We start from the raw sequence: 230,686 nt of genomic DNA on the forward strand, positions 1-230,686 counted from the left end.
GCCAGCCCGACAAAAAGCCTTACAAACAACCGGACTACTTCATCGTCGCCCCCGACGCCGACCCCGAAGGCATGCTCGCGCACACCTACGAAACCTTCTGTTCGGTGAGCACGCTGATCCTGGATTTATCGGAAGACCTGGAAGGCGCCCCGCGCAACCTGGCCCTGGCGATTCACCAGATGGGCGAGATGGGGGTGTTGTTGCTGGAGAAGATGCTGGATAACGAGGCGAAGGTTCAGCGCTGAAGCTTTGGACTGTTTCTGAGTAACCTGTGGGAGCAAAGCTTGCTCCCACAGAGGTATCAACCAGGCTGGTTATTCCATAGCCCGATCTCAGGCCGATGCCGGCAACGAATGAAAACTGAAATACTGCTGCAACGCGCTGACCAGTTGCCCGTACTCCGGCGGCGCCCACTGCAGGCTGAAACCGGCGTCGAAATGCTGCGGCGTCACGTCTTCGCGGCACCACAGGCAATTGGCTCTGAGCACAATGTTCTGCTGCGGTCCCTCATCGGAAGGGATTTTCAGGTGCAGGTCAAAGTCCGCGCCGACCATCAACGGTAAATGGCTGATCAGCATCAGGCCATCTGCAGAAACGTTGCCCAGGAAACCGATGGGCTTGCCGTTGACGCCATTAAACACTCTCAGGAAACACGGCAGTTGCTGCCGTTCGATTCGCCGTTTTTTGTACATGTCCTGTATCGCTTTTTGAACGACCCCGAATCGGGGCAACCTAACACTTCGGAACGAGCATACGTCGGCTCGCTCTCCCCGATCCCGGTGCCAGACGCTCACAAACGTCTTGGCCTTACTGCTGCCGGTCACAGGTGCCGCTTGAAGTTAGAGATTTAGCTCTAGTGACGATTTGTACAAATATAGCTCATGGTCGTGTAGCAGCCAGTCCTTGCGCACACCTTTCATAAACAAAAACACGCCAGGCGCTTGTGGCCGGGGATCGTCCCGGCCAATGGCTTGGTGAGCCTGTCAGGACGCCGTCGGGCGGATCGCCGACGCGCTGCGGGTCGGGTAATGGCCCAAGCTCTGCAGGGTCTCGAGCCGGGCGCGGGCGCGGAAGGCGTATTCGCTGTTAGGGTATTGGGTGATGATGAACTGGTAGGTCTGCGCCGCATCGATAAACAGCTTCTGCCGTTCCAGGCACTGGCCGCGCAGCATCGAGACTTCCGGCTGCATATAGCGACGGGCACGGCTGGCGCGGTCGACCTGGGACAGCTCGAGCATGACCTGCTCGCAATTGCCGCGGTCATAGGCCTTGTAGGCCAGGTTCATGTGATGGTTCATCGACCAACGGGTGCAGCCCGTGACGCTCAGGGCCAGGGCAACAAAAAGCACGAATCGCATGGGAGGTTCTCCTGTCTTGAGCTCTGTATCGACCTGGGCCAGAAAATCTTCAGCCCGAAAACGCTCGCCATGGTGAACACCTGTGGCGAGGGAGCTTGCTCCCGCTCGGTTGCGTAGCGACCGCAAAATCCTGGGGCCGCTGCGCAGCCCAGCGGGAGCAAGCTCCCTCGCCACAAGAGCGATGTTCGGCTTTAGTAGTTAAAGGCGCAAAAATTTTCAGGAATGTTCATTTCGAAAAACAAACGAAAAAGTAGTGCATATGAACAATGACTACACCCAAAGAGCATAGTAGCCTTCGCTGGCGCTTGAACTTGAGGAGTCTTGCATGTCCGTCCGTCGCACCAAAATCGTCGCTACCCTTGGCCCGGCCAGTAATTCGCCGGAAGTTCTCGAACAGCTGATTCTGGCTGGCCTGGACGTTGCCCGCCTGAATTTCTCCCACGGCACCCCCGACGAGCACAAGGCTCGTGCCAAGCTGGTGCGCGACCTCGCCGCCAAGCACGGCCGCTTCGTTGCCCTGCTGGGTGACCTGCAAGGCCCGAAGATCCGTATCGCCAAATTCGCCAACAAGCGCATCGAGCTGAAGATCGGTGACGCCTTCACCTTCTCCACCAGCCATCCACTGACCGAAGGCAACCAGCAAGTGGTCGGTATCGACTACCCGGACCTGGTCAAGGACTGCGGCGTGGGCGACGAGCTGCTGCTCGACGACGGTCGCGTGGTAATGCGCGTCGAGACCGCCACCGCCACTGAACTGCACTGCGTCGTGACCATCGGCGGCCCGCTGTCGGACCACAAAGGCATCAACCGTCGCGGCGGTGGCCTGACCGCACCGGCCCTGACCGAAAAAGACAAGGCCGACATCAAGCTGGCCGCGGAAATGGAAGTCGACTACCTGGCCGTGTCCTTCCCGCGTGACGCTGCTGATATGGAATACGCCCGTCAACTGCGCGACGAAGCCGGCGGTACTGCCTGGCTGGTGGCCAAGATCGAACGCGCCGAAGCCGTGGCCGACGACGAAACCCTCGATGGCCTGATCAAGGCGTCTGACGCCGTGATGGTGGCCCGTGGCGACCTCGGCGTGGAAATCGGCGATGCCGAGCTGGTGGGCATCCAGAAGAAGATCATTCTGCACGCACGCCGCCACAACAAAGCGGTGATCGTCGCGACCCAGATGATGGAGTCGATGATCCAGAACCCGATGCCGACCCGCGCCGAAGTGTCCGACGTAGCCAACGCCGTACTGGACTACACCGACGCCGTGATGCTCTCGGCCGAAAGCGCCGCCGGCCTCTACCCGCTCGAAGCGGTGCAGGCCATGGCACGCATCTGCATCGGCGCTGAAAAGCACCCGACCAGCAAGACTTCCAGCCACCGCATCGGCAAGACCTTCGAGCGTTGCGACGAGAGCATCGCCCTGGCGACGATGTACACCGCCAACCACTTCCCGGGCGTGAAGGCGATCATCGCCCTGACCGAAAGTGGCTACACGCCGCTGATCATGTCGCGCATCCGCTCCTCGGTGCCGATCTACGCGTTCTCCCCGCACCGCGAAACCCAGGCGCGCGCGTCCATGTTCCGTGGCGTCTACACCGTGCCGTTCGACCCGGCCGCCCTGCAACCGGGCGAAGTCAGCCAGGCGGCGGTGGATGAACTGGTCAAGCGCGGCGTGGTGCAGACCGGTGACTGGGTCATCCTGACCAAGGGCGACAGCTACCACACCATCGGCGGCACCAACGGGATGAAAATCCTGCATGTTGGCGACCCGATGGTCTGAGTGACCGAGCGCTAAAAAACAAAAGCCCTGCCATGTGAATGGCGGGGCTTTTTGGTTTTTGCCTGCAAGAAATGTGGCACTTGGACTGGCCCCATCGCGAGCAAGCTTTGCTCCCACAGTTCGGCCGGCGTACACATCTCACCTGTGGGAGCGGGCTTGCTCGCGAAGGCGTCGGCCCATTCAAAATGGATGCAAGCTGACCCACCGCTTTCGCGAGCAAGCCCGCTCCCACAGGGGTTTTGTGTTGAACACATTATTCGTGAACACCACAGACCTACTGTGGGAGCAAAGCTGAACTGGCCTAATAATTCCGGACACCTCTTAAGGGCGATATGATTTCGCCAATTTGGAGGTTCCATGAAAGAAAGAAGAGTCTTTTCCCGCGAGTTCAAACATCGTGCGGCCAGCATGGTGATTGATGACAACTGTTCAGTACAGGAAGTCTGCGCGTCGCTGGACATCAGTGCCACCGCATTACGACGGTGGGTGGACCAGGTTCGCAAGGAGCAAAAAGGTCAGCCAGTTCAAGGCACCAAGGCCATTACTGAGGATCAACGGCAGATTCAGGATCTGAAAGCCAAGATCAAACGCATGGAAATGGAAGCCGAAATCTTAAAAAAGGCTACCGCTCTCTTGATGTCGGATCCCGATCGTTTTCGATGATCGCGGAGCTAAGAGAGTCATTCCCGACCGCCATTCTGTGTCGCGTTTTCGATGTGAAGCGCAGCAGCTTTTACGAGTGGCTACAGCGTCTCTCGCGGCCTAAGATCGAGCGCGAAGAACTCAAGGGGAAGGTGGTTGAACTGCACAGCGAAAGCCGGGAAGCCATGGGGTCCAGAACGATCAGCAAGCATCTGAAGGCCCAAAACATAGCGGTCGGCAGAAGCCTTGTTAGAACACTGATGAGGGAAGCCAACATTGTCAGTAAACAACGCCAGCCTCACCCATTCAGGTCCAAAGGAGTTGAAGCATTTGTCGCACCCAATCTGCTCAAGCGTAATTTCAAGCCGACCGTGGTCAATCAGGTCTGGTGTGGCGACGTTACAAGCTTGATGGTGGGTAAACGCTGGGTTCATCTGGCCATTGTGATCGACTTGTTTGCTCGCCGGGTCATTGGCTGGGCATTTTCGCTGGTCAATGACGCCAACCTGGTCAGCAAGGCGTTACGCATGGCGATAGAGCTTCGAACATGCCCACCTGGATTGATGTTTCATTCGGACCAGGGCTGTCAGTACACCAGCCGCAAGTTTCAAGAAGAGTTGATGCGTCATGGCATTTTGCAAAGCATGAGTCATCGCGGGCAGTGCTGGGACAATGCTCCAACAGAACGTTTTTTCGGCACCCTGAAGTCAGAATGGGTCCCTCGCAACGGTTACAGCACGAGCGAGGAAGCACAAACCGATATGGTGCGCTTCTTCATGTACTACAACCGCACCAGGCTCCACAGCTACAACGACTACCTATCGCCAATAGCCATGGAGCAAAAAGCAGCATAAACACCGTAACTGGTGTCCGGATTTACTTGACCAGTTCAAGCTTGCTCGCGATGACGCCGGGCCAGGCGCTGCAAAACCCAATGCCTGTTGATAAACCCCGACAACGCGGCTACCTGCGCCCTCTTCCTCAATCACCTTGCGCAACTGTTCCCGGTCTGGAAATCAGCGCTCAACCACGAGGCAGGAAGACGTCGGCCAGCACTTGATTGCGCGGCAAGCCCGCCAGGTACAAGCGCTTGGCAAAGGCCTCGACCCGGTCGGGATGGCCGCAGAGCAAGGCCTGGGTTTGCCGGGAAACAAGCCGCAGTTGCGCCAAGGCAGACGGCGCCTCGGCCGCGGTCAGCAGCTCCACGCTGAGGTTTTGATGCTTGGCCGCCAGCGCCGCCAGGGGTTTGGCCAGGTAATGCCCGGCGGCATCATGGGCAACGTGAATAAGGCGAATCGCACCTTGGTGATGCTGGCGCAACGCTTCGCGCAGCAAGCCAAACAACGGCGCCAGGCCAGTGCCGGCAGCGAGCAGCCACAGCGGCCTGTCGTGCCAGTCGGGGTCGTAATGCAGGGCGCCGCCGCGCAATTCACCCAGGCGGATCGGGTCACCGGCCTTCATCTGCCGAGCCGCATCAATGAATTGGCCGGGCTCTCGACAATCGAGGTGGAACTCCAGAAATCGGTCTTCCTCGGGCAGGCTCGCCAGGGAATACGGCCGGGCTACGTCGCCGGCCCACAGCACCAGATGCTGCCCGGCCCGATACCGCAGCGGCCGCTCGGGGGTGACGCGCAGGCGCAGCACCTCGCCACCGAGCCAGTCCACCGCTGCCACGTGAGCGGCCTGGCCGTCGCGTTGCGGGTCGAAGGTGTGGATCTGCACATCCTCGACTACCTGGCATTGGCAGGCCAGCCGCCAGCCCTGGTCGCGTTGCACCGGGTTCAAGGCATCGGGACGACTGTCGCGTACATCGCCGCCCACGCACTGCACCAGGCAGGCGTGGCAACTGCCGGCACGACAACTGTAGGGCACGGCCACGCCGGCACCGTTCAACGCGTCCAGCAGGTTACTGCCCGCCGCCACCGTCCATTGCCGACCGGCGACTGTCAGTTCAGGCATCGACGTTCTCCCAAGCGGCGGCGCACCGATTGCGGCCGTCTCGCTTGGCACGGTACAGGGCCTGGTCGGCACGCTGCAACGCGTTGTCCAGGTCATCGCCCATGTCCAGCATTGTCATGCCCGCCGACAAGCTGAGGGCGCCGACCTGCAGGCCGATCAGCTCGACTTCGGTGAACGCCAGCCGCAACCGCTCGCAACAGGCCGTCAGGCGCGACGGATCGCAGGCAGGCAGCAGCATGACGAACTCTTCACCGCCATAGCGGGCCAGCACATCGCCTTCGCGCAGGCACGCCGTGGCGACCGCGGCAAATGCCTGCAACACCTGGTCGCCGGCAGCGTGGCCGTGCAGGTCGTTGATGCGCTTGAAATGGTCGAGGTCGATCAGCGCCAGGCCATGGGCGATGCCGGGCCTGAGGGTGTTGAGTTCGCGCGAAGCAAGGCGCAGGAAGTGCCGGCGATTGAACAGCCCGGTCAGCTCATCGGTGGCCACCAGGTCTTCGAGCTGGCGCATCATCCCGCGCAAGGTGTCCTGGTGCGCCTGCAGGGCAAACCGCCGCTGGCGCATGCGCTGGCGTGATATCTGGACGTAGCGGGCGTAAAACACCAGCCACACCAGCACGAGAAACAGCACGGCCACCTGCAACCCGGCCAAGGTGGGGTCGGGAAGCCTGAAGAAATAACCGTCCCAAAGGGTAATCGCGGCGAAGCTGATGAACACCAGCGTCGCGCAACGCACAAAGGCCCGGCGTGACAGGTGGAACAGCCCGAACAACAGGATCAATACATAAAACACCAGGAACACGCCCCGGGCCTGGTCCAGGTGCGCCATCATCCAGGTCTGCCAGCCCAGGCCGATCAGCACCTGAGCTTCGGTGAGGCTGGGGTCGGCGAAGCGCAGGTTACGGTCGGTGATAAACAGCGCGAACAGTCCGGCCTGGCACAGCACCACCAACACGCTGCCGATGATGACACCGCGCAACGAATCGAGGTAATGACCACTGAAAAATGCCAGCCACAACAAAACCAGTGCCAGCGCGTACGTCGCGGCCGCCAAAGCGAAGCGTTTCAGCAAAAGACGTTGAATGGCGTTATGGGTCAATCGTTGACTCACCATGGGAAAGGAAACTGACAGGAGGCGTCCTACGCTACAGGCCAGACGCCACTTTAGTGGCGTGTAGGACAAATGACCATTCAATTCTGGAGCAGAAAAATGGCGTCAAAGCAATGGCCTAGATTGACGCAGTGGTTCGAGGCCTGACACATAGCCTGCACATCGCCCTGTTGGGCTGTGGGGGCAAGGCTTCTGTGGGAGCAAAGCTTGCTCGCGATGAAAATGACGCGGTCTCCCGGGGAGTCGAGGCGCCTGCATCGCGAGCAAGCTTTGCTCCCACAGCCTTGCTCTCACAGCTCGCTCCCACAGGGGGCCGGCCTGCGATATACTGCCGCGCCTTTTTAGCGTCGCGCCAGCATGCCCGGCGTGCCTTATAGAGGTGCCGCCCGTCGACCGATGCACCCAAGCGGCCGGCACCTTATTGAATGTTCCCGTCTTTAGAGAGGAGCGCGACTCATGACCGTGATCAAGCAAGATGACCTGATACAGAGCGTTGCCGACGCTTTGCAGTTCATTTCCTACTACCACCCCGTGGATTTCATCCAGGCGATGCACGAGGCCTACCTGCGCGAAGAATCGCCGGCAGCCCGTGACTCCATGGCGCAGATCCTGATCAACTCGCGCATGTGCGCCACCGGCCATCGGCCGATCTGCCAGGACACCGGCATCGTGACCGTGTTCGTGCGCGTGGGCATGGACGTGCGCTGGGATGGCGCGACCATGAGCCTGGACGACATGATCAACGAGGGCGTGCGTCGCGCCTACAACCTGCCGGAAAACGTCCTGCGTGCCTCCATCCTCGCCGACCCGGCAGGCGCACGCAAAAACACCAAGGACAACACCCCGGCGGTCATCCACTACTCCATCGTCCCGGGCAACACCGTGGAAGTGGACGTGGCGGCCAAGGGCGGCGGCTCCGAGAACAAGTCGAAGATGGCCATGCTCAACCCGTCCGACTCCATCGTTGACTGGGTACTGAAAACCGTTCCGACCATGGGCGCCGGCTGGTGCCCACCGGGCATGCTCGGCATCGGCATCGGCGGCACCGCCGAGAAAGCCGCGGTCATGGCCAAGGAAGTGTTGATGGAGTCCATCGACATCCACGAGCTCAAGGCGCGCGGCCCGCAGAACCGTATCGAAGAGATGCGCCTGGAGCTGTTCGAGAAGGTCAACCAACTGGGCATCGGCGCCCAGGGCCTGGGTGGCCTGACCACCGTGCTCGACGTGAAGATCATGGACTACCCGACCCACGCCGCCTCCCTGCCGGTGTGCATGATCCCCAACTGCGCCGCCACCCGTCACGCCCACTTCGTGCTCGACGGCAGCGGCCCGGCATCGCTGGAAGCGCCACCGTTGGACGCCTACCCGGAAATCGTCTGGGAAGCCGGCCCGTCGGCCCGTCGCGTCAACCTCGACACCCTGACCCCGGAAGACGTGCAGAGCTGGAAACCGGGCGAAACCGTGCTGCTCAACGGCAAGATGCTCACCGGCCGCGATGCCGCGCACAAGCGCATGGTCGAGATGCTGAACAAGGGTGAAACCTTGCCAGTGGACCTCAAGGGCCGCTTCATCTACTACGTCGGTCCGGTCGACCCGGTAGGCGACGAAGTCGTCGGCCCAGCCGGTCCGACCACCGCCACGCGGATGGACAAGTTCACCCGCCAGATCCTCGAGCAGACCGGCCTGTTGGGCATGATCGGCAAATCCGAGCGCGGCCCGACCGCCATCGAAGCGATCAAGGACAACAAGGCCGTCTACCTGATGGCCGTCGGCGGTGCCGCTTACCTGGTGGCCCAGGCGATCAAGAAATCCAAGGTCCTGGCGTTCGCCGAACTGGGGATGGAAGCGATCTACGAGTTCGAGGTCAAGGACATGCCGGTGACCGTTGCGGTCGATAGCAAAGGCGAGTCGGTACACATCACCGGTCCCGCCATCTGGCAGAAGAAGATCAGTGACAGCCTGGCGGTCGAAGTGCAGTAACAGGCATTTTGGCGCGGTGAAAAAGGCCGGTGGGCAACAAGCTCACTGGCCTTTTTTTATGCAGTGATGCCACAGCCAAACCCTGTGGGAGGCTCGAAGTACATGATCGCTTGACGCAACCGCCATGCTATCGTGCCCGCCCGACTTTCCACTGGTTTACGCCAGCATGCTGCCGACTCCCCGTACCTTGCGTCTGTCGTTGTATACCTTGCTGATCCTCACCGGCGCGGCCGTTGCCGCCACCCTCGCCGTGCGCCATGCCGAACGTGCGGCCCTGGAGGAAGACGCCAGTCGTGCCAACCAGCAACTGGCACTGTACGCCACTTCGCTGCACACCCTGATCGAACGCTACCGCGCCCTGCCCGTCGTGCTGGCGCTGGACCCGGAGTTGCGCTCAGCCCTCAAGGGGCCGGTCAGCGCGGCGCAGCAGGACGCGTTGAACCGCAAGCTGGAACAGATCAACGGCGCCGCCCAGTCATCCACCCTGGAACTGCTCGACCACACCGGCCTGGCCGTCGCGGCCAGCAACTGGCGCCTGCCCAGCAGCTATGTCGGGCACAACTATGGCTTTCGTCCGTATTTCCTCCAGACCCGCACCCAGGGCACCGGGCGTTTTTATGCGGTGGGCGTGACCAGCGGCATCCCGGGGTACTTTCTCTCCAGCGCCGTGACGGGCGACAACGGCGAGTTCCTTGGCGCGATGGTGGTAAAGCTGGAATTTCCAGAGTTGGAGCGCGAATGGCGCCAGGGCAACGACACTCTGTTGGTCAGCGACGCCCGGGGCATCATCTTCATCGCCAACCGCCCGGGCTGGCGTTATCGACACTTGCAGCCGCTGAGCGACAGCGACCGCGCCGAGCTCAAGGCCACCCGTCAGTACGACAAACAACCGTTGCAACCGCTGGCCTATGAACCCGTGCGGCGCTTTGACGACAATAGCCATCTGGCCCGGGTCGAGACGCCCGACGGCTCGGCGGACTACCTGTGGGAATCCTTGCCGCTGACCGCCGAAGGCTGGACGCTGCACTTGCTGCGCCGTCCGCAGATCGCCTTCGAAGACCGTCGCAATGCCGGGCTCGCCGCCGCTGGGTTATGGCTGACGCTGGTGTTCCTGCTGCTGTTTCTCAACCAGCGCTGGCGCCTGGCAAGGTTGCGCCAGCGCAGTCGCGAAGAACTTGAACGGTTGGTCGAAGAACGTACCCGGGATCTGCGCACGGCCCAGGACGGCCTGGTGCAATCAGCCAAGCTGGCGGCCCTGGGGCAGATGTCGGCAGCCCTGGCCCATGAAATCAACCAGCCCTTGACCGCCCAACGCATGCAATTGGCGACCCTGCGCTTGCTGCTCGATCACGGTCGGGTCGATGACGCCTACAAGGCCCTCAAGCCGGTGGACGACATGCTGACGCGCATGGCCGCCCTCACCGGCCACCTGAAGACGTTCGCGCGCAAAAGCCCCAGCGGCCTGCGCGAACGCCTCGACCTCGCGGCGGTGGTCGACCAGGCGCTGCAATTGCTGGACACGCGCCTGCGCGACGAACAGGTCAGTACCGTGCTGCACCTGACTCGACCGGCCTGGGTACGCGGCGATGCGATCCGCCTCGAACAGGTGTTGATCAACCTGCTGCGCAACGCCCTCGACGCCATGGTCGACCAACCCATCAAGCGCCTGGAAGTGCGCCTGGAGGCCGATGAGCAATTGTGGCGCCTGACCGTCAGTGACAGCGGCACCGGCATCGCCGAGGAACACCTGGCCCAGGTGTTCGATCCATTCTTCACCACCAAGGCAGTGGGCGATGGCCTGGGCCTGGGGTTGGCGGTTTCGTTCGCAATCATCCATGAATCCGGTGGACGGCTGACGGCGGACAACCACGAGCACGGCGCGGTATTCTGCGTGACCTTGCCCATTGATCAGGAGGCGCAACTGCATGCTTGATTCAGTCATGGTCGTGGATGACGAAGGCAGCATTCGCAGTGCCGTCGAGCAGTGGTTGAGCCTGTCGGGGTTCCAGGTGCAGCTGTTCAGCCGCGCCGACGAATGCCTGGCCCGGTTGCCGGAGCATTTCCCCGGGGTGATCCTCAGCGACGTACGCATGCCTGGCCTCAGCGGCCTGGAACTGTTGGCCGAAGTGCGCCGCCGCGATCCCGACCTGCCGGTGATTCTGTTGACCGGCCACGGCGACGTGCCGATGGCCGTGGAGGCCATGCGCGACGGTGCCTACGACTTCCTGGAAAAACCCTTCAGCCCCGAAGCCCTGCTCGGCAGCCTGCGCCGGGCCCTGGACAAGCGCACCCTGGTCCTGGAAAACCGTCGCCTGCATGAACAGGCCGACGCCCGGGCTCGCCTCGATGGCACGCTGCTGGGGGTTTCCCGTGCGTTGCAAAACCTGCGGCGCCAGGTGCTGGACCTGGCGGCACTGCCAGTCAACGTGTTGATCCGCGGCGAAACCGGCAGCGGCAAGGAACTGGTCGCCCGTTGCCTGCACGACTTCGGCCCGCGGGCGAGCAAGCCTTTCGTCGCGTTGAACTGCGCGGCCATTCCCGAACCGCTGTTCGAGGCGGAGCTGTTCGGCCATGAAAGCGGCGCCTTCACCGGCGCCCAAGGCAAGCGCATCGGCAAGCTCGAATACGCCGATGGCGGCACGCTGTTTCTCGACGAAATCGAGAGCATGCCCCTGGCCCAGCAGGTCAAGTTGTTGCGGGTGTTACAGGAGCAGAAGCTCGAACGCCTGGGCTCCAACCAGAGCATCCGGGTGGACCTGCGCATCATCGCCGCCACCAAGCCCGACCTGCTGGACGAAGCCCGGGCCGGGCGTTTTCGCGAAGACCTGGCCTATCGCCTGAACATCGCCGAGCTGCGCCTGCCGCCGCTGCGAGAACGGCGCGAGGACATTCCCCTGCTGTTCGAACACTTCACCCACAGCGCGGCCGAACGCCTGGGCCGCTCCGCTGCGCCCCTGAGCGGCCCGCAATTGAGCCATCTGCTCAGCCACGACTGGCCGGGTAACGTGCGGGAACTGGCCAATGTCGCCGAACGCCAGGTGTTGGGGCTCGATCAACTGCCCGTCCTTGAGACGGAGCCGGGCCAGTCCCTCGCGGCCCAACAGGAAGCCTTCGAAGCCCAATGCCTGCGCGCCGCCCTGACTCGGCACAAAGGTGATGTGAAAGCCGTGCTCGAAGAACTGCAACTGCCGCGCCGCACCTTCAATGAAAAGATGCAGCGGCATGGGTTGAGTCGGGAGATGTTTTTGTAGGGCCCACCATTTTGTGGTGACTGTACTGGCGCCATCGCGAGCAGGCTCGCTCCCACATTTTGTCCGGCGTGCACATGAACCTGTGGGAGCGAGCCTGCTCGCGAAGAGGCAAGCCCGCACACCACGGCATAAGCGGATTCCCGCCCAAGCCCCCAGCCACAATGAGCGGATTCCCGCTCACGCAACACCATAAACCCCTCTAAACCGGCCTTCTGCCACCTGGCACAGCTCCTGCTATAGCCCTGTCAGGCTGCGTCCACACGCGCTCCACAAAAACAATTAAACGAAGGATCCTTCAATGGACAACTCCAACGCCCTGCCCATTGGGTCGGCTGCCGTGCCCGCCCGTGAAAGAACCACCGCCAGCCGGATCAAATCGATCTTCAGCGGCTCGGTCGGCAACATGGTCGAGTGGTATGACTGGTACGTCTACGCCGCGTTCTCGTTGTACTTCGCCAAAGTCTTCTTCCCCAAGGGCGACACCACCGCCCAATTGCTCAACACCGCCGCGATCTTCGCCGTAGGCTTCCTGATGCGCCCGATCGGCGGGTGGTTGATGGGCCTGTACGCCGACCGTGCCGGTCGCAAACGTGCGTTGATGGCTTCGGTGTACCTGATGTGCTTCGGCTCGCTGATCATCGCCCTGAGCCCGAGCTACGAAACCATCGGCGTCGGCGCACCGATCCTGCTGGTGTTTGCCCGCCTGCTCCAAGGCCTGTCGGTGGGTGGCGAGTACGGCACCTCGGCGACCTACCTGAGCGAGATGGCGACCAAGGAACGTCGCGGCTTCTTCTCCAGCTTCCAGTACGTGACCCTGATCTCCGGCCAGCTCATCGCCCTGGGCGTGTTGATCGTGCTGCAACAGACCCTCACCACCGAAGAACTGTATGCCTGGGGCTGGCGCATCCCGTTCGCCATCGGCGCGCTGTGTGCGGTCGTGGCGCTGTACCTGCGACGCGGCATGGAAGAAACCGAGTCGTTCACCAAGAAGGAAAAGGCCAAGGAAAGCGCGATGCGCACCTTGATGCGCCATCCAAAAGAGCTGATGACTGTGGTCGGCCTGACCATGGGCGGCACCCTGGCGTTCTACACCTACACCACCTACATGCAGAAATACCTGGTGAACACCGTCGGCATGAGCATCTCCGACTCCACCACCATTTCCGCCGCTACGCTGTTCCTGTTCATGTGCCTGCAACCGGTGATCGGCGGGCTGTCGGACAAGATTGGCCGCAGGCCGATCCTGATTGCCTTCGGCATCCTCGGCACCCTGTTCACCGTGCCGATCCTCACCACCTTGCACACCATCCAGACCTGGTGGGGCGCGTTCTTCCTGATCATGGCCGCGCTGATCATCGTCAGCGGCTACACCTCGATCAACGCCGTGGTGAAAGCCGAGCTGTTCCCCACCGAAATCCGCGCCCTGGGCGTCGGCCTGCCCTACGCGCTGACCGTGTCGATCTTCGGCGGCACCGCTGAATACATCGCCCTGTGGTTCAAGAGCATCGGCATGGAAACCGGCTACTACTGGTACGTGACGGCGTGCATCGCCGTGTCGCTGCTGGTGTACATCACCATGAAAGATACCCGCAAGCATTCGCGGATCGTCACCGACTGACATTCCAGTCGGACAAACAAAAGGGGCGAACCTGAACAGGTTCGCCCCTTTTTTTCGCTCCCTGCCTAAAGATTTATCCGAGATTAATCTCTGGTTAATGCCCGTCTTCCATCCTCACGCTCAACAGAACGCCATTTGATACGCCGGTAATGGGCCTCATTGACCGTTCTGTGGCAACCGATAACTAATCGATTTAATAGATATTTTTAAGCATTTTTTTGCGCTTTTTAATCAAATTAACGAGCGTAATATGAATTCCACACCCAGGCACTCACGCCAAAACATTCTGGAGCACGACCATGAAAACCAAACTGATCATCGCCCTGACCCTGTCCGTACTGGCCGCCAACACCTTCGCTGCCGACGGTTTCGACCGCACCAGCTCTGCCATCGCCGCCGACGGTTATGACCGTACTAGCGCTGCCACTGTTGCGGCTGATGGCTTCGACCGCACTAACGGCGCCACCGTCGCTGAAGATGGCTTCGATCGCACTGGCGGCGCCACCGTCGCTGAAGATGGCTTCGATCGCACTGGCGGCGCCACCGTCGCTGAAGATGGCTTTGACCGCACTAACGGCGCCACCGTCGCTGAAGATGGCTTCGACCGCACTGGCGGCGCTACCGTCGCTGAAGATGGCTTCGACCGCACTGGCGGCGCTACTGTCGCTGAAGATGGCTTCGATCGCACTAACACTGCTGCCATCAGCTAATCCGATAACGACACCCTCACAGCCCGGCTTCGGCCGGGCTTAGTTATTTATGGGTTACAGGAAAACGGGCAGCCTTAGTCGAGCACAAAGTGAAAATCACTGAAGAACTAATGTGGGAGCGAGCCTGCTCGCGATGACATCATCCGACGCGGCAACGGTTGCGGGTCGTAAACAGCTATCGCGAGCAGGCTCGCTCCCACAAAGGTATCGGGCGCTCAGGTTTTGCTTGCTCGGCTGGAAATAACTCACCAACCCTTGCACTATCCCTTCGTTTTCAAACCATTCAGGACCCGGCCCGATGCCCGACGATATCCATTTCTACGAACCCGCCAACGGCCACGGCCTGCCCCATGACCCGTTCAACGCCATTGTTGGCCCGCGCCCCATCGGCTGGATTTCGTCCCAGGATGCCGAAGGTCGCCTGAACCTGGCGCCCTACAGTTTCTTCAATGCGTTCAACTACATCCCGCCGATCATTGGGTTCTCCAGCGTCGGGCGCAAAGACAGCCTGAACAACATCGAACAGACCGGCGAATTCGCCTGGAACCTGGCCACGCGCCCGCTGGCCGAGCAGATGAACCAGAGCTGCGCGATGGTCGCGCCAGAGGTCGATGAGTTCGAACTGGCGGGTTTGACGACCGCCCCGTCACGCGTGATCCAAGTGCCGCGCGTCGCCGAAAGCCCAGTGTCCTTCGAATGCAAGGTCACGCAGATCATTCAATTGCAACGGGCGGACAAAGGACTGGTGCCGAGCTGGCTGATCCTCGGCGAAGTGGTCGCCGTGCATATCGCCCAGTGGCTGTTGAAGGATGGGGTATACGACACCGCCGCCGCCGAGCCGATCTTGCGCGGTGGCGGGCCGGCGGATTATTTCCAGTTGGGGCCTGAGGCGTTGTTCAAGATGCATCGTCCAAAGTAGGAGCAGCGCGATCCCCTGTGGCGAGGGAGCTTGCTCCCGCTTGGGTGCGAAGCACCCACAAAAAAAAGGGGCCGCTTCGCAGCCCAGCGGGAGCAAGCTCCCTCGCCACAAAAGCACTCACATCAATGCTGATTACCAGACCAACCCGCCCTCGTCGTCGACACCCTTGAGGTGGGTCAGCTGCAGGGCTGCCGCTTCATCGGCTTTGACAGCAGTGTCGAAGGTCTGCTCTTCAAGGATCTTGTTGAAGCGCGGCGCACCTGAGCCGCCGATGGCCTTGGTGGCAATGGCGGCATGGTAGCCGCCGCCTTCCTTGGGAACGACTGCGGAAACAGCTTCAAAGGTTTCAAAGGCTTTACGTGCCATGTCTTGTGCATCCTGGCGGTGGAAAATGACGCTCATTAAACCTTCAACCAACCAGTTTGTGTACCTGCGCCCGGCACCCTTCGGTCGCCTGGGCGGCGGAAACTTCCCGGAAGGTGTGGAAATCCAGACTGCTCACCACCAGGTCCTGCACCAGCTCGGAGAAAATCGCCATGGCCGGTGAATTGAAGTAGGCGTCCATCGACGGCTGATTGACCCACAGCCCGGACACCAGCCACAAATCAGCGTCGCATTGCGATTGCTGCAAGGCAAAGTGCAAGCAACCGGGAGCCTGGCGCGAGGGCGCGATCAGCGTACTCAGGCGCGCCCCCAGTTGCCTGGAGCAACCGGCACGGGCCCGGACGAAAGCCATGTGGCTGACGGGGATCTGTGTAGTCATGTTCAACCCTCCCAGGTAATCCGTTGTGCAGCCGGGGACAGGCTGCGACAGGATCAAAGGTTAAGCGCCACGACGCCAGCTTCGTTAGTCGGATCCTGCCGACCCATTGCACAATCCTGCGCATCGACGTAACAAAAATCGACACGAATAGGGCTGAAACCGGGGAAGTTGAAACAAAAGGTTTCAAGCAAGTTTCCACAGCGTTGCACCGTCATGGCCCCTTGCGCCGTGCAGGATCAGGCAAGCTTTCAACAGGATGTTGCTACCGCTGCGCCTTGCACAAACATAAGCTTTTGTTCATCGCTCCCTACCGCCTGAGGATCCCGGCATGTCGCCACTCGACCACGCCCACGTCCCGCTGGACACGTATCTGGAACAACAGCGCGCCGAACTGGCGTCGATCATCGACCGCAACACCAGCGAAGACGGCAGCTACGCCACGGCCATCGGCTCGCTGAACCTGTCGCGCCACAGCAAGCCCCAGAATTTCGCCCCGGTGCTGGCCCAACCGGCGCTGTGCATCATGGCCCAGGGCAGCAAACAGGTGCGCCTGGCGGATGAGTTCTTCAACTATGACCCGCTCCACTACCTGGTGGTCTCGGTGTCGATGCCGTTGAGTGGCTGCATCGCTGACGTTTCGCCGCAAGAGCCAATCCTCGCCTTGCGCCTGGACATCGACCCGGCGGAAATCACCGCGTTGATCGCCGACGCCGGCCCCCTGGGAGTGCCGACCCGCCCCGCCGGGCGCGGGCTGTATGTCGAACGCCTGGACACGCCGACGCTCGACGCCGTGCTGCGCCTGGCGCGGCTGCTCGATACACCGAAAGACATCGCCATGCTCGCCCCGCTGGTGCGCCGGGAAATCCTCTATCGCCTGTTGCGCAGTCCCCAGGGCTATCGGCTGTACGAAATCGCCATCGCCAACAGCCAGAGCCATCGCATCAGCCAGGCGATCAAATGGCTCAACGGCCATTTCGAGCAGCCGCTGCGCATCGATGACCTGGCCCGGGAAGTGAACCTCAGCGTCTCGACCCTGCATCACCGCTTCAAGGCCATGACCGCCATGAGCCCGCTGCAATACCAGAAACAACTGCGCTTGCAGGAAGCCCGCCGGCTGATGCTCGCCGAAGGGCTGGAAGCCTCGGCGGCGGGGTATCGGGTGGGTTATGAAAGCCCTTCGCAGTTCAGCCGCGAGTACAGCCGGTTGTTCGGCGCGCCGCCGTTGCGGGATCTGGCGCGGTTGCGAATGACCGTTTGACCTGGGGTTTGTGGTGACTGGGCCGGCCCCATCGCGAGCAAGCTCGCTCCCACAGGGGTTCGCTGTTCACAACAATCTATTGTGGGAGCGAGCTTGCTCGCGATGAGGCCCGCAAAGACACCTCATTTCTTGAACTCAGGCACCGAGCAACCGACACGCCTGCGCCGGTATGGTCACCGACACCGCATGCCCAATCCCCAGGTCCATGCCCTGGCAAGGCGTGCTCAGCGCGGTGAACGAGATCCCGGAACATTCCACCGTGGTCTCGACGGTCGCGCCAATGTCGCGCACGAACGTCACCTTGCCCAGCAACCGGTTACCCGCCGAGGCCTGGGGCGAGGACAGTTGCAGGTCTTCGGGACGCACCAGCAACTTGATCTTCTCGCCAGCGATGACGCTATGGCTGGCCGGCACGTCCAGCGTGTCCCCGCCCGGCAGCCCGACCCGTCCGTTGCCCAGCGTCGTCGCCGGGAAGATGTTGCCTGAGCCGATGAAGTCGGCGACGAATTCATTGGCCGGGTGCCGGTAGATCTCGATCGGCGTACCGACCTGTTGCACCCGATGTTCCCCCAGCACCACGACGATGTCGGCCATGGTCATGGCTTCGCGTTGATCGTGGGTCACCAAAATGGTGGTGATGTTCAACCGCTGTTGCAGTTGGCGGATTTCCACTTGCATCGACTCGCGCAGCTTGGCGTCCAGGGCCGACAGCGGTTCGTCCAGCAAGAGGATCTTCGGCCGGGCAGCAATGGCCCGGGCAATCGCCACGCGCTGGCGCTGGCCGCCGGACAGTTTCGCCACGGGCCGATCGATCATTGCCTGGAGCTGGATCAGTTCCAGCAACTCCACCACCCGCGCCTGTTGCTCGGCCTTGCCCACGCCCCGCAGCTTCAGCGGATAGGCGATGTTCTCGCCGACGGTCATGTGGGGAAACAGGGCCAGCGATTGAAACACCATGCCGAAGTTGCGCAGGTGCGCCGGGGTGTGGCCGATGTCTTGGCCATCCAGGCGGATTTCGCCGCCGCTGAGGCTTTCCAGGCCGGCGATCATGCGCAGCAAGGTGGTCTTGCCACAGCCCGAAGGCCCGAGGAAACACACCAGTTTGCCCTCGGGCAAATGCAGGTTCACGTCCGTGACCGCACAGGCCGAGCCGTAATGTTTCTCGACGTTTTCCAGTATCAGTCCAGTCATGTCTTCACCTCGAAATCAAAAGGAAACGCCGCCTTAGCCCACCAGCTTCTCCAACGCCCAGATCAGCACGAAGTCGATCAGCACGATGAGCACGGCAAACGAGAAAACGGTGGGGTCCAGCGACGACACGGTGCGGCTGTACATCCAGATCGGCACGGTCATGACATCGATGGTGTAGAGGAAATAGGTCACGGTGAATTCGTTGAACGAGACAATGAACGCCAGCAACATCCCGGCAAGGATCCCCGACTTCATCAACGGCACCACCACATCGACGATGGCCCGCCGTGGTGTCGCCCCGAGCATTCGCGCAGCTTCTTCGACTTCACTGCCGATGCCCAGCATGGCGGCGGTGCAGTTCTTCACCACGAACGGCAACGCGAGGATGACGTGGGCAATGACCAGCCGCGAGGTGGTCATCTGGAACGGCAGGCTGTCGAACACCAGCAGCAGCGCCAACCCCAACACCACCATGGGAAACACCAGCGGCAGCGACATCAGTTGCAACGCCACGGCCTTGCCACGGAACTCGCAACGGGTCAGCGCGTAGGCCGCTGGCACGGCGATCAGCGTGGCGAATATCATCGTCAGGCTGGCCACCCACAAACTGGTGCCCATGGCCTGGCCCAGGCTCAGCACATCGCTGGCATCCGGCGATACGAAGGTGTGCCAGGCCGCCCGATACCATTGCAGGCTGTAGCTGCTCGGCGGAAAGTCCAGGTTCGCCGCGCCGCTGAAGGACATGACGATCATGGTCAGGATCGGCATTACCGCCAGCAACAGAATGAAGCCCGACAGCAGCCCCACTGCGCGCCCGGTTTCACCGGGCAACAGCGACTGGCGTTTTTTGCTAAACACGCTCATTGAGAAGCCTCCAGCATCCGCCGACGACGGCCGGTGAAATATTCGGACAGGGTCATGATCATCAGCGTGGTGACAATCAGTACCACCCCGGCGGCGGACGCGGCGGGCCAGTTCATCAACGGGGCAATCTGATCGTGGACCATCACCGCCAGCATCGGCACCCGCCGCCCGCCCAACAGCAGCGGCACGACAAAGCTGCTGGCGTTGTAGGCAAACACCAACGTCGCGCCAGTGATGATGCCCGGCAGGCTCATGGGCAGCACCACTTGGCGGAACACCTGGAAGCGGCTCGCGCCGAGGGTGGCGGCAGCCTCTTCATAACTGCGGGCAACGCCACGCATGGCGCTGGCGATGGGCAGCACGGCCAGCGGGAAGGCCGTCTGGACCAGGCCCATCAACACACCATTCTGGTTGTACAGCAGCATGATCGGCCGCTTGATCAGGCCCAGGCCCATGAGTGCCTGATTGAGCATGCCGGCAGGGCCGAGGATCACTAGCCAGCCGTAGCTTTGCAGCAGCAGGTTGACCAACAGCGGCAACAGCACCGCCGCCAGGAACATCCGCCGCAACAACGGCGAGGCCAGGCGCGACATGGTATAGGCCACAGGGATCGCCAGCAGCACGGCGATCACCGCGCTGATCAACGCAAGGCGCAAGGTCAGCAGCAGGGACTTGAGGTAATAAGGCTCCAGCAACTGCCCGTAGCTGGCGAGGCTGAACCCACTCCACTCCGCGCCCTTGGTGCCGACGCTCATGCGCAGCACCAACAGGCTGGCAGCGATCAGCACACCGAGAAACAACATCGACGGCGACAGGAACAGCCAGGCTCGGCGGGTAGGGGAAATCTCCCGGGGTGGACGCATGGGCGCGACACTCTGGTGATGGGTTAACGGTAGGTGTTCCATGGCAGGATCTCGTCAGTGGAGAACGACAGAACAAACACAATCTCAAAACAACCCAATCCCCTGTGGGAGCGAGCTTGCTCGCGAAGGCGGCGGCACAGCCAACATCTCCATCAACTGACCCACCGCTATCGCGAGCAAGCTCGCTCCCACACTGGATCCCGGGTGGTCACAGAGGTCGCGCACCCCCAATTCCCTATGCTGGGTAGGCGGTGTCTGGCATTCGTTTCAGGAAGAGAAGATTTCCGTGTACCGGCGAATCCATTGGTCATGCACCGTCGCCAGGAAGGCGTTGTCGTGCATGATCGCTTTGTCGGCGATTTGCTCCGGGGTGAGGATGTAGGGGCTCTTGCGCGCTTCGCTGGAGATGATGGCCTTGGCGTTGACCGGGCCGTTGAAGATGTCTTCGGCCATCTTGCCCTGCACCAGCGGGTCGAGAGAGTGGTCGATGAAGGCGTAGGCCAGGTCGGTGTCGCCCGGGCGGTTTTTCGGCATGACCGAGAGCATCAGGTCGGTGTAGAAACCTTCTTTCATGCCGAACGTCGCCCCCAGGCTGTAGGCCGGGTCGCGGATCTGCTTGGGGAAAAACGCCGGCGCGTACAAGCCGCCCATATCCAGGGAACCGGTGCGAAACAACTCGGCGATCTGGTTCGGGTTTTCCCCCAGGGTCACCACCCGCTCCTTGAGCTCGGCGAGTTTCTTGAAGCCGGGTTCGATGTTGTGTTCGTCACCACCGGCCAGCTTGGCGGCGATGATGATCAGGTCCATGGCCTCGGTCCAGTTCGGCGGCGGCAGGAAAATGTTCGGCGCCAGGTCCGCATCCCAAAGTGCGGCGTAACTGTCCGGCGCCTGACTCAAGGTCCGGGTGCTGTAGACCAGGCTGTTGCACCACAGCAGGTAACCAATGCCATGGCCGCCGGCACCCGTGCGGTATTGCGCCGGCACGTCGGCCAGGTTGGGAATGCGGTTGAGGTCGGGCTTTTCCAGCAGCCCGGCGGCGGCCAGGCCCTCGGCGCCGACGCCGGCCAGGGTGATGATGTCGTACTGCGGTCGGTCGCCACCGGCCTTGAGCTTGGCGACCATTTCCGAGGTGCTGCCGGTGCGGTCGGCAATGACCTTGGCCCCGGTCTTGGCCTCGAAGGTGGCCGCGATGTTGCGCAACGCCGCCAGCCCGGTGTCATCGGACCAGGTGAGCAGGCGCAGGGTCTTGCCGACGAACCGCGTATCGCTGGCCCGGGCGCTGATGAAGGGCACGCTCATGGCGGCCGCCGCTACCGAAACCACACTTGCAGTCTTGATGAATTGACGCCTGTTCAGATCATGCTCGCCCATGGAGGACTCCCTTTATTCTTTTAAGTATGAGGTGGGTAAAAACCGTAGCGCCCGCACCGTTCGACGTCGAGCAAAGCCCCGTACTGCAAGGGCTTCACCGCCGCCTGCGGCCATCCTGAGGTTGTGCAAAATCCCTGACTATCGAAAAAAACTCATTGGAGCCATGTTCCTGGCGCATGCCTTTTTTCGAGGCATGCGTGACCTGATAACGTGCTGTCAGACCGCCCGGATCACATGCTTGATTTCCTGAAACGCGGCCAATCCCCAAGGCCCCAATTCGCGACCCAGACTGCTCTGTTTGTAACCACCCCACGCCGCCTGGGGAAAAATCACCTGGGGCGCGTTGATCCACACCAGCCCTGCCTGTAGAGCATTGGCCACCTGTTCGGCAGCCGTCGTATCACGGCTGACCACACTGGCCACCAAGCCGAAACGGCTGTCGTTAGCCAAGGCGATCGCCTGCGCCTGGGAGCTGAAACGGCGTACGCACAACACGGGCCCGAAGATCTCCTCGCACCACAACGCACTGTCCAGGGGCACGTCGGTGAAGATTGTCGGCTGTAAAAAAAAGCCGCGCGGCAGATGCGCGGGCCGCTGCCCACCGCACACCAGCGTCGCTCCGGCGCTCAAGCCTCGGTCGATGTGCCCCAGCACCCGCTGGTATTGCGCCTGGTTCACCAGCGCGCCCATCTCCACGTCCGGGTCGAACGGGTCGGCCACGCGGATCGCCTCGGCGCGGGTCTTGAGCCGTTGCAGGAACTCATCGGCCAGTTCATCGGCGACCAACACACGACTGGTGGCCGAGCACATTTGCCCGGCATTGAAGAAACCACCACCGCAGGCCAGCTCCACCGCCAGGTCCAGGTCAGCATCGGCCAGCACCAGCAGGGACGATTTGCCGCCCAGTTCCAGGCTCACGCCCTTCACCGTTTCCGCCGCCCGCTGCATCACTTGCACGCCCACCGCATTGCTGCCGGTGAAGGAAATCTTTGCCACGCGCGGGTCCGCCGCCAATGGCGCCCCAACGGCCAGGCCCGTGCCGCAGACCAGGTTGAACACGCCGTCGGGCAACCCGCATCCGGCGATGATCAAGGCCAGTTCCAGCTCCGGCAACGGCGTGACCTCCGAGGGCTTGAGTACCACGCAGCAGCCGGCAGCCAATGCCGGGGCGAGTTTCCAGGCCGTGGTAACCATCGGGAAATTCCACGGCACGATCAGGCCGACCACGCCGCAGGGTTCGCGGCGCAGGCGTGCGCTGAAATCAGCACTGGGCAACGCCAGCGAGCTGTCTTGCCGGGCGTCCAGGCCTTCGGCCAACTCGGCGTAATAGTCGAAGGTGGCGACCACATCGTCGACATCGATGGCCGCTTCGAACAGCGGTTTGCCATTGTTGCTCGATTGCAGGTGCATCAACCGTTCACGAGCGTCCCGCACGCCAGCGGCAATCCGGCGCAGGATCACGCCACGCTCGGTGCCGGTGGTGCTCGACCAGTGCGTGAAAGCCTGGGTCGCCGCGTTCAACGCCTGATCGACGGCGCGCTCATTGCCGCCATGAACGGTGGTCAGCAGCGCTTCGGTCGCCGGGTTGATCACCCGCAGCGGTTGATCGCCGGCCAACCACTCACCGTTGATGTACAGCCCGTCTTGCGTCGTAGGGAAATTCATTTCGACACCTGCGCCATCCAGGTTGCCTGGTCGATTTCGATCAGCGTCGGGCCCTGCCGGTCGCAAGCGGCGAGCAACGCGGCGTGCAGTTGCGCCACGCCGTCGATGGCTTCGGCAGCGCAGCCCAAGGCCTTGGCGACGCCGATGAAATCCGGGGTGTAGATGTCCACGCCCACCGGTTCGATGGCGCGGTTGACCATGTATTTCTTGATCTCTTCGTAGCCCTGGTTATTCCACAGCAGCACAATCACCGGCGTGCGCGCTTCCACGGCGCTGGCCAGTTCCGGCAGGGTGAACTGCAAACCGCCGTCGCCAATCAAACACACCACCGCCGGACGTCCATGGCCCAGATCCTTGCCACCAAGCCAGGCGCCAATGGCCGCCGGCAAGGCGTAGCCAAGGGTGCCGTAGCCGGTGGATGAATTGAACCAGCGGCGTGGCTGCTCCGGGTTGAAGGTCAGGTTGCCGGTGTACACCGGTTGAGTCGAATCGCCGACGAACACCGCATCCGGTAGTGCCTGCAAGACGGTGTCGAGAAACAAGGTCTGGGCGCGAGTCGCCGCGTCCCAACTGCCTTGAAGATCCGCGCGCAACCGGGCGGCACGCGTCGCGCCCCAATCGTCACGGCGCTCGGCCAAGGGCTGCTGGCTCAAGGCGTCGAGCACGGCCCGGGCGGCGACACAGGCGTCGGCCACCAACGCCAGGTGCGGCGGGTAGTTGCGCACGGTCTGGTCCGGGTCGATGTCGATGCGCAGCAGCGCACCGGGAATCTCGAAGCCGCCGGCGAAGGTTATGTCGTAGTCGGTCTCGGCCAGTTCGGTGCCGATGGCCAGCACCACATCCGCTTCGGCCACCAACGCGCGAGTGGCGACCAGGCTCTGGGTGGAGCCGATCAGCAACGGATGCCGGGACGGCAACAGGCCCTTGGCATTGATGGTCAACGCCACTGGTGCGCCGAGACGTTCGGCCAGTTCAGTCAATTCGGCCGCCGCGTCGAGGGCGCCGCCGCCGGCCAGGATCAATGGCCGCTTGGCCGATGCCAGCTTTGCCGCCATTTGCGCCACGGCACTCGGCGCAGCACCGGCGCGGTTGATGTTCACCGGCACGCTGGCGAGCAAGGCATCGGCGTCTTCGACCAGCACGTCCAGCGGGATTTCAATGTGCACCGGCCGCGGGCGCCCAGCCTGGAATACGGCGAACGCCCGGGCCAGCACGCTGGGCAATTCAGCGGCGGACATCAGCGTGTGGGAAAACGCCGCCACCCCGCCCACCAGCGCGCTCTGGTTCGGCAGTTCATGCAGCTTGCCGCGTCCGCCACCCAACTGGCTGCGCGACTGCACGCTGGAGATCACCAGCATCGGGATCGAATCGGCGTAGGCCTGGCCCATGGCGGTGGTGATGTTGGTCATGCCAGGGCCGGTGATGATGAAACACACGCCGGGCTTACCGCTGACCCGGGCGTAACCATCGGCCATGAAGCCTGCCCCTTGTTCATGACGCGGGGTCACATGGCGGATGCTGGAACGGGCCAGCCCGCGGTACAACTCGACGGTGTGCACGCCAGGAATGCCGAACACCTGCTCCACGCCATACGCTTGGAGTAACTTGACCAATACTTCGCCGCACGTCGCCATTGCCATTGCCTTTTTCTTGTCGTGTAAAGGGCCTCGCACAGCCTGCGGCGGGACCCTTTTTTGTCTTGGGAATGGCGTTATTGGAACGGGCAGGCCATAGCGGCAACAATGGATAAAAAGTCATACTAGCCATGTCCTCACGTCATGGCTTGGATCCGAAATGAAACGACTTCCCCCGCTGCCGGCGCTGCACACGTTTCTGATCACGGCCCAATGCTGCAACTTCACCCGGGCCGCCGAACAACTGCACATCACCCAAGGCGCGGTGAGCCGGCAGATCGCCGGGCTGGAAGATCATTTGGGTTATGCGCTGTTCCAGCGCCAGGCACGCGGCCTGAGCCTGACCGCCGAAGGCCAGGCGTGGCTACCCCGGGTGCAGCAGGTGTTCAGGCTGATCGGGGACGCGGTCGAGCAGGTCGGCGAAAAACGCCAGACCCTGCAACTCAAGGCCCCGACCTGTGTCATGCGCTGGCTGCTGCCGCGCCTGTTGCAATGGCAGAAGGAACGGCCGGACGTGCCGGTGGAGTTGACCACCACGGTCAGGCACGGCGTGGATTTCCAGCGCGAAGCCTTCGACGCCGCGGTGGTCTATGGCCCACCACCCGACGCCTCGCTGGCGTGCGTGCATCTGTTCGATGAACAACTGACGCCCGTCTGCTCCCGCCCGATCCTGGAAGGGCCGGTGCCGCTGCGTGAACCCGCCGACCTGCAACAACACTTGCTGTTGCACCCCACCCGTGACGAGCGCGACTGGAACGCCTGGCTGAAGGCAGCCGATGTGCACTTGAGCAATGTCAGCAAGGGCCAGCATTTCGAAACCCTGGACCTGGCGATGTCCATGGCTTCCCAAGGCACGGGCGTGGCGATCGGCGACTGGTCGCTGATCGGCGACGACTTGAGCGCCGGTCGGCTGGTGATGCCGTTCGAACTGAAGGTCAAGACCGGGCTGGGTTATCACCTGGTGCACCCGCACAAACCCCAGGTGTCAGGGCCGTTGCAGGAATTGATGGGGTGGTTGGTGGAGCAGGCACGGGCGCGGTAGGTGCTAACCCCCCTGATCCTTCAAGGGTGAATGAAACTGTGGCGAGGGAGCTTGCTCCCGCTTGGGTGCGAAGCGCCCACAAAAGGGGTCTGCTGCGCAGCCCAGCGGGAGCAAGCTCCCTCGCCACAATGGATCAAACACGCCTCACGTCATCAGCGTTACAACAAGGCATGGTTAGAGCAGATTCGGCGCCTGCACCGGTTCGATCTGCGCCCAGTGCGACGTGTCTTCACGGTGCTGCTGCAGATACGGCAACACGGCCCCCAGCAACGGCGCCTTGAACGCCTCCTGGAAACGATGGGCCAGGCCCGGGATCAGCTTCAACTGGCTGCCCTGGATGTGCGCCGCCAGATGCACGCCGTGCATCACCGGCAGCAAAGGGTCGGCGGTGCCGTGGACCACCAGGGTCGGCACCCGCAGTTGATTGAGCAGTGCCACCCGGCTCGGCTCGGCCATGATCGCCATGATCTGACGCTTCACGCCTTCGGGGTTGAAGGCCCGGTCATAGGCCACGGCGGCCTGATGCAGCAGTGCCTGGCGATCATCCACCACCATCGGGCTGCCCAACGCGGCCAGCAGATCGGCCTGCTGCTGCAGGGCCGCTTCACGATTCGGCGCACTGCGCCGCGACAGCAACTGCACCAGTGCGGCGCTGGGTGCGGGCAAGCCTTCGGCACCGGAACTGCTCATGATCAGGGTCAGGCTTTCGACTCGCTGCGGCGCCATGGCGGCCATGTGCTGGGCGATCATCCCGCCCATGCTCACGCCCAATACGTGGAAGCTTTGCACCTGCAAGGCATCCATCAACCCCAGCCCGTCGTCGGCCATGTCGGTCAAGGTATAAGGCGCAGCCACGGGCAAACCGAGTTTATAGCGCAGGGCTTCGAAGGTCAGGTTGGCACTGCCGGGGGCCTGGCGCCACGTGGACAGGCCGACGTCGCGGTTGTCGTAGCGAATCACCCGGAAACCCTGCTCGCACAGGGCGACCACCACTTCGTCCGGCCAATGGATCAACTGCCCACCCAGGCCCATCACCAGCAACAGCGCCGGATCCGAGGCACGGCCAACGCTCTGGTAGGCCAGGCTCACCTGATCCAGATCGACCCGTTGGGTCGCAACATTGATGTCACACCGAGAAGCCGCCATCGACGGCAGGCCGAAAAACAACGCGGCCAGGAAAATGAATACACGCATGAAGAAACACCGAAACGCAGAACCCCAGTAGAGCGCGAGTCTGATGAAGTTTGTTCAAGCGCGCTGCCACAGTTGCGTGACAGTTTGATGAAGATTGCCGAGTGGTCTCCTGCGCGAAGGATGTATCTGTGGGAAAGGATGTATCTGTGGGAGCAAAGCTTGCTCGCGATACAGGCACCTCGATTCCAGAGAAATCGCGTTGGCTTCATCGCGAGCAAGCTTTGCTCCCACAGATCCCCGCTCAAGGCGTCAGCTTCAGGCCAGTTGGCTACGCAACTGCCGCGCCGCCGCCACCATGTTCACCAGTGCCGCTTCCGTTTCCGGCCAGCCACGGGTTTTCAGCCCGCAGTCGGGGTTGATCCACAGCCGCTCGGCGGCGATCCGCTTCACCGCCTTGCTCATCAGCGCAACCATCTCGGCCGTGTCCGGCACCCGGGGCGAGTGGATGTCGTAGACGCCCGGGCCGATGTCGTTCGGGTAGTCGAACGCCTCGAAAGCCTCCAGCAACTCCATGTCCGAACGCGAAGTCTCGATGGTGATGACATCGGCGTCCATGTCGGCGATGGCCTTGATCACATCATTGAATTCGCTGTAGCACATGTGGGTATGGATCTGGGTTTCGTCGCCCACCCCCGACGCGCACAAGCGGAACGCGTCAACCGCCCAGTCCAGGTACTCCTGCCATTGTCCGCGACGCAACGGCAACCCTTCGCGGAACGCCGCCTCGTCGATCTGCACAATCTTGATCCCGGCTTTTTCCAGGTCCAGCACTTCGTCGCGCAGGGCCAGGGCCAGTTGTTGCGCCTGGACCTGGCGCGACACGTCTTCGCGGGGGAACGACCACATCAGCATGGTCACGGGGCCGGTGAGCATGCCTTTCATGACTTTGTCGGTCAGGCTTTGGGCGTAGCGGATCCAGTCGACGGTCATGGCGTTCGGCCGACTGATGTCGCCATAGATGATCGCCGGTTTCACGCAGCGCGAACCGTAGCTCTGCACCCAACCGAAACGGGTGAAGACATAGCCGTCCAGTTGCTCGGCAAAGTATTCCACCATGTCGTTGCGCTCGGCTTCACCGTGCACCAACACGTCCAGGCCCAGGCGCTCCTGGATCTGCACGGCATGGCGGATCTCGGTGTGCATGGCGTCCTGATAGTCGTTGGCCGACAACTTGCTTTGCTTGTAGGCCTGGCGTGCCAGGCGAATGGCCGGGGTCTGCGGGAAGGAGCCGATGGTGGTGGTGGGAAAGGCCGGCAGTTTCAGACGGGCGCGCTGGCGTTCGATGCGTTTGGCAAACGGCGAACGCCGCTGGCTGTCCTGTGGTCCGATTGCCGCCAGGCGCGACTGGACCGCAGTTTTGTGAATGCGCGCCGAGCTGGCGCGACTGGCCTGCACCTCGCGGCTGTCGGCCAAGGCCTGCTGCACAGCGGGGGCCTGTGGATCGTTCAGGGCATCGCGCAGCACCGCAACTTCACCACACTTCTGCACGGCAAAGGCGAGCCAGCTCTTGAGTTCCGGATCGAGCCGGTCTTCGCGCTCCAGGTCCACCGGGCTGTGCAGCAGCGAGCACGAGGTGCTGACCCAGAGGTTGTCGCCAAAGCGTTCCTGGGCCGGTTGCAATTGCGCCACCGCCTGTTCCAGTTCGCAGCGCCAGACGTTGCGACCGTTGACCAGGCCCACCGAGAGAATTTTGTAGGTCGGCAGGCGGTCCAGCACCTGGCCCAGTTGTTCCGGGTCACGTACCGCGTCGATGTGCAAGCCGTCCACCGGCAGGCTCACCGCCAGGCCGAGGTTGTCTTGCAGGCCACTGAAATAGGTGGCCACGAGTTTTTTCAACGGCGAGTACTGGAGGATGTGATAAGCCCGCTCGAAAGCGCTCTTCCAGGCCAGGGGCAGGTCGAGTGTGAGGATCGGTTCGTCGATCTGCACCCATTCCACGCCCTGGGCCTTGAGGCGGTTGAGGATTTCCCCGTAGACCGGCAACAGGCGCTCCAGCAGGTCGAGCTTGTCGAACGCCTCGCCCTTGACCTTGCCCAGCCATAAGTAGGTCAACGGGCCGATGATCACCGGTTTGACCTGATGACCCAAGGCATGGGCCTCGTCCACTTCATCGAACAGCTGTTCCCAGCTCAGGGCAAAGGTCTGGTCGGCGGAAAACTCCGGGACCAGGTAGTGGTAGTTGGTGTCGAACCACTTGGTCAGTTCCTGGGCGTATTGCGCCTGGCCATGGTCGGCACCGCAGCAACTGGCCGTGGCGCCACGGGCCATGGCGAACAGGGTGTCGAGGGTCGGCCGGCCCTGGGCATTCAAGGTGCTGTGGAAACGCTGTGGAACGGCGCCCAGGGTCAAGGAGTGACTGAGCACCTGGTCGTACCAGGCAAAGTCGCCGACGGGCAGCAGGTCGATGCCGGCGTCTTTCTGCAGTTGCCAGTGCCGGGCCCGCAGTTCGCGCCCCACCGCTTGCAGCGCGGCCGGGGCCAGGTCGCCCTTCCAGTAGGCTTCGAGGGCTTTCTTCAGTTCGCGGTCGGCGCCGATGCGGGGAAAACCGAGGGTGTGGGCCAGGGCCATGGTGTGCGTCCTCCTATAAAAGATGGCGCCATTGTCGACAGCTGACCCTACATGAGACAAACTCAACCTTTTCGTGTTGATCACAAGTTTTACTCATGGAGCAACTCCGGTGCTTGAACTCCGTCACCTCAAGACCCTGCACGCCCTGCGCGAAGCCGACAGCCTGGTCGAAGCCGCCGAACGCCTGCACCTGACCCAGTCCGCCCTCTCCCACCAGTTCAAGGAACTGGAAGAGCGCCTGGGCATGCAGTTGTTCGTGCGCAAGACCAAGCCGGTACGGTTCACCAGCGCCGGCCTGCGCCTGTTGCAACTGGCCGATGCCGCCCTGCCCTTGCTGCGCGGCGCCGAACGGGACATCGCCCGGCTGGCGGGCGGCACCGCCGGACGGCTGCACATGGCCATCGAGTGCCATAGCTGCTTCCAATGGTTGATGCCGACCATCGACCAGTTCCGCGATGCCTGGCCGGAAGTCGAACTGGACCTGGCCTCGGGCTTCGCCTTCGCGCCGTTGCCAGCCCTGGCCCGGGGCGACCTCGACCTGGTGGTGACCTCCGACCCGCTGGAGCTGGCCGGCATCACCTACGTGCCGCTGTTCACCTACGAAGCGATGCTCGCCGTGGCCAACCAGCATCGACTGGCGGGCAAGGCGTACATCGTCCCCGAGGACCTGATCAGCGAAACCCTGATCACCTACCCGGTGGAACGCGACCGGCTGGACATCTTCACCCGCTTCCTGGAACCGGCCGACATCGAACCGGCCCAGGTGCGCACCTCTGAACTGACGGTGATGATGATGCAACTGGTGGCCAGCGGCCGCGGCGTGTGCGGCATGCCGCACTGGGCCCTGCATGAATACAGCTCGCGGGGCTATGTGAAGGCCAAGCGGCTGGGAGAGAAAGGCTTGTTTGCCACGCTGTACGCGGCGGTGCGCACCGACATGCTCGACGCGCCGTACATGCGCGATTTTTTGCTGACAGCCAAGGACACGTCGTTCTCCACACTCGATGGCGTCAGTGCCGTGCGCTGATAGCTTCTGTGGGAGCAAGGCTTGCCCGCGATGGCGATTGCGAAAAAGCATCGCGGGCAAGCCTTGCTCCCACAGAAGCCCATACACAGGGGATCTGCGGTGAGGTTAAAGTTCGAGCCACATATGGATTTTGTCGTGGTATTCGTCACCCACGCGGATCGCCATCGGCTCAAGGCCATACAGGACGAAGCCGCAGCGCTGGTAGAGCTTGATCGCCGGGTCGTTGCCGGCGGTGACGGTCAGTTGCACCAGACGCAGGAAGGCATGGCGCCGGGCTTCGTCGAGGGCGGCTTGGACCAGTTGGTAGCCAAGCCCGCGATGGCGCTGTTCATCGGCGACGTACATGCCGAACAGCAGCGCCTTGTGCCGGGCTTTTTCCCGGGGCTCCAGGGCCAGGCCGACGATACCGACCAACTCCTGCTCGACAAACGCTCCCAGCAGCACATCGAGCCGGCTGCCCAGGCGTGACTCCCACCAGTTGATAGGCAGCTTGGCCCGCTCGGTGACGCTGGAGGTGAAGGCCTGCGGATGCAGTGCGTACGCCTGGAGCATCAGCTGGCGATACGCCTGGGCATCGCCGGCCCTCAACCGTCGGATGCTCACGCCGAACGCCGTTGCTCAAACATCAGGCGCAACGCCAGCGCACCGAGGACAAACCCCATGAAGTAGCGCTGCGCCGCCAGCCAGGTGGGGTTGTGGACGAACCACGAGGCAATGCCGGCGGCGAACAGGGCGATCAACAGGTTGACGCTGAAACTGACGCTGATTTGGGTCAGCCCGAGGATGATGCTCTGGGTGAACAGCGAACCGTGTTCCGGGCTGATGAACTGCGGGAACACCGACAGGTAGAACACCGCGATCTTGGGGTTCAGCGCGCTGGTGAGAAAGCCCATGGTGATCAGCTTGCGCGTCGAGTCCGCCGGCAGTTGCTGGGCCTCGAAGGGCGAACGCGCGCCCGGCTTCACGGCCTGCCAGGCCAGCCACAACAGGTACAGCGCACCGGCCCATTTCAATACTTCATAGGCCACCGGCACCGCCAGGAACACCGCCGTCAACCCGGCGGCCGCGGCGAACATGTGCACGAAGAACCCCGCCACCACCCCCAGCAGGGAGGTGACGCCGGCCTTGCGGCCCTGGCAGATCGAACGGGAAATCAGGTAGATCATGTTCGGCCCGGGCGTCAGTACCATCAGCAACGCGGCGGCAGCGAAAATCAACAGGTCCGGCAATGGAATCATGAGCATCAGTCCTTGAGGCGTGAATCAGCAGGTAGCGAGAAGTGTCGCTCGATAAAACGGCAGGATCACCTCGCCTGTCAACGGTGCCAGCAAAAGATCGCTGTCGCCGGCCGGGTCGATCCAGCACACCTCTTCAATTTCGGCTGCCGGCGAAACCGGGGCATCGATGCTCAGCAAAAACACCTCGGCCTGCACGGTAAACCCCGGCTCGTTGGCCGCCGGCGCGCTGAACACGCCCAGGTAATGGGCCTGTGCCGGGGCGATCTGCAACCCCAGTTCCTCTTCCAGCTCACGGGCCAGCGCCTGCACCGGTTGTTCATGGGCCTCGATCTTGCCGCCCGGCTGCATGAAGGCCCGAGTGCCGCGCTTGCGCACCAGCAGGGTTCGACCGTCGGGCCCGAGCAACAGGGCTGCGGCGATGCGGATGAGGGAAGTGGTCATGGGTGATCAAAGCCTTGGCCGGGGAAGTGACGGGGAGATTACAGCGCGTAGAGGTGGGAGCAAAGTCTGGTGCGACCGATTGGATTGAGTACATATCCGTTGCTGCGGTAACGGCCACTTAGGGTTTCGCCCTTACGGCGAGTCACTTTCGAAAAGCGCGAAAGTAACCAAAGCGCTCATGCCCCACCACTCGGCACCTCGCCTAGGCTCGGTGTACCCTCACTCCGGCATTGCTCCGTGGGCCCGCCGCGAGGCGGCCTGACAGCCGGCCTGGCTCTCCTGGTCGTACACCTGTCAGATTTGTGGGAGCAAAGCTTGCTCGCGATGGCGGTTTCACAGTCGATGAAAATGTTGAATTTTCCGGCCTCTTCGCGAGCAAGCTCGCTCCCACAGTTGGATTGATGTATAGCCGCCAGAGACAGGTTGGCTGTCAGGCCGCCTTCGCGAGCAGGCTCGCTCCCACAGTTGGATTGATGTACAGCCGCCAGAGACAGGTCGGCTGTCAGGCCGCCTTCGCGAGCAAGCTTTGCTCCCACAGATCTGACAGGTGTACGACCAGGAGAGCCAGGCCGGCTGTCAGGCCGCCTCGCTTTTGATCTTGATCTTGATCTCGGGCGCCCCGTTAACCACGATGGCCGAACGCAGGTATTGCGCAGTGGGCACCTCGGCATGGATGCCGAGGTAGCCGCGCTGGGCCATGGATGGCCCTTCGCGGCGGCCCACGGAGCAATGCCGGAGAGAGGGCACACCGAGCCTAGGCGAGGTGCCGAGAGGTGGGGCAAAGCGCTTTTGGTTACTTTTGGCGCTCTTCCAAAAGTGACCCGCCGTAAGGGCGGAACCCTAAGCCGCCGTTACCGCAGCAACGGATATGTCCCCAATCCAATCCAACCCCCAGTCACCCCAAAATCGGCTTCGGCGCCGTAGGGTCGGCCTCCTCCTCGGGGATCTTGACGAACACGCTGTAACGGGCCCCCTCCATCGATTCGAAGGCAATGAGTTTTTCGATCAACGGCCCACTCAGGATTTTGCCAGCGTTGAGCAGCAACATGCCGTTGTCGGCATTGAGGTTGCGCGCCAGGATCATCCCCGCGGTCAACTCGCGCGTGGTGGAGACTTGCACCGTCGGGTCCGACAGGGTCACGTCTTCCAGGTATTCGGCACACGCCTTGATGAAGTCCTCGATCATGTCCGGGTCGTACAGCTTGCCGGCGTACTTGCGGATGTAGACCAGCGCCTCGTCGCTGTTCATCTGTCGCTCCAGGATCAACCCGCGCTGCAGCTCGATGAAGTCCACCGCCAGTTTCAACAGCCGCGAACCGAACGGAATGGCCTCGCCCCTGAGGTGCTCGGGGAAGCCACTGCCATCCCACCGCTCCTGGTGATGGCGAATGATCCGCGCCGCGTCCTTCATCGGGTCCAGGGTCATCAGCAGCGATTCGCTCTGCTTCGGATAGGCCCGATAGAGCTCAAGCTCAGTGTGGTGCAGCATGTCGGCGGGCGTGACCATCATGTTGTCGGTCCAGCTCAGCTTGCCGATGTTGTAGAGCGCCGCCGCCATGGTCAGGTCGCGATCGGTGGACTCATCGAGGAAATGCAGCCGGCTGTAAACCCTGATCAACTCGATGATCTGCCGGTTGGTCTGCTTGGACTTGGGCAGGCGCAGGTTGGCGATCAGCGAAAACACTTCAGTGCTGGTCACATAACTGCGCTTGAGCTCGTCATAAGCCAAATCGAGCATGTCGGCGGTCTGCTGCAGCTCGGAGGTGCGCGACGCCACGCGTTTTTCCAGGGTGGCGTTAAGGGTCTTGAGTTGCTGGTTCTGTTCGCGGTTCAGCGCTTCGAGGCGCTGGCGCTCGCTTTCGGAATGCTGGTGGGACAGGGCCTGGCGCAAAGCCTGCACCAATTCCTCATCGTTCCAGGGCTTGCTGAGGTAGCGATAGAGCTGCCCCTCGTTGATGGCCTTGGTCATCATGTCCACATCGGCATAACCGGTGAGCAGGATGCGCAAGGTCGATGGGTACAGCTTGCGGATCTCGGCCAGCAGCGTGGCGCCATCCATGTTCGGCATGCGCGCGTCGGTCATTACCAGGTCGACCGGCCGCTCCTTGAGAATTTCCAGGGCCTTGGCGCCACTGTCGGCCAGCAGGATCTCGTACGGCTGGCTGCGCAATAGCCGACGCAGGCTATTGAGAATCGACTCTTCGTCATCAACCAGCAGCACTGCCGGTTTCTTTACCGGAACGTCCGGCAATTGATCTTCCATTTGAAACCCCCTCCTAGTCACGACAACCGTTCTACCTTACCCCCGAAATACAGGCTAGTAGATTGCGAACATTTAGACACATTTGCCATCACTGGCCGAGCGCATCCCGATCAGACGACTATGCTCTACCCCATGAAGGGCCAAGTACAGGCCGAATACTCATGCCAGCGAAAGGGATATTCAGATGTTTCAAGGGTTCTATCGTCAGCATCAAAACGGTGCACGGCCATGAGCCTGCCCTTGGATAAAACCAACCGGCGGATCCTGATCGTCGACGACACGCCAACCATCCATGAGGATTTCCGCAAGATCCTCAGCCCCCAGGCGAGCGCCAATGACAGCCTGAGCAGCGCCGAAGAAGCCCTGTTCGGCTCGCCTGTGGCGGTCTCCGGTACGAGTTTCGTGCTCGATTCGGCGTTCCAGGGCATGGAAGCCTTGAACAAGGTCGAAACGGCACTGGCCCAGGGGCAACCCTTCGCCATGGCGTTCATCGACATGCGCATGCCACCGGGCTGGGACGGCCTGGAAACCATCGAACGGCTGTGGCGCGCCGACCCCAAGCTGCAAGTAGCCCTGTGCACCGCTTATTCGGACTATTCCTGGGAAGACATCGCCGATCGTCTTGAACTGGGCGACCGCCTGCTCATCCTGAAAAAACCTTTCGATGCCATCGAAATCCGCCAGATGGCCAGCACCTTGACCGTCAAATGGCAGATGACCGAGGACGCGGCGCTGAAAATGGACATGCTCGAGCGCGCGGTCGAGGAACGCACCCGGGAACTGGCCGACGCCAACATCATCGTGCAGAACAGCCCGACCATCCTCTATCGCCTGCGGGGCGAGCCGCCGTTCGCATTGATGTACATCTCCCACAACATCACCAAGTTCGGCCATTCCGCGGCGCAACTGACCAGTTCGCCGGACTGGGCGCAAACCCTGATCCACCCCGACGACCAGCAGAAGGTCGACGAGGCCATGGTCCGCGTCCTCGACCGCGACTCCGCAGGGGCCTCCATCGAGTTCCGCATGCGTACCGGCGACGACACGTTCCGCTGGGTGGAGAACCGCTACATCCCGGTGCGCAATGAGCAGGGCCTGTTGCTGGAGATAGAAGGCATCATCCTCGACATCACGGAACGCAAGCTGGCCGAAGAAAAAATCGCCCTGCTGGCCCGCACCGACGGCCTGACCGGGCTGGCCAACCGCGCCACCATGATCGAGCGCCTGCACCAGGCCTTCGCCGCCGCTCGTCGGGGTGCGGCGCCGTTTGCGATGTTTTATCTGGACCTGGACCACTTCAAACGGATCAATGACACCTTGGGCCACCCCATCGGCGACCTGTTGTTGCAGGAGGTTGCCACGCGGATCAAGGCCTGTACCCGGGAAAACGACGTGGTGGCGCGCCTGGGCGGCGATGAGTTCGCCCTCCTGCAACTGGACGTCCATGAAGCGACCCATTGCGCCGCGCTGGCGGCCAAGATCCGCGATGCCCTCGTGGCGCCGTATGCCCTGGACGGCAACGACGTACGGATCTCGGTGAGCATCGGCATCGCCCTGTACACCCCGCAGAGCCTGAGTGCCGATAGCCTGATGGCGCAGTCCGACATGGCCCTGTACCGCTCCAAGGAAAAGGGCCGCAACCAGTACCATTTCCACAATGAAGAAATTAACCAGGAAGTCACCGACCGGGTCGCCCTCGCCAACGACCTGCGCCAGGCCATCGAGAACAACGAGCTGCACCTGCACTACCTGCCGGAAGTCGACCTTGGCACCGGCAAGATCCTCGGCATGGGCGTGCAAGTGCGCTGGAACCACCCTCAACGTGGCTGGCTGGAACCGGCGGCCTTCATGCCGGCTGCCGAGAAAACCGGGATCATCATTGGCCTGGGGCATTGGGTACTGGACCAGGCCTGCCAGCAAATGCGCCAATGGCGTGACCAGGGCATGGCGCCCCCGGTGATCGCCATCGACCTGTCCCTGACCCAGCTCAAGACCGGCCCGGAACTGATCTACGACGTGCTGCGCACCACCGCGCGCTGGGAACTGGCGCCCTGGGACCTGCGCTTCGACGTCACCGAAGCCACCCTGGCCCAGACCAAGTGGACCCACAACGACGTGCTGCCGCGCCTCTGCGAATTGGGCGTGCAGATCGCCATCGATGACTTCGGCACCGAGTACTCCTCGTTCGATTACCTCAAGACCTACCGGGTCAATCACCTCAAGCTCGCCCAGCGTTTCCTCGACAGCGCCAACGCCGACCCCGAAAACGCCACGACGTTGCGGGCGATCATCAACTTCGCCCGGGACGTGGGCATCGGGATCATTGCCGAGGGTGTCGAGACCCAGGAGCAACGCACCACGCTGATGTCCAGCGGCGGGGACATGCAGGCCCAGGGGCATTACTTCAGCACCGTGGTCGACAGCGGCCAGGCCGCCGAACTGCTCAAGGCCGGCACCATCGTCCCGGCGACAGACCACTGGACCCGACCAGCGAGCCAGCTATCGGAGAGCAATCCATGAATCCAATGGCGGTACCTGCCAACCGGCGAATCCTGGTGGTGGACGATACACCGGCGATCCACCAGGACTTTCGCAAGATCCTCAGCCCCAGCGCCGGCAGCGATGACTCGCTGGACGACACCGAGAGCCTGCTGTTCGGCACCCCGCAGGTCAACCGACTGCAATTCCAGATCGACTCGGCCTACCAGGGCGAGGAGGCGCTGGAACTGGTCAAGCGCGCCCAGGCCGAAGGCCAGCCCTATGCGCTGGTGTTCGCCGACATGCGCATGCCACCGGGCTGGGACGGCCTGCAAACCATCGAGGCGCTGTGGGAGGCCGACCCGCGCCTGCAAATCGCCCTGTGCACGGCGTTCTCGGACTACTCCTGGGAAACCATGTCCGAACGGATCGAGTTCGACGATCAGTTGCTGATCCTCAAGAAACCCTTCGACACCCTGGAAATCCGCCAGATGGCCAGCGCCATGACCTGGAAATGGCAACTGGCCCAGGATGCGGCGAGGAAAATGCGCAGCCTGGAACGCACGATCGAAGAGCGCGTCCAGGAATTGCTCAAGGTCTCCCACCTGCTGCAATACGACGTGCTCACCGAATTGCCCAACAGCATGTTGCTCGGCGATCGGCTGACCCAGGCCATGGCCCAGTGCCGCCGGCATGACCGGCAACTGGCGGTGATGTTCATCGGCCTGGACCGCTTCAAGCGCATCAATAACGCGCTGGGTCACCCCGTGGGCGATGAAATGCTCAAGCGCGTGGCCCGGGCCCTGGCCACCGTGGTGCGTGAATCCGATTCGGTGTTTCGCTACGGTTCCGATGAGTTCGTGGTGGTACTGGGGGACGTCGTCGATCCGCAGCAGACCAAAGGCGTGGCCGACAAACTGCTGGCGGCCATCAGCTCTCCACAACCGATCGACGGTCATGACCTGAGCGTCACCGCGAGCCTGGGCATCAGCGTGTACCCCAACGACGGTTTCGACGCCGTGGCGCTGATCAAGAAAGCCGAGACGGCGATGCGCAACGTCAAGGAAATCGGCCCCAACGACTACCGCTTCTTCACCGAAGACATGAACCGCCGGGCCCGGCAGCAGCAGACCATCGAATCCGGCCTGCGCCTGGGCCTGCTACGCAAGGAGTTCGTGCTGCATTACCAACCCAAGCTCGACCTCAAGAGCGGCAAGGTGGTCGGCGTCGAGGCGCTGGTGCGCTGGGACAGGCCGGATCATGGCCTGGTCTATCCCTCGGATTTCATTCCGGTCGCCGAGGACAGCGGCCTGATCGTCCCGCTGAGCCAATGGGTGCTTCAGGAAGCCTGTCAGCAAGCCTGCCGCTGGCAAGCCCAGGGCATGCGCCCGCTGTACCTGTCGGTGAACGTCTCGGCCATCGACTTTCGCCAGCGCGGCTTCGTCGAAGGCATTGCCCGTACCCTCAAGGAAACCGGCCTGGACCCGACACAGTTAGAACTGGAGATCACCGAAAGCGTCCTGATGCAGAACGTCGATACCACCATCGCCATCCTCAAGGCCATCAAGCAATTGGGGATACGCCTGGCCATCGACGACTTCGGTACCGGCTATTCAAGCCTGAGCTACCTGCAGAAATTTCCGGTGGATGTGTTGAAGATCGACCAGTCGTTCGTCGGTGACCTGAGCATCGACAGCAACGACGCCAAGCTGGTGAGCACCATCATCAGCCTGGGCAAGAGCCTGAACCTGCACATCATTGCCGAAGGTGTGGAAACCCTCGAGCAGTTGGAATTTCTCAAGAAGCACCAATGCGAGGAGGTCCAGGGTTATTACTTCAGCAAGGCCGTCGAACCGCAGGCCTTCGCCGACTGGATGACCGAGTGGGAAAAACGCCAGAACCCGTTTTCGTGAACACCTGAGTGTCATCAACCAAAGTTTCAAGGAAAACATCCCATGGCGTCACATGGACTGATTCTGGCTCTCGGCCTGCTCGTGGGATCAAGCGTGACCGCTCACGCCGAACCACTGGATGAACCCCTCAAACCCCTGCCCCCGATTCCGACCCTGGACCCCAAGCGCGTCCAACTGGGGCTGCGGCTGTTCAATGACCCTCGCCTGTCGGTCAACAACACCCTGTCCTGCGCCAGTTGCCATCGCCTGGACAAGGGCGGCGCCGACGACAAGCCCTTTTCCTTAGGCTTCGATGGCAAGCCGGTGGAGGTCAACACCCCTACCGTGTTCAATGCCAGCCTGAACTTTCACCAGTTCTGGGATGGCCGTGTCGACACCTTGGAAGAACAGGTCCACGAGGTCGTGACCAGCCCAGTGGAAATGGGCAGTACCTGGGAATCGGTGGTCAAGCGCATTGCCGATGACCCGGGCTATGCCAAGGACTTCAAGGACGCTTACCCTGACGGCGTGACCAAGCCCAATATCCAGGGCGCACTGGCCGACTACGAACGCACCTTGCAGACGCCCAATTCGCGCTTCGACCAGTACCTGCTGGGCAATACCGACATCCTCACGCCCCGGGAGAAGTTCGGTTACCAGCGCTTCAAGGAATACGGCTGCATCGCCTGCCACCAAGGCGTGAACATCGGCGGCAACATGTTCCAGAAATTCGGTGTCTTGGGTGACTACTTCGACGACCGGGGCAACCCCACCCGCGCCGACGAAGGGCGCTTCAACATCACCGGCGATGAAGACGATCGCCAGGTTTTCAAGGTACCGAGCCTACGTAACGTGGCCGTTACCGCGCCCTATTTTCATGATGGCTCCGCACCGACCCTGGAACGCGCGGTGGAGGTGATGTTCAAGTACCAGTTGGGTCGCGAGCCCCTGAAGAACGACACCGAGCTGATCGTCGAATTCCTCAAGACCCTCACCGGCGAGTGGGAGGGCAAACCCCTATGACAGTCCTCCGTCGCCTCGGCCTGGCCTTCATCGGCGTTTTGCTGGCGGGCATCCTGTTGTTCATGTACGTCAACTCAGGCGCCCAACAGGCCGCCTCGTACATTGAATCCCGGGACCTGATCCGCCTGCTCAAGCAACAGGACGCCATCTGGGACAACGAAGTCCTCAAGTCGCGGATCGCCCTGACCCACAACTACGACCCGTTGGTCTCGCCCCTGCACGAGATGGCACGCCTGTGGCAGCGTCTGGACACCATTGAGTCGGAACCGGGACGCCACGGACCATCGCTCTGGGAGGCACAGCGTGACGAATACCTCAAGCTGATCAAGGAAAAGACCCGCCTGGTAGAACAGTTCAAATCCCATAACGCAGTGTTGCGCAATTCCCTGGCCTTCCTGCCCACCGGCGAGGACGACATCCAGGGCCAATTCGCCCGGCTGCCCGACACGTATCGCCTGGAGTTGCAGAACGTTGCCATCGATACCTACGACCTGTTGCTCAGCAGCATGGAGTTCGCCCACCTCAGCTCCCCTGAGCGGGCAGCCGAAATACTGTTGGGTTTGAACCAGTTGGAGGTCAACAAGGAGCGTCTGCCTGAGGGATTGCAAAACTCCGTCGAAGTCCTGCGCAGACACATCGGGGTGATCCTGCGCGAACAGCCACGGGTCAATGAATTGTTACTGGGAATCGAAGCGATCCCCGTGGCCGATCGCCTGGACACCATCACCCAACTGCTCGAGAAGGACCAGGCAAAAGCTGCCGCGAAGTACGAGCGCAACCACGTTTACCTGCTGGTGTTCGCCACGCTGCTGGTGCTGATCCTGATCTGGCTGGCGATCCGGCTGGTACGCAGCTTCGCCGAGATCAAAAGGGTCAACAACGCCCTGCAAACCGCCAACGATGAACTGGAACAGCGGGTTGAAGAGCGGACCCGCCAGCTCAAGGACACCCAGAGCGAGTTGATGGACACAGCCCGCCAGGCCGGCATGGCGGAAATCGCGACCAACGTGCTGCACAACGTCGGCAACGTCCTCAACAGCGTGAACATCTCCGCCGACCTGGTCAGCCGCAAACTGCGCAGCAGCAAGGCCCAGGGGCTGGGCAAGGCCATGCAACTGATCAACGAACACACCGACGACCTCGGGCACTTTCTCACCGAAGACGCGAAAGGCAAACTGTTGCCTGGCTACCTCAACCAACTGGTCGAAGCCATCGCCGTTGAGCAGCAGGGTCTTACCGACGAGTTGGCCCAACTGAGCAAAAGCGTGGACCACATCAAGGATATTGTCTCCACCCAGCAATCCTATGCCGGGGCCAACAGCCTGCTGGAGCCGTTGGTGGTCAGCGAACTGCTTGAAGATGCCCTGCGCATGAACTCAGGCGCACTGACCCGCCATCATGTTACGGTGATCAAGGAATACGGCGAGGTGCCGCGGATCATGGGCGACAAGCACCGCTTGCTGTTGATCCTGATCAACCTGATCAGCAATGCCAAATACGCCATGGCGGGTGTTTCCAATCATGCGCGGAACATGACCCTGAAGGCGGCCGTCATCAATGGCGAAACCTTGCAAATCAGCGTCAAGGACGAAGGCGAAGGGATTCCGGAGGAAAACATGACGCGTATCTTCGCCCACGGTTTTACCACGCGTAAGGAAGGCCACGGCTTTGGCCTGCACAGCTGCGCATTGGCGGCCATTGAAATGGACGGCCACCTCACCGCTCACAGTGAGGGGCCAGGCACGGGGGCAACGTTCGAACTGCAGCTGCCCCTGAAACTTGCAGAAGGTGAGCCATGAATAGCATGAGTAACCGCCGCATCCTCTTGATCGACGATACACCCGCCATTCATGAAGATTTCCGCAAGATCCTCACCCCGGAGGATGACAGCAACGCTGACTTGCTGGACATGGAAAGCGCGCTGTTCGGCGATGCGCCAAAACCTGCCACCACCGTGTTCGAACTCGACTCGGCCTATGGCGGGCAGGAAGGCCTGAACAAGTTGCTGGAGGCATCGGCAAAAGGGCGTCCTTATGCCCTGGCCTTTGTCGACATGCGCATGCCCGAAGGCTGGGATGGCGCCAAGACCATCGAAGAACTCTGGAAGCGCGACCCGTTGCTGCAAGTGGTGGTCTGCACGGCGTATTCGGATTATTCCTGGGATGAACTGCTGGACCGCCTGAACGGCCACGATCGCTTGCTGATCCTGAAAAAGCCGTTCGACAACATCGAAGTCCAGCAGATGGCCAACACCCTGACCACAAAATGGGAAATGACCTCCCGTGCGCAACTGAAAATGAACAAGCTCGAAGACCTGGTGGAACAACGCACCCAGGCGTTCAAACAGGCCAGCGAGCTGCTGCAAATGGAGATCGACGAACGCAAGATGCTGGAAACCCAACTGGTGCAATCGGAAAAGCTCGCCTCGCTGGGCCAGTTGGCGGCCGGGGTGGCCCACGAAATCAACAACCCGATCGGCTTCATTTCTTCCAACCTGGGGGCGTTGGACGGTTACTTTGGCAAACTCCAGGAAATGCTCAGCGCCTACGGCAGCGCCGAGGGGGCCATCGCCTCGCCGGAACTGGTGGTGCACTTGCGCAAGCTGCGCGAACAGGTGGAACTGGACTTTCTTGTCGAGGACATCCCCTTGCTGATCAAGGAGTCCAAGGATGGCATCGGCCGGGTCGGGCAGATCGTCAAGGACCTGAAGGACTTCTCCCGTGTCGACTCCAGCCAGGAATGGCAGATGGCCAATTTGCAGCAGGGCATGGATTCGACGTTGAACATCGTCGCCAATGAAATCAAATACAAGGCCGACGTGGTCAAGGAGTACACGCCGTTGCCGGAAGTGGAATGCCTGCCGTCGCAGATCAACCAGGTGATCATGAACCTGATCGTCAACGCCGCCCAGGCCATCGGCCCCGAGCGCGGCACCATCACCCTGCGCAACGGCGTCGGAGACGAATCCGTATGGATCGAAGTCGCCGACAACGGCTCGGGCATCCCCCCCGAAACCCTGCAGAAAATCTTCGACCCGTTCTTCACCACCAAGCCCATCGGCCAAGGCACGGGGCTCGGGCTGTCGTTGTCCTACGGCATCGTGAAAAAACACAACGGCGAGATCACGGTACGCAGCGAAGTCGGCGTCGGCACCACCTTCCGCGTGGAATTGCCGGTGCGGCAGATGAAGCAGGCGAGCTGAGCCACACCTGGGGTGAGAACACTGTAGAAGCTGTGGGAGCTGTGGGAGCAAGGCTTGCCCGCGATGGGGACGACTCGGTACTTCAGAAACCGAGGCGTCTGTATCGCGAGCAAGCTTTGCTCCCACAATTTTGCTCCCAGACAGTTTTGCTCCCACACACCCTTGTTCCCATGACAATCCCCTCGCCACAGGGTTGCCCGCCGTTTCGCCGCCGGCGCAGAATGCCTGCGCTACCCTCCCCCCAAGGAAACCGTATGAGCCTGTCTCTGCTGAGTCGTTACGCCTTCTTTGCTGGCTGTGTCATCTTCACCCTCGCCAGCCTGCCGTTCCTGCACTACGACTGGCTCTGGCCGATCACACTGGTGACCGGGTTGTTGAGCCTGCTGGGGCTGTTCGACCTGCTGCAGAGCCGCCACGCGGTACGGCGCAATTACCCGATCCTGGGCAATATCCGTTACCTGGTCGAAGGTATCCGCCCGGAGATCCGCCAGTACCTGCTCGAATCCGACAGCGATGCCCTGCCCTTCTCTCGCGCCCAGCGCTCGCTGGTGTATTCCCGGGCCAAGAACGAAAGCGCCGATAAACCGTTCGGTACCTTGATCGACGTGTACCAGACCGGCTTCGAATTCATCGGCCACTCCATGCGCCCGGCCCCGCTGAGCGATCCCAGCGGTTTTCGCGTGACCGTCGGCGGCCCGCAATGCACCCAGCCCTACTCAGCCTCGGTGTTCAACATCTCGGCCATGAGTTTCGGCTCCCTGAGCGCCAACGCCATCCGGGCGTTGAACCAGGGAGCGAAGCTGGGCAACTTCGCCCATGACACCGGTGAAGGCAGCATCAGCCCCTACCATCGCGAACACGGCGGCGACCTGACCTGGGAACTGGGCAGCGGTTATTTCGGCTGCCGCACGCCTGAAGGTCGCTTCGACCCGGAGCGTTTCGCCGCCCAGGCGCAGAACCCGCAGGTGCGGATGATTGAAATCAAGATGAGCCAGGGCGCCAAACCCGGCCACGGCGGGATCCTGCCCAAGCATAAGGTCACCCGGGAAATCGCCGAGACCCGAGGCATCCTCATGGGCGAGGATTGTGTTTCGCCTTCTTGCCACAGCGCGTTTTCCACGCCGATCGAACTGATGCAGTTCGTCCAGCAACTGCGTGAGCTGTCCGGAGGCAAACCGGTGGGTTTCAAGTTCTGCCTGGGGCATCCGTGGGAGTTCATGGGCATCGCCAAGGCCATGCTGGAAACCGGGATCCTGCCCGACTTCATCGTGGTCGACGGCAAGGAAGGCGGTACGGGCGCGGCGCCAGTGGAATTCACCGACCACATCGGCGTGCCGTTGCGCGAAGGCCTGCTGTTCGTGCACAACACCCTGGTGGGCCTGAACCTGCGGGACAAGATCAAGCTCGGCGCCAGCGGCAAGATCGTCAGCGCCTTCGACATCGCCAGTGTCCTGGCCATCGGCGCCGACTGGGCCAACGCCGCGCGCGGCTTCATGTTCGCCATCGGCTGCATCCAGTCGCAAAGCTGCCACACCAACAAATGCCCCACCGGCGTCGCCACCCAGGACACCCTGCGCCAGCGCGCCCTGGTCGTCCCGGACAAGGCCCAGCGGGTCTACAACTTCCACCGCAACACCCTCAAGGCCCTGGCCGAAATGCTCGCCGCCGCCGGGCTCGAGCATCCGTCGCAATTGCAGCCCAAGCATCTGGTACGGCGCATGTCGGCCACCGAGGTGAAGTTGTTCTCTCAGTTGCATGTGTTTTTGAAGCCGGGGGAATTGCTGACGGGTGAGGTCAATGGGGCGTTTTATTCGCGGATGTGGCAGATGGCGCGGGCGGACAGTTTTGAGCCGCTGGAGGTGGTGGCGGCGTAACGGTCACTGGATTGCCAGCCTCATCTGGGGCTGGTGTCGTTTTAAGGGTCAACAGGAAAGCCCCGATCACCTGACCGGGGCTCTCTTTATGTATTGCTGTCAACCTAAGAAGCGGAACGCACCGTACCTTGTACATCACCGGTCGGCTGCAACTTGAAGGTATAAAACAGCACCGTCAGCAACACCAGGAACGCCGGGCCGACATACAACGCCACGCGGGTATCCGGGAAGTACGCCATCAGCCCCACCACCAGCACCAGGAATGCCAGCGCCAGGTACGAGCTGACTGGGTAAAGCCACATGCGGTATTTCAGCGCCGCACGCTCTGAAGCGCTGAGGCTTTTGCGGAACTTGAGCTGGGCCAGCAGGATCATCACCCAGGTCCAGATCGCGCCGAAGGTGGCAATGGACGTCACCCAGACGAAGACTTTCTCCGGCACCAGGTAATTGAGCAGCACGCCCAGCAGCAATGCGGCGATGGACAGCAGCAACGCGCGGCGCGGCACGCCGTTGGCCGAGGTGGTGGCGAAACCGGCCGGGGCCTGGCCGTTCTGCGCCAGGCTGTAGAGCATCCGCCCGGTGCTGAAGATCCCGCCGTTGCAGGACGACAGCGCGGCGGTGATCACTACGAAATTGATGATGCCGGCGGCGGTCTTGATGCCCAGGCGCTCGAAGGTCATCACGAACGGGCTGCCCTGGGTGCCGATTTCGTTCCACGGGTAGATCGACAGGATCACGAACAGCGCGCCGACGTAGAACAGCAGGATCCGCCAGAACACCGAACCGATGGCGTTGGGGATGGTTTTCTGCGGGTTCTTCGCCTCACCGGCAGTCAGGCCGATCATCTCCACGCCCAAGTAGGCGAACATCACCATTTGCAGGGACATCAAGACGCCGGACACGCCGTTGGGCATGAAACCGCCGTGGGCCCAGAGGTTGGAAAGACCCAGGGCCACGCCGTCGTTACCAAAACCGAAGGCGATGATGCCGACACCGCCGATGACCATGGCGATGATGGTCACGATCTTGATCAGGGCGAACCAGAACTCGAACTCACCGAAGGCCTTGACCGCGATCAGGTTGATCGAGCCCATGCTGACCAGCGCCGCCAAGGCCCAGATCCAGCGGGGTACATCGGGGAACCAGATGCCCATGTACACCGCCACCGCGGTGATTTCCGCCACGCAGGTCACCAGCCACAGGAACCAGTAGTTCCAGCCGGTCAGGAAACCGGCCAGCGGGCCGAGGTAGTCTTGGGCATAGCGGCTGAACGAGCCGGCCACCGGGTTGTGCACGGCCATTTCACCGAGGGCGCGCATGATCACCAGGATCGCCAGGCCGCCAATGATGTAGGACAGCATGATCGCCGGACCGGCCATTTCAATGGCCTTGGCCGAGCCGAGGAACAGCCCGACACCGATGCAGGCACCGAGCGCCATCAGGCGGATATGCCGCTCACCGAGTTCACGTTTGAGCGGACCGCCCTGAGCGGTCTCGCCATGGGGCAGATGATTGCCGACAGGCATAGGGATACAACCTCGTCTTGTTATTGGATTAGCCACCGAGTGTCCAAAGCCACAAGCCGATAGGCCTGTCACCTTGCCGAAACCGGGTCTGTCTTGTGGGCAGACCGTCCTGTGGAACCACAACCTCAGGATCAGCGGGCCATGCAGTATAAAAAGCCAGGGATAGAGAGTTTCACTGTAAAACCCGGGAAATTCAGGGATAAGCCTGCGCCACAAGTGGCTTTTGGAGAGGCGTTGTCTGGGATTGCAGGTCATACGGAAACGGCGCCGAGTATTGCACAGCAATGGTGCAGCGTCATGTACGGGCGCAGACCGATGGCTCTAGTACAAGGCTTTCAGGTACCACTTCACCTTGTAGCGAGGGAGCTTGCTCCCGCTCGGCTGCGCAGCAGTCGCCCGCTTTAGAAGCCGAAAAAGCGAGGGCGGCTTCGCCCCCCAGCGGGAGCAAGCTCCCTCGCCACAAGAGCAGCTAGAGCCATACCGTGTCCCAGAGCGGGTAATCGCCAATGCGATCCACCAGCCCTGCCCGAAGCGGATTGGCAATGATGTAGCGGGCGGAAGGCCGAAGATCCTCGTTGTCGCGGATCGCGCGGTCATGGAAGCCGCTTTGCCAGAAGGCGCCTTTTCTGTTCATTGCTCGATTGATTGTGAGGGTGCTGCGGGATTTGACTACCTGCATCACATGCGTGAGCTGAGCTTGCTCTAGCTGCACCAGCCAATGCAGGTGGTCCGGCATCACAACCCAGGCCAGCGAATTGACCTGACCTCGCTCATGAGCCAGGCGCATTTCTGCCACCAATAAGCGGCCCAGCTGCAAGTCCTTGAAAATCGGTGTGCGTTGGTGAACGACTGCAGTGACGAGGTAGCCTCGCCCCGGCTCCGAAGAGCGTCCGTGACGCAAGCGATGAGAGTTTGGACGTGAAGGATGCATTCCTTGGCTTCCTATGGTTGGGGGATCTACTTACGGTAGCTTCGCCTGCGACGATCCGATGCGATGATGGTTGAGCGACTTTTCCGAAAACGACGTAGTACCCGTGGCGAGGGAGCTTGCTCCCGCTGGGGGGCGAAGCCGCCCTCGCTTTTCAACCGCCGTATGTTCTCCAGCCATGCCACCGTTGCGTCTGCTGCGCAGCCGAGCGGGAGCAAGCTCCCTCGCCACAGAAGCTCTGTTGATCAATTGCATCTGACAAGTGCTCGCGTATGGGCTTACCCACAATTTCCCCGCCCCCCACGCCAACCACCGTCTAAGCTTCAAGCAAGTCCGATCAATCTGCGTGAATGGATCAGTCGACTATGGGCGCTTTGTGGCAAACCGATTCGAATGAACCTGTGGTCCCGACTGAACGTATGGAAGAAGCGCCTTTACCTCAAAAAAAACGCCGCGCACGGCATGGCTGGCGGGCATTCTGGTTGTTGCTGCTGATTATCGTGGTGGTGGTCGGCCTGGCGGTGGCCAAGGAAATGCGCACGTCGCGGTTCCAGGCCCGGGAGCTCAGCAAATACGCTGAGTCCTTGAGCTATGCGGTGCAGCCGGGGCCCAGCGATGCCATCGTCTACCCGGGTGCAGGCCCGTTCGACCGGCGCTTGGGCTACAGCGCGCTGGGGGAATTCCTGCCGCGCCTGCTCAAGCGCGACTACGTGATCCAGGCCCAGGCGCGGTTCTCGCCAGCCTTGATGGGCTACGTCGAGAAAGGCCTGTTCGTACCCTATTCGGAAAAGATCCAGGCCGGGCTGACCATCACCGATTGCCGCGCGGCACCGGTCTATCAATTCAAATATCCGCAGCAACTGTATGCGAACTTCGAAGCGATTCCGCCCGTGGTGGTGCAAAGCCTGTTGTTTATCGAGAACCGCTTTTTGCTCGACCCCAAGCAACCGCTGGCAAACCCGGCAGTGGACTGGCCGCGCTTCGGCATGGCGGCCTGGTCGCAAGTCGCCAAGCTGTTGAGCTTGCCGGGACAATCCGCTGGGGGCAGCACACTGGCGACGCAACTGGAAAAATACCGGCACTCCCCCGAGGGCCTCACCGTGTCGGGCGGGGAAAAAATCCGCCAGATGATTTCCGCCAGCGTGCGGGCTTATCAGGCCGGCCCGCAAACCCTCGAGGCGCGGCAGCGGATCATCCGCGACTACCTCAACAGCGTGCCGCTCTCCGCCGTGCCGGGGCATGGTGAAGTCCATGGCATGGCTGAAGGCTTGCGAGTCTGGTACGGCGCCGATTTCAAGCAGGCCAATGAACGCCTGTCCAGTACCGCCAACGACCCCAAGAGCCTGGCAGAAAAAGGCCTGGCCCTGCGGGAAATGCTGTCGTTGATGATCGCCCAGCGCCGGCCGTCCCATTTCCTCTCCAAGGGCCACGATGAGCTGGCGCGCCTGACCGACAGCCACATCCGGCTGTTGGCGCAGAACGGCGTGATCGATGCGCCGCTGGCCGCGGCGGCCCTGGCGAGCAAGGTCAGTTATCGCGACTGGGTCAAGGACCCGACCGTCCAGCCCAACGAAACCAATAAAGGCATCAGCGCCGCCCGCAGTCGCCTCGCCGCCCTGCTCAATCGCCCGCTGTACGACCTCGATCGCCTGGACCTGTCCGCCACCAGCACCTTGCAAAGCGACTTGCAGGCCCAGGCCACCGATTACCTCAAGCGCTTGGCCGACCCGGCCTTCGCGACCGAGATCGGCCTGATGGGCGAACGCCTGCTGACCCCCACCAGCACCACCCAGGTGCGCTACAGCTTCACCCTGCTGGAACTGACCCCCGACGGCTCGCGCGTGCGAGTGCAGACCGACAGCACCGACCAGCCCTTCGACATCAACGAAGGCAGCAAACTGGAACTGGGCTCCACCGCCAAGTTGCGGGTGCTCACCACCTATCTGCAGATCATCGCCGAACTGCACGAGCGCTACGCCCAGCAAACCCCGGCGGCGTTGAAGAAAGTCGATATCGCCGAACAGGACCGCCTCTCCCGCTGGGCGGTCGACTACCTGATCCAGGACACCGACCGCAGCCTGCCGAAAATGCTCGAGGCCGCGCTGGAGCGTACGTATTCAGCCAGCCCCGGCGAGGCGTTCTTCACGGGCGGCGGGCTGCATACCTTCAACAACTTCCGTAAAGAAGACAACGGCCGCATCCCCACGCTGCGTGACTCCCTGCGGGAATCGATCAACCTGCCGTTCATCCGCCTGATGCGCGACCTGGTGCGCTACGCCACTTATGCCGGCCCCAATAACAGTTCCGAGTTGCTCAAGGACGACAAGGACCCGCGCCGCCAGGAATACCTGGCCCAGTTCGCCGACCGCGAAGGCACCGCGTTCCTGCTCAGGTTCTGGAAGAAGTATCAGAAAAAGGACACCGGCCAGCGCCTGGAAACCTTCCTCGATGGCATGCGCCCTACGGCAATCCGCCTGGCCGCCGTTCACCGTTATTTCTTTCCCAACGACAGCCAGGAGAACTTCAACCGCTTCGTGCGCGCACATTTGAAGTCGGCCAAGAGCGCGGAAAAACTCACCGACGAACGCCTGGAGCGGCTCTACCAGAGCTACGGTCCCGGCGCCTATGACTTGCCAGACCAAGGCTTCATCGCCAAGGTCCACCCGCTGGACCTGTGGTTGATGGGTTACCTGCTCAACAACCCCGACGCCAAGTTCAGCCAGATCGTCAAGGCCAGTGAGTTCGAGCGTCAGGAAGTCTACAGCTGGCTGTTCAAGAGCCGGCACAAGAGCGCCCGCGACAGTCGCATCCGCACCATGCTGGAGGTCGAAGCTTTCCTGGATATCCACCAGCGCTGGCAGCAAGTCGGCTACCCCTTCGACCACCTGGTGCCGTCGCTGGCCACCGCCATCGGCAGCTCCGGCGACCGCCCCGCCGCGCTGGCGGAACTGGTGGGCACCATCCTCAACGATGGCATCCGGCAGCCGGCACTGCGTGTCGACAGCCTGGACTTTGCCGTCAATACGCCCTACGAGACACGCCTGGTCAGCGACCCGGATAACGGCAAGCGCGTAATGCCCGTAGAGGTAGCCCGGGCCTTGCGCGGTGCGTTGTCACAAGTGGTGGATGCCGGCACCGCCAAACGCGTGGCCGGCAGTTTCAAGCTGGCCGACGGTACACCGCTGGCCATGGGCGGCAAGACCGGCACCGGTGACAACCGCATCGAAGCCGTCGGTTCCGGTGGGCGGGTGATCAGCTCCAAATCGATCAACCGCACCGCCACTTTCGTGTTCTACATCGGCGACAGCCATTTCGGCACACTGACCGCCTTCGTGCCCGGTGCGTCGGCGCAAAACTTCAAGTTCACCTCGGCGTTGCCGGTGCAGGTGCTCAAGGGCATGGCGCCGTTCCTCTCGCCCTACTTGCAACCGGGCAGTCACACCCAGTGCAAACCACTGGTGGCGCTGCGACAGGACTAAGGGGTTACGCGAGGCACCGCGTCGAAGATCACGGTCAAGTCGGCGGTGTACAGGCCGTGCTGACCGTCGTAGACCTTGTCCGAGGCCATGATGTGCATGTCCGCCTGGGTACCAGGCGTGGACGTTGCGTCATCCACCACTTCCTGGGACACATCGGTCAGGCGGATATTGTTGAACCTGACGAGCAAGGGAATGGCGTCGCTGCCGTTGGTCAACGACGCCTGGCCGCCCTCGAGATAGGCATGGACCGAACCATCGGTGTGCTTCACATCGAAGGTCTGGCGCAGCGGGCTCAGTTGGCTGTTCACCGGGTCGAAGTGCATGACCTCATCCTTGCCGAAGTCCGGATTGCGCGGCTGCACATGGAACTGCTTGTTGGGAATGTTCGCGGTGATGTGGATGGCAGTGCGTGCATCATCAGCCGCCAGTACCAGTGAAGGACTCAGGGCCGCAAGGGTCGTCATGAACATCACTTTTCTAAACATGCTTGATACCTTTTCAGAGTAATGAAACGAAGTGGAGACCACCTTGTATCGAGGGCGCTTGCTCCCGCTTCCCTGCATGGGAAAACCAAGTAACCCACCAATAAATTGCGTCTGCTGCGCAGCCGAGCGGGAGCAAGCTCCCTCGCCACAGGACCTCGTAGCCCTTAGTCCACCGGGGTAACCTGCCCCACACCTTTGCGCCTCACGGCGCAATGGCATCGAACACCATGTGCACCGTGCCGTAGTAATCGCCGGGCTTGTAGTCGTCGGCGGGCTTGATCGCGGCGATTTCCAACGGCACCTGGCGCCCGGGGCGGGCCTCGATGGCTGACACCACGTGGTTCGAATCCAGGGTCAATTCGACGTTGTTGAACCGCACCCGCAGGTCGATGCGCTCACGGCCGTTGGACAAGTACGCCTCTTCGCCCAGGCGCGCGCCGATGGCACCGTTGCTGTTCTTCACCTCGTAGGTCGCCCGCAACGGGCTGAGCTCGTTGGTGATGGTGCTGAACGGCAAGCGTTGTTCACGCTGGACCAACTGCGGGTCGAGGGGCAACACATAGAAATCCAGCGTCGGGATGGTCACGTAGAGTTCGAAGTCTTCCCGTACGACCGCGCCCCAGGCCGGGCTCCAGGGCAACATCAGAGCGGTCAATGCGAGGGGGCGTAGCAGTGTCTTGAACATATTGATTACCTGTGGCGTCAACGACGGTTCGGCGACGGCAACCGTCAACCCTTGATCTCGACGGTTTTGCTCTGGCCGCCCTCGATCAGCGTGAAGCGATATTCACGCCCCGCCTCCTTGTCGAACGAAAACGCGCGACCGGCCATGACGTGGTGTTTGGTGGTCGGCCGGCAGTCGTTTTCTTTCTTCACGGCACAGTCCTTGAACTCGTCGAGCACCAGGACGCTGTTGCCGTTGTTGCGCATCACGTAACGACTGGCGCTGTCATCGATCACCGTCTCGAAACGGGTGTCCTTGGGTCGCACGAAAAACACCGTGCCGTAGCCCGCCAGGACCTTGACCCCCGCCGCCACGCGTTCTTTCTTGTACTCTTCGCGCTCCTGCGCACTGACGGCAAATTCGTCCTCCGCTTCCGGCACCACCGGCACGAAACGCACCCGGAAGTAACGCTCCTTGTCGCGGTTGCCCATGAACAGCAAGCGCGTGCCCTGCATGCCGTTGGCCGGTACGATCAGCCGTGCCGGGCTGGCCATCAGGCCATCCTTGGCCATGGCGCTGGCCTGGTTCTGCAGCGGCACCTCCTGGTAGGTGCCGTCCTCGTTGTAGATGATTTCCAGGATGTTGACCTTGACGAATGCCGTCGACGTGCCGCCGTTGAACACCCGTTTCATGTAGGTGCTTTTGTCGCCATCAAGGTAGTCGTAGACCACCCCGACACCAATCTGCGGCCCGGCCTGGGCCATGCCGCAAAACAGATAAAACCCAACCCATGCCCATAGATGTTTCATCACTTCTTTAACCTCATGCATTAAACGTAATTCACTGAATATGGCTGGCCCTAAGGGCACTCAGACTTCCGAATCCCAGATCACCGTGACGTTGCCGGTATAGGCCTTGGCGCCGCTGTCGAGCATTGCTTCAACGCTGGTGCGGGCGACTTCGAAGTGCAGGGTGCCGGGCCGGCGATCGATGTAAAACCCCGGCTGGAACAGCTCGGTGCCACTGCCGTCACGCAACAATCGACGGTGGTTGACAGGCTGATCAGCCGCGTCCGTCAAACCGTCGGGCAGGCTCACGCGGATATCTACTGGCACGGCATGGCCGGAACCGGCCTCCGATACGGCACAGGTATTGCCGCTGACGTGCTGGCACTCGAGCATCATCTTGAAACGTGAGGACGTAGAAATATGGAAGCGCTGGTCACGAAACAGGCGGGTCGGCTTGCGCCCGCTGTTCAACCAGGATTGCCAGCCTTCCTGGGGTACGAGCTCTACTCGATTGCCGCCTGGGGGCACGTCGATCTTGAGCGTGTGTTCGACATCCAGTTTGAAGTTGAGGGTTATCACCGAATCACTGGCAACCATGACATCGCCCATGTCGACGTCTCGACCCGGCCCGACACCGTAGGTAATCGACCCTGTGTATTGGCCGGACGACATCCTCAGTGGGTTGGGTGTGCGCAGTTCGTAAGCAAAATCCAGATAGTTGTATCTCAGGGAAGGAACCAAATAATTGGCCCTTTTTGCACACGTCCCCTCTGTCGGGGTTTTCCAGAAGAACTTATAGGTTCTCTCGGTGTACCAACCAAGGCCGCTGTACCGACAGGGCGAGGGAGCATAGACCCAGGCAAGACCATTCCATAACAACTCATGGGCTCTCCAAACGCTCACGCCTCCGCCTACCAGATCGACCGCACTGCTCGGGAGCTCATGCAGTGCCCCCAAACCGGACCAACGTACTTCAACGAGTGCCGTTTCACCTGTACCGGTATGAGTCACTTGCGTGATGCGCCAGTCGGCGGGCACATTGAACATGGCACCTTGCCGGGGATCCCCATGATTCGCCTGGATGGGACCGCTCGAATTGAAGTTGATTGGCAAGCGGATGCTGAAGGTCGAACTCCCACATTGCGATGGATACTCTTGGCAATAACCGCTACTAGGCGTGGTATTGACGAATGTATTCTGCTGAGGCTTCGAAGGGTCGGGCCTGAACAATGCGGTGATGTTCTGGTTCAATGCATCGGCCGTCGATGCACAGGTCAACACCATCACCGATACCAAGCCTTGCACTGCCATTGGTAACTGCTTCATCTCTACCTCATCCTCAAATCGGCCCGGACTGCCCAAGCCACTCCTTTTTAAACTTCCGAATCCCAGATCACCGTGACGTTGCCGGTGTAGGCCTTGGCGCCGCTGTCGAGCATCTCTTCGACGCTGGTGCGGGCCACTTCAAAGTGCAGCGTGCCCGGCCGGCGATCGACATAGAAACCGGGCTGGAACAGTTCGGTGCCGCTGCCGTCACGCAGCAACCGGCGACGGTTGACCGGCTGCCCGGCGGCGTCGGTCAAGCCATCGGGCAGGCTGACGCTGACATCCACCGGCACGGCATGACCGGTGGCGGCTTCGGAGATCGCGCAGGTATTGCCGCTGATGATTTGGCATTCGAGCGCCATCTTGAAACGGGAAGAAGCGGAGATATGGAAGCGCTGGTCACGAAACAACCGCGTTGGTTTGCGGCCGCTGTTCAGCCAGGATTGCCAGCCTTCCTGGGGGACCAGTTCGACCCGGTTGCCGCCGGGGGGGACTTCCACCTGGAGGGTGTGTTGGACTTCAAGATTGAAATTGAGCGTGAGCGCCGAATCGTTGGGGAGCATGACATCGCCCATGTCAATGTCCTGCCCGGGCCCGACGCTATAAGTCAGCGACCCAGTGTATTGGCCGGAGGACATTTTCAGTGGGTTGGGGGTGCGCAGTTCGTAGGCAAAGTCCAGATAGCGGTAAGAAAAGCCAGGGATCAAATAATTGGCCCCTTTTGCACATACGCCCTCTACCGGGGTTTTCCAGAAGAAGGTGTAGTCGGTATTGGTATACAACCCTATACCGCTGTATCTACAAGGCGATGGGGCATATACCCAACTAAGGCCGTTCCATAACCGTTGATGGGCGATCAAGAGCGACACGCCGCCACCTACCAAGTCGATGACGTCACCAGAGAGTCGGTATGTCGAGCCTATACCGGACCAGCGCACTTCAACGACTTCAGTTTCACCCGTCACTGAATGGGTCACCTGTGTCGTGCGCCAAGTGGTAGGGAGCTTAAACATCGCGCCCTGTCGAGCATCCCCATGGTTGGCTTGAATAGGGCCGGCTGAATTGAAGACAAAGGGCAACCGAATGCTGAACATTTTTGTCGCCCTGCATTCCGACGGATATGTTGCGCAGTAACCACTGACCGGAGTGGTATTGAGAAAGGTATTCTCATTGGGTTTCGATGAGTCAGGCCTGAACAACGCGCTGATGTCCTGGGTCAAGGCATTGGCCGCAGGCACGCACGAAAACAACAACACCGAGACCACGCTGCGCACTGCAACCGATAAGGGTTTCATTTATACAACCTCATACATCAAGACAGATCACTGCGAATAAGTGGTGAAAAATGCACCTGTGGGAGCAAGGCTTGCCCGCGATGCAGGCGCCCGGGTCTTCAGGTGAATGGCGTTATCGTTCATCGCGAGCAAGCTTTGCTCCCACGGCGTCATGAGCGCTGCTTCGCACTACCAGCCTCGGCCAGCGTCGTATCGGCCAGCGTGTCTGGCGTACAGCGCAAATCACCGATCATCAACACATCGCCTTCGCGGCCGGCGTTGTCCGGGTCGAGGCGGAACCGGCAGAACAACTCATTGCCGTAGCGCACTTCCAGGGTGGGCGAGCCGGCGTTCATTTCCATGGAGAAAAACCCGTCCGCCTCGCTGACGCCGCGGCTGGCGTGGTTGATCACGTGGTGGCCACGAAGCGGCTGGCCCTGGTCGTCCAGCAGGCGCCCGAGCACCGTCACGGTTTTCATCACGTGGATCTTGCGGTAGTCCACCCCACCCTTGTTCAGGTGATAACGGGTGCGTGAAGGCTCGATGCTCGCCGCTGGCGGATGCACGCCGTCGAAGTCGAAGGTCACCATGCTGTTTTTGTAGGCGGTGATGGGGACGAAGTTACGGCCCGGACGCAACGCGGTGCTGCCGCCGGTCAAGTCATCCGCGCGCAGGACGACATTGTCCAGATCGGTTTCCACGTCGACGATCATGCCGGCGCCGCGCCCCTGGGGCACGCCGGTGAAAGCGGCTTTCTGGCCGCCCACGGCCACGGTGCTGCTCAGGTTCAGGCCGCCGGTAAGGTTGTCGTTATAGGACGAGCGCTGGACGAAACCGTCGCCGTAGAGCGAGTCGGTCATGAAACTGGCGATGCCGGACAGGCCCACGCCATAGGTGTCGGCCAGCGCCGTGGCGGAGACGCTTTGCAGTACATGATCTTCCAGGTTGCGGCGATAGGTCAGCGAGCCATTGTGGTCCCGATCGCCGTCTCGCGAGGTGCGGGTGCCGATGCTGCCCGACCAGTACTCGCCCGGCCCGCCCAGGGCGACGCTGACGCTCAGGTCGACCCCGCGATTGCGGCGGTCGGCGGTACTCGAGGTGCCGGGGCGGTCGAACACCGACAGCCGCCAGTTGGCATCGCTGCCGCGCAGCTTGCCGCGCTGGGTCCAGCCCAGGTCCAGGCCGGTGCCCTGGACATTGCCTTCGCTGTAGGCCAGCCGTCCGTTGACGGAGGTCTTGTTGCTCAAGCGATGATTGACCGACAGCGACGAGTTGCTGGTATGGCCGACGAACACGTTGCGCTGGCGGATACGGGTGCCATCCGCCAGGGTTTCGTAGGTGTTGCGGGTGTCCAGCCAACTGCGGTTGTGGCTGGCCACCACGCTGCCATGGCCATAGCTATATAGGCCTTGCAAGTCCATGCCGGTGCCGTACTGCTGGGTTTGATAAACGTTGGCGAACAGGCTGGTATTGCTCGCCAGCGTCCAGTCCACCGAGGTGCCCACTTGCAACTTGTCCTGCACCTGGCGTGTGGAAGCGCCCAGGATCACCCGCGGATGCAGCAGGTAGTTGAGGCCGACGCCCGCCGTCGTGAAACCCGAGGGCTGGTCTTCCCAGTTGCTCCAAAGCCTGGTCTCACGCCCGGCGAACAGGTTGTAGCGCCAGCGATCTTCGACGTTGCTCCAATTGTTGGGTTTGTAGACCAACTCCTGGCTGGTGGCGGTGGTTTGCCCGTCCTCGATCAGCCGCACTTCCACTTCATAGATGCCGCCGGGCAAGGGCCGGGTGTCCAGGCTCTGCAGGCCGGCGGCAACCGCCTGGGTGTTGATCAGCAGACCACTGCGGTAAATCTCCACCGACGCCTGGCGGCTGGCGGTGACATAAATGGGGTAGACGCTGGGCTTGGGATTTTCGATCGCCAGGCTGTCGGAGCTGCCGTACATCACCCCCAACGCGGTGTCCGGGTTGGCGCCGAACGAACGGATCTGCCGATTCAGGCCGTCGGAGCTGGGCGTGAAATAACCCAGGCGAAAAAAAGTCCCTTCCATCTCCCGTTGGGTGTAGAGCTCATGGACGGCGTGGTACAGCTTGTCGTCCGGCCCGCCAAGACGTGAGAGCTGAAGGTCCAGCGACTGGCTCCAGTTGCCCACGCTGGAACTGGCGTTGAGGCCATAACGCCCACCGGTGTCCTGCTCCTGGCCACCGTTGATATTCAGTTGGTTGTTGAAGATCAGGCCGAGGCTGCCGCCTTCCGGTTGATCGTAATAACGCTTGGTTTCGGTGGTGCGCTCCACGTCCCGGGTCAGGATCGACACCAATGAATTTTCAAGGCTGTAGTGCACGGCCAGCAGCCCGGACGGACAGCTGCCTTCACAGGCGCCCAGTACTTGTCCCTGCTTGAGATGCTGCGTCCATTGCTCGCGTTCGACAGCTTTTATGGTGCTGTCCTGCGTGTCGGTGAATTCGATCAGGGTGATACGATCATCCCGCGACAAGACCACCATGGCTTCGCCGAGGTACTGTTGATTGAGTTCAATACGAACCGCCAGAGGCACATCGAAGAAGTGCGATTCAAATTCCGCCGGCAGGCCCTTGGCCTGGGACAACAGGCTTCTCGGCGTGGTACCGGGGGCAGTCGGCGCGGCCAATGCATTCGCGCACAACAATAGCGCGAGCGCACCCGCGATGGGTGTCATCGGAAACATCAACGGATTCTCATAATCTGCGAGCGATCAGGGCGTTTCAGGTGCTGGCCGCCCGGCTGGGGAGCGCCGGACGGCCTGCGGCGATGCCCGTGGAATGAGTTGGAGCTCACCGGGCATCGAGCGGTATCACGGGCGCGGCACGGCGTCGAAGATCACGGTCATGTCGGCGGTGTACAGACCGTTCTGGGTAGCCAGGGGTGTGGCCGCGGCGATGGTCATGTCAGCCTGGGTGCCTGGCGTGGACGTCGCATCATCGACCACTTCCTGAGCGATGGCACTCAGGGTGACACCATTGAACTTGGTGGTCAGGGCGATGGAATCGCTGCCGTTGTACAGCGACGCCGGGCCACCTTCGATATAGGCATGGACCGAACCCTCGGTGTTCTTCACGTCGAAGGTCTGGCGCAGCGAAGTCAAGGTGCCGCTGACCGTGTTGTAGCTCATGATTTCATCCTTACCGAAGTTCGGGTCACGTGGCTGCACGTGGAACTGCTGGGTCGGAATGTTCGCGGTGATGTGGATAGCGGAGCGTGCATCATCGAGCGCGAATACTGGCGCAGCGCCCAAGGCAGCGGCAGTCAGGGAAGCAGCGGTTACGAATTGTTTGAGCATGTTGTTAACACCTGTTCTTGGCATAAAGAGAAAGGTTGAAGTTGCAGTTCAATAACAACTTGATCTGCTCCTTCAACGCCGGGGCATGATCGGCTCTTTGCAACTAAAAAAAAGCAGGCAGATTCCCACAAGCGTGTAGTAAATCCGGTACACGAATGCGCGAAAAAGCACCCCTCTTCTGATAAAACTCAAGTTTGGATGTCAGAAACTACCCACACGCCCAGAGGCGCTACGGCATTGGTCAAAGTCAAGAAAAACCGCTGCAAAATCTCATCATCCGCCGCCATGCCACATTCAGGTAAGGTCTTGTTCCACACAAGTAACGGGTGACAGAGTTAGATATATCTTAGTTCCAAGATACATCTAATCCAAAAGATATATCGCATGGCAAAAGTTATATCTCAGCCCGATCCTATGCAGAACGGAGAACCGCATATGGCAGGCCCTTATTCCCATCCCAAACGCGAACACGACGGCTTCGAACGACAGCCGGCAAGCCGTGAACGTAATAGCCGAGGCCCACGGGTCTTTGCCGCCGGTGACCTGAAGTTGCTGTCACTGGCGCTGATTGCCGAACAGCCTTGCCACGGTTACGACCTGATCCGCCGGATCGAGCACATGTTCGACGGCGCCTACAGCCCCAGCCCCGGCGTGATCTACCCGACCCTGTCCTTCCTGGAAATGAGTGCACTGGTCACCTGCGGCGTCGAAGACGGAAAAAAAAGCTACAGCGTGACCGATGCCGGACGTCTATCACTTGAGGACCAGGCCGAGGCGCTGGATGAGGTGCGCGCGCGCATTGAAATCAGCAAGCGCACGTTGCGCGGCCATGATCGGCCCCCGGAAATCCATGAAGCGGTGTATAACCTGCGGCATGCGCTGCAAAAGCACCCTGGCCACTGGAGCCCGGAAGAAATCCGGCGGGTGCGCGACCTGCTCAACGACACCGCCCAAGCCATCATCGACGGCCCCGACCGTCCAACTGTCTCGGAGTCAAACCAATGACCGAAGTCGATCCAAATACCATTCACCGCGTCACCCACGAGATCAAACGCCGTCGCCTGCAAGTGTTGCGGGTAGAAGACCTGACCCCTCGCATGCGCCGCATCACCGTCGGCGGGCCGGAACTGGCCGGGTTCGTCAGCCTGGGCACGGACGATCACGTGAAGCTGCTGTTCCCGCAGAACGCCGAGGAACATGCCGCCCTGGAAAATTTCAACCCCAGCGCCGGCAAGGCTCAGGGGCCGATGCCCGAGATGCGCGACTACACCCCGCGCCGCTATGACCTGGACACCCTGGAGATGGACATCGATTTCGTGCTTCACGGCGACGGCCCGGCATCTACCTGGGCGGCCCAGGCGGCGCCAGGGCAATACCTCAACATTGCCGGGCCCCGGGGCTCGATGATCGTGCCGGACATCTTCGACAGCTACCTGCTGATCGGCGATGAAACCGCCCTGCCCGCCATCGCCCGCCGCCTCGAAGGCCTGGCGCCCAACCGGCGAGCCCTGGTGGTGGTGGAAGTGGAAAACGGCGCCGAACAGCAGATTCTCCAGAGCCCGGCACAGGTACACGTGATCTGGGTGCTGCGCGAAGGCCGTCAGGACAACCTGCTGCGCACCGTGCAACAGCTGGAAATACCCGGCGGCAAGCTGTACGCCTGGGTCGCGACCGAAAGCAAGGTGTCGCGGCAGATTCGCAAGGTGTTGCTGGAGGAGAAAGGGTTGGACCAGGATTTTGTGAAGGCGGTGGGGTATTGGAAACTGGATGGCAGTGAGGAAGATTGAGGGACTGACGACGGCTGAAGTACCCTTCACCCACTGACTGAGCACAGCCTTTGTGGCGAGGGAGCTTGCTCCCGCTGGGCTGCGCAGCAGCCCCCCAAAAAACAGTCACCTCGATCTATCTGATCCACCGAGTTGTCAGGTTTTGGGTCTGCTTCGCAGCCCAGCGGGAGCAAGCTCCCTCGCCACAAGGGGCTTCGTTGCCCTTGAGGGTTTCACCGACATTCCATCCCCACCAGGTACCCCGCCCCATGCTTTTCCTGCTCGCCTACATCAGCAGCGTCGTGCTGATCAATTTCGCGTTTTCCGCCGCGCCGCACCTGGACATCATCTGGTCGGCCTGGGGCGGCCTGGTGTTTATCCTGCGGGACATGGTGCAGACCCGTTTCGGCCACGGCGCCATCGCGGCGATGCTGGTGGCGCTGGTGTTGTCCTATGTCACCTCCGACCCGACCATCGCCCTGGCGAGCGCCACGGCGTTCGCCGTGTCCGAGTGCATCGACTGGCTGGTGTTCACCATCACCAAGCGCCCGCTCCATGACCGGTTGTGGATCAGTTCGGCCCTGAGCATTCCCCTGGACACGTTCATCTTCTTCGGCTTGATCGACGCCCTGACGCCTGCCGTGGTGATCACCGCCCTGCTCTCGAAATTCGCCGGGGTCACCGCCGTCTGGCTGATCATGGCCTGGCGTTTACGTAAACAGGCCATCGCCGGGCGGTTCATGTAAAATGCCGCGCTTTCTCCCATGGGAAGCTCGCCCGGCGCGCAACCCGCGATGATCCGCTCCTGTTTGAGGACCTTCAGATGACCCGTATCGGAACCCCATTGTCGCCCACCGCGACCCGCGTTTTGTTGTGTGGCAGCGGTGAGCTGGGCAAGGAAGTGGTAATCGAACTGCAGCGCCTGGGCGTCGAGGTGATTGCCGTGGACCGCTACGCCAACGCGCCGGCCATGCAAGTGGCCCACCGCAGCCATGTGATCAATATGCTCGACGGTGCTGCCCTGCGTGCGGTCATCGAGGCCGAGAAGCCGCATTTCATCGTGCCGGAAATCGAAGCCATCGCCACCGCCACCCTGGTGGAACTGGAAGCCGAAGGCTTCACCGTGATCCCCACCGCCCGTGCCGCGCAACTGACCATGAACCGTGAAGGTATCCGTCGCCTGGCCGCCGAAGAACTGGGCCTGCCGACCTCGCCGTACTTCTTCGCCGACACCGTGGAAGACTACCGCAAGGCCGTGGAAACCCTGGGTTTCCCGTGCGTGGTCAAGCCGGTGATGAGTTCCTCGGGCAAGGGCCAGAGCCTGCTGCGCGGTACCGATGACGTGCAAAAAGCCTGGGACTACGCCCAGGAAGGCGGCCGTGCAGGCAAGGGCCGGGTGATCATCGAAGGTTTCATCGATTTCGACTACGAAATCACCCTGCTCACCGTGCGTCACGTCGGCGGCACCACCTTCTGCGCGCCGGTCGGCCACCGTCAGGAAAAGGGCGACTATCAGGAATCCTGGCAGCCACAAGCCATGAGCCCGGTGGCCCTGGCCGAATCCGAGCGCGTCGCCAAGGCAGTGACCGAGGCGCTGGGTGGTCGCGGCCTGTTTGGCGTCGAGCTGTTCATCAAGGGTGACCAGGTGTGGTTCAGCGAAGTCTCGCCGCGCCCACACGACACCGGTCTGGTGACGCTGATCTCCCAGGACCTGTCGCAGTTCGCCCTGCATGCCCGCGCCATTCTCGGCCTGCCGATCCCGCTGATCCGTCAGTTCGGCCCTTCGGCCTCGGCGGTGATCCTGGTGGAAGGCCAATCGACCCAGACCGCTTTCGCCAACCTGGGCGCGGCCCTGAGCGAACCGGACACCGCCCTGCGCCTGTTCGGCAAACCGGAGGTCAATGGCCAGCGCCGCCTGGGCGTGGCCCTGGCCCGCGATGAGTCCATCGAAGCCGCCCGCGCCAAGGCGACCCGCGCTTCGCAGGCCGTCAAGATCGAGTTGTAAAAGTCCAAGGCTGAACACAGTCCCCTGTGGCGAGGGAGCTTGCTCCCGCTGGATGCGTCAGCATCCCCTGCGGTGTGATGGCTGGCAAAGCAGGGGGCCGCTTCGCAGCCCAGCGGGAGCAAGCTCCCTCGCCACAAAAGCTCAAAAGCTCAAAGGCCTGCGTTCACAGAGACTCAGCGCTACAAAAAAAGGCGACACCCGCAAGGGTGTCGCCTTTTTCATGAGCGCCGGTTGGGCTTAATCCGGCAGTTTGTAGGCGATCACATAGTCGCCCTGCTTGGTGCCCAGGGAACCGTGGCCGCCGGCAACAACCAGCACGTATTGCTTGCCGTCCTTGCCGGTGTAGGTCATCGGCGTGGTCTGGGCGCCGGCGGGCAGGCGACCTTCCCACAGTTGCTTGCCGTTCTTCACGTCATAGGCACGCAAGTACTGGTCGAGGGTGCCGCTCAGGAACGCCAGGCCGCTGGCGGTGATGAAGGGGCCACCCAGGCTCGGGACGCCCATGCTCAGCGGGATCGGTACCGGCGAGCTGTCGCGTACGGTGCCGTTCTTGTGCTTCCACAGGGTCTTGTTGGTGGTCAGGTCCACGGCCGCGACATAACCCCACGCAGGCGCCTGGCAAGGCAGGCCCATTGGCGAGAGCAGCGCTTCGAGGATCACACCATAGGGCGCGCCTTTGTTCGGCTGCACGCCTTCGGTTTCGCTCTTGCGCCCCGGGCCACCCGCCACTTCGGCGGCCGGCACCAGCTTCGACTTGAACGCCATGTAGCTCGGGTTGACGAAGGCGATCTGGCGCACCGGGTCCACCGATATGCCACCCCAGTCAAACACGCCGAAGTTGCCTGGGTAGACGATCGAGCCTTGCAGAGACGGCGGCGTGAACATGCCGTCATAGCGCAGCGACTTGAAGTCGATCCGGCAGAGCATCTGGTCGAACGGAGTCACGCCCCACATGTCGCTTTCCTTGAGGACCGGCGGCACGAAGTTCAGGTCGGACATCGGTTGGGTCGGCGAGGTGTGGTCGCCTTCCACCGCGCCTTGCGGCACCGGGATTTCCTTGATCGGCACGATCGGCTGGCCATTGCTGCGGTCCAGCACGTAGATGCTGCCCTGCTTGGTCGACGCCAATACAGCGGGTTTCACGCCATCGGCGGTCTTCAGGTCCATCAGGGTCGGTTGACCGCCGACGTCCATGTCCCACAGGTCGTGATGAGTGAACTGGAAGTACCAGCGCACCTTGCCGGTGGCGATGTCCAGGGCGGTCAGGCCAGCGGCGTATTTCTCCGATTCCGGTGTGCGGAATCCGCCGAACTGGTCAGGGGTCTGGTTGCCCATCGGCAGGTAGAGCATGCCGAGTTTTTCATCGACGCTGAACATGGACCACATGTTCGGGGAGTTGCGGGTGTAGGTCTTGCCCTCGGCAATCGGCGTGGTGTCGTCCGGGTTGCCACTGTCCCAGTTCCACACAAGCTGGCCGGTGTGCACGTCGTAGGCACGGATGACGCCGCTTGGCTCGTCGGTGGAGACGTTATCGGTGACGTGGCCGCCGATCACCACCAGGTTCTGGGTGACCGCCGGTGGCGACGTGGAGTAGTAACCGCCGGCGGTGAAACCGCCGATGTTGGCGGTCAGGTCGACCTGGCCCTTGTCGCCGAAGTCTTCGCACATCTTGCCGGTGTCGGCGTTAAGGGCGATCAGACGGGTGTCGGCGGTCGGCAGGAAGATCCGTCGCGGGCATACGCTGCTCGCTGGGGTGGTGCTGGCAGTGCCGGTCGGGCTCTGCTCGGCAGAGGCGTACGCGGCGTCATCGTGATAGGTCACGCCACGGCAGGTCATGTGGGCCCAACCCTTGAAGTTTTCCGCTTTTTGCGTGGAAAGCTTCGGATCGAAACGCCAGATTTCCTTGCCGGTTTCAGGCTCCAGGGCAATCACCTGGCTGTGAGGCGTGCACACGTAGAGCATGCCGTTGGCCTTCAGCGGGGTATTTTCGGCCGTGGTTTCACCCGGGTCGTTCGGCCCTGGCAGGTCGCCGGTGCGATAGGTCCAGGCCGGCACCAGTTTGCTGACGTTCTCGGGGGTGATCTGTGCCAGCGGCGAATAGCGGTCGCCATGGGCACTGCGTCCGTAGGAGTTCCAATCGCCGTCCGGCATGGCCGGTGCGGTGTTGGTCATGCCCGGCACGCTGTCGCGGTCCAGTTGGCCCTTGATCTCACCCGGGTTGGTGAACTGGCTGGCGAGCGCGGCAACACCGGCGATGACCACGGCGGCGCCCAATGCGCGGGTACCCATGGACGAGGCATCGGCGGTCAACAGCGGGCGACGGAACCACGGCAGCAGCATGACGATGCCCAAGGCAAACAGCATCGCCAGGCGCGGCACCAATTGCCACCAATCCAGGCCCACTTCCCACAACGCCCACACGGTACTGGCGAACAGCACCAGCGCGTACAGGCCCAGGGCCGCGCGACGGGCCATGATCAGCAATACGCCGGTCAGCGCCAGGCCGATACCGGCCAGCAGGTAATACAGCGAGCCGCCAAGCGTGCTCAGCTTGACTCCGCCGGCCAGCAGGGCCAGGCCCATCAATAGAAGCAGAATGCCAAGCAGACTCGGTAGCAGACGGCTTCGACTCAAAGCACCCTCAGTGCTCATAGTGTGTTTCTCCGTGACGTTTTAAGGAGTCCCGCGCAAGTAGTCACTGTAGATGACGATCTTGCGGGGGCATGGTTCAGTTGAAAAAAGGCAAATTCGGTTGCCGCGATCGCTTGTGGGAGCGAGCTTGCTCGCGATGGCGGCGTGTCAGTTGGCTTCGATGTTGAATGTGCAATGGCTATCGCGAGCAAGCTCGCTCCCACAGGAAGTCAACGAGACAGCGCTGTCTTTCAGGGTCAGGACATTGGGCATTCATCAGATCGTTTAATGGGAATAAGCTGGACGCAGAGGCTTCGGCACAACAGAAGAAGCGTTTCAGCAGGCGGCGCAAGGATAATGTCCTGCTCTCAATAGAGAAAGAGCTTTTGCTGACATGAATCATCTCGGATTCGGTAACAGTGCGCCTGGCGCTGGCGACCACGATGAAGGCTATGCTTCCACCAAAGGGGCACCTCGGCTAAGGTGCGCGGCTTTACACCTTTAGCGCGAAGGCCTCCCATGACCGAACCCAACAACAACCCGCTGCACGGCGTGACGCTGGAGCAGATCCTCAACGCCCTCGTGCAGCACTACGAATGGTCGGGCCTGGCAGAACACATCGATATCCGTTGCTTCAAGAGCGACCCGAGCATCAAGTCGAGCCTGACCTTCCTGCGCAAGACGCCCTGGGCGCGGGAAAAAGTCGAGCGCCTGTACATCAAGTTGATGCGCACTAAACGGCCGGTCTGAGTCATGGGGATTGATAAGGGTCGTCAGCGCTTCGTATCGGTGACGGCACTGCTGGGCTGGGTGGGATTGAGCATCCAGCTGTATCTGATCCTACTGGGTCGCTGGAAACTGGACGCGAGCCTGCTGGGCGGGCTGGTGAGTTTCTTCAGTTTCTTCACGGTACTGACCAACCTGTTGGTGGCGGTCGTCCTGACCTGGGAATTGACCCACCGCCAATCTCCGGCCCGACGCTGGTTCCTGCTACCTAGCGTGCGCAGCGGCGTCGCCGTGAGCATCGCCCTGGTCGGCCTGGCCTACACCCTGCTGCTGCGCCACCTCTGGCAGCCCGAAGGCTGGCAGTTCGTGGCCGACGAGTTGCTGCACGACGTGGTGCCCTTGCTGTACATCGCCTATTGGTGGCTCTACGTGCCCAAAGGCGGCTTGCGCCTGGGCCACATCGGACTTTGGGTGATCTACCCCTTGGTGTATTTCGCCTATGTCCTGCTGCGCGGGGAATTATTGGCGGCCTACCCCTACCCTTTCATCGACGTAGCGAGCCTGGGTTATCCACAGGTGTTCATCAATGCCGGGGGGATATTGCTGGGGTTTATCGCGATTGCGCTGGGGGTGGTGGGGGTGGATCGGTGGGCATCGTTGAAATAGAGGCCTGCAGAGCACATAGCTGTGTGAGCCAAACCTGTGGGAGCAAGGCTTGCCCGCGATGAAGATCACGCGGTTTACCTGAAGACCACGGCGCCTGCATCGCGAGCAAGCTTTGTTCCCACAGATAGGTGTCCCACAGGAGGTTTGTGTTCACAGGTGGAGATCACCGCCTTGCCGGCAACATCCACACCAACCCACTGGCCTTGGCCCGTTCATGACACAAAGCCAGAACCCCGCGTCGCTCATCGTTGTCCATCCGGCTCCAACGGGTGATCTCCGCCACGGTGCGCTGGCAACCGGTGCAGATGTCATCATCGTCCAGCGCACAGATGTTCACGCAGGGCGAAGGCACCGGGCGTTCAGGGGCGCTCATTGTTCCTGCTCGACCAGGTCGCGGGCGTAGCGCTGGGAATTGTGCACATAGTGCGCCGCGCTGGCCTCGAGCATTTTCTTCTGGGCCTCGGTCAGTTCACGCACCACCTTGCCGGGCGAGCCCATCACCAGCGAGCCGTCGGGAATCTCCTTGCCTTCACCGATCAGCGAGTTGGCGCCGATGATGCAGTTCTTGCCGATCTTCGCACCGTTGAGAATCACTGCGTTGATGCCGATGAGGCTGTAGTCGCCCACCGTACAACCATGGAGCATGGCATTGTGGCCGATGGTCACGCCGGTGCCGATGGTCAGCGGATAGCCCATGTCGGTGTGCATCACCGTGCCGTCCTGCACGTTGCTGTTCTTGCCGATCAGGATCAGTTCGTTGTCGCCGCGCAATACGGCGTTGAACCAGACATTGGCGCCCTCTTCGAGGCGGACCTTGCCCACCAGCGTGGCGTTGGGCGCGACCCAGCTCTGTGGGTGGGTTTCGACACGGGCATCGCCCAGGCGGTATTTCATGAAGATCCTCGGGGCATCAGGTATTGATGTAGCTTTTGGGTGGCGTGTGCAGGTCGATGTCGGCGTCGTACAGCAGGTTGACCAATTCGACGATCATGATCGCCGTCAGGCCCCAGATCTTGTATTCACCAAACCGATAGCTGGGCACGTACCAACTGCGGCCCTGGTAATCGATACGGTGCGTGTGTTCGCGCGGATCCATGCGGAAAAACTCCAGCGGCACGCTGAACACCGCCGCGATCTCGGCATCGTTGGCCAGGTATTCGACGTAGTCCGGAATCACGCCGACATACGGCGTGACCTTGATACCGTGCAGCGAGATCAACGGGCTGAGAGGGCCGATCACTTCCACCAGGCCGGGCGGCAGGCCGATTTCTTCCTCGGCTTCGCGCAAGGCGGTGAAAATCAGGTCCGGGTCTTCCGGGTCGCGGCGCCCGCCGGGGAACGCCACTTCGCCGCCATGGGTCGACAGCCCGCTGGCGCGCAGGGTCAGTACCAGCTCCGGTTCATCACTGCGGGTAATCGGCACCAGCACCGCGGCTTCAGGGAAACGTCGGTCAGCCTGCAGATCGTGCGGGGTATGGTTGCTTACTCGATGCAGTAGCTCGTCCAGCATGAGACTTCTCGATTTGTTCGCTACCTTGCATCATGCACCAATCGTTCAAGCGGCCCAACCCCCGCACCACGTCGTGTCGCGAAACGACAACTTGCCGCACCGGCCTACGCACGCCAAGATAGGCGCAGCATTCAGGAACCCAAGCATGAAATTCTGCAGCCAGTGCGGTAACCCGGTGACCCAGCGCATACCCGAAGGCGACTCGCGCCTGCGCTTCGTTTGCGACACCTGCCATACCATCCATTACCAGAACCCCAACATCGTGGCCGGCTGCGTACCGACCTGGGGCAGTAAAGTCCTGTTGTGCCGGCGCGCCATCGAGCCGCGGCGCGGTTACTGGACGCTGCCAGCAGGCTTCATGGAAAACGGCGAAACCATCGAACAGGCCGCCGTGCGCGAAACCGCCGAAGAAGCCTGCGCCCGGGTGCGAAACTTGAGCATCTATACGCTGATTGACGTACCGCATATCAGCCAGGTACATGTATTCTTCCGCGCCGAGCTGATGGATGAGGATTTCGCCGCAGGGCCCGAGAGCCTGGAAGTGAAATTGTTCGAAGAAGCGGACATTCCCTGGGACGAACTGGCTTTTCGTACGGTGGGCCGCACCCTGGAATATTTCTATGCCGACCGCCGCGCCGAGGATTACCCGGTGCGATCCGAATCGATTCCACCGCTGGCTCAGCCTGCCAATACTTAAAAAACCAATATAGCCACAACACCTCTAGGGATATCGTTTCAATGCGCTGGTTGCTTGTCCTGTTCTGCTTGTCGTTCACTGCGATGTCTCAGGCCGCTGCGGTGGGAACCTACAACGGCAAGGTCATCGAAAAAGTGCTGGTGCTCAAGTCCGCCCATCAATTGCAATTGATCAACGACGGCAAGCCGCTCAAGACCTATCGCATCTCCCTGGGCAAGGGCGCCAAGAAAGGTCCCAAGCTGATCGAGGGCGACAAGCGCACCCCCGAAGGTTTCTATTGGCTGGATTGGCGCAAGACCAGCGACCGGTTCTATCTGTCGATGCACATTTCCTACCCCAACATCAGCGACGCCGCCCGCGCCCGCCGCGAAGGCGTTGAGCCGGGGGGCATGATCATGATCCACGGCACGCCGGATTCGGAAGAGAACCCTGAGCAGTTGTTCCATACGCTGGACTGGACCGATGGCTGCATCGCCATGCGCAATGTGGACATGCGCGAGGTGTGGAACCTGGTGCCGGACGGGACGATGATCGAGATTCGGCCGTAGCCCCATTCCCTCGCCACAGGGTTTGGTGTCGATTGGCATATTTGTCAACGACACGAAACCACTGTGGGAGCGAGCTTGCTCGTGATGAGGCCGGCACTTATGGCATCAAGTCCGAAGCTCTACCCGGTCCAAGGCCTTGTTTGCCAACAGCGTTCCCAGCTCGATCATCTGCGCCACGCCCAACGCCACATGCCGCCGCGAACCGTCCAAGTCAAACAGGAGGTCGCTAAGCACCGCATTGGCCGAGGCCAGGGTTTCGCTGAGGTTGGCCAGCAAGGTTTCGGTGTCAACGTTGTCCGATACGCTGAACAACTGCACCGAGGGTTGGGGTTCTGGTTCGCTGTTGTCGGGCTTGAGGTAATGGTCCATCGCGCGGTCGGCGGCTTCTTTCAGCTTTTCGGGGGCGTAGTCGCCGTAGGGGAAGGTGGAGGCGGGTTTTGGCATGTCAGAATTATTTTTCAATTGAAGCTCCTTTAAATTAATGGAGCCCAGGACAAAACGTCCGGGCTTGTTGCCCTTTGATTTTTTTCGGACGGTCAAACCCGGTCGCTGAGTTGGCAGCGACACCCAGAGGCTAGAGCCCTACCTTCCGAGGGACAACCTTAAAAACATGTCGGAAACTTCGGTGCGTCTGACAGACCAAGCGGTGATCATTCACACAACAAAAAACCGGCCGAAGCCGGTTTTCGAGGATGGCGTTTGGGCTTACACAAACGCCGCGCGCTGCTCAGCCTCATAATGCCGGGTCTGGAAAGGCAAGAGGGTTTGCACCTTCAAGCCAAGACCTTCATTCAATCCCCAAGAGAGAGCGAGTTCATCACGGCGTCTGCGAAGCGCAACAGCGGTTTGTGAGGTTATGGCTTGCTTGGGTGTCGAGCGTAAAAATAGCTCGAGGGCTTTGAAGACTTCCAATGCACGACTGTCCGTGACACACGAAAATCGGGTGAGTCGTTCGAGCAGATAGCCTGCACGACGCAGCTCGATCTCATCAGTGTGCTGACTCAGAAAAGCTTGAGCTGCGCTTATCAAGTCCGAGTTGGAATACCAGACAGCCTTGGCCGCGCTCACGAGTGCGGCATCATCTGCGTGATCCAACGGGCTTTTGACCAATGTGTCCAGAGCGGCTGAGAGGACGTGGCCGTTAGCAGGCTTCGCCATCTGTATTCTCCAAATAATCTTGCAAAATTTGAGTAAGAACAGAAATTGGAGGCTCTTTGTTGCCAACATATACATCAATTGCCTGCAATGCCAGTCGACGCAGCTCAGTGGTCAATATGAAGCCGGCCCTTAGGAGCGCCATGATGTCGCCAATATCCTGATCCGTTGCTCTGCCCAACTTTGAAATCGCAATATCTACAGGGGCAGCAACGTGAACGTGTAGAGGAGACTCTACCGGGAACTCTTCAAGAGGGAGGCTTCGAGCCCAATAGTCCTCGTGAATCGGACCAAAGCTAGTGTTGTATTGGAGGTCGTAGTTGAGCTCCATCAATCGGCCGGACTTTTCGTCGACAAATTGCTCAGGCACTTCCGCAAGTAACGTTCGAAGATGAAAGCCTTCTGGAAGGCTAGCCTCATAAATTTCGGCGTCAACGTCCGTGGAGACACGATGGTTTGTATAAAGGTGCACTGCACACCCACCAAAAACGATGACTTTGACCACCCCAGGCACTGCATTCTCAGAAGTCAGCTCCGCTTCGACGGACTTGAACATTGAAACCAAAGCCTGTCCCAGCGCGGTACTTGTATTGAGGCGGGGGGCGATCGTATCCGGCATTTCCATGTTTGAACCTCAGAGGCTGATGTTGCTCCTTGAAACTGGGATCTGCCACTTGGCCTTGCCAAAGAGCAGTGAGCGATCCCTGCGTTTGGAGATGTAGGCCCCGAAAACTAGAGCCCCCGTTTCTGAGGGACAACCTTAAAAACATGTCGGAAACTTCGGTGCGTCTGACAGACCAGCCATCTGATCAGGGATGTTTCGCACAAATTCAGATAGGCTTTTTTTGGATTGAATTGGGTACATATCCGTTGCTGCGGTAACGGCCACTTAGGGTTCCGCCCTGACGGCGGGTCACTTTTGGAAAGAGCGCCAAAAGTAACCAAAAACGCTCTGCCCCACCACTCGGTGCCTCGCCTAGGCTCGGCATGCCCTCACTCCGGCATTGTTCCGTGGGCCCGCCGCGAAGGGCCATCCATGGCCCAGCGCGGCTATCCCGGCATCCATGCCGGGATGCCCACTCCACAATGCCTGCGTTCGGCCATCGTGGTTAACGGGGCGCCGAGATCAACATCCACCGCGAGGCGGCCTGGTAGCCGACCTGGTTCTTGGTGGGACCGCGTTTCTCCTGTGGGAGCGAGCCTGCTCGCGATGAGGCTTGCAGACCAACATCCATGTGACTGAACCACCGCCATCGCGAGCAGGCTCGCTCCCACATTGGATCTTCAGCAGACACAATATTCGTGTGCACCCGGAGTTCCTTGTGGGAGAGAGCTTGCTCGCGATGAGGCCTGCAGCCCAACATCCATGTGACTGAACCACCGCCATCGCGCGCAAGCTCGCTCCCACATTAGATCTTCAGCAGACACGATATTCGTGTGCACCCGGAGTTCCTTTGTGGGAGCGAGCCTGCTCGCGATGAGGCCTGCAGCCCAACATCCATGTGACTGAACCACCGCCATCGCGAGCAAGCTTTGCTCCCACATATCTGATGGGTGTACGACCAGAAGAGCCAGGTCGGCTCTAAGGCCGCCTCGCGGTGGACGTTGATCTCGGGCGCCCCGTTAACCACGATGGCCGAACGCAGGCATTGCGCAGTGGGCAACCCGGCATGGATGCCGGGTTAGCCGCGCTGGGCCATGGATGGCCCTTCGCGGCGGGCCCACGGAGCAATGCCGGAGTGAGGGCACACCGAGCCTAAGCGAGGTGCCGAGTGGTGGGGCATGAGCGCTTTGGTTACTTTCGCGCTTTTCGAAAGTGACCCGCCGTCAGGGCGGAACCCTAAGCAGCCGTTACCACAACAACGGATATACACACAAAACCCACACCCAATAAAAAACCCGCTGATCCAATCAGCGGGTTTTTCATTTAGCGATTCAAGCGATTCAAGCGCAGGAAGATCAAAAATCCTCCAACCGCCACACCTCATACGCCGGCGTCTCATAGGGATGGCTGAGCTTCAAAGCCACCACCACCGCACGAATCAACTCATCAGCAACGACAAGCTCCACCTTCCACTCCTCGACCTGTTCAACCTGCCCCGCCTCGCCAATGAACGGCTGGCTGCCGTCCAAAGGGCGAAACTGGCCCAGGCCCAACACTTGCCAGGCGCAGTGCTCATAGTCGCCGATTCGCCCGCCACCGGCAGCGAATACGGCGCTTTTGACCACGTCCAGATGGCTGGCCGGGACGAAGAAGCAGAGCTTGTACACCGCCTTAGTTCACCCAGACGCGCGCGTTGCGGAACATGCGCATCCAAGGTGCGTCCTCGTTCCAGTCGTCCGAACGCCACGAGTTCTGCACCGCGCGGAACATACGCTCCGGGTGCGGCATCATGATCGTGACGCGGCCGTCGCGGCTGGTCAGGCCGGTGATCCCGCGCGGCGAGCCGTTCGGGTTGGCCGGGTAGGTTTCGGTGACCTTGCCGTGGTTGTCGACAAAACGCAGCGACACGCAACCGGACAGGTCAGCTTCGAGCAGCGCTTCTTCGCTTTCGAATTCCGCGTAGCCTTCGCCGTGGGCGATGGCGATCGGCATGCGCGAACCGGCCATGCCCTGCAGGAAGATCGAGTTCGACTCCTGCACCTGGACCATCGCCACGCGCGCTTCGAACTGCTCGGAACGGTTACGCACGAAGTGCGGCCAGAACTCGCTGCCCGGGATCAGCTCGTGCAGGTTGGACATCATCTGGCAACCGTTGCACACGCCGAGGGTGAAGCTGTCGGTGCGCTCGAAGAAGCCCTGGAACGCGTCGCGGGCGCGGCTGTTGAACAGCGCCGACTTGGCCCAGCCTTCACCGGCACCCAACACGTCACCGTAGGAGAAACCGCCGCAAGCGACCATGCCCTTGAAGTCGTTCAGGTCGACACGACCAGCGAGGATGTCGCTCATGTGCACGTCGATCGCGTTGAAACCGGCGCGGTCGAATGCCGCCGCCATTTCCACCTGACCGTTGACGCCCTGCTCGCGCAGGACCGCCACTTGTGGGCGAATACCCTTCTTGATGTAAGGCGCGGCCACGTCGTGGTTGACGTCGTAGCTGAGCTTGGCGCTCAAGCCCGGGTTGTCTTCTTCCAGCAGGGCGTCGAATTCCTGTTCGGCGCAGTCGGCGTTGTCGCGCAGGCGCTGGATCTGGTAGCTGGTTTCCGCCCACTGACGCTGCAACAGGCTGCGCTGGCCTTCGAAGACGGTGTCGCCGTTGAAGGTGATGTTGATGTGGGCGTTGTTGATCGGCTGGCCGATCACCGAGACGCAGTCGGCCAGGCCGGCTGCGCTGAACTGGGCGAGGATGTCCGGGGTGGCGTCCTGGCGAACCTGGATCACCGCGCCCAACTCTTCGTTGAACAGGATGGCCGGGATTTCGGCCTTGGACTCGGCAACGCTGTCGAGGGTCAGGCTCAGGCCGCAATGGCCGGCAAAGGCCATTTCCACCACAGTGGTCAGCAAACCACCGTCGGAACGGTCGTGGTAGGCCAGCAGGTGACCGTCGGCGTTGAGACCCTGGATCACAGCAAAAAACGCTTTCAGGTCTTCGGCATCGTCGACGTCCGGCGCTTGCGAGCCGAGCTTGCCATGCACCTGGGCCAGGATCGAGGCGCCCATGCGGTTCTGGCCACGGCCCAGGTCGATCAGGATCAGGTCGGTGGTGCCCTTGTCCATGCGCAGTTGCGGGGTCAGGGTCTGGCGGATGTCGGTGACCGGGGCGAAACCAGTCACGATCAGCGACAGCGGCGAGGTCACGCTCTTGTCCACGCCTTCATCGTTCCAGCGCGTGGCCATGGACATCGAGTCCTTGCCCACCGGAATGGTGATGCCCAGCTCAGGGCACAGCTCCATGCCGACAGCCTTGACGGTGTCGTACAGGCGCGCATCTTCACCTGGGTGTCCGGCGGCGGACATCCAGTTGGCCGACAGCTTGATGTCGGAAATCTTGCCGATACGCGAAGCCGCGATGTTGGTCAGGGTCTCGCCGATCGCCATGCGGCCCGACGCCGGAGCGTCCAGCAGTGCCAGCGGCGTGCGCTCGCCCATCGCCATGGCTTCACCGGTGTAGACGTCGAAGCTGGTAGCGGTCACGGCCACGTCAGCCACCGGTACCTGCCACGGACCGACCATCTGGTCACGGGCCACAAGGCCGGTGATGGTGCGGTCGCCGATGGTGATCAGGAAACTTTTGCTCGCCACGGCCGGGTGATGCAGCACGCGCTCGATGGACTCGGCGATATCGAGTGTCGACGGATCGAAATCGTCGCCCAGCTCTGCTTCGCGAACGGCCGAACGGTGCATGCGCGGGGCCTTGCCCAGCAGCACTTCCAGCGGCATGTCCACCGGGCTGTTGCCGAAATGGCTGTCGGTCACGGTCAGTTGCGGCTCGGCGGTAGCCTCGCCCACCACGGCGAACGGGCAGCGCTCGCGCTCGCAAATGGCCTGGAAACGTTCGAAGTCGGCCGGACCGACCGCCAGGACGTAACGCTCCTGGGATTCGTTGCTCCAGACTTCGTGCGGGGCCATGCCCGGCTCGTCGTTCGGAATGTTGCGCAGTTCGAAGCGGCCACCACGGCCACCGTCATTGACCAGCTCCGGGAAGGCGTTGGACAGGCCGCCCGCGCCGACGTCGTGAATGAAGCTGATGGGGTTGTGTTCACCCAACTGCCAGCAACGGTCGATGACTTCCTGGCAACGGCGTTCCATTTCCGGGTTTTCCCGCTGGACCGAAGCGAAGTCCAGGTCCGCCGAGCTGGTGCCGGTGGCCATGGAGGAAGCGGCACCGCCACCCAGGCCGATGAGCATGGCCGGGCCACCGAGGACGATCAGCTTGGAGCCGACCAGGATCTCGCCTTTCTGTACGTGTTCGGCGCGGATGTTGCCCATGCCGCCAGCGAGCATGATCGGCTTGTGGTAGCCACGGACTTCTTCACCACGCGGGGTGGTGATGGACTGTTCGAAGGTACGGAAGTAGCCGGTCAGGGCCGGACGGCCGAATTCGTTGTTGAACGCCGCGCCCCCCAGGGGACCTTCGATCATGATGTCCAGGGCAGTGACGATGCGCTCAGGCTTGCCATACGGCTTTTCCCACGGCTGTTCAAAGCCAGGGATCTGCAGGTTCGACACGGTGAAGCCGGTCAGGCCGGCCTTGGGCTTGGCGCCGCGCCCGGTGGCGCCTTCGTCACGGATCTCGCCACCGGAACCGGTGGACGCGCCCGGGAACGGGGCAATCGCGGTCGGGTGGTTGTGGGTCTCGACCTTCATGAGAATGTGCACCGGCTCCTGGACCGCACCGTACTGGCGGGTCTCAGGGTTCGGGTAGAAACGACCGGCAACGTTGCCGACGATGACCGCCGCGTTGTCCTTATAGGCCGACAGCACACCTTCGTTGTGCATCTGGTAGGTGTTCTTGATCATGCCGAACAGGCTTTTTTCCTGGTCCTGGCCGTCAATGTCCCAACTGGCGTTGAAGATCTTGTGGCGGCAGTGCTCGGAGTTGGCCTGGGCGAACATCATCAGTTCGATGTCGTGGGGGTTGCGCTTCAAGCCCTGGAAGGCGTTGACCAGGTAATCGATCTCGTCTTCGGCCAGGGCCAGGCCCAGCTCGACGTTGGCTTTTTCCAGCGCGGCACGGCCGCCGCCCAGTACATCGATGGCGGTCAGTGGCTTGGGTTCGGCGTGGCTGAAGAGGCCGGCGGCCTGCTCCAGGTTGCCCAGGACGACCTGGGTCATGCGGTCATGCAGGCCTTCGGCGATCAGTTGGGCCTCGGCCTCGCTGAACTCACCGGCGACATAAAAGGCAATACCGCGCTCCAGGCGCTGGATTTTCGCCAGGCCGCAGTTGCGGGCGATGTCGCTGGCCTTGCTCGACCACGGCGAAATGGTGCCGAAACGCGGCAGTACCAGGAACAGGCGACCGGCCGGCTCCTGGACAGGAACACTGGGACCGTACTTCAGAAGGCGCGCGAGCACCTGCTGTTCGTCGCCGGTCAAACCGCCGGTGACTTCGGCGAAGTGAGCGAATTCAGCATACAAGCCACTGACAGCCGGAACCTTCTGGCTCAGTTGCTCAAGGAGTTTGCTGTGGCGAAAGGCAGAAAGGGCAGGAGCGCCGCGCAGGATCAACATCTTCGGGACAGCCTCGGGAAGGGGTGTGCTTTGAGGCCGTGCATTCTAGCCTAAACCGTCGGCAACGGCACCCGAAACGGCACGCGCGATGCTGGCCGAATGTCGGTCTTTGCGCACATGGCGGTATTGGACACCCGCACCAAGGTTTTCGCAGAGTTATTTTTCAGCGACGCAAAGCCCTGCGCGCCCCGGCCGGCTGGTGCTGCGGACATGTTTTGCAATGGCTAGCAGACTGGCCTTTTGCTGTCGAGATATGGCGGTAGGGGCCGTTTGCGTATACTGCGCAGATGTTTTCCCCAACGGCTTTGCGTCCGCGATATGCCAGATGGCTGATCGCAACCGGACTCTTCCTGGTGCTCGGTGGTTGTGTTGAGAAACCCAACACACTGGAGCGCGTAAAGGAGGATGGCGTGCTGCGGGTGGTTACCCGAAACAGCCCTGCCACCTACTTCCAGGATCGCAATGGTGAAACCGGCTTCGAATACGAGCTGGTGAAGCGCTTCGCCGACGATTTGGGCGTGGAGCTGAAGATCGAGACCGCCGACAACCTCGACGATCTGTTCAATCAGATCGGCAAGCCCAACGGTCCGGTACTCGCGGCGGCTGGCCTTGTCAGCAGCGAGCAGCGCAAGAAGCAGGTGCGGTTTTCCCGCTCCTACCTGGAAGTCACCCCGCAAATCATCTACCGCAACGGCCAATCACGCCCCACCGACGCGGCGGCCCTGGCGGGCAAGAAGATCATGGTGCTCAAGGGCAGCACCCACGCTGAACAACTGGCCCAACTGAAACAGCAGTATCCAGGCATCGAATACGAAGAGTCCGACGCAGTCGAGGTTGTCGACCTGCTGCGCATGGTGGATGAGGGGCAGATCGACCTGACGCTGGTGGATTCCAACGAAGTGGCGATGAACCAGGTGTACTTCCCCAACGTGCGCGTAGCGTTCGACCTGGGCGATGCCCGCAGCCAGAGTTGGGCGGTTGCCCCTGGCGAGGACAACAGCCTGCTCAACGAGATCAACAGCTACCTGGACAAGGTGCAGAAGAACGGCACCCTGCAGCGCCTCAAAGACCGTTATTACGGGCACGTTGACGTCCTTGGCTACATGGGCGCCACCACGTTCGCCCAACACTTGCAGCAACGACTGCCCAAATACGAACAACATTTCAAGGCCTACGCCAAGAAAGAGAAAGTCGACTGGCGCCTGCTGGCCGCGATCGGCTACCAGGAATCGCTGTGGCAACCGACGGTCACCTCCAAGACCGGCGTGCGCGGCCTGATGATGCTGACCCAGAACACCGCCCAGGCCATGGGCGTATCCAACCGCCTGGATCCGAAGCAAAGCATCATGGGCGGCGCCAAGTACCTGGCCTACATGAAGGAGCAGTTGGACGAAAGCATCGAGGAGCCCGACCGCACCTGGTTCGCCCTCGCCGCCTATAACGTGGGCAGCGGTCACCTGGACGACGCCCGCAAACTGGCGGCCAAGGAAGGGCTGAACCCGAACAAGTGGCTGGATGTGAAGAAGATCCTGCCGCGCCTGTCCCAGAAACAGTGGTACAGCAAGACTCGCTACGGCTACGCCCGGGGCGGCGAGCCAGTGCATTTCGTGGCGAACATCCGTCGCTACTACGACATCCTGACCTGGGTCACGCAGCCGCAGCTCGAAGGCAACCAGGTGGCCGAGGGCAACCTGCATGTGCCGGGTGTCGACAAGAGCAAGCCGAGCCAGGAATCCCCGCAGCTATAACAGCTGTACACAACTTCTGATGCTGTGATGAACCCGTGGCGAGGGAGCTTGCTCCCGCTCGGTTGCGTAGCGACCGCAAAATCTTGGGGCCGCTTCGCAGCCCAGCGGGAGCAAGCTCCCTCGCCACAATGGATCAGGCAAGCCTTAATTAAGCTGTATGGGATGGGGTCAGGATCTGGCGGCAGCCAGGATCAGCGCTTTCATTTCCGACACAGCCGACTTGAACCCGACGAACAACGCATGGGCCACCAGCGCGTGGCCGATGTTCAGCTCGTTGATGCCCTTGATGGCCGCGACGGCTTCGACGTTGTGATAGTGCAGGCCATGGCCGGCGTTGACGATCAGGCCCTGGGCCAGGCCGAAGGCGACGCCATCAGCTACTCGCTGCAGCTCATCGGCCACATCCGTGGGCGTCTCGGCATCGGCGTAACGGCCGGTGTGCAGCTCGATGGCCGGCGCGCCAACACGCTTGGACGCCTCGATCTGCCGTTCGTCGGCATCAATGAACAACGACACCTCGGCGCCGATCTTCGACAGGCGTTCCACCGCCAGGCTGATCCGCGCCTCCTGCCCCGCTACGTCGAGGCCGCCTTCGGTGGTCAGCTCCTGACGCGTCTCCGGCACCAGGCAGATGTGCGCCGGGCGAATGAGCTCGGCGAACGCCATCATTTCTTCGGTCACGCCCATTTCGAAGTTCATGCGGGTTTGCAGCACATCCTTGAGCAGCAGCACGTCACGCTCCTGGATATGGCGACGGTCTTCACGCAGGTGCACGGTGATGCCGTCGGCGCCCGCCTCTTCCGCGTCCAGTGCGGCCTTGACCGGGTCCGGGTAACGGGTACCGCGGGCCTGGCGCAGGGTGGCGACATGGTCGATGTTCACGCCGAGAAGAATGCGATTGCTGGTGCTCACGAAAAGGCTCCTGAATGGACGAATAGTCGGCCCACAGCATACGGGTTGATCAGGGCTTGCGAAACAGCTCGCGACTGACCAGTGGCCGCCCGCCCAGATGCACGGCCAGCGCCTGGCGCATCAGCCGCTTGGCCGCCGACAAGGCGCCCGGCGCACTCCAGTCGGCCTCGGCCATGGCCAGCAGCTCGGCCCCGTTGAACAGCCCCGGTTGCAACAGGTAGACCTGCTCCAGGCCGGCATCCACCTGCAAGCGGTACAAGCCATCGGCGGCGATGGGCTCGCCGTGCAGGTCGGTGTTCAGGGCGAAGCCATAGCCCAGGTCATCCAGCAGCCGCCATTCGAAGGAGCGCAGCAGCGGCTCCAACGGCCGGCCTTCGGCCAGGGCCAGCAGGGTGGCGGCGTAGTGGTCGAAGACCGCCGGGTGGGGGTCTTCGGCGGGCAGCAGGCGGATCAGCAGTTCATTGAGGTACAAGCCGCTGAACAGCGCCTCGCCGTTGAGCCAGGCGGCGACGCCATTGCTTTCCATGCGCCCGACATTTTTCAACTCGCCCCGGCCACGGAACTCGACTTCCAGCGGCACGAACGGCCGCGCCAACGTCCCGGCCTTGCCCCGCGCCCCACGCAATACCGCCCGCAACCGCCCTTGCGGCGTGAGGAAGTCCACCAGGGCGCTGCTTTCGCGGTAGGCACGGCTGTGGAGGACGTAGGCGGGTTGGCCGGTGGGTTGGGTTGGGGGCATGGGAATCAGAATTCTCAATGGACGAGCAGAGTTTTTAAACAGCCCCAAACCAATGTGGGAGCGAGCTTGCTCGCGATAGCGGTCTGTCAGTCAACATCCATGTTGAACAGCAGGCCCTCATCGCGAGCAAGCTCGCTCCCACAATGGTTCTCGGTACATCCAGTCAGCTGATCAGAGGTCGCCGTAACCCAACGAACGCAACGCTCGTTCGTCGTCGGACCAGCCGCCCTTCACCTTGACCCACAGGTTGAGCATGATCTTGGAGTCGAACAGCAGCTCCATGTCCTTGCGCGCCTCGGTGCCGATGCGCTTGATGCGCTCGCCCTTGTCGCCAATGATGATTTTCTTCTGGCCGTCACGTTCGACGAGGATCAGCGCATGGATATGCAGGGTCTTGCCCTGTTGCTTGAACTCTTCGATCTCGACCGTGATCTGGTACGGCAGCTCGGCACCCATCTGGCGCATGATCTTCTCGCGCACCAGCTCGGCGGCGAGGAAACGGCTGCTGCGGTCGGTAATCTGGTCTTCGGGGAAGAAATGATCGTTTTCCGGCAGGTGTTCGGCAATCACCCGCTCCAACGCGTCGAGGTTATGGCCGTGCTGGGCAGAGATCGGGATGATCTGGGCGTTCGGCAACTGTTCCTGCAACCAGGCCAGGTGCGGCATCAGTTCAGCCTTGTCTTCGATGCGATCAGTCTTGTTCAGCGCCACGATCAAGGGACCGGTCACGTACTGGACGCGCTCGAGGACCATCTGGTCTTCTTCGGTCCACTTGGTGCGGTCAACCACGAAGATCACCACGTCGACGTCTTTCAACGCCGCCGAGGCGGTCTTGTTCATGTAGCGGTTCAGGGCCTTTTCGCCCCCCTTGTGCATCCCCGGGGTGTCGACGTAGATCGCCTGCACGGCGCCTTCGGTCTTGATGCCCAGCATGTTGTGGCGGGTGGTCTGGGGCTTGCGCGAGGTGATCGCCAGCTTCTGGCCCAGGATGTGGTTCAGCAACGTGGATTTGCCTACGTTCGGCCGACCGACAATGGCGACGTAGCCGCAGCGGGTGACGGTTGTATCAGTCATTGCCATTCTCCACACCCAGGGCAATCAGTGCTGCGGCGGCCGCTACCTGTTCGGCAATACGACGACTCACACCCTGACCCCGGCTTTTTTCATTCAATAGGACAACTTCGCATTCGACGAAGAAGGTTCGGCAATGCGGCTCACCCTGGATATCCACGACTTCGTAGCGCGGTAACTCGCAACTGCGCGATTGCAGGAATTCCTGCAAACGGGTCTTGGGGTCCTTGTTGGTGTCCACCAGCGTCAGGCTGTCGATCTCGGAGGTCAGCCAGGCCAGCACGCGTTCGCGCGCCATTTCCATGCCCGCATCCAGGTAGATCGCGCCAATCAACGCTTCCAGGGCATCGGCCAGGATCGACTCGCGACGGAAACCGCCGCTTTTCAACTCACCGGAGCCCAGGCGCAGATAGTCGCCCAGGTCGAAACCACGGGCCAATACGGCCAGGGTCTCACCTTTTACCAATCGTGCGCGCAAACGCGACAACTGGCCTTCGCGGGCCAGCGGGAAACGCTCGAACAGCGCCTCGCCGGCCACGAAGTTGAGGATGGCATCACCGAGGAATTCCAGGCGTTCGTTGTTGCGCCCGGCAAAACTGCGGTGAGTGAGGGCCAGGAGCATCAGGTCCTGGTCCTTGAAGGTGTAACCGAGCTGACGCTCGAGACGGCTTAGAGAAACGCTCACGGTTTACCCACGCTGAGTTCGTGGCTGGATTCCACCGCCACGGCGGCAAGGCGCCGTTGGCTTGGGACAATTAACGCTGTGTTCAAAAATACGTCCTGACTATCGTTGGCTTCATGCCTTCGGGCAACCTTGCGCAGGCTCCAGAAAAGCATTCGGCGCTGTGTTCAACAGCGCCGTGTGTGATTACTTGATCAGGCCAACCCGCGAGAAATTCGGCAGGTGACTGAGTTTGGGTTCCGGCCAGCTCATCCAGACCGCAAAGGCCTTGCCGACGATGTTCCGGTCCGGGACCATGCCCAGCAGGTTCTTGGGAATGTTCGGATCATCCCAGTAACGGCTGTCGTTGGAGTTGTCGCGATTGTCGCCCATCATGAAATAGTGCCCTGCCGGCACGGTCCATGAACGGTCCGGCGTTGCGCGGTAGCGACTCATTTCCTTGCGGATCAGGTGTTCGGCCTCGCCGAGTTTTTCCCGGTAGAGCTCGGCACTGCCCAGCGTACCCGGCTCGGAGCCAAGCAACTGTTCGGCCACCGATTCGCCATTGACGAACAGGCGCTTGTCGGCGGTGTAGCGGACCGTGTCGCCCGGCAGGCCGACAACACGCTTGATGTAGTTGACGTTCGGGTCGCTCGGGAAGCGGAACACCATGACATCGCCGCGTTGCGGATCACCGACTTCGATGACTTTCTTGTCGATCACTGGCAGGCGAATCCCGTAGGAGAACTTGTTCACCAGGATGAAATCACCCACGTCCAGGGTCGGCTTCATCGAGCCGGACGGGATCTGGAACGGCTCCACCAGGAACGAGCGCAACACCAGCACGATGAACAGCACCGGAAAGAACGATTTTCCGTATTCGACCAGCAGCGGTTCCTTGTTGAGCTTTTCGACCACCACACCATCAGGCTGGCTGACGCTGCCCTGATAAGAGGCGATGGCCGCCCGGCGCCGAGGCGCCAGGAACAACAGATCAAGCAACGCCAACAGGCCGCAGACAAACACGGCGATAACCAGCAACAGCGGGAAATTTAGCGACATAGGACCTAACTATCCAACCTGAGCACCGCAAGGAAGGCTTCCTGTGGAATTTCCACGTTACCGACCTGCTTCATGCGTTTTTTACCGGCCTTCTGCTTTTCCAACAGCTTGCGCTTACGGCTGACGTCGCCACCGTAGCATTTGGCCAATACGTTCTTTCTGAGCGCCTTGACGGTTGTACGCGCCACAATCTGCCCGCCAATGGCGGCCTGGATTGCCACATCGAACATCTGCCGCGGAATCAGTTCCTTCATCTTCTCGGTCAATGCACGACCTTTGTAGTGCGCGTTGTCACGGTGCACGATCAATGCCAGGGCATCGACTTTCTCACCGTTGATCAGCACATCCAGCTTCACCAGATTAGCCGATTGGTAACGATCGAAATGATAGTCCAGCGAAGCATAGCCGCGACTGGTGGATTTGAGGCGGTCGAAGAAGTCCAGCACCACTTCGTTCATCGGCAGGTCGTAGGTCACCTGGACCTGCGTGCCGAGGAACAGCATGTCGTGCTGCACGCCACGCTTCTCGATGCACAGGGTAATGACGTTACCCAGGTGCTCCTGAGGCACAAGGATGTTGGCCCGCACGATCGGCTCGCGCATGTCCTCGATGGCCGACAGGTCCGGCAGCTTGGACGGGTTGTCGACGTAGATGGTTTCGCCGTTCTTGAGCAGCAGCTCGAAAATAACCGTCGGTGCCGTGGTGATCAGGTCCAGGTCGTACTCGCGCTCCAGGCGCTCCTGGATGATTTCCATGTGCAACATACCCAGGAACCCGCAACGGAAGCCGAAGCCCAGGGCGTCGGAGCTTTCCGGGGTGTATTGCAGGGACGAGTCGTTCAGGGTCAGCTTTTGCAGGGCTTCGCGGAAATCCTCGAAGTCGTCGGAGCTGACCGGGAACAGGCCGGCATAGACCTGCGGCTGGATGCGTTTGAAACCTGGCAGCACATCGACGTCGGGGGTGGAGCTCAAGGTCAGGGTGTCGCCGACCGGCGCCCCGTGGATGTCCTTGATGCCGGCGATGATGAAGCCCACTTCACCGGCCTTCAGGTCTACGGTGGCAGTGTGTTTGGGGTTGAATACACCGACGCTGTCCACCAGGTGGATCTTGCCGGTGGACTTGACCAGGATCTTGTCGCCCTTCTTCACGCGGCCATGGCGCACGCGAACCAGGGAGACCACGCCCAGGTAGTTGTCGAACCAGGAGTCGATGATCAACGCCTGCAGCGGATCTTCGATGTTGCCGGTCGGCGCGGGAATGGTATGCACCAGGCGCTCGAGCACTTCGTCCACGCCCAGGCCGGTCTTGGCGCTGCAGGTGACCGCGTCGGTGGCATCGATGCCGATGATTTTCTCGATTTCTTCCTTCACGCGGTCCGGATCGGCCTGGGGCAGGTCGATCTTGTTCAGTACCGGCATGACTTCCAGGCCCTGCTCGATGGCCGTGTAGCAGTTGGCAACCGACTGGGCTTCGACGCCCTGGCCAGCATCAACCACCAGCAATGCGCCCTCACAGGCCGCCAACGACCGGCTGACTTCATAGGTGAAGTCGACGTGGCCCGGGGTATCGATGAAGTTCAGCTGATAGGTGATGCCGTCGCGGGCCTTGTAGTAAAGGGTAACGCTGTGGGCCTTGATGGTGATCCCGCGTTCACGCTCCAGGTCCATGGAGTCCAGGACCTGGGCTTCCATTTCGCGCTCGGCCAGGCCGCCGCACATCTGGATGAAGCGATCGGCCAGCGTCGACTTGCCATGGTCAATGTGGGCGATGATGGAGAAATTGCGGATATGACTCAAATCACTCACGGATCAACACTCAAAAAGGCTGCAGGCATAGCCCGCCGAAAAATAGCCGGGAATTGTACCTGATACACCGCGCAAGTGGGAGCAAAGCTTGCTCGCGAAACAGCCACCCCGATCTATGAAAGACCACAGGGCCTTCATCGCGGGCAAGCCTTGCTCCCACAGCTTGCTCCCACAGCCCTCTCGCTACACGAGCAATCAACCGGCCCGACGCAACAGCCAGAACCCGGCCAACGTGCAGACACCGGCCGGCACCAGCACCGCAAACAGCGGCGAGAAGCCGAACACCAGGCTCGACGGCCCCAGCAGGTCCTGGGCGATACGGAAAGTGAAGCCCACCAGCACGCCGGTAAACACCCGCTGGCCGAGGGTCACCGAACGCAGCGGGCCAAAGATGAAGGAGATCGCCATCAGTACCAGAGCGGCAGTGACCAACGGTTGCAACACCTTGACCCAAAAAGCCAGCCAGTAGCGGCCGTTATTCAAGCCCTGGTCCGCCAGGTAGTGGATATAACCCCACAAGCCGGTAATCGACAGGGATTCAGGTGCCATCACCACGGTACTGAGCAATTGCGGGCTGATCGACACATCCCAACGTTCCTGTGGGGCGGCGACCACCTCGGTGCGCTTGTCATGGAACAAGGTGGTGGTGACATCATTCAGTTGCCAGTGATCCTCGGCGAACTTGGCGCGCTTGGCGAAGCTCGACGACAGCATGTGCCGCTGCTCGTCGAAGCGATAGCGGGTCACGCCATACAGAATGCCGTTGGGCTGGACCGAGTTGATGTGGATGAACTCGTCGCCCTGGCGGTGCCACAGGCCGTGCTTGGCGCTTTGCGCATCGCCGCCACCCTGGGCCAGGGAACGGTTGGCCTGGGCAGTATTCTCGGTGGCCGGGGCGATGTACTCGCCGATCAACACACCCACCAGCATCAACACCAACATCGGCTTCATCACCGCCCAGACGATCCGACCAATGGACACGCCAGCGGCGCGCATGATGGTCAGTTCACTGTTGCTGGCCAGGCTGCCCAAGCCGATCAGGCAGCCGATCAGCGCGGCCATCGGCAGCATGTCATACAAGCGCCGTGGCGCCGTCAGCAGCACGTAGCTCGCCACGTCCAGCAAGGTATAGGTGTCGCTGACGTCGCCCATTTCATCGATGAAGGCGAACAGGGTCGCCAGGCCAAGAATGATCCCCAGCACCGCAAGGATCGCCATGAACACACTGCTGCCGATGTAGCGATCGAGCTTAACCACGGGCCACCTCCAGCGCGCTGCGGCGACTGGCCAGCTTCAGGCGTAGCGGCTCCCAGTAGAGCAACCCCAGGCCGATGGCCAGGAAGATCGAGTGCACCCACCACAAGCCCAGGGCTGGCGGGATCTTGCCTTTCTCCAACGCACCGCGGGCGGAAATCAGGATGGTCAGGTAAGCCATATAGAGAAGAATCGCCGGCAGCAGTTTGAGGAAACGCCCCTGGCGCGGATTGACCCGCGCCAGCGGGACCGCCATGAGGGTCACGATGAACACCAGCAGCGGCAAGGACAGGCGCCATTGCAGCTCGGTACGGGCACGGATGTCTTTGTTACCCAGCAGGCTGGCGGTGGACATCGCGTCGCGGTCGGTGACTTCGTCGCTGACCTCGGGCTTGGGCAACAGCACGCCATAGGTGTCGTACTTGATGGCCCGGTAATCGGCCTGCCCCGGTTTGCCGTCATAGCGATAGCCGTTTTCCAGGATCAGGTAGCGGTTGCCGTCGGGGCTGATTTCCTGCCGGCCCTTCTCGGCCATCAGCACGGAAATGCCACGGTCTTTCTTGGTATCCGAAGACAGGTTCTTTTGTGTAATGAAGACACCGCCCAGGTCGATCCGGTCCTCCGAGAGCTGTTCGGTGTAGGTCACGCGCGTACCGTCGCGCAGGGCCTGGAAACGCCCTGGCACCAGGGTGTCGAACTCGGTCATGGCGTCCTGCTGGTTGATCAGCAGTTGAAACTGGTTGGCGCCCTGGGGGGCCAGGCTCAGGCTCAGCCAGGCCACCACCAACGCCACCACCGTGGCCGGGAACAGCGTCATGCGCAACAGGCGCTGCTGGCTCATCCCGGTGGCCGACAGCACGGTCATTTCGCTGTCCAGGTACAAGCGCCCGTAAGCCAGCAGGATGCCGAGGAACAACCCCAGCGGCAGGATCAATTGCAAGAAGCCCGGCAGGCGGAACCCCATGATCAGGAACAGCGAGCCCGGGTCCAGGGCACCGGAGGCTGCCTGGGCAAGGTATTTGATGAAGCGCCCGCTCATGATGATGACCAGCAGCACGGCGCTGACCGCGCTCAGGGTCAGCAGGACTTCGCGGGATAAATAACGGAAGACGATCAAACCAGACACTCCAGGATTGTCAGGCTAAGGCGGCCAAACAAGAAACGTATCGAGCCAGCTCATGCAGCGAGCCGCCAAAAAAAGAGCCGCATTATCCTGTGATTGGAGGCGCCTGTCACTGCGCACGCTTTAAGCAGACGCTTCACAGTCAAAAAGTTAACGGCTCCCAGGGTTGTCAGGCTCGGCCGCCGGGGTTCAAACTGCGGCCCTTGTCGCCGGCAAGTCCCGGCGCTTCTCTTATATAGAAGACAGCTGCTCAGCGCGCCACTGTCTCGGCGCCTGGCCTCTTGACCATTGACTCAGGGATCCGGACATGGAACTGGTTGTAAAAAGCGTCAGCCCAGAAACGTTGAAAACCGCCACACTGGTAGTCGCCGTCGGTGAAAACCGCAAGCTCGGCGTGGTCGCCACCCAGCTCGACACCCTGAGCGGTGGCGCCATCAGCGCCGTGCTCAAGCGCGGCGATCTGGCCGGCAAGGTCGGCCAGAGCCTGTTGCTGCACAACCTGCCCAACCTCAAGGCCGAGCGCGTATTGCTGGTGGGCGTGGGCAAGGACGCTGAACTGGGCGACCGTCCGTTCCGTAAAATCATTGCCGGCGTGCTGGGCACCCTCAAGGGCCTTGGCGGCGCTGATGCCACCCTGGCGCTGGACGATCTGGTGGTCAAGGGCCGCGACAGCTACGGCAAGAACCGCCTGCTGGCCGAAACCCTGGTGGACGGCGAATACCAGTTCGACCAGTTCAAGAGCCAGAAAGCCGAACCCCGCGCCCTGAAAAAAATCACCCTGCTGACCATCAAGGCCGCCCAGGCTGAAGTCCAGCGCGCCGTGACCCACGCCACAGCGATTGCCAACGGCATGGCGTTCACCCGCGACCTGGGCAACCTGCCGCCGAACATCTGCCACCCGACGTTCCTCGGCGAACAGGCCAAGGCACTGGGCAAGGAATTCAAGGGCCTGAAGGTCGAAGTTTTCGACGAGAAGAAGATCAAGGACCTGGGCATGGGTTCGTTCTACTCCGTCGGCCAGGGCAGCGCCCAGCCACCACGCCTGATCGTGATGCAATACAACGGCGGCAAGAAATCCGAGAAGCCGTACGCACTGGTCGGCAAAGGCATCACCTTCGACACCGGCGGCATCAGCCTCAAGCCCGGTGCCGGCATGGATGAGATGAAGTACGACATGGGCGGCGCCGCGAGCGTGTTCGGCACCCTGCGCGCCGTGCTCGAACTGCAACTGCCGATCAACCTGGTGTGCATCCTGGCCTGCGCCGAGAACATGCCCAGCGGCACGGCCTCGCGCCCGGGTGACATCGTCACCACCATGAGCGGCCAGACCGTGGAAATCCTCAACACCGACGCCGAAGGCCGCCTGGTGCTGTGTGACGCCCTCACCTACTCCGAGCGCTTCAAGCCGCAAGCGGTGATCGACATCGCGACCCTGACCGGCGCCTGCATCGTCGCCCTCGGCTCCCACACCTCGGGCCTGCTGGGCAACAACGATGAGCTGATCGGCCAACTGCTCAGCGCCGGCCAACAGGCCGACGACCGCGCCTGGCAGTTGCCACTGTTCGACGAGTACCAGGAGCAACTGGACAGCCCGTTCGCCGACATCGCCAACATCGGCGGCCCGAAAGCAGGGACCATCACCGCGGCCTGCTTCCTGTCGCGCTTTACCAAGAACCTGAACTGGGCGCACCTGGACATCGCCGGCACGGCGTGGACCAGCGGCGGCAAGGACAAGGGCGCCACCGGTCGTCCGGTGCCCCTGCTGACCCAGTACCTGCTGGACCGCGCCAAGGCCTGACACCAATGACCGTCGCTGGCGTCGCCCTCGGGCGGCGTCATCGGCGGCTCAGGAACCGCAATGACCAAAGTCGATTTCTATATCCTGCCCAGCGCCGATCCGTCGGCGCGGCTGGATTTCGCCTGCAAGCTCGTTGAAAAGGCCTGGCGCATGGGGCACCGCATCTACCTGCATTGCAGCGATGCCGCCCAGCGCGAGGACCTGGACGCACGCCTGTGGGCTTTCAAGGGCGAGAGCTTCGTGCCCCACGGTCCAGCCGAAAACGAACCCGAGGGGTTGATCGTGCTGGGGCTAGGGGATGACTGCGGCCAGCACCAGGACTTGCTGGTCAACCTCGACCTGAAAGTACCGGCCTTTGCCCAGCGCTTCGCCCGTGTGGCGGAAGTGGTGGTCGAAGACCCGGCCATCCGACAAGCCGCGCGGGAGAGTTTCCGTTTCTACCGCGAACAGGGCTATCCTCTGCAAGACCACCGTTTACAGCGACTCTGAGCCCTACGATGGACACTCCAAAACCGCCACAAAAGCCCGCGCACCTGCTGGATGACCTCGAGTCGATCCGCCAACTGCTCGGCGACGACAACCTGCAACCGCCGCTGCTGACCGACACGGTCGTGCACGAGCCGGTGCATGACGAACAGATCCCCCTGCTGTTCGACCCGATCAACGGCCAGCCCGAACCCAAGCCGGCTGCCAAGACCGAAACCAAGGGCCCCGACGCCCTGCTGCACCTGGACCGCGAATTGCGCGCTGCCGCGCAGTTGATCATGCAAGACGTCATCGACGACTTCGCCCCGCACATCGAGACCGAGATCAAGCGTCGGCTGGATGCACGGATGGAGCGGTTGCTGAGCCAGTACGAATAGCGTCCCCTCCCTCATTGTGAACATCCTGTGGGAGCGAGCCTGCTCGCGATAGCGGTCTGTCAATCAACATGGATGTTGAATGTGATGGCCTCATCGCGAGCAGGCTCGCTCCCACAGGGTTCAACTGTACCCGCATTCAGCTTGCTGCATGTGGCTTGCACCAGCCCCGCCCGCTATACTTCCCGGCTTTTCCTGAATAAATGCCAATAGGGTCCCGCCGCGCATGGATAAGACCTACCAGCCGCACGCCATTGAAACTTCCTGGTACAACACCTGGGAGTCCGAGAATTATTTCGCTCCGCAAGGCGCGGGCGATTCCTACACCATCATGATCCCGCCGCCGAACGTCACCGGCAGCCTGCACATGGGCCACGGCTTCAACAACGCGATCATGGACGCGCTGATCCGTTTCCGGCGCATGCAAGGTCGCAACACCTTGTGGCAGCCGGGCACCGACCACGCCGGTATCGCCACGCAGATGCTGGTGGAGCGCCGCCTCGAAGCCCAGGGCCAGAGTCGCCATGACCTGGGTCGCGAAAAATTCCTCGAGAAAGTCTGGGAATGGAAAGACGAGTCCGGTGGCAACATCAGCCGCCAGATCCGTCGCCTCGGCTCGTCCGTGGACTGGAGCCGCGAGCGCTTCACCATGGACGACGGTCTCTCGGAAGCGGTGAAGGAAGCCTTCGTGCGCCTGCATGAAGACGGGCTGATCTATCGCGGCAAGCGCCTGGTCAACTGGGACACCAAGTTGCACACGGCCATTTCCGACCTCGAAGTGGAGAACCACGACGAGAAAGGTTTCCTGTGGAACCTGAAGTACCCACTGGCCGACGGCGCCAAGACCGCCGAAGGCAAGGATTACCTGATTGTCGCCACCACGCGTCCGGAAACCATGCTGGGCGACTCCGCCGTGGCGGTGAACCCGAACGATGAACGCTACCAGGCGCTGATCGGCAAGTTCGTCGAACTGCCCCTGGTTGGCCGTCGCATCCCGATCATCGGCGACGACTACTGCGACCCTGAATTCGGCACCGGCTGCGTGAAAATCACCCCGGCCCACGATTTCAACGACTACGAAGTCGGCAAGCGCCACAACCTGCCGCTGCTGAACATCTTCGACAAGAACGCCAACATATTGCCGGCGGCCCAGGCATTCAACCTCGACGGCACGCTGAACGAAAGCGTCGACGGCCAGATCCCGGCCGAATACGCCGGCCTGGACCGCTTCGAAGCACGCAAGCAGATCGTCGCGGCGTTCGATGCCGCCGGCCTGCTGGTCAGCGTCGACGATCACGCCCTGAAAGTCCCGAAAGGCGACCGCTCCGGCACCATCATCGAGCCATGGCTGACCGACCAGTGGTACGTATCTACCAAGCCGTTGGCCGAACCTGCGATTGCCGCCGTTGAAGACGGTCGCATCCAGTTCGTACCCAAGCAATACGAAAACATGTACTTCTCGTGGATGCGCGACATCCAGGATTGGTGCATCAGCCGCCAGCTGTGGTGGGGCCATCGCATCCCGGCCTGGTACGACGAATCGGGCAAGGTCTATGTCGGCCGCGATGAAGCCGAAGTCCGCGCCAAGCACAATCTCGGCCCGGACGTGGCGCTGCAACAGGACAACGACGTCCTCGACACCTGGTTCAGTTCCGGCCTGTGGACCTTCTCCACCCTGGGCTGGCCGCAGCAGACCGAATTCCTGAAGAAATTCCACTCCACCGACGTCCTGGTCACGGGCTTCGACATCATTTTCTTCTGGGTCGCCCGGATGATCATGTTGACCATGCACCTGGTGAAGAACGAGGACGGCACGCCGCAAGTGCCGTTCAAGACCGTCTATGTCCACGGCCTGGTGCGCGACGGCCAGGGCCAGAAGATGTCCAAGTCCAAGGGCAACGTCCTCGACCCGCTGGACATCATCGACGGCATCGACCTGGAAACCCTGGTGCAGAAACGCACCTCCGGCCTGATGCAGCCGAAACTGGCGAAGAAAATCGAGAAAGCCACCCGCGAAGAATTCGCCGAGGGCATCGCCAGCTACGGCACCGACGCCCTGCGTTTCACCTTCTGCTCGCTGGCGTCCACCGGTCGCGACATCAAGTTCGACATGGGCCGCGTCGAAGGCTATCGCAATTTCTGCAACAAGATCTGGAACGCCGCGCGCTACGTGCTGGATAAAGGCGAAGACTGCGGCCAGAACGGCGAAGCCTTTGAACTGACCCTGGCCGATCGCTGGATCATTTCGCAGTTGCAGCGCACCGAAGCCGAAGTGACCCGCCAACTGGACCAGTTCCGTTTCGACCTGGCCGCACAAGCCCTGTACGAATTCATCTGGAACCAGTATTGCGACTGGTACCTGGAGCTGTCCAAGCCTGTGCTGTGGGACGAAAACGCACCGGTCGAACGCCAGCGCGGCACCCGTCGCACCCTGGTGCGCGTACTGGAAGTGGCCCTGCGCCTGGCGCATCCGTTCATGCCGTTCATCACCGAGGAAATCTGGCAGCGCATCGCACCGCTGGCAGGCGCCCAAGGCAAGACGATCATGCTGCAACCGTGGCCGGTGGCCAACGAAAGCCGCATCGATCCGGCGGCCGAAGACGACATCGAGTGGCTCAAGACCTTCATGCTGGGCCTGCGTAACATCCGCGCCGAAATGAACATCGGCCCGGGCAAGCCACTGGCCCTGTTCCTGAAGAACGCCAGCGCCGAAGACCTGCGTCGCCTCAACGAAAACGAGGCACTGCTCAAGAAACTGGCGAAGCTTGAATCGGTGACGGTCCTGGCAGCCGGCGAAGAAGCGCCACTGTCAGCCACCGCCCTGGTCGGCGAGATGGAAGTGCTGGTGCCAATGGCGGGCCTGATCGACAAGGCCGCCGAACTGGCGCGCCTGGACAAGGAAATCCTGCGTCTCAAAGGCGAAGTACAGCGGGTCGGCGGCAAGCTGTCCAACGCCGGCTTCGTTGACAAGGCGCCGGCCGAAGTCATCGAGAAGGAACGGGCCAAACTGGCCGAGGCGGAACAGGCCTTGGGCAAGCTGGCCGAGCAGCATGCGCGGATTGCCAGCCTGTAACGGCGGTTCGCAATGAAAAGGGAGGTCCTATTGGACCTCCTTTTTCATGCCTGTCACTTTCTCCCAGACAATAAACATCCCTTGTGGGAGCGGGCTTGCTCGCGAAAGCGGTGGGTCAGCTTGCCTCTGCTTTGAATGTACCGACACCTTCGCGAGCAAGCCCGCTCCCACAATTTGGTCCGCGCTACCATCAAGACCGGGCCGGATGTGGGACAATGCCCGCCTCTTTTTGAACCCTCCCCGAATCGACCCGCCCATGACCGCCCCCCGCACACCCAAACCAGCCCGCCAGAAGCCCAAGTCCACCCCGGAGGCCAAAGCCGTGGCGCCGCGCGAGAAGGCCAGCCTGCATCCGCGCAACCGCCACCAGGGCCGCTACGACTTCCCGGCGTTGATCAAGAGCACGCCGGAACTGGCCAAGTTCGTGATCATCAACCCCTACGGCAAGGAAAGCATCGACTTTGCCAGCCCCGAAGCCGTGCGGGTTTTCAACCGGGCGCTGCTCAAAGCTTTCTATGGCATCGCCCACTGGGATATCCCGGCCGACTACCTGTGCCCGCCGGTGCCAGGTCGGGCGGACTATGTGCACTTCCTCGCCGATTTGCTCGCCAGCCACAACGAAGGTGAAATCCCCCGCGGGGCGGCAGTCAAGGTGCTGGACATCGGCACCGGCGCCAATTGCGTCTATCCGTTGATCGGCCACAGCGACTACCGCTGGCACTTCCTCGGTTCGGAGATCGACCCAACGGCCATCGCCTCGGCCAAGGCCATCGTCCAGTCCAATGGCTTGAACAAAGCCATCCAGTTGCGCCAGCAAGCCAACCGCAAGCAGATTCTCCTGGGCTTGCTGGAAGACACCGAACGGTTCGACCTGACGATGTGCAACCCGCCATTCCATGCGTCCCTGGAAGAAGCCACCAAAGGCAGCCAGCGCAAGTGGCGGGCACTGGGCAAGGCCGATCCAAAGCGCAAGCTGCCGGTGCTGAATTTTGGCGGTCAGGCCGCCGAGCTGTGGTGCGAGGGTGGGGAAGCCCGGTTCGTGACGCAACTGATCGGCGAAAGCGCGCAGTTGGCCGGGCAAGTGCTGTGGTTCAGCACACTGGTGTCGAAGGCGTCGAACCTGCCGGCGATTCAAACCGCGCTGAAAAAGGCCGGTGCGCTGCACAGCCAGGTGGTGGAGATGTCCCAGGGCCAGAAGCAGAGTCGTTTCGTGGCCTGGACCTTCCAGACCGAGGCCCAGCAGCAGGCGTGGCGTCAGTCGCATTGGGTTCGCAAGGATTAGAAAGACACCTACGGGTGATTTTCAAGGCAATAAAAAACCGTGCCCGGATCGCTCCGAGGCACGGTTTTTTTACTGCGGTCTTACTTGTTGACCGCGTCGGTCAGGCCTTTGGCCACAACCAGCTTGATCACTTTCTTGGCAGCGATTTCGATGGCAGCGCCAGTCGAAGGGTTGCGGCCGGTACGGGCAGGACGCTCGGTGACTTTCAGCTTGCCAACGCCTGGCAGAGTGATTTCGCCGCCATTTTCCAGCTGATCGGCAACCACTTGGCCCAGTTGGTCCAGCAGCGAACGCACGGTAGCTTTTGGTGCGTCTACAGATTCAGCCAAATCAGCGATCAGTTGGTCTTTAGTAAGAGCCATGTAGTGTTCCTTCCCTATCAAATTCATATGGATTGCAGAGTGCAGTGTCAGCCATCGAGCCCGATCTCTCTTGATCAGGCACCCTCGGCAATCACCGCGACGGATCGGGGTAATAGATGCCGAAAACCGGGTTTGGTTCGACCTGACAGATGCTGAATGCACGCTTAACGCAGTGACTTCGCGTAAGACCGGGCAAAACTAGCACAACGCCTCTGAAATATCCGCCTCTAGCTACCCATTTGGTCAGCTTTCTTGCGCTAAAACGTTAAAAAAATGCATATAGGGTGTCGGACGGGTCTGAAAGGGCCTTTGCCGGGTTCCAAAACCAGTGATTGCGGTACACTGGGCCCTTTTTCGGGGAGCACGCCCTCCTCTCTTTCAACAGCCGAGAAATCCATGCCGATCCGTCATTGCATCGTCCACCTGATCGACAAAAAACCCGACGGCACCCCTGCTGTGCTCCATGCCCGCGACTCCGAACTGGCAGAGTCCACGGCCATCGAGAACATGCTCGCCGACCTCAACGAGAGCTATAACGCCAAGCAAGGCAAGGCCTGGGGCTTTTTCCATGCCGAGTCCGGGGCGCATCCGTTCAGCGGCTGGCTGAAGGAGTACCTGGACGGCGGCAAGGATTTCACCGCTTTCAGTCGCGTGGCGGTGGAACACCTGCAAAAGCTGATGGAGGAGTCCAACCTGTCGGTGGGCGGCCACGTGCTGTTCGCGCATTACCAGCAAGGCATGACCGACTACCTGGCCATCGCCCTGCTGCACCACAGCGAAGGCGTGGCAGTGACCGATGAGCTGGACGTGACCCCGTCCCGCCACCTGGACCTGGGCCAGTTGCACCTGGCGGCGCGGATCAACGTGTCGGAATGGCAGAACAACAAGCAATCGAAGCAGTACATCTCGTTCATCAAGGGCAAGAACGGCAAGAAGGTCTCGGAATACTTCCGTGACTTCATCGGCTGCCAGGAAGGTGTCGACGGCCCCGGCGAGACCCGCACCCTGCTCAAGGCCTTCAGTGACTTCGTCGAAAGCGAAGACTTGCCGGAAGAGGATGCCCGGGAAAAGACCAAGACCCTGGTCGATTACGCCAGCAGCCAGGCCAAGCTCGGCGAGCCGATGGGCCTGGAGGAGTTGTCCGAGCTGATCGACGAGGATCGCCCGAAAGCCTTCTACGATCACATCCGCAACAAGGACTACGGGTTGTCGCCGGAAATCCCTGCGGATAAACGCACCCTCAACCAGTTCCGCCGTTTCACCGGCCGTGCCGAAGGCTTGTCCATCAGCTTCGAAGCGCACTTGCTGGGCTCCAAGATCGAGTACGACGAAGAGGCCGGCACGCTGATCATCAAGGGCCTGCCCACGTCGCTGACCGACCAGCTCAAGCGCCGCAACTGATGCTCGGCAGGGTGCGAGTTCGGTAGGGCGCTGTCCGCGATATAGATTTGAGGGACTCATCGCGAGCTTTGTGGGAACAAAGCTTGCTCGCGATCCAGGCGCTGCGGTACTCAGGAGACCGCGGCGCGTTCATCGCGGGCAAGCCTTGCTCCCACCAAGCTCGCTCCCACAAGGTCATTCGTTGTTCATCGAGCCTCGATCCGGAAGCCAAACCGCGGAAAGTGCACATGCACCACCCCGCCCCGCTCGTCTTCGCGACGCAGGATCAGTTCTTCGCTCCCGGCAAACACCAACTCCCCAGCCACCGGATCGACGCCATAGTCGGTCGCGGCGATGGTCACCTGCTGCCCTGCCGTGAACCCGTTCGGCTCATCGAATGCCTCATCCGGCAGCGCTGCCGGTGTAGCGTTGCGGGCAACCTCCAAGGCCTCTTCGGAACTCATCCCGTTCGGCGCACCATGGCCGAAACCCAACACCCGCGCCAACCAGGCCGAGACAGCCGGATACGCATCCACCAGCGGCGAGGTCACCGGAGTGCCTTTGAGGAACCACAGCGGATGGGCCATGGCGAAGTCGGCAATCGACGGATCACCCAACAGGAAATCACCCTCCTCGCGCTGCAACTGTTGCTCCAACCGGGCCATGATCGTTGGCCATTGGTGCTTGGCCTGCTCGGCAGCCAAGCGCGTAGTCGTGCCGCCACTGAACAACCCGGCGCGGTCGCTGACGAACGCCTTGATCGCTTCGGGCGATAGCTTGGCGAACCGCACCGCCACCGACTCCGGCTGGAACACCAGGCTCACCGTATGCTGGAACACCACCGAATCGGCCCAGGCCGCAAAGGACGCGGCAAGCATTTCCCGGCCTTCGGGGAACAGTGCCGGCGAGGCTTTTTCCTGCTCCAACCGGCGGGCCATCAGCGACGTATCGCAATAGATATCCGCACCGACCTGCAATACCGGCGTCTTGCGATAGCCGCCTGTCAGTGCCGTCAGGTCAGGCTTGGGCATCATCGGCGGGATGCTCACCGAACGCCAGGACAGCCCCTTGAAACCCAGCAGCAGCCGGGCTTTTTCCGCGAAAGGAGACGTTGGGTAATGATGAAGGATCAGCTCTGACATGAGATTAGCCACTGCAGGAATGAAGTCTTGCAGCTTAGCGCGCCTGAGCGGGTCAGCCTACCGGCCTGATAAAGGCCTATCAGCCCGGCTGATTGAGCGACAGCGCACTGGCCACCAGGCATTCCTTGGCGCTTTTCTTGAGCTTTTTGATCAGCCGCTCCTGGCGCAGGGCCTCGCCCTTGTCGCGACAAGCCTCGGTATACACCAGGGCCACTGCCGGGCTGGAAAGGAAGAAGCGCGCGCCCTTGCCGCTTTGATGCTTGGCGAAGCGCCGCACCGGGTCATCACTGATGCCGCAGTACAGCGAGCCGTTGGCGGCCCGCACCAGGTAGACGAACCAGGGTTTGTCCGGTTCGGCGGGGCCTTGTGCAGGCAAATCGGGAGAGGGGGCAGCAGTCGTCACAAGATGTTCAACAGATCGGCAAAGACAAGCCGCGATCTTATCAGCGACTGGCCTGGAACGCCCGCAGCCCCTTGAGGGCCTGGGCCCTGACGGCGTTGCGCACCAGCGGTGTCCAGCCCAGCAACAGGCCCTTGGTGCCCAATGCCTGGCGAGACCAGCGCCACAGATCGAAGCTGTCGTGGTGCTCGCAGATCTTGCCGTCGCGAAAAACGAAGCGCGCCTGAATGTCATTGATCACGATGTTGCCGGTCTGGCTGAACAGGTACGTCGCCACCCAATGAGCACCACCGGTACGCTCATCGCTGCGCACGTTATCGAAGGTCAGGGAAAAGTCCTTGGCCCGGGTCGTGAGCATGCGCCACATGTCACCGGCATCGCGCCCGCGCAGTTCGCCGAACGCCGGGTCGCTGAACAGCACGTCGTCGGTGTAGCAGGTGCTCATGGCTTCGGCGTCCAGGCGCTGGAAGGCCTGATAGAAACGGGTGATCAAGGCGTTGTGGGCATCACTCATGGACAGGCTCCGAAAAACGTTTCAGTAGGCCAGCACGATAATCTGCCGCCGCCGGGAAAACTATCGTCATTCGCCATGAAAATGATATCAACGAAGGTCAGTGACCCTTTCGCTGCTGACCCCGACGTACAACGCCCGGCCTGCACCGATTCCGGCGATGATCGCCCCCAGGCCAACCAGGCCGAAGATCCAGCCCAGGGCATTCCAGTCGCCGGTCAAGTCGTGGACCACCCCCACCGCGAACGGCCCCAGCGACGCCAACGTATATCCAAAGCCCTGGGCCATGCTGGACAGGTTGGCGGCCACGTGGGCGTCCCGCGAACGCAATACGATCAGCGTGAGCGCCAGGCTGAACGTCGCACCCTGCCCCAAGCCCAGCAGGATCGCCCAGCCCCACAAGCCATCGATGGGTGCGTAGAGGCAACTGAACAGCCCGCCCAGGGTCATGAGCATGGCGATCACGATGGCCAGGCGCTGGTCCTTGCCACGTGTTGCCAACCAGGGCGCCGCGAGAGAACTGATCAGCTGCACGATGACCGAGCCGGACAGCACGAGCCCGGCCTGTGTCGGCGTCAGGCCACGTCCAATCAGGATCGACGGCAGCCAGCCAAAGACGATGTAGGCCAGGGACGATTGCAGCCCCATGTACAAGGTCACTTGCCAGGCCAGTGGATCACGCAGCAAGCCGCGAACCCGGTACGCCACTTGGTGGGCTCCGTGTTTCTCGCCCACCTGCGGTAACCAGAACACCGCCGCCAGCAGCGCCGGGACCACCCAGAAGCCCAGGCCCAAGGCCCAACTGTGGCCAAGGTGCTCGCTCAGCGGCACCGTCGCCCCGGCCGCCATCGCCGCGCCCAGGCACAGCGCCATGGTGTAGACGCCGGTCATGGCGCCAGCCTGTTTGGCGAAGTCACGCTTGACGATGCCCGGCAGCAGCACGCCGATCACACCGATACTCGCGCCGGCCAGGATGCTGCCGACAAACAGCCCGACCTGACCGAACGCACTGCGCAAGACAATCCCGCCCGCCAGCGCCAACAAGATCCCCAGCACCACGCGCTCAGCACCGAAACGCCGCGCCAGCACCGGCGCCAGCGGCGCGAACAGGCCCAGGCAAAGCACAGGCAATGTGGTCAGCAAACCGGCCTGGGCAGCCGACAGGCCTAGGCTTCTTGATACTTCACTGAGCAGCGGCGCCATGCTCGCCAACGCCGGACGCAGGTTCAGCGCCACCAGGATCAAACCCAGCAGCAACAGCCAGGGGCGACGCACCAACAGAGGGCGCTGCTGGGTCTGCACGTCGTCGGCCTCGGCGTCGATCAACAGTTCTTCAAGTTCGGCGGCGCGTTTGGGCGCCGTCGAAGTGGCAAGGTCAAGCAAATCGCGGGACATGGGAAACTCGGGTTCGGGGTTCAGGGTTTCAAGCGCTCAGGGTTCATTGATCAACTGGCGGCACAGGGACTTGGCCCGTTGCGAGTCCTGTTGCTCGACGGCGTCCAGGATTTCGACGTGCAGGTCGAAGACATGTTGATGACGCGGGGCGATGTTGAGGCTCTGGCGCAACTGTGCGCCGATGACGCTGGAGAAGTAGCGATAGAGTTCACTGAGCGCAGGGTTGTGCGCGGCATCTACCAGGAGGCGGTGGAACACCAGGTCGCAGGCAATGTACTGCTCCAGGTCGCCGTGATAATGCTCGCCGCTGTCTTGCAGCGCCCGGCGCAAGGCAAGCAAATCCTCATCGGTGCGCCGCAGCGCCGCCAGGCCAATGGCCTCCACCTCCAGGATATGCCGGGTTTCCCGGGCCTGTTCCAGCGAACAGCGCGACAGCACCTTGAGCGTATCCAGCGGATCAACCACCGCCCGCACGTAGCTGCCATCGCCCTGGCGGATCTCGATCAACCCGGAAAACGCCAGCACGCGCATGGCTTCACGCACGGTGTTGCGGCTGATACCCAGCTCCGCCACCAACTCCGGCTCGGTGGGCAAGCGCTGGCCGACGGCCCACACACCATCGCTGATACGCCGACGCAATTGTTCCAAGGCCTGGTCGACCAGGGAGCGTTTCATCAATGGAGAAATAGCTGACATAGAATTCGCCCTTTCATCCAATCATAGGATGAATTTTCTGACATGTTAGTCAGCTTCGCGTAGGACGGCAATCGCCTAGGGTCAATGGGAGGGAAAAGAAACTAAATTATTGATTGGTCAAAATTACCCTGTGAGGGTAATTTTGGAACAGGACCTTATGAACAAGAGCACACCCCATTACGACCTGGGCGTGATCAAGGCGGATATCAAGCGGCTGGGAGGAAAGGCATTCACCGCCACCGCGACAAAAACCGCCGGGACGCTGGGCTTGACAGCTTCGGACATGTTGGAGGTTGCGTGTGGACTTCAGCGCCAGCAGTTCTACAAGTCCGTAACGACCTACGACGACCATCGGGTCTGGCACGACGTCTACCACACCCACTCACAGGGTCTGGAAATTTACATCAAGGTGACCTACCGCCCAAGCGGAGGCCCACCGGTGATCTCATTCAAGGAGAAAACCCCATGAAAGCTCAACAGTGCTTCAGCTGTGGCGCTCCGCAGGGCATGTCGCATTTCGAAGGCCGCGCAGAAACCCTGCGCGTCAAGGGACTGGAACGCCGGATCGATGACTTGTCTGGCTGGGAATGCCAAATGTGCGGCGAGGTCGAACTCGACCCCGGTTGTTCGGACCGTCACACGAACGCGGGGGATGAACTGGTCATCGCCGCCAGGAAGATGATTGGCGAAGAAATGAAACGCATCCGTCGCAAACTGCATCTCTCCCAAAAAGAAGCGGTGGCGCTGTTGTCAGGTGGCGGGCACAACGCGTTTTCCCGCTATGAGCGCGGTGAGGTATTGCCACCAAAAGCGTTGATGCTGCTGATGCGCCTGCTTGATCGCCACCCGCATTTGCTTGCAGATGCACGAACCCTGGCTGAAGGCGCGGACTTGAGAGGATTCAAGACGACGGTGCACAAGGAGCACGAAATCCTCACGACTTCCTGAGCAGACGAAGCAGAAAAAAACAAACCCGGACAAGTCCGGGTTTATTTCACTGCCTAAGGCCGGATCAATGCAGGATCTGGCTCAGGAACAGCTTGGTGCGGTCGTTCTGCGGGTTGTCGAAGAAGTCGTTCGGCGCGGCCTGTTCGACGATTTCACCCTTGTCCATGAAGATCACGCGGTTGGCCACGGTGCGGGCGAAACCCATTTCGTGGGTCACGCACAACATGGTCATGCCGTCTTCGGCCAGGCCGATCATGGTGTCCAGCACTTCTTTCACCATTTCCGGGTCGAGGGCCGAGGTTGGCTCGTCGAACAGCATGATTTTCGGCTTCATGCACAGGGCACGGGCGATAGCCACACGCTGTTGCTGACCGCCGGAGAGCTGGCCCGGGTACTTGTGCGCCTGCTCTGGAATGCGTACGCGCTCCAGGTAATGCATGGCGATTTCCTCGGCCTTGCGCTTGGGCATCTTGCGTACCCACATCGGCGCCAGGGTGCAGTTCTGCAGGATGGTCAGGTGCGGGAACAGGTTGAAGTGCTGGAACACCATGCCGACTTCACGGCGGATCGCTTCGATCTGCTTGAGGTCGTTGGTCAGTTCCACGCCGTCGACCACGATGCGACCCTGCTGGTGCTCTTCCAGGCGGTTGAGGCAGCGGATGGTGGTGGACTTGCCGGAGCCCGACGGGCCACACAGCACGATACGCTCGCCCTGCTTGACGTTCAGGTTGATGTCTTTCAACACGTGGAACTGGCCGTACCACTTGTTGACGCCCTGCATCTGAATAATGCCTTCAGGGCTCACAGGCTGTTTGATCGCTTCACTCATAAACTACGCTCCTAACGCTTGTGGCCAGTGTCCAGCTTGCGTTCCAAATGCATGGAATAGCGGGACATACCAAAACAGAAAATCCAGAACACCAGGGCGGCGAACACATAGCCTTCAGTGGCCATGCCCAGCCATTTCGGGTCGGCGGCAGCTTGTTTCACGCTGTTGAGCAGGTCGAACAGGCCGATGATGATCACCAGGCTCGTGTCCTTGAACAACGCAATGAAGGTGTTGACGATACCCGGGATGACCATCTTCAAGGCTTGCGGCAGAATCACCAGGCCCATGCTGCGCCAGTAACCCAGGCCCATCGCCGCGGCCGCTTCGTACTGCCCCTTGGGAATGGCTTGCAGGCCGCCACGCACCACTTCGGCCACGTAGGCCGACTGGAACAGGATCACCCCGATCAGTGCTCGCAGCAGCTTGTCGAAGTTCATGCCTTCGGGCAGGAACAGCGGCAGCATCACCGACGACATGAACAGCACCGTGATCAACGGCACACCGCGCCAGAACTCGATGAAGGTCACGCAGACCACACGGATCGCCGGCATGTTCGAACGCCGGCCCAGGGCCAGGACGATACCCAGCGGCAGCGCGCCAGCGATACCGACGGTGGCGATCACCAGGGTCAGCATCAGGCCGCCCCATTGGCTGGTTGCCACGGCGTCCAGGCCGAATACACCACCGTGCAGCAGGCACCAGGCGATGATCGGGTACAGCACCAGGAAGCTCAGGCCGTAGATCGCCTTGCGCGGGAAGCGCGAGATGAACAGCGGCGCAACACCGAGCACGGCCAGCCACACGGTCAGATCTACGCGCCAGCGCAGGCCCGTCGGGTAATAGCCGTACATGAACTGGCCGAAACGCTGCTGGATGAACACCCAGCAGGCGCCTTCCTTGGTGCAGTCGGCCTGGGTGGTGCCGACCCAGTTGGCATCGAGGATCGCCCAGCTGAGGATCGGCGGGACCACGAGGTAAATCAGGTAGAACGCGAACAGCGTCAGCAGCGTATTGAGCCAGCTGGAGAACATGTTCGCGCGCATCCATGCCATCGGCCCGAACACTTTGCTCGGCGGCGGCATATCAGGTTTGAAAGTATGGGATGTCATGCGCTTTTCCTCACCGCTCGATCAGCGCAATGCGCTTGTTGTACCAGTTCATCAGCAGGGAAATGCTGATACTGATCGCCAGGTACACGCTCATGGTGATCGCGATCACCTCGATGGCCTGGCCGGTCTGGTTCAACACCGTGCCGGCAAATAGCGAAACCATTTCCGGGTAACCGATACCGGCCGCCAGCGAAGAGTTCTTCGCCAGGTTCAGGTATTGGCTGGTCAGCGGCGGGATGATCACACGCAGGGCTTGCGGGATGATTACCTTGCGCAAGGTCGGACCGTTGCGCAGGCCCAACGAGTGAGCTGCCTCGGTCTGGCCATGGCTCACCGACTTGATGCCCGAACGCACGATTTCTGCGATGAACGCCGCGGTATACACCGTCAGCGCCAGGGTCAAGGCCAGCAATTCCGGAATCAGCACCCAGCCACCAACGAAGTTGAAGCCCTTGAGTTCCGGCATCTCCCAATGCACGGGAGCACCGAAGATCAGCGCGCACAACGCCGGGATAACCAGGAACAGCGCCAGGCCGACCCAGAACTTATGGAAGGGCTCACCAGTGGCTTCGAAGCGCTTGTTGGCCCAGCGGGTCATCAGCACGATGGCGACAATCGCCAGCACGACACTGGCCACGAACGGCCAGAATCCTTCCGACATCAGCGCCGCCGGCATGTTGAGGCCACGGCTGCTGACAAAGAAGGTGTCGCCGAAGTTATGACTGTTGCGCGGCCCAGGCATGGTCAGGAACACCGCGAAATACCAGAACAGGATCTGCAGCAGCGGCGGTATGTTGCGGAAAACCTCCACATACACCGTGGCTACTTTGGCGATGATCCAGTTTTTCGACAGTCGGGCCACGCCGACAATGAAACCGAGGATCGTTGCCAGGATCACGCCGATGAAAGTCACCAGCAGTGTGTTGAGCAACCCGATGACAAAAACACGGGCATAGCTGTCCGCTTCGGTGTAGTCGATCAGGGTTTGAGCGATGCCAAAACCGGCACTGCGCTCCAGGAAGCTGAAACCGGAAGTGATTCCCCGGTGCTCGAGGTTGGTCTGCGTGTTATCGAACAGAAACCAGCCCAGCGAGATAACCGCCACGATGGTGACGATCTGAAATACCCACGCACGCACTCGTGGATCGCTGAGGCTGAGCCTCTGCTTAGGTGCGCCGATTGAATTTTGCATGAAGTGCCCCGCAAAGAATGGAACAGAACATCACCCGGTGGTTGGCCCACCGGGTGATAGAACCATCAGCGCACTGGTGGTGCGTATTGAATGCCGCCAGCGTTCCACAGAGCGTTCAGGCCGCGATCGATTTCCAGCGGAGTGCCCTTGCCGAGGTTACGCTCGAACATTTCGCCGTAGTTACCGACTTGCTTGATGATCTGCACGACCCAGTCCTTCGGCAGCTTCAGGTCCTTGCCGTACTCGCCGTCGGCACCGAGCATACGAGCAACGTCTGGGTTCTTGGTGGCCTTGGCTTCAGCCTCGACGTTTTTCGAAGTGATGCCGGCTTCTTCAGCATTGAGCATGGCGTAGCCAGTCCAACGCACAACGGCCAGCCACTCGTCGTCGCCATTACGCACGACCGGACCCAGCGGCTCCTTGGAAATGGTTTCCGGCAGAACCACATAGTCCTTCGGCGAAGCCAGCTTGCTGCGCTGGGCGAACAGTTGGGACTTGTCGGAAGTCAGCACGTCGCAACGACCGGACTCCAGCGACTTGGCGCTTTCATCGGAGGTGTCGAAGGTGATCGGGGTGTATTTCAGGCCGTTGCCGCGGAAGTAGTCGGAAACGTTCAGCTCGGTGGTGGTACCGGCCTGGATGCAGATGGTTGCACCGTCCAGTTCCTTGGCACTCTTGACGCCCAGCTTGTTGTTAACCAGGAAGCCGATGCCATCGTAATAGGTGATGAAGCCTGGGAATTTCAGGCCCATACCCGCGTCACGGGAGCTGGTCATGGTGGTGTTGCGCGACAGGATGTCAATTTCACCAGACTGCAGTGCGGTGAAACGCTCCTTGGCGTTCAGTTGGCTGAATTTCACTTTGTTCGCGTCGCCAAATACGGCGGCGGCCACGGCACGACAGAAGTCGGCGTCGATACCCAGGATCTTGCCAGTGGAATCAGGCACCGAGAAACCCGGCAGGCCATCACTCACACCACATTGCACAAAACCTTTCTTCTGCACGGCATCCAGGGTTGCACCCGCCTGAGCGAACCCGCTGACACCAAGGACTGCTGCTGCAGTCACGACTGCCAGGGTGGATTTCAGTAACTTCATTCAAACCTCCAGTTTTGCTCTTGTTGTGTCGGAGCTCGAGCCCTGTCGCACCCTTTTGGGGCATTGCCGACCCTTGTTGGCTTTTTTTAGGGTCAACCGACGTCTGGACCTTCGCTATGAGTCTAATAATGAGGATGTCCGTAAACAGTGGTCATGCCCATCTCTCACCAATCGGCCGAACGGGCTGTAGCCCTTCACGTTCGCGAAGCCCGTAACGGCTGTTGGCGAACATTCATCACCGGATTTCTGATATCCCATGCGGCGCGGCGAACTGATAGTGTTACCGCACAGCGTAAGAATCATCACTCAGGTACACCCATAGCAAAGCCCGTACCAGACCGCTGCGCTTAGGCCATGTAAAACTCGTCAAGACAAAAACTTTCAACTTTGCGACATCTAATTAACTGAGACACCGGGAACGCACTGTAATCACGCACTGATTGAGCGCGCCCGCACAGATTTGGAGCACAGCCATGACCGACCCCCTGATTCTCGAGCCCAGCAGCACTGCCGACGCGTGCGTTATCTGGCTCCACGGCCTGGGCGCCGATCGTTTTGATTTCCTGCCGGTCGCCGAAATGTTGCAGCAAAGCCTGCTCACCACACGTTTCGTTCTACCCCAGGCACCGACCCAGCCGGTAACGATCAACGGCGGCTACGCCATGCCCAGTTGGTACGACATCCGTGCCTTGAGCCCGGCGCGGGCCATTGACGAACAGCAACTCGAAGCCTCGGCACAACGGGTCATCGACCTGGTCGAAACCCAGCGAGCCAGCGGAATAGACGCCTCGCGGATTTTCCTGGCGGGTTTCTCCCAAGGCGGCGCGGTGGTCTATCACACGGCATTCGTGAAATGGCAGGGCCCGCTGGGCGGCGTGGTCGCGTTGTCTACTTATGCACCGACTTTCAGCGATGAGCTGCAATTGTCGGCCAGCCAGCAACGCATTCCGGTGCTGGCGCTGCACGGGCAATACGACGAAGTGGTTCTCAACCCCATGGGCCGGACCGCGAAAGAGTATTTAAAGCAGCATGGTGTCACCGTGACATGGCAAGAATACCCAATGGGCCACGAAGTGTTACCCGAGGAGATTCGCGACATCGGCACCTGGCTGGCCGAGCGGTTGCGCTAAGAGGCTGATCGCCACGCCGGTCCTTTGACGATCACACTACGCCGCGCCCGTTTCTTGCATTACACTGGCCGGCGTACATTCCTTAACCAATCGATGAGATGACCGTGCTCAAAGCACTCAAGAAGATGTTCGGTAAAAGCGAGGCCGAGCAACTCGCGCCTGGCTCCCCAGCGCCGACCCACGGCCCGAGCCATACCGATGCGCAACAACCGCGCCGGGCGGCACCTGTTGAACAGGCAACAAAAGAACCCGTCGCCCAGCCTGTTACGGCCCCCGCGCCCGAGAAACCACGCAACGAAGCCCCCAAGCCACGCCGCGAGCGCGCACCGAAACCGCCGGTCGTCGCCTGGAAGCTCGAGGACTTCGTCGTAGCCCCCCAGGAAGGCAAGACCCGCTTCCACGACTTCAAGCTCGCCCCGGAACTGATGCATGCCATCCAGGACCTGGGTTTCCCGTATTGCACGCCGATCCAGGCGCAGGTGCTGGGCTTCACCCTCGCGGGCAAAGACGCCATCGGTCGCGCCCAGACCGGCACCGGCAAGACCGCCGCGTTTCTGATCTCCATCATCACCCAGTTGCTCCAGACCCCGCCGCCCAAGGAACGCTACATGGGCGAGCCACGGGCGCTGATCATCGCGCCGACCCGCGAGCTGGTGGTACAGATCGCCAAGGATGCCGCCGACCTGACCAAGTACACCGGCCTGAACGTCATGACGTTCGTGGGCGGCATGGACTTCGACAAGCAGCTCAAGCACCTCGAAGCCCGCCACTGCGACATCCTGGTCGCCACCCCGGGCCGCCTGCTGGACTTCAACCAGCGCGGCGACGTGCACCTGGACATGGTCGAAGTGATGGTGCTGGACGAAGCCGACCGCATGCTCGATATGGGCTTCATCCCGCAAGTGCGCCAGATCATTCGCCAGACCCCACCGAAAAGCGAACGCCAGACCCTGCTGTTCTCCGCCACCTTCACCGAAGACGTGATGAACCTGGCCAAGCAATGGACCACCGATCCGTCCATCGTCGAGATCGAAGCCGAGAACGTCGCCAGCGAAAACGTCGAGCAGCACATCTATGCCGTGGCCGGTGCCGACAAGTACAAGCTGCTCTACAACCTGGTCAACGACAACGGTTGGGAACGGGTGATGGTGTTCGCCAACCGCAAGGATGAAGTGCGGCGTATCGAAGAACGCCTGGTGCGCGATGGCGTCAACGCGGCCCAGCTCTCGGGCGACGTGCCGCAGCACAAGCGCATCAAGACCCTCGAGGGTTTCCGTGAAGGCAAGATCCGCGTACTGGTCGCCACCGACGTGGCCGGTCGCGGCATCCACATCGACGGCATCAGCCACGTGATCAACTTCACCCTGCCGGAAGTGCCGGACGACTATGTGCACCGCATCGGCCGTACCGGTCGTGCCGGCGCCGCGGGGGTTTCCATCAGCTTCGCCGGGGAGGACGACTCCTACCAGTTGCCGTCCATCGAGGCCTTGCTGGGGAAAAAGATCAATTGCGAAACTCCGCCGACGCATCTGTTGCGGCCGGTTGAGCGCAAGCGTCCTTAACCGTCTCCACAGCACCAAAAAAGCGCAGCCAAGACAGGCTGCGCTTTTTTTTGCCTTGGATATTGCTCGATTAAACTAAAAGTCCATAATGGACAAATTAGTTTAGAAGCAGCTTCCCGGAGCCCCCATGTCCAGCACGCCCTATGTGATGACCCAAGCCCAGGCCCGAGAACTGCTCGGGCAAATCGACGTACCGCAAATCCTGCGCAAGCTGTTCCGCGACCTCGCCGCGGGACAAGCGGTGCAGCCGCCCCAGCAACTGGTGGTGTTTCCCCAGGGCGCCGGGGACTTCATCAACTATCTGGGCGTGCTGGCTGAAGACCAGGTCTACGGGGTCAAGACCTCGCCCTATATCGTGCGCGAGCAAGGCCCGCTGGTGACCGCCTGGACCTTGCTGATGTCGATGCAGACCGGCCAGCCGCTGCTGTTGTGCGATTCCGCCGAATTGACCACCGCCCGCACCGCTGCCACCACGGCTGTTGCCGTCGATGCCCTCGCCCCGCACAACGCCCGGCGCCTGGCGGTCATCGGCAGCGGTGCGGTGGCCCAGGCGCACGTGCAGTACGTCAAGGGTCTGCGGGACTGGCAAGGTATCAGCCTCTATTCGCCAGGTCTGAAGACCAAGTCGGTGCAAGCACTTGCCTCCATCACCGGCCTGGACCCACGCCTGCACATCGCCGACTCCCTTGAAGCCGCGCTGCATGACGCCGACGTGGTGATGCTCTGCACCTCGTCCGCCAAAGCGGTACTCGACCCGCAGACCCTGGGCAAACCGGCGCTGATCACCTCCATCAGCACCAACGCCCCACGCGCCCATGAAGTGCCCCCTCAAAGCCTCAACGACATGGACGTGTTCTGCGACTATCGTCAGACCACTCCGGGCTCGGCTGGAGAAATGCTGATCGCCGGCGAACAGCATGGCTGGGAGGCGTCGAGCATCGTCGGCGATTTGCCTGAATTGCTCAGCGAGCACGTGGCGCGTCCCGACTACCAACGCCATGTGTTCTTCCGCTCCATCGGTTTGGGCCTGGAAGATGTTGCGCTGGCGAATGCCCTGTATCGATTTCACAACTGACACCCCCCATTCCCTTGTGGGAGCGAGCTTGCTCGCGATGGCGGTGGGTCAGTCACCTTCAATATCGACTGTCAGACCGCCTTCGCGAGCAAGCTCGCTCCCACAGGGGTCTTCGAGTTCCCGGGCACATTCTTCGCAGGAGAATTCATGAAACAAGCAGATTTCATCATCATCGGCGGCGGCATCGGCGGTGCGTCCACCGGTTACTGGCTGGCACCCCACGGCCGGGTCATTGTGCTCGAACGCGAATCCCATCCGGCCTACCACTCCACCGGACGCTCGGCGGCGTTATATACCGCCGCCTACGGCACCCCACAGGTGCGGGCGCTGACCCAGGCCAGCCGGGACTTTTTCGACACCCCGCCGGCCGGTTTCTGCGAACATCCCTTGCTGACCCCACGGGGCGAAATGACCGTGGACTTCACCGGTGACCCGGCCGAGCTGAACAACCAGTACCTCAGCGCCAAGGCCACGGTGCCGCAGATGCAACTGCTCAGCGCTGACGAAGCCTGTGTGCGACTGCCGATCCTGCGACGGGACAAGGTCCACGGGGCGATCTACGACCCCACGGCCTGCGACATTGACACCGATGCACTGCACCAAGGCTACTTGCGCGGTATTCGTCGCAGTGGCGGTGAAGTGCACACCGACAGCGAAGTGCAGCAATTGAGCCGCGATGATCAGGGGCTGTGGCAGGTGAAAACCGCCAACCAGACGTTCACGGCACCGGTTCTGATCAACGCAGCCGGCGCATGGGCCGATCACATTGCCGAAATGGCCGGCGCCCGGAAGCTGGGGTTGCAGCCCAAGCGGCGCGCAGCGTTCATCTTTGCCGGACCCGAAGGCGTGGATATCCATGACTGGCCGATGCTGGTGAGCCTGGACGAATCCTTCTACATGAAGCCCGATGCCGGCATGTTCCTCGGCTCCCCGGCCAACGCCGATCCGGTGGAACCCCACGACGTGCAGCCTGAAGAGCTGGACATTGCCATGGGCATCTACCAGATCGAAGAAGCCACCACCCTGACCATCCGCCGCCCGACCCGCACCTGGGCTGGCTTGCGCAGTTTCGTGCCCGACGGTGATTTGCTGTCCGGCTTCGATCCACAGGTGCCCGGGCTGTTCTGGGTCGCGGCCCAGGGCGGCTATGGCATCCAGACCTCGCCGGCCATGGGCCAGGCCAGCGCGGCGCTGGTGCGTGGCCAACCGCTGCCCGAGGCCCTGGCCCGCTTCGGCCTGAACAGCGCCATGCTGTCCCCCAAGCGCCTGGGGTGAACCACCTTGAGGTGACGCATCGCCACGATTGCGGCACACTCCCCCGCGCCCCTGTTTCACGGGGCGCTGACGCTGCCTGGAGCCCTGTCATGACTGCCTCGCCACCCGATCCGGTGCTGGAAAACTTCCGCACCATCGCCGACGCTATCGCCACGCTGTTCTACCCTCACGCCGAAGTGGTGCTGCACGACCTGCGCACCCAGAAAGTCGATTACATCGCCAATAACCTGTCCAAGCGCGAGATTGGCGATGACTCGTCCCTGGAGGACATGCTCAGCGAGGACGTCAGCGAACGTAACATCGGGCCCTATGAAAAATTGAACTGGGACGGACAGAAGATTCGCAGCCTCAGCAGCGTACTGCGCGACGCCAACGGGCATCCGCTGGCGGTGCTATGCATCAACCTGAATATTTCGCTGTTCGAGAATGCCAAGGCCGCATTGGATCTGTTCCTGTCGCCCGGCAAGTTGATTCCTCAGCCGGATTCACTGTTTCGCGATGACTGGCAGGAGCGAATCAACACCTTCCTGCATGCCTGGATGCGCGAGCGTCAGCTGAGCCTGAACCTGCTGACCCGCGACCACAAACGCGAGCTGGTGCTGGCGCTGCATGCCGAAGGCGCATTCAAGGGCAAAAGCGCGTCCAACTATGTGGCCAATGTGCTGAACATGGGACGGGCGACGGTGTACAAGCATTTGAAGGAATTGAAGGGCTGAGGCTTTGTATTGCCTGGCCTGGCCTCATCGCGAGCAAGCTCGCTCCCACACTGGATCTTTGTAACCAGGTCCCCTGTGGGAGCGAGCTTGCTCGCGATAGCGGTTGATCAGTCGCCGTAGATATCCGACTTGAAATACTTGGCCTGGATCTCCTGGTACTTCCCATTGGCCCGAATCCCATCGATGGCCTTGTTCAAGTCCGCCACCAGTTGGGTATTGCCCTTGCGCACCGCGATACCGGCGCCTTCGCCGACGTATTTCGGGTCCTTGAGCTCGGGGCCGACAAAAGCGTAGCCCTTGCCACGGGGCATCGACAGGAAGTCTTCCAGCGGGATGGTGTCGGCGAAAATCGCGTCGAGGCGACCGGACGCCAGGTCCATGTAGATTTCTTCGTTGTTGCTGTAGCGCTTGACGATCACACCTTTGGGTTCGAGGACTTCAGTGGCGTAGCGGTCAGTGGTGGTGGCCCGTTGCACACCGACGGTCTTGCCCTTGAGGCTGGCATACTGGTCATCGACCACCGCCCCTTCCTTCATGACCAGGCGCGACGAGGTGAAGTAGTACTTGTGGGTGAAATCCACCGATTTCTTGCGCTCTTCGGTGATGGTCATCGACGACAGCGCCAGATCGATCTTCTTCACCTTGAGCGACGGAATCAGCCCGTCGAACTCGCCTTCGATCCACTCGCACTTGACTTGCATCTGCGCGCACAGGGCGTTGCCGATGTCGTAGTCGAACCCCTCGATCTTCCCTTCCGAGGTCTTGGAAGCAAACGGCGGATAAGCCGCCTCGATGCCGATGCGCAAGGTTTTCTCAGCGGCGAACAGACTGCTGGAGGCCAACAGGCTCAAGGCCAGGCCGGTGATAAGGGGGAGTTTCTTCATGATCGATCTCTCGCGGGTTGTTGTTGGTTTGGCAGAGAAAGGTGGGGCAATGACTTTATGTGTACTTATAAATCCATACTGGACTTTAATGTACATATCGTCAATCGGCAGGCAGGGGAATGTGATGGGAGGTTGATGGCCTCATCGCGAGCAAGCTCGCTCCCACAGGGGCCCTGGGTACAACAAAGATCCAGTGTGGGAGCGAGCTTGCTCGCGATGGCGGACTAACAACCAATGAAGATCTGCAGGGTATTTACTGCTTCCAGCGATCCGCCGCCGCATGATCACTGTCCCGCCCTTCGACCCAGCGCGGGCCGTCGACGGTGTTTTCCTTCTTCCAGAACGGCGCTCGGGTCTTGAGGTAGTCCATGACAAAGGCGCAGGCGTCGAATGCCGCCTGGCGATGGGCACTGGCGGCACCGACGAAGACGATCGGCTCGCCCGGCTCCAGGGCACCGATGCGGTGCAGCACCTCCAGCTTGAGCAGCGGCCAGCGCTGCTCGGCCTCGGTGGCGATCTTGCCCAGGGCTCTTTCGGTCATGCCCGGATAGTGCTCCAGGAACATCCCGGACACATCGAGGCCGTCATTGAAGTCACGCACGTAGCCGACAAAACTCACCACCGCCCCCACGCCGACATTGGCCGCGTGCATCGCGTTGACTTCGTCCCCTGCGTCGAACGGTTCGACCTGCACACGAATCGCCATGGCTCAGCCTCCGGTCACGGTGGGGAAAAACGCCACTTCGTCACCGTCCGCCAGGGGTTCGTCGAGCTGGCACAGGTCTTCATTGCGCGCGCACATCAGGTTTTGTTCCTTCAGCACCTCGGCACCGTCACGCTGGGCAAGCAGCACGCGCACATCGTCGACCGTGGCGAAATCACCTTCCACTTTTACCGAATCCACACCAAGCGCTTCACGGTAACGGGCAAAGAACTTCACGTTGATTTTCATGACGCATCCGCCTGGAAATGGCCGCTCTTGCCGCCGAGTTTTTCCAACACCCGCACGCCTTCGATGGTCATGCCTCGGTCGACGGCCTTGCACATGTCGTAGATGGTCAGTGCGGCGACGCTGGCGGCGGTAAGCGCCTCCATTTCCACGCCGGTCTGCCCTGACAGTTTGCAACGGGCGACGATGCGTACCCGGTCCTCGCCTTCGGCATTGAGCTCGACCTTGACGCTAGTGAGCAGCAGCGGGTGGCAGAGCGGAATCAGGTCACTGGTTTTCTTGGCCGCCTGGATGCCGGCAATGCGTGCGACGGCGAACACATCGCCCTTGGGGTGACCGCCGCTGACGATCATCTGCAGCGTGTCGGGCAGCATGCGCACAAAGGCCTCGGCCGTGGCTTCACGGAACGTCACGGCCTTGTCGGTCACGTCGACCATATTGGCGCGACCTTGGGAATCGAGATGAGTCAGCACAGGGTTACTCCTGATCGGGAGTGTCGATTGTAAACCCGTGGGTCAAATTCCGGCAGGCTTGATTGTCGCACCTGCAATTTGCAAAACACCGCATTTACCTGTGGGAGCGGGCTTGCTCGCGAAGGGGGCGTGTCAGGCAGCATATATGTCAACTGATACACCGCCTTCGCGAGCAAGCCCGCTCCCACAGGGGTTATGTGTCAGACAGAAAAAACCGGGCGACCATAGGGTCGCCCGGTTCGGCTGGGGTTACAGGTGGGATTCGGCGTATTCGGCCAGGATCGAGCGCGGTACGCCCTGCAGGGTGATGTGGACCCCGTTGGGGAAGTCCTTGAAGCGTTCAGTCAGGTAGGTCAGCCCGGAGCTGGTCGCGGACAGGTAAGGGGTGTCGATCTGCGCCAGGTTACCCAGGCACACCACTTTGGAACCGGCACCGGCACGGGTGATGATGGTTTTCATCTGGTGCGGGGTCAGGTTCTGGCATTCGTCGATCAGGATCAGGCTCTGCTGGAAGCTGCGCCCGCGAATGTAGTTGAGGGATTTGAACTGCAACGGCACTTTGCTGAGGATGTAGTCGACGCTGCCATGGGTGCTTTCGTCATCCATGTGCAAGGCTTCGAGGTTGTCTGTGATCGCCCCCAGCCAAGGCTCCATTTTCTCCGCTTCGGTGCCGGGCAGGAAACCGATTTCCTGGTCCAGGCCCTGCACGCTGCGGGTGGCAATGATGCGCCGGTAGCGTTTGCTGACCATGGTCTGCTCGATGGCAGCGGCCAGGGCCAGGATGGTCTTGCCGGAACCGGCGGCGCCGGACAGGTTGACCAGGTGGATATCCGGGTCGAGCAAGGCGAACAGCGCCAGGCTCTGGTAGATGTCACGAGGCTTGAGGCCCCAGGCTTCCTGATGCAGCAAAGGTTCCTGGTGCAAGTCGAGGATCAGCAGCTTGTCGACCTGGATTTCCTTGATCCAGCCGACGAAGCCTTGTTCGTCGATAATGAACTCGTTGATGTGCACGGCCGGCAGGTTATCGATCAGTTGCACCTGGTGCCAGGTGCGGCCGTGGTCCTGGCGGGTCTCGACCTTGCTCACACGGTCCCAGAAGGAGCCGGTCATGTTGTGGTAGCCATTGGGCAACAGCGAGACGTCGTCGACCAGTTGGTCGGTGCTGTAGTCCTCCGCCGCGATCCCGCAGGCGCGGGCCTTGAGGCGCATGTTGATGTCTTTGGTCACCAGCACCACGGCCTGGTCCTTGTTGCGCGCGTGCAGGTCGATCAATTGGTTGATGATGATGTTGTCGTTCAGGTGTTCAGGCAGCACCAGGTTGGGTTCGGTGCGTTTGCTCATCAGGATCGAGAGCAGGCCCTTTGGACCACTTTTGCCGCGCTGGATCGACACGCCGAGTTCAACGTCTTCCGGGGAGGCATCACCCAGGGTCTTGTCGATCAGGCGGATCGCCTGCCGGCATTCGGCCGCAACGCTGTGGTGTCCGCCCTTGAGCTTGTCCAGCTCCTCAAGCACGGTCATCGGGATGGCAACGTGGTGTTCTTCGAAGTTCAGGAGCGCGTTTGGATCGTGGATCAATACGTTGGTATCGAGTACATAGAGGATTGGCTGGTTGGAGGAAGGGCTACGTCCGTGGTCATCCATACTCGGTCACCTATGTGGGGGCCATTCGACGCAATACCGTGACAGTGCTGCGCCTCGAGGTAGCCACCGAATTCACCCGCGAGGATTCAGGTGAACTGCACACAATCTGGGTCTTGGAAGACGCCACCTGTGTTGCAGGTTTCGGCGGTCTGTCTTCTTGATACTCCAAAAACGATGACAGGAAAAAGCACTTTGACGTTTTTTTGAAGTTTATTTTTCAGAGTGACGAATAACCCTTGGCGTACCGCCGTTGCGCCGTTAAAGTCGGAAGTCCGGTTGTCATGAATGTGTCCCGGGTTTTCCGCCTTCCCCAATGTTTCCGGGCCTTTACAGGTTTCAGCGAAACGCCTCCTGACAGTCTGCCCAACCGATCCCGCTTTGCGCCGTCTGCGTCATGAGCCAGGGCATCGCCGTTTTCACCCCATCCTGCTTGGCATTGAAATTGATCACCCCGTGGCGCCACAGCAGCATCAGGGTCAGCACTCGCTGGGCGCTTTGCTCGGGCTTGAGCCGATTGTTACTGTCCTGAGGATCGATGTCCCACAGCGCCACTTGCAAGCCCTGTTGCCGGAAAAACCCTTCGGCATCACCACGACGCTGGCCTTGGGGCGGACGAAACAGCGGCACGTAATTCTCGGGCAGCTTGCCCTTGACCAGCTCGACACTGCGCCGGACCGAGTCTTGCCAGTCCTGCCAATGGCTGTGGGAACGAAACTCCCAGCCCTGTACACCCACGCACTGTTGCGAATACAACGCCTGCAGATTATTGACCGAACGGTCTTCCAGCCGCGCCTGGATGTCCTTGCCCAGCACGAAGAAGGTGCCGCTCATGTTCGCCTTGCGCAGGTATTCGGTCAGCCACGGGGTATTGTCCGGCGCAACGTTGGCGGCACTGTCGAAGGTCAGCAGGAACAGCCGGTCGTTCATCTCCTCGCCGTTGCGCTCGTAATCGCCGAAACGTGCGATTTCGCTACTGGTTTGCGGAAAAAGCGCAGCTTTACGCAGCAGTTCATCGCGGTATTGGGTATGAAATATCTGGCTCGGCGCGGCCCATTTGATGTAGTAGGAGTTGTCATCCAGATGAAACCTGCGCGCCTCTTCGCGCAGGGTCGCCATGTCCTCGACCAGGTAACAGAAGGATGCGTCCTGGTCGCAGCTGCGCTGGGCAAAGTTGTAGTTGTCCAGCAACCGCTGCCACAGCCGGGCGCGAAGCGCTTCGATGGCAGCCATATTGACCGTGCGCAGCCCCAAGTACTGCTTGAGCGCGATTTCGTCCATGGCATCGACGTCCAGCAGGACCCGGGCGAACATCAGGATCTCGGCCCGCGAGGCTACGTCGAACAGCGTCGGGCTGGTGAGTTGTTCCGGCCAGGTGCTGCGGTCCAGGGTGGCAACGTCGTTGGGCGCAGCAATGGCGCCCAGGCTCAACAGCCAGGCCGATAACAGAAGGGCGATACGCAAAAGGGATGTCTCCATAACGAAACCCGCGCGGCATCATAGCCGATCCTGGCCCAATACCTTCTGGCAAACAGGCGAATGAGCCCTTGTGGCGAGGGAGCTTGCTCCCGCTGGGCTGCGAAGCGGCCCCAGGATTTTTGCGGTCGCTGCGCAACCGAGCGGGAGCAAGCTCCCTCGCCACAAAAGCACCACCACCGATCACCTATCACCCCAATAGCTGGAGTCCACCCGGCCAACCCCCTAGAATCGCCGCACCTTAAAGGAGACGACTTCATGCTGATGGTGATTTCCCCCGCCAAGACCCTCGATTACGAAACACCGCCGGCCACCGAGCGTTTTACCCAACCGCAGTACCTGGATCACTCCCAGGAGCTAATCGAACAGTTGCGTGAACTCTCGCCGGCACAGATCAGCGAGCTGATGCACGTCTCCGACAAGATCGGCGGCCTCAATGCCGCACGATTCGGCAGTTGGACGCCGGCGTTCACTCCGGCCAATGCCAAGCAGGCGCTGCTGGCCTTCAAGGGCGACGTGTACACGGGCCTCGATGCCCAGAGCTTTGGTGATGCCGATTTCGACTACGCCCAACAGCACCTGCGCATGCTCTCTGGCCTCTATGGCCTGCTGCGTCCATTGGACCTGATGCAACCCTATCGCTTGGAAATGGGCACTAAGCTGGCCAATGCCCGGGGCAAGGACCTTTATGCTTTCTGGGGCACGCGCATCAGCGAATGGCTGAACGAAGCCCTCGCCGACCAGGGCGACGATGTGCTGCTGAACCTGGCCTCCAATGAGTACTTCTCGGCAGTCAAGCGCAGCGCACTGAAAGCGCGCGTCATCGATACCGAATTCCGCGACCTGAAAAATGGCCAGTACAAAATCATCAGCTTCTACGCCAAGAAAGCCCGGGGCCTGATGAGTCGTTTCGTGATTCAGGAACGGATCAACGACCCTGCTGCACTCAGCCAATTCGATGTACAGGGCTACCGCTTCAACGCCCAACAGTCGAGCCGGGACAAACTGGTTTTCCTGCGCGATCATGCGCCCGAATAAAGCATGACCTTATACCGCCCCCCTGATCGGGGGCTTCGATCATATCCCTATTTGTCATCTTGCTTCCTCGCCCACTTCGCCAGTTTCATGGCGTCAATAAACTGCACCACTTCCCCGCTAACTTTTCTTTCACTCGACACTCGTCAGTTTTTTGCGTAGTGGCACCGTTTTTTTTCATCAGTAGTGGCACAAAACCATCTAACCCTGCTAACGCCCCATTAATAAAGGGCAAAACGGTAAGTGCCATCATATTGAGGCCAGTGCCATCTTCGATAATATTTCGAAAAATTTCGAAAATCGCGATGAGCGGATCGGAACTATGTGAAATTGCATGGCTCATACCATCCGTAACGATTCTCGGCGAGCGTGTACGAGATAACTTACAAAGGACATCGAACGGATTAACCAAGTTGTCACGTCAACTTAGCGAAACGGTCGTCTAATTGGATCCACCCTTAAAGGATGGGAGATAACGCACCATTACTATCCCCTACAAGGCCAAGGCTGCGCCCCTATAACGTGCTCACCCGAGCACACAAGCTTCTGATTTTGTGGGCTTTTTGCCAGGGATCGGAAGTGAAGGACCTTTGCACGAGCGTTCCCGATAACGAGGACTGGCTGCATAACAGGGCAGGTCATAACAACTAGGCCACATTGCGCACAACTTGAGTGCATTTATTTAGACACTCGGAACTTAGTATGCCTGCACACGGCATTGTGGCGCCTGCATTCCACACTTCCGAGTGCACTATGACCGCTGAACACTATTAACTCCGGCCATTTAATGGCGTGAAAAACAGAGGGAAATGCGATGCGCATTAGCATATTTGGTTTGGGTTACGTCGGTGCAGTATGTGCCGGTTGCCTGTCTGCACGGGGCCATGACGTAGTTGGCGTAGATGTCGCCAAAGACAAAATCGACATGATCAACGCTGGCAAATCGCCAATCGTTGAACCGGGTCTTGGCGAGCTATTGGCGCAAGGCATTCAAACAGGTCGGCTGCGCGGCACCACCAACTTCGCCGAAGCCATTCGCGATACTGACCTGTCGATGATTTGTGTCGGTACACCGAGCAAAAAGAACGGCGACCTGGAACTGAACTACATCGAAGCCGTGTGCCGCGAGATCGGTTTTGTCCTGCGTGACAAGACCACCCGCCACACCATCGTGGTTCGCAGCACCGTATTGCCGGGCACGGTGGCAAACGTTGTCATCCCGATCCTGGAAGACTGCTCCGGCAAGAAAGCCGGTGTCGATTTCGGTGTCGCGGTCAACCCTGAGTTCCTGCGCGAAAGCACCGCGATCAAGGACTACGACCAGCCGCCGATGACCGTCATCGGTGAGTTCGACACAGCCTCTGGCGACGTTCTGCAGTCGCTGTACGAAGAGCTCGATGCGCCGATCATCCGCAAGGACATCGCCGTCGCCGAGATGATCAAGTACACCTGCAACGTGTGGCACGCCACCAAGGTGACCTTCGCCAACGAGATCGGCAACATCGCCAAGGCCGTCGGCGTCGATGGCCGTGAAGTGATGGACGTGGTCTGCCAGGACAAGACCCTGAACCTGTCCCAGTACTACATGCGCCCAGGCTTTGCCTTCGGCGGCTCGTGCCTGCCCAAGGACGTTCGCGCCCTGACCTACCGTGCCGGTTCCCTGGACGTGGAAGCGCCGCTGCTCAACTCGCTGATGCGCAGCAACGAATCCCAGGTGCAGAACGCCTTCGACATCGTTTCCAGCCACGACAAGCGCAAAGTCGCCCTGCTGGGCCTGAGCTTCAAGGCCGGTACCGACGACCTGCGTGAAAGCCCGCTGGTAGAGCTGGCGGAAATGCTGATCGGCAAGGGCTTCGACCTGAAGATCTACGACAGCAACGTCGAATACGCCCGTGTCCACGGTGCGAACAAGGACTACATCGAGTCGAAGATTCCTCACGTCTCGTCCTTGCTCAACGCCGACTTCGACTCGGTGATCGACAGCTCCGACATCATCATCCTGGGCAACCGCGACGAGAAGTTCCGCGCGCTGACCGAGAACGTACCGGAAGGCAAGCAGGTCATCGACCTGGTCGGCTTCATGTCCAAGGCCACCTCCGCGAGTGGCCGGACCGAAGGCATCTGCTGGTAAGTCTGTTTGCCGGCCGGGGCACGCCCCGGCCGGCCTTTCGCCTGCCTTAACCCATCGGGCCGCCCACAAGGCCCGCCCGAGATAGAGACGGATGCAGATTATGCACAGGCTAAAGCACGGCCTGCTTCAGGCCGCCGGTTGGCTGTTTTACTTGAGTTTATTGATGGGCATCGCCATGGCGCTGCCCACGTCCACGTTCGACTCCGATTCCAAGGACTTCATCTTCCTGATCGGCGCCGTGGGCATCTGGCGTTACTCCATGGGAGCAACGCATTTCGTGCGCGGCATGATCTTCCTGTACATCGTCTACCCGCACCTGCGCCGCAAGGTACGCAAGCTGGGCAAGGCGGCGGATCCGTCCCACGTGTACCTGATGGTCACCAGCTTCAGGATCGATGCGCTGACCACCGCCCAGGTGTATGGCTCGGTGATTCGCGAGGCCATCGAATGCGGGCTGCCCACCACCGTGGTCTGCTCCATCGTGGAAATGTCCGACGAACTGCTGGTCAAGAGCCTCTGGGCTCGCATGAACCCACCAGCGCGGGTCAAGCTGGACTTCGTGCGCATCCCTGGCACAGGCAAGCGTGACGGCCTGGCCTTCGGTTTCCGCGCCATCTCCCGCCACTTGCCGGACGACCGCGCCGTGGTGGCGGTGATCGACGGCGACACCGTGCTCGCCGAAGGCGTCGTGCGCAAGACCGTGCCGTGGTTCCAGCTGTTCGGCAACGTCGGCGGCCTGACCACCAACGAGTTCTGCGAAGTGCGCGGCGGCTACATCATGAGCGAATGGCACAAGCTGCGCTTCGCCCAGCGGCACATCAACATGTGCTCCATGGCCTTGTCCAAGCGCGTGCTGACCATGACCGGCCGCATGTCGGTGTTCCGCGCCACCGTGGTCACCAACCCGGACTTCATCGCCGACGTGGAAAGCGACTCGCTGCAACACTGGCGCCTGGGCCGCTTCAAGTTCCTGACCGGTGATGACAAATCGAGCTGGTTCAGCCTGATGCGCCTGGGCTACGACACCTTCTACGTGCCCGATGCGGCGATCAACACCGTCGAGCATCCGCCGGAGAAGAGCTTCATCAAGGCCAGTCGCAAGCTGATGTTCCGCTGGTACGGCAACAACCTGCGGCAGAACTCCCGGGCACTAGGCCTGGGCATGAAGCGTCTGGGCCTGTTCACCTCGGTGGTGCTGTTCGACCAGCGCGTGTCGATGTGGACCTCGCTGCTGGGCCTGACCGTGGCACTGATCGCCAGCTTCAAGTACGGCACCGCGTTCATCCTGGTGTACCTGCTGTGGATCGGCATCACGCGGTTGCTGCTGACCCTGTTGCTGTCGTGCTCCGGACACCGGATCGGCCCAGCCTACCCGGCGATTCTCTATTACAACCAGATCGTCGGTGCCCTGGTGAAGATCTACGTGTTCTTCCGCCTCGATCAACAGTCCTGGACCCGCCAGCCCACCCACCTGACCCGTGATCTCGCCAGCTTTCAACGTTGGTTCAACACTTGGTCGTCTCGGACCATGACCTTCTCCGCCGGCAGCATTTTTGTCGCCGTGCTGCTGACGATGGTCTGACCGGACTTGAATGAATTAACTAGGAAATCGCCCCTATGAACACCGCCGTGAATGTCAACGTAGTGCATGAATCCGAAGCCCAGCGCCAACACGCCAGGGTCAAAATCCCGGCCAAGCTGCGCTTCTTCGGCCCTGACCGTACGCCGATGGAAGTCAAGGTCCTGGACCTGTCCGCCGGCGGCCTGAGCTTCAATGCCGGCCAGATGCCCCTCAAGACCGGGGAGTCCTACAAGGGTCGCCTGCAATTCGTCATCGACAACCTTGGCCTGGCCATGGACGTGGAATTGCAGATCCGTTCCTACGACCGCCAGACCGGCCGCACCGGTTGCCAGTTCCAGAACCTGGAGCCTCGGGACATCTCGACACTGCGTCACATCATCACCTCGCACCTGGCCGGCGACATCGTCGGTGTCGGCGATGTGCTGGCGACCCTGCAGCGCGATAACTTCACCAAGGCCCGCAAGCAGAAAGACGAAAACGGTGGCATGAGCGCCTTGGGTCGCCTGCGCGCCGTGACCTTCAGCCTGGGGATCTTCATCGTTGGCCTGGCGGCGTTCGGTTTCATCTTCAAGTCGGTGTACGGCATGTACTTCGTCAGCCACGCCCAGGCAGGGCTGGTGAACGTACCGGGCATGGCCATCACCATGCCTCGTGACGGCACCGTGCAGAGCCTGGTCAAGGCCGACGGCGTGGCCGCCAAGGGCGCCCCGCTGGCGACCTTCAGCACCAGCATGCTCGACGTGCTCAAGGGCCACCTGGACGACAACCAGTTGCAGCCGGCCAAGGTCGAGGAACTGTTCGGCAAGCAAATGACCGGCACCCTGACGTCTCCGTGCGACTGCATCGTGACCCAGCAGTTGGTGTCCGATGGTCAGTACGCCAGCAAGGGCGACGTGATCTTCCAACTGGTCCCACGGGGCACCGAGGCCAACGTCGAAGCGCGTTTCTCCTATCGCCAGTTCGGCGACGTGCGCCCAGGTACGCCAGTCAGCTTCCAGGTCGCCGGCGAAGACACCACCCGTACCGGCAAGATCGTCAGCAGCACCAGCCTGAAAAGTGCCGATCTGTCCTCCGATATCCGTGTCCTGATCCAGCCTGACGAACCCCTGGACAGCTCGCTGGCCGGCCGTCCGGTAGAAGTCACCAGCGACCGTGGCCCGAACCTGAACTGGCTGATCGACAAAGCCATGGCCGTCGGTATTTAAGTCGAGGATATGCCCGTGACCATTATAAAAATCCTGAACACCCCACAGACCCTGTGGGAGCGAGCTTGCTCGCGAAAGGATCCACGCGGTCAGGATGCTATGCCGCAAACTCGTTCCCACATGGGAACACTGTGTGCCCTGGCACTGGCCGTCAGCCTGGCCGGTTGCGCCGGCCTGCCCGATCAACGCCTGGCCAACGAAGCCCTCAAGCGCGGCGACACGGCGCTGGCGCAGCAGAACTATCAGCAACTGGCAGACCTGGGCTACAGCGAGGCCCAGGTCGGCCTGGCCGACATCCAGGTGGACAGCCACGACCCCGAGCAGATGAAAAAAGCCGAGGCGACTTACCGCGCCGCGGCCGATATCTCGCCACGGGCCCAGGCTCGCCTGGGTCGCCTGCTGGTGGCCAAGCCCGGTTCCACTGAAGCGGAAAAACACGAAGCAGAAGGCCTGTTGAAGAAAGCCTTCGCCAATGGTGAAGGCAGCACCCTGATCCCGCTGGCGATGCTGTACCTGCAATATCCCCACAGCTTCCCGAACGTCAACGCCCAGCAGCAGATCAGCCAATGGCGCAGCGCCGGCTACCCGGAAGCGGGTCTGGCGCAGATTCTGCTCTACCGCACCCAGGGCACCTACGACCAGCACTTGGACGAAGTCGAGAAAGTCTGCAAGGCCGCGCTGGCCACTACCGACATCTGCTACGTCGAACTGGCCACGGTCTATCAGAAACGCGGCCAGCCGGAACAGCAGGCCGCGTTGCTCAAGCAGATGCAGGACGGCCATGCCCGTGGCGTCGTGTCCGCCCAGCGCGTGGACAGCGTCGCCCGTGTCCTGGCCGATGCCAGCCTGGGCAAGACCGATGAAAAGACCGCCCAGTCGTTGCTCGAAGGCATCGCCCCTGGCTACCCCGCTGCCTGGGTCAGCCTGGCGCAACTGCTCTACGACTTCCCGGAACTGGGTGACGTCGACAAGATGATGCAGTACCTGGAAAACGGCCGCGCCGCCGACCAGTCGCGCGCCGAACTGTTGCTGGGCAAGCTTTACTACGAAGGCAAGTGGGTCCCGGCCGATGCCAAGGTCGCCGAGGCGCATTTCCAGAAAGCCGTTGGCCGCGAAGTGGCCGCCGATTACTACCTCGGCCAGATCTATCGCCGCGGTTACCTGGGCCAGGTCTACTCGCAAAAAGCCCTGGACCACCTGCTCAAGGCCGCTCGCAACGGCCAGAACAGCGCCGACTACGCCATTGCCCAGTTGTTCTCCCAGGGCAAGGGCACCAAGCCCAACCCGGTCAACGCCTATGTGTTCAGCCAGTTGGCCAAGGCGCAGAACACCCCGCAAGCCACCGAGCTTGCCCAGACCCTCGAAGCACAATTACCGCCGCAGCAACTTGCACAAGCGCAACGCCTGCTACAACAAGAGCAGGCCATTCGCGGCTCGATGAGCCCCGATACGCTGGAACTGCAAGCCCTAAAAGAAGATGACGGCGAGGAACCTCTATGAAGCCTTTGAAGCTCAATCCTTTTGTGCAGGCCGGAATTGGCCTGACGTGCGCCCTGCTGTGGTCCTGCCCGACCCTGGCGGCCCTGACTGACACCAAGAACTTCGGCCTGGAAGTGAAAATCACCGGCCAGTCCGAAGACGACCGCGACCTCGGCACCCAGAGCGGTGGCGACGTCAACGGTGTCGGCCTGGACCTGCGTCCCTGGGTCTACGGTGAAAGCGAAAGCGGCGCCTGGAGCGCCTACGCCATGGCCCAGGCCGTGACGTCCAGCGACATCATCGAGACTGACACCCTGCAACAGTCCGATGACAGCACCCAGCAAACCGACAGCGGCGATCGCGAAGCCAAGAAAAGCTACCTGGCCATGCGCGAGTTCTGGATCGGCTACCGTGGCCTGACTCCCTACCCGGGCGAGCAATTGAAGTTCGGTCGCCAGCGCCTGCGCAATGACGACGGCCAATGGCGCGACACCAACATCGAAGCCCTGAACTGGACCTTCGACACCACCTTGCTGCGGGCCAACCTCGGTGTGGCCGAACGCTTCAGCGAATACCGCACCGACCTCAAGGAATTGTCCCCCAAGGACAAGGACCGCCTGCACGTCTTTGGCGACGTGGGCTACCAGTGGATGCCAGGCCAGTGGGCCGGGATCCGTGCCCACCACTCCCATGACAGCGGCAGCCTCGACTACCCGACCCCGGGCGAAGCCACCGACACCCTGGACAAGACCGAGAACGGTGACTTGACCTGGCTGGGCCTGGAAGCCAACAGCGACGCCTACAACTGGCGCAACACCAACACGGTCAACTACTGGGCCAGCCTCACCGGCATGACCGGCGACCGTGACACCGTCAACCCGCTCAACGCCGACGGCACCCGACCTGCACAGCTCAAGCGCAGCGATGATGTGGACGGCTGGGCCACTGACCTGGGTATCCGCCTGCGCCTGGACCCGCAATGGCAAGTTGGTGCGGCCTATGCCCGCGCCAGCGAGGACTACGAACAGAACGGCCTGCAAAGCAACCGCTCGAACTTCACCGGCACGCGCTCGCGGGTTCACCGTTTCGGCGAAGCGTTCCGTGGCGAAATGGCCAACACCCAGAGCGCCAGCCTGTTCGGTTCCTGGCAGTTGCGTGACGAATACGACGCCAGCCTTGTGTACCACAAGTTCTGGCGCGTGGACGGCAACAAACCGGTGGGCAGCAACGGCATCAACGCCGTGGAAAACAACACCGACGACGTGACCGGCGCGATCCTGTCCACCTCGTCCCTGCCACTGCGCGACGGGAACAAGGACCTGGGCCAGGAAGTCGACCTGGTGGTCACCAAGTACTTCAAGCAAGGCCTGCTGCCGGCCGCGCTGAGTCAGTCCATTGATGAGCCGTCGGCGCTGGTGCGCTTTCGTGGCGGCGTGTTCAAGCCAGGCGACGCTTACGGCAAAGAGGTCGATTCGTACATGCATCGCGCCTTTGTCGACGTGATCTGGCGCTTCTGATGCAAATGGCCATGGGAGTGCCCGATATGAACCGCTACCTCAGGAACAGCCAGGCGATGAAAGGTTCGATCAGCCTGTTGGTCGCAGCGATGCTGCTGGCCGGCTCGCCGGCGTTCGCCAACGTTGAGCCGGTGGTCAAGCCGGGCAACGTGGTCAAGGGACTGCAACAGGCCAAGACCTACACCGTCAGCAGCGCGCCGACCGCACCACTGGAGCTGGCCACGCCGACCCTCCCCGATCTCTCCGGCTACACCGCCGAAGCGGTCGCGGCAAAAATCGTGCGGACCAAGCCCGGCAAGGTCAGCGTGCGCCGGATGATGCAGGAAAACGCCTTGAAGGACTTCATCGGCGGCGACAACAAGATGGCCGAGTGGGTCGTGCGCCAGCACGGCATCCCACAGGCCGTCTTCCTTGACGACGGCTACATGAACCTCAAGGACCTGGCCAAGAAGGTGCCCAAGTACGTCATCGAAACTTCGCCAGGTGTCTACCTGGCGAAGATTCCGATCGTGGTCGGCCAGAAAGGCATCCTGGAAATCGACAAGCAGACCCAGGAGTTGCGCCTGTCCCAGGAGGGCGGCTCATTCCTGGTCAACGATGGCCGGATGTTCATCCGCGACACCAAGGTCACCGGCTGGCGGGAAAAGGAAAACGGCCCTGCCACGTTCCGCTCGCCCAAGGAATTCCGTCCGTTCCTGCTGTCCTGGGGCGGCACCGAGACCTACATCGTCAACACCAAGATGGCGAGCTTCGGCTACGCCAACAGTAAGTCGTACGGGGTCAGTATTTCCCAGTACACGCCGAACATGGCCAAGGTCCTCAAGCGCCCGGAACCGACCGGCTGGATCATCGGTTCCGAGTTCTCGGACATGTGGTACGGCTTCTACTGCTATGAAACCAACGACTTCGTGGTCAAGAGCAACACCTACAAAGACAACATCGTCTACGGCATCGACCCCCATGACCGCTCCCATCGGCTGATCATTGCCGACAACACGGTCTACGGGACCAAGAAGAAGCACGGGATCATTATTTCCCGTGAGGTCAACGACAGCTTCATTTTCAACAACCGCAGCTATGACAACAAACTCTCGGGCCTGGTGATCGACCGTAACAGCGTGAACAACCTGATCGCCTACAACGAGATCTACAAGAACCACACCGACGGCATCACGCTCTACGAGAGTGGTGACAACCTGCTGTGGGGCAACAAAGTGATCAGCAATCGCCGCCACGGCATCCGCATTCGTAACAGCGTGAACATCCGCCTCTACGAAAACGTGTCCATGGCCAACGGCCTGACCGGTCTCTACGGCCACATCAAAGACCTGTCCGACACCGACCGGGACATCAAGCTCGACCCGTTCGACGCCCAGGTCTCGCTGATCGTGGTCGGCGGCGAACTGGCTGCCAACGGCAGTGGCCCGCTGTCCATCGATTCGCCGTTGAGCGTCGAGCTGTACCGCGTGTCCATGCTCGCACCGACCAAATCCAGCGGCATCAGCTTCTCGGGAATCCTCGGTGAGCGCCAGGATGAAATTCTCGACCTGCTGGTGCGCCAGCAGAAAGCCGTGCTGATCGACCCTGTCGAACGCCAGACCGAATTGCGGGAATGAGGATGACCTTTATGAACCCACAGATGATCAAATTCCTGGGCCTGTCCGCCCTGACTGCCGGCATTCTCGCCGCTGCAAGCGGCGCGCGCGCCGATGAAATCAAGGCACCAAGCTTCACCGCCGAACCGTGCTGCAACCTGTGCCCTGCGGCCCATGATGCGAAGAACTACACCACGCGCTACCAGCAGAACTTCACCACGCTGGTGCAGGCCCAGGGCGACTGGCTGTTCCGGACCCAGGAAGACCTGCGTACCGAATTCAACACCACCCCGGCCGGCTACAAGCGCATGCAGCAGTTGCACGATGCGTTCAAGGCAAAAGGCGTCGAGCTGGTGCTCGTCTACCAGCCGACCCGGGGCCTGGTGAACCGCAACAAGCTCAATCCGCAGGAAAAGGCCAGCTTCAACTTTGACAAGGCCCTGACCAACTACAAATCCATGCTCGGCCGTTTCGCCCAGATGGGTTACGTGGTGCCGGACCTGTCGCCGCTGACCAACGAAAACCTGCCCGAAACCCTGCCGGCCCACGATTTCTATTTCCGTGGCGACCAGCACTGGACGCCATACGGCGCCCAGCGCACGGCCAAGATCGTCGCCGAGAAGGTCAAGCAGATCCCGGCCTTCGCCGACATTCCCAAGCGTGAGTTCGAGACCAAGAAGTCCGGCCGCATGGGCAAGACCGGCACCCTGCACAACATGGCCGGGCAACTGTGCGGCACCAGCTATGCGATCCAGTACATGGACCAGTTCACCACCGAGCCCAAAGGCGAAGCCGGCGACGGCGACCTGTTCAGCGATTCCGGCAACCCGCAGATCACCCTCGTGGGCACCAGTCACAGTGGCAAGAACTACAACTTTGCAGGGTTCCTGGAAGAGTCCATCGGCGCCGACATCCTCAACGTCGCCTTCCCTGGCGGTGGTCTGGAAGGCGCGATGATCCAGTACCTGGGCAGCGAAGAGTTCCAGAAGAGCCCGCCGAAAATCCTCATCTGGGAATTCTCGCCGCTGTATCGCCTGGACCAGGAAACCACCTACCGCCAGATGATGGCGCTGCTGGACAACAACGGTTGCGAAGGCAAGCCGGCGCTCATGAGCAGCAAGACCGCGCTCAAGCCGGGCAAGAACGAATTGATGGTCAATAGCAAGAACATGGATCTGCGTAACGGCAGCCACCAGGTCGACATCCGCTTCGCCGATACCTCGGTGAAAACCTTGCAAGCCACCCTCTGGTACATGAATGGGCGCCACGAGGATATCAAGATCGAAAAACCGGATACCTCCGAAACCGACGGGCGTTTCGCCTTCCAATTGCGTACCGATGAGGACTGGGCTTCGCAGAACCTGCTAGCCGTTGAAGTCCAGGGCCCTGAAGCCGGTAAAGAACCACAGCAAATCGAAGCGAAAGTCTGCAAACGCAACGCATCTCCGCAAGCCGGGCAACAAACGGCTCAAATCGGACAATGAGGTCTCGTCTCATGACCAGAACCATGCGCACCCGAACGTTGAAAACGCTGCTGGCGCCCTCCCTGCTGACCCTGGCGATGTTCGCCGGGGCCACGCAGGCGGCGGCCCCGCTGCGCCCGCCACAGGGTTACTTCGCACCGATCGAGAAGGTCAAGGCCGGCGAAGCCGCCAAAGGTTGCGATGCCACACCGACGCCCTACACCGGCTCCCTGCAATTTCGCAGCAAGTACGAGGGCTCCGACAAAGCCCGCGCGACGTTGAACGTGCAATCGGAAAAAGCCTTCCGCGACAGCACCGCCGACATCACCAAGATCGAGCGTGGCGTCAGCAAGCAAGTGATGCAATTCATGCGTGACGGCCGTCCCGAACAATTGGAATGCACCCTCAACTGGCTGACCGCGTGGGCCCAGGCCAATGCGCTGATGTCCAAGGACTTCAACCACACCGGCAAGTCCATGCGCAAATGGGCGCTGGGCAGCATGGCGTCGGCCTATGTGCGCCTGAAGTTTTCCGAGTCCCGCCCACTGGCCAATCACCCGGAGCAGGCGCAACTGATCGAAGGCTGGTTCAGCCGGATGGCCGATCAGGTGGTCAGCGACTGGGACAACCTGCCGCTGGACAAGACCAACAACCATTCCTACTGGGCCGCCTGGTCGGTGATGGCCACGTCCGTGGCAACCAACCGCCGCGACCTGTTCGACTGGGCCGTCAAGGAATACAAGGTCGGCGTCAACCAGGTCGATGCCGACGGTTTCCTGCCCAACGAACTCAAGCGCAAGCAACGCGCCCTGTCCTATCACAACTACGCCCTGCCGCCACTGGCGATGATCGCCAGTTTCGCCCAGGTCAACGGTGTGGACCTGCGCCAGGAAAACAACGGTGCCCTCAAGCGACTGGGTGACCGGGTGCTGGCCGGGGTGAAAGACCCGGACATCTTCGAAGAAAAGAACGGCGATGAGCAGGACATGAAGGACCTGAAGGTCGACTCGAAATTCGCCTGGCTCGAACCGTTCTGCAGCCTCTACACCTGCAGCGAGGATGTGCTGGAGCGCAAGCACGAAATGCAACCGTTCAAGACCTTCCGCCTCGGCGGTGATTTGACCCGGGTGTATGACCCTTCGCGGGAGAAAGGCGAAAAAGGAAGCTGATGTCATATCCCTTGCCTGGCAAGGGACCAGTGGGGGCACTGAATGGACCGCGTCATCGTTCATCGCGGGCAAGCCTTGCTCCCACAGTAATCACGGCGACTGAAATGCAATAAAACCTCCCGGTTTTCATGGGGGGGTTTGGGGGGGCTCTGGCCCTTGACTGTTGATTCAACATGGAGAGATCGGGATGGTATTTTCATCCAACGTGTTCCTGTTCCTGTTCCTGCCGATCTTTCTCGGCTTGTACTACTTGAGCGGGCAACGCTATCGCAACCTGCTGCTGCTGATCGCCAGCTATGTGTTTTATGCCTGGTGGCGGGTGGACTTCCTGGCGCTGTTCGCCGGCGTCACCCTGTGGAACTACTGGATCGGCCTGAAAGTCGGCGCCGCCGGTGTGCGTACCAAACCGGCCCAACGCTGGCTGTTGCTCGGCGTGGGCGTGGATTTGGCCATCCTGGGCTATTTCAAGTACGCCAACTTCGGCGTGGACAGCCTCAACGCCATCATCACCGGCTTCGGTCTCAACCCGTTCATCCTGACCCACGTGCTGTTGCCGATCGGGATCTCGTTCTACATTTTCGAGTCCATCAGCTACATCATCGACGTCTATCGCGGTGACACGCCGGCAACCCGCAACCTGATCGACTTCGCGGCGTTCGTGGCCATTTTCCCGCACCTGATCGCAGGCCCCGTGTTGCGCTTCCGCGACCTGGCCGACCAGTTCAACAACCGCACCCACACGCTGGACAAGTTCTCCGAAGGCTGCACCCGCTTCATGCAGGGCTTCATCAAGAAAGTGTTCATCGCCGACACCCTGGCGGTGGTGGCCGACCATTGCTTCGCCTTGCAGAACCCGACCACGGGCGATGCCTGGCTCGGCGCCCTGGCCTACACCGCGCAGTTGTACTTCGACTTCTCCGGCTATAGCGACATGGCCATCGGCCTGGGCCTGATGATGGGTTTCCGTTTCATGGAAAACTTCAAGCAGCCTTACATCAGCCAGTCGATCACCGAGTTCTGGCGCCGCTGGCACATCAGCTTGTCCACCTGGCTGCGCGACTACCTCTACATCACCCTGGGCGGTAACCGCAAAGGCACGCTGATGACCTATCGCAACCTGTTCCTGACCATGCTCCTCGGTGGTCTGTGGCACGGTGCGAACATCACCTACGTGATCTGGGGTGCCTGGCACGGCATGTGGCTGGCCATCGAAAAAGCGGTGGGCATCAACACCACGCCACGCAGCATCAACCCGATCCGCTGGGCGCTGACCTTCCTGCTGGTGGTGATGGGCTGGGTGATTTTCCGTGCCGAGAACCTGCACGTGGCCGGTCGCATGTACGGCGCCATGTTCAGCTTCGGCGACTGGTCGCTGTCGGAACTGACCCGTGCCAACCTCACCGGCCTGCAGATCGCCACGCTGGCGGTGGCCTACGCGACCCTCGCCTTCTTCGGCCTGCGGGACTTCTACACCAACCGTCCGCCAGTCAAGACAAAACCTGAAGTGACCACCGAGGCCGATGGTCCGGCCACTGCACAACCGGGTCTGATCAAAGCCGCGCCGGGCGAAAATCCGACGAATATCCATGAACCTGGCTACACCGTTGGCGTCGAAGCCCAGGTGCAACCGGCCTACTGGACCGTGGACTGGTCACGCTACGTGATGCGCACCCTGGTGCTGCTGCTGTTCATCGCCTCGATTCTCAAACTCTCGGCGCAAAGCTTCTCGCCGTTCCTTTACTTCCAGTTCTGAGGGATCTGAACATGACCCGCTCATTACGCATCTTTTACATCGCACTGTTCATGCTGATCCTGACAGCACTGGGCATGTGGTCGATGCGCAGTTTCTTCGGCTTCAGCACCAACCCCGACGCGACCGTGCTCAACGGGCGCTGGGCCAAGGCCGTGGAAACGCACTACGACGAAGAGTTCCCGATCAAGCGCCTGGGCACCAACATCTGGGCGGCGCTGGACTACAAGCTGTTCAACGAAGGCCGCAAAGGCGTGGTCCTGGGCCGCGACCAGTGGCTGTACAGCGACGAAGAGTTCAACCCGATCGTCAACGAAGAGCTGAACCTGCAAGGCAACTACGCGCTGGTCGAAGGCGTGCGCCAGAAGCTCAAGGAACAAGGCATCACCCTGGTGATGGCGATCCTGCCGGCCAAGGCGCGCTTGTATCCAGAACACATGGGTGAAGTGAAGCCGTCCAGCATTCACGCCAACCTCTACCAGGATTTCCACGCTCGCGTGGCGGCGGACAAGATCATCGCCCCTGACCTGCTGGGCCCGCTGCAACAGGCCAAGCAAGACGGCCAGCAAGTGTTCCTGCGCACCGACACCCACTGGACCCCGGAAGGTGCCCAGGTCGCGGCCGAGAACCTGGCCAAGGCGATTGCCGAACGCGCGCCGCTCAACGGTGAGCCACAACGCTTCGTCACTGAGCCTGCAGAAAAAATCACCCACAAGGGTGACCTGCGCCAGTTCCTGCCCCTGGACCCACTGTTCGAAAACCTGATGCCGGCCCAGGAGCCTCTGGTCAAGCGCAACACCCGCGAAGCCGATGACCAGCCGGCCGGCGACGACGCGCTGTTCGCCGACGCCCAGGTGCCCGTGGCCCTGATCGGCACCAGCTACAGCGCCAACCCCAACTGGAACTTCGTCGGTGCACTCAAGCAAGCCCTGCACAGCGACGTCGTCAACTACGCCGAGGACGGCCATGGCCCGATTCTGCCGATGCTCAGCTACCTCAAGAGCGACGCCTTCAAGAACAGCCCGCCACAGGTGCTGATCTGGGAGTTCCCTGAACGCTATCTGCCCGTGAACAACGAAATCGGCGACGCCGACCCTCAGTGGGTCGCAGAGCTCAAGCAAGCCGGCGCGCGCCAACAGAACGTAGCCGCCAACACCCCATCCGAGACGCCCGACCGGGCGCAAAACTGAAAGAGAGGTCCACCATGACTTTCAACACTACTCCTCGCCGTCTCGCTGCTCGCTCCTTCAAGGCCGTTGCCCTCGTCGCCAGCATGAGCGCCCTCTCACTGTCGGCCTTTGCCGGTGACGCGGCCCTGTATGGCCCGGTCGCGCCAAAAGGCTCGAGCTTCGTGCGGGTGTACAATGCCGCCAACGCCGAAGTCAGCGCCACCGTCGGCAGCACCAACATCAGCGACGTAGCCCCGTTGGCCAGCAGCGACTTCAGCTTCATGCCCGGTGGCGACTACAGCGCCAAGGTCGGCAGCCAGACCGTACCGGTGAAACTGGCTTCCGATCACTATTACACCCTGGTCAACAACGCCAGCGGCCAACCTCAACTGATCGAAGAACCGCCGTTCAAGAACAAGCAGAAGTCCCTGGTTCGCGTACAGAACCTCAGCGACAAGGCACTGACCCTCAAGACCGCCGACGGCAAGACCGAAGTGGTGCCGAACGTGGCCGCTAAGGGCCGTGGCGAACGTGAAATCAACCCGGTGAAAGTGTCCCTGGCGCTGTTCGAAGGCGACAAGAAAGTCGGCGACCTCAAGCCCGTGGCCCTGGAGCGCGGCGAAGCGGCTGTGCTGTACGTCACCGGCTCAGGCAGCAGCCTGTCGCCAGTGTGGGTAAAACGCCCGGCGTCGACCCGCTGATGAATTCACCTGATTGACGCTGTACCTGTGGGAGCGAGCTTGCTCGCGATTGCGATCTGACATTCAAGAGGGATGTCGACTGATACACCGCCATCGCGAGCTCGCTCCCACACTGGACACAGGTGTCATTCGGGTACGGAACAAGAACAAGAGAGTGAAACGACAGAACGCAGTAGCTCTAACAACCATTTCGCTTCAAGGAGTAACAAACATGATTCCGGTGATCTTGTCAGGTGGTAGTGGCTCACGTCTTTGGCCGCTTTCGCGCAAGCAATTCCCTAAACAGTTCCTGGCCCTGACCGGTGAACACACCCTGTTCCAACAGACCCTCGAGCGCCTGGTGTTCGAAGGCATGGACACACCGATCGTGGTCTGCAACAAAGACCACCGTTTCATCGTCAACGAGCAGTTGAGCAACCGTAAGCTCGAAGCCCAGCGCATCCTGATGGAACCGTTCGGGCGCAACACCGCACCGGCCGTGGCGCTGACCGCGATGATGCTGGTCAACGAAGGCCGCGACGAGCTGATGCTGGTGCTGCCGGCCGACCACGTGCTGGAAGACCAGAAAGCCCTGCAACGCGCCCTGGCCCTGGCCACCGTGGCCGCCGAGCGTGGCGAAATGGTGCTGTTCGGTGTACCGGCGACCAAACCGGAAACCGGCTACGGCTACATCAAATCGACCAACGACGCGCTGCTGCCTGAAGGCGTGAGCCGTGTTTCGCACTTCGTCGAAAAACCCGACGTCAAGCGTGCCACCGAGTTTGTCGAGGCCGGTGGCTACTTCTGGAACAGCGGCATGTTCCTGTTCCGCGCCAGCCGCTTCCTCGAAGAGCTGAAAAAGCACGATCCGGACATCTACGACACTTGCCTGCTGACCCTGGAGCGCAGTGAGCAGACCCCGGACACCATCACGTTCGACGAAGCTACCTTCGCCTGCTGCCCGGACAACTCCATCGACTACGCCGTGATGGAAAAAACCCAGCGCGCCTGCGTGGTGCCACTGTCGGCGGGTTGGAGCGATGTCGGCTGCTGGTCGTCGCTGTGGGAAGTCAACCCCAAGGATGCCAACGGCAACGTCACCAAAGGCGACGTGGTTGTCCAGGACAGCCGCAACTGCATGATCCACGGCAACGGCAAGCTGGTGTCGGTGATCGGCCTGGACAACATCGTAGTGGTCGAAACCAAGGACGCCATGATGATCGCCCACAAGGACAAGGTCCAAGGCGTCAAGCAGATGGTCAACACCCTCAACGCCCAGGGCCGCACCGAGACCCAGAACCACTGCGAGGTCTATCGTCCGTGGGGTTCCTATGACTCGGTGGACATGGGCGGTCGTTTCCAGGTCAAGCACATCTCGGTCAAGCCGGGCGCGTGCCTGTCGCTGCAGATGCACCACCACCGCGCCGAACACTGGATCGTGGTCAGCGGCACCGCCGAAGTGACCTGCGACGAGAACGTGTTCCTGCTCTGCGAAAACCAGTCGACCTACATCCCGATCGCGTCGGTCCACCGCCTGCGCAACCCGGGCAAGATCCCACTGGAAATCATCGAAGTGCAGTCCGGCAGCTACCTGGGCGAAGACGACATCGAGCGTTTCGAAGACATCTACGGTCGCTCCACTCCGATCGAACGCGGCGTCTCGGTGAAGACCATCGCGCAGTAACAACTAGCAACGATCAGCCGTTCAAGAAGCCCCCATCCAGTCCACTGCGTCCCCTATCCGCAGTGGGTTGGGTGGGGGCTTTTTTTGGGTGTGTGCGATGGGCCGACATCATCGCTTCAACAATACCCGTCGCCTTCGGTAGGATGTGCCTACGGTAACGGAGGCTTTAACCATGCTTATCGGCGTCTTGCTGGTCATCACCTGGCTCATCCTGCTGCTGCGCTACCCGGCCAAGGCCTTGCCAGTCTCCCTGGCAGCGTTCATCGGGTTGGGACTGGTCGCCGCGTGGGTGCTCTGGCAGGAAAGCCGCGAGACCCGGCAATTGGAGCGCCTGGAATTGCGCATCAGCTATGCCCCCGGACAATGCCCCGCCGACCGGCCGCTGTCGCTGACCCTAAAAAACACCAATGACGTGCCACTGATCGAACTGCAGTGGCGGGTCGCGGCTTATGCGCCTGGGGACACCATCAACCTGGCCGACAGCCCCTACAACGCACCGCGCTATCGTGGCCCCGGCGAATTGCAGGCCGACGCCGAGTGGCAAGACTGCCTGCCCCTGCCGCCCCTACGCCCGGGTTATCGCCCGCAAACCCTGGAGTTTCGCGCCGAGCGATTGCACGGTAGCTTTTCCAACTGACTGCCCTCCACCACTTTTTGCACAAGGAATGCGCCATGCCTGTCGCGTTGATTACCGGATGTTCCAGCGGCATCGGCCGCGCCCTCGCCGACGCCTTCAAGGCGGCGGGTTATCAGGTCTGGGCCACGGCGCGCAAGGCTGAGGACGTGGCGACGCTCAGCGCTGCCGGATTCACCGCTGTGCAACTGGACGTCAACGATGGCCAGGCCCTGGAACAACTGAATGAGCGGATCAACCAGCAGCAGCAGGGTGGCCTGGATGTGCTGATAAACAACGCCGGCTATGGCGCCATGGGGCCGCTGCTGGACGGCGGCGTGCCGGCCATGCAACGTCAATTCGAAACCAACGTGTTCGCCATCGTCGGGGTCACCCGCGCGCTGTTCCCGGTATTGCGTCGGGCCAAGGGGCTAGTGGTGAACATCGGCAGCGTGTCCGGGGTGCTGGTCACGCCGTTTGCCGGCGCCTACTGCGCCTCGAAAGCGGCGGTGCATGCCTTGAGCGATGCCTTGCGCATGGAACTGGCGCCGTTCGGCATCCGCGTGATGGAGGTCCAGCCCGGCGCCATTGCCTCCAGCTTCGCCAAGAATGCCGGTCATGAAGCCGAACAATTGATCAGCGAACAGTCGCCCTGGTGGCCCCTGCGCGATGGTATCCGCGCCCGGGCCAAGGCCTCCCAGGACAACCCGACCCCGGCCCACGAATTCGCCGCCGGCCTGCTCAAGGCCGCACAACAACCCAAGCCATCCCGCTTGCTGCGCCTGGGCAATGGCAGCCGATCACTGCCCTTGATGGCCGGCTGGCTGCCCAAGGGGTTGCTGGAAAAAGGGTTAATGAAGCGGTTTGGGTTGGGTGGGTCGCTTTGATAAATAGCGGCCACCCCGAAAACTGTGGGAGCGAGCCTGCTCGCGATGGCGGCGGCACAGTCAACATCTTCGCAAACTGACCCACCGCTATCGCGAGCAAGCTCGCTCCCACAGGGGGTCAGCGCTTGTCATGGGGTTCTACCACCACCGTGCAAGTCATCCCCGCCGCCAGCAGCACCCCGTCGGGCACTTCGTCCAGATGAATGCGCACCGGCACCCGCTGGGCCAGGCGAACCCAGTTGAAGGTCGGGTTCACGTCGGCGATCAGTTCGCGGCTTTGCGGGTTATCCCGGTCGTAGATGCCACGGGAGATGCTTTCCACATGCCCCTTGAGCCTCTCGCCGCTCATCAACTGCAACTGCGCTGAATCGCCGACCCGCACCTTGGGCAATTTGGTCTCTTCGAAGAAGCCATAGACCCAGAACGAATTCATGTCCACCACGGCCATCTTCGCCTCGCCGATGCGGGCGTAGTCGCCACGGTGCACGTTGAGGTTGGTGACGTAGCCATCCACCGCCGCGCGAACTTCGGTGCGCGACAGGTTCAGCTCGGCGGCTTCCAATTGCGCCTGGGCCTGCTGGTAATCGGCCAGGGCCGAGTCGGCGATGTTGCTGGCGTCGTCGCGGTTTTCCCGGGAGATCACCAGGCTGTCCAGGTCGGCACGTCGATGGGCGTTGACCTTGCGCATCTCCCAAGTGGCCTTGCGTGACGCCACCAGGGAGCGAGCCTGCTTCACGGCGATGCGGTAATGCTCAGGATCGATGCGCATCAACAGGTCACCCTTTTTCACCGATTGGTTGTCGCGCACCGGCACTTCGACCACCTCGCCACTGACATCGGCGGCCACATTGATGATGTCGGCCCGCACCCGGCCATCGCGGGTCCAGGGCGTGTTCATGTAATGGACCCACAGCGTACGGCCGATCCACAGCGCCAGGGCCAGAACCAACAGCGTCGCCAGCAGGCTGAAAAACTTTTTCATCGCATCGATCTCAACGGTAGACCGTCAGCGCCAGCGCGCCGAACAGACAGGTAAACAGACTCAGGCGCAACAACGCCGGGTGCCAGAAGAAGCGGTACAGGTCCAGCCCCGACAGGAAGCGGTCCAACGCCCAGGCCAGGCCGGCGGCGATGAAAAACATCAAGGTCATGGTGGGCATGTACACACCATGGAAGGCGATCTCACGGGGCATGTTCAGGTTCCTGGAGCAGCGGTGTGGCATGCGGCATGGCATGCGGTATGACATAGCCGGCCAACGGCGATTGCGGGTCCAGCAACGAGGTGCGGATGAAATGCAGGTAGCTTTTCACCCGGCGCAGCGCCGAGGTGTCGAAATGCGGGGCGAAGGGTTCGTCGGTGGCCTGTACGCGGCCGATAGCGTGGTCGACCGCCACCAGGGCACGCTCCAGATTGCTCTGGCTCGGTTGGCGGAACAGCCGCACCAGCGCCCGCCCCATCACACGAATCGCCTGGCGCCACGGCTGGCTTTCGGCATAAGCCGGATGCACCGGCAAAATCGCCTGTTCCTTGCGCAACTCGATAATCGCGTGACCGACCTCCAGCACCACGAACATCCAGCGCAGCAAGTCCCGTTGCACCCGAGGCTGCCCCGCCGCCAGCCCGTAGGCCTGATGCAGCAAGTCGCGGGTAGCACTTTCGAAGCTCGACGCCAGGCCCTTGAGCTTGCCGCTGATGGCAAACACCACTTGCTCGCGCAAATCCTGTTCGAGCCGGCGCCACAACCAGCGACTGTTGGGCGGCAGAATGATTGCCCCGGCCGCGGCACACACCAGCATGCCGAGGATCATCGCGATGTAATCGTTGATGAAGGCGTAGGGGTTGTAGACCGTCAGGTTGTCCGGCACCGAACCGCTGCTGAAAAAGATCAGCAGCCCCAGCCCGACCCCGGCGTATTTCGGTCGCGAGCTGAGGAACGAGCCGAGCATGATCACCGGCGCCAGCATCACACAAAGCAAAGGGAAGCCGTCGATCAACGGGAAGATGAAGAACATCTCGACAAAGCCGATCACCGCCCCGAACAACGTGCCGCAGGCCATCTGGAAAGCCATGCGCTTGGGGTTCGGCGTCGCGGCCGACAATCCCACGGTGGCGGCGGCGATCATCGTCATGGTCGCGCCGCTCGGCCAGGCCGTGGCGACCCAATAACTCCCCAGCAGCAACAGGATGAAGGCGGCGCGAACACCCGATGCCGTGGCGGCCAGCCAGTTGGTCTGCGGCACGAACGGTTCGTCCCAGCGTTCACGTTCGTGGCGATGATCCGCCAGGGAGGCGTGGGTCAGGGCATAGCCGTGCAAGTCATCGACGAAGCGATAAAGCAGCTCGTAGGCAGTATGAAAATCCAGTTGCTGCCCATCACTGGGCGCCGTTTCCTGGAACAAAGCCCGCAGCCGTCGCACCTGGGCCGGCAGCTCGGCCTTGTACTCGGCCAGCGCCGCCGCCAGACGGGCCGCATCGGCGTCGGTCAGGGCGCGGCCACTGAAACCGTCGAGCAGTTCGGCCAACGTTTGCAAACCTGGCTTGATGGCGTTGACCACGTGATCCGCCGCACTGCTGCGCAAGCGCTCCAGCAATTGGTGCAAAGCGTTGAAGCGGGTGGTGATGCCCATGAACTCGCTGTTCAAGCGATTGAGCCGGCCGTTGCGCCGACGCATGTGCGGGTCTTCGAACACGGTCACACTGCGCAGGCTTTCCAGGCCCACCGCCTCGGCAATGAAGCCCACGTTGCGCGCTTCGAAGGTCTCCCGCTTGCTGCGCCCACGCAGGCCATCGGTGACAAACAGGGCAAACACTCCAAAGCGCTGGTACAAGGCATTGCGCATGGCGGCACTGGCGGTTTGCGGCAGGATCGCGGCGCTGACCAGGGTGGCGCAGAGGATCCCCAGGGAAATCTCCAGCACCCGCCAGACCGCCGCCATGAACGCGTCTTCCGGATGGGCCAGGGCCGGCAGGCCGATCATCGCCGCGGTGTAGCCGGCCAGCACGAAACCATAGGCCCGGAAGTTGCGATAACGCGCCGCCCCTGCCGAACAGAGGCCAACCCAGACCGCCAGGCAAGCGAGGAACGGCTCGGTGTTCTGGGCAAACAAGGCGATCAGCGCCACCATCACCGCCGAACCGGCCAGGGTGCCGAGCAAGCGATAGAAACTCTTGGCGAACACCTGCCCGCTCTGGGGCTGCATGACGATGAACACGGTGATCATGGCCGTGCGCGGTTGCGGCAACTCCAGGCGCATCGCCAACCACAAGGTCAGGAACGCGGCAAACAGGACCTTGAAGATATAGACCCAGGTCACCCCGTCGCTGCGGACCCAGTCGAAGAAACCCCGACGCCACTCAAGACGGTACAGCCAGCGTGCGGGGGCAAGTAAAGACGTCACAGGGGAAATATTGCTCACCGTACGTGGCCCAAGTCAGGGCTGTCGCTGCCGGCCTCAAGCCCACCACCCAACGCCGTCACCAGGTCGGCATGGGCACTCAAGCGCGCCGCCTGCACCTGCTGTTGCACCTGTTGCTGCTTGAACAACAGGCTTTGGGCGTTGAGCACGTTGAGGTAATCGGTGAGCCCGCGCTGGAACGCCACCATTGCGATGTCGTAGGTGCGCTGGGCAGCGGCCACCGATTCGGCGGCGAAGGCCTGCTGCTTGTCCATGGACTGGCGGCGGATCAACTGATCGGAAATGCCCTTGAGGGCGTTCACCAGTGTCTGGTTGTAGTGCGCCACGGCGATGTCATAACCGGCCGCCGCCTCGCCCAACTGTGAACGCAAGCGCCCGCCGTCAAAGATCGGCAACGTGATTGCCGGTCCGACGTTGTAGGTGAGCTTCTTGCCCGTCAAGAACTCCAACGCCCCACCGCCGGTGGCCATGTAGCCGAGGCTACCCACCAGGTCGACGTTGGGATAGAAACCGGCCCGGGCCACATCGATGCCCCGGGCCTGGGCCGCCACTTGCCAACGCCCGGCCACCACATCCGGACGCTGGCCAAGCAGTTCGGCGGGTAAGGCCGACGGCAACTTCAGGGGCGCGCCGAGGGCCAGGGTCGGGCGTTGCAATTGCGCGCCCTCTCCCGGTCCCTTGCCCGCCAGCGCCGCCAATTGATTGCGGCTCAAGGCGATGGCTTCGTCCAGGGCGTCGAGTTGGCGGTGGGTCTCGGGCAGTGGTGCCTGGGCCTGGCTGACTTCGAAATGGGTGCCGATGCCGCCGTCCAAGCGCTTCTGCGCAAGGTCGAGAATCTGCTCTTGTTGGTGGAGGGTCGCGGCGACGATATCGTGCTGGGCGTAGTGCAGTGAAAACTGGATGTAGGCGCGCACGATGTTGCTCTGCAGTTCCAGTTGCGCCTGGCGCGCCTGCGCGACACTGGCATGGGCCAGGTCAACCGCCCGTTCACTGGCATTGCGCTCGCGGCCCCACAGGTCCAGGGCGTAGCTCAAGCCCAGGGCGGCATTGTTGTCCCAGGTCGTGGTATCGGCCAGTTCGCCCGGGCCATAGAACTGATCGGTGGGCCAGCCATGGCGCTTGAGGGTCGCCTGGCCATTGATCTGCAGCGACTCGGCGGCTTCGGCAACACCGGCCATGGCCTTGGCCTGCCGCACCCGCGCGGCGGCCATGGCCAGGCTCGGGCTGTCCCGCACGGCCAGGTCGACCCAGCGATCCAGTTGCCGATCGCCATAGGCTTGCCACCATCGGCGGGTGGGCCAGTGAGCGTCGCGAGCGGCCTCGCGGATGGCGGCATCGGTCGCCAGTTGGTTGGCCGGCATTACCTGGCTTTGCGGCCCTATCCCGCCTGTCCCGATGCAACCGCTGATGGTTAATGTCAGAACCCAAACACTGAGAGTCTTCAGCTCTCTGCTGATGCGACGCGGCACTTGCGCAAAATTCCTGAGATGGAGCATGACGACGAGGATGGCTGCCTGTTAACGCAAAACTTGTGGGAGCGAGCCTTTGCGGGAGCCGAGCTTGCTCGCGATGGGGACGACACGGTTTAACGGCAGGACCGCGTCATCGTTCATCGCGAGCAAGCTCGGCTCCCACAAGGGCTCCCACAGGAATCAGTGACCCAGGATTGGCGGCAATTCTAGGCATCGCCCTCCCCGGCGATAAGCCGACCTTTCTGTGAATCTTTGTTACCGTTAACGCGATAATCCATTAGTCGGGTCCCGCTGCTCTGTAACTTCGTGTCACAATTTGCCACCTCCCAAGAGAGCCCTCCATGGACACCTTGCAAAACATGCGCGCGTTCAGTTGTGTTGCCGAAGCTGGCAGCTTCACCGCCGCCGCCGCGCAACTGGACACCACGACGGCCAACATCTCGCGCGCAGTTTCCAACCTGGAAGCCCATCTGCAAACCCGCCTGCTCAACCGCACCACTCGCCGCATCGCCCTGACCGAGGCGGGTAAACGCTACTTGCTGCGTTGCGAGCAGATCCTGGCTTATGTCGAAGAAGCCGAAGCCGAGGCCAGCGACGCCCACGCGCGACCGGCCGGGCAGTTGAAGGTCCATACGATGACCGGTATCGGCCAGCATTTCGTGATCGACGCCATCGCCCGTTACCGCAAGACCCATCCGGATGTGACCTTCGACCTGACCCTGGCCAACCGCGTGCCGGACATCCTCGACGAGGGCTACGACGTCTCCATCGTGCTCGCCAGCGAGCTGCCGGATTCGGGCTTCGTCTCCCAGCGCCTGGGGATCACCTACAGCATCGTCTGCGCATCGCCCGCCTACGTGAAAGCCAGCGGCTGCCCGCAAAAACCCGGCGACCTGCTCAACCACGCCTGCCTGCGCCTGGTCAGCCCGGTCATTCCGCTGGAAAAATGGGTGTTCGACGGCCCGGAAGGCCAGGAGATGGTCACCATCAACAGCTCACCGTTCCTGGTGAATTCCGCCGACGCGATGAAAACCGCAATCACCAGCGGCATGGGCGTGGGGGTATTACCGGTGTACGCGGCCATCGAAGGCTTGCGCAACGGCACGCTGGTGCGGGTGATGCCCAACTACCGCTCCCAGGAACTGAACCTCTATGCCATCTACCCGTCGCGCCAATACCTGGATGCGAAGATCAAGACCTGGGTCGAGTACCTGCGAGGCTCGTTGCCGGAAATCCTTGCGGCGCACCAGTCTGAGCTGGCGGCTTACGAATTGAGTGGAAGCCTGGCAGGCGCACGGGTCGCGAACTGAAGTCGCCCCCGTGCGTGAAGGATGATGTCAGCGCTTGCCCATCGAACGACGCGTACCGGGAGGCGCGGCGCCCGGGGTCTTGGTATGGCCATTCTTCGCGCCGTTCTTGTACCACGGCTGCTGGCCGGCGCCCTTGGCCGCAGCCAGTTCACCGGGTTTGAACGGGAACTTGAAGGCAGGGATCGCCGCTTTGGCGTCCTCGGCGCTGGAAACATCGCTGTCGGACAAATCGGCCTGTTCGCCGCCGGGGAGTTCATCCGCAGGCGAAGGTGTCGGGGAAGTCATGTAAGGCTCCGGGTCATGCATGCAAGTCGGGCCCGAAGGGCGAGCCGCGAAAGGCGCCAGTATACCTGCCCGATATCACAGCGCGCAGGGCAGTTTCATCAGGTACAACCATTCATCTGACAGCAAGCCGGGACAAAACTGACAAGCCTGTCAGTTAGCCGTCACCTTCCTGACCGGCTCGTAACGCTATATAAGAAAGCTCAAACTCCTGTGTCCCGAACCGGCCCTTCATATCCATGCACACCCAGAAGAAAACCGTCCTGCTCGTCGTGTTGTTGGTCGCCTTGGTGGCCCTCGTCCTCTGGTTTGTGCTCAAGCCCGTGACCGCCAAGCCCAGCGCTCCGACTGCCGTTCCGGTACGGGCCATCAGCGTGGTGCAAAAGGATGTACCGCGCTTCGCCAGCGGCATCGGCACGGTCCTGTCGCTGCACAGCGTGGTCATCCGGCCGCAGATCGACGGCATCCTCACCCGGTTGCTGGTCAAGGAAGGGCAACGGGTCAAGAAGGGTGACCTGTTGGCGACCATCGACGATCGTTCGATCCGCGCCAGCCTCGACCAGGCCCGGGCCCAGCTCGGCGAGAGCCAGGCGCAGTTGGCGGTGGCCCAGGTCAATCTCAAGCGCTACAAATTGCTGAGCGTCGATGACGGCGTATCGAAGCAGACCTATGACCAGCAACAGGCGCTGGTCAACCAGCTCAAGGCCACCGCCCAGGGCAACCAGGCGGCCATCGACTCGGCGCAGGTGCAACTGTCCTACACACAGATCCGCTCCCCGGTGAGCGGTCGCGTCGGCATTCGCAATGTGGATGAAGGCAACTTCCTGCGCACCAGCGACACCGAAGGCCTGTTCACGGTGACCCAGATCGACCCGATCGCCGTGGAGTTCTCCCTGCCCCAGCAAATGCTGCCCACCTTGCAACGGTTGATCGCCGCGCCCGAGCAAGCCTTGGTCAAGGCTTATATCGGCGCCGATGGTGCCACCGGGGAGCTGCTCGGCGAGGGACGCCTGAGCCTCATCGACAACCAGATCAACGCCAACACCGGAACCCTGCGGGCCAAGGCTGAATTCAACAATGCCGCGCAACGGCTGTGGCCCGGGCAACTGGTGACGTTGAAGATCCAGACCGCCCTCGACAAGGACGCCCTGGTGGTGCCTCCCACTGTGGTCCAGCGCGGGCTGGAGCAACACTTCGTGTACCGGATCAAGGGCGACAAGGTCGAGAGCGTGCCGGTGGTGATGGTGTACCAGGACAGCGACTTGCACATCATCAAAGGGGTGAACGCTGGCGATCAACTGGTGAGCGATGGTCAGTCACGGCTCAAGCCAGGCAGCCACATCCAGGTGCTCAGTGATCCGCCCGCCCTGGCCAAGACCACGGAGCCGCAACCATGAAGGGTCGCGGCTCGGTTTCGGCGTGGTGCATCGACCACCCCATTGCCACGGTGCTGCTGACGTTTGCCCTGGTACTGCTGGGGGTGATCGCGTTTCCTCGCCTGCCCGTCGCACCGTTGCCGGAGGCCGAATTCCCGACCATCCAGGTCAACGCGCAGTTGCCTGGGGCCAGTCCCGAAACCATGGCCTCGTCGGTGGCGACGCCCCTGGAAGTGCAATTCAGCGCCATTCCCGGCATCACCCAGATGACTTCCAGCAGTGCCCTGGGCTCGACCAACCTGATCCTGCAATTCAGCCTCGATAAAAGCATCGACACCGCCGCCCAGGAAGTACAGGCGGCGATCAACACCGCCGCCGGCAAACTGCCCAACGACATGCCGAACCTGCCGACCTGGCGCAAGGTCAACCCCGCCGACAGCCCGGTGCTGATCCTCAGCGTCAGTTCCTCCCTGATGCCCGGCACCGAGCTGAGCGACTACGTCGAAACCCTGCTCTCGCGTCAGATCAGCCAGATCGATGGCGTAGGACAAATCTACATCACCGGCCAACAGCGTCCGGCGATCCGGGTCCAGGCCTCGGCTGACCGGCTCGCCGCCATCGGCCTGACCCTGGCGGACATCCGTCTGGCGCTCCAGCAGGCCAGCCTCAACCTGGCCAAGGGCGCCCTGTACGGCGATTCGAGCATTTCCACCCTGTCCACCAACGACCAGTTGTTCAAGCCTGCGGAGTACGGTGAGCTGATCGTGTCCTACCGGGACGGGGCACCGGTACAGCTCAAGGACATCGCCAAGGTCGTCAACGGCTCGGAAAACGCCTACGTCCAGGCCTGGTCCGACAACGAGCCGGGGGTCAACCTGGTGATCTTCCGGCAACCGGGGGCAAACATCGTCGAGACCGTCGACCGCATCCAGGCGGCCCTGCCCACCCTGCAAGCCATGTTGCCCGCCGCCGTTCAGGTCAAGGTCCTGATCGACCGCACCCAGACCATCCGCGCCTCGTTGCATGAAGTGGAAATCACCCTTCTGATTGCGGTGCTGCTGGTGGTCGCGGTGATGGCGCTGTTCCTGCGCCAGCTCTCGGCGACCCTGATCGTCTCGGCGGTGCTGGGGGTGTCGCTGACCGCCAGTTTCGCGCTGATGTATGTGATGGGCTTCAGCCTGAACAACCTGACCCTGGTGGCGATTGTCATCTCGGTGGGGTTCGTGGTGGACGATGCGATTGTGGTGGTGGAGAACATCCACCGGCACCTGGAGGCCGGCGAAAGCATGCGCGAGGCGGCGATCAAGGGCGCTGGCGAAATCGGCTTTACCGTGGTCTCCATCAGCCTCTCGCTGGTGGCGGCGTTCATTCCGCTGCTGTTCATGGGCGGCGTGGTCGGGCGCCTGTTCAAGGAGTTTGCCCTGACCGCCACCTCGACCATCCTGATTTCGGTGGTAGTGTCGCTCACCTTGGCGCCGACCCTGGCCGCGCTGTTCATGCGCGCCCCGGTGCATCATGCCCACAGCACGCCAGGGTTCGGCGAGCGTTTGCTGAGCCGGTACGAGCACGGCCTGCGTCGGGCCCTGGCCCATCAAAAGCTGATGATCGGCGTGTTCGGCCTGACCCTGGCACTGGCGGTGGTGGGCTACGTGTTCATTCCCAAGGGGTTCTTCCCGGTACAGGACACCGGCCTGGTGCTGGGTACCAGCGAAGCCGCCGCCGATGTGTCGTTCCCCGACATGGTGGCCAAGCACAAGGCCCTGGCCGAAATCGTCGCCGCCGACCCGGCGGTGCAGACCTTCTCCCACTCCGTCGGTGTCTCGGGCAACAACCAGACCATCGCCAACGGCCGCTTCTGGATCGCCCTCAAGCCCCGTGGCGAGCGTGACGTGTCGGCCAGCGTCTTCATCGACCGGATCCGCCCGCAATTGCTGAAAATCCCCGGCGTGGTGCTGTACCTCAGGGCCGGGCAAGACATCAACCTCAGTTCTGGCCCCAGTCGCGCCCAATATCAATACGTGCTCAAGAGCAACGACGGACCGAGCCTCAACGCCTGGACGCAAAAACTCACCGACAAGCTGCGTGGCAACCCGGCGTTCCGTGACATCTCCAACGACCTGCAACTGGGCGGCAGCATCACCCACATCAACATCGACCGCAGCGCGGCGGCTCGCTTCGGCCTCACCGCCACCGATGTCGACCAGGCCCTGTACGACGCCTTCGGCCAGCGGCAGATCAATGAATTCCAGACCGAGACCAACCAGTACAACGTGATCCTGGAGCTCGACACCGCGCAACGAGGCAAGGCCGAAAGCCTGGCGTATTTCTACCTGCGTTCGCCCCTGAGTGGGGAAATGGTGCCGCTCTCGGCCCTGGCCCGTTTCGATGCGCCGAGCAACGGCCCGCTGTCAATTGCCCACGACGGCATGTTCCCGGCCGCCAACCTGTCATTCAACCTGGCGCCCGGCGTGGCCCTGGGGGACGCGGTGCGCCTGCTCGACCAGGCGAAGAACGAAATCGGCATGCCCGCCGCCATTACCGGCAGCTTCCAGGGCGCGGCCCAGGCCTTCCAGAGTTCCCTGGCGAGCCAGCCATGGCTGATCCTCGCCGCACTGGTGGCCGTGTACATCATCCTCGGCGTGCTCTACGAGAGTTTCGTGCACCCGTTGACGATCATCTCCACCCTGCCCTCGGCCGGCCTCGGCGCGCTGATCATGCTCTGGCTGCTGGGCCAGGACTTTTCGATCATGGCGCTGATCGGCCTGGTGCTGCTGATCGGGATCGTCAAGAAGAACGGCATCCTGATGATCGACTTCGCCCTCGACGCCCAGCGCAACAAAGGCCTGGCGCCCCAGGAGGCGATTTTCCAGGCGTGCCTGACACGTTTCCGGCCGATCATGATGACCACCCTGGCCGCCCTGCTCGGCGCCTTGCCGCTAATGCTCGGCTATGGCCCCGGCTCGGAGCTGCGCCAGCCCCTGGGCATCGCGGTGGTGGGCGGCCTGCTGGTGAGCCAGGCGCTGACGCTGTTCACCACACCGGTCATATACTTGTGGCTGGAGCGACTGTTCCATCGGCCCGCCCATCAGCCAGGGTCGGCGCCGACGGCGGCGCTGGCGAGCACAGACCACTGAGGCAGGGCCATGCGCGTTCTGATTATCGAAGACGAAGAAAAAACCGCGGACTACCTGCACCGCGGCCTGACCGAACAGGGCTACACCGTGGACGTGGCGCCGGACGGCATCGAGGGACTGCACCTGGCCCTGGAAACCGACTATGCGGTGATCGTGCTCGACGTGATGCTGCCAGGCCTGGACGGCTTCGGCGTACTGCGGGCCCTGCGCGCCCGAAAGCAGACCCCGGTGATCATGCTCACCGCCCGGGAACGGGTCGAGGACCGTATCAGAGGCTTGCGCGACGGCGCCGATGACTACCTGGGCAAGCCCTTCTCCTTCCTCGAACTGGTGGCCCGCCTGCAAGCCCTGACCCGTCGCAGCGGCGGCCATGAACCGGTGCAGGTGAGCATCGCCGACCTGTGGATCGACCTGATCAGCCGCAAGGCCACACGTGCTGGCCAGCGCCTGGACCTGACGGCCAAGGAGTTCTCCCTGCTCAGCGTCCTGGCCCGCCGCCAGGGTGAAATCCTCTCGAAAACCGCCATTGCCGAAATGGTCTGGGACATCAACTTCGACAGTGACGCCAACGTGGTGGAAGTGGCGATCAAACGCTTGCGAGCCAAGCTCGACGGGCCGTTCGAACAGAAGTTGCTACACACCATTCGCGGCATGGGTTATGTGCTGGAGAATCGCAGTGATGACGCTCCCTAACAGCATCGCCCTGCGCCTGAGCGGCCTGTTTACGCTGGTGGCGGCGCTGGTGTTCCTGTTGATCGGGGGCGCCTTGTACCAACAGGTCGCCAAGGGCCTGGGCCTGTTGCCCGAAGCCGAGCTCGATGCCCGCTACAGTGTTCTGGAGTCTACCGTTGGCCGCTACGGCACGCCTGAACACTGGGTGAAGATCAACAACAAGCTGCGGTTGCTCGGTGAAGAAGACAAGCGCATCCATTTCTGGATCGTCAGCGACGATCCACGCTTTGAATACGGCGATCCCGATGCGCAGATCCGCACCTTTGCCCAAGGCCCCCTGGGTAAGCGCGACCTGACCTTGCCCCATCGGCACTACCCGGTGAAAGTGCTGGTGAGCCAGTTCCCGGCCAAGGACCAGCGTCCGCCGCTGCGCTTCATGATCGGCATCGACACCCAGACCTTCTACCAGACCCAGCATCGCCTGTTGGTGGCGCTGGTGAGCCTGGCGATTGTCGGTGTGCTCCTGGCTTCGTTGCTGGGCTACTGGGTTGCGCGCATCGGCCTCAAGCCGCTGATCAAGCTGTCCGATGAAGCCCGGCGCCTGGCCCCGCCCCGCCTGTCCGGGCGCTTGCAGCTATCGCCCTTGCCGCCGGAGCTGAGCCAGTTCGTCAGTTCCTTCAACGCCACCCTCGACCGGGTCGAACAGGCTTATTCGCGGCTGGAATCGTTCAATGCCGACGTCGCCCATGAATTACGCTCGCCCCTGACCAACCTGATCGGCCAGACCCAAGTGGCACTGACCCGGGGACGCTCGGCCGAACACTACTTCGAAGTACTGCAATCGAATCTCGAGGAGTTGGAGCGGCTGCGCTCGATCATCAACGACATGCTGTTCCTGGCCAGCGCAGACCAGGGCAGCAAGGCCACCAAGCTGACCAGCACCTCCCTGGCCGGCGAGGTGGCGACCACCCTCGACTACCTGGACTTCATTCTGGAAGATGCCCAGGTCCAGGTCCGGGTCAGCGGTGACGCCCAGGCAAGCATCGAGATCGCCCACCTGCGTCGGGCGCTGATCAACCTGCTGAGCAACGCCGTGCAGCACACCGCGCCAGGGCAAGTGATCGACGTGCGCATCGAAGCCCTTGGCGACCAGATCAGCCTCGCCGTCACCAATCCCGGCGAGCCGATTGCCGGCGAGCATCTGCCACGCCTGTTCGAACGCTTCTATCGCGTCGATGCCTCGCGCAGCAACAGTGGCGCCAACCATGGGCTGGGGCTGGCCATCGTCAAGGCCATTGCTCTGATGCATGGTGGCGATGTGTTTGTGCACAGCGACCAAGGCGCCAACACGTTCGGGATCCGCTTGCCAGCCTGAGACAGCCACAAGGCTCGATCTTTTCCTGCGTTGAATGCTGGGCGAAAGCCAACTCGATCAAAATCGACAGATCGCAGCCTTCGGCAGCTCCTACCCATTTATTGCGCAAACACTGATTGCCCGCCCTCACCGATCCAAGCACAATCAGCAAAAGGCCAGCATCTGGTTCATTGCCGGTTTGCAATCCTTTGGGACGGATCCCAGCCACATGACAATGCAGACATCGGACCCATGAGCGCGCGCAGTGCGACACCTGGCAACACCCCGCCTTCGATACGTTCCGAACGGGTACTCGTACTGGCCAGTTCGCTGGTTGTCGTTGCTATCCTGAGCATCGTGACTTTTCTGCTGATCCGCGAACATGCCGCCGCACAACAGGCAGCGACACGTGCGGCGACCAATATCGTGCAACTGATTGACGCCGATGTGTTGCGTAACGTGGAGCTCTACGACCTGTCGTTGCAAGGTCTGGTCGCTGCCGCCAAACGTGACGATCTGGAAGACGTTTCACCAGCGATTCGCCATCTGGCACTGTTCGACCGCGCCACCGCCGCCCCCTACAAAGGCGATATCCTGCTGCTGGACAAACGCGGCGATGTGATCGCTGACTCCGCCTCGATCACACCGCGCAAAGGCAACTATGCCGATCGGGAGTATTTCCAGTCCCATGTCCAAGATCCAAGCCCGGACATGATGATCAGCCGCCCGTTCCGCTCCAGAAGTCATGCGCAGGACTGGCGCATCAGTTTCAGCTATCGACTTAGCGACGAACGAGGCGAGTTCATGGGCGTGGCCGAGGCCGCGATGCGCCTCAATTACTTCAACCAATTGTTCAAGAGTCTGAACATCGGTCATGGCGGTACGGTCAACCTGGTCAGCCGCGACGGTATCCTCCTGGCACAAGAGCCCCCCTTGGCCGAAGACCTGACAGGCAAGGACTTCAGTCACCGACCGAATTTCATGCGGATCCTGCGCGAAGGCAATGGCAGTTTCACCAGCGTTTCCGGCCAGGATCAGAAGCCGCGCCTGTATACCTTTTCCCAGGTGGGCAACTTGCCCTTGATTGTCGTGGTGGCGCTCTCCTCTCAAGAGGTGTTCGCGTCATGGCAACGCACGGCATTGTTGGTCAGTGGCGCTACCGGCGCGCTGTGCATCGGTTTGCTCTGGCTCACCTGGCTGCTGCGCCGCGAATTGCGACGCCGCTACAGAGCTGAACGGGAATTGGCTCAACTGGCATCCGTCGACTCCCTTACAGGACTGGCCAACAGACGAACACTGGACGAGACGTTGCAACAGGAATGGCTGCGTGCCCAACGTTCGGGTCAACCGTTGTCTGTCTTGATGATCGATGCGGATCACTTCAAGGCATTTAATGATCGCCATGGCCATCAACGGGGTGATGAGGCCTTGCGAGCTTTGGCGCAATTGATCGGCAAGCATGTTCGCCGCCCCGCCGACCTGGCGGCGCGCTACGGTGGTGAAGAGTTCTCGGTGGTGCTGCCGGAAACCACCACCGCCGGTGCATTCACCATGGCCCAGAACATTCGCGACGCGGTTGAACAGTTGCCACCTGTGATCGAGGGGGGAGCGCCGATGACGGTGAGTATCGGCATCGCCACTTGGGTAAACGGGCCGTATGGCGAGCTCCAGCAACTTTTGTTCGCCGCGGACAAGGCGCTGTACCAGGCTAAGGCCAGTGGGCGAAATCGTGTGGTTTGTGCGATGTGACGCTTTCCCTGTGGCTGTTCACTTAGTGTGTATATCCGTTGCTGCGGTAACGGCCACTGGCGGTTCCGCTCTTACAGCGGGTCACTTTTGAAGAGCCCGGGAGCCGGCCCAGTCAAAAGTAACCAAAACGCTCTTGCCCCACCACTCGGTGCCTCGCCTAGGCTCGGCATGCCTGAACGAAGGCATTGCTCCGTGGGCCGCCGCGAAGGGCCATCCATGGCCCAGCGCGGCTATCCCGGCATCCATGCCGGGTTGCCCACTCCACAACACCTCCGTTCAGCCAGCGTGGTTAACGGGGCGCCGAAATCAACGTCCGCCACGAGGCGGCCTGATAGCCGACCTGGTTCTTGATGGGGACCGTATTTCTCCTGTGGGAGCGGGCTTGAACTGGTCAAGTAAATCCGGACACCAGTTACGGTGTTTATGCTGCTTTTTGCTCCATGGCTATTGGCGATAGGTAGTCGTTGTAGCTGTGGAGCCTGGTGCGGTTGTAGTACATGAAGAAGCGCACCATATCGGTTTGTGCTTCCTCGCTCGTGCTGTAACCGTTGCGAGGGACCCATTCTGACTTCAGGGTGCCGAAAAAACGTTCTGTTGGAGCATTGTCCCAGCACTGCCCGCGATGACTCATGCTTTGCAAAATGCCATGACGCATCAACTCTTCTTGAAACTTGCGGCTGGTGTACTGACAGCCCTGGTCCGAATGAAACATCAATCCAGGTGGGCATGTTCGAAGCTCTATCGCCATGCGTAACGCCTTGCTGACCAGGTTGGCGTCATTGACCAGCGAAAATGCCCAGCCAATGACCCGGCGAGCAAACAAGTCGATCACAATGGCCAGATGAACCCAGCGTTTACCCACCATCAAGCTTGTAACGTCGCCACACCAGACCTGATTGACCACGGTCGGCTTGAAATTACGCTTGAGCAGATTGGGTGCGACAAATGCTTCAACTCCTTTGGACCTGAATGGGTGAGGCTGGCGTTGTTTACTGACAATGTTGGCTTCCCTCATCAGTGTTCTAACAAGGCTTCTGCCGACCGCTATGTTTTGGGCCTTCAGATGCTTGCTGATCGTTCTGGACCCCATGGCTTCCCGGCTTTCGCTGTGCAGTTCAACCACCTTCCCCTTGAGTTCTTCGCGCTCGATCTTAGGCCGCGAGAGACGCTGTAGCCACTCGTAAAAGCTGCTGCGCTTCACATCGAAAACGCGACACAGAATGGCGGTCGGGAATGACTCTCTTAGCTCCGCGATCATCGAAAACGATCGGGATCCGACATCAAGAGAGCGGTAGCCTTTTTTAAGATTTCGGCTTCCATTTCCATGCGTTTGATCTTGGCTTTCAGATCCTGAATCTGCCGTTGATCCTCAGTAATGGCCTTGGTGCCTTGAACTGGCTGACCTTTTTGCTCCTTGCGAACCTGGTCCACCCACCGTCGTAATGCGGTGGCACTGATGTCCAGCGACGCGCAGACTTCCTGTACTGAACAGTTGTCATCAATCACCATGCTGGCCGCACGATGTTTGAACTCGCGGGAAAAGACTCTTCTTTCTTTCATGGAACCTCCAAATTGGCGAAATCATATCGCCCTTAAGAGGTGTCCGGAATTATTAGGCCAGTTCAGCTTGCTCGCGAAAGCAGTATCACAGTCGATGAAGATGTTGGATGTGCTGACCCCTTCGCGAGCAAGCCCGCTCCCACAGGGGGGCTGTGTTGGATATGAATTTTGTGTCCGCTGAAGATTGACTGTGGGAGCGAGCCTGCTCGCGATGGCGGTGGTTCAGTCACAGGGATGTTGGGCTTACTGGCCTCATCGCGAGCAGCCTCGCTCCCACAGGGGGGCTGTGTTGGATATGAATTTTGTGTCCACTGAAGATTGAATGTGGCAGCGAGCCTGCTCGCGATGGCGGTGGTTCAGTCACAGGGATGTTGGGCTTACTGGCCTCATCGCGAGCAGGCTCGCTCCCACAGGGGGGCTGTGTTGGGCATAAGTTTTGTGTTCACTGAAGATTGAATGTGGGAGCGGGCTTGCTCGCGAAGGCGGTGTATCAGCTTGCGGTGATGTTGGATGTGCTGGCCCCATCGCGAGCAAGCTTTGCTCCCACAGATCTGACAGGTGTATGACCAGGAGAGCCAGGCCGGCTGTTAGGCCGCCTCGCGGTGGACGTTGATCTCGGGCGCCCCGTTAACCACGCTGGCCGAACGCAGGCATTGTGGAGTGGGCATCCCGGCATGGATGCCGGGATAGCCGCGCTGGGCCATGGATGGCCCTTCGCGGCGGGCCCACGGAGCAATGCCTTCGTTCGGGCATGCCGAGCCTAGGCGAGGCACCGAGTGGTGGGGCAAGAGCGTTTTGGTTACTTTTGCGCTCTTCAAAAGTGACCCGCTGTAAGAGCGGAACCATAAGCCGCCGTTACCGAAATAACGGATATAAACACCAAAAAAGCGCCCATAAAAAAGGCCACCCAAAGGCAGCCTTCAAAAACTAGAGAGGTTTTTTGCTTACACGGCCGCAACAGGACGCATGTAAGAGATTGGCGCGGTGCTGGCGTCTTCGAACGTCACGACTTCCCAAGCATCTTTCTGCTCAATCAACTTGCGCAGCAGCTGGTTGTTCAGTGCATGGCCGGACTTGAAGCCCTTGAACTCACCAATCAGGCTATTGCCCAGCAGGTAGAGGTCGCCGATTGCATCGAGGATCTTGTGTTTGACGAATTCGTCTTCATAGCGAAGGCCGTCTTCGTTCAAGACACCATCGGAATCGACCACGATCGCGTTTTCAACACTGCCGCCGAGTGCGAGGTTGTGCTTGCGCAGGTACTCGATGTCACTCATGAAACCAAAGGTACGGGCGCGGCTGACTTCTTTTACGAACGAAGTGCTGGAAAAATCCACGCTTGCACTCTGGGTGCGGTCACGGAAAACCGGGTGATCGAAATCGATCTCGAAGCTCACCTTGAAACCTTCGAAAGGGACGAAAGTGGCGCGCTTGTCGCCATCTTCCACTGTCACTTCCCGCAGGATGCGGATGAACTTCTTGGCCGCGTCCTGTTCTTCCAGGCCAGCCGATTGAATCAGGAATACGAAGGGTCCGGCACTGCCATCCATGATCGGGACTTCGGACGCGGAGAGCTCGACGTAGGCGTTATCGATGCCCAGGCCAGCCATGGCCGAGAGCAAATGCTCCACCGTGTCCACTTTGGTGTCACCGTTGACCAGTGTGGTCGACATAGTGGTTTCACCAACGTTTTCCGCGCGAGCAGGAATCTGCACCACAGGGTCGAGGTCGGCACGACAAAACACAATGCCGGTATCGATAGGCGCGGGCTTGAGGGTCAGGTAGACCTTCTCGCCGGAGTGCAAGCCGACACCTGTGGCACGGATAATATTCTTCAGGGTGCGTTGTTTAATCATGGCATGGGCCGCTTCAGCGCAAATTGCGAACTGGTATCAACAAAGGCTGGCGATGATAGCAGACCAGACCTTTGCTGAACACCAATCACCCGTATCCCCCTGATACATTTCATCAATCGGCCTGACGACGCAGGAAAGCCGGGATGTCCAGGTAATCCAGATCGTCTTGCGGATTCATCTTCGCGGCAGTCGCAGCACCGGCCTGGGCCTGGTTGCGCATGACGGTCGGACGGTCCAGATCACGGTAGTTCACCGCAGGTGCTTCCTGACGCGAAGCCACTTGTTGTTGCGGTTGCGAAGCCATGGAAGTGTGAACGGTGTTGTCGATGACCTTCACAGGCTTCTCGATTTTCGCGCCCAGACCCGTGGCAACCACGGTAACGTGCAACTCGTCGCGCATGTCCGGATCGATAACGGTACCGACCTTGACCATCGCGTGCTCGGAAGCGAAGGCTTCGATGATGCTACCCACGTCGGAGTACTCACCCAGGGACAGGTCAGGACCGGCGGTGATGTTCACCAGGATGCCGCGTGCACCTTGCAGGTTCACGTCTTCGAGCAACGGGTTGCGGATGGCCGCTTCGGTGGCCTCGCGTGCACGGTTCGGACCGCTGGCGCAGCCAGTGCCCATCATTGCCATGCCCATTTCGCTCATGACAGTCCGTACGTCGGCAAAGTCGACGTTGATCATACCCGGACGCTTGATGATGTCGGAGATACCGCGAACAGCACCGGCCAGTACATCGTCAGCCTTGGCGAAAGCCGACAGCAGGCTTGCGTCTTTACCGAGGATGGTCAGCAGCTTCTCGTTGGGAATGGTGATCAACGAGTCGACGCTTTCAGACAGCAGACGGATACCTTCGTCGGCGATCTGCATACGCTTGCGGCCTTCGAAAGGGAACGGACGAGTCACCACCGCAACGGTGAGGATCCCCATTTCCTTGGCCACTTCGGCAATGATTGGCGCCGCACCAGTACCGGTGCCGCCGCCCATGCCCGTGGTAATGAACACCATGTTGGTGCCTTGCAGGACTTCTGCGATGCGCTCACGGTCTTCGAGAGCGGCCTGACGACCGACCTCAGGGTTGGCGCCGGCGCCCAGGCCTTTGGTTACGCCAGTGCCCAATTGCAGGATGGTCCGCGCGCCGATGGATTTCAGCGCCTGGGCATCAGTGTTGGCGCAGATGAATTCAACGCCTTCAATGTTGCTCTTGACCATGTGGTTGACAGCGTTGCCGCCGCCACCGCCGACACCGATTACTTTGATAACCGGGCTAGCGGGGATGTTGTCTACGAGTTCGAACATTTTCCCTCTCCTTTCATTCTCTAGTTTTTTCGCCTACTGCGTTTGCTGCGTCTTCCCGCGCCAAGCCTGAAACTTGCCGCTTGAAGCTTTGAAACTGTTTAAAAATTGCCTTTGACCCAAGCCTGGAGCCGCTCGAACAGCGGAGCCTTCGGCTCGTCGCTGCTGTAGCTGTCGCGGCTGCCAATGCCCGAAAACGAAATCCCGTCGGACTGTTTCTGCAAGCCGTACATCAACAGGCCCACGCCAGTGGAATAGATCGGGTTGCGGACCACGTCATCCAGGCCCTTGACGCCATGGGGCACGCCCAGGCGCACCGGCATGTGGAAAATCTCTTCGGCCAGCTCGACCGCGCCTTCCATCTTCGACGTACCGCCGGTCAGCACGATGCCGGCCGGGATCAGGTCTTCGTAGCCACTGCGACGCAGTTCGGCCTGGATCAGCGTGAACAGCTCGTCGTAACGCGGCTCGACCACTTCGGCCAGGGCCTGGCGCGACAGTTCGCGCGGTGGACGGTCGCCGACGCTTGGCACCTTGATGGTTTCGCCGGCACCGGCCAGCTTCGCCAGGGCGCAGGCGTAACGGATCTTGATTTCTTCGGCGTACTGGGTCGGGGTGCGCAACGCCATGGCGATGTCGTTGGTCACCTGGTCACCGGCAATCGGGATCACCGCCGTGTGGCGGATCGCGCCTTCGGTGAAGATCGCGATGTCGGTGGTGCCGCCGCCGATGTCCACCAGGCACACGCCCAGCTCTTTCTCGTCGTCGGTCAGCACCGAGTAGGCCGAGGCCAGTTGCTCGAGGATGATGTCGTCGATTTCCAGGCCGCAGCGGCGCACGCATTTCTCGATGTTCTGCGCAGCGTTCACCGCACAGGTCACCACGTGGACCTTGGCTTCCAGGCGCACGCCGGACATGCCCAGGGGCTCACGCACGCCTTCCTGGTTATCGATCACGTAATCCTGCGGCAGGGTGTGCAGCACACGCTGGTCGGCCGGGATCGCCACGGCCTGGGCCGCATCGAGCACGCGCTCAAGGTCGGCGGAGCTGACTTCACGATCACGAATCGCCACGATGCCATGGGAGTTCAGGCTGCGGATGTGATTGCCCGCCACGCCGACGAACGCCGAGTGGATCCGGCAACCGGCCATCAGCTGCGCCTCTTCGATGGCGCGCTGGATCGATTGCACGGTGGACTCGATGTTCACCACCACGCCTTTTTTCAAGCCGCGGGACGGGTGTGTACCGATCCCGACGATGACCAGCGTGCCGTCGTCCGCGACTTCGCCTACCAGCGCCACCACCTTGGAAGTGCCGATATCAAGACCGACGATCATTTTCCCGCTTTGCACGTTTGCCATGGGTCCTGCCTCTTCTTAATTCTTCGCGACGGCGGGTTCGGCCGTCGTGGGCGCTACAGGTTCCCGCCAGCCAACAGCCAGGCCGTTGGCGTAGCGCAGATCGATGCGCGCAATGTTCGTAATCTGTTCTTTGAGCGTCTTGTCATAGATGGCGATGAAGCGGCGCATCTTTTCCACCAGGTTGCCGCGACCGAGCAACAGCTCGATGCCCGGCCCCGAGCTGCCCGCGCCAGTGGTCAGGAACCAACTGCCGCGCTCACGCAATTCCAGGCGCGCGATGGAGAAGCCCAACGGCCGCAACATCTGGCTCAACACCTGGTACTGCTGCATCACTTTCTGCTGGGCCCGCTGTGGGCCGAACAGTTGTGGCAAATGTTCATAGTTGGCCAGTTCCCGCGGCGTAAACGCCTGGCCCTGGTTGTTCAACAACGACTCGTCGCCCCAACGGGCCACCGGCAATTGTTCTTCCAGGCGGATCGACACCTGGTCAGGCCACACCCGCCGGACTTCGGCGTGGGCGATCCAAGGCATCTGTTCCAGCTCCGTGCGCATGCCCGCCAGGTCGATGGTGAAGAAACTCGACGCGACGAACGGGGCAATCCGCTGCTGCACCGCCTGCTGGCTGATGTAGCTCAGGTCACCCTGGACGTTGATCCGGGCGATCGGTCGGTCGGCATAAGGCAGCAACCGTTGCGCGCCTTCATACGTACCGAACCCCAGCGCCACCAGCAGCACCGGCCAGAACAAGCTCTTGAGAAAACCAAAATTGGCTTTCGGCAAGCGCGCCGACATCGGCTCTTTGGCCACCATTCGGCTGGCACCCCGCGGCACCGGCTTGCGACCGGGTGCGGATGGCTGATGACGAAGCGATGCGCCTTGCATGGCTTAACCTCTTGGCTCTTGATGGCCGACGCTGGCGGCCAGGATCGACAGCACCAGTTGCTGGAAATCCAGACCGGCGGCACGGGCCGCCATCGGCACCAGGCTGTGGTCGGTCATGCCCGGCGCGGTGTTGACTTCCAGGAACCAGAACTGCCCATCGGCGTCCTGCATCACGTCTGCCCGGCCCCAACCGGCGATACCCAGCGCCTCACAGGCCTTGGCCGTGAGGTCCATCAGTTGTTTTTCCTTGGCGGCGTCCAGCCCGCAGGGAATGCGGTACTGGGTATCGTTGGCGACGTACTTGGCGTCGTAGTCGTAGAACGTGTGGGGCGTGCCCAGCGCAATCGGGGGCAACACCTGGTCGCGCAGGGTGGCGATGGTGAACTCGGGACCGGAGATCCATTGCTCGACCAACACTTGCGAATCGTAGGAACTGGCGTCTTTCCATGCCGCGGTCAACTCAGGCAGCGAATTCACTTTCGCCATGCCGATACTTGAACCTTCATGGGCCGGTTTGACGATCAAAGGGAAGCCCAGTTCCGTGGCCGCCGAAATACAATCGGCCTCGGACGCCAGCACGGCGTGGCGTGGCGTCGGAATGCCGAGGCTGTGCCAGACCTGCTTGGTGCGCAGCTTGTCCATCGCCAGGGCGGAGGCCAGGATGCCGCTGCCGGTGTAGGGAATGCCCAGGCATTCGAGCAGGCCTTGCATGCTGCCGTCTTCGCCACCGCGACCGTGCAGGATGATGAACGCGCGGTCGATCTTTTCGCTCAGCAGGCGCTGCAGGAAATCATCGCCCACGTCGATGCCGAATGCGTCGACACCGGCGCCTTGCAGGGCTTGCAGCACGGCGTTGCCGGACTTGAGGGACACCTCGCGCTCGGCGCTCTTGCCACCGAACAGCACGGCAACGCGGCCGAAGGCTTTCGGATCAAGGGTCGAGACCAGGTTGGCGTAGGCAGCAGTCATTTCAGTTTCCCCTCGCTGGCGGCCACGATTGCCCCGGCGAATAACGGACTGTTCAACAGTTTCGGGGCCAGGCCTCCGATGTCACCGGCACCCTGGCACAGCAGGATGTCGCCGGCGCGCAGCAGCGGCTTGACCAGCGGCGCGAGGTCCACGCCGCGTTCGATGTAGATCGGGTCCAACTGGCCGCGCTGGCGAATGCTGTGGCACAGCTGGCGGCTGTCGGCTCCCGGGATCGGCTCTTCACCGGCCGGATAGACTTCCATCAACAGCAGCACGTTGGCGTCGGCCAGCACCTGGACGAAATCGTCATACAGGTCGCGGGTGCGGCTGTAGCGGTGCGGCTGGTAGACCATCACCAGGCGGCGTTCCGGCCAGCCACCGCGCACGGCCTTGATCACCGCGGCGACTTCAGTCGGGTGGTGGCCGTAGTCGTCCACCAGCATCACGTTGCCGCCGTCCACCGGCAGTTCGCCGTAGACCTGGAAGCGTCGGCCCACACCCTGGAAGCCGGACAGGCCCTGGACGATGGCTTCATCGCTGACGCCTTCGTCGGTGGCGATGCAGATGGTCGCCAAGGCGTTCAGCACGTTGTGGTTGCCGGGCATGTTCACCGACACGTCCAACGGCTCGCGATCAGGTCGCAGTACGGTGAAGAACGTCTGCATGCCCTGCTGGCGCACGTTGATGGCGCGTACGTCGGCGTCTTCGCCAAAGCCGTAGGTCACGGTCGGACGCTTGATCAGTGGCAGGATTTCGCGCACCACCGGATCGTCCAGGCACACCACCGCCAAACCGTAGAACGGCAGGTTGTGCAGGAACTCGACGAAGGTTTTCTTCAGTTTGTTGAAGTCACCGTCGTAGGTCGCCATGTGGTCGGCGTCGATGTTGGTGACCACGGCCACCAGCGGTTGCAGATGCAGGAAGCTCGCATCGCTCTCGTCGGCTTCGGCGATCAGGTAGCGGCTGGTGCCCAACTGGGCATTGGTGCCCGCGGCATTCAGACGACCGCCGATCACGAACGTCGGGTCCAGGCCACCGGCCGCGAACACCGAGGCGATCAGGCTGGTGGTGGTGGTCTTGCCGTGGGTACCGGCGACGGCGATGCCGTGGCGATAGCGCATCAGCTCAGCCAGCATCTCGGCCCGTGGTACCACGGGGATACGGCGCTCCAGGGCGGTGGCGACTTCCGGGTTGGAAGTGTTCACGGCGCTGGAAACCACCAGCACGTCGGCATTGGCGGCGTTCTCGGCACGGTGGCCGATAGAGATCTGCGCGCCGAAGGACTCCAGGCGCTCGGTGACCGGGGAGGCCTTCAGGTCGGAACCCGAGACCTGGTAACCCAGGTTCAGCAGCACCTCGGCGATCCCGCACATGCCCACGCCGCCGATACCGACGAAGTGGATGCGGCGGATACGGCGCATTTCCGGTTGCGGCATGGCTTTGCGATTTTCAACCATGGGCCACCTCCAGGCAGGTATCGACCACTTGGGCCGTGGCATCGGGTTTGGCCAGCCGGCGTGCGGCGCGGGCCATGTCTTCAAGTCGTTGCGGCTGCATCAAAACCTCTGTCAGGCGGGCGGCAAGATCCGCGGCGCCAGTCGTTCTCTGCGGCATCAGGAAGGCAGCGCCTTCACGGGCCAAATAATCGGCGTTACGGGTCTGGTGATCGTCAATGGCGTGAGGCAAAGGCACGAGCATCGAGGGCAGACCGGCGGCAGCCAGTTCACTGACGGTCAGCGCGCCTGCGCGGCAGACCACCAGGTCGGCCCAGCCATAGGCTTGGGCCATGTCGTTGATGAAGGGCTGCACTTGCGCCTCGACGCCGGCGGCGCGGTAGCGCTCGGCAGTCACTTCATCGTGTTGTTTGCCGGCCTGGTGAAACACTTCCGGGCGCAGTTCAGGGGCGACCTGCGACAGGGCTTCGGGCAGCAATTTGTTCAACGGTTCTGCCCCCAGGCTTCCGCCCAGGACCAGCAAACGCGCCTTGCGTCCAGCCAGGGCTGGGCGCGGTGTATCGAAAAACAGCTCGGCACGCACCGGATTACCGGTGGTGCGGCGGCTGCCCGACAGGGTAAAGGTGTCGGGAAAGGCTTCACAGACCCGGGCGGCCAACGGCACCAGTAACCGATTGGTGGTACCGGCCACGGCGTTCTGTTCGTGGACGATCACCGGCACACCGGCCAGTTTTGCCGCAACGCCGCCAGGACCGGTCACATAACCACCAAAGCCCACCACGCACACCGGACGCAAGCGACGGATGATCGCCCGTGCCTGCCAGATCGACTTGAGCAGCATCAGCGGCGCCTTGAGCAACGACAGCTTGCCCTTGCCCCGCAGGCCGCTGGCGTTGATCCGGTGCAGTTCGAGGCCGGCGCCAGGGACCAGTTCGTTCTCGATCCCCCGCGGCGTGCCCAGCCAGTGCACGGTGTAGCCGCGCGCCTGGAACTCCCGGGCACAGGCCAGCGCCGGGAAGACATGCCCGCCGGTGCCGCCGGCCATGATCAGCACGTTAGCGCCCATGAGTCGGCTCCTCGGCGAAGTCGCTCTCCTGGAATTCCATCTCTTCGCTGCCCAAGTGGGTTCGACTCTCCCATTCGATGCGCAGCAACAGCCCGAGGCAGGCACAGCAGATCACCAGGGAACTGCCGCCATAACTGAGGAACGGCAGCGTCAGGCCCTTGGTCGGCAACAGGCCGACGTTCACGCCGATGTTGATCAGGAACTGGCCGATCCACAGGAACGACAGGCCATACGCCACGTAGGCGGCAAAGAACTGCTTGGCCTTCTCGGCCCACAAGCCGATGTACATTCCGCGCACGCAGACGAACACGAACAAGGCAACGGTGCACAAGGAGCCCACCACCCCCAGCTCTTCGGCCAGGACCGAGAACACGAAGTCGGTGTGGGCTTCCGGCAGGTAGAACTGCTTCTGCACGCTGTTGCCCAGGCCCACGCCCAGCCATTCGCCGCGACCGAAGGCAATCAGTGCCTGGGTCAATTGATAGCCGGAACCAAACTGGTCGGCCCACGGATCGGTAAAGGTGATCAGGCGCGCCATCCGATACGGTTGTGCCTGTACCAGCACCGTCACGGCCCCCACCGCCAGCGCGACCATCAGGGTAAAACGGAACAGCCCGACGCCACCCAGGAACAACATGGCCGCCGCCGCGCCCATCATCACCACCGTGGCGCCGAAGTCCGGCTCCATCAGCAGCAGGCCCGCCATCGGCAGCAACACGATGAACGGCTTGAAGAAACCCATCCAGCTCTCGCGCACTTCCTTCTGGCGACGCACCAGATAGCCGGCGAGGTAGATCACCACGAAGACCTTGGCGATCTCCGACGGCTGGACGTTGAAGAAGCTGAAGCCGATCCAGCGCATGGAGCCGTTGACCTCGCGGCCAATACCCGGCACCAGTACCATCACCAACAGGCCGAAGGCACCGAGCAGCATCAGCCAGCCGAGGCGTTGCCAGGTGGCGATCGGCACCATCATGGTGACGATGCAAGCGCCCAGGCCGATCACCAGGTAAATCAGGTGGCGGATCATGTGGTAAAGGGTGTTGCCCGACTGCACGGCGGCCACTTCCGACGACGCGGAGGTGATCATCACCAGGCCCAGGCCCAGCAAGGCCAGGCAACCGGCGAGCATCGGGAAATCCAGGTCGATGCCACGCCCGGTGATCAACGGCGACGGGTACGGCTTGATGATATTCAGCAGGCTCATGCCAAGTCCTCCGCGGCCCGGGCGAACAACTGCCCGCGCTCTTCGTAGTTCTTGAACATGTCGAAACTGGCGCAGGCCGGTGACAGCAGCACCGCATCGCCCGGGTGCGCGAGGGCGCGGCATTGCTGCACCGCCTCGTCCAGCGAACCAACGCGAACCAGCGGCACCGCATCGCCGAGGGCCTGGGCGATCAATTCACGGTCGCGGCCCATCAGCACCACGGCACGGCAGTTGGCCGCCACCGGGTCGCGCAGGTCCTTGAAGTCGGCACCCTTGCCGTCGCCGCCGGCGATCAGCACGAGCTTGCCTTCGATGTCCGCGCCCAGCCCTTCGATGGCCGCCAGTGCGGCACCGACGTTGGTGGCCTTGGAGTCGTTGTACCAGGCCACGCCGTCCAGGTCGCGCACCCACTGGCAGCGGTGTTCGAGACCGGCGAAGGTGCGCAGGGCCGAGAGCATGGCGTCGAACGGCAGGCCGACCGCATGCCCCAGGGCCAACGCGGCCAGGGCATTGGCCTGGTTGTGGGCGCCACGAATCTTCAGTTCGCGCACCGGCATCAGGTTCTGGAATTCGAAGGCCAGGTATTTCTCGCCATTCTCTTCACGCAGCCCGAAGCCTTTGAAGTCGGGCACGCCCAGGCCGAAGGACCAGCACGGCGTGCCCTCGCCCAACAACGGACGGGTCAGGGCATCCTGGCGATTGAACACCACTTGCCGGGCACCACGGAAGATCCGGTGCTTGGCCAGGTGATACGCCGGCAGGCCGCTGTAGCGGTCCATGTGGTCTTCACTGACGTTGAGCACGGTGGCCACTTCGGCGCCCAGGTGGTCGGTGGTCTCGAGCTGGAAGCTCGACAGTTCCATCACGTACAGCTCGACCTCGTCGCTGAGCAGGTCCAGCGCCGGGGTACCCAGGTTGCCGCCTACGGCGACGCGCTTGCCGGCCGCCGCGGCCATCTCGCCGACCAGGGTGGTGACGGTGCTCTTGGCATTGGAACCGCTGATGGCAACGATCGGCGCCTTGGCGTTACGCGCGAACAACTCGATGTCGCCGGACAATTTCACGCCACGGGCAGCGGCAGCCTGCAGGGCCGGAGTCGCCAGGGCCAGGCCGGGGCTCACGTAGAGCTCATCGGCGCGGCACAGGAACTCGACGTCCAGCTCGCCACAACGCACGTCCACCTGCGGATAGTCACGGCGCAGCGTGGCCAGCTCAGGCGGATTTTCCCGCGTATCGGCCACGGCAAACGACACGCCCCGGCTCGCCAGGAAGCGAACCAGGGACATGCCGCTCTTGCCGAGGCCGACAACGATGCGGAAGTGGTCAGAAGCGATCAGGGACACTCGTTCTACCTCAGCTTCAGGGTGGCAAGGCCGACCAGGACCAGAATCACGGTGATGATCCAGAAACGGACGATCACACGCGGCTCGGGCCAGCCCTTGAGTTCAAAGTGGTGGTGGATCGGCGCCATGCGGAATACGCGGCGGCCGGTCAATTTAAAGGACGCAACCTGAATGACGACTGACAGGGTCTCCATCACGAACACGCCGCCCATGATGAACAGGACGATTTCCTGGCGAACGATCACAGCGATGGTGCCCAGGGCCGCGCCCAGCGCCAGCGCGCCGACGTCGCCCATGAAGACTTGCGCCGGATAGGTGTTGAACCACAGGAAGCCCAGGCCGGCACCGATCAGCGCTCCGCAGAACACGATCAGCTCGCCCGCCCCCGGCACATAAGGGATCAGCAGGTATTCAGCGAATTTCACGTTACCCGACAGGTAGCAGAAGATCCCCAGCGCACCGCCGACCATCACCGTCGGCATGATCGCCAGGCCGTCGAGGCCGTCGGTGAGGTTGACCGCGTTGCTCGAACCGACGATCACCAGGTAGGTCAGCACGATGAAGCCTGCGCCCAATGGAATGCTGTAGTCCTTGAGCATCGGCAGGATCAGGGTGGTCTCCACCGGCGAGGCGGCGGTCATATAAAGGAAGATCGCCGCGCCGAGGCCGAATACCGACTGCCAGAAATACTTCCAGCGACTTGGCAGCCCACGGGAGTTTTTCTCGATGACCTTGCGATAGTCGTCGACCCAGCCGATGGCGCCAAAGAGCAAGGTCACCAGCAGCACGACCCAGACATACCGGTTCGCCAGGTCGGCCCAGAGCAAGGTGCTGATGCCGATGGACGAGAGGATCAGCGCGCCACCCATGGTCGGGGTGCCGGATTTGGACAGGTGCGATTGCGGACCGTCGTTACGAACCGACTGGCCGATTTGCAGGTTCTGCAGGGTGCGGATCATCCACGGGCCCAGGAACAGCGACAACGACAACGCGGTCAGCACACCCAGGATCCCGCGCAGGGTCAGGTACTGGAAGACCGCGAAGCCTTTGTGAAACTGTTGCAGGTACTCCGCTAGCAGCAGCAGCATTAATGTTTCTCCGTGGAGGCGCCGCACAGCGCCGCGACGATGTTTTCCATCGCTGCGCTGCGTGAGCCCTTGATCAATAAGGTGGTGTTCGGGTCCTGCTCGGCGCCCAGGGCCTGGATCAGTTCGGCCTGAGTGGTGAAATGCCGTGCGTGCTCGCCAAACGCGGCGACTGCATGGGCCATCATCGGACCGACCGCATACAGCGCGTCGACCTTGCCGCGCGCATAGGCACCGACATCGTGATGCCCCTGTTGCGCCCACTCGCCCAGTTCACCGATATCCCCCAGCACCAATACGGTACGGCCGGAGAAACCGGCGAGGATATCCACAGCCGCGCACATGGACGACGGGTTGGCGTTATAGGTGTCGTCGATCACGCGCATGCCATTGCTGGCCAGTTGCGCGACGGAGCGCCCCTTGACGGGCTGCACGGCGTTCAACCCGGCGACGATGCCCGGCAGCGACACACCCAGCGCATGGGCAGCAGCCGCCGCGGCCAGGGCGTTGGCAACGTTATGGGTGCCGAGCAGGTTCAATTGCACCCGCTCGGCGCCATCCGGGCTGTGCAGGTTAAAGGCCGGGCAACCGCGAGCGTCACGGTCCAGGTCACTGGCGTAGAAATTCGCGGCGAGGTTGCTCAGGGCAAAGGTCAGCACCTTGCGCTCGCCTGCTCGGGTTTTCCAGATTTCGAAAGCCTTGTCGTCGAGATTCAGCACGGCGACGCCATCGGCATCCAGCCCCTCGATGATCTCGCCCTTGGCCTCGACAATTTTTTCCGGGCCGCCGAACTCACCGACGTGGGCGGTCCCGGCATTGTTGAGTACCGCCACGTGGGGCTTGGTCATGCCCACGGTATAAGCGATCTCGCCGAGCCGCGAAGCCCCCAGCTCGATGACGGCGGCGCTGTGTTCCGGCGCCAACTCCAGCAGGGTCAGCGGCACGCCGAGGTCATTGTTCAGGTTGCCACGGGTCGCCAGCACCGGACCGCGGGTGCGCAGGATACTGGCAAGCATTTCCTTGACCGTGGTCTTGCCGCTGGAGCCGGTGATGGCCGCGACCGGGTTGCCATACGCCGCGCGGTTCAGCGCACCGAGCTGACCCAGGGCCTGGCGAGTGTCGTTGACAAGCAATTGCGGCAGCGTGCTGTTGCTCACTTCGCGCTCGACCAGGGCCGCGACCGCACCTTTGCCCGCGACTTCGTTCAAGTAATCGTGACCATCGAAACGCGGCCCAGCCAGGGCGACAAACAATTGCCCCGGCGTGATCGCCCGACTGTCGATGCTGACGCCGTTGAAGGTGGCGTCCGCGGCGATGAGGCGCGCATTCAGGGCGTTGGTCAGTTCGCTGAGTTTCAGGGCTTTAAGCATGGGCCACCTCCCACGCGGTCAGGGCGTGATCGGCTTCCACCAGATCGGAAAAAGCATGGCGTTCGCCGTTGATTTCCTGATAGTCCTCGTGGCCCTTGCCGGCCAGGACGATGACATCGTCCGCCGAGGCGCTGGCGATCAACTGGGCAATGGCCTGGCCGCGACCGGCAACGAAGGTGACGTTGTCCACAGCGGTAAAACCGGCGCGGATGTCGTCGAAAATCCGCTGTGGGTCTTCGGTACGAGGGTTGTCGTCGGTGACCAGCACGCCGTCTGCCAGCCGCTCCACGACTTCGGCCATCAATGGGCGTTTGCCGCGATCACGATCGCCACCGCAGCCGAACAGGCACAGCAACTTGCCCTTGGCGTGAGGACGCAGGGCCGTGAGAACTTTTTCCAACGCGTCTGGGGTATGGGCGTAATCGACCACCACCAGTGGTTGAATCCCACCGCCCAAACGCTGCATGCGACCGGCCGGGCCCTCGAGCTTCGGCAAGACCTTGAGAATTTCGTCCAGTGCGTAGTCCAGGCCGAGCAAGGCGCCGATGGCCGCCAATACGTTGCTCAGGTTGAAACGGCCGAGCAAGGTGCTGCGCAAATGGTGTTCGCCCTGAGGCGTGACCAGTGTGGCGCGCACGCCTTCGTCATTGAATTGCGCCTGGCGTACATAAAGGTAGGCGCTGGCATCTTCCAGGCTGTAGGTGATCAACCGCGACTCACGCTTTTCGGCAGCCAGTTGCCGACCAAATTCGTCATCAAGATTGATGACCCGGCACTTCAGGTCATTCCAGGCAAACAGCCTGGCCTTGGCTTCGCCGTAGGCCTGCATGGTGCCGTGGTAATCCAGATGATCCCGGGACAGGTTGGTCAACACCGCAACATCGAACGCCAGGGCGGTCACACGGCCCTGATCCAAACCGTGGGAAGAGACTTCCATCGCAACGGCCTTGGCACCGGCCTTTTTCAGGTCCGCCAAGGTCGCTTGCACGGCAATCGGGTTCGGCGTGGTGTGCAGGCCACTTTCCAGTGCGCCATGGAAGCCGTTGCCCAAGGTGCCGACAATGCCGCAATGCTGGCCGAGCAGGTCCAGGGCCTGGGCCACCAGTTGGGTCACGCTGGTCTTGCCGTTGGTGCCGGTCACGCCCACCAGGTTCAGGTGGCGGCTCGGGTCGCCATAAAAACGCCCGGCGATGTCCGACAGCTGCGCCGCCAGGCCCTTGACCGGAATCAGCGGAACGTCGGTGATCGGCAGCACGGTCGCGCCGTGCACTTCATACGCCACGGCAGCCGCGCCACGCTTCAGGGCGTCGGCGATATGGTCGCGACCATCGAAACGCGCACCCGGCACCGCCAGGAACAAGTCCCCGGCACGTACATTGCGGCTGTCCAGGGCCAGTTCGCGGATCAACAGATCGTGACCGGCGTGGGCAAAAATCTTGTTCAGGCTCAGGGACATCAGCCACGCCCTCCTTCGGCTTTCAGGGGAACGACCGGTGCGGTATTGGCCTGCTGGGTCGGTGGCAGGTTGTCCGGGGTAATGTTCATCAGGCGCAGGGTGCCGGACATCACTTTGCTGAACACCGGCGCCGAGACCAGGCCACCGAAGTAGCCCGCCTTGCTCGGTTCGTCGATGACCACGACGATGGCGTAGCGCGGGTCGCTCATTGGGCCGAAGCCGGCAAACAGCGAACGGTAGGAATTCTCGGCATAACCTTTGGTGCCCACCGAGGTTTTACGGGCCGTACCCGATTTGCCTGCCACGTGATAGGCCGGGACCTGGGCGCGATAGACACCGCGCGGCGCTTCGATCACTTGTTGCAGCATGCCCTGCATGGTCTTGGCGACATTCTCCGGGATCACCTGGGTGGTCTGCGCCGCCTTGTCGGTCTTGATCAGGGTCAGCGGTGCCATCCGCCCGTTGTTCGCCAGCGCGGAAAACGCGTGGACCAACTGGATCGCGGTCACGGAAACACCGTAGCCGTAGGACAACGTGGCGGTTTCAGCCTTGCGCCAGTCGCGGTAGTTCGGCAGGTTACCGACACGCTCGCCCGGGAAGCCCAGGCCGGTGTCCTGGCCGAGGCCGATTTTCTGGGCCAGGCGATAGATCGTCTCGCCGCCGATATCGAAGGCAATCTTGCTCATGCCAACGTTACTGGAATTGATCAGGATGCCGGTCAGGTCGAGCACCGGGCCTTCGGTCTTGGACACGTCACGAATGGTGTACTTGCCGATCTGCAGGGTGCCCGGATACACCTCGACGGTGTCGCTCGGCTTCCAGCGCCCGGTTTCCAGGGCCGCGGCCATGGACACGGCTTTCATGGTCGAACCGGGCTCGAACACGTCGATCATCGCGCGGTTGCGCATCATCGCAGGTTGCAGGTTGCGACGGTTGTTCGGGTTGTAGGTCGGCTGGTTGACCATCGCCAGGATCTCGCCGGTCTTCACGTCCATGATCACCAGGCTGCCGGCCTTGGCACCGTTCTCGACGATGGCATTGCGCAGTTCACGGTTGGCCAGGTATTGCAGGCGCAGGTCAATGGACAACGCCAAGGGCTTTCCGGCCTTGGCGTTTTTGGTGACTTGGACATCCTTGATCAGCCTGCCGCGCCGATCCTTGATGACCTGGCGCTTGCCGGCGACCCCGGCGAGCCATTCGTCATAGGCCAGTTCGACACCTTCGCGCCCTCGGTCATCGATGTCGGTAAACCCGACCATATGGGCCGTGACTTCACCGGCCGGGTAGAAACGCCGGAACTCTTCAATGCCGTAGACACCAGGCACTTTCAGATCGAGCACGCTCTGGCCTTGCTCGGGCGTCAACCCGCGCACCAGATAAATGAATTCCTTGTTGGCCTGGGCTTCGAGGCGCTCGGCCAGGGCCTTGGGATCCTGCCCGAGGGCAGCGGCCAGTGCTGGCCATTTTTCCTTGGCCTGCTGCATTTCCTTGGCGTTGGCCCACAAGGTGGTCACCGGGGTGCTCACGGCCAGGGGTTCGCCATTGCGGTCGGTGATCAAGCCACGGTGAGCCGGGATCGGAATGTGCCGCACACTGCGGGCATCGCCCTGCCCCTTGAGGAAATCACGGTCGACGACCTGCAGGTCGATGATGCGCCATGAAATCGCCGCCACCATGATCCCGAGCAAGCCCAGGACCAGACGGAACCGCCACGGGAACAGCGCCCCTTCGAGTTTCATCATGGCGCCACCATCTGCACTTCGGCGGCGCCGGGAATGCGCATTTTCAGCTGCTCGGTGGCCAAGACTTCGATACGGCTATGGGCGGTCCAGGTGCTCTGCTCCAGGATCAACCGGCCCCACTCGGCCTGCGCCTTGTCGCGCACGCTCAGTTCGTTGTAGAGGGTATTGAGAAGCTGCCGATTCCAGTGCGCGCTATAGGACACGGCGATGGCCGACACGAGCACGCCGATAAACAGCAACAGCATGAAAAAGCTGCCGCCGGGCAGTGGCTTGGCGAAGAGCTTGCTCACCGCAACTTCTCCGCGACACGCATGACGGCGCTACGGGCACGTGGGTTGGCCTTGAGTTCAGCCTCGGAGGCGAACTGCGCTTTGCCATGGATCTTGATTTTTGGCACGAAGGCTTCGAAACGCACCGGCAGGTTGCGCGGCAGGTTATCGGCTTCGCCCTTGGTGAGTTTGCGCATGAACAGCTTGACGATGCGGTCTTCCAGGGAATGGAAGCTGATCACCACCAGCCGACCGCCGATCTCCAGCGCTTCAAGCGCCGCTTCGAGACCGACCTCCAGATCGCCCAGCTCGTTATTGACGTGGATGCGCAAACCCTGGAAAGCACGGGTCGCCGGGTTCTTGCCCTTTTCCCAGGCCGGATTGGCAACCTTCAGCACCTCGGCCAGGTCGCCGGTACGCTCGAATGGCTTGATATCGCGGCGTTCGACCACGGCACGGGCCATGCGGCCGGAGAAACGCTCTTCGCCGTACTCCTTGAAGACACGGGCGATTTCTTCCACCGGCGCGGTGTTGACGAATTCGGCGGCGCTGATGCCACGGGACGGGTCCATGCGCATGTCCAGCGGGCCGTCATTGAGGAAACTGAAGCCGCGCTCCGGATCGTCCAGTTGCGGCGAAGACACGCCCAGGTCGAGCAGCACGCCACCGACCTTGCCGGCCAGGCCACGCTCGGCGACTTCCGAACCCAGCTCGGCAAAGCTGCGCTGCACAACGACAAAGCGGCCGTCTTCGGCCGCCAGCGCTTGCCCGGTGGCAATCGCTTGAGGATCCTTGTCGAACCCCAGCAACCGGCCGCCCGGACCGAGCTTGCTGAGAATCAACCGGCTATGTCCGCCACGCCCGAACGTGCCGTCCAGATAGCAGCCATCAGGACGTACGGCGAGAGCCTCGACGGCTTCGTCAAGCAGTACGGTGATGTGGTTAAAGCCGCTATCAATAGTCACAGGATCAAATCACGCAGTTCATCAGGCATGGCGCCCGGTTGTTGAATAGCAGCGAGGTCAGCGGCGGAAACCGCATTCCAGGCATCTTCGTCCCACAGCTGGAACTTGTTCAGTTGGCCCACCAGCATCGCGCGCTTGTCCAGCTTGGCGTATTCGCGCAGGCGCGGCGGCACCAGGAAACGACCGCTGCCATCGAGCTCGAGGTCGACGGCATTACCGATCAGCAAGCGTTGCAAACGGCGGTTTTCTTCACGCAGCGAAGGCAGTGCGCGCAGTTTGGTTTCGATGATTTCCCACTCATCAAGAGGGTAAACACACAAACATGGGTCAACGGCGTCGATCGTGACGATTAACTGCCCCGAACTTCGCGAAACGAGCTCGTCACGATACCGGCTCGGCATGGCGAGACGGCCTTTTGCATCGAGACTGATAGCGTTAGCTCCGCGAAACACGTCTGCGTTTCTCCACTTTTTGGCGTTTTACCTTCAAAAAAACCCACTTCATGCCACTTTCCGCCACTTGCGCACACTATAGGAATGCGCCTACCGCACCGTCAAGGCGCGGATTGAAGGAAAAGCCTTATAGATCGGAGATTTAGGAGCGTTTCAGGAGGGGTAACAAGAATCTGACGTAGGAAAATTCACCTCAACCCGAGGAAGCACAGGAGGCTGCGCGCACAAGTTAAAGTGATTTGTTAAGAGTAAGATTTTTTTGGTATTAGGAACTGCGTCTGCCAGTGATTCCGGCAGGGAGGGAAAAAGGTGGAGAGTCGATCTGTAAGCCGGGTTCTGTCTTGAACAGTCATTCGTCTACGATGGCCATCACTGGACATCTTTAGCAACCTACCCGGTCCCAGCGCGGGCCACGCCTTGGGACCCTATTTGGTCTTGCTCCAAGTGGGGTTTACCTAGCCACGAACTGTTGCCAGACGTGCGGTGCGCTCTTACCGCACCTTTTCACCCTTACCGGCGCCGAAGCGCTTAGGCGGTTATTTTCTGTGGCACTTTCCGTAGGCTCACGCCTCCCAGGCATTACCTGGCACTTCGCCCTATGGAGCCCGGACTTTCCTCCCCCCCCTAATTTTCATAGAGGGCAGCGACTGTCCGATCGACTCTCCGCCGCGAAGGTTAACGGTAGAGCGCCTGAAGAACAAGCGCTAAAAGCCTTGGGCCAGCCCTGCGCTCTGCTTTCACTGACCCTTCTGTTTTTCCAGTGCGACCTGGTACAGCACGTTCTTGCGCTCACCGGTGATTTGCGCCGCAAGGGCCGCGGCGCGCTTGAGGGGCATTTCCTCGAGTAGCAGGTTCAGGATGCGCATCGCTTCGCTGCTGACAGCGTCTTCACTTTCCGGGGCTGTCCACCCGGCCACCAGGACGACACACTCGCCGCGCTGCTGGTTGCTGTCACCTTCGACGAAGGCTCGCAACTCGGCCAACGGCAAGCCCTTGAGGGTTTCGAAGGTCTTGGTCAACTCACGAGCCAACAGCGCCGGGCGCTCAGGACCGAACACCAGCTCCATGTCCTGCAGGCATTCCAGGATGCGGTGCGGCGCCTCATAGAAGATCAGCGTGCGCGGCTCTTCCTTTATGGCCTCCAAGCGCGCCCGTCGCCCCACCGCCTTGGCCGGCAGGAAACCTTCGAAGATGAAACGGTCCGACGGCAGGCCTGCCGCCGACAGCGCTGCGATCAATGCACAAGCCCCCGGCACCGGCACCACGCTGATGCCCGCCGCACGGGCCTGACGCACCAAATGATAGCCAGGGTCGGAAATCAGCGGCGTACCGGCATCGGAAATCAGCGCGACGTTATCGCCCGCCAGCAGCCGGGTAATGAAACGACTGCCTTCGTCCCGCTCATTGTGTTCATGACAGGCCGCCAACGGCGTCGAAATGCCGAAATGCTGCAGCAGGCGCTGGGAGTGGCGCGTGTCTTCAGCTGCGATCAAAGCAACCTCCCGCAGGATTTTCAGCGCCCGGGCACTGATATCGTCCAGGTTGCCGATGGGCGTCGCCACCACATAAAGCGAGCCGGCAGCGGAATTCAAAGCACCTGGAGCAGTCAAGACACATACCTCATGATCGGTAAAAACCGCCATTGTAGCGTGTAGCGGCCGTCTCGGCTGTTCGCGGTAACGGGTAAACCGAGGCAATGCCGCTCACTGGAAGGTTAGACAAGCCCTTGTGGCGAGGGAGCTTGCTCCCTCGCCACGGAGGTCAATATCCCCGTCTTTTGTGGTGTATCGCACTCTTTGAAATACCTAAATTGATCGATTCACACCACTAACATCGCGCCCCGGCCAGTGCTTGGGTACAATTCGACGCTTATTTGATCTCGTATCAGGAACACTTACATGATCGCTTGCCTGCGGCTGCTCTCCGCCCTCTGCCTCGCTGCCCTCCTGGCGGCCTGCGCCAGCTCGCCCTCGTCCAGCCTTGGCGAACTCCCACGCACCCCGGATGCCAGTATCGAGCAGTTGCTCGAACAGGCCACCCAAAGCAAAAATCCGGAAAAAGCCGCCCTGCTGCGCCTGAGCGCTGCTGACCTGGCCTACCGCCAGGGCAATGCCGGCCAGTCCGCACAGATCCTGCAACAAGTGCCGATGGAGCAACTCAAGCCCGGCCAGCAGATTTTCGCCAGCACGCTGTCGGCTGAACTGGCGATGACCCGCAATCAGCCCAAGGCGGCACTGACCGCCCTGAGCCACCCAAGCCTGCAACACCTGAGCGAAATGCCGGTGGAGCAGCAGGTCCGTACCGGTACCGTCCGCGCCCGCGCCCTGGAGGCCGATGGCCAGACCCTGGCCGCCGCCAAGGAGCGCATTTTCATCGCGCCCCTGCTGGAAAACGACGCCGCGGCAAAAAACCACGAAGCCATCTGGTCGCTGATCGCCTCGCTGCCCACCGACCAGTTGCAGCCAAGCTCCAACGACGACCTAGGCGGTTGGCTGAGCCTGGCCCAGGCCGTCAAGACCGCCGGCACCCTGGAACAACAGCAGGCGGCCATCGACCACTGGCGCGAACAGAACCCGAAGCACCCCGCCGCCCTGCAGCTGCCAACCCCCCTGGTCAAGCTCAAGGAACTGGCGAGCCAGCCACTGAGCAAGATCGCCCTGCTGCTGCCACAGAATGGCCCGCTGGCTGCGGTTGCCAAGGCCTTGCGCGAGGGCTTCATGGCCGCGCACTACCAGGCCCAGCAGGCCGGGCAGAAGCCGCCAAGCATCCAGTTCTACGACAGCTCCAGCCTGACCTCCATGGACGAGTTCTATCGCAAGGCCCAGGCCGATGGCGTGCAACTGGTAGTCGGACCGCTGGAAAAACCACTGGTCAAGCAGATCAGTACTCGCCCGCAACTGCCGATCACTACCCTGGCGCTGAACTACAGCGAAGGCGAGCAAGGGCCACCGCAACTGTTCCAGTTCGGCCTGGCACCGGAGGATGAAGCTCGCGAAGTCTCCCGCCGCGCCCGCGCCGATGGCCTGCATCGCGCCGCCGTCATGGTACCGAAGGGTGAATGGGGCGATCGCGTACTCAAAGCCTTCAGCCAGGACTGGCAGGCCAATGGCGGCACCATCATCGCAATCGAACGGGTCGACCAACCGGTCCAACTGGCCCAGCAGATCGCCGACATGTTCCAACTGCGCCAGAGCGAAGGTCGCGCCAAGAGCCTGCAAAGCACCGTTGGCACCACGGTCGCGGCCCAGCCGTCCCGTCGCCAGGACATCGAGTTCATCTTCCTGGCATCGACGCCGCAACAGGCCCAGCAGATCAAGCCGACCCTGAACTTCCAGTACGCTGGCGACGTGCCGGTCTACGCGACGTCTTCAGTGTTCAGCGCCAGCGGCGACCAGAATCAATATAACGACATGAGCGGTATCCGCTTCTGCGAAACCCCGTGGCTGCTCGACGCCAATGACCCGCTGCGCAAGCAGGTCACCGCCCAGTGGCCCCAGGCGGGCGGCAGCCTGGGTCGGTTGTACGCGATGGGTGCAGACGCCTATCGCCTGGCGCCGCGCCTGGGTCAGCTCAAGACGTTGCCGGACAGCCGAATCGAAGGCCTGTCGGGCAGCCTGGCAGTGTCTCCAACCCAGCGCGTACAGCGTCAACTGCCATGGGCCGAGTTCGTCAACGGCCAGGTGCAGCGGCTGCCGGATACCCAGCGCTGATGCCTGACCGATCACGCCAGCAAAGCGGACGGGATGCCGAGGGCCAGGCCCTCGCGCATCTCCAGCAACAAGGCCTGCGGCTGGTGGCGCAGAACTGGTTGTGTAAACGCGGCGAGCTTGATCTGGTCATGCTTGACGGCGATACAGTAGTATTCGTCGAAGTCCGCTACAGAAAAAATACTCAATGGGGTGGGGCGCTCGACAGCATTGACGAGCGCAAGCGCCAGAAGCTGATTTTCGCCGCGCAGTATTTTCTGCAACGCGAGTCTCGCTGGGCCGATCATCCCTGCCGCTTCGACGTGGTTGCCATCGACAGCAACGCCGCTCAGTTGAACTGGCTGCAGAACGCTTTCGACAGTTAAGCGCCCATGCCGAGCCGGACACCTTCACCTAACTTTTTTGCTCTTTGCTTTGCGCGCCGCACATGTTTGTGCCGATAAGCCGCGCTACTTAAGGTCACACAGATGGACATGCAATCGCGAATTCGCCAGCTTTTTCAGGCCAGTATCGACACCAAGCAACAGGCGATGGACGTACTTGCACCGCACATCGAGCAAGCCAGCCAAGTGATGGTCAACGCCTTGCTCAACGAGGGCAAGATGCTTTCGTGCGGCAATGGCGGTTCGGCCGGCGACGCACAGCACTTCTCCTCGGAACTGCTCAACCGCTTCGAGCGCGAGCGCCCGAGCCTGCCAGCGATCGCCCTGACCACCGACAGCTCGACGATCACCTCGATCGCCAACGACTACAGCTACAACGAAATCTTCTCCAAACAGATCCGTGCCCTGGGCCAACCCGGCGATGTACTGCTGGCGATTTCCACCAGCGGCAATTCGGCCAATATTATTCAAGCGATCCAGGCCGCACATGATCGCGAAATGATTGTCGTAGCATTGACCGGTCGTGACGGCGGCGGCATGGCGTCCCTGCTCTTGCCAGAAGACGTCGAGATCCGCGTACCGGCCAATATCACCGCACGTATCCAGGAAGTCCACCTGCTGGCGATCCACTGCCTTTGCGACTTGATCGACAGCCAACTGTTCGGGAGTGAAGAATGACCCCTAATCGCCTAGGCCTACTGGCCCTGACCCTGTGCCTCGGCATCAGCGGCTGCACATCGGTGGTTAACGCCAGCCGGGAAAAGCCGATTGAAGATGACCGCGGCACCCGCACCTTCGGCAGCAAGATCGACGACTCCCTGATTGAAACCAAGGTAGGCGTGAACATCGCCAAGGCCGACCCGGACCTGGACAACAACTCGCACATCGTCGTCACCAGCTTCAACGGCGTCGTATTGCTGGCCGGCCAGACCCCACGTGCCGACCTCAAGGCCAAGGCCGAACAGGAAGCCAGCGCCGTGCAACGGGTCAAGACCGTGCATAACGAACTGCAGGTCCTGCAACCCTCCTCGCTGCTGGCGCGACAGAACGACGCCTGGCTGACCACCAAGATCAAGACCCAGATGCTCACTGACGCCAGCATTCCCGGCTCGCGCATCAAGGTTGTGACTGAGAATGGCATTGTCTATTTGCTGGGGTTGTTGACCAAGAAAGAGGCTGCGCAGGCGACCAACTTGGTGCAGGGTGTGTCTGGGGTGCAGAAAATCGTCAAGTTGTTTGAGTACATTGACTGATTTTTGAACTTCAGTTGCTCAAGAAAAACGGCGCTTCTTCTGAGACCGGGGGCGCCGTTTTTTTTGCTTCTTTTTTGGTGGGATCGATGTGTATATCCGTTGCTGCGGTAACGGCAGCTTAGGGTTCCGCTCTTACAGCGGGTCACTTTTGGAAGAGCGCCAAAAGTAACCAAAAGCGCTTTGCCCCACCACTCGGCACCTCGCCTAGGCTCGGTGTGCCCTCACTCCGGCATTGCTCCGTGGGCCGCCGCGAAGGGCCATCCATGGCCCAGCGCGGCTAACCCGGCATCCATGCCGGGATGCCCACTCCACAACACCTCCGTTCAGCCATCGTGGTTAACGGGGCGCCAAGATCAACGTCCACCGCGAGGCGGCCTAGTAGCCGACCTGGTTCTTGATGAGACCGCGTGCCTCCTGTGGGAGCGAGCTTGCTCGCGATGGCGATAGCTCAGTCACATGGATGCTGGGCGTGCCGGCCTCATCGCGAGCAAGCTCGCTCCCACAGGGGGGCTGTGCTGGGTATAAATTTTGTGTCCGCTGGAGATTGAATGTGGGAGCGGGCTTGCTCGCGAAGGCGATGTGTCAGCTTGCGGTGATGTTGGATGTGCCGGCCTCTTCGCGAGCAAGCTTTGCTCCCACAGATCTAACGGGTGTACGACCGGGAGAGTCAGGTCGGCTGTTAGGCCGCCTCGCGGTGGACGTTGATCTCGGCGCCCCGTTAACCACGCTGACCGAACGCAGGCATTGTGGAGTGGGCAACCCGGCATGGATGCCGGGTTAGCCGCGCTGGGCCATGGATGGCCCTTCGCGGCGGGCCCACGGAGCAATGCCGGAGCGAGGGCACACCGAGCCTAGGCGAGGTGCCGAGTGGTGGGGCATAAAGCGTTTTGCTTACTTTTGCGCTTCTCAAAAGTGAGCCGCCGTAAGGGCGGAACCCTAAGCCGCCGTTACCGCAGCAACGGATACACACACCAACCATGCCACAAAAAAAATGCCCACATCTCACGATACGGGCATTTTCTTAACCAAGTCACCAAGCTTTCAAACAGCCTGTATCTGGCACATATCTACCTACTTCACCACTTTCAAACTCGGCCGCCCGCTAGGACGCGGCGGCTCGTCATCCGGTGGCGGCAAGTCATCATCCGGCTCGAACTCTTCCTCGCCATCGAGCGGCGCTTCCAGCTCAAACACCATGCCCTGGCCATTCTCCCGGGCATAAATCCCCAGGATCGCAGCAATAGGCACGTACAAAGTGTGCGGCACACCACCGAAGCGCCCTTCGAAGCTGACGGCGTCGTTATCCATGTGCAAGTGACGCACAGCGGCCGGCGACACGTTCAAGACAATTTGCCCGTCATTGGCAAAACCCTGCGGCACCTGCACCGACGGAAACTCGGCGTTGACCAGCATGTGCGGGGTGCAATCGTTGTCCACAATCCACTCGTAGAGCGCGCGGACCAGATAAGGTCGACTGGAGTTCATAGCGGCTCCCTAAGCCTTAGCGCATGTCACGTTCGACGCCAGACAGACTCGCCTGGAAAGCCTCACGCGCGAATTGGCGCTCCATATAATCAAGCAGCGGCTTGGCAGGCCGCGGCAGTTCGATACCCAGAATCGGCAAACGCCAGAGTATGGGCAATAGGCAGCAATCCACCAGACTTTGTTCCTCACTGAGGAAAAACGGCTTATCGACGAACAGTGGCGATACGCCAGTCAGGCTTTCACGCAATTCCTTGCGCGCGACGACCCGCGCCGGCTCCTTGGTCCGAGAATCCAGGATCAGATCCACCAACCCGCACCAGTCACGCTGGATGCGATGGATCAGCAAACGGCTGTTGGCACGCGCGACAGGGTACACCGGCAGTAAAGGTGGATGCGGATAACGCTCATCCAGATATTCCATCACCACGGTCGACTCCCACAACGCCAGGTCACGATCGACCAGTGTGGGCAGGCTGCCGTAAGGGTTCACCTCGATCAGCTTCGGCGGCTGACGGCCCGCTTCAACGTAAATGATCTCGGCGCTGACACCCTTCTCTGCCAGTACGATGCGTACCCGGTGGGAATAGTGGTCGGCGGGGTCGGAGTAACAGGCCAACCGATTGGTCACGCCCATGGCGATCCTCCTCGCTTGTTGAAATTATCGAAAAACGGAAAAACGAGCGCGCCCAGAGGGCGTCTCCTGTAACACCTGGCGGGCCAGGCTCGTTACATTTCTAGAGACGCCCTTGGGCGCGCACGATTAACAGCAACGGCTTACAGCTTTATCAATGCACGTCTTTCCAGTATTCACGCTTGAGCAGGTAAGCGAATACGAAGAAGAACGCCAGGTACAGCAATACATAGGTACCGATGCGCTGATGCTCCAGCTTCACCGGGTTGGCCGAGTAGGCCAGGAAGGTCACCAGGTTCTTGACCTTCTCGTCGAACTGCTCCGGGGTCAGGCTACCGGTATTCGGCAATACAGTCAGCTGGTCGCAGGCTTCATGCGTCAAAGCGGTGCCGGTCAGCGGATCGAATTGCTTTTTACCGTCCTCAACGATCTGAACCTGTTTGCAGCCTACCACCTGGCGACCCTGGAGGCCGACCAGAACGTTAGGCATGCCGACGTTCGGGAAGACCTTGTTGTTCACGCCCCATGGACGCGCAGGATCTTCGTAGAACGAACGCAGGTAACCATAAAGCCAGTCAGTCCCACGCACACGGGCGACCAGGGTCAGGTCCGGCGGCGCGGCGCCGAACCAGGTCTTGGCGTCCGCAGGCTGCATGCCGATGGTCATGTGATCGCCCAGCTTGGCACCGGTGAACACTACCTTCTCGAGCATCAGCTCATGAGGAATGCCCAGGTCATCGGCAACGCGCTCGTAGCGCTGGAACTTGGCACTGTGGCAACCCATGCAGTAGTTGGCGAACGTACGTGCGCCGTCCTGCATGGCAGCTTTGTCGGAAACGTCGATGTCGACTTTTTCCAGCTCCGGACCAGCAGAGGTAGAAGCAAAGGACAGTGCAGGCATAGCCGCGAGAATCAGTACAGCAAATAGCTTTTTCATCAGCCAGTCACCCTTTCCGGAACCGGTTTGGTCTTCTCGAGCCTGGTGTAGAACGGCATCAGAATGAAGTAGGCGAAGTACAGGAAGGTGCAAACCTGCGACAGCAACGTGCGTCCCGGCGTCGGCGCCAGTACGCCCAGCACGCCGAGGATCACGAACGAGATGCAGAACACCACGAGCCAGATCTTGCTCAGCCAGCCTTTGTAGCGCATCGACTTGACGGGGCTGCGATCCAGCCACGGCAGGACGAACAGCACAGCGATGGCCGCGCCCATGGCGATAACGCCCAGCAGCTTGTCCGGGATCGCCCGCAGGATCGCGTAGAACGGTGTGAAGTACCAGACCGGGGCAATGTGCTCAGGGGTCTTGAAGGCGTTCGCCTGCTCAAAGTTCGGCTTCTCGAGGAAATAACCACCCATTTCCGGGAAGAAGAACACGATGGAGCAGAAGATGAACAGGAAGACCACCACGCCGACGATATCTTTCACGGTGTAGTACGGGTGGAAGGCGATGCCATCCAGCGGTACGCCGTTCTCGTCCTTGTGCTTCTTGATGTCCACGCCATCCGGGTTGTTCGAGCCGACTTCGTGCAAGGCCAGGATGTGCAACACCACCAGGCCAAGGATCACGATCGGCAGCGCGACCACGTGCAGGGCGAAGAAGCGGTTCAGGGTAATGCCCGAGATCAGGTAGTCACCACGAATCCACTGGGTCAGGTCGTCACCGATGACCGGGATCGCACCGAACAGCGAGATGATCACCTGGGCACCCCAGTAGGACATCTGGCCCCACGGCAGCAGGTAGCCCATGAAGGCCTCGGCCATCAGCGCCAGGTAAATCAGCATGCCGAAGACCCACACCAGCTCACGAGGCTTCTGGTACGAACCGTAGAGCAGGCCACGGAACATGTGCAGATAGACCACGATGAAGAACGCCGAAGCGCCAGTGGAGTGCAGCAGACGCAGGATCGAGCCGTACTCGACGTCGCGCATGATGTATTCGACGGAAGCAAAGGCTTCTTCCGCCGACGGGGTGTAGCTCATGGTCAGCCAGACACCGGTAACGATCTGGTTGACCAGAACGAGCAGCGCCAGGGAGCCAAAGAAGTAGAAGAAGTTGAAGTTCTTCGGAGCGTAATACTTGCTGAGATGGTCTTCCCACATTTTGGTCGCGGGAAAGCGCGCATCAACCCAATCCATGAATTTGCTCATCACGCTTTCTCCGTATCGACGCCGATGACAATGATGTCGTCGGTCTCATAGGAATGCGGGGGAACTGGCAGGTTCAGAGGTGCAGGCTGCGACTTGTAGACGCGACCAGCCAGGTCGTAGTGGGAGCCGTGGCAAGGGCAGAAATAACCACCGACCCAGTCCTTGCCCAGATCGGCAGGAGCCACTTCAGGACGGAACGTTGGCGAGCAACCCAGGTGCGTACAAATTCCGATCAGCAGCAAAACCTCTGGCTTGATCGAACGCGTTTCAGGATTGACGTATTCCGGTTGGACCGAGTTCTTGGAGGACGGGTCGGACAACTGACCCTCGATCTTTTTCAGATTCCCCAGGATTTCCTCTGTACGGCGGACGATGAACACCGGCTGGCCGCGCCATTCAGCAATCATCTGCTGGCCTGGCTCGATCTTGCTGACATTCACTTTCACCGGTGCACCTGCGGCTTTCGCCTTGGCACTGGGAAACCATGACCCCACGAACGGGACCGCAGCCCCCACCGCTCCTGCAGCACCCACCACGGATGTGGCTGCTACCAGGAAGCGACGCCGGCCTGCATTCACGCCGTCATTGCTCATTCAGTCCTCTCCCATCAGCTTTGTGGCCTGTTAGATCAGGCGTCTACTAAGTAAAAATCTGAACTTATAAAAATTTTGCCGAATGGTAATGAAAAGCCCCAATTCTGACAAGGTAATTACCATGCGGCCAAACCGCCAAGCCTTGTAGTATAGGGGCTCTACGAATGTGGCAAGTTGTCACAGAGCAATTCTTTTGCCCATAAAAAAACGCCCAGCTCCGTGAGGAACTGGGCGCCTTTTGAAAGCGGAAGCGAAATTAACGCTTCGAGTACTGCGGACGCTTACGCGCTTTACGCAGACCGACTTTCTTACGTTCAACTTCGCGAGCATCGCGAGTTACGAAGCCGGCTTTGCGCAGAGCACCACGCAGAGTCTCGTCGTAATCCATCAGGGCGCGAGTGATGCCGTGGCGGATTGCGCCAGCTTGACCACTTACACCACCACCGATAACAGTGACGTAGATGTCGAATTTTTCGACGGTCTCGGTCAGTTCCAGCGGCTGACGAACTACCATGCGGGCAGTTTCGCGGCCGAAGAAGTTATCCAGGGAGCGGTTGTTGATGGAGATGTTACCAGTGCCCGGACGCAGGAAAACGCGTGCGGTTGCAGTCTTGCGACGGCCAGTGCCGTAATTTTGAGTCGCCGACATAATGAACTATTCCGTTAAAACTTCAGTTCTTGGGGCTGCTGAGCAGTATGAGGGTGAGCAGCGCCCGCATAAACCTTCAGCTTACGATACATGTCGCGACCCAGTGGGTTCTTAGGCAGCATGCCTTTAACCGCGGTCTCGATCACGCGCTCAGGGGCTTTGGCGATCAGCTTTTCAAAGTTGATCGACTTGATGCCGCCAGGAAAACCGGAGTGGGAGTAGTACATTTTGTCAGTGGTTTTAGCGCCAGTAACACGTACTTGCTCAGCGTTGATCACGACGATGTAGTCACCGGTGTCAACGTGAGGGGTGTACTCAGGCTTGTGCTTGCCACGCAGACGGCTCGCGATTTCGGTGGCCAGACGACCCAGGGTCTGACCAGCAGCGTCGACGACAAACCAGTCGCGCTTTACTGTTTCCGGTTTAGCAGTAAAAGTTTTCATTCTTTATAGCCTCAGGGGCCGCCCTGTAAATTAGACGGCGGATCTTACTGAATAGTGCGTACTTTGACAAGTCAAAGGCAGCCGGATACAGACGCTTTCGGGGGCTCGGGTCGGCGCGTCCGTTCAACGGCAAGATTCTTCGGCGGCGGCGCATCACTTCCACTGCAGAAAGAGGTGCGCAATTATGCAGATTGCGAAAAATATTTCAACCTGCTTTTATGATTGTTTTGCCCAAGGAGCTCCCGATGGACTATCGCCCGCTAGGCCGTACCGATCTGAACGTGAGTGCCCTGTGCCTCGGAACCATGACCTGGGGTGAGCAGAACAGCGAGGCCGAGGCCTTCGCCCAGATCGAACGCGCCAAGGCTGCCGGCATCAATTTCATCGACACCGCCGAGATGTACCCGGTGCCACCCAAGGCCGAAACCTACGCCACCACCGAGCGCTACATCGGCAATTACTTCAAGAGTCGCGGCGACCGTGCCGACTGGATCCTGGCGAGCAAGATCGCCGGCCCCGGCAATACCATCGACTACATCCGCGACAAGAACCTCAAGCACAACCGCCGCCACATCGTCGAAGCCGTGGACGCCAGCCTCAAGCGCCTGCAGACCGACTGGATCGATCTTTACCAGTTGCATTGGCCGGAGCGCAGCACCAACTTCTTTGGGCAACTGGGCTACCAGCACAAGGCCGACGAAACGTTCACCCCCCTGGAGGAAACCCTCGAAGCCCTTGACGAACAGGTTCGCGCCGGCAAGATCCGCCACATCGGCCTGTCCAACGAAACGCCGTGGGGCACCATGAAATTCCTCGCCCTGGCCGAGGCCCGTGGCTGGCCGCGGGCGGTGTCGATCCAGAACCCGTACAACCTGCTCAACCGCAGCTTCGAGATCGGCCTGTCGGAAATCGCCATTCGCGAGCAATGCGGCTTGTTGGCTTATTCGCCCCTGGCGTTCGGCTTTCTGTCGGGAAAATACGAAAACGGCGCACGGCCAGCCAAGGGCCGCCTGACGCTGTACAGCCGCTTCATGCGCTACTTCAACCCACAATCGGAAGCAGCGTGCAGCCGGTATGTGGCCCTGGCCCGCGAACATGGCCTGGACCCGGCGCAGATGGCCCTGGCGTTCGTCACCCGGCAGCCGTTCGTGACCAGCAACATCATTGGCGCCACCACGCTGGAGCAACTGGACAGCAACATCGCCAGTTTCGAGCTGAAACTGTCGGATGAAGTGCTGGCGGGGATCGAGGCGATTCACAAGGATCAGCCGAACCCGGCGCCTTGATTGATTCATAGCCCCCATCGCGAGCAGGCTCGCTCCCACATTGGATTTATGTCTGACCACTCATTTGTGATCGACATACAACCCCTGTGGGAGCGAGCCTGCTCGCGATAGCGGCCTAACAGTCACTACGACATCAAAGCGACCGCGCAATGATCTCCTTCATGATCTCATTGGTCCCGGCATAGATCCGCTGCACCCGCGCATCCGCCCAAGCCCGGGCAATCGGGTATTCCCACATGAAGCCGTAGCCGCCATGCAACTGCACGCATTCGTCGAGCACCTTGCATTGCAGGTCAGTGCCCCAGTACTTGGCCATCGCCGCCGTCGGCACGTCCAGCTTGCCTTGCAGGTGCAATTCCAGGCAACGGTCGACGAAGACCCGGCCAATCTGGATTTCGGTGGCCATTTCCGCAAGCTTGAAGCGGGTGTTCTGGAAGTCCGCGATGGATTTGCCGAACGCCTTGCGCTCGCGGGTGTAGTCCAGGGTCCATTGCAGCGCCGCTTCGGCCGAAGCCAGGCCGCCGATGGCGACGGTCAGACGCTCCTGGGGCAGCTCCTGCATCAAGTAGGCGAAGCCCATGCCGGCCTGCCCCAACAGGTTCTCCTTCGGCACGCGGACATCCTGGAAGAACAATTCCGACGTGTCCTGGGCCTTCATTCCGACTTTTTCCAGGCGCTTGCCCTTTTCAAAGCCCGGCGTGCCCGCCTCCACCAGGAACAGGCTGGTGCCCTTGGCGCCGGCCTTCGGATCGGTCTTGGCGACCACGATCACCAGGTCTGCCAGGAAACCATTGGTGATGAAGGTCTTCGAGCCGTTGATGACATATTCATCACCGTCCAGCACCGCCGTGGTCTTCACCCCTTGCAGGTCGGAACCAGCGCCCGGCTCGGTCATGGCGATGGCCGTGACCATTTCGCCGGACACCAGTTTCGGCAGGTACTTGTGTTTCAGCGCTTCACTGCCGTAATGCAGGATATACGGCGCAACAATGTCGGAATGCAGCGAGAAGCCGATCCCCGTCAGCCCCAGGCGCCCGATCTCCTCGATCACCACCGTGCTGTAGAGAAAATCTGCGTCCAGCCCCCCATAGGCTTCTGGAAGGTGCGAGCACAACATGCCCGCCTCCCCCGCTTTGTTCCAGAGTTGGCGATCGACATGCCCCTGTTTTTCCCACTGGCTGTGGTACGGCACGGCTTCTTTTTCGAGGAAGGTTCGTACGCTGTCGCGAAACAATTCGTGCTCGGGACTGAACAGTGTTCTTGGGATCATGGCGCACCTTTGGTTATTGTTGGGCGTGGTTATCCGACAGAGCCTAAGCCTGCGGGGTACGACAGGACACTGGACACATCCGACAAAAAATAAGACGATCCAGCCGTCTGTTGACCACTTTCCCCTATAAAAATAAAGATGAATTATGTCTATGCACGCCTCCACGCCCTTGCGGCGCGTCAGCATCCTGGCAGTCGACCGGGTCTTCGCCTCCACCCTCATGCAAGCCAAGGATTTTTTCCACCTGGCCAGCCTGCGCTATGGCAAACAACTGGGCCACGGCCTGACCCCGGCGTTTGAAACCCGGCTGGTCAGCCCCGACGGCAAACCGGTGAACAGCTTCAGCGACGTGATCATGCCGGTGGACGGTGGCCTGGAAAATACCGACGTCATCATCCTGCCGGCCTTCTGGGATGATTTCACCACCCTCTGCCAACGTTATCCCCAGGTCCTGCCCTGGCTGCGCGAACAACACGCGCGCGGCGCAGTACTCTGCGGCGAAGCCACCGGGGTATTCTGGCTGGCCGAGGCCGGGCTGCTCGATGGCAAGGAAGCCACCACCTACTGGCGTTTCTTCAACGCCTTCAAGGAACGCTTCCCCCAGGTATACCTGAACCAGGACAAGCACCTGACCGACGCCGACAACCTGTTCTGCGCTGGCGGCACGACCTCAGCCTGCGACCTCTACATTTACCTCATTGAACGCTTCTGCGGCGCCAACGTGGCCCAGGCCGTGGCGCGGGATATCCTGTATGAAGTGCAACGCAGCTATTCGCCTGGGCGGATCGGCTTCGGCGGACAGAAACTGCACCAGGACGTGATCATCCTGCAGATCCAGCAATGGCTCGAAGAGCACTTCGCCGATAAATTCCGCTTCGAGGACGTTGCCCGGGAACATGGCATGAGCATCCGCAATTTCATGCGCCGCTTCCAGACCGCCACAGGTGACAAACCGCTGCATTACCTGCAACGGCTGCGGATCGAAACCGCCAAGGGCCTGCTCTCCGGCAGCCGCAAGAGCATCAAGACCATCAGCTATGAAGTCGGCTACGACGACGCGAGCTTTTTCGCCCGGCTGTTCCGGCAACATACCGACCTGTCGCCGAACCAGTATCGACAGCAGTTTCAGCAGGCGGCGTAGCCCGAGGGCTTGGCAACGACCCACTGTGGGAGCGAGCCAGTTCGCTCCCACTTTCGAGCATGTGCGGCGCACGGCCAGCCTTTCTTGCATATTCCTACATAAGAAACGGAATGCAGAGCGTCCGAGGGCGGGATTTTGCTCACATACATCACCATATGAGTATCGCAACATCGCTCCCTGAAGAATCTTTCAGGGAAGAGCATTAATGACCATCGGATCAAGTTACAACTATCCCTCCGCCGCCGCCAAGGAGGTCGCCCGAACCAAACGTTCGGCTAAGAACAAGTGGTCGGCTCGCTTTCCTAACCCACCCGATTTGTGCTTCGACTACCGAATGCTGGTCGAGCAAAAAAATGGCATCGCCAAGGCCACTGACCCACGACACAGAATTTGTATCATAGGCGCCGGCATCACCGGATTGACTGCCGCCAGAGAGCTTTATCGTTGCGGATTCACCCACATAACCTTAATGGAGCAATCCAGGCGCATAGGCGGCAGGCACCTGACCGTACCCGGAAGCAAACATTCCACCGCGAGCCATACACCCTTTGAGATGGGTGCGATGCGCATGCCCTTCTTTAACCGGGCGGATGAGCCGCCGACAGAAGGGCGGTCGATGATGGCTTATTACACAAAGGCATTTGACTTATCGACTTCAGATTTCGCCAATCCAGGAAGCCAATGGGTCCACTCGACAGGCATTTTTCTGCGCGAGGGCAGCATTGGCGGTGAACCGACTCCGCAAATGCAAATCTGGAAGAATGAAGACGGCCACACACCGCCTCCCGGCAGGGAACTGCAGCAGGTCTATTCCAAGTGGAAAGCCTTTGCCGACCGCATGACTCGACACGTCGCAGAGGTTTACGCCAGCGAGGGATGGGAAACCATGTGGGCCGCCATTGTTGCAAAGTACGAGAGCGTTTCGTTTCGCGACTTGGTGACTATGCCGGCCTTGCAAACCTGGGATGAGCGCTCATCGGGGGACTTTGGCGGCATGGGAATGTCCCTGGAAGAGTCGGCGATTTTTTATGCGATTGGCATAGGCGATGGCAGCTGGGGGGCCTTCTATGACGTCTGCTCGCTTTATCCCCTGCGTACCGCCATCTTTGGATTCAGCAGTCACCTGCAACTGATTCATGGTCGGGTGGACTCGACGGGTGACCCGCTCGCCTCGCCCTACCTGCATAGCGAAGCGGTTCTTGACTCCAAAGGCCTGATTTTCGACAGTCCCCGCTACATCGGGCTCGCCGCATTGGACGAGTGCCTGCTATTCATGAAAACCGATGAAACTCGAAAGTCTGTCTACGAACACTGCCGCGAAAGAATCGATGGTTTGCTCACGGATTCATCCGTAACAAAACTGGTAAAACTGGCCAACCAAAAGACGCGCGTCCACTACAGCTGGAAATACAGCCAACCCGAACAGACCCAACACCGTTTTGAGGATTTCGACTCCGTCATCATGACGCTACCTTCCTGGCTGATCGAAACTCGGATCGAGCTTGAAAACTTCACGCCGCAAATGCTGCCCTTCGAGACAATCAATGCCTATAAAACAGCCCATTGGGAGACCAGTTGCAAGGTCTTTGCGCCATTGAAAAAATCATTCCTTTCGAAAAACAGCAAAATTCCGCAGGCCATCGTCACCGACAGCTTCATTCACGACGTCTACACCTACCGCTACAACGATAACTACAGTTATGACTGCATTCTCCTGAGCTACACGTGGGAAGACGACGCAACCAAGCTCGCCTCCTTCACCGACAAGGAGCTGGTAACCAAGTGCGCCAAAGAGCTGGATCGAATACTCATGAAATGCACCAATGTCCGCGAGAGAATCTCTCCCTACATCGGGCTCGATCGAGCCGTGGTCCAACGGTGGATGACCGATAAAAATGCGTTGGGTTGTGCAAAGCTATACCGACCTGGCACCTACTACGATGCCGTGGGCCTGATGAAGTACAACAGGGATTTCGGACATCATTCAGGCCTGTACTTTTCTGGCGAGTCATTTTCAGTGGATGCGGGCTGGACAGAGCCTTGCTTTCGAGGCGCCGTCGACGCAGTCATTCATATCTGCAACAAAACCGCCGCGATATTCAATGGTGGTTTTTCCATGAGCGACTATCCGCACTACAGAACCGCACCCTGACGCCACTCTGCCCTTGGAGCCATGCACGACGAGCACTGGCTCCGCCTTCATTTCCTCCTGCCAAGGGCTCCTCACATTCATCTTGGGAGATGCCCTACAGCCTAAAAGGAAACGGCTGACTTACGCTCCGCGCCCGTTTCACCTCTTATGAACACGCCATTAAACAGCGTGAATAACAATAAAAAGAGGTTTACGAAAATGAACGAGCCAACCAGCCCTGTTCGTGTAGCGGTTGTGCAATTCGCCCCCCAGGTCGGTATAAAAAATCGCGAAGAGAATCTGCACCGAAGCCTTGCGCTGGCCCAGGATGCGGTAAACGGTGGAGCGAACCTCATCGTTCTGCCCGAGCTATCAAACACCGGCTATTTCTTCAGCAACCGGCAGGATGCGTTCGAACACTCAGAATCAATCCCCGGCGGGCAGAGTGTGCAGGCCTGGATGGACTTCGCCCGTCAACACAAGGTTTACCTGGTGGCCGGCTTGACGGAACGCGAGGGCATGCGCCTCTTCAACACTGGCGTTCTGGTAGGGCCTGACGGTTTTATCGGCAAGTATCGAAAAGCACACTTATGGAACCTGGAAAAACTCTGGTTCACGCCAGGCGATCTGGGTTTTCCAGTATTCGAAACGCCAATAGGCCGCATTGGGTTGTTGATCTGCTGGGACATCTGGTTCCCGGAAGTACCGAGAATTCTCAGCCAGCAAGGCGCGGACATCATTTGCAGCCTGAACAATTGGGTCTGGACACCACCGCCTCTATTCGATGACGCCGGCAAATGCATGGCGTCGTACCTGACGATGACAGCCGCGCACGTGAACAACGTATTTATCGCAGCGGCAAGCCGCATAGGGGAAGAGAGAGGTGCTCGTTATCTGGGCTGTTCGTTGATCGCAGGCACCAACGGCTGGCCGATCAGCGCGGTAGCCTCCGCTGACCAACAAGAAGTTCTTTTTGCCGATATTGACCTGACCAGTTCCCGTAGCGCTGCCATCTGGAACAATTTGAATGACCTGCACCGAGATCGTCGAGCCGATCTTTACGATCAAATGCTCGGTTATACCCAGCACCCTTGTCTGCCGCGCTGATAAGGGAGCGAATCAATGGAAACTACAAGCGAAAAGCTCGACCAACGCCAGCATACCGCCAGATCACCGCTGGATATCGCCATCATCCTGTTAATGCTCGGCGCGATAGCGCTGGTGATCTGGCTTTCGTTCACGAACCGCGCCTCCTGGCCCGCCCACTGGCCAGACTACAGCCACATGGTATCCAACCTGCCGCAGCCAAGTGCTTGGTTACGCTGGGTGTTGGGGGATATCAGCGAGGTCGCGTTCTACAAACATGAGTTTGCCTCTATCGGACTGCTCGCCGGAGCATATCTCGCGTACCGGGCCAATCGGACAGGAAAAGCCTGGCAAGGCTTTTCCATCTGCTATGGCAGCGGCCTGTGGCCCTGGCTCGTCACCAGTTCGTTGCTTGGGCTCTTGCTGAGTAACCTTCTGTGGGGTTGGACCGTGACAGCCACAGCTTGGCAGCCCACGTTTGCAGCTTTCGTTTCATTACCCGCGGCGATGGTGCTGATGTTTGGCGGCGGCTGGAAGGTAGCGGTCAATGGCGCAATCATGGGTGCCTTGCTGGTCACCCCTGCGTGTTTGTTGATCGTCAACTACGTCTGCAATCCACTGGGATTGCCGGTCGTTATCGGCAATGTCTCCGGAATGGCGGTGGCCAGCGTCATTGCGTTTCTGCTGTGTCGCCACTTGCCGAGCCTGATGCAGTCGCAAGCGAGCGGAAAAGCATCCGAACCGCAATCGCTGCCCACTACAGCCAAGGCGCCAGACTACGGTGTCGTCTGGAGTTTGCGCCGGGTCTTGGCAGACTTTTCCGAAGCGCCGTTCTTCGGTAATGAATGGGCCAGCCTCGGACTGATACTGGGCGCGTTGCTGGCTTACACCTTAAGCCCGATGAGCCCGGTCTACGGCTCGGGCTTGCTGCCCCAATTGATCGGCGCACAAGCACTGACCTCGGCACTGGGCGTGATGATCTGGCGTCGCCAGTGGATGCTGCGCGGATGGTATCCCACCTACATTCCGTTGGTATCTGTCGTACCTGCGGCGATTTTGACCTACGGCGGCAGTTGGCTGGTGATTGGGTCAAGTGCTTTGCTGGGTGCATTGATTGCGCCGCCGCTGGCGTGCGCAATTGCCAAACGGTTACCCGCCGACATGCACGCTTTCATCGCCAATGTCCTGTCCATGGCTATCAGTACCCTTCTTATCATTCCGTTTATCGGATTTCTGATAACCCACTGACCCCATCATCCTATGGCTGTATTGCGACCTTGAGGCGGGTACAGCCATTTCTCATTACAAAAGTGAGGTATTACATGGACCTACCCAAGCTGGCCATCGCGTCACTCGGCGGTACCGTGAGCATGCAGGCCCGGGCCGCCGGAGAAGGAATAGTCCCGACCATCAGTGGCGCAACCCTGCTGGCTTCGGTACCGGAGTTGACGACGCAGGCACATGTCACCGTCGAAACACTGGGAATGTTGCCGAGCGCATCATTGGATTTCGAGTTTTTATTGAGCGTTCTCTGCTGGGCGAATTATCAAATCGAGCAAGGTGCCGTGGGGATTGTCATCACTCAAGGCACGGATACGCTGGAAGAAACTGCGACATTTTTCGATCTGCTATGGGACCACGACGAACCATTGGTCCTGACCGGCGCAATGCGCTCGGCAACCCAGGCAGGCGCCGACGGGCCGGGAAATCTTTTGGATGCCTGCCGGGTTGGCTTGGCCAAGAGCAGCCGGCAGCGTGGTGTTCAAGTGGTCATGAATGGGCAGATTCATTCGGCGCAGGCTGTTCGCAAAACCGATTCGATGGCATTACAGGCTTTTTCTTCACCCATCGTGGGCCCGACCGGTCTGTTATTGGAAGGCAGCGTTCACTACCTGCGTCCCACACTGCAACGCAACGTCTTGCCGTTGCCGAAGCAAACGACACAAAAAGTTGCCTTGCTACAAGCATCCCTGTCGGCCGACACCCTGTTGTTGAAAAACATTCTCACGCTGGGCTACGACGGGTTAGTCATCGCCGGTTTCGGTGCAGGACATCTTTCTGAAACCTGGACTGCGTCGGTTGATGCCATTGCCAAAAAAATCCCGGTCATTATTGCAACTCGCTGCGGCTCAGGATCCACGGCTCGTTCGACTTACGGATTCAAGGGGGGCGAGATGGATTTGATTCGCAGAGGCGCATCGATGGCCGGCTTTGTCTGCCCACGCAAAGCCAGGATTCTCTTGTGGCTACTGATTGGTTGCCAGCGACAGGACGATTTGGCTCGTTATCTGAAAGAGGACATCCGGTTTCAGTAGCCTTGAGACTTACCCGAATCGTTGTGGCGAGAGGGGCTGCTACCTAACCCAGCGGGAGCCAGGCCCCCGCCACAGGTTCTTTACGTCCCTTGATTGAACAGCATTGCTGCAATTGCTGGGCCTTTATTTGGTATCCCCTACGGCTTATGCGCACGCGCCAGGAATTCGTGGGACTGCATTTCCAGCAAACGACTCAAGGTCCGTTGGAATTCGAAGGTCAAGCGACCGCCGGTGTAGAGGTCCTTGAGTTCGACTTCGGCCGAGATGATCAGCTTCACGTTACGGTCATAGAACTCGTCGACCATGTTGATGAAGCGACGGGCGATGTCGTCGGTGGTGACGCTCATCTGCTCGACGTTGCTCAGCAGCACGGCGTGGAAGATCTTGCCCAGTTCGATGTAGTCGTTCTGGCTGCGTGGGCCGTCGCACAGTTCGCGGAAGTCGAACCAGGCCACGTCATCGCACGTACGCACGGCGCGGATTTCGCGATTTTCGATGACCAATACATCATTTTCCACGGCCTGGGTGCATTCCGGCGTCAGGGCGCGAAAGCTCTTGCGCAGGCTCTCTTGGGCAGCGGCATCCAGTGGAAAGTGGAACAGCTCCGCTTGTTCGAGGTGACGCAGGCGGTAGTCGACGCCGCTGTCGACGTTGACGATTTCAGTGTGCTCTTTGATCAGCGCGATGGCCGGCAGGAAACGCGCCCGCTGCAGGCCGTCCTTGTACAGGCCGTCCGGCACGATGTTCGAGGTCGCGACCAGGGTCACGCCGTTCTTGAACAGCTCTTCCATCAAGGTGCCGAGGATCATGGCGTCGGTGATGTCGGAAACGAAGAACTCATCGAAGCAGATCACCCGGGTCTCGTCGGAGAACCGCTTGGCGATGATGGTCAGCGGGTTCTTCTCGCCGCCCAGGGTCTTCATTTCCTCGTGCACGCGCTTCATGAAGCGGTGGAAGTGCGTCCGTGTCTTCTCCTTGAATGGCAACGCTTCGAAGAAGGTGTCCACCAGGTAGGTCTTGCCACGGCCCACGCCGCCCCAGAAATACAGGCCCTTGACCGGAGCCTGGTCTTTTTTGCCGAACAGTTTGCCCAACAGGCCGGGCTTGTTGTTCGCCGCCGCGACCAGGTCGTCGTACAGGCGCTGCAAATGCCGCACCGCCGTTTCCTGGGCTGCGTCGTGGAAGAACTCCGGGCGTTTCAGATCAGCTTGATATCGTTCTAGGGGCGTCATATTCGTTAGCAAGGCAACAAAAACGGGCCGTCACTGTAGCGACGGCCCAGAGGAATGGCAATCGGCCCTTATTCGGGCCGATGGTCGGGTGACGTGCCGGGATCAGTCCTGGGCAGGGGTCAAGGCAACGCGCAACGCATCGACGGCGGCATCCCGCGCGGCGCTGTCGGCGAAAGCCGGGCTGTTCGCCACGCACTCGCCGTCGAGCCAAACGCTGAACCCCAGGTCGTCGCTTCGTACATCCAGCGGCTGGCCGGCTTGCAATTGCTTGGTAACCTGGCCGGCAGCCTTGCCATCGGCAAAGTTGCGCGACAGCAACAATTGCTCGCCGTCGGCGGACAGCAGTCGGAAGCGGAAACTGCCGTCGTCTTCGCGGAAGCTGACAAAGCGTGCAGCCTTGGCGGCTTTCTTCTTGGTGCTGGCGGCCACCTGGACCTGGCTGACAAACGAACGCAGGCCAACAGCCTCGCGCAGTTCGTTGAGGAACGGCGTTGCCACGGCCCGGGCTTTTTTCGCGCCCAGTTGCAGGATGTCTTCAAGGTCCGACGGACGCTCGATGAACTGGTGATAACGCTCACGCGCTTCACCCAGGTCGCTGTCGAGCAACTGGAACAGACGGTTCTTGGCTTCGCCCCAACCCAGGCCTTGCAGCAGTTCGCTGCGGAACTCCGCGGACTGTTCGGCAGTGGCGAAGGCCTGGAACAGGGTGAACAGGTGCGAATTGTCCGGATCCTTGGCTTCGCCCGGGGCACGGGAGTCGGTGACGATTCGCGAAATCGCGTCCTTCATGTCCTTGGCGCTGCTGAACAACGGGATGGTGTTGTCGTAGCTCTTGGACATCTTGCGGCCATCGAGGCCCGGCAGCGTGGCGACGCTTTCCTCGATCAGCGCCTCGGGCATGGTGAAGAACTCCTTGCCCTGGCCGAACAGATGGTTGAAGCGCTGGCCGATGTCGCGGGCCATTTCCACGTGCTGGATCTGGTCGCGACCGACCGGCACCTTGTGGGCGTTGAACATCAGGATGTCGGCGGCCATCAACACCGGGTAGCTGTACAGTCCCATGGTGATGCCGGCGTCCGGGTCTTCACCGGCCTCGACGTTCTTGTCCACCGACGCCTTGTAGGCGTGGGCACGGTTGAGCAGGCCCTTGGCGGCGACGCAGGTCAGCAGCCAGGTCAGCTCCGGGATCTCGGGAATATCGGACTGGCGATAGAACGTCACGCGGTCCACATCCAGGCCGCCGGCCAGCCACGTGGCGGCGATTTCCAGGCGCGAACGCTGGATACGCAGCGGGTCATCGCACTTGATCAGAGCGTGGTAGTCGGCCAGGAAGTAGAACGAATCGGCGTTGCTGTCGCGGCTGGCGAGGATCGCCGGACGGATGGCGCCGGCATAGTTGCCCAGGTGCGGGGTGCCGGTGGTGGTGATGCCGGTCAGGATACGGGTACGCGTCGTCATGGGTTATCGCTTGTCAGACTGCTGTCAATTCGAGAGGCGCGGCAGGATCAGATCCTTGAGATCGGTCAGCTTGCCATGAAAAAAGTGTCCGCATTCTGCCACTTTCAGCAGCTCATGGGGGCGTTGGAGCGTGTCGGACCATTCGTAAACCAGTTGCGGATCGACCACTTCGTCGGTTTCCGGCTGGATCACGGTCAACTCGCCGCTCATCGGCAAGGGCGACTGCTCGTCCAGGCGCATCACCGCCGGGGCCACCATGAACAGGTGCTTGACCGGCTGGCCCTGTGCTTCCAGGCGCCCGCCCAGGCTGGCGGCGACAAAACCCCCGAAGGAAAAACCGAACAGGGTCAGGGGCAATTGCGGGTATTTTTCCCGCAGCCATTGGGCGACAGCCTGGGAGTCATCCACTTCGCCGGTGCCCATGTCATGAGTACCGGCGCTGGCACCCACGCCACGATAATTGAAACGCAACGTAACAAGGCCAGCATCACGGGCAGTGCGTTGCAGGGTCGAGACCACTTTGTTGAGCATGGTGCCGCCCTGCACCGGGTTCGGGTGGCAGATCAGCGCCAGGCCACGGGGAGCCTCGCTGTCCAGGTACAAGGCTTCCAGTTGGCCCACCGGGCCATCGATGACTACAGGGGTTTCGCGCATAAGCAAGGGAAAGAACTCCGTGACCTCGAATTGGGTCGACTCGTCTAGCTAAAGTCTGTGCCTGGCATGATTGCGATGTTCTTCGCGGTATACAGCGCAGGTCCGAGCCGTTAACGTAAAGCAAAGCCGTTTATAGAGGAAGGACTCGTGGAACACTCGCTCTTAGTTTGGTTGTTGCCGACTCTTGCCCTGGTTGCCGGTGTCGCCATTGGATTCCTGCTTGCCCGACTGCTGCCCAACGCGGTGCCCAACAGCACGCAACGTCAGCTGGACGACATTCAGGAACGTTTCGACAGTTATCAGAATGAAGTGGTCACCCATTTCAACAGCACCGCGTCCCTGGTGAAAAAACTCACCCAGAGCTACCAGGAAGTCCAGGATCATTTGTCCGAGGGCGCCAATCGCCTGGCCCTGGACGAGCAGACTCGCCAACGCCTGCTGGCTGCCCTGCACGCCGATTCGGCGCAGGCTCCACGGGAACGCCTGACCCCGCCAAAGGATCAGGAACCGCCCCGGGACTACGCCCCCAAGGCCCCGAATTCGCCCGGCATGCTCGATGAGCATTACGGTTTGAAGAAGTAATCTCCAGGCCACACCCAAAAAGCCCGCCCGATCACATGATCGGGCGGGCTTTTTTATTGCCTCAAATTCCACTCACTTCAATGTCTGATCCATTGTGGCGAGGGAGATTGGTGTCCTGAAGAATTATTTACTCAGTTCAAGCCAACACCTCGCCCGCCACCTGATCGATAGCCCCTTTGGTGATGTCGACGATCAGGTCCGCATCCTCGCGGGTCAGGATCAATGGTGGGGCGAAGCCCAGGATGTCGCCGTGTGGCATGGCGCGGGCGATCATGCCGCGTTCCAGGCAGGCGGCCGAGACCTTCGGGCCGACTTTGAGTGCCGGATCGAACGCCGTGCGCTGTTCACGGTCGGCCATGAATTCCACCGCCGCCAACATGCCGTCACCACGCACCTCGCCCACCAACGGATGACCTTCAAGGGTTTCACGCAGGCGACGATTCAGGTAGCCACCCACATCCTCGGCGTTGGCCGTGAGGTTTTCCCGTTCAAGAATGTCGAGGTTCGCCAGTGCCGCCGCCGCGCAAATCGGGTGTCCGGAATAGGTCCAGCCATGGCCCATGGCGCCTTCGGCCTGGGAGGCTTTTTCAATCACGCTCCAGACCTTTTCCCCGATGATCACTGCCGACAAAGGTGCATAGGCACTGGTCAGGCCTTTGGCGGTGGTGATCAGGTCCGGCTTCATACCGTAACGCTGGCTGCCCATCTTCGAACCCAGGCGGCCGAACGCGCAGACCACTTCATCGGCAATCAGCAGCACGTCGTATTTTTTCAGCACGGCCTGGATCGCATCCCAATAACCGGCGGGAGGAACGATGATGCCCCCGGTGCCCATCAACGGCTCGCCAATGAACGCCGCCACGGTGTCCGGGCCTTCGGCGAGGATCATTTTTTCCAGCTCGTCGGCGCAATAGCGCACGAAGGCTGCTTCGTCCATGCCTGTCGGAGCCTTGCGATACCAGTGTGGGCACACGGTGTGCTTGACCCCTTCCACCGGCAGGTCGAAATGTTGGTGGAAGGTCGCCAGCCCCGTGAGGCTACCGGTCATGATGCCCGAGCCATGGTAGCCACGGTCCCGTGAAATGATTTTCTTTTTCAGCGGCCGGCCCAGTACGTTGTTGTAGTAGCGCACCAGCTTGACCTGGGTTTCGTTGGCATCGGAGCCGGACAAACCGTAATAGACCTTCTTCATCCCTTCCGGCGCCCAGTCCATGATGCGGCTGGACAGCTCGATGATCGCCTCGCTCGAATGACCGACGTAGGTGTGGTAGTAGGCCAGTTCCTTGGCCTGTTTATAGATGGCGTCGGCCACCTCGGTGCGCCCATAACCGATGTTCACGCAGTAGAGGCCGGCAAAGGCATCGATGAACTCACGGCCTTCATGGTCGCGAATGCGAATGCCTGACGCACTCTTGATGATCCGGCCCTTGAGCGCGCCACTGGCGTGGTCGTGGGCGTGGGTCGAGGGGTGCATGAAATGCGCACGGTCTTGTTCGAACAGCGTGTTGAATTCCTGGCTCATGCGGACTCTCCTGGGAACTGGCCTTGATGATGCAGGCAAAAATATTTGGTTTCGACAAAGGGCTCGAAGCCCTCGCTGCCACCCTCGCGACCGAGGCCCGAGGCTTTCATGCCACCGAAGGGAATCGGGTGGCCGGTGAACTTGACGCCGTTGACCGCGACCATGGCGTGGTCGAGACGGCGGATCAGCGGATAAATGAGGTCCAGGCGGTTGGAACAAATATAGGCCGCCAGCCCATATTCAGTGTCGTTGGCCATTTCGATGGCTTCGTCCAGGGTGTCGAACGGCATCACCCCGGCAATGGGCGCGAAGTTTTCTTCACGGTAGATGCGCATCTGCGGTGTGACGTCGGCCAGCACCGTGGGCTGATAAAACAACCCGCCCAAGGCATGGGCCTCACCGCCCACCAGGCGTTGAGCGCCAAGGGCCAGCGCATCGGCGACGCGGTCAGCGGTTGCATCGAACGCCGCCTGATGCATCAACGGCCCGACCTCCACGTCCTGTTCCTGCTGATCGACCATGGCCGGCCCGACGCGCAAGGCGCGCACCGCGGCGGCGAAACGACTGAGGAACGCCTGGTAAACAGGGCGCTGCACCATGATCCGGTTGGCCGCGCAGCAATCCTGGCCTGAGGTCTGGAATTTCGCCTCCACGGCGACTTTCACCGCCAAGGCCAGGTCGGCATCGGCGCAGACAATGAACGGCGCGTTGCCGCCCAATTCCAGCGCGACTTTCTTCACGTCATGGGCCGCCGCTTGCAGCACCAATTTGCCGACCCGGGTCGAGCCGGTGAAGCTCACCGAGCGTACGCGACGATCCTTGACCAGGGTTTCCATGGCCATTTGCGGCTCGCCCAATACCACGTTGAACACCCCGGCAGGAAAGCCTGCCTCCTCGGCCAGTTGCGCCAGGGCCAAGGCCGAGTAAGGCGTTTCGTGGGCCGGTTTGATCACCACGGTGCAACCGGCGGCCAGGGCAGCGGCGGCCTTGCGGGTGATCATCGCCGAAGGAAAATTCCATGGCGTGAGCAGCGCACAGACGCCCACCGGCTCCTTGAGCGTGCCCAGGTGCGCATTCGGGATATGGCTGGGGATGTTCTGGCCATACAGGCGCCGGGCCTCTTCGGCGAACCATGGGATGAAGCTGGCGGCATAGGCGATTTCGCCACGGGACTCGGCCAACGGCTTGCCCTGTTCCAGACTGAGAATGCGCGCGAGGTCCTCGCTGTGTTCGGTAATCAACGCCGCCCAGCGCCGCAGGATCGCGCCGCGAGTCTCCAGGCTCTGCTCGCGCCACGCCGGGAAGGCGCGATGCGCAGCGTCCACCGCCGCGACGATCTGAGGTTGGTCGAGCATCGGCACATGGCCGATGACGGTGCGGTTGGCAGGGTTGTGCACGGCCACACTGTGGCCGCTGTCGCTGTGGACCCAATGGCCGTCGATGTAGCAAAGCGCTTTGAACAGCAGCGGATGTTGGTAAGACATGACGTTCACTCCAGAGCGTGTGCGTGAATCCATGCTAGGGCAGCGGCGCGTGGGGAATTGGGGGTTTACGGTGGGTCAAACCCTGGTTTTTTTCTGAATCGAGGGCGGCAAACCGGGTTTTCTGCGGTGCTCAGGACGGCTCGGCCAGCTCCGCCGGCAAGGCACCGGCAGTCTTGATGGTCTTGGTAACGATGTAGGTGAAGTAGCGTTCGATGCCGAGGTCTTCGAGCAGCAGTTGGTCGACGAAACGCTGATAGGCATCAACGTCCGGCGCCTGGATCATCGCCAGGTAATCCACACCGCCGCCCGTGGCGTAACAGAACGCCACTTCTGGCGCGGCGATCATGCGTTGCTCGAAACGGCGCATGTCCTGGGCGGTGTGCCGGGCCAGGGTGATTTCCACCAGCACCTGCTGACGCTTGAACACCGCCCCCCAATCGATCTGCGCCCGGTAGCCGATGATCAGGCCTGCTGCTTCGAGCTTGCGCACCCGCTCCCAGGCCGGGGTCACCGACAGGTTGATGGCCTCGGCCAGGCTCGACTTGGTGATCCGCCCATCCTCGGCGAGGATTTGCAGGATCTTGAGATCGTAGCGATCGAGCTTGTGCATGGGCCGGGGCTCTCCAGGCAATTCAGATATCACACCGCTTCCTGTGGCGAGGGAGCTTGCTCCCGCTGGGCCGCGCAACGGCCCCAATCTCGGTTCCGTATTGGCGCAAGCCAAAAGCGACGACTGCTTCGCAGCCGAGCGGGAGCAAGCTCCCTCGCCACAGGGTGGTGTGTCAGTTGAGGGGCGGTATCAAGCCAACACATCCGCAATCACCGCCAAGGTATCGCCACACTGCACCAACCCGGGAAAGTGCCGGGCCGCCAGCAGGCCGCTGCGTGCGGCGCGGTATTCGACCGGGGCGACGCCGCTGCGAGTGGCGTCGTAGATGCGCGCCACCACTTCGCCCCGGGTCACGTGTTCCCCCAGGTCGCGGCACATTTCCAGCAAGCCGTCGTGTTCGCTGGCGATGAAACAACTGGCGTCCGGCATGTCGAGCACCAGCGAGGGCTGCAACTCGATCGTGCCCCGCAGGATGCCGGCGTGGATCAACAGGTTGCGCACCCCACGCTCGGCAATCGCCACGCTGCGGGCGGTCGACGAACCGCCGCCGCCCAGTTCGGTGGTGACGAATACCTTGCCTTGGGATTCGGCCGCCGTGTCGTACATCGCCCCGGCGTCCAGCTCCAGCATGCGCATGCAATACGGCGCGTTGAACGCCAGCATCCCGGCCTCGCAGCGCGCTTGCTGCTGTTTGTCCGGCAATACATGGCAGGCGGCAAACGGCAGGAAATCCAGGGTCCGCCCACCGGAATGAATGTCCAGGACAATGTCAGCCAAGGGCAGCAGCGTGCGATTGAAATAGTCGGCGATTTTCTCGGTAACGGTGCCGTCCGGCCTGCCGGGAAAACTGCGGTTCAGGTTGCCCTTGTCGATGGGCGAAGTCCGGCGTCCGGCGTGGAAGGCCGGGGTGTTCATGAACGGCACGATGATCACCCGCCCGCTCACGTCTTCAGCCGTCAGTTGCTGCGCCAGTTTGCTCAGGGCTACCGGGCCTTCGTATTCATCGCCGTGATTGCCACCGCTGAGCAGCGCCGTCGGACCGCTGCCGCGCTGGATGACCGTGATGGGAATCATCACCGCGCCCCAGGCCGAATCGTCCCGCGAATACGGCAGTTTGAGAAAGCCGTGCTGCACGCCCTCACGGGTGAAGTCGACCGTGGCGCTGATGGGATTGTTGGGCACGTCAGGCATGGGTCATTCCTTCACGAACAATTGACGAGGCACGTTGCACAGCGTCTCGACGCCGGTCTCGGTGATCAGGATGCTCTCGGTGATTTCCAGGCCCCAATCGTCCATCCACAGCCCCGGCATGAAGTGGAAGGTCATGCCCGGCTGCAACACGCTGTTGTCGCCAGGACGCAGGCTCATGGTGCGCTCGCCCCAATCCGGCGGATAACTGATCCCGATGGGGTAGCCGCAACGGCTGTCCTTGTGAATGCCGAATTTCTCCAGCACCTTGAAAAACGCCACGGCGATGTCGCCGGTGGTGTTGCCCGGCTTGGCTGCGTCCAGGCCGGCGGCGATGCCCTCGACCACGGCTTTTTCGCCATCGAGGAAATGTTGCGGCGGCTTGCCCAGGTAAATGGTGCGCGACAACGGGCAGTGGTAACGCTTGTAGCAACCGGCGATTTCAAAGAAGGTGCCGGCGCCCTTTTCGAAGGGTGAATCGTCCCAGGTCAGGTGCGGCGCACTGGCGTCGGCCCCGGTGGGCAACAGCGGCACGATGGCCGGGTAGTCGCCGCCATGGCCGTCGGCACCGAGGATGCCGCTGCTGTAGATCTCGGCCACCAGTTCGTTCTTGCGCATGCCCGGTTCGATGCGTTCCAGGATCCGGCTGTGCATGTTCTCGACAATGCGCGCGGCGATGCGCATGTAGGCGATTTCCTGGGGCGACTTGACGGCCCGCTGCCAGTTCACCAGGCCCACCGCATCCACCAGTTTTGCCTGGGGCAATTGCTTTTGCAGCGACAGGTACGCGGCGGCGCTGAAGTAATAGTTGTCCATCTCCACGCCGATGGTCAGCGCGCCCCAGCCACGGGCAATGATCACCTCCCGGGACAGGTAGTCCATGGGGTGGCGCTCGCGGGACTGCACGTAGATGTCCGGGTAACCGACGATATTATCGGCCTGCATGAACACCGTGCGTTTGGCACCGTTGGCGTCCTGGCCGCGACCGAACCACACGGGCTCGCCCTCAAGCGCCAGCAGCACGCACTGGTGCACGTAGAACGACCACCCGTCATAGCCGGTGAGCCAGGCCATGTTAGACGGATCGGTGACCAGCAGCAGCTCCAGGCCCTGGGCCTGCATGGCCGCGCGAACCTTCGCCAGGCGTTGGGTGTATTCCTCCCGCTGAAACGGAAGATTGACGACGATCTCAGACATCCACCTGCCCTCTGTTCAATGACTTATGCGAAAAATGATCTAGCGGCCGAACGCAAACCCCTTGCCCGCCGCCCGTGCCCGCTCGAACGCCAGGTTGGCGATGGCGGTGTCCTGGGCGCCGGTGCCGGTCAGGTCGCAAAGCGTCACTTGCGTCGCATCGGAACGCCCCAGCCGCTGCCCCGACAACACCTGACCCAACTCCGTCAACGCCAGTTCATCGCGAACGGTGCCGGCCACCAGGGCGTGGTGCAGCTCGCCGAGCACGCGGGTCTGGCTCAGGCGATCGGCGACATAGCAGTCGACGGCCGCCAGGGCTTGCGGGGAAATTTCATTCTTGTGTTCCGCATCCGAGCCCATCGCCGTGATGTGCAGGCCAGGATGCAAATGGCGGGCTTGGATCAACGGCTCGCGACTGGGTGTGCAGGTGATGGCGATATCCACGCCTTCCAGGGCATCGTCAAGGGAGGCGCATGGCGTGACGGCAAGCCCGGTGTCACGCGCCAGCTCCTGACTGAACGCCTTGGCCTTTTGCGCATCGCGCGCCCAGACCCGCACCTCGTCGATGGGCCGCACCAGGCGCAGTGCCTGAAGTTGCAACGCCGCCTGCTCGCCGGCACCAATCAGCGCGACGCTGCGGCTCTCCTCGCGAGACAGGCAACGCGCTGCCACCGCCCCCGCCGCAGCGGTGCGCACGGCGGTGAGGTAACCGTTGTCCAGCAGCAGGGCTTCCAGCAGGCCGGTGCGTGCCGAGAGCAGCATCATCATGCCGTTGAGGCTGGGCAGGCCAAGCTTGGGGTTATCGAAAAAACCCGGGCTGACCTTGATGGCGAAGCGCTCCAGGCCCGGCAGGTAAGCGGTCTTCACATCCACTTCACCGTTGTACTCGGGAATGTCCAACCGCAGGATCGGCGGCATCGCCACGGCGGCGGTGGCCAGCAGTACGAAGGCCTGTTCAATGGCGTCGATACTGGCCAGATCGAGGGCCACGCAACTGCGCAGGTCGGCTTCGCTCAATAGGGTGACTTCACTCATGACAGGCTCCGTTAGGGATTATCAGGCGTTGGCGCCAGCGATCACGCGGGCATGGTGTGCGGTGTCGACGTTGCGCCCGCTGACCACCAGGACAATGGGGTCGCGCGGCTTGACCAGGCCGTCGAGCAGCGCCGCGATGCCCACCACCGCAGCACCTTCGAGCACCAGGCGTTCGTGGTGATAGGCGTGGCGGATGGCATTGGCGATAGAGGCTTCCGAGAGCAGGTGTACGTCATCGCTCAGTTGCCGGGTCATGGCGAAGGTGTAGCGGTTGTCCAGGCCGATGCCGCCGCCGAGGGAATCGGCCAGCGTCGGCAGTTCTTCGATGTCCACGGGCTGCCCGGCGGCGAGGCTGGCGTGCATCGCGGCACCGCGGGCCATGCTGATGCCGTGGACTTGAATCGCTGGGTTGGCACTTTTGAGGGCCAGGGCAACTCCGGCGAACAGGCCGCCACCGGACAACGGCACCAGGACCTGGGCCACCTCCGGTTGCTGCTCGAGAATCTCCAGGCCGAGGGTGCCCTGCCCGGCGATGATCGCCGGGTGATCGAAGGGCGGCAAAAAGGTCGCGCCCTGCTCCCGGGCGATGCGCTCGGCCTCGCGCTGGGCATCGTCCTGGGACTGGCCGACGATGCACACCTCAGCGCCGAGGTCGCGAATCGCCTGCACCTTGTTGGCCGGCACCAGATGCGACAGGCAGACAATCGCCCTGACGCCCTGCTGTGACGCGGCATGGGCCAGCGCTCGGCCATGATTACCGGTCGACGCGGTGACCACGCCCCGTGCCTTTTGCTCGGAACTGAGTTGCGCGACGGCATTGCTCGCCCCGCGCAGCTTGAAGCTGCCGGTGATTTGCAGGGCCTCAAGCTTGAGGTACACCGCCACGCCCATCAACCGCGACAAACTCGGGGAATGCTCCATGGGCGTACGCCGCACCTGCGACTCGATGCGCTGGCGAGCGAGGTAAATGTCCTGAAGCTGCAACCCTGTCATGACTGCGTCCCGAGCGGATGTGTTGGGCGCAGTCTAAGAGGGCTGGATTGTGGCGATGAATGTACTAGGGCAATTTAGTGATGGATTGCTTGAACCCAACTCCCGCTCCCACAGGGGAACCGCAGTGAGGGCATCAAAAATCATGAATCTGCGGGTACTGATTGAAAATCTGCCGCATGCCGATCAGCGCATGGCGCATTTCCTCGTCGCTGCATTCGGCGCCGACGCAGACCCGCACCGCGCGGGGCCTGGGGGTGCCGCGGACGGTGAACGGATCGGGCGAGGTCACGGCGATGTGCTTGTGCCGCAGCGCCCGCACCAGGCTGTCCACTTCCCAATGGGATGGAATCCCGATCCAGGCATTCAAGGCATGAGGGTGCTGGCCCAGCAGATGCTCGCCCATGTACTCGGTGACCATCGCCTGGCGCCCGGCCAGCAGTTGACGTTGCAATCGCACCAGCGACTCGGCGCGTCCATCACGAATCCAGCGGGTGGCGATCTCCGAGACCATGGGTGTGGCCATCCAACTGTTGACCCGCAGGATGCTCTCGGTGCGCAAGGCCAGGCGCTTGGGCATCACCAGATAACCGGTGCGCAAGCCTGTGAGTACCGACTTGGTCATGCTCGTGCAGTAGAACGACAGCTCCGGCAGGTAATGGCTGATGGGCGGCGCCCGGCGTTCGTCCAGCAGCGGGCCGTACACATCGTCTTCGATAATGTGCACGCCAAAGCGCCGGGCAATCTCGGCGATTTCCCGGCGGCGGGCGTCGGGCATCAGGCTGGTGGTGGGGTTGTTCAGGTTCGGCGTACACACCAGCGCCGTGATGCGCTCGTTGCTGCACATGTCTTCGAAATGTTCGGGGTCGATGCCATAGCGGTCCATCTCCAGGCCCTTGAGGGTGAAGCCCAGCACCTGGGAATTGCCGATCACGCCGTGGTCGGTCAAGCCTTCGCAGAGCACCACGTCGTCGGGGCCCGCCAGCGAAGCGAGGGCCAGGAAAATCCCGTGGGCCGCGCCGTTGGTGATCAGCACATCGTTACGGTCGACTTTCAGCCCTTGCCGGCCGATCCACTGCGCCGCCGCTTCGCGATGGGATTCGAAACCGGCGATAGGGCGAAAAGCGTGAATCCACGGCTGATCCTCTTCAGTACTCAGCGCCGCGCAGGTATCACGCCAGGCCTGATCATGCTCGCGGGTGTGCAGGATGCGGGTGATGGAAAAATCCACCAGCGCTCGCTCGGGGCTGTCGAGGATGTACGTCGCCACCCGGTCGCTCATGCGCCGCGAGACGAAACTGCCACGCCCGACCTCACAGCGCACCAGTCCCTGGCGTTCCAACTCCTTATAGGCGTTGGTGACGGTCTGCACGCTGATGCCCATGGCGTCGGCCACCTGCCGTTGCGGCGGCAGGCGCTGGTCATTGGCCAGGCTGCCCTGCTCGATATCGTCGGCGATGGCCTGCACCAGAATCTTGTATTTGGATTCACCGCTGCGGGCGAGGTCCAAGGCTGACTTCCACTTATCCATAACAGCTGCAACCGGCGTGTGTAGGGGTGCGCACAGCATTGCGCGGCCATCGCGGCAAAGCAATTGTCCTAGTGCAATACAATCGATGCCGGGGCTTTTGTATGCTCGGTCCAAGGTCGTCACCCAGGCGGGCTCATCGCCCTGACAAAAAGCCGGATCGACCTGTACCGGCACCGTTCCCGATTCCAGGCCACGCCCGGATCCGCCGCCGTACGCTTTGCTCTTGTAACACTGCCTCCTACCACAGAGCCGTCAAACGACGGATCCACAAGAAACAGGAGATTTTATCGATGAGCAATTTTCTTCCCAGCACCGGTGCGCCCCTACGTCGGCTCTTGCTGACCTGTGCCGTACTGGGCCTGGCCGGCAGCGTTCAAGCGGCCACCCTGGATACGGTCAAAAGCAACAGCAGCATCCGGATCGGCTACGCCAACGAAACCCCGTTTGCCTTCACCGAAACCGACGGCACCGTCACCGGTGAGTCGCCGGAGATCGCCAAGATCATCTTCGCCAAGATGGGCATCAAGCAGGTCAATGGCGTGCTCACCGAATGGGGCTCGTTGATTCCAGGCCTGCGCGCAGGTCGTTTCGACGTGATCGCCGCCGGCATGTACATCACCCCGGCGCGCTGCAAGCAAGTGTTGTTCACCGATCCGCAGTACCAGTTGCCCGATGCCTTGCTCGTGGCCAAGGGCAACCCGAAAAAACTCCATAGCTATGAAGACATCGCCAAGCAACCAGATGTGAAACTGGCAATCATGGCCGGCACGGTGAACCTGGCTTATGCCCGCGATTCCGGGGTCAAGGACGACCAGATCCTCCAGGTCCCCGACACCACCGCGCAATTGCAAGCCGTGCGTGCCGGACGCGCGGACGCTGCCGTCGGCACCCAACTGACCATGAAAGGCCTGGCCAGCAAGGGTGGCGACAAGGTGGAGGCAATGACCGAATTCAAGGACGACCCGTCCCACATCGGCTATGGCGCCCTAGCCTTCCGCCCCGAAGACAAAGACTTGCGCGATGCGGTCAATGCCGAGTTGAAAAAGTGGCTGGGCTCCGAAGAGCATCTCAAGACGGTTGCACCCTTCGGGTTCGACAAATCCAACGTAACCAGCAAGACCGCAGCCGAGCTCTGCGCTCAGTAGTCGCCAACAACTGGCGTGCCGAAACGGGCATGACGCGCGGTGCGTGATGCCTGTTCCCTGCTTCACCGGACATTGGGTTGAACCATGGGCGAATTACTTCCGTTATTGATACAAGGGGCCTGGGTCACGCTCCAGGTGACCTTCTTCGGCTCGCTGCTGGCCATCGTTGCGGCGGTGCTGGCAGCCCTCGGGCGACTCTCGCCGTGGCGAGCGTTGCGCTGGTTTTCCATCACCTACATCGAAGTGTTCCGTGGCACCTCGCTGCTGGTGCAATTGTTCTGGCTGTTCTTCGTGCTGCCACTGCCACCCTTCAACATTGAGCTGAGCCCTTACGCCGTGGCGATTGTCGGCCTGGGCCTGCACATCGGCGCTTACGGGGCCGAGGTGATGCGCGGCGCCATCAGTTCAGTCGCCAAGGGCCAATACGAAGCCTGCACGGCGTTGAATTTCAGCGGCTTCACCCGCTTCAAGCGGATCATCCTGCCGCAGGCGTTGCTGGCGGCGATCCCACCGGGCACCAACCTGTTGATCGAGCTGCTGAAGAACACCTCGCTGGTGTCGCTGATCACCTTGTCGGACCTGAGCTTCCGGGCGCGGCAGTTGGATCAGGCGACCTTCCAGACCCTGGAGATCTTCAGCCTGGCCCTGGTGATGTATTTCATCCTCGCCCAGGCCATCAACTTCGGCATGCGCCACGTCGAACGACGACTGAGCCGGGGCCGGATGCGTGGAGGTCTGTCATGACGCTATTCGACTGGTCCTACGCCGCACAAATCCTGCCGGACCTGCTGCGGGCATCGCTCAACACCGTGGGCATTACCCTGATCGGCTTCCTGATCGCGATTGTCCTGGGGCTGTTCCTGGCGATTGGCCGGCGCAGTCGCAAATTCTGGCTGTCGTGGCCGGCCACGGCGGTGATCGAGTTCATCCGCAGCACCCCCCTGCTGATCCAGGTGTATTTCCTCTACTACGTACTGCCCAACTACGGCTTGAGCCTGACGGCCATGCAAGTCGGCATCCTCGGCATCGGCCTGCACTACGCCTGCTACATCGCCGAGGTCTATCGCAGTGGTCTCGACGCGGTGCCGCGGGCGCAGTGGGAAGCGGTGACGGCGTTGAACATCGCGCCGTACGACGCCTATCGCAACATCATCCTGCCCCAGGCGCTGCGTCCGATCGTGCCGCCCCTGGGCAACTACCTGGTGGCAATGCTCAAGGACACGCCGGTGCTGTCGGCGATCACCGTGGTGGAAATCATGCAGCAGGCCAAGAACATCGGTTCCGAGAACTTTCGTTATCTGGAACCGATCACCATGGTCGGCCTGTTCTTCCTCGCCCTGAGCCTTGCCCTGGCTTATCTGGTACGGCGCCTTGAAACGCGCATGGAGCTACGCTAATGACTTTACCCCTGTCCACGCCCACCGATTTGTCCCGGCGCAGCACGCTGGCGTCGCAGCAGGAGGCCCCGGCCATGCAGATTCCGACACCGTCCCGGCCGATTGTGAGTTTCCAGGACGTGACCAAAAGCTATGGCAGTTTCACGGTGCTCGACCATCTGAACCTGGATGTCGCCCCCGGTGAAAAGGTCGCGATCATCGGCCCCAGCGGCTCGGGCAAGTCCACGCTGCTGCGGGTGTTGATGACCCTGGAAGGCATCGACCAGGGCCAGATTCGCGTCGAGGACGATTCCCTGACCCACATGCCCAACCGCAACGGCGTGCTGGTGCCGGCCAACGACCGACACATCCGCCGGGTGCGCGGCAAGATCGGCATGGTGTTCCAGAGTTTCAACCTGTTCCCCCACATGACCGCGCTGCAGAACGTGATCGAAGCGCCGGTGCAGGTGCTGGGCATGAACCCGAAAGAAGCCCGGGAGCGCGCCGCCGACCTGCTGGAACTGGTGGGGCTGGGCAACAAGCTCGACCATTACCCGTCGCAGTTGTCCGGCGGCCAGCAACAGCGGGTGGCGATAGCCCGGGCCCTGGCGATGCGGCCCAAGGTGATGCTGTTTGACGAAGTGACCTCGGCGCTCGACCCGGAGCTGTGCGGCGAAGTGCTGAATGTGATCCGCAAACTGGGGGCCGAACACAACCTGACGATGCTGATGGTGACCCACCAGATGGGCTTCGCCCGGGAATTCGCCGACCGGGTGTGCTTCTTCTACAAAGGGCAGATCCACGAACAGGGCACCCCGGCGCAGATCTTCGAAAACCCGCAGCAGGAGCGTACGTGTGCGTTCTTGAGTGCGGTGAAAGAGGCGAATTGATCCCCATGTGAACACCTTTGTGGCGAGGGACTTGTGGGAGCAAGGCTTGCCCGCGATGAAGGCGATGCGGTCTTTCAGAAAATCGAGGCGCCTGTTTCGCGAGCAAGCTTTGCTCCCACAAATCCCGTCGCCACAAAGGGCGGCATCAGGCGGATAGAAACTGACAGCTACAAAAAAACGGGGGCCCTGTTTCCAGAGCCCCCGTTTCGTTTGCCGCCCAGCCGTTATGGGTACTGCTGGTAAGTCTGGCCCTGCTGCTGCGGCGCCTGGTACTGCTGACCGGGAATGGCCTTGAGGTTGACCTCGACACGACGGTTTTGCGCACGACCATTGACGTCGGCGTTGCTGGCCACCGGGTTGTCCGGGCCGGCGCCACGGGCCGACAGGTTGGCACCGCTCACGCCCTGGGACGTCAGGTAGGTCGCCACGCTCTGGGCGCGTCGCTGGGACAGGTCCATGTTGTGCTGGCGGCTGCCGGTGCTGTCGGTGTAGCCGACGATTTCGATCTGGTTCTGGTTGAACTCCTTGAGGGAGTTGGCCAGGTTGTTCAGCGGCTGGTAGAAGCTGGAGGCGATGTTCGCCGAGTCGGTGGCGAAGGTGATGTTGCCCGGCATGATCAGCTTGATCTGGTCGCCCTGGCGCTGCACTTCAACGCCGGTATTGGCCATGCTCGCACGCAGCTTCTTTTCCTGCTGGTCGGCGTAGTAGCCGTAACCGGCCGCGGAAGCCCCCACCACCGCGGCACCAATCAACGCACCCTTGCCACGGTTATCGTGACCGATGGCCGCACCGGCCAACGCCCCCGCCAGTGCACCGAGGCCGCCATACTTGGCGGTTTTGCTCATGCCCGAAGATTCGGTAGAGGCCTGGCCCTGGTTGTCGTAGGGGTTAGGCGACGCACAGCCGGACAACAGGGCCACAGCAGTTGCGACAACGATCAAGCGACGCGAGGTGAACATGAAGATGCTCCTGGGTTTTCAGTCTGAATGCCAAAGTGTAGGCAATCGACTCTGGCAGGCGTTGGAACGCGGCAATCGTTAAAAATTCCGTCGCGCTGCGTTGCGCTTCGCCCGGCTGACCGATAATAAACCGGCGTCCGGGCGAACGCCCCTCACCCCTGCGCCAGACAGCGGCTCACGCCCCGGACAATCATCTCCACTTCCCGTCCATCGATCGTCAACGGCGGCAGCAGCCGGATGGTCTGGCCCCGAGTGATATTGATCAACAGGCCGTGGTCCCGAGCGGCGCGAAGGGCCAAGTCGCGGACCGGTTGCTTGAGTTCGATGCCGATCATCAACCCCTGGCCGCGAATCGCCAAGACATTCGGATTGTCCGCCAACTCGGCCCGCAGCCGGCTCAGCAACTGTTCACCCTGATGCCTGGCGTTGTCCACCAGCGCTTGTTGCTCAATGATCTCCAGCACCGTGCAGCCGACCCGACAGGCCAGCGGATTACCGCCGAACGTACTGCCATGGCTGCCAGGGGTAAACAGCTCGGCTGCCTTGCCCCGTGCCAGGCAGGCCCCAATGGGCACGCCGTTGCCCAGGCCTTTGGCGAGGGTCATGACGTCCGGCACGATGCCCTCGTGCTGGAACGCGAACCATTGGCCGGTACGACCGATACCGGTCTGGATCTCGTCGAGCATCAACAGCCAGGCGCGCCGGCTGCACAACTGCCGCAAGGCCTTGAGGTAACCCGGCGGGGCGATTTGCACACCGCTCTCGCCCTGGATCGGCTCCACCAGTACCGCGACGATGCGCTCGGCATGGGCCTGCGGGATCGCTTCCAACGCCGCGAGATCGCCGAACGGCACCTTGATGAAATCCCCCGGCAAGCGGTTGTAGCCCAGCCGCACCGACGGGCCGTCACTGGCGCACATCGTACCCAATGTGCGCCCGTGGAACGCATTGTCCATGACCACCACCAATGGCTGCTCGATGCCCTTGTGCCAACCATAGAGGCGCGCCAGTTTCAGTGCGGTTTCGTTGGCCTCGGCGCCTGAGTTGTTGAAAAACGCCCGCTCCAGCCCCGACAGCTGAGTGAGCTTTTGCGCCAGGCGTTGCTGCCAATCGATGCTGTATAGGTTGGACGTGTGCAACAGCAGGCCGGCCTGCTCGCTGATGGCGGCCACCAGCCGCGGGTGGGAGTGGCCGACATTGGTCACTGCCACGCCCGCCACCGCATCGAGGTATTCGCGGCCGTCCTGGTCCCACAGGCGCGTCCCCAAGCCATGGGTGAAACTCAGCGCCAGGGGTTGGTAAGTGGTCATCAGGCAGGCAGCGGTCATGGCATCAAGCTCCATTTGGTTGGTTTTTTCCAGTATGGTTAGCCACCAAGGCTGGATAAACGCTGCTTTACTTCAATCATTTAAAAGCTGAGCTTGATAATGGATTTGTTCCAGGCGATGACCGTTTACGTGAAGGTGGTAGAAACCGGAAGCCTGACGGCGGCGGCCCAGGCGTGCGAAATGTCCACCACCATGGTGGGCAATCATCTTCGGGCGCTGGAGCAACGTCTCGGCGTACGCCTGATCAACCGTACGACGCGGCGCCAGCGCCTGACCGAGTTCGGCTCGGCCTACTACCAACGCTGCCTGGAAGTACTGGGGCTGGTGGCCGACTCCGAACGCCTGGCCGAACAGACCCAGGGCGAGCCCACCGGCACCCTGCGCATCACCGCGCCGCTGACCTTCGGCTCCGAACGCCTCGCGCCGGCCCTGGCTGAATTCAGCCAGCGCTTCGCCCAGGTCAAGCTCGACGTGGTACTGACCAACCAGCGGCTGGACCTGCTCGAACATGGATTCGACGTCGCTATCCGCCTCGGCCATCCCGACCCGAAACTGATTGCCCGCCCGTTGGTGGACTACACCCTGACCATCTGCGCCTCCCCTGCCTACCTGGCTCGGCGCGGCACACCGGAAAAACCTGCGGACCTGCGGCAGCACGACTGCCTGTCGTTCGCCTATTCGGCAGCAGACGAATGGCGCTTCGCCCAGGATCATTGGCCGATCAACGGCCCGGAAGGCGAGATCAAGGTCCCGGTGAACGGGCCGATGCTGATCAACAGCTCCTCGGGCCTGCATCGCGCCGCCCTGGCCGGGATGGGCGTAGTCATGCTGCCTGATGCGCTGGTGGCCCAGGACCTGAAGGATGGACACCTGGTGACGTTGTTGCAGGGCTACCAGTTGCCCCATCGCCCAATGAGCCTGATGTACGCGCAGGATCGCTACCGTTTGCCGAAACTGCGCAGTTTTGTCGAGTTCGCGCTGGAGAAATGGGGCAAACACCCAACCCCAGCCGAATGATGTTGTGGACAAGCCCTTGTGGCGAGGGGATTTATCCCCTCGCCACAAAAGCGTGCCCTGGCTTGGCTGGACGTCGCTACCCCGCTAGTGACCCCGCCCCCCATCAGCTACTCTTCCTCCTTGGACGAGCATTTTGATATCAAGGCTGATTGAGGAAACGACGATGGGAGATGCCTCGAACATCGACATGCTGCGGTTCGACCTGTCCGATCTGGACGAAGGCGTACTGCACACCATCCTGGAACTGGTCAGCGATGGCATCTGGGACTGGAATGCCAACACCGGCTTCGTCTACCGCAACCCCGGCTGGTACACGATGCTTGGCTACCTGCCCCACTCACTGGACAACACCGTGCTGACCTGGGAGAACGTGATCCACCCGGATGACTATCCACGGGTCATGGCGTTGTTCGACGATTACCTGGAACACCGATCCCACGCCTACCAAGCCGAATACCGCTGCCGCACCCACGACGGTTCCTACATCTGGATCGAGGATCGCGGCTACGTGATCGCTCGCAACCCGGACGGCACGGTGGCGCGCATGATCGGCGCCCATCGCAGCATCGATGACAAGAAGCGCCTGTTCGAGCAGCTGGAGCGGCGCAACAAATCCCTGGAAGCCGTGATCGAAGAACGCACCCGCGAACTGTCCCGGGTCAACCATCAGTTGCAGATCCAGCTCGACGAGAACCGCAGGCTTGCCGAAACCGACGCCCTGACCCGGGTCGCCAACCGTTATCGCCTGGACCAGGCGCTGCCGCTGGCCTGTGAACGCACGCAACGTTTCCGCGAACCGTTGTCGCTGATCGCCATGGACGTGGATGATTTCAAGGACATCAACGATCGCTACGGCCACGCCTTTGGCGACGCAGCGTTGATACAAGTGGTGCAGAGCGTCAAGCGCTGCGAGCGCGACGGCGATTTGCTGGTGCGCTGGGGCGGTGACGAATTCATCATGATCTTGCCCAACACCACCCTGGCCGATGCCCGCCTGCTGGCGGAAAGCATTCGCCGGGGCTTGTCCGACCTGCTGCCGGTGGGCGACTTCCAGATCACCATGAGTTTTGGTGTGGTGCAGCGATTCGAGGATGAACAGCAGGCGGCATTGCTGCACCGGGCGGACCAGGCGCTGTATCGCTCCAAGATGTCGGGTAAGAATGTGATTTGTGAATGAGCTCCGACCGTGACAACACCGCCCGCGTCCAATAGATTAGGCGACCGGAAAAAAGCTCAATGCCTTTCTCGCCTCATCCCGCTAACAGAAGTAGTGAAATTTCAATGTCCGATTCCAACACCGCTGAATCCGTAGTCACCCTGTCGTCCAAAGCGGAATACGAAAACTCCATCAATCTTTCACAGCATCTGCCCCAGGCCAAAACCATCAGCGAAATGGTCCTCGATGCGTTCCAGTCGAACCGCGAAAGCGACCAGATCCGCGAACTGCGCAACGCCATCCGCCAGGCTCACGATGCCTTCGACGACGACAAGGCCTACGAACTGATGGGCCAGCTCAAACAACTCAAGGACGCCGAAGCCGCCGATTTCGCGGCCCTGGAAGACCTGAGCAGCCGCTTCCCGATCAGCCGCATCCTCTCCAGCTACAAGGACGACCCGTCGTTCCAGGAGCTGGTCTACGGCCTGGCCCTGAAAGTGCTGAACCAGACCCACCAGGCCATCAGCAACCCGAGCGGCAGCAAGGGCAAGGCCTCGCGGGCCAAGAAGGAAGCCGAAGTGTTTGTCATCAGCAAGGACGGCATCAGCGTCACCCTGCCCCTGCGCACACCACGCTCCAAGCCGAACGTCGACCGCGAGGCCTTCGAGTTCCTGGGCTTCAACTTCGTAGGCGAAGGCGACGAAGCCGAGCTGGAAAGCGAAATCTTCCTGGACAATGACGGCACCGAACAGCCGGCCACCCGCAAAGGCATCGTCACCGCCCTGCAACAGCAAAAGGCATTCGACGGCTACAGCATCGCCCAGCAATAAGCCCATGTGGGAGCGAGCTTGCTCACACAGAAGTCCAAAGTAATACCCATTAAAAAGCCCCGCGCTTCTCTCGAAGGCGGGGCTTTTTTTGCAGCGTCTGAAGCTTAAGGAGCGTAGGTCAGCAGCAACTCACTTGGCACCTTGAAGTCCAGGGACATCATGACGCTCAGGGCGGTGATGGTGAAGATCGAGAACACGAACAGCTTGCGTGCCCAGACCGTGTCATCCACCGCCTTGTAGCCGGTCCAGGCCATGTACAGCCAGTACATGCCCATGGCAGCGGCGACGGCGAGGTAGCTCATGCCGGCGTAGCCGCTGAAGGTCAGCATCAAGGTCGCCACCAGGAACGCCAGGATGTAGAGCAGGATGTGCTTCTTGGCCACGCGGATGCCGCGCTTGACCGGCAACACCGGAATCGAGGCCGCCAGGTAGTCGTTGAAGCGGAAGATCGCGATGGCGTAGGAATGCGGCATCTGCCACAGGCTGAACATCACCAGCAGCGTTAGCGCCGCCATGTCGAAGCTGTTGCTCACCGCTACGTAGCCGATCACTGGCGGCATCGCCCCCGACAGGCTGCCCACCAGCGTGCCGTGGACCGACTTGCGCTTGAGGTACAGACTGTAGAGGCCGACGTAGATGACAAAACCGATCACCGCGAACAGCGCCGCCAACGGGTTGGCCACCCAGTACAGCAGCGCCACGCCGGCCACGCCCAGCACCGTGGCGAATGCCAGGGCCAGTTGCACCGGAATCAGGCCCTGGACCAGCGCCCGATTCTTGGTGCGTTCCATCTTGATATCGATGTCGCGGTCGATGCAGTTGTTGAACACGCAACCGGACGCCACCACCAGGGAAGTGCCGATCATCGCCGCCAGGAAGATGGCCAGATCGACATGCCCTTTCGAGGCCAGGAAAAACCCGCCTGCCACAGAAAGCACGTTACCGAAAATGATCCCCGGCTTGGTGATTTGGATAAAGTGCTTCAGGGACATCCGGACTTTCCTCAGTGCGCCATCATGTTGGTGTGGATGCTGAACATGATCCACAACGACAGGCCGACCAGCAGGACAATCACGATCGCGGCAAAGACAAACGCGACCACGTTGTTACGTTGGGCGGCGGAGCGATCCAGGTGCAGGAAGTACACCAGGTGCACCAGTACCTGGACCACGGCGAAGATCAGGATGATCCACAGGGTCAGGCTCTTGGGCAGCGACGGGTACATCACCAGGCCGAACGGGATGACGGTCAGGATCACCGACAGGATGAAGCCGATGGCGTAGGACTTGACGCTGCCGTGGCCGGCGTCATGGCCATCATGGGAATGTGCGTTAGCCATTTACAGGGTCCCCATCAGATAAACAACGGTGAATACGCAGATCCACACCACGTCCAGGAAGTGCCAGAACAGGCTCAGGCAGCTCAGGCGCGTCTTGTTGGTGGCAGTCAGGCCGTTTTTATGGACCTGGTACATCATGATCGCCATCCAGATCAGGCCGCTGGTCACGTGCAGGCCGTGGGTGCCGACCAGGGTGAAGAACCCGGACAGGAAGCCGCTGCGGCTTGGACCGTAGCCTTCGGCGATCAGGATATGGAACTCGTTGATCTCCATGGCGATAAAGCCGGCGCCCAGCAGGAAGGTCATGGCCAACCAGCCCAGCACCTGGGTTTTCTTGCCCTTGAACAACGCCAGCATGGCGAAGCCGTAGGTGATCGAGCTGAACAGCAGCAGCGCGGTTTCGCCCAGTACGTACGGCAGTTCAAAGATGTCGTGGCCCGACGGGCCACCGGCAACGTTGTTTACCAGCACCGCGTACACCGCAAAGATCGACGCAAACAGAATGCAGTCGGTCATCAGGTAGAGCCAGAAACCGAATACGGTCATCTCGCCCGAGTCGTGGTGATGGTCATCGTGCCCATGGTCATGACCATGGGCGTGTCCAACAGTGGTCACTAAATTCGACATGGTTTAAGCCTGTTCCAACGAGGTTTCAACACGGGTGGCGGTGGCGGGGACTTTCCCGGCCGCTACCAGGCGCTTGTGCTGCTCGGCTTCGATGCGCTCGATGACATCCACCGGCACCATGTAGCCCTGATCGTCACGGGCGGCATGGATAGTGAAGTACACGACAGTGCCAACCAGGCTGGCGATGGCCAGCCACCAGATGTGCCAGATCATTGCGAAACCGAACACGGTCAGCAGCGCGCCCATGACCACACCGGTAGCGGTGTTGTTGGGCATGTGGATCGGCTCGTACTTGGCCGGAGCCTGGTACGCAGTGCCGGCTTCCTTGGCTTCGGTGAACGGGTCGATGACGTCTGCCTTGGGCAGCACGGCGAAGTTGTAGAACGGCGGTGGCGAAGAGGTCGACCATTCCAGGGTGTGGGCATTCCACGGGTCGCCGTGTTCGCACATGTTCTCTGGCTTCTTGCGGTCACGCACACTGACGTACAACTGGATCAGCTGGCAGGCGATACCGACAGCGATCATCACCGCACCGAACATGGCGACGTACAGGTACGGCACCCACTCAGGGTTGGTGGTGGCGTTCAAGCGACGGGTCATGCCCATGAAGCCCAGTGCATAGAGCGGCATGAACGCGACGAAGAAGCCCGAGATCCAGAACCAGAACGCTGCCTTGCCCCAACCTTCGTGCAGCTTGAAGCCGAACGCTTTCGGGAAGTAGAAGGCGAAGCCGGCGATATAGCCAAACACCGCACCGCCGATGATCACGTTGTGGAAGTGCGCGATCACGAACAGGCTGTTGTGCAGGACGAAGTCAGCACCTGGAATGGCCAGCAGTACGCCGGTCATGCCGCCGATGGCGAAGGTCACCATGAAGCCCAGGGTCCACAGCACGTGGCTGGTGAAACGCAGGCGGCCCTGGTAGATGGTGAACAGCCAGTTGAACAGCTTCACACCCGTCGGGATCGAGATCAGCATGGTCGCCAGGCCGAAGAAGGCGTTGACGCTGGCCCCCGAGCCCATGGTGAAGAAGTGGTGCAGCCAGACCATGAAGCCCAGCACCGAGATCGCGCCGCTGGCGTAGATCATCGAGTGGTGGCCGAACAGTTTCTTGCCGGAGAAGGTCGAGATGACTTCGGAGAAAATCCCGAACGCCGGCAGGATCAGGATGTACACCTCAGGGTGACCCCAGGCCCAGAACAGGTTCACGTACATCATTGGATTGCCACCAAGTTCATTGGTGAAAATGTGGAAATCCATGTAACGGTCAAGCGTCAGCAGGGCCAGGGTAGCGGTCAGGATCGGGAACGAAGCGACGATCAGGACGTTGGCCCAGGTGCAGGTCCAGGTGAAGATCGGCATGTCCATCAGCTTCATGCCCGGGGTACGCATTTTCAGCACGGTGGCGAGGAAGTTGACCCCCGTCAGCGTTGTCCCCAATCCAGATAGCTGTAGCGCCCAGATGTAGTAGTCCATGCCCACGCCCGGACTGTATTGCAGGCCCGACAGCGGTGGATAGGCAACCCAGCCGGTCTTGGCGAATTCGCCAACGCCCAGGGACAGGTTGATCAGCACCACGCCGGACACCAGCAGCCAGAAGCTCAGGGAGTTCAGGAACGGATAGGCAACGTCACGGGCGCCGATCTGCAGCGGCACTGCAAGGTTCATCAGGCCGGTGAAGAATGGCATCGCCATGAAGATGATCATGATCACACCGTGGGCGGTGAATATCTGGTCATAGTGTTCAGGCGGCAGGTAGCCAGGCGAACCCTCGGTGGCCATGGCCAGCTGGGTACGCATCATGATGGCGTCGGCAAAACCGCGCAGCAGCATGACCATGGCGACGATGATGTACATCACGCCGATTTTCTTGTGGTCGACCGACGTCAGCCACTCGGTCCACAGGTAGGTCCACTTCTTGAAGTAAGTGATCCCCGCGAACAGCGCCAGGCCGCCGAGCGCGATGATGGCGAGGGTCACCATGACAATCGGCTCGTGGAACGGGATCGCTTCCCAACTTAATTTACCAAACATCGTTTACTCCTCTGCCCCGGCAGCTGAATGCGAGCTCATGTCCATCCCTTCCATGTTGTGAGCCACTTCCTTCTCTTTCTTCTCGTGGTGCATCGGCTTGCCCGGATTCATCCCTTCATACTTGTCGATGATGGTCTGGAACAGGTTCGGCGTAACCGACGAGTAGAGTTCGACTGGGTTGTTCTGGCTCGGCTTGGAAAGGGCTTCGTATTCAGCTTTTTCAAGCTGTTTAGGTGCCTTCTTCACATCGTTGACCCAGGCGTCGAAATCTTCCTGGGTCGTGGCGATTGCTTTGAACTTCATGCCGGTAAAGCCCGCGCCGCTGTAGTTGGCGGAGATACCGTCGAGTTCGGCGTTCTGGTTGGCGATCAGGTGCAGCTTGGTCTGCATGCCCGCCATCGCGTAGATCTGGCCACCCAGGCCCGGGATGAAGAACGAGTTCATCACGGTGTCGGAAGTGACCTTGAAGTTGATCGGCGTATGAGCCGGGAACACGATCTTGTTGACCGTCGCAATGCCTTGCTCTGGATAGATGAACAACCACTTCCAGTCCATGGAGACCACTTCAATGGTGATCGGCTTGACGTCGGAATCCAGCGGACGATACGGGTCCAGGGCGTGGGTCGACTTGTAGGTGATGTAACCCAGGGCAATGATGATCAGCACCGGAATGGTCCACACCGCCACTTCGATCTTGGTCGAATGCGACCACTTCGGCGTGTAGGTGGCCTGGGTATTGGTTGCGCGGTACTTCCAGGCGAACAGGAAGGTCATGACGATGACCGGCACAACGACCAGCAACATCAGCAGCGTGGCGGTGATGATCAGGTTTCGTTCATCCAGGCCGACCTGGCCCTTGGGATCGAGCAAGGTCATGTTGCAGCCTCCCAGCAGCAACGTGCCGAGCAGCGGCAACAAGCCTAGTAATCGGGGGTACCTGTTTTTACTCATCTCACGACCTCTAAAGCAGCTTGCGCAATGCAGTTGGGTTTTGATCGCCAACACTTCACCCTGCCAAGGGTTGGCATTTTCTTGGATTGAATAAGGGCTGCCCGTCGAACGTCAGAGGCTGTTCGACACATCCTGGGCCAGCAGTGAGTTCTTATTCGTTGGTCAAAGGCCTAGTTCAAGCCCAATTCCATTTGGTGCGGGTAGTTGGAGGCACCGACACCTTGGGGTCGCATGGGGCGCTGGCGCCCTTCGACCACTCTCGTGCTCAAGCTTGAGCCGGGTCGGAAAATCGGTGCGGGCGATTGTAGTGAGCTGAGGCGCTGTAGACCATGTCTCATCCCGAAATAATTTTTATCCGATCCGGCAACAATCTTTCGCCGATATTGCAACAAGCCAGCATGTTATCGAAATTAATTCTCAACAAGAACCCCAAAAAACGTAGGGCTACTACGCCCGATTTAGACAGCTCGGGAGTATCGCGAGGAGGTTATTTACCCGGCAAGCGCCCATTTTTCGGGGCCTCTGGCACCTGACGCTTCGCTGTTAAAAATGCCTGCTGCAGGCAATAGGCAGGTTGCGAAACCAGACGGTTTTTTATTACAGGAAGCAGCGCCTGATCGCCCTTGAAAAGGCTGAGCGCCTCAAGATATGTGACAACATGTCGCACATTGTCGCAGCCTATTCTTGCTTCGGATCAAGGACGATCCGGTTCGAGAGTGAAACGTAAAACGCCCCGGTTCTCCAGGAGAGAAACCGGGGCGTTTCATCAAGGCGTTTCAGCGAAGCTGTTTGCGGTTACGTGACACCAGCAATGGCACCAGCACCACGGTCAAGACGAAAGCCACCAGTGCCCATTGCGCCAGGGACAGTCCCAGGATCGGTGGGTAGGGTGTGGAGCAAAAGCCATCGACCTGGAACCCCAGCGGGAAAATCTTCGCCAGCGGCAGGTCATCGACAATCGGTTGCAACACGTCGATGCCACAACTGACCGCGGGGAAGAACTGGGTGTACACATGATGCCCGGCCACACCGGCCCCGGCCAAGGCGCTGAGCACCACCAGGCTTTCGAAGATCGTCAGGCTGCGGCGGGTGCGCATGGCGGCCCCGATGAAGGCGAAGATCGCGATCAGCAACAGTGCATAGCGTTGCAGGATACACAGTGGGCACGGTGCCTCACCGAGGGCCACCTGCATATACAGCGCACCGCCGATCAGCGCCAGGCAGATCAGCCCCAGTAGCACCAGATAGCGCCGCTCACGGCCTAAGCGCATCATTTCCTCACTCATTGCGTTTCCCTTTGTCTGCATGGATCGACGCGCGGCACGGCGACAATCGCGCGCGGTCGGATGCCCGAAGTCTACACGCAGACCATGACAGTGAACGAGCAGCGGGCGTCGACATTGAAAGGGAATAGACCGCTAGAAGGTTAAGTGCGGATTAATTCTGGTCAGTTGGACCCGGGATGGACCTGCCGCCGCCATCGCGAGCAGGCTCGCTCCCACAGTTTTTTTGCGGTGTTCACAGGAATCGTGTCCAAAGCAAACCCCTTGTGGGAGCGAGCCTGCTCGCGATGAGGCCAACCCGGTTTCCCAAGTTGGCCGCGACCTTATTCCAGTGCCGCCGCCGGGCCGAAGAATTCGTAGCGGCTCTGCTGGTCCGGCACGCCCAAGGCCTTGAGGTGGCGCTTGACCGCGCCCATGAAGCCCTTCGGTCCCAGGAAATAGGCGTCCAGGTCACGTTGCTGTGGCAGCCATTGCGCCAGTTGCTCCTGGCTCAACAGCCCTACCTTGTCGGCCGCCGGGCTCAAGCCGTCGTCTTCGTCGTAGCAGTAGAAGCGCTTGAGCTGCGGATGCCGCTTGGCCAGGTCGTCGATCCAGTCGCGGAAGGCATGGGCACGGCCGTTGCGCGCGCAATGAATGAAATGCACCGGTCGCTCGGTTTGCAGCGCCGCCTGCAACATGGCCAGGGTCGGGGTGATACCGACGCCGCCACTGATCAGCACCAGCGGTTTGTCGCTGGCAGTCAGGTAGAAATCCCCGGACGGCGGGAACAACTGGATGCGGCTGCCGACTTCGAAATGATGATGCAGGTGATTGGACACCCGCCCGCCCGGCTCGCGCTTGACGCTGATACGGTATTGACCATTGTCCGCCAGGGCTGACAGTGAATAGTTGCGGCGCACTTCCTCGCCATCGAGCATGAGTTTCATGCCAATGTACTGGCCCGGCTCGGCCAACAGGATCGGGCCCTTGTCCGCCGGTTCAAAGTAAAACGAAGTGATCTCCGAGCTTTCCTGCACCTTGGCCGTCAGGATGAATTCACGCTCGCCACGCCAGCCGCCCGGGGCCTCGGCCTTTTTGTCGTACATGCCGGCTTCGGCACCGATCAGGATATCGGCCAACTGGTTGTAGGCTGCGCCCCACGCCGCAATCACTTCGGGCGTGGCGATTTCTGTGCCCAGCACTTCGGCGATTGCCCGCAGCAGGCACGAACCGACAATCGGGTAATGTTCCGGCAGGATTTGCAGGGCAACGTGCTTGTTGACGATCTTCGCCACCAGGTCGCCCAATTGATCGAGCTGGTCAATGTGCCGCGCATACATCAACACACCGTTGGCCAAGGCACGCGGTTGATCGCCACTGGCCTGGTGCGCCTGGTTGAATAGCGGGCGCACCTGCGGGTATTCGGACAGCATCATGCGATAGAAGTGAGTGATCAGCGCCTCACCACCGCTTTCAAGCAACGGAACGGTGGAGCGAATGATGGCGCGTTCTTCTCGACTGAGCATAGGGTGACTCCTGGCGTATGAACGATAACAGTTAGGTAAGCCTTATCAGTTTCCATGCCATAAATTTTTGTCTTAAATATCATCTAGTTAAGAATAATGTAGTCATATCGACACAGCCCACCTTATAGTCGTTACGACTACATGGAGTCATTATGACCGCAACCGCCCTGCTGACCTCCCTGCTGCCACTGGTGGCCGATCTGTCCCGCGAACTGCCTGAAGGCGAACGTTATCGGCGCCTGCTCGGCACCTTGCGAGCCCTGCTGCCGTGCGATGCGGCGGCGTTGTTGCGCCTGGACGGCGACTGCCTGGTGCCGCTCGCCGTGGATGGCCTGAGCACCGATACACTGGGCCGGCGATTCCGGGTCAGCGAACACCCGCGCTTCGAAGCGCTGCTGGCCAACCCACAACCCACCCGTTTCGCCGCCGACAGCGGCCTGCCCGATCCGTACGACGGACTGGTCGAGGGGCTCGCCGAGCATCTGGAGGTTCACGACTGCATGGGCTGCCCGCTGTTCGTCGACGAACGGCCCTGGGGCCTGCTGACCCTGGATTCGCTGGATCCGGAGCGCTTCGAGCCCATCGACCTGAGTGCCCTGCAAGCCTTCGCCAGCCTCGCCGCCGCCACGGTCAGCGCCGCCGAACGCATCGAACGCCTGGCCTTGAAGGCCGAGGACGAGCACCGCCGCGCCGAGGTCTATCGCCAGGCCAGCGGCCAGCAACCTCGCGACATGGTCGGCCAGAGCAAGGCCCACAAGCGCTTGGTGGAAGAGATCGCACTGGTGGGCGGCAGCGACCTGACGGTACTGATCACCGGCGAAACCGGCGTGGGCAAGGAACTGGTCGCCCAGGCCATCCATGCCGCGTCGAAACGTGCCGAGCAGCCACTCATCAGCCTCAATTGCGCCGCCCTGCCCGATACGCTGGTGGAAAGTGAACTCTTCGGCCATGTACGCGGCGCCTTCACCGGGGCCACGAACGACCGGCACGGCAAGTTCGAACTGGCCGACGGTGGCACCTTGTTCCTCGACGAAGTGGGTGAATTATCCCTGACCGTCCAGGCCAAGTTGCTGCGCGTGCTGCAGAGCGGCCAACTGCAACGCCTGGGCTCGGACAAGGAACACCGGGTCGATGTGCGCCTGATCGCGGCCACCAATCGCGACCTGGCCGAAGAAGTGCGCAACGGCCGTTATCGGGCCGACTTCTACCACCGCTTGAGTGTGTACCCGCTGCAGGTGCCGGCACTGCGTGATCGCGGGCGGGACGTGCTGCTGCTCAGTGGGTTCTTCCTGGAACACAATCGTTCGCGCATGGGCCTGGGCAGCCTGCGCCTGACCAGCGACGCCCAGGCCGCGCTGCAGGCCTACGACTGGCCGGGCAATGTGCGCGAACTGGAACACCTGATCGGCCGCAGCGCCTTGAAGGCCTTGGGCCGGTGCGCGACGCGCCCGAAAATCCTCAGCCTCAGCGCCCAGGACCTGGATTTGCCCCAGGCCCCTTTGGACAGCCCCGCACCTTCGTCCATCAACCCGACACCGACCGCGCAGGGCGTAACGGGGGACTTGCGCGAAGCGGTGGACGAGTTCCAGCGCACGCTGATCGCTGCCTGCCTGGAGCGTCACCAACACAACTGGGCCAGCGCCGCCCGGGAGCTGGGGCTGGACCGGGCGAACCTGGGGCGGATGGCCCGGCGGTTGGGGCTTAAATAGAAACCTGTGGGTTGGCACACTCAAAGGAAATTTGAGCAAGTGAATTGGGTTACCGACGGCTTTCGCCCTAAAGCCTGTCCCCAACGAGTCGATAACCCAATATCACAAGCTGTTCTGGCGATCGGTATGCTCGCCCCACCTTTTTCCACAGAAGGTTTTTATGTCTTCCAACAAAGCCCGCGCAGATTCACTTTCGCTTCTGCTGTTTACCTTGCGCAGCGGCAAGCTGATGGCAATCAACCTGCTCAAGGTCAGTGAAATCATTCCCTGCCCACCGTTGACCAAGCTGCCGGAGTCGCATCCGCACGTCAAAGGCATCGCCACCCTGCGCGGGACATCGTTGTCGGTGATCGACCTGAGCCGCGCCATTGGCGAGCGGCCGCTGGAAGACCCGGATGGCGGCTGCCTGATCGTCACCGACGTCAGCCGCTCCAAACAGGGCCTGCATGTGCAGGCGGTAAGCAAGATCGTGCATTGCCTGACCACCGACATCAAACCGCCGCCCTACGGCTCCGGCGGTGTGCGTTCGTACATCACCGGCGTGACCTCGGTGGACGGCACGCTGGTGCAGGTACTGGACATCGAAAAGGTCATCCACGGCATCGCACCGGCACAGATCGAAACCGCGCCGACCGAACTGAGCATGGAAGACGCCGAGGTACTGGGCAACGCACGGATCCTGGTGGTCGATGACAGCCAGGTCGCGCTGCAGCAATCGGTGCACACCCTGCGCAACCTCGGCCTGCAATGCCACACCGCCCGCAGTGCCAAGGAAGCCATCGAGTGCCTGCTGGACCTGCAAGGCACCGCCGAACAAATCAACCTGATCGTATCCGACATCGAGATGTCGGAGATGGACGGGTACGCCCTCACCCGGACCCTGCGCGAAACACCGGACTTCGCCCACCTCTACGTGTTGTTGCACACCTCGCTGGACAGCGCCATGAACAGCGAAAAAGCCCGACTGGCCGGCGCCAACGGCGTGCTCACCAAGTTCTCCTCTCCGGAACTGACCAAGTGCCTGATCACAGCGGCCAAGGCCGTTGCCGAGCAAGGTCACTGAGCCATATCGGTTGCTCGCTTCTGCGTTCCAACGCGGGAGCGATCACCGTCCGACAACCTCAGGCATACTCTTGTCCTGGCTTCCCGGAACAAGGCGCCCTGATGAAAAACCGTCTATTGATTCTCCTTGGCCTCACTGTCCTGGCCTCCCAGGCTCATGCCTCCAGCCCGGACGCCTGGGCCACCCACGACAAAGCCGTGCTGGCCAGTTGCATCCAGGCCAGCGGTTTGAAGAGTGCCGAGCCGGTGGGTAGCGCCGCTCAATTCGACGACCGGGTCGGCTACACCGCGCTGTTGCTGCAAGGCCAATATCCGCAGAAACACATGAAAAGGGCGATCGGCACCGAGTTGTGCCTCTACCGCAAAAAAACCAAAACCGCCTACGTGACCGAGTGGGACTCGATCCGCCCTGCCGCTACCGACCGGTGAGTGGCGCATAACTTGCTTCGCACGGTCCATCACGGCGTTTTTCTGTCGCCGTCCCCAGCTTTCTGCGACCGGGCGCTCAATGAACACAACGTTTTCCTGTGTAGGGTGCGGCAAATGCTGCACCGATCACCATGTACCCCTGACCCTCGACGAGGCCCGGATGTGGGCTGGCGACGGCGGCCAGGTGATTGTCCTGGTGGAAGCCTTCCTGCCCAACGGCCTCGGCCTGCCGGCAGGGCAACGCGAGCATGCCGAGCGCCGCTCGGCGGTGGTCCACAGCGGCAGCACCGAGGCCCTGGTGGCGATCACCTTTGCCGCCTACAACGTCGGCCGTTGTCGCAATCTTGACGAAGAAAACCTGTGCCGCATCTATGAGCGCCGCCCCTTGGTGTGCCGCATCTATCCGATGGAAATCAACCCGCACATCCCCCTCAATATCGCCGTCAAGGAATGCCCGCCTGAGTCGTGGGAAACCGGACCACAACTGATACTCGGCGGTGAACTGGTCGACCAGGAGCTGGTCCGGTTGATCGAGCGTTCACGCCAGGCCGACCGTGAAGAAATCGCCATCAAGGACCGCATCTGCGCCGCCCTGGGCATCCGCACCACCGCGCTCAAGGGCGACGGCTTCACCGCGTATCTGCCGGACATGAGCGCATTCGTGGCCGCCCTCGATCAGGCGCGCCTGCAACCTGCGCAACAACACATCAGTGAGTGGCAGTTCCATCTGTCTGGCGATGATATAGCCAGCCAGGTATCGGCCAGCGGCGCGCGGGTGGTCACTGAAGCGCCGGTCAATTACGCCTTTATTTCACTGCGGGCGGCATAAGAATTTTTAGTGTTTACAAAATCTGAGCCCACCACAAATCAAATGTGGGAGCGGGCTTGCTCGCGAAAGCGGTCTGGCATTCAAAATCAATGCAAGCTGACCCGACGCCTTCGCGAGCAAGCCCGCTCCCACAGGTGGCGTTTGCGATATCCCAATCAAACTCTCTCTCGCCTAACCCTCGCCAGGAATGTTAGCGTGCTTGGTATCTTCTCCCCGACGAGCCTTGCACGATGAAAAAAACCGTACTTGCCTTCAGCCGTATCACGCCCCAGTTGGTCGAGCGCCTGCAACAGGATTTCGACGTGATCGTGCCGAGCCCGTCCAAGGGCGATATCAACGCACAGTTCAACGAAGCCCTACCCCACGCCCACGGGCTGATCGGGGTCGGTCGCAAGCTGGGGCGCGAGCAGCTGCAAGGCGCGACGAACCTGCAAGTGGTGTCCAGTGTGTCGGTGGGCTACGACAACTATGACCTGGCCTACTTCAATGAGCGCGGGATCATGCTCACCAACACCCCCGACGTGCTCACCGAAAGCACCGCCGACCTGGCCTTCGCCCTACTGATGAGCAGCGCCCGGCGCGTGGCCGAACTGGACGCCTGGACCAAGGCCGGGCAATGGCAGGCGACGGTTGGCCCGCAATTGTTCGGCAGTGATGTACATGGCAAGACCCTGGGTATCGTCGGCATGGGTAACATCGGTGCGGCCATTGCCCGGCGTGGCCGGCTGGGGTTCAACATGCCGATCCTCTATAGCGGCAACAGCCGCAAGACCGATCTGGAAAACCAATTGGGCGCACAATTTCGCTCGTTGGATCAACTGCTGGCCGAAGCCGACTTCGTCTGCCTCGTGGTGCCGCTGAGCGAGAAAACCCGCCATCTGATCGGTCAGCGTGAACTGGGCCTGATGAAATCGAGTGCCATCCTGGTCAACATTTCCCGTGGCCCGGTGGTGGATGAGCCGGCGCTGATCGAAGCCCTGCAGAACAATCGCATCCGCGGCGCCGGGCTGGATGTCTACGAGAAAGAGCCGTTGGCCGAATCGCCGCTGTTCCAGCTGAAAAACGCCGTTACCCTGCCCCATATCGGCTCGGCCACCCACGAAACCCGTGAGGCCATGGCCAATCTTGCCGTGGATAACTTGCGCAGCGCTTTGCTGGGCGAGCGACCGAAGAACCTGGTCAACCCGCAAGTCTGGAAATAGAACACACCGTGGCGAGGGAGCTTGCTCCCGCTGGGCTGCGCAGCAGCCCCTTTCGGAATATCTGAAGCAGCGCGGTGACAGATACACCTTGGGGTTGCTTCGCAACCCAGCGGGAGCAAGCTCCCTCGCCACGGAATTATCACTAGACGTTATGTCAGCGCGACTTTCGCGACCACTGGTCGGGGCTTGCGAAACACCAGCACGTTCCCCAGCATCACCAGCACCAACCCCACCAATGCCGGTGCCGTCCACTGGTAGCCCTCGGCAAACGCCGAGACGTTCAACGCCACCACCGGGAACAGGACCGTGCAATACGCCGCCCGCTCTGGCCCCATGCGCCCCACCAGCGTCAGGTAGGCGGTAAAGCCGATCACCGAGCCTGGAATCACCAGGTACAACAGCGAGCCGATGTAGCGCGTGTTCCATTCCATGTCGAACGGGATGCCTTTAAACGCACACCACACCGCCAACATCGCCGCGCCATAGGCCATGCCCCAGGCGTTGGTGGTCAACGGCTTGAGGCCGGCTTTCTGTTGCAGGCTCGAGAGCATGTTGCCCGCCGAGAAACACAAGGTGCCCAGCAACGCCAGCGCCAAGCCAAGCAAGGTTTGCGGGCTGGCGCTGTGGCCGGCCAGTTCCGGCCAGAACAGCAGCGCCAGCCCCGAAAGCCCCAGGGCGCCACCCAAAAGCACGTTGCGCGCGATCCGCTGACCGAAAAATACACGGGCATTGAGAGCGTTCCAGAGCGTGGCGGTGGAAAACACCACGGCGACCAACCCACTGGGAATCCATTGGCTGGCGGTCAGGAAGCACATGAAGTTGATGCAGAACAGGCACAGGCCCTGGGCAACGCAAATCAAATGGCCGCGCCGGTTCATCGCCTGCAAGCGCCGGCTGAGCAGGAGCATCGCGAACAGGATCAACGCCGCGAGGCCAAAGCGATAAACGATCGAAACCGGGATGGCGACCACACCCAATTGCAATTTCAGAGCAATCCAGGTGGTGCCCCAGATGAGCACGGTAAGCAGGTACAACGAGAGGTTCATGACGGCGACTCCTGGCAATGGCCCCCAGTGTCACGCCGCCATTGGACCGGCGCTTGCGTAAACTTGCGGTTTTGTCGGCAGACAGGCTGGCATGGATCGGCCGACGGAGTAGGATGCAAGCGTTGGAGAACCGATCATGTCCACACTGCAAACCCTGCAAGTCTTTCAAGCCCTCAACAGTTCGCCCAATGCTCGCCTTGAGCACAGCGCCGAGCTCGGGGACGGCTTGGCGGCCGCTTTGTGGAGCAATCACCACGACGCCCAGGACTACGAGGCGCCGACCCACCATACGCTGTCATGCTACATCGCTGGCGGCACCGGTACGTTTCGCCGCGAGCGACCCGATACCACGGGCGCGCCGGGCAAACTGTGCGTACTGCCCGCCGGACATCAATCGGCCTGGGTCATCAACGGCGACATTCGCCTTGCCCACCTGTATTTCAGCGCTGAACAATTCGCCCTGGGGTGCGTCACGCTGCTGGACCGCGAACCACGGCAGGTGCAACTGCACGAGGAGACGTTCCTCGACGACCCGCGACAGGCACAGCGTTTTCGCCAGTTGATCAACCTGAACTGGAATGAGCCCGCCGAGCGCCTGCTCTGCACCAGCCTGGCCCATGACCTGCTCGGGCATCTGCTGCTCAGCCAGGTCAGCCCGCGACAAGGACTTCGCTTGAAGGGCGGACTGGCCCCTCATCAGCGGCGAATGCTGAGGGATTACATAGAAAGTCATCTGGCGGAAGCCATCAGCCTTGGGCAACTGGCGGCGCTGTGTGCATTGTCCGAATACCACTTCGCCCGGATGTTCCGCGAAAGTTTCGGGTTGCCACCGCATCAGTACGTGCTGGCACGACGGCTTGCCCTGGCGCGACATTTGTTGCGCAGCACTTCACAACCGTTGGGCGACGTGGCACTGGCCTGCGGATTTGCCAGCGCCAGTCATTTCACCAACCGTTTTCGCCAGGCCTTGGGCGCGAGTCCCGGGGAGTATCGACAGGCGTTCTTGCGCTAGACATCATCCTGCACCGGTCAAATGAAACAACCAGGCACTCATCCCGATTGCCGTAGCCACCGTCGCACCCCTACAATGCGAACAATTCTTGTTCTCTAGCACAGCTCATCGCTGTCGGGATGCTCCTCGTTGCCGCCTGCACACACCGTCGAAGTGCTCTACAACGCCCATCACAGCTGGCTCAACGGCTGGTTGCGACGCAGGCTCGGCTGCCCCGAAAGCGCTGCGGACCTGGCACAGGACACGTTTATACGGGTACTGACCGCGCACGACCCACAACCGATCCTCGAACCTCGGGCTTTCCTCACCACCATCGCCAAGCGCGTGTTATTCAACCACTACCGTCGCCAGGACCTGGAGCGTGCCTACCTCGATGCACTTGCCCAACTGCCCGAGCAAGTGGCTCCGTCGGAAGAGGAACGGGCGATCATCCTGCAAACCCTGCTGGAGCTCGATCAATTGCTCAATGGCCTGCCGCGTGTGGTCAAGCGGGCGTTTTTGCTGGCTCAGGTCGACGGCCTGACCTACAACGAGATCGCCCGCGAATTGGGTATTTCATTGGCGACGGTCAAGCGTCATCTGAACAAGGCAGCGATGCGCTGCTACTTCGCCTTGTGAACCCGCCGATGCACAGCGCGCCGAATGTCAGCGCGCAAGTCGCCGAACAAGCCGTGCACTGGTTTCTGGAGATGCAGCAAGGCCCTCTCGATACGCGCCAGCAGCAAGCCTGGGAGCAGTGGCTCAATGCTCATAGCGAACATCGCCGGGCCTGGGAGCATATCCAGCGGGTCAATCAGCGGCTGCGCAATGTGTCCTCTCCGTTAGCCCATGCGACCCTCAATGCACCAAAGTCCGCTGCGCGGCGTCGGGCACTCAAGATGTTACTGGTGCTTGGCGCTGGCTCAGCGTTGACCTGGGGCCTGCGTGAACGCCAGTTGATGCCACCCTTGATGGCCGACTTTCGCAGCCCGGTGGGCGAACGGCGGCGCCTGACGCTGGATGACGGCAGCCAGTTGCAGCTCAACAGTGGCAGCGCGGTAGACATTCGCTTCGACGCTCAGCGTCGCTTGATCCACCTGCTGGAGGGGGAATTGTTGTTGACGACTGCCCGGGACCCTCGGCCCCTGCAAGTGCTGACCGCCCATGGTCTGCTGGAAAGCCGCAACGCCCGGTTCAACGTACGCGAGTATCCGCACCATACCCAGGTGGCGGTGCTTGAAGGCGAGGTAGACATTCGTGGCCGACACGGCCCGGCGTTGTTGCTGGCGACATCACGGCAATTGAGCGTTGGCATCAACGGCGCCGGGCCCGCCACGGCGCTGGATGCCAATAGCGGCGCCTGGACGGAAGGCATGCTGATAGCCGCGCACATGCGCCTGGCGGACTTTCTCGACGAACTCGGTCGCTACCGACGCGGCCAAT

At 61.2% G+C, this 230,686-nt stretch carries 205 protein-coding genes, 1 other RNA gene and 1 pseudogene (2 of these 207 cut by a window edge); 90 read left to right on the forward strand and 117 right to left on the reverse strand.

From position 1 onward, the window contains the following. Positions 1-245 carry the 3' portion of a DUF6124 family protein gene (locus HU749_RS23620; protein WP_046062649.1) on the forward strand. Its footprint begins 103 nt before the window's first position, so the window shows 245 of its 348 coding nt (coding positions 104-348); its start codon lies off the left edge, out of view; the stop codon is at positions 243-245. A gap of 87 nt (positions 246-332) precedes the next feature. Here the strand turns inward: HU749_RS23620 and HU749_RS23625 are convergent, their stop codons facing one another. Together HU749_RS23625 and HU749_RS23630 are read right to left on the reverse strand one after the other, a co-directional pair. Further along, positions 333-692, reverse strand: coding sequence for a PilZ domain-containing protein (locus HU749_RS23625; RefSeq protein WP_079303548.1), 360 nt, complete (start codon positions 690-692; stop codon positions 333-335). A 291-nt stretch (positions 693-983) separates the two neighbouring features. Next, positions 984-1,358 (reverse strand): tetratricopeptide repeat protein, encoded by a 375-nt coding sequence (locus HU749_RS23630; RefSeq protein ID WP_046062650.1) that lies wholly within the window; start codon positions 1,356-1,358, stop codon positions 984-986. 325 nt (positions 1,359-1,683) lie between these two features. On the opposite strand from HU749_RS23630, the gene pyk reads away from it, so the two are divergent. The 3 genes from pyk (at position 1,684) to HU749_RS23640 (ending at position 4,631) form a co-directional block, all read left to right on the forward strand. Next, on the forward strand, positions 1,684-3,135 hold the full coding sequence (gene pyk / locus HU749_RS23635) for a pyruvate kinase (protein WP_018605630.1): 1,452 nt from the start codon (positions 1,684-1,686) through the stop codon (positions 3,133-3,135). A 357-nt stretch (positions 3,136-3,492) separates the two neighbouring features. Continuing rightward, positions 3,493-3,798, forward strand: coding sequence for a transposase (locus tag HU749_RS29305; protein ID WP_038858942.1), 306 nt, complete (start codon positions 3,493-3,495; stop codon positions 3,796-3,798). Next, positions 3,795-4,631 carry an IS3 family transposase gene (locus HU749_RS23640; protein WP_225919112.1) on the forward strand — a complete coding sequence of 279 codons (837 nt, stop codon included), beginning with the start codon at positions 3,795-3,797 and terminating at the stop codon, positions 4,629-4,631. Before HU749_RS29305 ends, HU749_RS23640 begins: the two co-directional genes overlap by 4 nt. 169 nt (positions 4,632-4,800) lie before the next feature. Here the strand turns inward: HU749_RS23640 and HU749_RS23645 are convergent, their stop codons facing one another. Both HU749_RS23645 and HU749_RS23650 read right to left on the reverse strand, forming a co-directional pair. Next, the gene (locus tag HU749_RS23645; protein ID WP_186652475.1) at positions 4,801-5,736 is read right to left on the reverse strand and encodes an iron-sulfur-binding ferredoxin reductase; all 936 of its coding nucleotides are present in this window, start codon (positions 5,734-5,736) and stop codon (positions 4,801-4,803) included. Further along, positions 5,729-6,835, reverse strand: coding sequence for a GGDEF domain-containing protein (locus tag HU749_RS23650; protein ID WP_079303562.1), 1,107 nt, complete (start codon positions 6,833-6,835; stop codon positions 5,729-5,731). Before HU749_RS23650 ends, HU749_RS23645 begins: the two co-directional genes overlap by 8 nt. 468 nt (positions 6,836-7,303) lie before the next feature. On the opposite strand from HU749_RS23650, the gene HU749_RS23655 reads away from it, so the two are divergent. The 6 genes from HU749_RS23655 to HU749_RS23680 all read left to right on the forward strand — a co-directional run bounded on the left by HU749_RS23655 (position 7,304) and on the right by HU749_RS23680 (position 15,325). Beyond that, positions 7,304-8,827, forward strand: coding sequence for a fumarate hydratase (locus HU749_RS23655; protein ID WP_079303552.1), 1,524 nt, complete (start codon positions 7,304-7,306; stop codon positions 8,825-8,827). Positions 8,828-8,993: 166 nt separating this feature from the next. Next, complete coding sequence (locus tag HU749_RS23660) at positions 8,994-10,760, forward strand: sensor histidine kinase (protein WP_186652474.1); 1,767 nt, start codon at positions 8,994-8,996, stop codon at positions 10,758-10,760. Continuing rightward, the gene (locus HU749_RS23665; protein ID WP_014339956.1) at positions 10,753-12,078 is read left to right on the forward strand and encodes a sigma-54-dependent transcriptional regulator; all 1,326 of its coding nucleotides are present in this window, start codon (positions 10,753-10,755) and stop codon (positions 12,076-12,078) included. The genes HU749_RS23660 and HU749_RS23665 overlap by 8 nt, the downstream gene beginning before the upstream one ends. A 298-nt stretch (positions 12,079-12,376) precedes the next feature. Beyond that, positions 12,377-13,696: an MFS transporter gene (locus HU749_RS23670; RefSeq protein WP_079303553.1), complete on the forward strand. Its 1,320-nt coding sequence runs from the start codon at positions 12,377-12,379 to the stop codon at positions 13,694-13,696. A gap of 299 nt (positions 13,697-13,995) precedes the next feature. Further along, positions 13,996-14,406 (forward strand): heme utilization protein, encoded by a 411-nt coding sequence (locus HU749_RS23675; RefSeq protein WP_186652473.1) that lies wholly within the window; start codon positions 13,996-13,998, stop codon positions 14,404-14,406. Between the two features lie 298 nt (positions 14,407-14,704). Next, a complete protein-coding gene (locus HU749_RS23680) occupies positions 14,705-15,325 on the forward strand; it encodes a flavin reductase family protein (RefSeq protein WP_186652472.1) in 621 nt (206 codons plus the stop codon). A gap of 132 nt (positions 15,326-15,457) precedes the next feature. On the opposite strand, the gene HU749_RS23685 is transcribed toward HU749_RS23680, so the two are convergent. Both HU749_RS23685 and HU749_RS23690 read right to left on the reverse strand, forming a co-directional pair. Beyond that, positions 15,458-15,691 carry a hypothetical protein gene (locus HU749_RS23685; protein WP_046062691.1) on the reverse strand — a complete coding sequence of 78 codons (234 nt, stop codon included), beginning with the start codon at positions 15,689-15,691 and terminating at the stop codon, positions 15,458-15,460. Positions 15,692-15,734: 43 nt separating this feature from the next. Then, complete coding sequence (locus HU749_RS23690) at positions 15,735-16,088, reverse strand: putative quinol monooxygenase (RefSeq protein WP_186652471.1); 354 nt, start codon at positions 16,086-16,088, stop codon at positions 15,735-15,737. A 328-nt stretch (positions 16,089-16,416) separates the two neighbouring features. Here HU749_RS23690 and HU749_RS23695 point away from each other — a divergent pair, with 328 nt between their 5' ends. Continuing rightward, entirely contained in the window at positions 16,417-17,346 is a 930-nt protein-coding gene (locus tag HU749_RS23695; RefSeq protein WP_046062657.1) for an AraC family transcriptional regulator, read from the forward strand. A gap of 135 nt (positions 17,347-17,481) precedes the next feature. Here the strand turns inward: HU749_RS23695 and HU749_RS23700 are convergent, their stop codons facing one another. The 6 genes from HU749_RS23700 to HU749_RS23725 form a co-directional block, all read right to left on the reverse strand. Further along, positions 17,482-18,537: an ABC transporter ATP-binding protein gene (locus HU749_RS23700; protein ID WP_046062658.1), complete on the reverse strand. Its 1,056-nt coding sequence runs from the start codon at positions 18,535-18,537 to the stop codon at positions 17,482-17,484. Positions 18,538-18,570: 33 nt separating this feature from the next. After that, positions 18,571-19,401: an ABC transporter permease gene (locus tag HU749_RS23705; RefSeq protein WP_186652470.1), complete on the reverse strand. Its 831-nt coding sequence runs from the start codon at positions 19,399-19,401 to the stop codon at positions 18,571-18,573. Next, positions 19,398-20,306, reverse strand: a complete 909-nt coding sequence (locus tag HU749_RS23710; protein ID WP_014339965.1) for an ABC transporter permease — start codon at positions 20,304-20,306, stop codon at positions 19,398-19,400. Before HU749_RS23710 ends, HU749_RS23705 begins: the two co-directional genes overlap by 4 nt. A 225-nt stretch (positions 20,307-20,531) precedes the next feature. Beyond that, positions 20,532-21,635 (reverse strand): ABC transporter substrate-binding protein, encoded by a 1,104-nt coding sequence (locus tag HU749_RS23715; RefSeq protein WP_095963391.1) that lies wholly within the window; start codon positions 21,633-21,635, stop codon positions 20,532-20,534. Positions 21,636-21,851: 216 nt separating this feature from the next. Next, positions 21,852-23,300 carry an aldehyde dehydrogenase family protein gene (locus HU749_RS23720; protein WP_079303557.1) on the reverse strand — a complete coding sequence of 483 codons (1,449 nt, stop codon included), beginning with the start codon at positions 23,298-23,300 and terminating at the stop codon, positions 21,852-21,854. Then, a complete protein-coding gene (locus HU749_RS23725) occupies positions 23,297-24,934 on the reverse strand; it encodes a 5-guanidino-2-oxopentanoate decarboxylase (protein ID WP_079303564.1) in 1,638 nt (545 codons plus the stop codon). Before HU749_RS23725 ends, HU749_RS23720 begins: the two co-directional genes overlap by 4 nt. A 160-nt stretch (positions 24,935-25,094) precedes the next feature. Between HU749_RS23725 and HU749_RS23730 the strand changes: the two genes are divergently transcribed. Continuing rightward, positions 25,095-25,976: a LysR substrate-binding domain-containing protein gene (locus tag HU749_RS23730; protein ID WP_046062663.1), complete on the forward strand. Its 882-nt coding sequence runs from the start codon at positions 25,095-25,097 to the stop codon at positions 25,974-25,976. Between the two features lie 174 nt (positions 25,977-26,150). Here HU749_RS23730 and HU749_RS23735 read toward each other — a convergent pair whose 3' ends face one another. Together HU749_RS23735 and metE are read right to left on the reverse strand one after the other, a co-directional pair. After that, on the reverse strand, positions 26,151-27,170 hold the full coding sequence (locus tag HU749_RS23735) for an alpha/beta fold hydrolase (RefSeq protein ID WP_095974159.1): 1,020 nt from the start codon (positions 27,168-27,170) through the stop codon (positions 26,151-26,153). Positions 27,171-27,425: 255 nt separating this feature from the next. Then, positions 27,426-29,738 (reverse strand): 5-methyltetrahydropteroyltriglutamate--homocysteine S-methyltransferase, encoded by a 2,313-nt coding sequence (gene metE, locus HU749_RS23740; RefSeq protein ID WP_095974160.1) that lies wholly within the window; start codon positions 29,736-29,738, stop codon positions 27,426-27,428. Positions 29,739-29,847: 109 nt separating this feature from the next. Here metE and metR point away from each other — a divergent pair, with 109 nt between their 5' ends. Next, a complete protein-coding gene (gene metR, locus HU749_RS23745; protein WP_003205167.1) occupies positions 29,848-30,765 on the forward strand; it encodes a transcriptional regulator MetR in 918 nt (305 codons plus the stop codon). A 105-nt stretch (positions 30,766-30,870) separates the two neighbouring features. Here metR and HU749_RS23750 read toward each other — a convergent pair whose 3' ends face one another. From HU749_RS23750 to nosR, 5 genes are all read right to left on the reverse strand, one after another. Further along, positions 30,871-31,368 carry a GNAT family N-acetyltransferase gene (locus HU749_RS23750; protein WP_046062666.1) on the reverse strand — a complete coding sequence of 166 codons (498 nt, stop codon included), beginning with the start codon at positions 31,366-31,368 and terminating at the stop codon, positions 30,871-30,873. After that, positions 31,365-32,003, reverse strand: coding sequence for a LysE family translocator (locus tag HU749_RS23755; RefSeq protein ID WP_013694135.1), 639 nt, complete (start codon positions 32,001-32,003; stop codon positions 31,365-31,367). The genes HU749_RS23750 and HU749_RS23755 overlap by 4 nt, the downstream gene beginning before the upstream one ends. Before the next feature lie 24 nt (positions 32,004-32,027). Continuing rightward, positions 32,028-32,444: an NUDIX hydrolase gene (locus tag HU749_RS23760; protein WP_186652468.1), complete on the reverse strand. Its 417-nt coding sequence runs from the start codon at positions 32,442-32,444 to the stop codon at positions 32,028-32,030. A 576-nt stretch (positions 32,445-33,020) separates the two neighbouring features. Beyond that, positions 33,021-33,167 carry a hypothetical protein gene (locus HU749_RS23765; RefSeq protein WP_217870586.1) on the reverse strand — a complete coding sequence of 49 codons (147 nt, stop codon included), beginning with the start codon at positions 33,165-33,167 and terminating at the stop codon, positions 33,021-33,023. Positions 33,168-33,339: 172 nt separating this feature from the next. Continuing rightward, a complete protein-coding gene (gene nosR / locus HU749_RS23770) occupies positions 33,340-34,707 on the reverse strand; it encodes a response regulator c-di-GMP phosphodiesterase, NosR family (protein ID WP_079303592.1) in 1,368 nt (455 codons plus the stop codon). Between the two features lie 228 nt (positions 34,708-34,935). Here nosR and HU749_RS23775 point away from each other — a divergent pair, with 228 nt between their 5' ends. The 7 genes and pseudogenes from HU749_RS23775 (at position 34,936) to HU749_RS23800 (ending at position 45,176) form a co-directional block, all read left to right on the forward strand. Continuing rightward, positions 34,936-37,227, forward strand: coding sequence for a GGDEF/EAL domain-containing response regulator (locus HU749_RS23775; RefSeq protein WP_046062670.1), 2,292 nt, complete (start codon positions 34,936-34,938; stop codon positions 37,225-37,227). Then, positions 37,224-39,098, forward strand: coding sequence for an EAL domain-containing response regulator (locus tag HU749_RS23780; RefSeq protein WP_095974888.1), 1,875 nt, complete (start codon positions 37,224-37,226; stop codon positions 39,096-39,098). The genes HU749_RS23775 and HU749_RS23780 overlap by 4 nt, the downstream gene beginning before the upstream one ends. A gap of 42 nt (positions 39,099-39,140) precedes the next feature. After that, positions 39,141-40,100, forward strand: a complete 960-nt coding sequence (locus HU749_RS23785; protein WP_079303590.1) for a cytochrome-c peroxidase — start codon at positions 39,141-39,143, stop codon at positions 40,098-40,100. Beyond that, entirely contained in the window at positions 40,097-41,899 is a 1,803-nt protein-coding gene (locus HU749_RS23790; RefSeq protein WP_079303589.1) for a DAHL domain-containing sensor histidine kinase, read from the forward strand. Before HU749_RS23785 ends, HU749_RS23790 begins: the two co-directional genes overlap by 4 nt. Positions 41,900-42,489: 590 nt before the next feature. Then, a pseudogene (locus HU749_RS29715) lies at positions 42,490-42,576 on the forward strand (hypothetical protein); the annotation flags it as partial. Between the two features lie 291 nt (positions 42,577-42,867). Further along, positions 42,868-43,302 (forward strand): sensor histidine kinase, encoded by a 435-nt coding sequence (locus HU749_RS29720; protein WP_413201707.1) that lies wholly within the window; start codon positions 42,868-42,870, stop codon positions 43,300-43,302. Between the two features lie 254 nt (positions 43,303-43,556). Continuing rightward, entirely contained in the window at positions 43,557-45,176 is a 1,620-nt protein-coding gene (locus tag HU749_RS23800) for an FMN-binding glutamate synthase family protein (RefSeq protein ID WP_079303587.1), read from the forward strand. 104 nt (positions 45,177-45,280) lie between these two features. Here the strand turns inward: HU749_RS23800 and HU749_RS23805 are convergent, their stop codons facing one another. After that, positions 45,281-46,702 carry an amino acid permease gene (locus HU749_RS23805; protein ID WP_079303586.1) on the reverse strand — a complete coding sequence of 474 codons (1,422 nt, stop codon included), beginning with the start codon at positions 46,700-46,702 and terminating at the stop codon, positions 45,281-45,283. A gap of 469 nt (positions 46,703-47,171) precedes the next feature. Beyond that, the gene (locus HU749_RS23810) at positions 47,172-47,633 is read right to left on the reverse strand and encodes an REP-associated tyrosine transposase (protein ID WP_079303585.1); all 462 of its coding nucleotides are present in this window, start codon (positions 47,631-47,633) and stop codon (positions 47,172-47,174) included. A 362-nt stretch (positions 47,634-47,995) separates the two neighbouring features. Between HU749_RS23810 and HU749_RS23815 the strand changes: the two genes are divergently transcribed. Then, positions 47,996-51,109, forward strand: a complete 3,114-nt coding sequence (locus HU749_RS23815; RefSeq protein ID WP_186652426.1) for a transglycosylase domain-containing protein — start codon at positions 47,996-47,998, stop codon at positions 51,107-51,109. On the opposite strand, the gene HU749_RS23820 is transcribed toward HU749_RS23815, so the two are convergent. The 7 genes from HU749_RS23820 to HU749_RS23850 form a co-directional block, all read right to left on the reverse strand. Then, a complete protein-coding gene (locus tag HU749_RS23820) occupies positions 51,106-51,594 on the reverse strand; it encodes a CS1 type fimbrial major subunit (protein WP_186652428.1) in 489 nt (162 codons plus the stop codon). The genes HU749_RS23815 and HU749_RS23820 overlap by 4 nt on opposite strands. 202 nt (positions 51,595-51,796) lie before the next feature. Next, a complete protein-coding gene (locus tag HU749_RS23825) occupies positions 51,797-52,279 on the reverse strand; it encodes a CS1 type fimbrial major subunit (protein WP_186652429.1) in 483 nt (160 codons plus the stop codon). A 44-nt stretch (positions 52,280-52,323) separates the two neighbouring features. Beyond that, positions 52,324-53,067, reverse strand: a complete 744-nt coding sequence (locus HU749_RS23830) for a pilus assembly protein (RefSeq protein ID WP_028236683.1) — start codon at positions 53,065-53,067, stop codon at positions 52,324-52,326. A gap of 60 nt (positions 53,068-53,127) precedes the next feature. Beyond that, entirely contained in the window at positions 53,128-54,372 is a 1,245-nt protein-coding gene (locus tag HU749_RS23835; RefSeq protein ID WP_225919111.1) for a hypothetical protein, read from the reverse strand. Positions 54,373-54,419: 47 nt separating this feature from the next. Continuing rightward, entirely contained in the window at positions 54,420-55,667 is a 1,248-nt protein-coding gene (locus HU749_RS23840) for a hypothetical protein (RefSeq protein ID WP_079303580.1), read from the reverse strand. Positions 55,668-55,816: 149 nt separating this feature from the next. Then, positions 55,817-58,351, reverse strand: a complete 2,535-nt coding sequence (locus tag HU749_RS23845) for a CS1-pili formation C-terminal domain-containing protein (protein ID WP_079303579.1) — start codon at positions 58,349-58,351, stop codon at positions 55,817-55,819. 126 nt (positions 58,352-58,477) lie between these two features. Beyond that, positions 58,478-58,963, reverse strand: coding sequence for a CS1 type fimbrial major subunit (locus tag HU749_RS23850; RefSeq protein WP_079303578.1), 486 nt, complete (start codon positions 58,961-58,963; stop codon positions 58,478-58,480). 435 nt (positions 58,964-59,398) lie between these two features. On the opposite strand from HU749_RS23850, the gene HU749_RS23855 reads away from it, so the two are divergent. The 4 genes from HU749_RS23855 (at position 59,399) to purT (ending at position 62,734) form a co-directional block, all read left to right on the forward strand. After that, positions 59,399-59,968: a PadR family transcriptional regulator gene (locus HU749_RS23855; protein WP_079303577.1), complete on the forward strand. Its 570-nt coding sequence runs from the start codon at positions 59,399-59,401 to the stop codon at positions 59,966-59,968. After that, positions 59,965-60,750, forward strand: coding sequence for a siderophore-interacting protein (locus HU749_RS23860; RefSeq protein WP_186652431.1), 786 nt, complete (start codon positions 59,965-59,967; stop codon positions 60,748-60,750). Before HU749_RS23855 ends, HU749_RS23860 begins: the two co-directional genes overlap by 4 nt. Positions 60,751-60,998: 248 nt before the next feature. Beyond that, positions 60,999-61,475: a preQ0 transporter gene (locus HU749_RS23865; RefSeq protein ID WP_003205220.1), complete on the forward strand. Its 477-nt coding sequence runs from the start codon at positions 60,999-61,001 to the stop codon at positions 61,473-61,475. 77 nt (positions 61,476-61,552) lie between these two features. Further along, positions 61,553-62,734 carry a formate-dependent phosphoribosylglycinamide formyltransferase gene (gene purT, locus HU749_RS23870; protein ID WP_014339994.1) on the forward strand — a complete coding sequence of 394 codons (1,182 nt, stop codon included), beginning with the start codon at positions 61,553-61,555 and terminating at the stop codon, positions 62,732-62,734. Positions 62,735-62,971: 237 nt separating this feature from the next. On the opposite strand, the gene HU749_RS23875 is transcribed toward purT, so the two are convergent. After that, positions 62,972-65,386 (reverse strand): glucose/quinate/shikimate family membrane-bound PQQ-dependent dehydrogenase, encoded by a 2,415-nt coding sequence (locus tag HU749_RS23875; RefSeq protein WP_079303575.1) that lies wholly within the window; start codon positions 65,384-65,386, stop codon positions 62,972-62,974. 498 nt (positions 65,387-65,884) lie between these two features. Between HU749_RS23875 and HU749_RS23880 the strand changes: the two genes are divergently transcribed. Beyond that, complete coding sequence (locus HU749_RS23880; protein WP_186652433.1) at positions 65,885-66,115, forward strand: VF530 family protein; 231 nt, start codon at positions 65,885-65,887, stop codon at positions 66,113-66,115. 3 nt (positions 66,116-66,118) lie between these two features. Further along, positions 66,119-66,757 carry a Pr6Pr family membrane protein gene (locus HU749_RS23885; protein ID WP_186652434.1) on the forward strand — a complete coding sequence of 213 codons (639 nt, stop codon included), beginning with the start codon at positions 66,119-66,121 and terminating at the stop codon, positions 66,755-66,757. A 163-nt stretch (positions 66,758-66,920) separates the two neighbouring features. Here the strand turns inward: HU749_RS23885 and HU749_RS23890 are convergent, their stop codons facing one another. Genes HU749_RS23890 through HU749_RS23900 form a run of 3 tightly spaced genes read right to left on the reverse strand, consistent with a single transcriptional unit; the run spans position 66,921 to position 68,267 of the window. Continuing rightward, the gene (locus HU749_RS23890; protein WP_024619283.1) at positions 66,921-67,130 is read right to left on the reverse strand and encodes a DUF1289 domain-containing protein; all 210 of its coding nucleotides are present in this window, start codon (positions 67,128-67,130) and stop codon (positions 66,921-66,923) included. After that, positions 67,127-67,651: a gamma carbonic anhydrase family protein gene (locus HU749_RS23895; protein ID WP_079302047.1), complete on the reverse strand. Its 525-nt coding sequence runs from the start codon at positions 67,649-67,651 to the stop codon at positions 67,127-67,129. Before HU749_RS23895 ends, HU749_RS23890 begins: the two co-directional genes overlap by 4 nt. A gap of 16 nt (positions 67,652-67,667) precedes the next feature. After that, complete coding sequence (locus HU749_RS23900) at positions 67,668-68,267, reverse strand: CoA pyrophosphatase (RefSeq protein ID WP_186652436.1); 600 nt, start codon at positions 68,265-68,267, stop codon at positions 67,668-67,670. Positions 68,268-68,412: 145 nt separating this feature from the next. On the opposite strand from HU749_RS23900, the gene HU749_RS23905 reads away from it, so the two are divergent. Then, positions 68,413-68,964 (forward strand): NUDIX hydrolase, encoded by a 552-nt coding sequence (locus HU749_RS23905; RefSeq protein WP_014339999.1) that lies wholly within the window; start codon positions 68,413-68,415, stop codon positions 68,962-68,964. A gap of 41 nt (positions 68,965-69,005) precedes the next feature. Beyond that, positions 69,006-69,512, forward strand: a complete 507-nt coding sequence (locus HU749_RS23910) for a L,D-transpeptidase family protein (protein WP_079302045.1) — start codon at positions 69,006-69,008, stop codon at positions 69,510-69,512. Positions 69,513-69,617: 105 nt separating this feature from the next. On the opposite strand, the gene HU749_RS23915 is transcribed toward HU749_RS23910, so the two are convergent. From HU749_RS23915 to purL, 5 genes are all read right to left on the reverse strand, one after another. After that, positions 69,618-69,956 carry a DUF6124 family protein gene (locus HU749_RS23915; RefSeq protein WP_186652439.1) on the reverse strand — a complete coding sequence of 113 codons (339 nt, stop codon included), beginning with the start codon at positions 69,954-69,956 and terminating at the stop codon, positions 69,618-69,620. A 261-nt stretch (positions 69,957-70,217) separates the two neighbouring features. Further along, positions 70,218-70,670 (reverse strand): hypothetical protein, encoded by a 453-nt coding sequence (locus HU749_RS23920; protein WP_186652437.1) that lies wholly within the window; start codon positions 70,668-70,670, stop codon positions 70,218-70,220. Continuing rightward, a complete protein-coding gene (locus HU749_RS23925; RefSeq protein ID WP_027911407.1) occupies positions 70,654-71,292 on the reverse strand; it encodes a DUF6036 family nucleotidyltransferase in 639 nt (212 codons plus the stop codon). The genes HU749_RS23920 and HU749_RS23925 overlap by 17 nt, the downstream gene beginning before the upstream one ends. 1,334 nt (positions 71,293-72,626) lie before the next feature. Beyond that, positions 72,627-72,938, reverse strand: a complete 312-nt coding sequence (locus tag HU749_RS23930; protein ID WP_046064858.1) for a YqfO family protein — start codon at positions 72,936-72,938, stop codon at positions 72,627-72,629. 4 nt (positions 72,939-72,942) lie between these two features. Next, positions 72,943-76,839, reverse strand: coding sequence for a phosphoribosylformylglycinamidine synthase (purL, locus tag HU749_RS23935; RefSeq protein ID WP_079303833.1), 3,897 nt, complete (start codon positions 76,837-76,839; stop codon positions 72,943-72,945). Between the two features lie 287 nt (positions 76,840-77,126). Here purL and mltF point away from each other — a divergent pair, with 287 nt between their 5' ends. Further along, positions 77,127-78,587: a membrane-bound lytic murein transglycosylase MltF gene (gene mltF, locus HU749_RS23940; protein WP_082098038.1), complete on the forward strand. Its 1,461-nt coding sequence runs from the start codon at positions 77,127-77,129 to the stop codon at positions 78,585-78,587. 168 nt (positions 78,588-78,755) lie between these two features. Here mltF and pdxJ read toward each other — a convergent pair whose 3' ends face one another. From pdxJ to lptF, 8 genes are all read right to left on the reverse strand, one after another. After that, complete coding sequence (gene pdxJ / locus HU749_RS23945; protein WP_046064861.1) at positions 78,756-79,499, reverse strand: pyridoxine 5'-phosphate synthase; 744 nt, start codon at positions 79,497-79,499, stop codon at positions 78,756-78,758. Between the two features lie 49 nt (positions 79,500-79,548). Further along, complete coding sequence (gene recO / locus HU749_RS23950; RefSeq protein ID WP_018603364.1) at positions 79,549-80,238, reverse strand: DNA repair protein RecO; 690 nt, start codon at positions 80,236-80,238, stop codon at positions 79,549-79,551. 171 nt (positions 80,239-80,409) lie between these two features. After that, positions 80,410-81,312 carry a GTPase Era gene (era, locus tag HU749_RS23955; protein WP_079303829.1) on the reverse strand — a complete coding sequence of 301 codons (903 nt, stop codon included), beginning with the start codon at positions 81,310-81,312 and terminating at the stop codon, positions 80,410-80,412. Then, positions 81,305-81,994 (reverse strand): ribonuclease III, encoded by a 690-nt coding sequence (rnc, locus tag HU749_RS23960; protein ID WP_003205268.1) that lies wholly within the window; start codon positions 81,992-81,994, stop codon positions 81,305-81,307. Before rnc ends, era begins: the two co-directional genes overlap by 8 nt. Before the next feature lie 183 nt (positions 81,995-82,177). Next, entirely contained in the window at positions 82,178-83,032 is an 855-nt protein-coding gene (gene lepB, locus HU749_RS23965; RefSeq protein WP_079303824.1) for a signal peptidase I, read from the reverse strand. Between the two features lie 5 nt (positions 83,033-83,037). Then, positions 83,038-84,837 (reverse strand): translation elongation factor 4, encoded by a 1,800-nt coding sequence (gene lepA, locus HU749_RS23970; protein WP_003205274.1) that lies wholly within the window; start codon positions 84,835-84,837, stop codon positions 83,038-83,040. Positions 84,838-85,032: 195 nt separating this feature from the next. After that, the gene (lptG, locus tag HU749_RS23975; RefSeq protein WP_079303822.1) at positions 85,033-86,094 is read right to left on the reverse strand and encodes an LPS export ABC transporter permease LptG; all 1,062 of its coding nucleotides are present in this window, start codon (positions 86,092-86,094) and stop codon (positions 85,033-85,035) included. Continuing rightward, entirely contained in the window at positions 86,087-87,208 is a 1,122-nt protein-coding gene (gene lptF / locus HU749_RS23980; protein ID WP_079303820.1) for an LPS export ABC transporter permease LptF, read from the reverse strand. The genes lptG and lptF overlap by 8 nt, the downstream gene beginning before the upstream one ends. Positions 87,209-87,521: 313 nt before the next feature. On the opposite strand from lptF, the gene HU749_RS23985 reads away from it, so the two are divergent. From HU749_RS23985 to rlmF, 5 genes are all read left to right on the forward strand, one after another. Then, the gene (locus HU749_RS23985) at positions 87,522-89,012 is read left to right on the forward strand and encodes a leucyl aminopeptidase (RefSeq protein ID WP_079303818.1); all 1,491 of its coding nucleotides are present in this window, start codon (positions 87,522-87,524) and stop codon (positions 89,010-89,012) included. Positions 89,013-89,072: 60 nt separating this feature from the next. Continuing rightward, positions 89,073-89,501 carry a DNA polymerase III subunit chi gene (locus HU749_RS23990; protein WP_014340012.1) on the forward strand — a complete coding sequence of 143 codons (429 nt, stop codon included), beginning with the start codon at positions 89,073-89,075 and terminating at the stop codon, positions 89,499-89,501. An 8-nt stretch (positions 89,502-89,509) separates the two neighbouring features. Continuing rightward, positions 89,510-89,875, forward strand: coding sequence for a hypothetical protein (locus HU749_RS23995; protein ID WP_018606209.1), 366 nt, complete (start codon positions 89,510-89,512; stop codon positions 89,873-89,875). A gap of 223 nt (positions 89,876-90,098) precedes the next feature. Beyond that, entirely contained in the window at positions 90,099-92,945 is a 2,847-nt protein-coding gene (locus HU749_RS24000) for a valine--tRNA ligase (RefSeq protein ID WP_079303815.1), read from the forward strand. A gap of 256 nt (positions 92,946-93,201) precedes the next feature. Continuing rightward, positions 93,202-94,227, forward strand: coding sequence for a 23S rRNA (adenine(1618)-N(6))-methyltransferase RlmF (rlmF, locus tag HU749_RS24005; RefSeq protein WP_186651985.1), 1,026 nt, complete (start codon positions 93,202-93,204; stop codon positions 94,225-94,227). Positions 94,228-94,307: 80 nt separating this feature from the next. Here rlmF and HU749_RS24010 read toward each other — a convergent pair whose 3' ends face one another. Next, entirely contained in the window at positions 94,308-94,589 is a 282-nt protein-coding gene (locus HU749_RS24010) for an HU family DNA-binding protein (RefSeq protein ID WP_003205289.1), read from the reverse strand. 396 nt (positions 94,590-94,985) lie between these two features. Here HU749_RS24010 and yejK point away from each other — a divergent pair, with 396 nt between their 5' ends. After that, entirely contained in the window at positions 94,986-95,990 is a 1,005-nt protein-coding gene (gene yejK, locus HU749_RS24015; RefSeq protein WP_003205290.1) for a nucleoid-associated protein YejK, read from the forward strand. Positions 95,991-96,175: 185 nt separating this feature from the next. On the opposite strand, the gene HU749_RS24020 is transcribed toward yejK, so the two are convergent. The 5 genes from HU749_RS24020 to HU749_RS24040 form a co-directional block, all read right to left on the reverse strand. Further along, positions 96,176-97,111: a glutathione S-transferase family protein gene (locus tag HU749_RS24020; RefSeq protein WP_079302546.1), complete on the reverse strand. Its 936-nt coding sequence runs from the start codon at positions 97,109-97,111 to the stop codon at positions 96,176-96,178. Positions 97,112-97,190: 79 nt separating this feature from the next. After that, the gene (locus tag HU749_RS24025) at positions 97,191-97,514 is read right to left on the reverse strand and encodes a GIY-YIG nuclease family protein (protein ID WP_046064866.1); all 324 of its coding nucleotides are present in this window, start codon (positions 97,512-97,514) and stop codon (positions 97,191-97,193) included. 40 nt (positions 97,515-97,554) lie between these two features. Next, positions 97,555-98,025, reverse strand: coding sequence for a nuclear transport factor 2 family protein (locus HU749_RS24030; protein WP_079302547.1), 471 nt, complete (start codon positions 98,023-98,025; stop codon positions 97,555-97,557). An 87-nt stretch (positions 98,026-98,112) separates the two neighbouring features. Further along, complete coding sequence (locus tag HU749_RS24035) at positions 98,113-99,441, reverse strand: CynX/NimT family MFS transporter (protein WP_413037933.1); 1,329 nt, start codon at positions 99,439-99,441, stop codon at positions 98,113-98,115. Between the two features lie 12 nt (positions 99,442-99,453). After that, positions 99,454-100,113: a FadR/GntR family transcriptional regulator gene (locus HU749_RS24040; protein ID WP_079302549.1), complete on the reverse strand. Its 660-nt coding sequence runs from the start codon at positions 100,111-100,113 to the stop codon at positions 99,454-99,456. Between the two features lie 157 nt (positions 100,114-100,270). Between HU749_RS24040 and HU749_RS24045 the strand changes: the two genes are divergently transcribed. Together HU749_RS24045 and HU749_RS24050 are read left to right on the forward strand one after the other, a co-directional pair. After that, positions 100,271-100,582: a type II toxin-antitoxin system MqsR family toxin gene (locus HU749_RS24045; RefSeq protein WP_046064869.1), complete on the forward strand. Its 312-nt coding sequence runs from the start codon at positions 100,271-100,273 to the stop codon at positions 100,580-100,582. Further along, positions 100,579-101,061: a type II toxin-antitoxin system MqsA family antitoxin gene (locus HU749_RS24050; protein WP_079302550.1), complete on the forward strand. Its 483-nt coding sequence runs from the start codon at positions 100,579-100,581 to the stop codon at positions 101,059-101,061. Before HU749_RS24045 ends, HU749_RS24050 begins: the two co-directional genes overlap by 4 nt. Before the next feature lie 64 nt (positions 101,062-101,125). On the opposite strand, the gene HU749_RS24055 is transcribed toward HU749_RS24050, so the two are convergent. From HU749_RS24055 to HU749_RS24070, 4 genes are all read right to left on the reverse strand, one after another. Further along, on the reverse strand, positions 101,126-101,890 hold the full coding sequence (locus tag HU749_RS24055) for an amino acid ABC transporter ATP-binding protein (RefSeq protein WP_003178331.1): 765 nt from the start codon (positions 101,888-101,890) through the stop codon (positions 101,126-101,128). A gap of 11 nt (positions 101,891-101,901) precedes the next feature. Then, positions 101,902-102,999 (reverse strand): amino acid ABC transporter permease, encoded by a 1,098-nt coding sequence (locus HU749_RS24060; RefSeq protein ID WP_014340023.1) that lies wholly within the window; start codon positions 102,997-102,999, stop codon positions 101,902-101,904. A gap of 10 nt (positions 103,000-103,009) precedes the next feature. Next, on the reverse strand, positions 103,010-104,191 hold the full coding sequence (locus tag HU749_RS24065; protein WP_014340024.1) for an amino acid ABC transporter permease: 1,182 nt from the start codon (positions 104,189-104,191) through the stop codon (positions 103,010-103,012). Between the two features lie 65 nt (positions 104,192-104,256). Next, the gene (locus HU749_RS24070; RefSeq protein WP_014340025.1) at positions 104,257-105,288 is read right to left on the reverse strand and encodes an amino acid ABC transporter substrate-binding protein; all 1,032 of its coding nucleotides are present in this window, start codon (positions 105,286-105,288) and stop codon (positions 104,257-104,259) included. A 473-nt stretch (positions 105,289-105,761) separates the two neighbouring features. Here HU749_RS24070 and HU749_RS24075 point away from each other — a divergent pair, with 473 nt between their 5' ends. The 5 genes from HU749_RS24075 (at position 105,762) to HU749_RS24095 (ending at position 111,046) form a co-directional block, all read left to right on the forward strand. Next, entirely contained in the window at positions 105,762-106,418 is a 657-nt protein-coding gene (locus HU749_RS24075; protein WP_079302551.1) for an alpha/beta hydrolase, read from the forward strand. 98 nt (positions 106,419-106,516) lie between these two features. After that, positions 106,517-107,980, forward strand: a complete 1,464-nt coding sequence (rhlB, locus tag HU749_RS24080) for an ATP-dependent RNA helicase RhlB (RefSeq protein ID WP_079302552.1) — start codon at positions 106,517-106,519, stop codon at positions 107,978-107,980. Positions 107,981-108,107: 127 nt separating this feature from the next. Then, the gene (locus HU749_RS24085) at positions 108,108-109,055 is read left to right on the forward strand and encodes an ornithine cyclodeaminase family protein (protein ID WP_079302553.1); all 948 of its coding nucleotides are present in this window, start codon (positions 108,108-108,110) and stop codon (positions 109,053-109,055) included. A gap of 147 nt (positions 109,056-109,202) precedes the next feature. Next, a complete protein-coding gene (locus HU749_RS24090) occupies positions 109,203-110,330 on the forward strand; it encodes an NAD(P)/FAD-dependent oxidoreductase (protein WP_014340029.1) in 1,128 nt (375 codons plus the stop codon). An 89-nt stretch (positions 110,331-110,419) separates the two neighbouring features. After that, positions 110,420-111,046, forward strand: coding sequence for a helix-turn-helix transcriptional regulator (locus HU749_RS24095; RefSeq protein ID WP_024617613.1), 627 nt, complete (start codon positions 110,420-110,422; stop codon positions 111,044-111,046). Positions 111,047-111,153: 107 nt separating this feature from the next. On the opposite strand, the gene HU749_RS24100 is transcribed toward HU749_RS24095, so the two are convergent. The 6 genes from HU749_RS24100 to HU749_RS24125 form a co-directional block, all read right to left on the reverse strand. Beyond that, the gene (locus HU749_RS24100) at positions 111,154-111,930 is read right to left on the reverse strand and encodes an ABC transporter substrate-binding protein (RefSeq protein ID WP_186651983.1); all 777 of its coding nucleotides are present in this window, start codon (positions 111,928-111,930) and stop codon (positions 111,154-111,156) included. A gap of 253 nt (positions 111,931-112,183) precedes the next feature. Continuing rightward, positions 112,184-112,636 carry a molybdopterin synthase catalytic subunit MoaE gene (gene moaE / locus HU749_RS24105; RefSeq protein ID WP_079302555.1) on the reverse strand — a complete coding sequence of 151 codons (453 nt, stop codon included), beginning with the start codon at positions 112,634-112,636 and terminating at the stop codon, positions 112,184-112,186. Positions 112,637-112,639: 3 nt separating this feature from the next. Then, positions 112,640-112,882, reverse strand: coding sequence for a molybdopterin converting factor subunit 1 (moaD, locus tag HU749_RS24110; RefSeq protein ID WP_053189805.1), 243 nt, complete (start codon positions 112,880-112,882; stop codon positions 112,640-112,642). Further along, the gene (gene moaC / locus HU749_RS24115; RefSeq protein ID WP_003205311.1) at positions 112,879-113,352 is read right to left on the reverse strand and encodes a cyclic pyranopterin monophosphate synthase MoaC; all 474 of its coding nucleotides are present in this window, start codon (positions 113,350-113,352) and stop codon (positions 112,879-112,881) included. Before moaC ends, moaD begins: the two co-directional genes overlap by 4 nt. Positions 113,353-113,601: 249 nt before the next feature. After that, positions 113,602-114,996, reverse strand: a complete 1,395-nt coding sequence (locus HU749_RS24120) for a PhoH family protein (RefSeq protein ID WP_046064877.1) — start codon at positions 114,994-114,996, stop codon at positions 113,602-113,604. Between the two features lie 336 nt (positions 114,997-115,332). Beyond that, positions 115,333-116,457 carry a polysaccharide deacetylase family protein gene (locus HU749_RS24125; protein WP_079302556.1) on the reverse strand — a complete coding sequence of 375 codons (1,125 nt, stop codon included), beginning with the start codon at positions 116,455-116,457 and terminating at the stop codon, positions 115,333-115,335. Positions 116,458-116,727: 270 nt separating this feature from the next. On the opposite strand from HU749_RS24125, the gene yaaA reads away from it, so the two are divergent. Continuing rightward, positions 116,728-117,507 (forward strand): peroxide stress protein YaaA, encoded by a 780-nt coding sequence (gene yaaA / locus HU749_RS24130; protein WP_014340035.1) that lies wholly within the window; start codon positions 116,728-116,730, stop codon positions 117,505-117,507. A gap of 85 nt (positions 117,508-117,592) precedes the next feature. Here yaaA and HU749_RS24135 read toward each other — a convergent pair whose 3' ends face one another. Further along, positions 117,593-117,847 (reverse strand): hypothetical protein, encoded by a 255-nt coding sequence (locus HU749_RS24135; protein WP_139381083.1) that lies wholly within the window; start codon positions 117,845-117,847, stop codon positions 117,593-117,595. 471 nt (positions 117,848-118,318) lie between these two features. Between HU749_RS24135 and HU749_RS24140 the strand changes: the two genes are divergently transcribed. The 14 genes from HU749_RS24140 (at position 118,319) to HU749_RS24205 (ending at position 136,428) form a co-directional block, all read left to right on the forward strand. Beyond that, positions 118,319-119,635 carry a nucleotide sugar dehydrogenase gene (locus tag HU749_RS24140; RefSeq protein ID WP_018606151.1) on the forward strand — a complete coding sequence of 439 codons (1,317 nt, stop codon included), beginning with the start codon at positions 118,319-118,321 and terminating at the stop codon, positions 119,633-119,635. Positions 119,636-119,735: 100 nt separating this feature from the next. Beyond that, on the forward strand, positions 119,736-121,217 hold the full coding sequence (gene alg8 / locus HU749_RS24145) for a mannuronan synthase (RefSeq protein ID WP_018606149.1): 1,482 nt from the start codon (positions 119,736-119,738) through the stop codon (positions 121,215-121,217). Positions 121,218-121,252: 35 nt separating this feature from the next. Beyond that, positions 121,253-122,422 carry an alginate biosynthesis protein Alg44 gene (locus HU749_RS24150; protein ID WP_079302557.1) on the forward strand — a complete coding sequence of 390 codons (1,170 nt, stop codon included), beginning with the start codon at positions 121,253-121,255 and terminating at the stop codon, positions 122,420-122,422. A 9-nt stretch (positions 122,423-122,431) separates the two neighbouring features. Next, the gene (gene algK, locus HU749_RS24155; RefSeq protein ID WP_189664773.1) at positions 122,432-123,922 is read left to right on the forward strand and encodes an alginate biosynthesis TPR repeat lipoprotein AlgK; all 1,491 of its coding nucleotides are present in this window, start codon (positions 122,432-122,434) and stop codon (positions 123,920-123,922) included. A gap of 5 nt (positions 123,923-123,927) precedes the next feature. Continuing rightward, positions 123,928-125,418: an alginate export family protein gene (locus HU749_RS24160; RefSeq protein WP_046064898.1), complete on the forward strand. Its 1,491-nt coding sequence runs from the start codon at positions 123,928-123,930 to the stop codon at positions 125,416-125,418. Positions 125,419-125,444: 26 nt separating this feature from the next. Beyond that, on the forward strand, positions 125,445-127,034 hold the full coding sequence (gene algG, locus HU749_RS24165) for a mannuronan 5-epimerase AlgG (RefSeq protein ID WP_079303426.1): 1,590 nt from the start codon (positions 125,445-125,447) through the stop codon (positions 127,032-127,034). Between the two features lie 11 nt (positions 127,035-127,045). Continuing rightward, the gene (locus HU749_RS24170; RefSeq protein ID WP_014340042.1) at positions 127,046-128,497 is read left to right on the forward strand and encodes an alginate O-acetyltransferase; all 1,452 of its coding nucleotides are present in this window, start codon (positions 127,046-127,048) and stop codon (positions 128,495-128,497) included. Positions 128,498-128,520: 23 nt separating this feature from the next. Next, positions 128,521-129,645 (forward strand): mannuronate-specific alginate lyase, encoded by a 1,125-nt coding sequence (locus tag HU749_RS24175; protein WP_186651987.1) that lies wholly within the window; start codon positions 128,521-128,523, stop codon positions 129,643-129,645. 187 nt (positions 129,646-129,832) lie between these two features. Beyond that, complete coding sequence (locus tag HU749_RS24180) at positions 129,833-131,398, forward strand: MBOAT family O-acyltransferase (protein ID WP_014340044.1); 1,566 nt, start codon at positions 129,833-129,835, stop codon at positions 131,396-131,398. 11 nt (positions 131,399-131,409) lie between these two features. Continuing rightward, on the forward strand, positions 131,410-132,585 hold the full coding sequence (locus HU749_RS24185) for an alginate O-acetyltransferase (protein ID WP_079302558.1): 1,176 nt from the start codon (positions 131,410-131,412) through the stop codon (positions 132,583-132,585). Positions 132,586-132,599: 14 nt separating this feature from the next. Continuing rightward, entirely contained in the window at positions 132,600-133,265 is a 666-nt protein-coding gene (locus HU749_RS24190; protein WP_079302559.1) for an alginate O-acetyltransferase AlgF, read from the forward strand. A 211-nt stretch (positions 133,266-133,476) separates the two neighbouring features. Then, on the forward strand, positions 133,477-134,928 hold the full coding sequence (locus HU749_RS24195) for a mannose-1-phosphate guanylyltransferase/mannose-6-phosphate isomerase (RefSeq protein WP_095963112.1): 1,452 nt from the start codon (positions 133,477-133,479) through the stop codon (positions 134,926-134,928). A 172-nt stretch (positions 134,929-135,100) separates the two neighbouring features. After that, a complete protein-coding gene (locus tag HU749_RS24200) occupies positions 135,101-135,565 on the forward strand; it encodes a multidrug transporter (protein WP_079302561.1) in 465 nt (154 codons plus the stop codon). A 35-nt stretch (positions 135,566-135,600) separates the two neighbouring features. Then, a complete protein-coding gene (locus tag HU749_RS24205) occupies positions 135,601-136,428 on the forward strand; it encodes an SDR family oxidoreductase (protein ID WP_186651981.1) in 828 nt (275 codons plus the stop codon). Between the two features lie 118 nt (positions 136,429-136,546). Here the strand turns inward: HU749_RS24205 and HU749_RS24210 are convergent, their stop codons facing one another. From HU749_RS24210 to HU749_RS24225, 4 genes are read right to left on the reverse strand one after another with little or no spacing between them, the layout of a single operon-like run. Continuing rightward, positions 136,547-137,410, reverse strand: a complete 864-nt coding sequence (locus tag HU749_RS24210) for an efflux RND transporter periplasmic adaptor subunit (protein WP_079302563.1) — start codon at positions 137,408-137,410, stop codon at positions 136,547-136,549. Between the two features lie 10 nt (positions 137,411-137,420). Continuing rightward, a complete protein-coding gene (locus tag HU749_RS24215; protein ID WP_003205331.1) occupies positions 137,421-137,621 on the reverse strand; it encodes a DUF1656 domain-containing protein in 201 nt (66 codons plus the stop codon). Continuing rightward, the gene (locus HU749_RS24220; protein WP_079303428.1) at positions 137,611-139,827 is read right to left on the reverse strand and encodes an FUSC family protein; all 2,217 of its coding nucleotides are present in this window, start codon (positions 139,825-139,827) and stop codon (positions 137,611-137,613) included. Before HU749_RS24220 ends, HU749_RS24215 begins: the two co-directional genes overlap by 11 nt. 14 nt (positions 139,828-139,841) lie before the next feature. Beyond that, positions 139,842-141,314 (reverse strand): efflux transporter outer membrane subunit, encoded by a 1,473-nt coding sequence (locus HU749_RS24225; protein ID WP_079302564.1) that lies wholly within the window; start codon positions 141,312-141,314, stop codon positions 139,842-139,844. 344 nt (positions 141,315-141,658) lie between these two features. On the opposite strand from HU749_RS24225, the gene HU749_RS24230 reads away from it, so the two are divergent. Then, a complete protein-coding gene (locus HU749_RS24230; RefSeq protein ID WP_003205334.1) occupies positions 141,659-142,627 on the forward strand; it encodes a LysR family transcriptional regulator in 969 nt (322 codons plus the stop codon). Positions 142,628-142,654: 27 nt separating this feature from the next. Here HU749_RS24230 and HU749_RS24235 read toward each other — a convergent pair whose 3' ends face one another. Beyond that, positions 142,655-142,912, reverse strand: coding sequence for a hypothetical protein (locus tag HU749_RS24235; RefSeq protein ID WP_018606117.1), 258 nt, complete (start codon positions 142,910-142,912; stop codon positions 142,655-142,657). Positions 142,913-143,148: 236 nt separating this feature from the next. On the opposite strand from HU749_RS24235, the gene HU749_RS24240 reads away from it, so the two are divergent. The 5 genes from HU749_RS24240 to HU749_RS24260 all read left to right on the forward strand — a co-directional run bounded on the left by HU749_RS24240 (position 143,149) and on the right by HU749_RS24260 (position 151,194). Then, entirely contained in the window at positions 143,149-144,306 is a 1,158-nt protein-coding gene (locus HU749_RS24240; protein ID WP_046064890.1) for an efflux RND transporter periplasmic adaptor subunit, read from the forward strand. Continuing rightward, positions 144,303-147,419: a multidrug efflux RND transporter permease subunit gene (locus HU749_RS24245; protein WP_079302565.1), complete on the forward strand. Its 3,117-nt coding sequence runs from the start codon at positions 144,303-144,305 to the stop codon at positions 147,417-147,419. Before HU749_RS24240 ends, HU749_RS24245 begins: the two co-directional genes overlap by 4 nt. Positions 147,420-147,428: 9 nt before the next feature. Beyond that, entirely contained in the window at positions 147,429-148,112 is a 684-nt protein-coding gene (locus HU749_RS24250) for a heavy metal response regulator transcription factor (protein ID WP_095974792.1), read from the forward strand. Continuing rightward, positions 148,099-149,466, forward strand: a complete 1,368-nt coding sequence (locus HU749_RS24255; protein ID WP_046064892.1) for a heavy metal sensor histidine kinase — start codon at positions 148,099-148,101, stop codon at positions 149,464-149,466. The genes HU749_RS24250 and HU749_RS24255 overlap by 14 nt, the downstream gene beginning before the upstream one ends. 231 nt (positions 149,467-149,697) lie before the next feature. Then, positions 149,698-151,194 carry a sensor domain-containing diguanylate cyclase gene (locus HU749_RS24260; protein ID WP_095974793.1) on the forward strand — a complete coding sequence of 499 codons (1,497 nt, stop codon included), beginning with the start codon at positions 149,698-149,700 and terminating at the stop codon, positions 151,192-151,194. A gap of 421 nt (positions 151,195-151,615) precedes the next feature. Here the strand turns inward: HU749_RS24260 and HU749_RS24265 are convergent, their stop codons facing one another. The 21 genes from HU749_RS24265 to rsmI form a co-directional block, all read right to left on the reverse strand. Further along, positions 151,616-152,452, reverse strand: coding sequence for an IS3 family transposase (locus tag HU749_RS24265; protein WP_225919112.1), 837 nt, complete (start codon positions 152,450-152,452; stop codon positions 151,616-151,618). Beyond that, positions 152,449-152,754 carry a transposase gene (locus tag HU749_RS29315; RefSeq protein WP_038858942.1) on the reverse strand — a complete coding sequence of 102 codons (306 nt, stop codon included), beginning with the start codon at positions 152,752-152,754 and terminating at the stop codon, positions 152,449-152,451. Before HU749_RS29315 ends, HU749_RS24265 begins: the two co-directional genes overlap by 4 nt. A gap of 587 nt (positions 152,755-153,341) precedes the next feature. Next, positions 153,342-153,527: a nucleoid-structuring protein H-NS gene (locus HU749_RS24270; protein WP_217870587.1), complete on the reverse strand. Its 186-nt coding sequence runs from the start codon at positions 153,525-153,527 to the stop codon at positions 153,342-153,344. A 171-nt stretch (positions 153,528-153,698) separates the two neighbouring features. After that, positions 153,699-154,610, reverse strand: coding sequence for a UDP-3-O-acyl-N-acetylglucosamine deacetylase (gene lpxC, locus HU749_RS24275; protein ID WP_003178240.1), 912 nt, complete (start codon positions 154,608-154,610; stop codon positions 153,699-153,701). Positions 154,611-154,722: 112 nt separating this feature from the next. Beyond that, positions 154,723-155,916 (reverse strand): cell division protein FtsZ, encoded by a 1,194-nt coding sequence (gene ftsZ, locus HU749_RS24280; RefSeq protein WP_014340060.1) that lies wholly within the window; start codon positions 155,914-155,916, stop codon positions 154,723-154,725. 98 nt (positions 155,917-156,014) lie between these two features. Next, positions 156,015-157,274: a cell division protein FtsA gene (ftsA, locus tag HU749_RS24285; protein WP_003205342.1), complete on the reverse strand. Its 1,260-nt coding sequence runs from the start codon at positions 157,272-157,274 to the stop codon at positions 156,015-156,017. A 15-nt stretch (positions 157,275-157,289) separates the two neighbouring features. Further along, complete coding sequence (locus HU749_RS24290) at positions 157,290-158,156, reverse strand: cell division protein FtsQ/DivIB (protein ID WP_018606096.1); 867 nt, start codon at positions 158,154-158,156, stop codon at positions 157,290-157,292. Between the two features lie 3 nt (positions 158,157-158,159). Then, positions 158,160-159,125, reverse strand: coding sequence for a D-alanine--D-alanine ligase (locus HU749_RS24295; protein WP_018606094.1), 966 nt, complete (start codon positions 159,123-159,125; stop codon positions 158,160-158,162). Next, on the reverse strand, positions 159,122-160,582 hold the full coding sequence (murC, locus tag HU749_RS24300; RefSeq protein ID WP_186651826.1) for a UDP-N-acetylmuramate--L-alanine ligase: 1,461 nt from the start codon (positions 160,580-160,582) through the stop codon (positions 159,122-159,124). The genes HU749_RS24295 and murC overlap by 4 nt, the downstream gene beginning before the upstream one ends. Further along, the gene (gene murG / locus HU749_RS24305; RefSeq protein WP_186651828.1) at positions 160,575-161,645 is read right to left on the reverse strand and encodes an undecaprenyldiphospho-muramoylpentapeptide beta-N-acetylglucosaminyltransferase; all 1,071 of its coding nucleotides are present in this window, start codon (positions 161,643-161,645) and stop codon (positions 160,575-160,577) included. The genes murC and murG overlap by 8 nt, the downstream gene beginning before the upstream one ends. Beyond that, complete coding sequence (gene ftsW, locus HU749_RS24310) at positions 161,635-162,852, reverse strand: putative lipid II flippase FtsW (RefSeq protein ID WP_014340065.1); 1,218 nt, start codon at positions 162,850-162,852, stop codon at positions 161,635-161,637. Before ftsW ends, murG begins: the two co-directional genes overlap by 11 nt. Next, positions 162,849-164,195: a UDP-N-acetylmuramoyl-L-alanine--D-glutamate ligase gene (gene murD / locus HU749_RS24315; protein ID WP_079302568.1), complete on the reverse strand. Its 1,347-nt coding sequence runs from the start codon at positions 164,193-164,195 to the stop codon at positions 162,849-162,851. The genes ftsW and murD overlap by 4 nt, the downstream gene beginning before the upstream one ends. Before the next feature lie 5 nt (positions 164,196-164,200). Continuing rightward, positions 164,201-165,283, reverse strand: a complete 1,083-nt coding sequence (mraY, locus tag HU749_RS24320) for a phospho-N-acetylmuramoyl-pentapeptide-transferase (protein ID WP_014340067.1) — start codon at positions 165,281-165,283, stop codon at positions 164,201-164,203. Continuing rightward, positions 165,283-166,650, reverse strand: a complete 1,368-nt coding sequence (locus HU749_RS24325) for a UDP-N-acetylmuramoyl-tripeptide--D-alanyl-D-alanine ligase (RefSeq protein WP_079302569.1) — start codon at positions 166,648-166,650, stop codon at positions 165,283-165,285. Before HU749_RS24325 ends, mraY begins: the two co-directional genes overlap by 1 nt. Next, entirely contained in the window at positions 166,643-168,106 is a 1,464-nt protein-coding gene (locus HU749_RS24330) for a UDP-N-acetylmuramoyl-L-alanyl-D-glutamate--2,6-diaminopimelate ligase (RefSeq protein ID WP_079302570.1), read from the reverse strand. The genes HU749_RS24325 and HU749_RS24330 overlap by 8 nt, the downstream gene beginning before the upstream one ends. After that, positions 168,106-169,845, reverse strand: coding sequence for a peptidoglycan D,D-transpeptidase FtsI family protein (locus HU749_RS24335; protein WP_172436116.1), 1,740 nt, complete (start codon positions 169,843-169,845; stop codon positions 168,106-168,108). The genes HU749_RS24330 and HU749_RS24335 overlap by 1 nt, the downstream gene beginning before the upstream one ends. Beyond that, positions 169,845-170,138: a cell division protein FtsL gene (ftsL, locus tag HU749_RS24340; protein WP_003178214.1), complete on the reverse strand. Its 294-nt coding sequence runs from the start codon at positions 170,136-170,138 to the stop codon at positions 169,845-169,847. Before ftsL ends, HU749_RS24335 begins: the two co-directional genes overlap by 1 nt. After that, positions 170,135-171,082: a 16S rRNA (cytosine(1402)-N(4))-methyltransferase RsmH gene (gene rsmH, locus HU749_RS24345; protein WP_079302572.1), complete on the reverse strand. Its 948-nt coding sequence runs from the start codon at positions 171,080-171,082 to the stop codon at positions 170,135-170,137. The genes ftsL and rsmH overlap by 4 nt, the downstream gene beginning before the upstream one ends. Next, complete coding sequence (mraZ, locus tag HU749_RS24350) at positions 171,079-171,534, reverse strand: division/cell wall cluster transcriptional repressor MraZ (RefSeq protein ID WP_003205355.1); 456 nt, start codon at positions 171,532-171,534, stop codon at positions 171,079-171,081. The genes rsmH and mraZ overlap by 4 nt, the downstream gene beginning before the upstream one ends. Before the next feature lie 309 nt (positions 171,535-171,843). Then, positions 171,844-172,197, reverse strand: an RNA gene (gene rnpB, locus HU749_RS24355) — RNase P RNA component class A. A gap of 74 nt (positions 172,198-172,271) precedes the next feature. Continuing rightward, complete coding sequence (gene rsmI / locus HU749_RS24360) at positions 172,272-173,177, reverse strand: 16S rRNA (cytidine(1402)-2'-O)-methyltransferase (RefSeq protein ID WP_172436114.1); 906 nt, start codon at positions 173,175-173,177, stop codon at positions 172,272-172,274. Positions 173,178-173,432: 255 nt separating this feature from the next. Between rsmI and HU749_RS24365 the strand changes: the two genes are divergently transcribed. From HU749_RS24365 to HU749_RS24380, 4 genes are all read left to right on the forward strand, one after another. Beyond that, positions 173,433-175,244, forward strand: coding sequence for a penicillin-binding protein activator (locus HU749_RS24365; RefSeq protein WP_079302574.1), 1,812 nt, complete (start codon positions 173,433-173,435; stop codon positions 175,242-175,244). Then, on the forward strand, positions 175,244-175,606 hold the full coding sequence (locus tag HU749_RS24370; RefSeq protein WP_014340075.1) for a YraN family protein: 363 nt from the start codon (positions 175,244-175,246) through the stop codon (positions 175,604-175,606). Before HU749_RS24365 ends, HU749_RS24370 begins: the two co-directional genes overlap by 1 nt. Before the next feature lie 102 nt (positions 175,607-175,708). Further along, positions 175,709-176,302 (forward strand): phosphoheptose isomerase, encoded by a 594-nt coding sequence (locus HU749_RS24375; RefSeq protein WP_186651830.1) that lies wholly within the window; start codon positions 175,709-175,711, stop codon positions 176,300-176,302. After that, on the forward strand, positions 176,299-176,877 hold the full coding sequence (locus HU749_RS24380; protein ID WP_003178201.1) for a BON domain-containing protein: 579 nt from the start codon (positions 176,299-176,301) through the stop codon (positions 176,875-176,877). The genes HU749_RS24375 and HU749_RS24380 overlap by 4 nt, the downstream gene beginning before the upstream one ends. A gap of 1,071 nt (positions 176,878-177,948) precedes the next feature. Here HU749_RS24380 and HU749_RS24385 read toward each other — a convergent pair. From HU749_RS24385 to rplM, 7 genes are all read right to left on the reverse strand, one after another. Then, entirely contained in the window at positions 177,949-178,362 is a 414-nt protein-coding gene (locus HU749_RS24385) for a ClpXP protease specificity-enhancing factor (RefSeq protein WP_003205360.1), read from the reverse strand. Positions 178,363-178,378: 16 nt separating this feature from the next. Then, on the reverse strand, positions 178,379-178,996 hold the full coding sequence (locus HU749_RS24390; RefSeq protein ID WP_003178195.1) for a glutathione S-transferase N-terminal domain-containing protein: 618 nt from the start codon (positions 178,994-178,996) through the stop codon (positions 178,379-178,381). A 151-nt stretch (positions 178,997-179,147) separates the two neighbouring features. Beyond that, positions 179,148-179,930 carry a cytochrome c1 gene (locus tag HU749_RS24395; protein WP_014340077.1) on the reverse strand — a complete coding sequence of 261 codons (783 nt, stop codon included), beginning with the start codon at positions 179,928-179,930 and terminating at the stop codon, positions 179,148-179,150. Then, entirely contained in the window at positions 179,930-181,141 is a 1,212-nt protein-coding gene (locus HU749_RS24400) for a cytochrome b (RefSeq protein WP_046063607.1), read from the reverse strand. Before HU749_RS24400 ends, HU749_RS24395 begins: the two co-directional genes overlap by 1 nt. After that, entirely contained in the window at positions 181,141-181,734 is a 594-nt protein-coding gene (petA, locus tag HU749_RS24405; protein ID WP_003205363.1) for a ubiquinol-cytochrome c reductase iron-sulfur subunit, read from the reverse strand. The genes HU749_RS24400 and petA overlap by 1 nt, the downstream gene beginning before the upstream one ends. A gap of 256 nt (positions 181,735-181,990) precedes the next feature. Continuing rightward, a complete protein-coding gene (rpsI, locus tag HU749_RS24410) occupies positions 181,991-182,383 on the reverse strand; it encodes a 30S ribosomal protein S9 (RefSeq protein WP_003205364.1) in 393 nt (130 codons plus the stop codon). A gap of 14 nt (positions 182,384-182,397) precedes the next feature. Then, positions 182,398-182,826 (reverse strand): 50S ribosomal protein L13, encoded by a 429-nt coding sequence (gene rplM, locus HU749_RS24415; protein WP_003205365.1) that lies wholly within the window; start codon positions 182,824-182,826, stop codon positions 182,398-182,400. A gap of 245 nt (positions 182,827-183,071) precedes the next feature. On the opposite strand from rplM, the gene HU749_RS24420 reads away from it, so the two are divergent. Continuing rightward, positions 183,072-184,112, forward strand: a complete 1,041-nt coding sequence (locus HU749_RS24420) for an NADP(H)-dependent aldo-keto reductase (protein WP_018604268.1) — start codon at positions 183,072-183,074, stop codon at positions 184,110-184,112. A gap of 133 nt (positions 184,113-184,245) precedes the next feature. Here HU749_RS24420 and HU749_RS24425 read toward each other — a convergent pair whose 3' ends face one another. Further along, positions 184,246-185,382, reverse strand: coding sequence for an acyl-CoA dehydrogenase family protein (locus tag HU749_RS24425; protein ID WP_003205367.1), 1,137 nt, complete (start codon positions 185,380-185,382; stop codon positions 184,246-184,248). A gap of 244 nt (positions 185,383-185,626) precedes the next feature. Between HU749_RS24425 and HU749_RS24430 the strand changes: the two genes are divergently transcribed. From HU749_RS24430 to HU749_RS24450, 5 genes are all read left to right on the forward strand, one after another. Next, positions 185,627-186,523 (forward strand): GlxA family transcriptional regulator, encoded by an 897-nt coding sequence (locus tag HU749_RS24430; protein WP_172436044.1) that lies wholly within the window; start codon positions 185,627-185,629, stop codon positions 186,521-186,523. Between the two features lie 205 nt (positions 186,524-186,728). Next, positions 186,729-188,675, forward strand: a complete 1,947-nt coding sequence (locus tag HU749_RS24435) for a flavin monoamine oxidase family protein (protein ID WP_186651832.1) — start codon at positions 186,729-186,731, stop codon at positions 188,673-188,675. Between the two features lie 198 nt (positions 188,676-188,873). Continuing rightward, complete coding sequence (locus tag HU749_RS24440; RefSeq protein WP_186651835.1) at positions 188,874-189,761, forward strand: nitrilase family protein; 888 nt, start codon at positions 188,874-188,876, stop codon at positions 189,759-189,761. A 15-nt stretch (positions 189,762-189,776) separates the two neighbouring features. Then, positions 189,777-190,988, forward strand: a complete 1,212-nt coding sequence (locus tag HU749_RS24445; RefSeq protein WP_186651837.1) for a hypothetical protein — start codon at positions 189,777-189,779, stop codon at positions 190,986-190,988. Positions 190,989-191,062: 74 nt separating this feature from the next. Further along, positions 191,063-192,055, forward strand: a complete 993-nt coding sequence (locus HU749_RS24450) for an asparaginase (RefSeq protein ID WP_079302579.1) — start codon at positions 191,063-191,065, stop codon at positions 192,053-192,055. A gap of 137 nt (positions 192,056-192,192) precedes the next feature. Here HU749_RS24450 and zapE read toward each other — a convergent pair whose 3' ends face one another. From zapE to HU749_RS24465, 3 genes are all read right to left on the reverse strand, one after another. Further along, positions 192,193-193,287 carry a cell division protein ZapE gene (gene zapE, locus HU749_RS24455; RefSeq protein WP_041476132.1) on the reverse strand — a complete coding sequence of 365 codons (1,095 nt, stop codon included), beginning with the start codon at positions 193,285-193,287 and terminating at the stop codon, positions 192,193-192,195. A gap of 102 nt (positions 193,288-193,389) precedes the next feature. Next, complete coding sequence (locus HU749_RS24460; protein WP_079302580.1) at positions 193,390-194,745, reverse strand: tryptophan--tRNA ligase; 1,356 nt, start codon at positions 194,743-194,745, stop codon at positions 193,390-193,392. Positions 194,746-194,769: 24 nt separating this feature from the next. Further along, a complete protein-coding gene (locus tag HU749_RS24465) occupies positions 194,770-195,399 on the reverse strand; it encodes an alpha/beta hydrolase (protein ID WP_079302581.1) in 630 nt (209 codons plus the stop codon). 147 nt (positions 195,400-195,546) lie between these two features. Between HU749_RS24465 and HU749_RS24470 the strand changes: the two genes are divergently transcribed. After that, positions 195,547-195,981 (forward strand): Z-ring associated ZapG family protein, encoded by a 435-nt coding sequence (locus tag HU749_RS24470; RefSeq protein WP_046063603.1) that lies wholly within the window; start codon positions 195,547-195,549, stop codon positions 195,979-195,981. 136 nt (positions 195,982-196,117) lie between these two features. Here the strand turns inward: HU749_RS24470 and HU749_RS24475 are convergent, their stop codons facing one another. The 8 genes from HU749_RS24475 to ehuR all read right to left on the reverse strand — a co-directional run bounded on the left by HU749_RS24475 (position 196,118) and on the right by ehuR (position 205,535). Next, positions 196,118-197,503, reverse strand: a complete 1,386-nt coding sequence (locus HU749_RS24475; protein WP_079302582.1) for an aspartate aminotransferase family protein — start codon at positions 197,501-197,503, stop codon at positions 196,118-196,120. Next, positions 197,500-198,987, reverse strand: a complete 1,488-nt coding sequence (locus HU749_RS24480) for an NAD-dependent succinate-semialdehyde dehydrogenase (protein ID WP_079302583.1) — start codon at positions 198,985-198,987, stop codon at positions 197,500-197,502. The genes HU749_RS24475 and HU749_RS24480 overlap by 4 nt, the downstream gene beginning before the upstream one ends. Before the next feature lie 130 nt (positions 198,988-199,117). Further along, positions 199,118-199,597, reverse strand: coding sequence for an Lrp/AsnC family transcriptional regulator (locus HU749_RS24485; RefSeq protein WP_003205375.1), 480 nt, complete (start codon positions 199,595-199,597; stop codon positions 199,118-199,120). Positions 199,598-199,786: 189 nt separating this feature from the next. Next, positions 199,787-200,788: a N(2)-acetyl-L-2,4-diaminobutanoate deacetylase DoeB gene (gene doeB, locus HU749_RS24490; protein WP_079302584.1), complete on the reverse strand. Its 1,002-nt coding sequence runs from the start codon at positions 200,786-200,788 to the stop codon at positions 199,787-199,789. A 3-nt stretch (positions 200,789-200,791) separates the two neighbouring features. Continuing rightward, entirely contained in the window at positions 200,792-201,982 is a 1,191-nt protein-coding gene (gene doeA / locus HU749_RS24495) for an ectoine hydrolase DoeA (protein ID WP_079302585.1), read from the reverse strand. Positions 201,983-202,021: 39 nt separating this feature from the next. After that, complete coding sequence (locus HU749_RS24500; RefSeq protein WP_079302586.1) at positions 202,022-203,014, reverse strand: cyclodeaminase; 993 nt, start codon at positions 203,012-203,014, stop codon at positions 202,022-202,024. Between the two features lie 21 nt (positions 203,015-203,035). Then, positions 203,036-204,007, reverse strand: a complete 972-nt coding sequence (eutB, locus tag HU749_RS24505; protein WP_186651839.1) for a hydroxyectoine utilization dehydratase EutB — start codon at positions 204,005-204,007, stop codon at positions 203,036-203,038. Between the two features lie 133 nt (positions 204,008-204,140). Next, complete coding sequence (gene ehuR, locus HU749_RS24510; RefSeq protein WP_057451766.1) at positions 204,141-205,535, reverse strand: MocR-like ectoine utilization transcription factor EhuR; 1,395 nt, start codon at positions 205,533-205,535, stop codon at positions 204,141-204,143. Positions 205,536-205,825: 290 nt separating this feature from the next. On the opposite strand from ehuR, the gene ehuB reads away from it, so the two are divergent. The 4 genes from ehuB (at position 205,826) to ehuA (ending at position 208,946) form a co-directional block, all read left to right on the forward strand. Beyond that, complete coding sequence (ehuB, locus tag HU749_RS24515) at positions 205,826-206,680, forward strand: ectoine/hydroxyectoine ABC transporter substrate-binding protein EhuB (RefSeq protein ID WP_057451767.1); 855 nt, start codon at positions 205,826-205,828, stop codon at positions 206,678-206,680. A gap of 84 nt (positions 206,681-206,764) precedes the next feature. Continuing rightward, the gene (ehuC, locus tag HU749_RS24520) at positions 206,765-207,424 is read left to right on the forward strand and encodes an ectoine/hydroxyectoine ABC transporter permease subunit EhuC (RefSeq protein WP_014340095.1); all 660 of its coding nucleotides are present in this window, start codon (positions 206,765-206,767) and stop codon (positions 207,422-207,424) included. Beyond that, positions 207,421-208,077: an ectoine/hydroxyectoine ABC transporter permease subunit EhuD gene (gene ehuD / locus HU749_RS24525; protein WP_003205383.1), complete on the forward strand. Its 657-nt coding sequence runs from the start codon at positions 207,421-207,423 to the stop codon at positions 208,075-208,077. Before ehuC ends, ehuD begins: the two co-directional genes overlap by 4 nt. Then, positions 208,077-208,946, forward strand: a complete 870-nt coding sequence (gene ehuA / locus HU749_RS24530; protein WP_408003292.1) for an ectoine/hydroxyectoine ABC transporter ATP-binding protein EhuA — start codon at positions 208,077-208,079, stop codon at positions 208,944-208,946. Before ehuD ends, ehuA begins: the two co-directional genes overlap by 1 nt. 224 nt (positions 208,947-209,170) lie before the next feature. Here the strand turns inward: ehuA and HU749_RS24535 are convergent, their stop codons facing one another. Both HU749_RS24535 and HU749_RS24540 read right to left on the reverse strand, forming a co-directional pair. After that, the gene (locus HU749_RS24535; RefSeq protein WP_018604257.1) at positions 209,171-209,905 is read right to left on the reverse strand and encodes a YiaD family glycine zipper/OmpA-like lipoprotein; all 735 of its coding nucleotides are present in this window, start codon (positions 209,903-209,905) and stop codon (positions 209,171-209,173) included. Positions 209,906-210,057: 152 nt separating this feature from the next. Then, complete coding sequence (locus HU749_RS24540; protein ID WP_079302588.1) at positions 210,058-211,233, reverse strand: aspartate aminotransferase family protein; 1,176 nt, start codon at positions 211,231-211,233, stop codon at positions 210,058-210,060. Between the two features lie 99 nt (positions 211,234-211,332). Between HU749_RS24540 and HU749_RS24545 the strand changes: the two genes are divergently transcribed. The 3 genes from HU749_RS24545 (at position 211,333) to HU749_RS24555 (ending at position 214,236) form a co-directional block, all read left to right on the forward strand. Further along, positions 211,333-212,250 carry a LysR family transcriptional regulator gene (locus HU749_RS24545; protein WP_079302589.1) on the forward strand — a complete coding sequence of 306 codons (918 nt, stop codon included), beginning with the start codon at positions 211,333-211,335 and terminating at the stop codon, positions 212,248-212,250. Between the two features lie 163 nt (positions 212,251-212,413). Beyond that, positions 212,414-213,427, forward strand: coding sequence for a sensor domain-containing diguanylate cyclase (locus HU749_RS24550; protein WP_186651841.1), 1,014 nt, complete (start codon positions 212,414-212,416; stop codon positions 213,425-213,427). A gap of 104 nt (positions 213,428-213,531) precedes the next feature. After that, positions 213,532-214,236, forward strand: a complete 705-nt coding sequence (locus HU749_RS24555) for a hypothetical protein (protein WP_079302590.1) — start codon at positions 213,532-213,534, stop codon at positions 214,234-214,236. 104 nt (positions 214,237-214,340) lie between these two features. Here HU749_RS24555 and cyoE read toward each other — a convergent pair whose 3' ends face one another. The 7 genes from cyoE to hmpA all read right to left on the reverse strand — a co-directional run bounded on the left by cyoE (position 214,341) and on the right by hmpA (position 221,975). Further along, positions 214,341-215,228 (reverse strand): heme o synthase, encoded by an 888-nt coding sequence (gene cyoE, locus HU749_RS24560; RefSeq protein WP_003178131.1) that lies wholly within the window; start codon positions 215,226-215,228, stop codon positions 214,341-214,343. 11 nt (positions 215,229-215,239) lie between these two features. Continuing rightward, positions 215,240-215,575, reverse strand: coding sequence for a cytochrome o ubiquinol oxidase subunit IV (gene cyoD / locus HU749_RS24565; protein WP_014340102.1), 336 nt, complete (start codon positions 215,573-215,575; stop codon positions 215,240-215,242). Continuing rightward, positions 215,576-216,202 carry a cytochrome o ubiquinol oxidase subunit III gene (locus tag HU749_RS24570; RefSeq protein ID WP_014340103.1) on the reverse strand — a complete coding sequence of 209 codons (627 nt, stop codon included), beginning with the start codon at positions 216,200-216,202 and terminating at the stop codon, positions 215,576-215,578. Between the two features lie 3 nt (positions 216,203-216,205). Then, the gene (cyoB, locus tag HU749_RS24575) at positions 216,206-218,236 is read right to left on the reverse strand and encodes a cytochrome o ubiquinol oxidase subunit I (RefSeq protein WP_046063589.1); all 2,031 of its coding nucleotides are present in this window, start codon (positions 218,234-218,236) and stop codon (positions 216,206-216,208) included. 3 nt (positions 218,237-218,239) lie between these two features. After that, on the reverse strand, positions 218,240-219,187 hold the full coding sequence (cyoA, locus tag HU749_RS24580) for a ubiquinol oxidase subunit II (protein WP_095962316.1): 948 nt from the start codon (positions 219,185-219,187) through the stop codon (positions 218,240-218,242). A gap of 776 nt (positions 219,188-219,963) precedes the next feature. Then, positions 219,964-220,473 carry a disulfide bond formation protein B gene (locus tag HU749_RS24585; RefSeq protein WP_046063587.1) on the reverse strand — a complete coding sequence of 170 codons (510 nt, stop codon included), beginning with the start codon at positions 220,471-220,473 and terminating at the stop codon, positions 219,964-219,966. A 320-nt stretch (positions 220,474-220,793) separates the two neighbouring features. Next, complete coding sequence (gene hmpA, locus HU749_RS24590; protein WP_079302591.1) at positions 220,794-221,975, reverse strand: NO-inducible flavohemoprotein; 1,182 nt, start codon at positions 221,973-221,975, stop codon at positions 220,794-220,796. Between the two features lie 152 nt (positions 221,976-222,127). Between hmpA and norR the strand changes: the two genes are divergently transcribed. From norR to HU749_RS24615, 5 genes are all read left to right on the forward strand, one after another. Continuing rightward, on the forward strand, positions 222,128-223,684 hold the full coding sequence (gene norR / locus HU749_RS24595; RefSeq protein ID WP_095962315.1) for a nitric oxide reductase transcriptional regulator NorR: 1,557 nt from the start codon (positions 222,128-222,130) through the stop codon (positions 223,682-223,684). 160 nt (positions 223,685-223,844) lie between these two features. Continuing rightward, entirely contained in the window at positions 223,845-224,747 is a 903-nt protein-coding gene (locus HU749_RS24600; RefSeq protein ID WP_014340109.1) for a chemotaxis protein CheV, read from the forward strand. Positions 224,748-224,848: 101 nt separating this feature from the next. Next, complete coding sequence (locus HU749_RS24605; RefSeq protein WP_095962314.1) at positions 224,849-225,175, forward strand: hypothetical protein; 327 nt, start codon at positions 224,849-224,851, stop codon at positions 225,173-225,175. 79 nt (positions 225,176-225,254) lie between these two features. Then, positions 225,255-226,004, forward strand: a complete 750-nt coding sequence (locus tag HU749_RS24610) for a YkgJ family cysteine cluster protein (protein ID WP_046063584.1) — start codon at positions 225,255-225,257, stop codon at positions 226,002-226,004. Positions 226,005-226,234: 230 nt separating this feature from the next. Further along, complete coding sequence (locus HU749_RS24615; RefSeq protein WP_095962312.1) at positions 226,235-227,206, forward strand: 2-hydroxyacid dehydrogenase; 972 nt, start codon at positions 226,235-226,237, stop codon at positions 227,204-227,206. Between the two features lie 149 nt (positions 227,207-227,355). Here the strand turns inward: HU749_RS24615 and HU749_RS24620 are convergent, their stop codons facing one another. Then, entirely contained in the window at positions 227,356-228,252 is an 897-nt protein-coding gene (locus HU749_RS24620; protein ID WP_079302596.1) for a DMT family transporter, read from the reverse strand. Between the two features lie 136 nt (positions 228,253-228,388). On the opposite strand from HU749_RS24620, the gene HU749_RS24625 reads away from it, so the two are divergent. From HU749_RS24625 to HU749_RS24635, 3 genes are all read left to right on the forward strand, one after another. Next, positions 228,389-229,264, forward strand: coding sequence for an AraC family transcriptional regulator (locus HU749_RS24625; RefSeq protein ID WP_079302597.1), 876 nt, complete (start codon positions 228,389-228,391; stop codon positions 229,262-229,264). A 129-nt stretch (positions 229,265-229,393) separates the two neighbouring features. Further along, a complete protein-coding gene (locus HU749_RS24630) occupies positions 229,394-229,882 on the forward strand; it encodes a sigma-70 family RNA polymerase sigma factor (protein WP_046063580.1) in 489 nt (162 codons plus the stop codon). An 8-nt stretch (positions 229,883-229,890) separates the two neighbouring features. Next, positions 229,891-230,686, forward strand: partial view of a FecR domain-containing protein gene (locus HU749_RS24635; RefSeq protein ID WP_095962311.1) — the 5' portion only. It continues 152 nt past the right edge of the window; 796 of the gene's 948 nt are visible here — the first part of the coding sequence; its start codon is at positions 229,891-229,893; its stop codon lies off the right edge, out of view.

It is taken from the genome of Pseudomonas ogarae, from assembly GCF_014268695.2.
GTDB lineage: Bacteria > Pseudomonadota > Gammaproteobacteria > Pseudomonadales > Pseudomonadaceae > Aquipseudomonas > Aquipseudomonas kilonensis.

Excerpts from the sequence above, each read along its gene's own strand:
- cyoD (WP_014340102.1), bottom strand. The coding sequence starts at position 215,575 with ATGGCTAACGCACATTCCCATGATGGCCATGACGCCGGCCACGGCAGC.
- HU749_RS24570 (WP_014340103.1), bottom strand. The coding sequence starts at position 216,202 with ATGTCGAATTTAGTGACCACTGTTGGACACGCCCATGGTCATGACCAT.
- HU749_RS23675 (WP_186652473.1), top strand. The coding sequence starts at position 13,996 with ATGAAAACCAAACTGATCATCGCCCTGACCCTGTCCGTACTGGCCGCC.
- HU749_RS24545 (WP_079302589.1), top strand. The coding sequence starts at position 211,333 with ATGGATTTGTTCCAGGCGATGACCGTTTACGTGAAGGTGGTAGAAACC.
- rhlB (WP_079302552.1), top strand. The coding sequence starts at position 106,517 with ATGACCGTGCTCAAAGCACTCAAGAAGATGTTCGGTAAAAGCGAGGCC.
- HU749_RS24600 (WP_014340109.1), top strand. The coding sequence starts at position 223,845 with ATGTCTTCCAACAAAGCCCGCGCAGATTCACTTTCGCTTCTGCTGTTT.
- HU749_RS24185 (WP_079302558.1), top strand. The coding sequence starts at position 131,410 with ATGACCCGCTCATTACGCATCTTTTACATCGCACTGTTCATGCTGATC.
- HU749_RS23655 (WP_079303552.1), top strand. The coding sequence starts at position 7,304 with ATGACCGTGATCAAGCAAGATGACCTGATACAGAGCGTTGCCGACGCT.
- petA (WP_003205363.1), bottom strand. The coding sequence starts at position 181,734 with ATGAGCAATGACGGCGTGAATGCAGGCCGGCGTCGCTTCCTGGTAGCA.
- HU749_RS24485 (WP_003205375.1), bottom strand. The coding sequence starts at position 199,597 with ATGCACAAGCTCGATCGCTACGATCTCAAGATCCTGCAAATCCTCGCC.
- HU749_RS23685 (WP_046062691.1), bottom strand. The coding sequence starts at position 15,691 with ATGGCACGTAAAGCCTTTGAAACCTTTGAAGCTGTTTCCGCAGTCGTT.
- HU749_RS23905 (WP_014339999.1), top strand. The coding sequence starts at position 68,413 with ATGAAATTCTGCAGCCAGTGCGGTAACCCGGTGACCCAGCGCATACCC.
- lpxC (WP_003178240.1), bottom strand. The coding sequence starts at position 154,610 with ATGATTAAACAACGCACCCTGAAGAATATTATCCGTGCCACAGGTGTC.
- HU749_RS23720 (WP_079303557.1), bottom strand. The coding sequence starts at position 23,300 with ATGAATTTCCCTACGACGCAAGACGGGCTGTACATCAACGGTGAGTGG.
- HU749_RS23710 (WP_014339965.1), bottom strand. The coding sequence starts at position 20,306 with ATGGAACACCTACCGTTAACCCATCACCAGAGTGTCGCGCCCATGCGT.
- HU749_RS24020 (WP_079302546.1), bottom strand. The coding sequence starts at position 97,111 with ATGTCAGAGCTGATCCTTCATCATTACCCAACGTCTCCTTTCGCGGAA.
- hmpA (WP_079302591.1), bottom strand. The coding sequence starts at position 221,975 with ATGCTCAGTCGAGAAGAACGCGCCATCATTCGCTCCACCGTTCCGTTG.
- HU749_RS24195 (WP_095963112.1), top strand. The coding sequence starts at position 133,477 with ATGATTCCGGTGATCTTGTCAGGTGGTAGTGGCTCACGTCTTTGGCCG.
- HU749_RS24065 (WP_014340024.1), bottom strand. The coding sequence starts at position 104,191 with ATGCAAAATTCAATCGGCGCACCTAAGCAGAGGCTCAGCCTCAGCGAT.
- HU749_RS23715 (WP_095963391.1), bottom strand. The coding sequence starts at position 21,635 with ATGGGCGAGCATGATCTGAACAGGCGTCAATTCATCAAGACTGCAAGT.
- HU749_RS24475 (WP_079302582.1), bottom strand. The coding sequence starts at position 197,503 with ATGAGCCAGGAATTCAACACGCTGTTCGAACAAGACCGTGCGCATTTC.
- HU749_RS23855 (WP_079303577.1), top strand. The coding sequence starts at position 59,399 with ATGGCAGGCCCTTATTCCCATCCCAAACGCGAACACGACGGCTTCGAA.
- HU749_RS24465 (WP_079302581.1), bottom strand. The coding sequence starts at position 195,399 with ATGCGCGAAACCCCTGTAGTCATCGATGGCCCGGTGGGCCAACTGGAA.
- algG (WP_079303426.1), top strand. The coding sequence starts at position 125,445 with ATGAACCGCTACCTCAGGAACAGCCAGGCGATGAAAGGTTCGATCAGC.
- HU749_RS23895 (WP_079302047.1), bottom strand. The coding sequence starts at position 67,651 with ATGAAATACCGCCTGGGCGATGCCCGTGTCGAAACCCACCCACAGAGC.
- HU749_RS23885 (WP_186652434.1), top strand. The coding sequence starts at position 66,119 with ATGGGGATTGATAAGGGTCGTCAGCGCTTCGTATCGGTGACGGCACTG.
- HU749_RS24055 (WP_003178331.1), bottom strand. The coding sequence starts at position 101,890 with ATGAGTGAAGCGATCAAACAGCCTGTGAGCCCTGAAGGCATTATTCAG.
- HU749_RS24090 (WP_014340029.1), top strand. The coding sequence starts at position 109,203 with ATGAAACAAGCAGATTTCATCATCATCGGCGGCGGCATCGGCGGTGCG.
- HU749_RS24555 (WP_079302590.1), top strand. The coding sequence starts at position 213,532 with ATGTCCGATTCCAACACCGCTGAATCCGTAGTCACCCTGTCGTCCAAA.
- moaD (WP_053189805.1), bottom strand. The coding sequence starts at position 112,882 with ATGAAAATCAACGTGAAGTTCTTTGCCCGTTACCGTGAAGCGCTTGGT.
- pyk (WP_018605630.1), top strand. The coding sequence starts at position 1,684 with ATGTCCGTCCGTCGCACCAAAATCGTCGCTACCCTTGGCCCGGCCAGT.
- HU749_RS23630 (WP_046062650.1), bottom strand. The coding sequence starts at position 1,358 with ATGCGATTCGTGCTTTTTGTTGCCCTGGCCCTGAGCGTCACGGGCTGC.
- HU749_RS24070 (WP_014340025.1), bottom strand. The coding sequence starts at position 105,288 with ATGAAGTTACTGAAATCCACCCTGGCAGTCGTGACTGCAGCAGCAGTC.
- HU749_RS29305 (WP_038858942.1), top strand. The coding sequence starts at position 3,493 with ATGAAAGAAAGAAGAGTCTTTTCCCGCGAGTTCAAACATCGTGCGGCC.
- HU749_RS24095 (WP_024617613.1), top strand. The coding sequence starts at position 110,420 with ATGACTGCCTCGCCACCCGATCCGGTGCTGGAAAACTTCCGCACCATC.
- HU749_RS23815 (WP_186652426.1), top strand. The coding sequence starts at position 47,996 with ATGGGCGCTTTGTGGCAAACCGATTCGAATGAACCTGTGGTCCCGACT.
- HU749_RS23845 (WP_079303579.1), bottom strand. The coding sequence starts at position 58,351 with ATGTTTCCGATGACACCCATCGCGGGTGCGCTCGCGCTATTGTTGTGC.
- HU749_RS23910 (WP_079302045.1), top strand. The coding sequence starts at position 69,006 with ATGCGCTGGTTGCTTGTCCTGTTCTGCTTGTCGTTCACTGCGATGTCT.
- HU749_RS24460 (WP_079302580.1), bottom strand. The coding sequence starts at position 194,745 with ATGACGACGCGTACCCGTATCCTGACCGGCATCACCACCACCGGCACC.
- HU749_RS24210 (WP_079302563.1), bottom strand. The coding sequence starts at position 137,410 with ATGAAAAAGTTTTTCAGCCTGCTGGCGACGCTGTTGGTTCTGGCCCTG.
- ehuR (WP_057451766.1), bottom strand. The coding sequence starts at position 205,535 with ATGGATAAGTGGAAGTCAGCCTTGGACCTCGCCCGCAGCGGTGAATCC.
- HU749_RS24445 (WP_186651837.1), top strand. The coding sequence starts at position 189,777 with ATGGAAACTACAAGCGAAAAGCTCGACCAACGCCAGCATACCGCCAGA.
- murG (WP_186651828.1), bottom strand. The coding sequence starts at position 161,645 with ATGGGCGCTAACGTGCTGATCATGGCCGGCGGCACCGGCGGGCATGTC.
- purL (WP_079303833.1), bottom strand. The coding sequence starts at position 76,839 with ATGTTGATCCTGCGCGGCGCTCCTGCCCTTTCTGCCTTTCGCCACAGC.
- era (WP_079303829.1), bottom strand. The coding sequence starts at position 81,312 with ATGACTGATACAACCGTCACCCGCTGCGGCTACGTCGCCATTGTCGGT.
- HU749_RS23730 (WP_046062663.1), top strand. The coding sequence starts at position 25,095 with ATGAAACGACTTCCCCCGCTGCCGGCGCTGCACACGTTTCTGATCACG.
- HU749_RS23915 (WP_186652439.1), bottom strand. The coding sequence starts at position 69,956 with ATGCCAAAACCCGCCTCCACCTTCCCCTACGGCGACTACGCCCCCGAA.
- HU749_RS23820 (WP_186652428.1), bottom strand. The coding sequence starts at position 51,594 with ATGTTTAGAAAAGTGATGTTCATGACGACCCTTGCGGCCCTGAGTCCT.
- ftsA (WP_003205342.1), bottom strand. The coding sequence starts at position 157,274 with ATGGCAAACGTGCAAAGCGGGAAAATGATCGTCGGTCTTGATATCGGC.
- HU749_RS23660 (WP_186652474.1), top strand. The coding sequence starts at position 8,994 with ATGCTGCCGACTCCCCGTACCTTGCGTCTGTCGTTGTATACCTTGCTG.
- rlmF (WP_186651985.1), top strand. The coding sequence starts at position 93,202 with ATGACCGCCCCCCGCACACCCAAACCAGCCCGCCAGAAGCCCAAGTCC.
- HU749_RS24255 (WP_046064892.1), top strand. The coding sequence starts at position 148,099 with ATGACGCTCCCTAACAGCATCGCCCTGCGCCTGAGCGGCCTGTTTACG.
- HU749_RS24075 (WP_079302551.1), top strand. The coding sequence starts at position 105,762 with ATGACCGACCCCCTGATTCTCGAGCCCAGCAGCACTGCCGACGCGTGC.
- rsmI (WP_172436114.1), bottom strand. The coding sequence starts at position 173,177 with ATGGCGGTTTTTACCGATCATGAGGTATGTGTCTTGACTGCTCCAGGT.
- HU749_RS24335 (WP_172436116.1), bottom strand. The coding sequence starts at position 169,845 with ATGAAACTCGAAGGGGCGCTGTTCCCGTGGCGGTTCCGTCTGGTCCTG.
- ehuC (WP_014340095.1), top strand. The coding sequence starts at position 206,765 with ATGGGCGAATTACTTCCGTTATTGATACAAGGGGCCTGGGTCACGCTC.
- mraY (WP_014340067.1), bottom strand. The coding sequence starts at position 165,283 with ATGCTGCTGCTGCTAGCGGAGTACCTGCAACAGTTTCACAAAGGCTTC.
- HU749_RS23725 (WP_079303564.1), bottom strand. The coding sequence starts at position 24,934 with ATGGCGACGTGCGGCGAAGTATTGGTCAAGTTACTCCAAGCGTATGGC.
- HU749_RS24610 (WP_046063584.1), top strand. The coding sequence starts at position 225,255 with ATGAACACAACGTTTTCCTGTGTAGGGTGCGGCAAATGCTGCACCGAT.
- HU749_RS24605 (WP_095962314.1), top strand. The coding sequence starts at position 224,849 with ATGAAAAACCGTCTATTGATTCTCCTTGGCCTCACTGTCCTGGCCTCC.
- HU749_RS23860 (WP_186652431.1), top strand. The coding sequence starts at position 59,965 with ATGACCGAAGTCGATCCAAATACCATTCACCGCGTCACCCACGAGATC.
- HU749_RS23880 (WP_186652433.1), top strand. The coding sequence starts at position 65,885 with ATGACCGAACCCAACAACAACCCGCTGCACGGCGTGACGCTGGAGCAG.
- HU749_RS23790 (WP_079303589.1), top strand. The coding sequence starts at position 40,097 with ATGACAGTCCTCCGTCGCCTCGGCCTGGCCTTCATCGGCGTTTTGCTG.
- HU749_RS24625 (WP_079302597.1), top strand. The coding sequence starts at position 228,389 with ATGTCCACACTGCAAACCCTGCAAGTCTTTCAAGCCCTCAACAGTTCG.
- HU749_RS24200 (WP_079302561.1), top strand. The coding sequence starts at position 135,101 with ATGCTTATCGGCGTCTTGCTGGTCATCACCTGGCTCATCCTGCTGCTG.
- moaE (WP_079302555.1), bottom strand. The coding sequence starts at position 112,636 with ATGGCGATTCGTGTGCAGGTCGAACCGTTCGACGCAGGGGACGAAGTC.
- HU749_RS24010 (WP_003205289.1), bottom strand. The coding sequence starts at position 94,589 with ATGGCTCTTACTAAAGACCAACTGATCGCTGATTTGGCTGAATCTGTA.
- HU749_RS24585 (WP_046063587.1), bottom strand. The coding sequence starts at position 220,473 with ATGAGTGAGGAAATGATGCGCTTAGGCCGTGAGCGGCGCTATCTGGTG.
- HU749_RS24365 (WP_079302574.1), top strand. The coding sequence starts at position 173,433 with ATGATCGCTTGCCTGCGGCTGCTCTCCGCCCTCTGCCTCGCTGCCCTC.
- HU749_RS24050 (WP_079302550.1), top strand. The coding sequence starts at position 100,579 with ATGAAAGCTCAACAGTGCTTCAGCTGTGGCGCTCCGCAGGGCATGTCG.
- HU749_RS29315 (WP_038858942.1), bottom strand. The coding sequence starts at position 152,754 with ATGAAAGAAAGAAGAGTCTTTTCCCGCGAGTTCAAACATCGTGCGGCC.
- HU749_RS24420 (WP_018604268.1), top strand. The coding sequence starts at position 183,072 with ATGGACTATCGCCCGCTAGGCCGTACCGATCTGAACGTGAGTGCCCTG.
- HU749_RS23985 (WP_079303818.1), top strand. The coding sequence starts at position 87,522 with ATGGAACTGGTTGTAAAAAGCGTCAGCCCAGAAACGTTGAAAACCGCC.
- HU749_RS24135 (WP_139381083.1), bottom strand. The coding sequence starts at position 117,847 with ATGAGCCATGCAATTTCACATAGTTCCGATCCGCTCATCGCGATTTTC.
- HU749_RS24540 (WP_079302588.1), bottom strand. The coding sequence starts at position 211,233 with ATGACCGCTGCCTGCCTGATGACCACTTACCAACCCCTGGCGCTGAGT.
- HU749_RS24060 (WP_014340023.1), bottom strand. The coding sequence starts at position 102,999 with ATGACATCCCATACTTTCAAACCTGATATGCCGCCGCCGAGCAAAGTG.
- HU749_RS24370 (WP_014340075.1), top strand. The coding sequence starts at position 175,244 with ATGCCTGACCGATCACGCCAGCAAAGCGGACGGGATGCCGAGGGCCAG.
- norR (WP_095962315.1), top strand. The coding sequence starts at position 222,128 with ATGACCGCAACCGCCCTGCTGACCTCCCTGCTGCCACTGGTGGCCGAT.
- HU749_RS23875 (WP_079303575.1), bottom strand. The coding sequence starts at position 65,386 with ATGAGCACTGAGGGTGCTTTGAGTCGAAGCCGTCTGCTACCGAGTCTG.
- ehuD (WP_003205383.1), top strand. The coding sequence starts at position 207,421 with ATGACGCTATTCGACTGGTCCTACGCCGCACAAATCCTGCCGGACCTG.
- lepB (WP_079303824.1), bottom strand. The coding sequence starts at position 83,032 with ATGTCGCTAAATTTCCCGCTGTTGCTGGTTATCGCCGTGTTTGTCTGC.
- HU749_RS24085 (WP_079302553.1), top strand. The coding sequence starts at position 108,108 with ATGTCCAGCACGCCCTATGTGATGACCCAAGCCCAGGCCCGAGAACTG.
- HU749_RS23900 (WP_186652436.1), bottom strand. The coding sequence starts at position 68,267 with ATGCTGGACGAGCTACTGCATCGAGTAAGCAACCATACCCCGCACGAT.
- HU749_RS24230 (WP_003205334.1), top strand. The coding sequence starts at position 141,659 with ATGGACACCTTGCAAAACATGCGCGCGTTCAGTTGTGTTGCCGAAGCT.
- yaaA (WP_014340035.1), top strand. The coding sequence starts at position 116,728 with ATGCTGATGGTGATTTCCCCCGCCAAGACCCTCGATTACGAAACACCG.
- rpsI (WP_003205364.1), bottom strand. The coding sequence starts at position 182,383 with ATGTCGGCGACTCAAAATTACGGCACTGGCCGTCGCAAGACTGCAACC.
- HU749_RS23825 (WP_186652429.1), bottom strand. The coding sequence starts at position 52,279 with ATGTTCAAGACACTGCTACGCCCCCTCGCATTGACCGCTCTGATGTTG.
- HU749_RS24265 (WP_225919112.1), bottom strand. The coding sequence starts at position 152,452 with ATGATCGCGGAGCTAAGAGAGTCATTCCCGACCGCCATTCTGTGTCGC.
- HU749_RS23705 (WP_186652470.1), bottom strand. The coding sequence starts at position 19,401 with ATGAGCGTGTTTAGCAAAAAACGCCAGTCGCTGTTGCCCGGTGAAACC.
- HU749_RS23625 (WP_079303548.1), bottom strand. The coding sequence starts at position 692 with ATGTACAAAAAACGGCGAATCGAACGGCAGCAACTGCCGTGTTTCCTG.
- HU749_RS23995 (WP_018606209.1), top strand. The coding sequence starts at position 89,510 with ATGGACACTCCAAAACCGCCACAAAAGCCCGCGCACCTGCTGGATGAC.
- HU749_RS23645 (WP_186652475.1), bottom strand. The coding sequence starts at position 5,736 with ATGCCTGAACTGACAGTCGCCGGTCGGCAATGGACGGTGGCGGCGGGC.
- HU749_RS24240 (WP_046064890.1), top strand. The coding sequence starts at position 143,149 with ATGCACACCCAGAAGAAAACCGTCCTGCTCGTCGTGTTGTTGGTCGCC.
- HU749_RS24140 (WP_018606151.1), top strand. The coding sequence starts at position 118,319 with ATGCGCATTAGCATATTTGGTTTGGGTTACGTCGGTGCAGTATGTGCC.
- HU749_RS24190 (WP_079302559.1), top strand. The coding sequence starts at position 132,600 with ATGACTTTCAACACTACTCCTCGCCGTCTCGCTGCTCGCTCCTTCAAG.
- HU749_RS24620 (WP_079302596.1), bottom strand. The coding sequence starts at position 228,252 with ATGAACCTCTCGTTGTACCTGCTTACCGTGCTCATCTGGGGCACCACC.
- ehuB (WP_057451767.1), top strand. The coding sequence starts at position 205,826 with ATGAGCAATTTTCTTCCCAGCACCGGTGCGCCCCTACGTCGGCTCTTG.
- HU749_RS23640 (WP_225919112.1), top strand. The coding sequence starts at position 3,795 with ATGATCGCGGAGCTAAGAGAGTCATTCCCGACCGCCATTCTGTGTCGC.
- HU749_RS24100 (WP_186651983.1), bottom strand. The coding sequence starts at position 111,930 with ATGAAGAAACTCCCCCTTATCACCGGCCTGGCCTTGAGCCTGTTGGCC.
- HU749_RS23755 (WP_013694135.1), bottom strand. The coding sequence starts at position 32,003 with ATGATTCCATTGCCGGACCTGTTGATTTTCGCTGCCGCCGCGTTGCTG.
- HU749_RS24170 (WP_014340042.1), top strand. The coding sequence starts at position 127,046 with ATGAACCCACAGATGATCAAATTCCTGGGCCTGTCCGCCCTGACTGCC.
- HU749_RS24385 (WP_003205360.1), bottom strand. The coding sequence starts at position 178,362 with ATGAACTCCAGTCGACCTTATCTGGTCCGCGCGCTCTACGAGTGGATT.
- HU749_RS23835 (WP_225919111.1), bottom strand. The coding sequence starts at position 54,372 with ATGAAGCAGTTACCAATGGCAGTGCAAGGCTTGGTATCGGTGATGGTG.
- HU749_RS24290 (WP_018606096.1), bottom strand. The coding sequence starts at position 158,156 with ATGCAAGGCGCATCGCTTCGTCATCAGCCATCCGCACCCGGTCGCAAG.
- HU749_RS24500 (WP_079302586.1), bottom strand. The coding sequence starts at position 203,014 with ATGAGTGAAGTCACCCTATTGAGCGAAGCCGACCTGCGCAGTTGCGTG.
- HU749_RS24120 (WP_046064877.1), bottom strand. The coding sequence starts at position 114,996 with ATGGATGACCACGGACGTAGCCCTTCCTCCAACCAGCCAATCCTCTAT.
- cyoB (WP_046063589.1), bottom strand. The coding sequence starts at position 218,236 with ATGTTTGGTAAATTAAGTTGGGAAGCGATCCCGTTCCACGAGCCGATT.
- HU749_RS24440 (WP_186651835.1), top strand. The coding sequence starts at position 188,874 with ATGAACGAGCCAACCAGCCCTGTTCGTGTAGCGGTTGTGCAATTCGCC.
- HU749_RS23775 (WP_046062670.1), top strand. The coding sequence starts at position 34,936 with ATGAGCCTGCCCTTGGATAAAACCAACCGGCGGATCCTGATCGTCGAC.
- HU749_RS23785 (WP_079303590.1), top strand. The coding sequence starts at position 39,141 with ATGGCGTCACATGGACTGATTCTGGCTCTCGGCCTGCTCGTGGGATCA.
- HU749_RS24330 (WP_079302570.1), bottom strand. The coding sequence starts at position 168,106 with ATGTCCCTGAGCCTGAACAAGATTTTTGCCCACGCCGGTCACGATCTG.
- HU749_RS24175 (WP_186651987.1), top strand. The coding sequence starts at position 128,521 with ATGCGCACCCGAACGTTGAAAACGCTGCTGGCGCCCTCCCTGCTGACC.
- mltF (WP_082098038.1), top strand. The coding sequence starts at position 77,127 with ATGTTTTCCCCAACGGCTTTGCGTCCGCGATATGCCAGATGGCTGATC.
- yejK (WP_003205290.1), top strand. The coding sequence starts at position 94,986 with ATGCCGATCCGTCATTGCATCGTCCACCTGATCGACAAAAAACCCGAC.
- HU749_RS24425 (WP_003205367.1), bottom strand. The coding sequence starts at position 185,382 with ATGATCCCAAGAACACTGTTCAGTCCCGAGCACGAATTGTTTCGCGAC.
- HU749_RS24390 (WP_003178195.1), bottom strand. The coding sequence starts at position 178,996 with ATGGGCGTGACCAATCGGTTGGCCTGTTACTCCGACCCCGCCGACCAC.
- murC (WP_186651826.1), bottom strand. The coding sequence starts at position 160,582 with ATGGTTGAAAATCGCAAAGCCATGCCGCAACCGGAAATGCGCCGTATC.
- HU749_RS23810 (WP_079303585.1), bottom strand. The coding sequence starts at position 47,633 with ATGCATCCTTCACGTCCAAACTCTCATCGCTTGCGTCACGGACGCTCT.
- alg8 (WP_018606149.1), top strand. The coding sequence starts at position 119,736 with ATGCACAGGCTAAAGCACGGCCTGCTTCAGGCCGCCGGTTGGCTGTTT.
- HU749_RS23700 (WP_046062658.1), bottom strand. The coding sequence starts at position 18,537 with ATGACTGGACTGATACTGGAAAACGTCGAGAAACATTACGGCTCGGCC.
- HU749_RS23890 (WP_024619283.1), bottom strand. The coding sequence starts at position 67,130 with ATGAGCGCCCCTGAACGCCCGGTGCCTTCGCCCTGCGTGAACATCTGT.
- HU749_RS24205 (WP_186651981.1), top strand. The coding sequence starts at position 135,601 with ATGCCTGTCGCGTTGATTACCGGATGTTCCAGCGGCATCGGCCGCGCC.
- HU749_RS24000 (WP_079303815.1), top strand. The coding sequence starts at position 90,099 with ATGGATAAGACCTACCAGCCGCACGCCATTGAAACTTCCTGGTACAAC.
- HU749_RS24295 (WP_018606094.1), bottom strand. The coding sequence starts at position 159,125 with ATGACTGCTGCCTACGCCAACCTGGTCTCGACCCTTGATCCGAAAGCC.
- HU749_RS23990 (WP_014340012.1), top strand. The coding sequence starts at position 89,073 with ATGACCAAAGTCGATTTCTATATCCTGCCCAGCGCCGATCCGTCGGCG.
- ftsZ (WP_014340060.1), bottom strand. The coding sequence starts at position 155,916 with ATGTTCGAACTCGTAGACAACATCCCCGCTAGCCCGGTTATCAAAGTA.
- purT (WP_014339994.1), top strand. The coding sequence starts at position 61,553 with ATGACCCGTATCGGAACCCCATTGTCGCCCACCGCGACCCGCGTTTTG.
- HU749_RS23925 (WP_027911407.1), bottom strand. The coding sequence starts at position 71,292 with ATGGAAATGCCGGATACGATCGCCCCCCGCCTCAATACAAGTACCGCG.
- HU749_RS24245 (WP_079302565.1), top strand. The coding sequence starts at position 144,303 with ATGAAGGGTCGCGGCTCGGTTTCGGCGTGGTGCATCGACCACCCCATT.
- HU749_RS23805 (WP_079303586.1), bottom strand. The coding sequence starts at position 46,702 with ATGCCTGTCGGCAATCATCTGCCCCATGGCGAGACCGCTCAGGGCGGT.
- HU749_RS23735 (WP_095974159.1), bottom strand. The coding sequence starts at position 27,170 with ATGCGTGTATTCATTTTCCTGGCCGCGTTGTTTTTCGGCCTGCCGTCG.
- HU749_RS24380 (WP_003178201.1), top strand. The coding sequence starts at position 176,299 with ATGACCCCTAATCGCCTAGGCCTACTGGCCCTGACCCTGTGCCTCGGC.
- HU749_RS23665 (WP_014339956.1), top strand. The coding sequence starts at position 10,753 with ATGCTTGATTCAGTCATGGTCGTGGATGACGAAGGCAGCATTCGCAGT.
- HU749_RS24400 (WP_046063607.1), bottom strand. The coding sequence starts at position 181,141 with ATGAGCAAATTCATGGATTGGGTTGATGCGCGCTTTCCCGCGACCAAA.
- zapE (WP_041476132.1), bottom strand. The coding sequence starts at position 193,287 with ATGACGCCCCTAGAACGATATCAAGCTGATCTGAAACGCCCGGAGTTC.
- HU749_RS24615 (WP_095962312.1), top strand. The coding sequence starts at position 226,235 with ATGAAAAAAACCGTACTTGCCTTCAGCCGTATCACGCCCCAGTTGGTC.
- HU749_RS23800 (WP_079303587.1), top strand. The coding sequence starts at position 43,557 with ATGAGCCTGTCTCTGCTGAGTCGTTACGCCTTCTTTGCTGGCTGTGTC.
- HU749_RS24150 (WP_079302557.1), top strand. The coding sequence starts at position 121,253 with ATGAACACCGCCGTGAATGTCAACGTAGTGCATGAATCCGAAGCCCAG.
- HU749_RS24040 (WP_079302549.1), bottom strand. The coding sequence starts at position 100,113 with ATGTCAGCTATTTCTCCATTGATGAAACGCTCCCTGGTCGACCAGGCC.
- eutB (WP_186651839.1), bottom strand. The coding sequence starts at position 204,007 with ATGACAGGGTTGCAGCTTCAGGACATTTACCTCGCTCGCCAGCGCATC.
- HU749_RS23695 (WP_046062657.1), top strand. The coding sequence starts at position 16,417 with ATGTCGCCACTCGACCACGCCCACGTCCCGCTGGACACGTATCTGGAA.
- ehuA (WP_408003292.1), top strand. The coding sequence starts at position 208,077 with ATGACTTTACCCCTGTCCACGCCCACCGATTTGTCCCGGCGCAGCACG.
- HU749_RS24450 (WP_079302579.1), top strand. The coding sequence starts at position 191,063 with ATGGACCTACCCAAGCTGGCCATCGCGTCACTCGGCGGTACCGTGAGC.
- HU749_RS24045 (WP_046064869.1), top strand. The coding sequence starts at position 100,271 with ATGAACAAGAGCACACCCCATTACGACCTGGGCGTGATCAAGGCGGAT.
- HU749_RS24235 (WP_018606117.1), bottom strand. The coding sequence starts at position 142,912 with ATGACTTCCCCGACACCTTCGCCTGCGGATGAACTCCCCGGCGGCGAA.
- HU749_RS23690 (WP_186652471.1), bottom strand. The coding sequence starts at position 16,088 with ATGACTACACAGATCCCCGTCAGCCACATGGCTTTCGTCCGGGCCCGT.
- HU749_RS24030 (WP_079302547.1), bottom strand. The coding sequence starts at position 98,025 with ATGAGTGATGCCCACAACGCCTTGATCACCCGTTTCTATCAGGCCTTC.
- HU749_RS24395 (WP_014340077.1), bottom strand. The coding sequence starts at position 179,930 with ATGAAAAAGCTATTTGCTGTACTGATTCTCGCGGCTATGCCTGCACTG.
- HU749_RS23830 (WP_028236683.1), bottom strand. The coding sequence starts at position 53,067 with ATGAAACATCTATGGGCATGGGTTGGGTTTTATCTGTTTTGCGGCATG.
- rplM (WP_003205365.1), bottom strand. The coding sequence starts at position 182,826 with ATGAAAACTTTTACTGCTAAACCGGAAACAGTAAAGCGCGACTGGTTT.
- HU749_RS23865 (WP_003205220.1), top strand. The coding sequence starts at position 60,999 with ATGCTTTTCCTGCTCGCCTACATCAGCAGCGTCGTGCTGATCAATTTC.
- HU749_RS23760 (WP_186652468.1), bottom strand. The coding sequence starts at position 32,444 with ATGACCACTTCCCTCATCCGCATCGCCGCAGCCCTGTTGCTCGGGCCC.
- algK (WP_189664773.1), top strand. The coding sequence starts at position 122,432 with ATGCCCGTGACCATTATAAAAATCCTGAACACCCCACAGACCCTGTGG.
- doeA (WP_079302585.1), bottom strand. The coding sequence starts at position 201,982 with ATGTCTGAGATCGTCGTCAATCTTCCGTTTCAGCGGGAGGAATACACC.
- metE (WP_095974160.1), bottom strand. The coding sequence starts at position 29,738 with ATGGCCCTGGCCCACACCCTCGGTTTTCCCCGCATCGGCGCCGACCGC.
- HU749_RS24325 (WP_079302569.1), bottom strand. The coding sequence starts at position 166,650 with ATGCTTAAAGCCCTGAAACTCAGCGAACTGACCAACGCCCTGAATGCG.
- cyoE (WP_003178131.1), bottom strand. The coding sequence starts at position 215,228 with ATGTCCCTGAAGCACTTTATCCAAATCACCAAGCCGGGGATCATTTTC.
- ftsW (WP_014340065.1), bottom strand. The coding sequence starts at position 162,852 with ATGAGCCTGCTGAATATCATCAAGCCGTACCCGTCGCCGTTGATCACC.
- HU749_RS23850 (WP_079303578.1), bottom strand. The coding sequence starts at position 58,963 with ATGCTCAAACAATTCGTAACCGCTGCTTCCCTGACTGCCGCTGCCTTG.
- HU749_RS23780 (WP_095974888.1), top strand. The coding sequence starts at position 37,224 with ATGAATCCAATGGCGGTACCTGCCAACCGGCGAATCCTGGTGGTGGAC.
- HU749_RS24215 (WP_003205331.1), bottom strand. The coding sequence starts at position 137,621 with ATGCCCCGTGAGATCGCCTTCCATGGTGTGTACATGCCCACCATGACC.
- HU749_RS24250 (WP_095974792.1), top strand. The coding sequence starts at position 147,429 with ATGCGCGTTCTGATTATCGAAGACGAAGAAAAAACCGCGGACTACCTG.
- HU749_RS24550 (WP_186651841.1), top strand. The coding sequence starts at position 212,414 with ATGGGAGATGCCTCGAACATCGACATGCTGCGGTTCGACCTGTCCGAT.
- nosR (WP_079303592.1), bottom strand. The coding sequence starts at position 34,707 with ATGGAAGATCAATTGCCGGACGTTCCGGTAAAGAAACCGGCAGTGCTG.
- HU749_RS23840 (WP_079303580.1), bottom strand. The coding sequence starts at position 55,667 with ATGAAACCCTTATCGGTTGCAGTGCGCAGCGTGGTCTCGGTGTTGTTG.
- HU749_RS24180 (WP_014340044.1), top strand. The coding sequence starts at position 129,833 with ATGGTATTTTCATCCAACGTGTTCCTGTTCCTGTTCCTGCCGATCTTT.
- HU749_RS23680 (WP_186652472.1), top strand. The coding sequence starts at position 14,705 with ATGCCCGACGATATCCATTTCTACGAACCCGCCAACGGCCACGGCCTG.
- HU749_RS23920 (WP_186652437.1), bottom strand. The coding sequence starts at position 70,670 with ATGGCGAAGCCTGCTAACGGCCACGTCCTCTCAGCCGCTCTGGACACA.
- doeB (WP_079302584.1), bottom strand. The coding sequence starts at position 200,788 with ATGCCTGACGTGCCCAACAATCCCATCAGCGCCACGGTCGACTTCACC.
- HU749_RS23670 (WP_079303553.1), top strand. The coding sequence starts at position 12,377 with ATGGACAACTCCAACGCCCTGCCCATTGGGTCGGCTGCCGTGCCCGCC.
- HU749_RS24260 (WP_095974793.1), top strand. The coding sequence starts at position 149,698 with ATGAGCGCGCGCAGTGCGACACCTGGCAACACCCCGCCTTCGATACGT.
- cyoA (WP_095962316.1), bottom strand. The coding sequence starts at position 219,187 with ATGAGTAAAAACAGGTACCCCCGATTACTAGGCTTGTTGCCGCTGCTC.
- HU749_RS24480 (WP_079302583.1), bottom strand. The coding sequence starts at position 198,987 with ATGTCTTACCAACATCCGCTGCTGTTCAAAGCGCTTTGCTACATCGAC.
- HU749_RS24535 (WP_018604257.1), bottom strand. The coding sequence starts at position 209,905 with ATGTTCACCTCGCGTCGCTTGATCGTTGTCGCAACTGCTGTGGCCCTG.
- HU749_RS29720 (WP_413201707.1), top strand. The coding sequence starts at position 42,868 with ATGGATTCGACGTTGAACATCGTCGCCAATGAAATCAAATACAAGGCC.
- HU749_RS24435 (WP_186651832.1), top strand. The coding sequence starts at position 186,729 with ATGACCATCGGATCAAGTTACAACTATCCCTCCGCCGCCGCCAAGGAG.
- recO (WP_018603364.1), bottom strand. The coding sequence starts at position 80,238 with ATGCCCCCAACCCAACCCACCGGCCAACCCGCCTACGTCCTCCACAGC.
- HU749_RS24375 (WP_186651830.1), top strand. The coding sequence starts at position 175,709 with ATGGACATGCAATCGCGAATTCGCCAGCTTTTTCAGGCCAGTATCGAC.